Annotated in this window: 184 protein-coding genes, 1 tRNA gene and 5 pseudogenes (2 of these 190 only partly in view); 81 read left to right on the plus strand and 109 right to left on the minus strand. The window is 73.1% G+C overall.

Features of this window, described 5'->3' with window-relative positions; all coding sequences use genetic code 11:
- The 6 genes from H7H31_RS11040 to H7H31_RS11065 form a co-directional block, all read right to left on the minus strand.
- A protein-coding gene (locus H7H31_RS11040) for an ABC transporter ATP-binding protein (RefSeq protein ID WP_187063729.1) crosses the window boundary here: on the minus strand, positions 1–532 show its 5' portion. The gene continues 527 nt to the left of window position 1, outside the view; only the first 532 of its 1,059 coding nucleotides appear in the window; its start codon is at positions 530–532; its stop codon lies off the left edge, out of view.
- A gap of 11 nt (positions 533–543) precedes the next feature.
- Positions 544–1,551 carry an ABC transporter permease gene (locus H7H31_RS11045; RefSeq protein WP_187063730.1) on the minus strand — a complete coding sequence of 336 codons (1,008 nt, stop codon included), beginning with the start codon at positions 1,549–1,551 and terminating at the stop codon, positions 544–546.
- Entirely contained in the window at positions 1,544–2,470 is a 927-nt protein-coding gene (locus H7H31_RS11050; RefSeq protein ID WP_187063731.1) for an ABC transporter permease, read from the minus strand. Before H7H31_RS11050 ends, H7H31_RS11045 begins: the two co-directional genes overlap by 8 nt.
- A gap of 116 nt (positions 2,471–2,586) precedes the next feature.
- Positions 2,587–4,218: a peptide ABC transporter substrate-binding protein gene (locus H7H31_RS11055; RefSeq protein WP_187063732.1), complete on the minus strand. Its 1,632-nt coding sequence runs from the start codon at positions 4,216–4,218 to the stop codon at positions 2,587–2,589.
- Positions 4,219–5,221: 1,003 nt separating this feature from the next.
- A complete protein-coding gene (typA, locus tag H7H31_RS11060) occupies positions 5,222–7,126 on the minus strand; it encodes a translational GTPase TypA (RefSeq protein ID WP_176163860.1) in 1,905 nt (634 codons plus the stop codon).
- Positions 7,127–7,396: 270 nt separating this feature from the next.
- Positions 7,397–10,138, minus strand: a complete 2,742-nt coding sequence (locus tag H7H31_RS11065) for an ABC transporter substrate-binding protein (RefSeq protein ID WP_187060032.1) — start codon at positions 10,136–10,138, stop codon at positions 7,397–7,399.
- Positions 10,139–10,487: 349 nt separating this feature from the next.
- Here H7H31_RS11065 and H7H31_RS11070 point away from each other — a divergent pair, with 349 nt between their 5' ends.
- The 4 genes from H7H31_RS11070 (at position 10,488) to H7H31_RS11085 (ending at position 15,100) form a co-directional block, all read left to right on the plus strand.
- The gene (locus H7H31_RS11070; RefSeq protein WP_187060033.1) at positions 10,488–10,772 is read left to right on the plus strand and encodes a hypothetical protein; all 285 of its coding nucleotides are present in this window, start codon (positions 10,488–10,490) and stop codon (positions 10,770–10,772) included.
- 567 nt (positions 10,773–11,339) lie between these two features.
- The gene (locus H7H31_RS11075) at positions 11,340–12,167 is read left to right on the plus strand and encodes a hypothetical protein (protein WP_187060690.1); all 828 of its coding nucleotides are present in this window, start codon (positions 11,340–11,342) and stop codon (positions 12,165–12,167) included.
- Positions 12,168–12,266: 99 nt separating this feature from the next.
- Positions 12,267–14,336, plus strand: coding sequence for a fumarate reductase/succinate dehydrogenase flavoprotein subunit (locus tag H7H31_RS11080; protein WP_187060691.1), 2,070 nt, complete (start codon positions 12,267–12,269; stop codon positions 14,334–14,336).
- Positions 14,333–15,100 carry a succinate dehydrogenase/fumarate reductase iron-sulfur subunit gene (locus tag H7H31_RS11085; protein ID WP_176163855.1) on the plus strand — a complete coding sequence of 256 codons (768 nt, stop codon included), beginning with the start codon at positions 14,333–14,335 and terminating at the stop codon, positions 15,098–15,100. The genes H7H31_RS11080 and H7H31_RS11085 overlap by 4 nt, the downstream gene beginning before the upstream one ends.
- Before the next feature lie 211 nt (positions 15,101–15,311).
- Here H7H31_RS11085 and H7H31_RS11090 read toward each other — a convergent pair whose 3' ends face one another.
- The 9 genes from H7H31_RS11090 to H7H31_RS11135 form a co-directional block, all read right to left on the minus strand.
- On the minus strand, positions 15,312–18,485 hold the full coding sequence (locus H7H31_RS11090; RefSeq protein ID WP_372455964.1) for a SpoIIE family protein phosphatase: 3,174 nt from the start codon (positions 18,483–18,485) through the stop codon (positions 15,312–15,314).
- A gap of 479 nt (positions 18,486–18,964) precedes the next feature.
- On the minus strand, positions 18,965–19,405 hold the full coding sequence (locus H7H31_RS11100; protein ID WP_187059812.1) for an ATP-binding protein: 441 nt from the start codon (positions 19,403–19,405) through the stop codon (positions 18,965–18,967).
- Positions 19,406–19,658: 253 nt separating this feature from the next.
- The gene (locus H7H31_RS11105; RefSeq protein ID WP_187059813.1) at positions 19,659–20,063 is read right to left on the minus strand and encodes an NUDIX hydrolase; all 405 of its coding nucleotides are present in this window, start codon (positions 20,061–20,063) and stop codon (positions 19,659–19,661) included.
- A gap of 305 nt (positions 20,064–20,368) precedes the next feature.
- A complete protein-coding gene (locus H7H31_RS11110) occupies positions 20,369–20,560 on the minus strand; it encodes an SPOR domain-containing protein (RefSeq protein ID WP_176163852.1) in 192 nt (63 codons plus the stop codon).
- Between the two features lie 315 nt (positions 20,561–20,875).
- Complete coding sequence (locus H7H31_RS11115; RefSeq protein ID WP_187059631.1) at positions 20,876–21,628, minus strand: GntR family transcriptional regulator; 753 nt, start codon at positions 21,626–21,628, stop codon at positions 20,876–20,878.
- Between the two features lie 230 nt (positions 21,629–21,858).
- Positions 21,859–22,425, minus strand: coding sequence for a dienelactone hydrolase family protein (locus tag H7H31_RS11120; protein WP_187059632.1), 567 nt, complete (start codon positions 22,423–22,425; stop codon positions 21,859–21,861).
- A gap of 132 nt (positions 22,426–22,557) precedes the next feature.
- Positions 22,558–23,640, minus strand: coding sequence for a polyprenyl synthetase family protein (locus tag H7H31_RS11125; RefSeq protein ID WP_232109791.1), 1,083 nt, complete (start codon positions 23,638–23,640; stop codon positions 22,558–22,560).
- A 66-nt stretch (positions 23,641–23,706) separates the two neighbouring features.
- Positions 23,707–24,702, minus strand: a complete 996-nt coding sequence (locus H7H31_RS11130; RefSeq protein ID WP_187063477.1) for a 4-hydroxy-3-methylbut-2-enyl diphosphate reductase — start codon at positions 24,700–24,702, stop codon at positions 23,707–23,709.
- Positions 24,703–24,972: 270 nt separating this feature from the next.
- Positions 24,973–25,926 (minus strand): UbiA family prenyltransferase, encoded by a 954-nt coding sequence (locus H7H31_RS11135; RefSeq protein ID WP_187063478.1) that lies wholly within the window; start codon positions 25,924–25,926, stop codon positions 24,973–24,975.
- A 351-nt stretch (positions 25,927–26,277) separates the two neighbouring features.
- Between H7H31_RS11135 and dxs the strand changes: the two genes are divergently transcribed.
- Both dxs and ispG read left to right on the plus strand, forming a co-directional pair.
- Positions 26,278–28,197, plus strand: coding sequence for a 1-deoxy-D-xylulose-5-phosphate synthase (gene dxs / locus H7H31_RS11140; RefSeq protein WP_187063479.1), 1,920 nt, complete (start codon positions 26,278–26,280; stop codon positions 28,195–28,197).
- Complete coding sequence (gene ispG, locus H7H31_RS11145; protein WP_187063480.1) at positions 28,194–29,351, plus strand: flavodoxin-dependent (E)-4-hydroxy-3-methylbut-2-enyl-diphosphate synthase; 1,158 nt, start codon at positions 28,194–28,196, stop codon at positions 29,349–29,351. The genes dxs and ispG overlap by 4 nt, the downstream gene beginning before the upstream one ends.
- A 260-nt stretch (positions 29,352–29,611) precedes the next feature.
- Here the strand turns inward: ispG and H7H31_RS11150 are convergent, their stop codons facing one another.
- Complete coding sequence (locus tag H7H31_RS11150) at positions 29,612–30,118, minus strand: carboxymuconolactone decarboxylase family protein (RefSeq protein WP_187063481.1); 507 nt, start codon at positions 30,116–30,118, stop codon at positions 29,612–29,614.
- A gap of 249 nt (positions 30,119–30,367) precedes the next feature.
- Complete coding sequence (locus tag H7H31_RS11155) at positions 30,368–30,772, minus strand: hypothetical protein (RefSeq protein WP_187063482.1); 405 nt, start codon at positions 30,770–30,772, stop codon at positions 30,368–30,370.
- Between the two features lie 258 nt (positions 30,773–31,030).
- Here H7H31_RS11155 and H7H31_RS11160 point away from each other — a divergent pair, with 258 nt between their 5' ends.
- The gene (locus H7H31_RS11160) at positions 31,031–31,489 is read left to right on the plus strand and encodes a hypothetical protein (protein WP_187063483.1); all 459 of its coding nucleotides are present in this window, start codon (positions 31,031–31,033) and stop codon (positions 31,487–31,489) included.
- A gap of 100 nt (positions 31,490–31,589) precedes the next feature.
- On the opposite strand, the gene H7H31_RS11165 is transcribed toward H7H31_RS11160, so the two are convergent.
- From H7H31_RS11165 to H7H31_RS11185, 5 genes are all read right to left on the minus strand, one after another.
- Positions 31,590–32,828, minus strand: coding sequence for an RNA polymerase sigma factor (locus tag H7H31_RS11165; protein WP_187063484.1), 1,239 nt, complete (start codon positions 32,826–32,828; stop codon positions 31,590–31,592).
- Positions 32,825–33,196, minus strand: coding sequence for a YciI family protein (locus tag H7H31_RS11170; protein WP_187063485.1), 372 nt, complete (start codon positions 33,194–33,196; stop codon positions 32,825–32,827). Before H7H31_RS11170 ends, H7H31_RS11165 begins: the two co-directional genes overlap by 4 nt.
- A 307-nt stretch (positions 33,197–33,503) precedes the next feature.
- Positions 33,504–33,869 carry a hypothetical protein gene (locus H7H31_RS11175; protein WP_187063486.1) on the minus strand — a complete coding sequence of 122 codons (366 nt, stop codon included), beginning with the start codon at positions 33,867–33,869 and terminating at the stop codon, positions 33,504–33,506.
- 168 nt (positions 33,870–34,037) lie between these two features.
- Positions 34,038–34,703: a YdcF family protein gene (locus H7H31_RS11180; protein ID WP_187063487.1), complete on the minus strand. Its 666-nt coding sequence runs from the start codon at positions 34,701–34,703 to the stop codon at positions 34,038–34,040.
- Positions 34,649–35,818: a helix-turn-helix domain-containing protein gene (locus H7H31_RS11185; protein WP_232109792.1), complete on the minus strand. Its 1,170-nt coding sequence runs from the start codon at positions 35,816–35,818 to the stop codon at positions 34,649–34,651. Before H7H31_RS11185 ends, H7H31_RS11180 begins: the two co-directional genes overlap by 55 nt.
- Before the next feature lie 295 nt (positions 35,819–36,113).
- Between H7H31_RS11185 and H7H31_RS11190 the strand changes: the two genes are divergently transcribed.
- Entirely contained in the window at positions 36,114–36,521 is a 408-nt protein-coding gene (locus tag H7H31_RS11190; RefSeq protein WP_187063488.1) for an ATP-binding protein, read from the plus strand.
- Between the two features lie 28 nt (positions 36,522–36,549).
- On the opposite strand, the gene H7H31_RS11195 is transcribed toward H7H31_RS11190, so the two are convergent.
- The 7 genes from H7H31_RS11195 to H7H31_RS11225 form a co-directional block, all read right to left on the minus strand.
- A complete protein-coding gene (locus H7H31_RS11195) occupies positions 36,550–37,113 on the minus strand; it encodes an SMI1/KNR4 family protein (protein ID WP_187063489.1) in 564 nt (187 codons plus the stop codon).
- Between the two features lie 141 nt (positions 37,114–37,254).
- Positions 37,255–38,619: a class II 3-deoxy-7-phosphoheptulonate synthase gene (locus H7H31_RS11200; RefSeq protein WP_187063490.1), complete on the minus strand. Its 1,365-nt coding sequence runs from the start codon at positions 38,617–38,619 to the stop codon at positions 37,255–37,257.
- Between the two features lie 348 nt (positions 38,620–38,967).
- Positions 38,968–39,963 carry a 4'-phosphopantetheinyl transferase superfamily protein gene (locus H7H31_RS11205; RefSeq protein ID WP_187063491.1) on the minus strand — a complete coding sequence of 332 codons (996 nt, stop codon included), beginning with the start codon at positions 39,961–39,963 and terminating at the stop codon, positions 38,968–38,970.
- Positions 39,960–42,158, minus strand: coding sequence for an anthranilate synthase component I (locus H7H31_RS11210; RefSeq protein ID WP_187063492.1), 2,199 nt, complete (start codon positions 42,156–42,158; stop codon positions 39,960–39,962). The genes H7H31_RS11205 and H7H31_RS11210 overlap by 4 nt, the downstream gene beginning before the upstream one ends.
- A 354-nt stretch (positions 42,159–42,512) precedes the next feature.
- Complete coding sequence (locus H7H31_RS11215; protein WP_187063493.1) at positions 42,513–44,108, minus strand: class I adenylate-forming enzyme family protein; 1,596 nt, start codon at positions 44,106–44,108, stop codon at positions 42,513–42,515.
- Positions 44,108–44,410, minus strand: a complete 303-nt coding sequence (locus H7H31_RS11220) for a phosphopantetheine-binding protein (protein ID WP_187063494.1) — start codon at positions 44,408–44,410, stop codon at positions 44,108–44,110. Before H7H31_RS11220 ends, H7H31_RS11215 begins: the two co-directional genes overlap by 1 nt.
- Before the next feature lie 280 nt (positions 44,411–44,690).
- Positions 44,691–46,247 (minus strand): class I adenylate-forming enzyme family protein, encoded by a 1,557-nt coding sequence (locus H7H31_RS11225; RefSeq protein ID WP_187060355.1) that lies wholly within the window; start codon positions 46,245–46,247, stop codon positions 44,691–44,693.
- 1,476 nt (positions 46,248–47,723) lie between these two features.
- Here H7H31_RS11225 and H7H31_RS33835 point away from each other — a divergent pair.
- On the plus strand, positions 47,724–49,340 hold the full coding sequence (locus H7H31_RS33835; protein ID WP_232109793.1) for a M1 family metallopeptidase: 1,617 nt from the start codon (positions 47,724–47,726) through the stop codon (positions 49,338–49,340).
- A gap of 117 nt (positions 49,341–49,457) precedes the next feature.
- Here H7H31_RS33835 and H7H31_RS11235 read toward each other — a convergent pair whose 3' ends face one another.
- Together H7H31_RS11235 and H7H31_RS11240 are read right to left on the minus strand one after the other, a co-directional pair.
- Complete coding sequence (locus H7H31_RS11235) at positions 49,458–49,898, minus strand: spore germination protein GerW family protein (RefSeq protein WP_187117897.1); 441 nt, start codon at positions 49,896–49,898, stop codon at positions 49,458–49,460.
- A 74-nt stretch (positions 49,899–49,972) separates the two neighbouring features.
- Positions 49,973–50,986: a helix-turn-helix domain-containing protein gene (locus H7H31_RS11240; RefSeq protein WP_187059891.1), complete on the minus strand. Its 1,014-nt coding sequence runs from the start codon at positions 50,984–50,986 to the stop codon at positions 49,973–49,975.
- A gap of 478 nt (positions 50,987–51,464) precedes the next feature.
- On the opposite strand from H7H31_RS11240, the gene H7H31_RS11245 reads away from it, so the two are divergent.
- Together H7H31_RS11245 and H7H31_RS11250 are read left to right on the plus strand one after the other, a co-directional pair.
- Positions 51,465–52,457, plus strand: coding sequence for an NAD(P)-dependent oxidoreductase (locus H7H31_RS11245; RefSeq protein ID WP_187059892.1), 993 nt, complete (start codon positions 51,465–51,467; stop codon positions 52,455–52,457).
- Positions 52,458–52,779: 322 nt separating this feature from the next.
- A complete protein-coding gene (locus tag H7H31_RS11250; RefSeq protein ID WP_187060596.1) occupies positions 52,780–53,667 on the plus strand; it encodes a nucleotidyltransferase domain-containing protein in 888 nt (295 codons plus the stop codon).
- Positions 53,668–53,689: 22 nt separating this feature from the next.
- Here the strand turns inward: H7H31_RS11250 and H7H31_RS11255 are convergent, their stop codons facing one another.
- Both H7H31_RS11255 and H7H31_RS11260 read right to left on the minus strand, forming a co-directional pair.
- Positions 53,690–54,946: an MFS transporter gene (locus tag H7H31_RS11255; protein ID WP_187060597.1), complete on the minus strand. Its 1,257-nt coding sequence runs from the start codon at positions 54,944–54,946 to the stop codon at positions 53,690–53,692.
- 190 nt (positions 54,947–55,136) lie between these two features.
- On the minus strand, positions 55,137–55,733 hold the full coding sequence (locus H7H31_RS11260; protein WP_187060598.1) for a TetR/AcrR family transcriptional regulator: 597 nt from the start codon (positions 55,731–55,733) through the stop codon (positions 55,137–55,139).
- Positions 55,734–55,809: 76 nt separating this feature from the next.
- Here H7H31_RS11260 and H7H31_RS11265 point away from each other — a divergent pair, with 76 nt between their 5' ends.
- The gene (locus H7H31_RS11265) at positions 55,810–56,391 is read left to right on the plus strand and encodes a Uma2 family endonuclease (RefSeq protein WP_187060599.1); all 582 of its coding nucleotides are present in this window, start codon (positions 55,810–55,812) and stop codon (positions 56,389–56,391) included.
- Between the two features lie 555 nt (positions 56,392–56,946).
- Here H7H31_RS11265 and H7H31_RS11270 read toward each other — a convergent pair.
- The 3 genes from H7H31_RS11270 to ychF form a co-directional block, all read right to left on the minus strand.
- Positions 56,947–57,360 carry a DNA-binding protein gene (locus H7H31_RS11270; RefSeq protein ID WP_187060600.1) on the minus strand — a complete coding sequence of 138 codons (414 nt, stop codon included), beginning with the start codon at positions 57,358–57,360 and terminating at the stop codon, positions 56,947–56,949.
- Positions 57,342–57,626: a hypothetical protein gene (locus tag H7H31_RS11275; RefSeq protein WP_006138089.1), complete on the minus strand. Its 285-nt coding sequence runs from the start codon at positions 57,624–57,626 to the stop codon at positions 57,342–57,344. The genes H7H31_RS11270 and H7H31_RS11275 overlap by 19 nt, the downstream gene beginning before the upstream one ends.
- Positions 57,627–57,898: 272 nt before the next feature.
- Complete coding sequence (ychF, locus tag H7H31_RS11280; RefSeq protein WP_187060601.1) at positions 57,899–58,987, minus strand: redox-regulated ATPase YchF; 1,089 nt, start codon at positions 58,985–58,987, stop codon at positions 57,899–57,901.
- A gap of 416 nt (positions 58,988–59,403) precedes the next feature.
- Here ychF and H7H31_RS11285 point away from each other — a divergent pair, with 416 nt between their 5' ends.
- Positions 59,404–60,156, plus strand: coding sequence for a DUF6542 domain-containing protein (locus H7H31_RS11285; RefSeq protein WP_187063156.1), 753 nt, complete (start codon positions 59,404–59,406; stop codon positions 60,154–60,156).
- A 96-nt stretch (positions 60,157–60,252) separates the two neighbouring features.
- Here H7H31_RS11285 and ppgK read toward each other — a convergent pair whose 3' ends face one another.
- Both ppgK and H7H31_RS11295 read right to left on the minus strand, forming a co-directional pair.
- The gene (gene ppgK, locus H7H31_RS11290; protein ID WP_187063157.1) at positions 60,253–61,074 is read right to left on the minus strand and encodes a polyphosphate--glucose phosphotransferase; all 822 of its coding nucleotides are present in this window, start codon (positions 61,072–61,074) and stop codon (positions 60,253–60,255) included.
- A 369-nt stretch (positions 61,075–61,443) separates the two neighbouring features.
- Positions 61,444–62,496, minus strand: a complete 1,053-nt coding sequence (locus H7H31_RS11295) for a 4-hydroxy-3-methylbut-2-enyl diphosphate reductase (RefSeq protein ID WP_176163817.1) — start codon at positions 62,494–62,496, stop codon at positions 61,444–61,446.
- Between the two features lie 87 nt (positions 62,497–62,583).
- Here H7H31_RS11295 and H7H31_RS33840 point away from each other — a divergent pair, with 87 nt between their 5' ends.
- Complete coding sequence (locus H7H31_RS33840; protein ID WP_232109794.1) at positions 62,584–64,161, plus strand: APC family permease; 1,578 nt, start codon at positions 62,584–62,586, stop codon at positions 64,159–64,161.
- Between the two features lie 72 nt (positions 64,162–64,233).
- Entirely contained in the window at positions 64,234–65,457 is a 1,224-nt protein-coding gene (gene xseA, locus H7H31_RS11310; protein ID WP_187063158.1) for an exodeoxyribonuclease VII large subunit, read from the plus strand.
- Positions 65,458–65,542: 85 nt separating this feature from the next.
- Here xseA and H7H31_RS11315 read toward each other — a convergent pair whose 3' ends face one another.
- The gene (locus H7H31_RS11315) at positions 65,543–65,959 is read right to left on the minus strand and encodes a hypothetical protein (protein WP_187063159.1); all 417 of its coding nucleotides are present in this window, start codon (positions 65,957–65,959) and stop codon (positions 65,543–65,545) included.
- A 223-nt stretch (positions 65,960–66,182) separates the two neighbouring features.
- Here H7H31_RS11315 and H7H31_RS11320 point away from each other — a divergent pair, with 223 nt between their 5' ends.
- Positions 66,183–66,506: an exodeoxyribonuclease VII small subunit gene (locus H7H31_RS11320; RefSeq protein ID WP_187063160.1), complete on the plus strand. Its 324-nt coding sequence runs from the start codon at positions 66,183–66,185 to the stop codon at positions 66,504–66,506.
- Positions 66,507–66,730: 224 nt separating this feature from the next.
- Positions 66,731–67,324 carry a malonic semialdehyde reductase gene (locus H7H31_RS11325; protein ID WP_176163814.1) on the plus strand — a complete coding sequence of 198 codons (594 nt, stop codon included), beginning with the start codon at positions 66,731–66,733 and terminating at the stop codon, positions 67,322–67,324.
- 263 nt (positions 67,325–67,587) lie between these two features.
- On the opposite strand, the gene H7H31_RS11330 is transcribed toward H7H31_RS11325, so the two are convergent.
- A complete protein-coding gene (locus H7H31_RS11330; protein ID WP_232109795.1) occupies positions 67,588–68,181 on the minus strand; it encodes a DUF4245 domain-containing protein in 594 nt (197 codons plus the stop codon).
- A 213-nt stretch (positions 68,182–68,394) separates the two neighbouring features.
- Here H7H31_RS11330 and glpX point away from each other — a divergent pair, with 213 nt between their 5' ends.
- Positions 68,395–69,426 carry a class II fructose-bisphosphatase gene (gene glpX, locus H7H31_RS11335; protein WP_187063161.1) on the plus strand — a complete coding sequence of 344 codons (1,032 nt, stop codon included), beginning with the start codon at positions 68,395–68,397 and terminating at the stop codon, positions 69,424–69,426.
- Positions 69,427–69,786: 360 nt separating this feature from the next.
- Here the strand turns inward: glpX and H7H31_RS11340 are convergent, their stop codons facing one another.
- Together H7H31_RS11340 and H7H31_RS11345 are read right to left on the minus strand one after the other, a co-directional pair.
- Positions 69,787–70,143 (minus strand): WhiB family transcriptional regulator, encoded by a 357-nt coding sequence (locus H7H31_RS11340; RefSeq protein WP_176163812.1) that lies wholly within the window; start codon positions 70,141–70,143, stop codon positions 69,787–69,789.
- A gap of 226 nt (positions 70,144–70,369) precedes the next feature.
- Entirely contained in the window at positions 70,370–71,062 is a 693-nt protein-coding gene (locus H7H31_RS11345; protein ID WP_187063162.1) for a DUF1707 SHOCT-like domain-containing protein, read from the minus strand.
- Positions 71,063–71,240: 178 nt separating this feature from the next.
- On the opposite strand from H7H31_RS11345, the gene H7H31_RS11350 reads away from it, so the two are divergent.
- On the plus strand, positions 71,241–72,917 hold the full coding sequence (locus H7H31_RS11350) for a fumarate hydratase (RefSeq protein ID WP_187063163.1): 1,677 nt from the start codon (positions 71,241–71,243) through the stop codon (positions 72,915–72,917).
- A 205-nt stretch (positions 72,918–73,122) separates the two neighbouring features.
- On the opposite strand, the gene H7H31_RS11355 is transcribed toward H7H31_RS11350, so the two are convergent.
- Positions 73,123–73,392, minus strand: a complete 270-nt coding sequence (locus H7H31_RS11355; RefSeq protein ID WP_187063164.1) for a type II toxin-antitoxin system Phd/YefM family antitoxin — start codon at positions 73,390–73,392, stop codon at positions 73,123–73,125.
- Between the two features lie 266 nt (positions 73,393–73,658).
- On the opposite strand from H7H31_RS11355, the gene H7H31_RS11360 reads away from it, so the two are divergent.
- The 4 genes from H7H31_RS11360 to H7H31_RS11375 all read left to right on the plus strand — a co-directional run bounded on the left by H7H31_RS11360 (position 73,659) and on the right by H7H31_RS11375 (position 78,967).
- Positions 73,659–75,050, plus strand: coding sequence for a class II fumarate hydratase (locus tag H7H31_RS11360; RefSeq protein WP_187063165.1), 1,392 nt, complete (start codon positions 73,659–73,661; stop codon positions 75,048–75,050).
- 303 nt (positions 75,051–75,353) lie between these two features.
- Positions 75,354–76,049: a cytidylyl-2-hydroxypropylphosphonate hydrolase gene (gene fomD, locus H7H31_RS11365; RefSeq protein ID WP_187063166.1), complete on the plus strand. Its 696-nt coding sequence runs from the start codon at positions 75,354–75,356 to the stop codon at positions 76,047–76,049.
- A gap of 120 nt (positions 76,050–76,169) precedes the next feature.
- A complete protein-coding gene (locus H7H31_RS11370) occupies positions 76,170–76,874 on the plus strand; it encodes a class I SAM-dependent DNA methyltransferase (protein ID WP_187063169.1) in 705 nt (234 codons plus the stop codon).
- 56 nt (positions 76,875–76,930) lie between these two features.
- Positions 76,931–78,967 (plus strand): ATP-binding SpoIIE family protein phosphatase, encoded by a 2,037-nt coding sequence (locus H7H31_RS11375; protein WP_232109796.1) that lies wholly within the window; start codon positions 76,931–76,933, stop codon positions 78,965–78,967.
- Positions 78,968–79,132: 165 nt separating this feature from the next.
- Here H7H31_RS11375 and H7H31_RS11380 read toward each other — a convergent pair.
- Positions 79,133–81,662 (minus strand): annotated as a pseudogene (locus tag H7H31_RS11380) (transglycosylase domain-containing protein).
- A 274-nt stretch (positions 81,663–81,936) separates the two neighbouring features.
- Between H7H31_RS11380 and H7H31_RS11385 the strand changes: the two are divergent.
- From H7H31_RS11385 to H7H31_RS11410, 6 genes and pseudogenes are all read left to right on the plus strand, one after another.
- Positions 81,937–82,896, plus strand: a complete 960-nt coding sequence (locus H7H31_RS11385; RefSeq protein WP_187060051.1) for an SPFH domain-containing protein — start codon at positions 81,937–81,939, stop codon at positions 82,894–82,896.
- Positions 82,842–83,135: pseudogene (locus H7H31_RS34970) on the plus strand (hypothetical protein); the annotation flags it as partial. The gene H7H31_RS11385 and the pseudogene H7H31_RS34970, both read left to right, overlap by 55 nt.
- Before the next feature lie 365 nt (positions 83,136–83,500).
- Positions 83,501–84,025 (plus strand): PadR family transcriptional regulator, encoded by a 525-nt coding sequence (locus H7H31_RS11395; protein ID WP_187062151.1) that lies wholly within the window; start codon positions 83,501–83,503, stop codon positions 84,023–84,025.
- A complete protein-coding gene (locus H7H31_RS11400) occupies positions 84,022–84,708 on the plus strand; it encodes an ABC transporter ATP-binding protein (RefSeq protein ID WP_187062152.1) in 687 nt (228 codons plus the stop codon). Before H7H31_RS11395 ends, H7H31_RS11400 begins: the two co-directional genes overlap by 4 nt.
- Complete coding sequence (locus H7H31_RS11405) at positions 84,705–87,230, plus strand: ABC transporter permease (protein WP_232109797.1); 2,526 nt, start codon at positions 84,705–84,707, stop codon at positions 87,228–87,230. The genes H7H31_RS11400 and H7H31_RS11405 overlap by 4 nt, the downstream gene beginning before the upstream one ends.
- Positions 87,231–87,316: 86 nt before the next feature.
- On the plus strand, positions 87,317–87,913 hold the full coding sequence (locus H7H31_RS11410) for a Uma2 family endonuclease (RefSeq protein ID WP_187062153.1): 597 nt from the start codon (positions 87,317–87,319) through the stop codon (positions 87,911–87,913).
- A gap of 13 nt (positions 87,914–87,926) precedes the next feature.
- Here H7H31_RS11410 and H7H31_RS11415 read toward each other — a convergent pair whose 3' ends face one another.
- Entirely contained in the window at positions 87,927–88,886 is a 960-nt protein-coding gene (locus H7H31_RS11415; RefSeq protein WP_372454677.1) for a hydrogen peroxide-inducible genes activator, read from the minus strand.
- A 135-nt stretch (positions 88,887–89,021) separates the two neighbouring features.
- Here H7H31_RS11415 and H7H31_RS11420 point away from each other — a divergent pair, with 135 nt between their 5' ends.
- Together H7H31_RS11420 and H7H31_RS11425 are read left to right on the plus strand one after the other, a co-directional pair.
- Positions 89,022–89,579 carry a peroxiredoxin gene (locus H7H31_RS11420; RefSeq protein WP_176163799.1) on the plus strand — a complete coding sequence of 186 codons (558 nt, stop codon included), beginning with the start codon at positions 89,022–89,024 and terminating at the stop codon, positions 89,577–89,579.
- 23 nt (positions 89,580–89,602) lie between these two features.
- Complete coding sequence (locus H7H31_RS11425; RefSeq protein WP_176163798.1) at positions 89,603–90,136, plus strand: alkyl hydroperoxide reductase; 534 nt, start codon at positions 89,603–89,605, stop codon at positions 90,134–90,136.
- A 496-nt stretch (positions 90,137–90,632) separates the two neighbouring features.
- Here the strand turns inward: H7H31_RS11425 and H7H31_RS11430 are convergent, their stop codons facing one another.
- The 4 genes from H7H31_RS11430 to H7H31_RS11445 form a co-directional block, all read right to left on the minus strand.
- Positions 90,633–92,276, minus strand: a complete 1,644-nt coding sequence (locus H7H31_RS11430; protein ID WP_232109798.1) for an AI-2E family transporter — start codon at positions 92,274–92,276, stop codon at positions 90,633–90,635.
- A gap of 125 nt (positions 92,277–92,401) precedes the next feature.
- On the minus strand, positions 92,402–93,148 hold the full coding sequence (locus tag H7H31_RS11435; RefSeq protein ID WP_455567250.1) for an aggregation-promoting factor C-terminal-like domain-containing protein: 747 nt from the start codon (positions 93,146–93,148) through the stop codon (positions 92,402–92,404).
- A gap of 409 nt (positions 93,149–93,557) precedes the next feature.
- On the minus strand, positions 93,558–94,880 hold the full coding sequence (locus H7H31_RS11440) for a PhoH family protein (RefSeq protein ID WP_187062156.1): 1,323 nt from the start codon (positions 94,878–94,880) through the stop codon (positions 93,558–93,560).
- 384 nt (positions 94,881–95,264) lie between these two features.
- Positions 95,265–96,026 (minus strand): isoprenyl transferase, encoded by a 762-nt coding sequence (locus H7H31_RS11445; protein ID WP_176163794.1) that lies wholly within the window; start codon positions 96,024–96,026, stop codon positions 95,265–95,267.
- 190 nt (positions 96,027–96,216) lie between these two features.
- Here H7H31_RS11445 and mgrA point away from each other — a divergent pair, with 190 nt between their 5' ends.
- Positions 96,217–97,251, plus strand: coding sequence for an L-glyceraldehyde 3-phosphate reductase (mgrA, locus tag H7H31_RS11450; RefSeq protein ID WP_187062157.1), 1,035 nt, complete (start codon positions 96,217–96,219; stop codon positions 97,249–97,251).
- Positions 97,252–97,576: 325 nt separating this feature from the next.
- Here mgrA and H7H31_RS11455 read toward each other — a convergent pair whose 3' ends face one another.
- Positions 97,577–98,350, minus strand: a complete 774-nt coding sequence (locus tag H7H31_RS11455) for a prepilin peptidase (protein ID WP_187059557.1) — start codon at positions 98,348–98,350, stop codon at positions 97,577–97,579.
- A 174-nt stretch (positions 98,351–98,524) separates the two neighbouring features.
- Here H7H31_RS11455 and H7H31_RS11460 point away from each other — a divergent pair, with 174 nt between their 5' ends.
- Positions 98,525–99,007 carry a DUF192 domain-containing protein gene (locus tag H7H31_RS11460; protein ID WP_187117898.1) on the plus strand — a complete coding sequence of 161 codons (483 nt, stop codon included), beginning with the start codon at positions 98,525–98,527 and terminating at the stop codon, positions 99,005–99,007.
- A 311-nt stretch (positions 99,008–99,318) separates the two neighbouring features.
- On the opposite strand, the gene H7H31_RS11465 is transcribed toward H7H31_RS11460, so the two are convergent.
- The 13 genes from H7H31_RS11465 to H7H31_RS11525 form a co-directional block, all read right to left on the minus strand.
- Positions 99,319–100,005: an OmpA family protein gene (locus tag H7H31_RS11465; protein WP_187061413.1), complete on the minus strand. Its 687-nt coding sequence runs from the start codon at positions 100,003–100,005 to the stop codon at positions 99,319–99,321.
- 7 nt (positions 100,006–100,012) lie between these two features.
- Positions 100,013–100,621 carry a hypothetical protein gene (locus tag H7H31_RS11470; protein ID WP_187061414.1) on the minus strand — a complete coding sequence of 203 codons (609 nt, stop codon included), beginning with the start codon at positions 100,619–100,621 and terminating at the stop codon, positions 100,013–100,015.
- Between the two features lie 20 nt (positions 100,622–100,641).
- The gene (locus H7H31_RS11475; RefSeq protein WP_187061415.1) at positions 100,642–101,394 is read right to left on the minus strand and encodes a pilus assembly protein TadG-related protein; all 753 of its coding nucleotides are present in this window, start codon (positions 101,392–101,394) and stop codon (positions 100,642–100,644) included.
- Positions 101,391–101,555 (minus strand): hypothetical protein, encoded by a 165-nt coding sequence (locus tag H7H31_RS11480; RefSeq protein WP_176163787.1) that lies wholly within the window; start codon positions 101,553–101,555, stop codon positions 101,391–101,393. The genes H7H31_RS11475 and H7H31_RS11480 overlap by 4 nt, the downstream gene beginning before the upstream one ends.
- Positions 101,556–102,133: 578 nt before the next feature.
- On the minus strand, positions 102,134–103,186 hold the full coding sequence (locus tag H7H31_RS11485) for an alanine racemase (RefSeq protein ID WP_232109799.1): 1,053 nt from the start codon (positions 103,184–103,186) through the stop codon (positions 102,134–102,136).
- Between the two features lie 417 nt (positions 103,187–103,603).
- The gene (locus H7H31_RS11490) at positions 103,604–104,326 is read right to left on the minus strand and encodes a maleylpyruvate isomerase family mycothiol-dependent enzyme (protein WP_232109800.1); all 723 of its coding nucleotides are present in this window, start codon (positions 104,324–104,326) and stop codon (positions 103,604–103,606) included.
- Between the two features lie 121 nt (positions 104,327–104,447).
- A complete protein-coding gene (locus H7H31_RS11495; protein ID WP_176163786.1) occupies positions 104,448–105,341 on the minus strand; it encodes a DUF5936 domain-containing protein in 894 nt (297 codons plus the stop codon).
- 83 nt (positions 105,342–105,424) lie between these two features.
- Entirely contained in the window at positions 105,425–106,363 is a 939-nt protein-coding gene (locus H7H31_RS11500) for a type II secretion system F family protein (RefSeq protein ID WP_187061417.1), read from the minus strand.
- Positions 106,364–106,457: 94 nt separating this feature from the next.
- Complete coding sequence (locus tag H7H31_RS11505) at positions 106,458–107,801, minus strand: CpaF family protein (protein ID WP_187061418.1); 1,344 nt, start codon at positions 107,799–107,801, stop codon at positions 106,458–106,460.
- A 168-nt stretch (positions 107,802–107,969) separates the two neighbouring features.
- Positions 107,970–108,326, minus strand: a complete 357-nt coding sequence (locus tag H7H31_RS33845; protein WP_187061419.1) for a TadE/TadG family type IV pilus assembly protein — start codon at positions 108,324–108,326, stop codon at positions 107,970–107,972.
- Between the two features lie 321 nt (positions 108,327–108,647).
- A complete protein-coding gene (locus H7H31_RS11515) occupies positions 108,648–110,402 on the minus strand; it encodes an AAA family ATPase (protein ID WP_187060075.1) in 1,755 nt (584 codons plus the stop codon).
- 40 nt (positions 110,403–110,442) lie between these two features.
- On the minus strand, positions 110,443–111,156 hold the full coding sequence (gene cpaB / locus H7H31_RS11520; RefSeq protein ID WP_176163781.1) for a Flp pilus assembly protein CpaB: 714 nt from the start codon (positions 111,154–111,156) through the stop codon (positions 110,443–110,445).
- 142 nt (positions 111,157–111,298) lie between these two features.
- Positions 111,299–112,180 carry a hypothetical protein gene (locus tag H7H31_RS11525; protein WP_187060076.1) on the minus strand — a complete coding sequence of 294 codons (882 nt, stop codon included), beginning with the start codon at positions 112,178–112,180 and terminating at the stop codon, positions 111,299–111,301.
- Positions 112,181–112,878: 698 nt separating this feature from the next.
- Between H7H31_RS11525 and H7H31_RS11530 the strand changes: the two genes are divergently transcribed.
- Positions 112,879–114,546, plus strand: coding sequence for a chitinase (locus H7H31_RS11530; protein ID WP_187061254.1), 1,668 nt, complete (start codon positions 112,879–112,881; stop codon positions 114,544–114,546).
- Between the two features lie 240 nt (positions 114,547–114,786).
- On the opposite strand, the gene H7H31_RS11535 is transcribed toward H7H31_RS11530, so the two are convergent.
- Positions 114,787–116,109 carry an Nramp family divalent metal transporter gene (locus H7H31_RS11535; protein WP_187061255.1) on the minus strand — a complete coding sequence of 441 codons (1,323 nt, stop codon included), beginning with the start codon at positions 116,107–116,109 and terminating at the stop codon, positions 114,787–114,789.
- A gap of 187 nt (positions 116,110–116,296) precedes the next feature.
- On the opposite strand from H7H31_RS11535, the gene H7H31_RS11540 reads away from it, so the two are divergent.
- Complete coding sequence (locus H7H31_RS11540; RefSeq protein WP_187061256.1) at positions 116,297–117,331, plus strand: chitinase; 1,035 nt, start codon at positions 116,297–116,299, stop codon at positions 117,329–117,331.
- Positions 117,332–117,654: 323 nt separating this feature from the next.
- On the opposite strand, the gene H7H31_RS11545 is transcribed toward H7H31_RS11540, so the two are convergent.
- Together H7H31_RS11545 and H7H31_RS11550 are read right to left on the minus strand one after the other, a co-directional pair.
- Positions 117,655–117,987 (minus strand): hypothetical protein, encoded by a 333-nt coding sequence (locus tag H7H31_RS11545; RefSeq protein WP_187061257.1) that lies wholly within the window; start codon positions 117,985–117,987, stop codon positions 117,655–117,657.
- Positions 117,988–118,281: 294 nt separating this feature from the next.
- A complete protein-coding gene (locus tag H7H31_RS11550; RefSeq protein ID WP_187061258.1) occupies positions 118,282–119,031 on the minus strand; it encodes a dienelactone hydrolase family protein in 750 nt (249 codons plus the stop codon).
- A 516-nt stretch (positions 119,032–119,547) separates the two neighbouring features.
- Between H7H31_RS11550 and H7H31_RS11555 the strand changes: the two genes are divergently transcribed.
- The gene (locus tag H7H31_RS11555) at positions 119,548–120,846 is read left to right on the plus strand and encodes a M20 metallopeptidase family protein (RefSeq protein ID WP_187061259.1); all 1,299 of its coding nucleotides are present in this window, start codon (positions 119,548–119,550) and stop codon (positions 120,844–120,846) included.
- 99 nt (positions 120,847–120,945) lie between these two features.
- Positions 120,946–121,428, plus strand: a complete 483-nt coding sequence (locus H7H31_RS11560) for a DUF4188 domain-containing protein (RefSeq protein WP_187061260.1) — start codon at positions 120,946–120,948, stop codon at positions 121,426–121,428.
- Between the two features lie 82 nt (positions 121,429–121,510).
- Here H7H31_RS11560 and H7H31_RS11565 read toward each other — a convergent pair whose 3' ends face one another.
- The gene (locus H7H31_RS11565) at positions 121,511–122,437 is read right to left on the minus strand and encodes a S1 family peptidase (RefSeq protein ID WP_187061881.1); all 927 of its coding nucleotides are present in this window, start codon (positions 122,435–122,437) and stop codon (positions 121,511–121,513) included.
- A 242-nt stretch (positions 122,438–122,679) separates the two neighbouring features.
- On the opposite strand from H7H31_RS11565, the gene H7H31_RS11570 reads away from it, so the two are divergent.
- On the plus strand, positions 122,680–124,020 hold the full coding sequence (locus H7H31_RS11570) for a M14 family metallopeptidase (protein WP_187061882.1): 1,341 nt from the start codon (positions 122,680–122,682) through the stop codon (positions 124,018–124,020).
- Positions 124,021–124,099: 79 nt separating this feature from the next.
- Here H7H31_RS11570 and H7H31_RS11575 read toward each other — a convergent pair whose 3' ends face one another.
- The 5 genes from H7H31_RS11575 to H7H31_RS11595 form a co-directional block, all read right to left on the minus strand.
- Positions 124,100–124,606: a DUF3592 domain-containing protein gene (locus H7H31_RS11575; protein ID WP_187061883.1), complete on the minus strand. Its 507-nt coding sequence runs from the start codon at positions 124,604–124,606 to the stop codon at positions 124,100–124,102.
- Between the two features lie 207 nt (positions 124,607–124,813).
- Complete coding sequence (locus H7H31_RS11580) at positions 124,814–126,316, minus strand: UDP-N-acetylmuramoyl-L-alanyl-D-glutamate--2,6-diaminopimelate ligase (RefSeq protein WP_187061884.1); 1,503 nt, start codon at positions 126,314–126,316, stop codon at positions 124,814–124,816.
- Between the two features lie 504 nt (positions 126,317–126,820).
- Positions 126,821–127,333, minus strand: a complete 513-nt coding sequence (locus H7H31_RS11585) for a hypothetical protein (protein WP_187061885.1) — start codon at positions 127,331–127,333, stop codon at positions 126,821–126,823.
- Positions 127,330–127,704 (minus strand): hypothetical protein, encoded by a 375-nt coding sequence (locus tag H7H31_RS11590; protein WP_187061886.1) that lies wholly within the window; start codon positions 127,702–127,704, stop codon positions 127,330–127,332. The genes H7H31_RS11585 and H7H31_RS11590 overlap by 4 nt, the downstream gene beginning before the upstream one ends.
- Positions 127,697–127,888: a hypothetical protein gene (locus H7H31_RS11595; RefSeq protein WP_187061887.1), complete on the minus strand. Its 192-nt coding sequence runs from the start codon at positions 127,886–127,888 to the stop codon at positions 127,697–127,699. The genes H7H31_RS11590 and H7H31_RS11595 overlap by 8 nt, the downstream gene beginning before the upstream one ends.
- A 119-nt stretch (positions 127,889–128,007) precedes the next feature.
- Here H7H31_RS11595 and H7H31_RS11600 point away from each other — a divergent pair, with 119 nt between their 5' ends.
- The 4 genes from H7H31_RS11600 to H7H31_RS11615 all read left to right on the plus strand — a co-directional run bounded on the left by H7H31_RS11600 (position 128,008) and on the right by H7H31_RS11615 (position 131,166).
- A complete protein-coding gene (locus tag H7H31_RS11600) occupies positions 128,008–128,886 on the plus strand; it encodes a helix-turn-helix domain-containing protein (RefSeq protein WP_232109801.1) in 879 nt (292 codons plus the stop codon).
- Entirely contained in the window at positions 128,871–129,068 is a 198-nt protein-coding gene (locus H7H31_RS11605) for a DUF397 domain-containing protein (RefSeq protein WP_187061888.1), read from the plus strand. Before H7H31_RS11600 ends, H7H31_RS11605 begins: the two co-directional genes overlap by 16 nt.
- A 137-nt stretch (positions 129,069–129,205) precedes the next feature.
- Positions 129,206–129,742, plus strand: coding sequence for a GNAT family N-acetyltransferase (locus H7H31_RS11610; protein ID WP_187061889.1), 537 nt, complete (start codon positions 129,206–129,208; stop codon positions 129,740–129,742).
- A gap of 233 nt (positions 129,743–129,975) precedes the next feature.
- Entirely contained in the window at positions 129,976–131,166 is a 1,191-nt protein-coding gene (locus H7H31_RS11615; protein WP_232109802.1) for a serine hydrolase domain-containing protein, read from the plus strand.
- A 77-nt stretch (positions 131,167–131,243) separates the two neighbouring features.
- Here the strand turns inward: H7H31_RS11615 and H7H31_RS11620 are convergent, their stop codons facing one another.
- Positions 131,244–131,783: a GNAT family N-acetyltransferase gene (locus H7H31_RS11620; RefSeq protein WP_187061891.1), complete on the minus strand. Its 540-nt coding sequence runs from the start codon at positions 131,781–131,783 to the stop codon at positions 131,244–131,246.
- Positions 131,784–132,160: 377 nt separating this feature from the next.
- On the minus strand, positions 132,161–132,739 hold the full coding sequence (locus H7H31_RS11625; RefSeq protein ID WP_187061892.1) for a TetR/AcrR family transcriptional regulator: 579 nt from the start codon (positions 132,737–132,739) through the stop codon (positions 132,161–132,163).
- A gap of 70 nt (positions 132,740–132,809) precedes the next feature.
- On the opposite strand from H7H31_RS11625, the gene H7H31_RS11630 reads away from it, so the two are divergent.
- Positions 132,810–133,703 carry an NADP-dependent oxidoreductase gene (locus tag H7H31_RS11630; protein WP_187061893.1) on the plus strand — a complete coding sequence of 298 codons (894 nt, stop codon included), beginning with the start codon at positions 132,810–132,812 and terminating at the stop codon, positions 133,701–133,703.
- A gap of 357 nt (positions 133,704–134,060) precedes the next feature.
- On the opposite strand, the gene H7H31_RS11635 is transcribed toward H7H31_RS11630, so the two are convergent.
- On the minus strand, positions 134,061–135,011 hold the full coding sequence (locus tag H7H31_RS11635) for a S1 family peptidase (protein ID WP_187060225.1): 951 nt from the start codon (positions 135,009–135,011) through the stop codon (positions 134,061–134,063).
- Positions 135,012–135,288: 277 nt separating this feature from the next.
- Between H7H31_RS11635 and H7H31_RS11640 the strand changes: the two genes are divergently transcribed.
- Complete coding sequence (locus tag H7H31_RS11640; RefSeq protein ID WP_187060226.1) at positions 135,289–136,635, plus strand: M14 family metallopeptidase; 1,347 nt, start codon at positions 135,289–135,291, stop codon at positions 136,633–136,635.
- A gap of 211 nt (positions 136,636–136,846) precedes the next feature.
- Here the strand turns inward: H7H31_RS11640 and H7H31_RS11645 are convergent, their stop codons facing one another.
- On the minus strand, positions 136,847–137,701 hold the full coding sequence (locus H7H31_RS11645; protein WP_187060227.1) for an alpha/beta fold hydrolase: 855 nt from the start codon (positions 137,699–137,701) through the stop codon (positions 136,847–136,849).
- Positions 137,702–137,704: 3 nt separating this feature from the next.
- The gene (locus H7H31_RS11650) at positions 137,705–138,937 is read right to left on the minus strand and encodes a helix-turn-helix transcriptional regulator (protein ID WP_187117900.1); all 1,233 of its coding nucleotides are present in this window, start codon (positions 138,935–138,937) and stop codon (positions 137,705–137,707) included.
- Between the two features lie 169 nt (positions 138,938–139,106).
- On the opposite strand from H7H31_RS11650, the gene H7H31_RS11655 reads away from it, so the two are divergent.
- Positions 139,107–139,595, plus strand: coding sequence for a VOC family protein (locus tag H7H31_RS11655; RefSeq protein ID WP_187059841.1), 489 nt, complete (start codon positions 139,107–139,109; stop codon positions 139,593–139,595).
- Between the two features lie 103 nt (positions 139,596–139,698).
- On the opposite strand, the gene H7H31_RS11660 is transcribed toward H7H31_RS11655, so the two are convergent.
- The 4 genes from H7H31_RS11660 to H7H31_RS11675 form a co-directional block, all read right to left on the minus strand.
- Complete coding sequence (locus H7H31_RS11660) at positions 139,699–141,222, minus strand: GntP family permease (protein WP_187059842.1); 1,524 nt, start codon at positions 141,220–141,222, stop codon at positions 139,699–139,701.
- Between the two features lie 784 nt (positions 141,223–142,006).
- Positions 142,007–142,420 (minus strand): RidA family protein, encoded by a 414-nt coding sequence (locus H7H31_RS11665; protein WP_187060173.1) that lies wholly within the window; start codon positions 142,418–142,420, stop codon positions 142,007–142,009.
- A 214-nt stretch (positions 142,421–142,634) separates the two neighbouring features.
- Entirely contained in the window at positions 142,635–143,381 is a 747-nt protein-coding gene (locus tag H7H31_RS11670; protein WP_176163749.1) for an IclR family transcriptional regulator, read from the minus strand.
- Positions 143,378–144,499 (minus strand): sugar kinase, encoded by a 1,122-nt coding sequence (locus H7H31_RS11675; protein WP_232110282.1) that lies wholly within the window; start codon positions 144,497–144,499, stop codon positions 143,378–143,380. The genes H7H31_RS11670 and H7H31_RS11675 overlap by 4 nt, the downstream gene beginning before the upstream one ends.
- A gap of 562 nt (positions 144,500–145,061) precedes the next feature.
- Here H7H31_RS11675 and H7H31_RS11680 point away from each other — a divergent pair.
- From H7H31_RS11680 to H7H31_RS11710, 7 genes are all read left to right on the plus strand, one after another.
- Positions 145,062–146,327, plus strand: coding sequence for an alanine racemase (locus H7H31_RS11680; RefSeq protein WP_187060175.1), 1,266 nt, complete (start codon positions 145,062–145,064; stop codon positions 146,325–146,327).
- A 177-nt stretch (positions 146,328–146,504) separates the two neighbouring features.
- A complete protein-coding gene (locus H7H31_RS11685; RefSeq protein ID WP_187062110.1) occupies positions 146,505–148,133 on the plus strand; it encodes an N-acyl-D-amino-acid deacylase family protein in 1,629 nt (542 codons plus the stop codon).
- A gap of 86 nt (positions 148,134–148,219) precedes the next feature.
- Positions 148,220–149,431 (plus strand): pyridoxal phosphate-dependent aminotransferase, encoded by a 1,212-nt coding sequence (locus H7H31_RS11690; protein ID WP_176163747.1) that lies wholly within the window; start codon positions 148,220–148,222, stop codon positions 149,429–149,431.
- A gap of 257 nt (positions 149,432–149,688) precedes the next feature.
- The gene (locus H7H31_RS11695) at positions 149,689–150,783 is read left to right on the plus strand and encodes a hypothetical protein (RefSeq protein WP_187062111.1); all 1,095 of its coding nucleotides are present in this window, start codon (positions 149,689–149,691) and stop codon (positions 150,781–150,783) included.
- A gap of 13 nt (positions 150,784–150,796) precedes the next feature.
- Entirely contained in the window at positions 150,797–152,011 is a 1,215-nt protein-coding gene (locus H7H31_RS11700) for a toxic anion resistance protein (RefSeq protein WP_187062112.1), read from the plus strand.
- Positions 152,011–153,858, plus strand: coding sequence for a substrate-binding and vWA domain-containing protein (locus H7H31_RS11705; protein ID WP_187062113.1), 1,848 nt, complete (start codon positions 152,011–152,013; stop codon positions 153,856–153,858). Before H7H31_RS11700 ends, H7H31_RS11705 begins: the two co-directional genes overlap by 1 nt.
- Positions 153,845–154,651 (plus strand): hypothetical protein, encoded by an 807-nt coding sequence (locus H7H31_RS11710; protein WP_308284262.1) that lies wholly within the window; start codon positions 153,845–153,847, stop codon positions 154,649–154,651. Before H7H31_RS11705 ends, H7H31_RS11710 begins: the two co-directional genes overlap by 14 nt.
- A gap of 112 nt (positions 154,652–154,763) precedes the next feature.
- Here H7H31_RS11710 and H7H31_RS11715 read toward each other — a convergent pair whose 3' ends face one another.
- The gene (locus H7H31_RS11715) at positions 154,764–156,572 is read right to left on the minus strand and encodes a phosphoenolpyruvate carboxykinase (GTP) (RefSeq protein WP_187062114.1); all 1,809 of its coding nucleotides are present in this window, start codon (positions 156,570–156,572) and stop codon (positions 154,764–154,766) included.
- A 319-nt stretch (positions 156,573–156,891) separates the two neighbouring features.
- Here H7H31_RS11715 and trhA point away from each other — a divergent pair, with 319 nt between their 5' ends.
- From trhA to H7H31_RS11730, 3 genes are all read left to right on the plus strand, one after another.
- Positions 156,892–157,590, plus strand: a complete 699-nt coding sequence (gene trhA, locus H7H31_RS11720) for a PAQR family membrane homeostasis protein TrhA (protein WP_187062115.1) — start codon at positions 156,892–156,894, stop codon at positions 157,588–157,590.
- Between the two features lie 182 nt (positions 157,591–157,772).
- Positions 157,773–159,482 (plus strand): MFS transporter, encoded by a 1,710-nt coding sequence (locus H7H31_RS11725; protein WP_269475447.1) that lies wholly within the window; start codon positions 157,773–157,775, stop codon positions 159,480–159,482.
- Positions 159,483–159,487: 5 nt separating this feature from the next.
- Entirely contained in the window at positions 159,488–160,186 is a 699-nt protein-coding gene (locus H7H31_RS11730) for a TetR/AcrR family transcriptional regulator (protein WP_187117901.1), read from the plus strand.
- Between the two features lie 198 nt (positions 160,187–160,384).
- Here H7H31_RS11730 and H7H31_RS11735 read toward each other — a convergent pair whose 3' ends face one another.
- Positions 160,385–161,434, minus strand: a complete 1,050-nt coding sequence (locus H7H31_RS11735) for an MDR family NADP-dependent oxidoreductase (RefSeq protein ID WP_187062945.1) — start codon at positions 161,432–161,434, stop codon at positions 160,385–160,387.
- Positions 161,435–161,641: 207 nt separating this feature from the next.
- The gene (locus H7H31_RS11740) at positions 161,642–163,759 is read right to left on the minus strand and encodes a thioredoxin domain-containing protein (RefSeq protein ID WP_372455971.1); all 2,118 of its coding nucleotides are present in this window, start codon (positions 163,757–163,759) and stop codon (positions 161,642–161,644) included.
- A gap of 202 nt (positions 163,760–163,961) precedes the next feature.
- On the opposite strand from H7H31_RS11740, the pseudogene H7H31_RS11745 reads away from it, so the two are divergent.
- Together H7H31_RS11745 and H7H31_RS11750 are read left to right on the plus strand one after the other, a co-directional pair.
- Positions 163,962–164,104 (plus strand): annotated as a pseudogene (locus H7H31_RS11745) (Uma2 family endonuclease); the annotation flags it as partial.
- A gap of 118 nt (positions 164,105–164,222) precedes the next feature.
- Entirely contained in the window at positions 164,223–164,777 is a 555-nt protein-coding gene (locus tag H7H31_RS11750) for a Uma2 family endonuclease (protein ID WP_187062947.1), read from the plus strand.
- Between the two features lie 104 nt (positions 164,778–164,881).
- Here H7H31_RS11750 and H7H31_RS11755 read toward each other — a convergent pair whose 3' ends face one another.
- The gene (locus H7H31_RS11755; protein ID WP_187062948.1) at positions 164,882–169,810 is read right to left on the minus strand and encodes a DUF3320 domain-containing protein; all 4,929 of its coding nucleotides are present in this window, start codon (positions 169,808–169,810) and stop codon (positions 164,882–164,884) included.
- A gap of 541 nt (positions 169,811–170,351) precedes the next feature.
- Between H7H31_RS11755 and H7H31_RS11760 the strand changes: the two genes are divergently transcribed.
- Positions 170,352–173,777, plus strand: coding sequence for a tetratricopeptide repeat protein (locus tag H7H31_RS11760; RefSeq protein ID WP_187062949.1), 3,426 nt, complete (start codon positions 170,352–170,354; stop codon positions 173,775–173,777).
- 179 nt (positions 173,778–173,956) lie between these two features.
- On the opposite strand, the gene H7H31_RS11765 is transcribed toward H7H31_RS11760, so the two are convergent.
- Both H7H31_RS11765 and mca read right to left on the minus strand, forming a co-directional pair.
- Entirely contained in the window at positions 173,957–174,205 is a 249-nt protein-coding gene (locus H7H31_RS11765; protein WP_187062950.1) for a hypothetical protein, read from the minus strand.
- Between the two features lie 4 nt (positions 174,206–174,209).
- The gene (gene mca, locus H7H31_RS11770; RefSeq protein ID WP_187062951.1) at positions 174,210–175,082 is read right to left on the minus strand and encodes a mycothiol conjugate amidase Mca; all 873 of its coding nucleotides are present in this window, start codon (positions 175,080–175,082) and stop codon (positions 174,210–174,212) included.
- A 107-nt stretch (positions 175,083–175,189) separates the two neighbouring features.
- Here mca and H7H31_RS11775 point away from each other — a divergent pair, with 107 nt between their 5' ends.
- Both H7H31_RS11775 and greA read left to right on the plus strand, forming a co-directional pair.
- A complete protein-coding gene (locus H7H31_RS11775) occupies positions 175,190–175,597 on the plus strand; it encodes a DUF4307 domain-containing protein (RefSeq protein WP_187062952.1) in 408 nt (135 codons plus the stop codon).
- 404 nt (positions 175,598–176,001) lie between these two features.
- Entirely contained in the window at positions 176,002–176,499 is a 498-nt protein-coding gene (gene greA, locus H7H31_RS11780) for a transcription elongation factor GreA (protein ID WP_187062953.1), read from the plus strand.
- Positions 176,500–176,680: 181 nt separating this feature from the next.
- Here greA and H7H31_RS11785 read toward each other — a convergent pair whose 3' ends face one another.
- From H7H31_RS11785 to ilvA, 3 genes are all read right to left on the minus strand, one after another.
- Positions 176,681–177,508, minus strand: coding sequence for an ABC transporter permease (locus tag H7H31_RS11785; protein WP_372455972.1), 828 nt, complete (start codon positions 177,506–177,508; stop codon positions 176,681–176,683).
- Positions 177,509–177,540: 32 nt separating this feature from the next.
- Positions 177,541–178,560: an ATP-binding cassette domain-containing protein gene (locus H7H31_RS11790; protein WP_187062955.1), complete on the minus strand. Its 1,020-nt coding sequence runs from the start codon at positions 178,558–178,560 to the stop codon at positions 177,541–177,543.
- Positions 178,561–179,211: 651 nt separating this feature from the next.
- Positions 179,212–180,489, minus strand: coding sequence for a threonine ammonia-lyase (gene ilvA / locus H7H31_RS11795; protein WP_187061652.1), 1,278 nt, complete (start codon positions 180,487–180,489; stop codon positions 179,212–179,214).
- Between the two features lie 167 nt (positions 180,490–180,656).
- On the opposite strand from ilvA, the gene H7H31_RS11800 reads away from it, so the two are divergent.
- From H7H31_RS11800 to H7H31_RS11810, 3 genes are all read left to right on the plus strand, one after another.
- Positions 180,657–181,190 carry a MarR family winged helix-turn-helix transcriptional regulator gene (locus H7H31_RS11800; protein WP_176163731.1) on the plus strand — a complete coding sequence of 178 codons (534 nt, stop codon included), beginning with the start codon at positions 180,657–180,659 and terminating at the stop codon, positions 181,188–181,190.
- Between the two features lie 863 nt (positions 181,191–182,053).
- Entirely contained in the window at positions 182,054–182,593 is a 540-nt protein-coding gene (locus tag H7H31_RS11805; RefSeq protein ID WP_187061653.1) for a sigma factor-like helix-turn-helix DNA-binding protein, read from the plus strand.
- Positions 182,590–182,844, plus strand: a complete 255-nt coding sequence (locus tag H7H31_RS11810; RefSeq protein WP_187061654.1) for a hypothetical protein — start codon at positions 182,590–182,592, stop codon at positions 182,842–182,844. Before H7H31_RS11805 ends, H7H31_RS11810 begins: the two co-directional genes overlap by 4 nt.
- A gap of 124 nt (positions 182,845–182,968) precedes the next feature.
- Here the strand turns inward: H7H31_RS11810 and H7H31_RS11815 are convergent, their stop codons facing one another.
- Positions 182,969–184,135 carry a cystathionine gamma-synthase gene (locus H7H31_RS11815; RefSeq protein WP_187061655.1) on the minus strand — a complete coding sequence of 389 codons (1,167 nt, stop codon included), beginning with the start codon at positions 184,133–184,135 and terminating at the stop codon, positions 182,969–182,971.
- 260 nt (positions 184,136–184,395) lie between these two features.
- Between H7H31_RS11815 and H7H31_RS11820 the strand changes: the two genes are divergently transcribed.
- Both H7H31_RS11820 and msrA read left to right on the plus strand, forming a co-directional pair.
- The gene (locus tag H7H31_RS11820) at positions 184,396–185,490 is read left to right on the plus strand and encodes a hypothetical protein (RefSeq protein ID WP_187061656.1); all 1,095 of its coding nucleotides are present in this window, start codon (positions 184,396–184,398) and stop codon (positions 185,488–185,490) included.
- A 147-nt stretch (positions 185,491–185,637) separates the two neighbouring features.
- Complete coding sequence (msrA, locus tag H7H31_RS11825) at positions 185,638–186,303, plus strand: peptide-methionine (S)-S-oxide reductase MsrA (protein ID WP_187061657.1); 666 nt, start codon at positions 185,638–185,640, stop codon at positions 186,301–186,303.
- Positions 186,304–186,428: 125 nt separating this feature from the next.
- On the opposite strand, the gene H7H31_RS11830 is transcribed toward msrA, so the two are convergent.
- The 3 genes from H7H31_RS11830 to H7H31_RS11840 all read right to left on the minus strand — a co-directional run bounded on the left by H7H31_RS11830 (position 186,429) and on the right by H7H31_RS11840 (position 189,424).
- Positions 186,429–187,655, minus strand: a complete 1,227-nt coding sequence (locus H7H31_RS11830) for an IS21 family transposase (protein WP_187061658.1) — start codon at positions 187,653–187,655, stop codon at positions 186,429–186,431.
- The gene (locus tag H7H31_RS11835; RefSeq protein ID WP_187061659.1) at positions 187,652–187,843 is read right to left on the minus strand and encodes a hypothetical protein; all 192 of its coding nucleotides are present in this window, start codon (positions 187,841–187,843) and stop codon (positions 187,652–187,654) included. Before H7H31_RS11835 ends, H7H31_RS11830 begins: the two co-directional genes overlap by 4 nt.
- A 63-nt stretch (positions 187,844–187,906) precedes the next feature.
- On the minus strand, positions 187,907–189,424 hold the full coding sequence (locus H7H31_RS11840; RefSeq protein WP_187061660.1) for a hypothetical protein: 1,518 nt from the start codon (positions 189,422–189,424) through the stop codon (positions 187,907–187,909).
- Positions 189,425–190,298: 874 nt separating this feature from the next.
- On the opposite strand from H7H31_RS11840, the gene H7H31_RS11845 reads away from it, so the two are divergent.
- From H7H31_RS11845 to H7H31_RS11860, 4 genes are all read left to right on the plus strand, one after another.
- Entirely contained in the window at positions 190,299–192,170 is a 1,872-nt protein-coding gene (locus H7H31_RS11845; protein ID WP_232109804.1) for a helix-turn-helix domain-containing protein, read from the plus strand.
- Between the two features lie 491 nt (positions 192,171–192,661).
- Positions 192,662–193,738 carry a DUF4331 family protein gene (locus H7H31_RS11850; RefSeq protein WP_187059672.1) on the plus strand — a complete coding sequence of 359 codons (1,077 nt, stop codon included), beginning with the start codon at positions 192,662–192,664 and terminating at the stop codon, positions 193,736–193,738.
- Positions 193,735–194,685: a bifunctional DNA primase/polymerase gene (locus H7H31_RS11855; RefSeq protein ID WP_187117902.1), complete on the plus strand. Its 951-nt coding sequence runs from the start codon at positions 193,735–193,737 to the stop codon at positions 194,683–194,685. The genes H7H31_RS11850 and H7H31_RS11855 overlap by 4 nt, the downstream gene beginning before the upstream one ends.
- An 88-nt stretch (positions 194,686–194,773) precedes the next feature.
- Positions 194,774–195,358 carry a GNAT family N-acetyltransferase gene (locus H7H31_RS11860; protein ID WP_187060478.1) on the plus strand — a complete coding sequence of 195 codons (585 nt, stop codon included), beginning with the start codon at positions 194,774–194,776 and terminating at the stop codon, positions 195,356–195,358.
- A 157-nt stretch (positions 195,359–195,515) separates the two neighbouring features.
- On the opposite strand, the gene mfd is transcribed toward H7H31_RS11860, so the two are convergent.
- A complete protein-coding gene (mfd, locus tag H7H31_RS11865; RefSeq protein ID WP_187060479.1) occupies positions 195,516–199,085 on the minus strand; it encodes a transcription-repair coupling factor in 3,570 nt (1,189 codons plus the stop codon).
- A gap of 188 nt (positions 199,086–199,273) precedes the next feature.
- On the opposite strand from mfd, the gene H7H31_RS11870 reads away from it, so the two are divergent.
- Positions 199,274–199,531, plus strand: a complete 258-nt coding sequence (locus H7H31_RS11870; RefSeq protein WP_187060480.1) for a type II toxin-antitoxin system Phd/YefM family antitoxin — start codon at positions 199,274–199,276, stop codon at positions 199,529–199,531.
- A gap of 87 nt (positions 199,532–199,618) precedes the next feature.
- Here H7H31_RS11870 and H7H31_RS11875 read toward each other — a convergent pair whose 3' ends face one another.
- The 5 genes from H7H31_RS11875 to H7H31_RS11895 form a co-directional block, all read right to left on the minus strand.
- Entirely contained in the window at positions 199,619–199,993 is a 375-nt protein-coding gene (locus H7H31_RS11875; RefSeq protein WP_187060481.1) for a hypothetical protein, read from the minus strand.
- A 207-nt stretch (positions 199,994–200,200) separates the two neighbouring features.
- Positions 200,201–201,160 (minus strand): NAD(P)-dependent oxidoreductase, encoded by a 960-nt coding sequence (locus tag H7H31_RS11880; protein WP_187062026.1) that lies wholly within the window; start codon positions 201,158–201,160, stop codon positions 200,201–200,203.
- 217 nt (positions 201,161–201,377) lie between these two features.
- Positions 201,378–201,845, minus strand: a complete 468-nt coding sequence (locus H7H31_RS11885) for a hypothetical protein (RefSeq protein ID WP_187062027.1) — start codon at positions 201,843–201,845, stop codon at positions 201,378–201,380.
- Positions 201,846–202,645: 800 nt separating this feature from the next.
- A complete protein-coding gene (locus tag H7H31_RS11890) occupies positions 202,646–205,225 on the minus strand; it encodes an ABC transporter permease (protein WP_187062028.1) in 2,580 nt (859 codons plus the stop codon).
- On the minus strand, positions 205,222–206,010 hold the full coding sequence (locus H7H31_RS11895) for an ABC transporter ATP-binding protein (protein WP_176163716.1): 789 nt from the start codon (positions 206,008–206,010) through the stop codon (positions 205,222–205,224). Before H7H31_RS11895 ends, H7H31_RS11890 begins: the two co-directional genes overlap by 4 nt.
- Positions 206,011–206,471: 461 nt before the next feature.
- Here H7H31_RS11895 and H7H31_RS11900 point away from each other — a divergent pair, with 461 nt between their 5' ends.
- Complete coding sequence (locus tag H7H31_RS11900) at positions 206,472–208,334, plus strand: MFS transporter (protein WP_372455958.1); 1,863 nt, start codon at positions 206,472–206,474, stop codon at positions 208,332–208,334.
- 70 nt (positions 208,335–208,404) lie between these two features.
- On the opposite strand, the gene H7H31_RS34735 is transcribed toward H7H31_RS11900, so the two are convergent.
- From H7H31_RS34735 to H7H31_RS11925, 5 genes and pseudogenes are all read right to left on the minus strand, one after another.
- A complete protein-coding gene (locus tag H7H31_RS34735) occupies positions 208,405–209,853 on the minus strand; it encodes a coiled-coil domain-containing protein (protein ID WP_308284252.1) in 1,449 nt (482 codons plus the stop codon).
- Positions 209,854–210,368: 515 nt separating this feature from the next.
- Entirely contained in the window at positions 210,369–211,988 is a 1,620-nt protein-coding gene (locus tag H7H31_RS11910) for an AMP-binding protein (RefSeq protein ID WP_187062029.1), read from the minus strand.
- A 221-nt stretch (positions 211,989–212,209) separates the two neighbouring features.
- Positions 212,210–215,243: pseudogene (locus H7H31_RS11915) on the minus strand (SUKH-4 family immunity protein).
- Between the two features lie 5 nt (positions 215,244–215,248).
- Positions 215,249–216,223, minus strand: a complete 975-nt coding sequence (locus H7H31_RS11920) for an SMI1/KNR4 family protein (protein WP_187061989.1) — start codon at positions 216,221–216,223, stop codon at positions 215,249–215,251.
- Positions 216,224–216,428: 205 nt separating this feature from the next.
- A complete protein-coding gene (locus H7H31_RS11925) occupies positions 216,429–217,253 on the minus strand; it encodes a sensor domain-containing protein (protein WP_187061990.1) in 825 nt (274 codons plus the stop codon).
- Positions 217,254–217,442: 189 nt separating this feature from the next.
- On the opposite strand from H7H31_RS11925, the gene H7H31_RS11930 reads away from it, so the two are divergent.
- Both H7H31_RS11930 and H7H31_RS11935 read left to right on the plus strand, forming a co-directional pair.
- Positions 217,443–217,988, plus strand: a complete 546-nt coding sequence (locus H7H31_RS11930; protein WP_187061991.1) for a YwqJ-related putative deaminase — start codon at positions 217,443–217,445, stop codon at positions 217,986–217,988.
- A gap of 4 nt (positions 217,989–217,992) precedes the next feature.
- Positions 217,993–218,496 carry an SUKH-3 domain-containing protein gene (locus H7H31_RS11935; RefSeq protein ID WP_176163710.1) on the plus strand — a complete coding sequence of 168 codons (504 nt, stop codon included), beginning with the start codon at positions 217,993–217,995 and terminating at the stop codon, positions 218,494–218,496.
- Positions 218,497–218,526: 30 nt separating this feature from the next.
- Here the strand turns inward: H7H31_RS11935 and H7H31_RS11940 are convergent, their stop codons facing one another.
- Both H7H31_RS11940 and H7H31_RS11945 read right to left on the minus strand, forming a co-directional pair.
- Positions 218,527–218,742 carry a hypothetical protein gene (locus H7H31_RS11940; RefSeq protein WP_187061992.1) on the minus strand — a complete coding sequence of 72 codons (216 nt, stop codon included), beginning with the start codon at positions 218,740–218,742 and terminating at the stop codon, positions 218,527–218,529.
- Positions 218,743–219,135: 393 nt separating this feature from the next.
- Positions 219,136–220,515, minus strand: a pseudogene (locus tag H7H31_RS11945) (sensor histidine kinase); the annotation flags it as partial.
- A 398-nt stretch (positions 220,516–220,913) separates the two neighbouring features.
- On the opposite strand from H7H31_RS11945, the gene H7H31_RS11950 reads away from it, so the two are divergent.
- The 3 genes from H7H31_RS11950 to H7H31_RS11960 all read left to right on the plus strand — a co-directional run bounded on the left by H7H31_RS11950 (position 220,914) and on the right by H7H31_RS11960 (position 223,657).
- A tRNA-Gln gene (locus tag H7H31_RS11950) sits at positions 220,914–220,985 on the plus strand.
- A gap of 172 nt (positions 220,986–221,157) precedes the next feature.
- The gene (glmU, locus tag H7H31_RS11955) at positions 221,158–222,606 is read left to right on the plus strand and encodes a bifunctional UDP-N-acetylglucosamine diphosphorylase/glucosamine-1-phosphate N-acetyltransferase GlmU (RefSeq protein WP_308284254.1); all 1,449 of its coding nucleotides are present in this window, start codon (positions 221,158–221,160) and stop codon (positions 222,604–222,606) included.
- A gap of 73 nt (positions 222,607–222,679) precedes the next feature.
- Positions 222,680–223,657, plus strand: a complete 978-nt coding sequence (locus H7H31_RS11960) for a ribose-phosphate diphosphokinase (RefSeq protein ID WP_187061994.1) — start codon at positions 222,680–222,682, stop codon at positions 223,655–223,657.
- A gap of 254 nt (positions 223,658–223,911) precedes the next feature.
- Here H7H31_RS11960 and H7H31_RS11965 read toward each other — a convergent pair whose 3' ends face one another.
- Together H7H31_RS11965 and H7H31_RS11970 are read right to left on the minus strand one after the other, a co-directional pair.
- Positions 223,912–224,778: a serine hydrolase gene (locus H7H31_RS11965; RefSeq protein WP_187061996.1), complete on the minus strand. Its 867-nt coding sequence runs from the start codon at positions 224,776–224,778 to the stop codon at positions 223,912–223,914.
- A 218-nt stretch (positions 224,779–224,996) separates the two neighbouring features.
- On the minus strand, positions 224,997–226,208 hold the full coding sequence (locus H7H31_RS11970) for a LysR family transcriptional regulator (RefSeq protein ID WP_187061995.1): 1,212 nt from the start codon (positions 226,206–226,208) through the stop codon (positions 224,997–224,999).
- 184 nt (positions 226,209–226,392) lie between these two features.
- On the opposite strand from H7H31_RS11970, the gene H7H31_RS11975 reads away from it, so the two are divergent.
- The 5 genes from H7H31_RS11975 to H7H31_RS11995 all read left to right on the plus strand — a co-directional run.
- Positions 226,393–228,000: a penicillin-binding transpeptidase domain-containing protein gene (locus H7H31_RS11975; RefSeq protein ID WP_232109805.1), complete on the plus strand. Its 1,608-nt coding sequence runs from the start codon at positions 226,393–226,395 to the stop codon at positions 227,998–228,000.
- 292 nt (positions 228,001–228,292) lie between these two features.
- Positions 228,293–228,880, plus strand: coding sequence for a 50S ribosomal protein L25/general stress protein Ctc (locus H7H31_RS11980; protein WP_187060104.1), 588 nt, complete (start codon positions 228,293–228,295; stop codon positions 228,878–228,880).
- 217 nt (positions 228,881–229,097) lie between these two features.
- Entirely contained in the window at positions 229,098–229,688 is a 591-nt protein-coding gene (gene pth, locus H7H31_RS11985; protein WP_187060105.1) for an aminoacyl-tRNA hydrolase, read from the plus strand.
- A 157-nt stretch (positions 229,689–229,845) separates the two neighbouring features.
- The gene (locus H7H31_RS11990; RefSeq protein ID WP_372455957.1) at positions 229,846–230,520 is read left to right on the plus strand and encodes a hypothetical protein; all 675 of its coding nucleotides are present in this window, start codon (positions 229,846–229,848) and stop codon (positions 230,518–230,520) included.
- Between the two features lie 93 nt (positions 230,521–230,613).
- A protein-coding gene (locus H7H31_RS11995; RefSeq protein WP_187063496.1) for a sialidase family protein crosses the window boundary here: on the plus strand, positions 230,614–230,686 show its beginning. Its footprint extends 1,109 nt past the window's final position; 73 of the gene's 1,182 nt are visible here — the first part of the coding sequence; its start codon is at positions 230,614–230,616; the stop codon falls past the right edge of the window.

Consider the following 230,686-nt stretch of genomic DNA (forward strand, 5'->3'; position numbering starts at 1 on the left):
CGCCGGAGAACTGGTGCGGGTAGTCGTTCACCCGGTCCTTGGCGGCGGGGATGCGGACCCGGTCCATCAGCTCGATGGACTTGGCCTTGGCGGCCTTGCGGGACATCCCCTGGTGCACCCGGAACATCTCGCCGAGCTGGTAGCCCACGGAGAGCACCGGGTTCAGCGAGGACAGCGCGTCCTGGAAGATCATCGCGATCTTGCGGCCGCGGATCTGCCGGCGCTCCTCGTTGGACATGGTCAGCATGTCCTCGCCGCGGAACCGGATCTCGCCCTGCGGGATACGGCCCGGCGGCATGTCGAGGATGCCCATGATGGCCTGGGCCGTCACGGACTTGCCGGACCCGGACTCGCCGAGCACGGCCAGCGTCTCGCCGGCGCGGACGCTGTAGTTCACCCCGTTGACGGCCTTGACCAGGCTGTCCCGGGTCTTGAACTCGACGTGCAGGTCCCGGACTTCGAGGAGCGGGGTCTTGCCGTCGTCTTCGATGCGCCGACTGGGGGCGCTCGCGGTCTTGTCGATGGTGGTCACGTACGCCTCCCTCAGCGCAGCTTGGGGTCGAGGGCGTCGCGCACCGCGTCGCCGAGCATGATGAACGCGAAGACGGTCAGGGTCAGCATGCCGGCCGGGAAGAACAGGGCGTGCGGGTTGTTCCGCACCACCTTGGACGCGGACGAGATGTCGATACCCCACGAAACCGTCGGCTCCGCGAGCCCCATGCCCAGGTAGGACAGGGTGGCCTCGGCCGAGATGTAGCCGCCGAGGGCGATGGTCGCGACAACGATCACCGGTGCCATGGCGTTCGGCAGGATGTGCTTGATCAGGATGCGGCTGGTGCCGGCACCCAGGGCCTTGGCCGCGACCACGTAGTCCGCCTGCTTGGTCGTGATGACCGAGCCACGCATCACGCGGGCTATCTGCGTCCAGCCGAGGAAGGCCAGCGCGCCGATGACGACGGGCACCGAGCGGTCGGTGAACGCGTTCAGCACGACGAGCGCGCCGAGCAGGAACGGGATACCGAAGAACACGTCGGTGATGCGCGAGAGCAGCGCGTCAAGCCAGCCGCCGAAGTAGCCGGCGAGCATGCCCATCAGGCCGCCGACGATGGTCACGATGACCGTGACGCCGACGCCGACCTGGATGGAGGCGCGGGTGCCGTAGATGACCCGGGCGTAGATGCTGCGGCCCTGGTTGTCGTAGCCGAACCAGTCCGCCGTGAAGAAGCTGCCCAGCTCCGGCTTCTTGAGGAAGTGGTTGGTCAGGTCCGCGTCGCGCGGGTCGGCGCTGGTGAACCAGCCCGGGAAGAGCGCGATGAAGACCAGCAGCACCACGAGGAAGCTGGAGATGATGAAGTACGGGTTGCGCCGCAGGTCGCGCCAGGCGTCGCCCCACAGGCTGCGGGCCTTCTCCTCGCGCACCTTGTCCTCGAGCGACGGGCCGGCGGCCGGTGCCTTCGGGCTGGTGGGGGTCGCGCCTCGATCTGCGGCGACCGCCGCGTTGCCGGCGCGGGTCCCGGGGCCGGACTGCGGGTTGTCGTAGATCTCAGGCATAGCGAATCCTCGGGTCCAGGACCGCGTACAGCAGGTCGATGATCAGGGACATGGCGAGGTAGACGAAGACCAGGCAGGTCACGATGCCCACCACGGTGCTTCCCTCGCGTCGGACCAGCCCCTGGTACAGAGCGCCACCCACGCCCTGGACGTTGAAGATGCCCTCGGTGACGATGGCGCCGCCCATCAGCGCGCCGAGGTCGGTGCCGAGGAAGGTGACGACCGGGATCAGCGAGTTGCGCAGCAGGTGGTTGACGACGATGCGCCGCTTGGGCAGGCCCTTGGCGAGCGCGGTGCGCATGTAGTCGGCCCGCAGGTTCTCCGCGACGGTGGTACGGGTCAACCGCGCCACGTAGGCCAGCGAGAGGGAGCCGAGCACGATGCCTGGCAGCACCAACTCCTGCATGTTCATGGAGTCCTGGACCGTTGGTGTGGTCCACCCCAGTTCCGTGCCGAACACCGTCTGGAAGATGTAGGCCAGAACGAAGACCGGGATCGAGATGACCAGCAGGGTGAGGATCAGCACCCCGCGGTCCACGATCTTGCCCCGCTTCATGCCGGCGAAGACGCCGAGGACGAGGCCGAGGATCATCTCGAAGAGGAGCGCGATGATGGCGAGCCGGATGGTGACCGGGAAGGCGTCCGTCAGGATCTCGGAAACCGGCCGACCGCCGACCGTCTTGCCGAAGTCCGCCTGGAACAGGCCCTTCATGTAGTCCAGGTACTGCTGCCACAGCGGGTCGTCGAGCCCGTACTCATGACGGAGCGCGGCGAGCTGGGTGGGGTCTGGCGCCTTGTCACCCCACAGCGCCCGGATGGGGTCGCCGGGCAGGGTACGCACCATGACGAAGATGAGAAAGGTTGTCCCGATGAAGACCGGGATCATCTGGAGCAGTCGCCGCGCGACGTATCGCCCCATCGTGCCTCCGTTCTGGGGTCGGCCGAAGGCAGCCGCGCTCCAGGTAAGGAACCGGCTGCCCCCGTGGCCCGAGGGGCGCCCGGTTCGGGGCGCCCCTCGGCATCAACGTCCGACGACTACTTCTGCTTCACCGTGATGTCGGTGAGGATCGGGTCGCCCTTCTGGTTGAACTTCACGTTCGAAACGTTCTTCGAGTAACCAGCGTTGACCTTGTAGTACCAGAGCGGAATGGCCGGGAAGGTGTTCTTGAGCTGCTGCTCGGCCAGGTTGTACTCCTTGGCCGACTCGTCCAGCGTCTTGGCGTTGTCCGCCTTCTTCACCAGGTCATCGAACTTCTTGTCCGAGAAGGCGCCCTTGTTGCCGGCGACGCCGGTGCCGTACAGGTCCCGGAGGAAGTTGCCGTTGAACGGGTAGTCCAGCACCCAGCCGGACCGGTACATCGACTTGACCTGCTTGTTGTCGCGGGCCTCCAGGTCGGCCTGGAAGTCGGCCTTGGAGTCACCCACGCACTCGACGCCCACGGACTTGCGGATCGAGCCGCACACCGCGTCGACCCACTCCTTGTGGCCGCCGTCGGCGTTGTACTGGATCTTGATGGCGTTCTTCGGGACGCCACCGCCCTGCTTGATCAGGTCCTTGGCCTTGGCGGGGTCGAACTTGCAGAACTCGCCACAGGCGTCGGCCTGGTAGCCGAGCACGCCCTTGGCGACCCAGCCGGTGGCGGGGACGCGGGTGCCCTGGAGCACCGTCTTGGTGATCGTCTCGCGGTCGATCGCCATCGACAGGCCCTGGACGACCTTGACGTCGATGTCCTTGAACTGCGTGTTGTAGAACGCCGGGTTGATCGTCTGGATCGCCGAGTAGTCCTGGTCGATCGCGCGGTCGCCGAGGTCGCTCTTGTAGTTCGGCAGGTCGTTCGGCGGGACCTGGCGGATCACGTCGACGTTGTCGGAGACGAGGTCCTTGTAGGCCGCCTCGGGCTGCGAGTAGTTCTTGAAGATCACGCCGCCGTTCTTGGCCTTGTTCGAACCCTGGTAGTCAGGGTTCGTCTCGACCTCGATCTGCTTGTTGTGATCCCACTTCACGAACTTGTACGGGCCGTTGCCGACCGGCTTCTGGCCGTAGCCCTTGGGGTCCTGGAAGAAGCCCGAGGGGAGCGGCGAGAAGACCTCGTAGCCCAGCTTGTACTCGAAGTACGGGACCGGCGAGACCAGCTCGATGGTGAAGGTGGTGTCGTCGACGACCTTCAGGCCCGACATCTTGTCGGACTTGGCGTCACCCTTCTCCGGGTGGACGTCCTCGTAGCCCTTGATGTCGGCGAACCAGGAGCTGTTCTGCTGGTTGTTCTTCGTGGCAGCGGCCCAGTTCCAGGCGTCCACGTACGACTTCGACGTGACCGCCTCGCCGTTGTGGAACTTCCAGCCCTTCTTGAGCTTGATCGTCCAGAGCTTGCTGTCCTTCGTGGTGACGGACTCCGCGTTCTCCTTGACGATCTTGCCGGTGCCCGGCTCGTAGTCAACGAGGCCCTGGAACAGCGACCGGATGACGGCGCTGCCGTACGACTCCATCGTGTTCGCCGGCTGCAGCGGCTTCTGCGGCTCACCGTTGTCGAAGACGACCTTGCCACTCTTGTCGACCGGGCCGTCGTTGCCGCTGTCGCTGTCACTGTTGCCGCCGCCGCAAGCCGTCGCGGCCAGCGCCACGACCGCCGCCATCGCGACCCACTTGGCGCTACTGGCACCGCGCATGGGATTGCCTCCTCAGGAGTCCACTGTCACTACGAGAGAGGGCACCGGATACGCGCTGACACCCCTGACAGCGACATAAGACCCGGCACCCCGAGTGTGCTCGTAGGTCGGCGCTCCCCACAGCGCGTGACCCATTGACCCGAGCTCAATGGACCCCATGATTGAGCACGCCTGGCCCGTAAACCACACTTAAAGGGTCTCGCTTTGGTCACATCACCCGGGGACGGAGTACCGAAATCCGGACAAAGGCATCACAGACAGACACCCCCGAAACGGACTGTTAATACAACATCCGGAACGGCTTCACCGATATCCGAACGCCCGTTGAGGGAAAACTTGTTGACTGGCCTCGCCCTGTCCCACCCTCGGATCGGGTGGCCCGCGGCGGTGGAGCGGACTCCGCGCGCCCGGCGCGCGACGCAGCGTGAGCGAGCGGCCCGGCATGGTCGGCGGCGCGGTCACGCACCGCACTCGGCGGCGACGTACGCGGAGCCGTGAGTCAAGACGTACGCCGGCGCCGCGTCAACCCCCCGTCGGTGCGGGGCGGTTCGAGGAACAGGCCAAGATTCTGCCTCGCGCCCGCGCGACGGTGAGCACCGGGGGTCCGGTCGGCGCCCCCGCGCCTGCTCCGCGAGCCGGCGCGCGCCGCCAGGCCACCCGCGCGATCACGCACCGTGATGTCACCTCAGGGCGCGACCCTTTCGGCGCGGTGGCCCGATCTCGCCGGGCGCCCGGCTCGCCGCGTACCGCCTGCTCGCCCGCGTACGTCCCGGTGGCGGCCGGTCTGTCCGGTGTGACCCCGCTTGGCCCAGCGGGCGCCGTGGCGGGCCCTGGGGCGCCGGACGGGGCCCTGCCGACGTGGCCGGGCGCGCGCCGGCGCCGGATACGGGGACGGCCCCGGCGCGGATCGCTCCGTGCCGGGGCCGTCGCCCGGGAATCCCACCCGGCGCGCGGGCGGCGAGGCCCGCGCGGTGAGTGGTGCTCAGCGCTTGGCGCGCGGTGGCTAGCGCTTGGCGCGCGAGGCCGCCCGGCCGCGCTCCTTCTGGTCGAGGACGACCTTGCGGATGCGGACCGCCTCCGGCGTCACCTCGACGCACTCGTCGTCGCGGCAGAACTCGAGGGACTGCTCCAGCGAGAGCTTGCGCGGCGGGACGATCGCCTCGAAGGAGTCGGCCGAGGCCGAGCGCATGTTGGTGAGCTTCTTCTCCTTGGTGATGTTCACGTCCATGTCGTCGGAGCGCGAGTTCTCGCCGACGATCATGCCCTCGTACACCTCGGTGCCGGGCTCGGTGAACAGCACGCCGCGCTCCTGGAGGTTGGTCATCGCGAACGCGGTGACCGAGCCCGCGCGGTCGGCGACCAGGGAGCCGTTGTTACGGGTGACCAGCTCGCCGAACCACGGCTCGTGGCCCTCGTGGATGGAGTGCGCGATGCCCGTGCCACGGGTGTTGGTCAGGAACTCCGTACGGAACCCGATCAGGCCGCGCGAGGGGACGATGAACTCCATCCGCACCCAGCCGGAGCCGTGGTTGGACATGTTGTCCATCCGGCCCTTGCGGGTGCCCATGAGCTGGGTGACCGCGCCCATGTGCTCCTCGGGCACGTCGATGGTGATGCGCTCGATCGGCTCGTGTAGCTTGCCGTCGATCTCCTTGGTGACCACCTGCGGCTTGCCGATGGTCAGCTCGAAGCCCTCCCGGCGCATCGTCTCGACCAGGATCGCGAGGGCCAGCTCGCCGCGGCCCTGCACCTCCCAGGCGTCCGGGCGCTCGGTGTCGAGCACGCGCAGCGAGACGTTACCGATCAGCTCGCGGTCCAGCCGGTCCTTGACCTGGCGGGCGGTGACCTTGCGGTCCTTGACGGCGGCCTTGGCCTCCGCGCCCTTGCCGGTGCCACCCCGGCCGACCAGCGGCGAGGTGTTGGTGCCGATCGTCATGGAGATCGCGGGCTCGTCCACGGTGATCAGCGGCAGCGCCACCGGGTTCTCCGGGTCGGCCAGCGTCTCGCCGATCATGATGTCCGGGATACCGGCGACGGCGCAGATGTCGCCCGGGCCCGCCTTCTCGGCCGGCTTGCGGGTCAGCGCCTCGGTCATCATCAGCTCGCTGATGCGCACGCTGGACACCGTGCCGTCGCGCTTGATCCACGCGACGGTCTGGCCCTTCTTCAGCTCGCCCTGCTCGACGCGGAGCAGCGCGATGCGGCCGAGGAAGTTGTCCGCGTCCAGGTTGGTCACGTGCGCCTGGAGCGAGCCGCCCTCCTCGTACTCGGGGGCCGGCACGTGCGACAGGAGGGTGGTGAAGAACGGCTCCAGGTTCTCGCTGTCGGTCGGGACGGTGCCGTCCTCCGGCTTGGTCAGCGAGGCGACGCCGTCGCGGGCGCAGGCGTAGACGATCGGGAACTCGATCTGCTCCTCGTCGGCGTCCAGGTCCAGGAAGAGGTCGTACGTCTCGTTGACGACCTCGTCGATGCGCGAGTCGGGGCGGTCGGTCTTGTTGATGCACAGGATGACCGGCATCCGGGCCGCGAGCGCCTTGCGAAGCACGAAGCGGGTCTGCGGCAGCGGACCCTCGGAGGCGTCCACCAGGAGCACGACCGCGTCCACCATCGACAGACCGCGCTCGACCTCGCCACCGAAGTCGGCGTGGCCAGGGGTGTCGATGATGTTGATGGTGATCGGGTCACCACCGTCCTTGGGGTGGTACTTGACGGCGGTGTTCTTCGCCAGGATCGTGATGCCCTTCTCACGCTCCAGGTCGTTGGAGTCCATCATCCGGTCGTCAAGCTTCTCGGCCGCGTGCGCCGCGAAGGCACCCGCCTGCTTGAGCATGGCGTCGACGAGGGTCGTCTTGCCGTGGTCGACGTGGGCGACGATGGCTACGTTACGAATATCGTGGCGCGTGGGCACTGCGGCGCTTCTCCCGGAATTGTGGATCGCGACGTACGGTCCGGTACGCGCGCTGCCGGGCAAACCTAAAGCCTCGGCCTTACCCCATGGTACGGGGCAAGGGCGGCAACGGCCGCCCTTGCCCGGCCCCCACCCCCGCCCGACACCGGTGGTTCCCAGCTCAGGGCCGCTCCACCAACCCCGGCTTTACCTGCCCTTTCCCCATCCTTCGCGTGCGGGCGGGCCCCGTCTCGGCCCCGGCCGCCCTACCGGGGCCGCTCGTCCACCGGTCTACCGCCGCTCCGCTTTGGCGTCCTCGGACTTCGCGTAGCCGATGTCCTGGTAGCGCGGGCTGGCCAGGCCGAAGGCGCCCACGTTGGCCAGGCTGGAACGGGCCGCGATCAGTTGCGGGCGCTGGAAGAGGGGCAGGGAGCCGGCGGCGGCCCAGATACGGGCGTCGGCCCGCTGGAGCAGCTTGCGCGCCGCGGACTCGTCCAGCTCGGTGGACGCCTGCTCGAAGAGCTGGTCGATCTGGTGGGTGCCGACCCGGGTGTAGTTCTGCTCCACGAGCAGCGAGCCGTCGGCCGCCGGGCGCGGCTTGGCGAAGATCGGGCGGGCGTCGGTGGCCGGGAAGGCCGTGGCCGGCCAGGAGTAGAGGGCCAGGTCGAAGTCGCCCTTGGCGACGTAGGTACGGAAGTACTGGTCGTCGGGGACGCGCACGACGTCGGTCTGGACGCCGATCCTGCCGAGCATCGCCACGATGCGCTCCCCGACCTCGCGCACCTGCTCGGTCCCGGGGCCGCTGGGCAGCACGAACCGGAGCAGCAGCGGCCGGCCGTCCTTGACCCGCACCGGCGCGCCACCGGGCAGCGCCCGGGGCCCGGTGTCCCCGGCCCGGTCGGCGCCCCGCCGGTCGCCTCCGTCGCCCGCCGGGCCCCGGCCCCGCGGGCGGTCGCGTTCCGGCTGGTCCCGGCCCGGGGCGCGGGCCACCGCGCCGGCCGCGCCCGCGGCACCCGCCTGACCCGCCGCGTCGGCGGCATCGCCGGGGGCGGGGGCGGGGTCGTCGTCGAGGGTAGGGGTGTCGGCGGCCGGGTCCGGGTCGGCCGCGGCGTCGGAGTCCGCGTCGGCGTCGGCGTCGGCATCCGCGTCGGCGTCGGCGTCGGCATCCGCGGCGTCGGAGTCCGTGTCGGCAACTGCGTCGGCAGCGGCCGGTGCGCCGGTGCGCACGCCGGTGTTCGGGCGGGCGCCGGTGCCGGTGCCGGTGCCCGGGTCCGTACCCGGGTCCGCCTCCCCGTTCTCGTCGGCGTCCCGCTTGGCGTCCGCCGACTGGCGTGGCAGGGGGCCGTCGCCCTGTTGCCAGCCCGCGTCGGCGAGCAGCGAGCGGGCCGCGGCGGCGTCCAGGCCGCCGAGGGCGCCGCTGTTGTCCCGGTATCCGTGCTGGCCCGCCATGGTCAGGTGGCTGCCGAGCGGCTTCGCCGACAGGCCGAGCGGCTCGAAGACCGCGTCGGTCAGCGCCTCGCGGTCGATGGCCCGCGCGACGGCCCGGCGCACCCGCTCGTCGGCGAGCGGCCCGGCCGTACCGTTCAGGGCGAGCTGGGTGTAGGCGGGCGCGAGGGACCTGCGGACGGTGAACGCGCCGAGCGCCCTGGTCTCGGCCGCGCGCCGGGCCGCCGCCGCGCGCTCGTCGGCCACCGCCCGTACGGCGGCGGCACGCTCCCGTCGCGGGCCGTACTCGATCACCCAGGAGCGCAGCGCGCCGGCCGCGCTGACCATGCCCGCCCGCCCGGCCCCCAGCTCGGGCGTCGTGCCGCCGGCCACGTTCGGGCCGGCCCCGGCCGGTGCCCCGCCGGCCGGCCGCTCGGCGCCCGCCACCCCGGGCGCCTCGCCGGTGCCGCCCGCCGCCGCGACGCGGTCGGCGGTGGCGGCGTCCACCTCGGCCACGTCGAGCCGGCCGGAGGCCAGCGCGGCGGCCCGCTCGGCGCGCGGCACCGGTGTCAGCACCAGCTTGTCGAGCCGCGCGGGATCGCCCCACCAGCGCGGGTTGCGCACCAGCGTCAGCGGGGCCTCGGCCTCCGCCGCGCGCCCGTGCCGGTCCCGGCCCCGGTCCTCGCGCCGCCCGTCACGCGGGCCGCGCTCCGCGCTCTGCGTCTCGGCTGCCTCGGCCGCCTCGGCCGCCTCGGCCGCGCCCGCCTCGTCGCCCGACGTGCCCGGCCCGCGATCGGCCTGCTGATCCTGCTCGGCCCGCTCGGCCTGGTCGGCCGGTCCGTCTTGGTCGGCCGGGTTGCCCTGGTCGGCCCGCCGGCCCTGCTCGGCGCGGTCCGCGTCCTGTCGGACCGGCATGAACGGGCCGGCGCTGGCCGGGAGTTGGCGCCTGGCGCCCTCGTTGAACGCCTTCGGGTCGCCCATCACGCTCTTCGGGTACAGCGGCGTGAACAGGGCCCGCCAGTCCGCGTACGGGCGGCGGAAGGTGACCTCCACCTCGCCGGGTTCGCGGCCCGGCGCGATGCGCTCGATGCGCTCGTAACCGGCGTTGCGGGCCGTCCAGTACGCCCGGTCCTTGCCCCGCAGGGCCCGCCACTGGGCCCGGAAGTCGGCCACGCCCAGCGCCCGGCCGTCGCTCCAGGCGGCCTCGGGGTTGAGTCGGTAGCGCACCACCTGTCGCGGCTCGCGGTCGGTGACCTCGGCCGACTCCAGGTAGTCGGGGTTGCGGACGGCGCGGCCCCGCGCGTCGAGGGTGAACAGCATGGGCAGCACCGCGCCGACCACCCGGTCGGTGCCGGCGTCGGCCTTCGCGTGGAAGGCGTTGAGGGTGGCGGGCCTGGCGTCCACGGCCCAGCGCACGGTGCCGCGCCCGGACAGCTCGGCTCGGGCGGCGTCGGCGACGTCGTGCGAGACTGGCGCCGCCGCCGCGTCCTCGCCCCCGGAACTACACCCGGCCAGCAGCGGAAGCGGCAGCAGCGCCCCGGCCGCGAACAGCGCGGCGCAGCGGCGGGTACGGGTCGCCGGGCCCCTCGTGACGCCGTCGACGGGCATGGCTGGTACCTCCGGGTGACTTCGCCGCTCATCGGATGGACTGATCACCCACTGAAGGCGACGGCACGTGGCACGCCACGCCGACACGGCGGGTCACAACTCAACGCCACCCGGCCGGCCTAGCCCATTCTGACCAGCGGCGTCGTGGTCGCGAAGGCGCGCCACCCGGACGGCCTAGCGGTGCCGAATCGGGCCCTCGCGCGGGTCTAGTCTTTGAGGCGGGAGGGGCGCGATATGACCGGTGTGCGCCCAGAATCCCGGCAGATCTCTTCCCAACAGCGGGCGCGGCGCGCGACACTCGCTGTCGCATGAGTGTCGCCGTCCGCAACCGCGGAAGTGAGGACAAGTCATGTCCGTGCACGATGAACTGACGGCCGTTCAGCGAAGTCTCGACGACCTGGTCCGCTCCGTCGGGCGCCTGGAGAAACAGATCGGGTCCGACAGTCTGGACGTCCGCAGGGTGCGTACCGACGCGGACCATCTCCGCGAGAGCGTCGCGCTGTTGCGCGCGGCGTCCCCCTCGGAACGGGTCCGGACGGAGCGGGTGCCCATCCCCGACACCCCCTACGACCGCACGCTGTGGGCGGACGCCGAGGACGAGGGCCTCGGCTCCCGGGAGGGCCGCGCCCCCTAGTGAAGCCGCTCCACCGCCGGCAGGCCGGGGCCCGGGCACCGGCGCGCGCCGCACGGCGCGTGGCCGCCCGGGCCGCGCCACTCCCCCGGCCGGGCGCCCCCGGAGCGCCACCACGCCGGGGCGTACGGCGGGCCCGGCGCCCGCCCGGCGCGTGCGGTGCGCCGGCGCCCCGCGACCGGCCGGTCGCCGCGGGCCAGGGCCGTACGGCCCGGCCGACGCCGGCGACCACCGCACCACCATCCCGCCCCGGTACACCCAGCCGCACCCCCGCGCGCACGCCCGTCCGCGCGCCGGCCCGCGCTCACGCACCCGCGCGGCCGCCCGTACGCCACCGGCCGCCCGGGGGCGCCGCCCACCCCGCCGCGCCGGCCCGCTCTCCGGCACCCGCCCCGCACCGCGCCACACCCGCACCACGCGCCCCGCCGCACGGCACCCGCACCACACCGCTCACCGCCCCACCCGTCCGCCACCCCGTCCCCCGTCCACCCATCGGCCCATCCACTCATCCGCCCATCCGCCCATCCGCCCGCAGATCCGAGCCGCTACCACGCCACCGCGGAGTCTCCCTTGGCCACAGGCACCGACCCCCACGTCCGGACGGGAGCGCGCGGCGTGCACGGCACGCTGCGCGCCGCCATCCCGGAACGCCACCTGCGCACCGACCGCTGGTGGCTGCCGCCCGCCGCGACCGCGGCCGGACTGCTCGCCTTCGTCGTCTACTCGACGTGGCGGGCGTTCTCCAACGCCGACTACTACGACGCGCCCTACGTCTCGCCGTTCTACTCGCCGTGCCTGGCCGAGAACTGCGAGCCGATGCGCGACGGCCCCAACTGGGCCCTGGTCGGCACCTGGTGGGGCCTGTCCCCCGCGATCCTGATCCTGATCCTGCCGCTGGGCTTCCGGCTGACCTGCTACTACTACCGCAAGGCGTACTACCGCGGCTTCTGGGCCTCGCCCCCGGCGTGCGCGGTGCCCGAGCCGCGACAGAAGTACACCGGTGAGACCCGCTTCCCGCTGATCATGCAGAACATCCACCGGTACTTCTTCTACGCCGCGATGCTCGTCGCCAGCATCCTCACCTACGACACCGTGCTCGCCTTCCGCGACGAGCACTACGAGTGGGGCCACATGGGCCTCGGCACGGTCGTCTTCCTGGCCAACGCCGTACTGCTGTGGATGTACACGCTCTCCTGCCACTCCTGCCGGCACATCGTCGGCGGGCGGCTCAAGCACTTCTCCAAGCACCCGGTGCGCTACAAGCTGTGGGGCTGGGTCGGCAAGCTCAACGCCCGGCACGCCAAGCTCGCCTGGTACTCGCTGATCAGCGTGGCGCTCGCGGACCTGTACGTGTACCTGCTGGCGATCGGAGCCTTCGACGACCCGACCATCTTCTGACACCGCCCACGGAAGCGGTGACAACGCGCCCGTGGCGCGGGCGGCGAGCCGCCCCCGGGGCCCGGGCAACTCCAAGGCTGCGAGAGGGAAACAAGAGACATGACGCAAGTCGAGCGGCAGGCGTGGGACGTCGTCGTGGTCGGCGCGGGCGGGGCGGGGCTCCGGGCCGCCATCGCGGCGCGCGAGCAGGGCATGCGCACGGCCGTCATCTGCAAGTCCCTGTTCGGCAAGGCCCACACGGTGATGGCCGAGGGCGGCATCGCGGCCAGCATGGGCAACGTCAACGAGGGCGACAACTGGCAGGTGCACTTCCGCGACACGATGCGCGGCGGGAAGTTCCTGAACCACTGGCGGATGGCCGAGCTGCACGCGCGCGAAGCCCCCGACCGGGTCTGGGAGTTGGAGACCTGGGGCGCGCTGTTCGACCGTACGGCCGACGGCCGGATCTCGCAGCGCAACTTCGGCGGCCACGAGTACCCGCGCCTGGCCCACGTCGGCGACCGCACCGGGCTCGAACTGATCCGCACCCTCCAGCAGAAGATCGTCTCGCTGCAACAGGAGGACGAGCGGGAGTTCGGCGACCACGAGGCGCGGCTCAAGGTGTTCCAGGAGTGCACCGTCACCCGCGTGCTCAAGGAGGCGGGGCCCGCGGGCGGGGACGGGGCGCGGGTGGCCGGCGTCTTCGGCTACGAGCGCGAGTCGGGCCGCTTCTTCGTCATCGAGGCGCCGTCGGTGGTGCTGGCCACCGGCGGCATCGGCAAGTCCTTCAAGGTGACCTCGAACTCCTGGGAGTACACCGGCGACGGGCACGCGCTGGCGCTGCTGGCCGGCGCCCCGCTGATCAACATGGAGTTCGTGCAGTTCCACCCGACGGGCATGGTCTGGCCGCCGTCGGTCAAGGGCATCCTGGTCACCGAGTCGGTGCGGGGCGACGGCGGGGTGCTGCGCAACAGCGAGGGCAAGCGGTTCATGTTCGACTACATCCCGGAGGTCTTCAAGGACAAGTACGCCCTCACCGAGGAGGAGGGCGACCGCTGGTACGAGGACCCGGACAACAACCGCCGCCCGCCCGAACTGCTGCCCCGCGACGAGGTGGCCCGCGCCATCAACGCCGAGGTGAAGGCCGGCCGCGGCTCACCGCACGGCGGCGTCTTCCTCGACGTGTCCACCCGGATGCCGGCCGAGACCATCAAGCGGCGGCTGCCGTCCATGCACCACCAGTTCAAGGAGCTGGCGGACGTGGACATCACGGCCGAGCCGATGGAGGTCGGCCCGACCTGCCACTACGTCATGGGCGGCGTCGAGGTGGACCCGGACACGGCGGCGGCCACCGGCGTGCCGGGCCTGTTCGCCGCGGGCGAGGTCGCCGGCGGGATGCACGGCTCCAACCGACTGGGCGGCAACTCGCTCTCCGACCTGCTGGTCTTCGGCCGCAGGGCGGGCCTGTACGCGGCGCGCCACGCCGCTGACGTCGGCGCCGACCGGCCGGTGGTCGCGGCGGCCGACGCCGCGGCGGCCGAGGCGGAGGCGCTGCGCCCGTTCAGCGCCGAGGAGGCGAGCGCGGGCCCGGCCGGCGGGCCGGTGGAGAACCCGTACACGCTGCACCAGGAACTCCAGCAGGCGATGAACGACCTGGTGGGCATCATCCGGCGGCACGAGGAGATGGCCGAGGCGCTGCACCGGCTGGCCGGGCTGCGGGCGCGGGCCAGGCGGGCCGGCGTCGAGGGGCACCGGCAGTTCAACCCGGGCTGGCACCTGGCGCTCGACCTGCGCAACATGCTGCTGGTCAGCGAGTGCGTCGCGCGGGCGGCGCTGGAGCGTACGGAGAGCCGCGGCGGACACACCCGCGACGACCATCCCGCGATGGACCGGGCCTGGCGCACGGTCAACCTCCAGTGCCGGCTGGCGACCGAGGAGGCGCAGGCGGCGGAGCCGGTGGGCGGCGCGGCGAACGGGCCGGTGGGCGTGGGTGACACGGGCCTCGCGGGTGGCGCGGCGAGTGGGGCCGAGCCCGTCGCCGAGCCCGGGCTCGGCGGCCTGGTCAGCGACCAGTCCGGGCAGATCGCGCTGGCCCGCAAGGCGACGCCGCCGATCAGGCCGGACCTGCTCCAGCTCTTCGAGAGGGACGAACTGGTGAAGTATCTGACGGATGAGGAGCTGAGCCGGTGAGCTACCAGGCGCACTTCAAGGTGTGGCGCGGCGACGCCGAGGGCGGCGGGCTGCGCGACTTCACCGTCGAGGTCAACGAGGGCGAGGTGGTGCTCGACATCATCCACCGGCTCCAGGCGACCCAGGCCCCCGACCTGGCGGTGCGCTGGAACTGCAAGGCCGGCAAGTGCGGCTCGTGCAGTGCCGAGATCAACGGCCGGCCACGGCTGCTGTGCATGACGCGGATGTCGGTCTTCGAGGAGAGCGAGACCATCACGGTGACGCCGATGCGGGCGTTCCCGGTGATGCGGGACCTGGTCACGGACGTCTCGTTCAACTACGCCAAGGCCCGCGAGATCCCCGCGTTCGTGCCACCGGCCGAGCTGGGTCCCGGCGAGTACCGGATGGCCCAGCAGGACGTGGAGCGCTCGCAGGAGTTCCGCAAGTGCATCGAGTGCTTCCTGTGCCAGGACACGTGCCACGTGGTGCGGGACTTCGAGGAGAACAAGGCCGCGTTCGCCGGGCCGCGCTTCCTGATGCGCGTCGCCGAACTCGACATGCACCCGCTGGACGCCGCCGACGAGGCCGGCATCGACCGCAAGCGCACCGCCCAGGAGGAACACGGCCTCGGCTACTGCAACATCACCAAGTGCTGCACCGAGGTGTGTCCGGAGGGCATCCGGATCACCGACAACGCGCTGATCCCGCTGAAGGAGCGCGCGGTGGACCGCAAGTACGACCCGCTGGTGTGGCTGGGCAACAAGATCAGGCGCCGCGGGCAGTGACCCGGCCACGGCGCGGGGCCGCCCCCGCGCCGTGCGCCGGCCCGCGACGGAATCCGCCCCGCGCCCGGCGGGGGCCACCTCCCATGCCGTACGACCGCTCAACCCATGCCCGTACGACTGCTCACCTCGCGCCCGTACGAGCGCCCAACTCCCCCTCGTACGAGCGCTCGACTCCCGCCCGTACGGGCCGACGTGGTCGCGTGGCACGGCCTCAGTACATGCTCAGCAGCGCCTCGGTGGGGTCCACGCCGCTCGTTTCGCCGCTCGGCAGGGCCAGCTCGAACCAGACGGTCTTGCCACGGGGCGTGCGCCGGCTGCCCCAGGCCGCGCTGAGCAGCCCGACCAACTGGAGGCCGCGCCCGCCCTCGTCCGTGTCGCGGGCCCGGCGGCGGCGCGGCTGCACCAGGCCGCCGTCCCACACCTCGCACACCAGGCCCCGGTCGAGCAGCAGCCGCACGCGTATCTCGCCGCCCTGCTTCGCCGGCGGCACGCCCAGCTCGCCGTACCGCAGGGCGTTCGTCACCAGCTCGCTGACCAGCAGCTCGGTCGTGTCCACCAGGGCCTCAAGGCCCCACTCGCGCAACTGCTGGCAGGCCAGTTCGCGGGCCCGGCCCACCGACCGAGGCTCGCGCGGCAGCCGCCAGTCGCCGACCGCGTGCGCGGGCAGCCCCTGCATCCGCGCCATCAGCAGGGCCGTGTCGTCCTCGCCGTGGTGCGTGTCGAGGGCGTTCAGGACGTGGTCGCAGATGCCCTCAAGGGGGCTGGCGTCGTCCGCGGCGACGGGCGGGTCGGTCAGCGCGGCGCGCAGCGCCTCGATGCCCACGTCCAGGGAGTGGTCCCGCGACTCGACGAGCCCGTCCGTGTACAGCGCGAGCAGCGCCCCGTCCGGCAGCTCGAACTCCATCTCCTCGAAGGGTTCGCCGCCCACGCCGAGCGGCATCCCCGGCGGCAGCTCCACCAGTCGCGGCTGACCGCCCTGCGGGACGAGGACCGGCGGCAGATGCCCGGCGTTGGCGATGGTGCACCGCCGGGTGACCGGGTCGTAGACGGCGTACACGCAGGTCGCGAGGTAGATCTCGGACAGGTCGGAGTCGCCGGCCACGCCACGGGCCCCGGCCGACCTGCCGCCACGGGCCGGGCCCTGGCGGCCCGCCGTGCGGGTGGAGGCGCGGGTGGTGCCGGGCGCGCCGAGGCCGTGCGCGATCTCGTCCAGGGCGGTCATCACCTCGGCCGGCTCCAGGTCGAGCATGGCCAGCGTGCGCACGGCGGTGCGCAGTTCGCCCATGGCCACGGCCGCGCGCAGGCCGCGCCCCATCACGTCGCCGACGACCAGCGCGGTGCGGTGCCCGGGCAGCTCTATGACGTCGTACCAGTCGCCGCCCACCTCGGTGGCCTCGCTGCCGGGCAGGTAGCGGCAGGCGATGTCGAGCCCGGCCGCCTCCGGGTCGCCCGGCGGCAGCAGGCTGCGCTGGAGGATCAGCGCGCGCTCGTGCTCGCGGCGGTAGAGGCGGGCGTTGTCGATGCACACGGCGGCGCGGGCGGCGAGTTCGACGGCGAGCGCGGTGTCGCGCTCGCCGAACGGCTCGCTGCCCTTCGCGCGGGAGAACTGGACCAGGCCCACCACGGTGTCCCGGGCCACCATCGGCACCGCGAGCGTGGACTGGACGACCGCGCCCAGCTCGGGCCCGGCGTCCGGGTCGGCGCCGCTGTCCCGGCCGGGGACGACGCGTACCTGCCCGGTGCTCAGGGCGGTGGCGCAGGGCGAGTGCGGCGGGTACCGGTGCGCCTCGCCGACCTGCACCGGCCGCCGGCCCGCCGCGCGCCGCGCCCGGTCGCCGAAGGAGGTGGCGCCGCCCGAGCCGGCCGGGCCGGGCGCGCCGGCGTGGCTCGCGGCGCCGGGTATGCCGAGGCCGATGGGGCCCGCCAGGTCGTCGGGCTCGGCCTCGGGGTAGCCGGAGAGCGCCACCGGGCCGTCGGAGACGGCGCTGGCGAAGGCGACCCGGCGCAGTGGCGCGCTGCCCTTGGCCGGCTCGCCGGTGCGCCCGCGCTTCGGGCTCGCGGGGCGGGTCGCGGTCCGCAGCTCCGGGACCGCCTCGTCGCCGGCGAGCAGGCCCTGGTAGAGGTCGACCGAGGCCAGGTCGCAGAACTGCGGCACGGCGACGGCCAGCAGTTCGCGGGCGGTGGTCTCCAGGTCGAGCGAGGTCCCGATGCGGGCCCCGGCCTCGTTGAGCAGCGCGAGGTTGCGCCGCACGCCGGCGGCCTCCTGCTCGGCGCGGCGCCGTCCGGTGATGTCGATGACCAGCCCGGCGACGCCGATCGGCCGCCCTGAGCCGCCGTGCAGCCGGTAGAACGAGACCTGCCAGCGGTGCCGCTCGGTCTCGCCGTACCGCGAGCCGACGATCTGCATCCCGGTGACCGGCGTCCCGGTCTCGATCACCCGGCGCAGCGAGGCGCTGAACCGTTCGGCCTCGGCGCGCGGCAGGAAGTCGTACGGGGTGCGCCCGCGGTGCCAGTCGACGGGACGGCCGAACGCGCGGGCGAAGCACTCGTTGACCCGCATCAGGCGCAAATTCTTGTCCGCGAAGAAGAAGCCCAGGGGAGATTGACCGAAAACGGCCTGCGAGGCCGCGAGGTCGGTCTCGATCTGACGCAGCGCGCTGACGTCCACCGCGATGCACAGCGCGGAGCGCTCGCCCATGTCGTTCCGGGTGGGCATCAGATAGATCTCGGCGAGCCCGTACGGCCCGTCGCCGAGCTCGTCGCGCGGGTCACGGCCGCCCACCCAGGTACGGCCCGTGCCCCGCGCCACGGGCGGGTCCGGACACTCGTCGGCGCCGCCCGCACCGCGCTGGCCGGGCACGGGGGGCGCCTCCGGGGCGCCGTACGGGCCGGGGGCGGCATGCGTCGCGGGGGCGGCGTGCGGGGCCGGGGCGGGCGCGTCGGATATCGGGCCGCCGGAGCCGGGGCCGCCGGGCGCGGGGGCCGGGCCGTCCGGCGGGGTGGTGGGGTTTGCCTGGGCGGCCGGGGCGGTGCCGGGCGGGGTGCTGGTGTGCTGGTCGGAGGGGGTGGGCTTGGGGCGCAGGTACGGTACGAGGCCGGTCCACTCCCGGCCGTCGAGCAGCTCGGCGACCTTGCGGTGGCCCTGCTCGCGCAGCTCGTGCGGGACGAAGACCTCCACCGGGTCGCGGCCTATCGCCTCGTGCGCCGGCACGCCGAGGAGTTCGGCCGCGCGCTCGCTCCACTGGTCCACGCGCCCGTCCGGGCCCAGCGAGAAGGAGGCCACCTGGACGTAGTCGTAGATGGAGCCCGGCGGACTGCCCTGCCACATCGGTGCCGACATCGGCGCGGTCTCCGTCCCGTCGGGCGTCCCCGCTCCCGCTGGCATGTCGCTCACTGCCCGTCTCCTCCGGCTCAGGTGCTAGGACCGGCCCAGAAGGCCGAGTATCCAGCACTCCAGCCAATCCCTGCACGGCCTTCACGATCACAGCACGGTCTCGACGCACTCTCGTGCGACGTGGCGATCGCGAACGCTCGACAAGCCGTCCCCCGGGTCCAACACGAACCCGTTCGGGCTTCAGCGGCCCCCCATCGGACCCACATCAGCCCCCGAGGGGCCATGGCGTGACGGCCAGGCCCCCGTCGCCGCGAAGGGTCTCGCCGGCCGCTCATCGCGGCAGGCCAGGCCGCTCTCGCAGACCGCTGCTGCCTGACTCCTCACCAGGCAAGCTCGACTCTAACCAGACAGTTCAGGGGAGAGGCCAGCCCGGTGGGCTCATCTCCCGGCGCACGCGCCCCACGCGTTACTCCAGCGCCCACGCCCCCGGTCTTGACGCGCCCGCCTCCTTCGGCCCGCTTCCGGTGGGCTCACTCGGCGGCGGGGAGGGTGAGTTCGAACCAGACGGTCTTGCCCACCGTGCCCCGCCGCGTCCCCCAGCGCCGGGACGCGCAGGCCACCAACTGGAGCCCGCGCCCGCCCTCGTCCTCGGGATCGGCGGCGCGCTCCCGAGGCGGGTCCTCCACCGGGTCCGACACCTCGACCAACAGCGCCCGCCCGCCGGCGTCAGGCAGCGGCCGGAAGTACATGCGCACGCCGATCGGGCCGCTCGCGTACCGCAGCGAGTTGGTGACCAGCTCGCTGACCAGCAAGACCGTCACATCGCTCATCGCCTTAAGGCCCCAGTCCGCCAGCGCGTCCCGCACCAGCTCCCGAGCCTGGCGCACGGAGTCGGGCGCCGCGGGAAAGCTCCACTCGGCGAAGCCGGGCGTGGACGCCACGGCTCCTGCGCTGTCGTTCACGCCCACCACTTCCCCTGAACGCCGACGAGCCCCATCGAATTGTCCACGTTAGACGGGGTTAATCAGCACATACCCGATATTCGGGTGGGCCTATCGTCCGAGCGGCAGCACGGTGCCACATTCGGCCTACCGGGGCCCGCCACGGCGGGGCGCTCCAGAGGTGACCGCCCGGACGCCCGAGCCCGTACGGCGAGGCCCGGCCGCGGCCCGGCCGGATGGGGGCCCGAGCCGGGCGCCGTGGGGGCCCGAGCCGGGCGCGGCCCTACGTCAACTCGCCGCCGGCCCGAAGATCGTCGAAGAGAAGCTGGTCGACCGGCGGCACCAGCGGACGGTGCGCGTACGAGAACCAGGCCAGCTCCGCGATCTCGCTGCTCGCCGACAACGTCCCCCGGTACTCCGCCGTGTAACAGCTCATCCGCACCACGGCACCGCCCGGCACCCCGGACGCCTCGGCCTCGTACGTGGCCACATGCCGCGCGCTGGCCGCGTCCAGAACCACGGTCAACTCTTCCTCGATCTCCCGCAGCAGGGTCTCCAGGTCACTCTCCGCCCCCTCCCGCTTGCCACCGGGGATGTAGAAGACGTCCTTGCCCCGGGGCCGGGCACAGAGAATCCTGCCGCCCTCCACCCGCACCCACGCCACCGTGTCGATCAGTTCCGCCGCCATCACTGCGCCTCCGCCATCGCCATCCGTCCCGCGTCAGCCAGGACCCTAACGAGCGGGGGCACCCACCCGCCGGGCCGCGCTTCGCGGCGCGCGGCCGGGCATCGGGTCGCGCCAGCCCGGCCGGAGGGCCTGGTCGCCGGGGTCGCCGGGTTGCCCGGTCGCGGGGTCGCCGGGTTGCCCGGTCGCCGGCAGGGGGCGGCGGCTCGGTGGGGCGTGGGGTGAGAGTGAGGTCCCGCTACTGGCCTGCGCGCTCGGGGAGTCGCGCGGTGCGGGGGTGTGCCGTGGAACGGGGTGTGCGGGGTGGGTCAGGCGGTGCGTCGTGGCGCGGTGGAGCGTTCCACCACGTAGAGCTGGCAGGCGCCGCGCGCGTGGAGGCGGTCGGCCACCTGCTCGGCCTCCGTCTTGGTGGCGTACCGCCCGACGCGGTAGCGGTTGCCGTTGTCGTCCTGGCGGACGACCAGCCACGGCAGCGTCGGCTCGGGGCCGCTGTCAGTCATCCCGCACCCCCTCGCTCGGCCGGTCGTCCCCCGGCGTACGCCCTCGACATTCGTTCTGGGAAACCACGATCCGCATATGCCCGAGCCTACGCCCGACCCTTACGGAGCGGATACGGATTCTCACCAAGAGGTACGCATCCGGCCACCGCGCGCCCGCGTCACGGGCGCGCGGGCGCGGCGAACGGCCCCGGACCAGCCGGCACACATCGGCACATCCGATGCGATAGCGAGCGGGGCCGGGGCCGGGCCGGCGGGGTGGGCCGGTGGTGGGCGGTGCCGGGGCGCGGGGGCGGTGGGTGTCGGGGCGGGGGCCGGTCAGCGGACCGGCAGGTGGTAGGCGACGCGGTAGCGGTCGGCGGAGGTCACCACGTCGGCGGTCTCGACGGGCCGGCCCCCCGCGTAGTACGTACGCGAGATGACCAGAACCGCGTGGCCGGGGACGCCGCCGAGGGCGTGCGTCTCCTCGGCGAGGCCGGGGCGCGCCGAGACCTCCTCCACGACGTTGTCCACCACCAGGTCGATGGCCGCCATCCGGTCCACCACGCCGCGCCCGGCCAACGGGCCCTCCTCGGGCAGCAGCACCGGCGTGCGGCCCGTGATGGACAGCGGCTCCCAGGACGTGGAGAGCATGGCGGGCTCGTTGAAGGCGCGGAACACGTAGCGCGTGCGCATCACGCGCTCGCCGGGCTCGATGAGCAGCCGGGCGGCGATGTCCGAGGTGGCCTCCTCCTGCATGCTGCTCGCGTCCCAGGTGCCGGGCACCGTCTCGTCGGCCTGCTCCTGGCGGAAGGTCGTGCAGTCGGCGACCGTGCGGTACCCGGTGCGGATCAGGCGGCGTGGCACGGGGCGCTCGCGCACGTACGTGCCGGAGCCGGAGCGGCCCTCGACCAGGCCCTCGGCCATCAGCACCTTGCGCGCCTCCAGGGCGACCGTGTCGGAGACCCCGTACTCCTCGCGGATGCGGGCCTGCGAGGGCAGGCGGGTGCGCGGCGGCAGATCACCGGTGACGATCTTCTGCCGGAGCTCACCGGCCACGCGGAGATAAGCGGGCTGCTCGCCAAAGGCCACGGCCCCTCCCAGTTTCAACAGGTCCCAGCGGGTTAACGGACCGCATCAGCTTGGCAACCGTGCGAGAACACGGGCAACCTTTGGGCTGCGAATCACCCGATGTGATGCATTGCTGGTCAGGAATGGACTATTCCCGCGCGTTTCCGCTAGTTACGGGCTCGGAGCGCCCTCCGTGCGCGCGGCTCGGCCCGGCTGCTCATCGCCCTGCCGCCCTCCCCGTTCGCCGCCCGCTACAGCGACGCGAGGAAGTCCAGTACCCGGCGCCAGGTCAGCTCGGCCGCCTCGGGGTCGTGGTCGGGGAGGTCGGGGTCGGTGTAGAAGTGGCCGGCGCCCGGGTAGCGGAAGACCTCCAGCGCGACGCCGGCCGCGTGCGCCGCGTGGCGCAGGGCCGTCACGCGCTCCGGCGGCGCGAACGCGTCCGGGTCCGCGGCGTGCAACTGCGCCCGCAGCCCGGGGCGGGCGGCGGCGGGCAGTTCGGCGGCGGCGTGAAGGAGCAGCACGCCCGCCGTGGCGGGGCGCTCGGGCCAGAGGTCGCCGACGACGCCGGTGCCCATGGACACGCCGGCCAGCACCGTCTCCTCCGGCAGTCCCACCAGGGCCCGCCGCGCCCGCTCGACCACGGTGTCCCAGCCGACCCGGTCGAGCAGTCCGAACCCCTCGTCGAGGGTGGTGGCCACCGCGCCGGCGAACAGGTCCGGCGCGACGACCTCGTGCCCGGCCCGGCGAAGCCGCTCGGCGGCGCCGAGTTCGACGGGGCGTAGACCGAGGACGGAGTGGAACAGCGCGATGGTGGCCATGGGACATCATGCTCCGCGATCGGAGGCTGGGGACGGGGCCCGGGGGCCGAAGCCGGGGGGTTGGAGCCGGGGGTCGGGCCCAAGCGACCTCAGCGATCTCGGTGGCGCGGCGATCTCGGTGGCGCGGCGACCTCAGTGGTCGCGGTAGGCGGCCTGGTGGGCCATGGTGGACAGTTCCGCCGCCCACTCCGGGCTGATGTCCGCGGCCCGTACCGCCTCGCAGGCCACCTTGACGCGTTCCTCGATGACGGCCTCGACCCGGTCCCGGATGCCCGTCGCGACCAGCGTCGCGTACAGCTCGTCCGCGTCGGTGCCGGCCAGGTCGTCGCCGACCAGGTCGCTGACCGCGGGCTCGTCGCGCAGCGCGAAGGACATCAGCAGCGTCATCTTGTGCTGGCGGAAGTCGAGTTGGCTGGGCTTTCCGGTGGCGTCGGTGTCGCCGAAGGCGTCCAGCAGGTCGTCGCGGAACTGGAACGCCTCGCCGACCGCGAGGCCGTACTCCTCGAACGCGGCCAGCGTCTCCTCGCTGCCGCCGGCGAGCAGCCCGCCGAGGGACAGGGGCCGCGAGATGGTGTACCGGCCGGACTTGAACAGGGCGATGTGGCGGGCCAGTTCGGGGTCGGGGCTGAACCGGGCCGCTGCCCTGATGTCCAGGTACTGCCCCGCCATCAGCTCCGTGCACAGCTCGCCCCACACGCCGCGCACCCGTGGCGGCGCCCCGGCCGCGAGCCGGTTGGCGTACGTCAGGGCCAGGTCGCCGGCGAGCACGGCGACGCCCTCGCCGTAGCGCCGAGGCTCGCCGCGCCAGCCCTCGCGCCGGTGCAGTTCGGCGTGGGCCACGTGCGCGGTGGGCTTGTTGCGGCGCAGCTCGGACGCGTCCATCACGTCGTCGTGCAGCAGCGCGAAGGTGTGCAGCGCCTCCAGGGCCGCGGCCACGTCCACGACCTCGGGCGCGGCCGGGTCGCCACCGGCGGCCAGGTAGCCGGCCGCGCAGAAGGCGGGCCGCAGCCGCTTGCCGCCGCTGAAGACCACCTCGGCGATGACGTCCACCAGGGCGACCGAGTCGGGGTTGGCGGCGTGCCACTCGCGGCGCTCGGCGGCGAGCAGGTCCTCCAGCCGGCCCTGCACCCCGCCCAGCAGCCGACCCAGTTCGGCGCGGGCTGCGGTCGGGTCCTCGGCCGTGGCCACGGGGGTCTTCGACACGGTTCCGGTCACGGCGTCTCCCTGCTAACGGGGCGAACGGGGCGGGTTCGTCGGGCGGTACGGCGACCAGGCGGCGTCCTACCGCGCGGGCCTGGTGCCGGCGTGCGCGAACAGGCTGCCGGGGATCGAGAACACCACGTCCTCGGTGGTCGTGGTCACGCTGCCGATGTCCCCGTAGCCCAACTCCGTCAGCCGTGTCACCAGTTCCTGCACCAGCACCTCGGGGGCGCTGGCCCCGGCGGTGACACCCACGGACTCCACGCCCTCAAGCCACCGCTCGTCCAGCTTGGAGACGTCGTTGACCAGGTAGGACCGGGTGCCCTGGCGGATGGCGACCTCGACCATGCGCACCGAGTTGCTGGAGTTGTCGGAGCCGACGACGAGGACCAGGTCGGACTGGGCCGCGATGTCCTTGACCGCGTTCTGCCGGTTCTGGCTCGCGTAGCAGATGTCGTCGCTGCCGGGGCCCTTGATGTCGGGGAAGCGGCGGGTCAGCTCGTCGATGATGTCCTTGGTCTCGTCCAGCGAGAGCGTGGTCTGGGTGAGGTAGGACAGGTTGGTGCCGGGCTCGAACTCCAGGCGCCGCGCGTCCTCCACGGTCTCCACCACGATCGTGTCCTCGGGCGCCTCGCCGACCGTGCCCTCGACCTCCTCGTGGTTGGCGTGGCCGATCAGCAGGATCTTGTTGCCGGCGCCCGACGAGCGGATGGCCGCCTGGTGGACCTTGGACACCAGCGGGCAGGTCGCGTCGATCACCTTGAGTTCACGGTCGACCGCGTTTCCGCGGACCGCCGGCGACACGCCGTGCGCGGAAAACACGCAGATCGAGCCTTCCGGAACCTCGTCTTCGGAATCGACGAAAATCGCGCCCTGCTTCTCGAGTTCACTCACGACATGCTGGTTGTGCACGATCTGCTTACGTACGTAAACGGGGGCCCCATACAGTTCCAGGGCCTTCTCCACCATGCCGATCGCACGTTCCACGCCGGCGCAGAATCCTCGCGGCTCGGCCATGATGATTCGCTTCCGCCGCTGCTGCGGGGATGTGAGCGTGGTGTCACTTACCGAAGGCATCGACTGCTCCCTGCAGGCATCGAGGACATCGAACGGGTAGCGCACGACTGGAAAAGCCTGACGCTCTCAATTCTTGGTCTCCGACGTGTGTGAGCGATATAGCAGACTCCTGTCACGAACAATTGCCGCGCAGGTCAGGCGGCCTTTATGACCGCCCGTCGCACGGCCACCGGCACCCCCATGGCGGGATGTGTCGGCGCGTGGGCCGGCCCCGCCCTGGGCCCGGCCCGCGCGCCGACGGCGCGGGCGCTCCGCCGCGCGCCGCGCGGTTCAGCTCGCGTGGACGTACAGCAGATTGCCTACACATAGCAGCACCGCGCCCAGGCGGTGGATCTGGATGCCCAGCATGCGGGCAGCCAGCGGGTTGCCGCGCACCACGCCGGCGCGCAACTGCGCCCCGCGCAGCACGAAGACCGGCGCGAGCAGCAGCAGGAACCACACGGGCACCGCGTCCACGGCGACGGCGACGACCGTGGAGACCAGACCGATCGAGGCGACCGCGACGAGGAAGACGTGGTAGCCGGCGGCGCTGGTCATGGTGGCCACGTTGACCCGGCCGACCTTGCGGTCCCCCTCCAGGTCGTTCATGTTCGAGTACGCGGCGACCTGGAGCGCCCACGCGCCGAACAGGATGGTCTCCCACCCGATCAACCCGGTGACCTCACCGGTCAGCAGCGCGTAGGGCATCAGCACCACCATGCCGGTGGTGCCGATCATCAGCACCTCCTGGCCGCCGCGGTAGCTGAGCTTGAGGCCGTACGAGTACTGCACCGCGCTGGCGGCGACCACCAGCAGCAGCACCAGGAGCCATCCGGGCTTGTGCGGCGCGACCGCCGCCGCGGCGGCCCAGCAGGCGGCGCCCACCACGACCGCGCCCCAGCCGAAGACCTGGGCCTGGCGCACCGTGAGGGCGCCGGACAGCAGGGGCTTGCGGGCCAGGTCACGGAGTTGCCCGGTCTCGGGCGTGTAGTTCTCGGCGTCGCTGCCGTCGCGCAGCCCGGTCAGGTCGTCGAAGGTGACCGTCGCGGCGAAGATCGCCACCTGGCCTATGAGGAAGAACAGCAGGGTCGCCCCCGTCGACGCCTCCCACAGCAGCGGGCCCGGCAGCGCGCACCAGACGATCAGCACGCACAGGTCATAGTCGAAAAAAGCGAACTTACCCAGTTTGACGTAGGCGTTAAAACGCCCGCTCCGCCGTACCGGATTAGTGGTGTCTACCGCCATCAGAAGTGTCCCCCCGTTCGAAGATGCGGGGGCTCTCCCATGGCCGACCTGGCGGCGCGCGCACCTTCTGGGTTCCGTCGCGGCCACGGCCGCTCGTCCAGATTCCAAGGGATTGTCACGCTAGGAAGTACAGGAACCTGCTGGCCATAGCAATTCAGTGCGCGCTGAGTGGCGCCACAGGCAATCAATTGCCATACGCATACGTCCCCCGCCGGCCGTAGCGTGGGCGCCGCACCAGGGTCTCACCGTACCCTCTCCTCCTCAGCCTCGACGAACTCCCTGACCGTGGTCGCCGTTCCACGGAATTTCGCGCGGGCAGCGTCGCCCACGCGCCAGTAATGGAGGTGCATTTTGAGTTCTCGCTCGCAGACCGGGGCAAGCGGCACGCCGCTCCTCGACCGGATCAGCGGCCCCGCGGACGTCCGCGGCCTCGCCGCGCACGAGCTGCCCGCCCTGGCCAGCGAGATCAGGAAGTTCCTGGTGGAGGCCGTGTCCAAGACCGGCGGCCACCTCGGGCCCAACCTGGGCGTGGTCGAGCTGACCATCGCCCTGCACCGGGTCTTCGACTCGCCCCGCGACCGGCTGCTCTGGGACACCGGCCACCAGGCGTACGTGCACAAACTGCTCACCGGACGCAAGGACTTCGAGCGACTGCGCAGCCGTGGCGGCCTCTCCGGCTACCCCTCGCAGGAGGAGTCCGACCACGACATCATCGAGAACTCCCACGCCTCGACCGCCCTCTCCTACGCGGACGGCTTCGCCAAGGCGCACCAACTGCGCGGGCTGACCGACCGGCACGTGGTCGCGATCATCGGGGACGGGGCGCTCACCGGCGGCATGGCCTGGGAGGCGCTCAACAACATCTCCGCCACCAAGGACCTGCCGCTGGTCATCGTCGTCAACGACAACGGCCGCTCCTACGCGCCCACCCGTGGCGGCCTCGCCGAGCACCTGACGACGCTGCGCACCACCCAGGGTTACGAGCGCTTCCTGGAGTGGGGCAAGGACCGGCTGCGCGGCACGCCCGTCATCGGCGGCCCGCTGCTCGACACCCTGCACGGCGCCAAGAAGGGCCTGAAGGACGTCGTCGCCCCGCAGGGCCTCTTCGAGGACCTCGGCCTCAAGTACGTCGGCCCGGTCGACGGCCACGACACCGCGCAGGTCGAGTCGGCGCTGCGCCGGGCCCGCACCTTCGGCGGGCCGGTGATCGTGCACTGCATCACCCAGAAGGGCAAGGGCCACGCCCCGGCCGAACAGCACGAGCTGGACCAGTTCCACGCCATCGGCGCGGTCTCCGCCAAGAAGAAGCCGTCCGGTCCGTCGTGGACGTCGGTGTTCTCGGACGAGATGGTCAGGCTCGGCGGTGAGCGGGAGGACATCGTCGGCATCACGGCGGCGATGCTGCAACCGGTGGGGTTGGAGGCGTTCGCCAAGGCGTACCCGAAGCGGGTCTTCGACGTCGGCATCGCGGAGCAGCACGCGGTGACGTCGGCGGCGGGGTTGGCGCTTGGCGGCGTGCACCCGGTGGTGGCGGTGTACGCGACGTTCCTCAACCGGGCCTTCGACCAGGTGCTGATGGATGTCGCCCTGCATGGCTGTGGGGTGACGTTCGCGCTGGACCGCGCGGGCGCGACCGGCAACGACGGGCCGTCGCACAACGGCATGTGGGACATGTCGATTCTGCAGGTGGTGCCGGGGTTGCGGGTGGCGGCGCCGAGGGATGGGGCGCGGTTGCGGGCGTTGTTGCGGGAGGCGGTGGAGGTGGAGGACGCGCCGACGGTGGTGCGTTATCCCAAGGGTGTGGTGGGTGCGGACATCGAGCCGGTGGCGTCGGTGGGTGGGTTGGACGTGCTGGTGCGGGCGCGGGGTGTGTCGCGGGTGTTGTTGGTGTCGGTGGGGGCGATGGCGCAGGTGTCGTTGGAGGCGGCGGCGTTGTTGGCGGAGCGTGGGGTGGGGGTGACGGTGGTCGACCCGAGGTGGGTGAAGCCGGTGAACTCGGCGTTGGTGGGGTTGGCGGCCGAGCACGAGTTGGTGGCCACGGTGGAGGACAACGGCCGCGTCGGCGGCGTCGGCTCCGCCATCACCCAAGCCCTCCGCGACGCCCGGGTGACGACCCCGGTACGCGAGTTCGCCCTGACCCAGAAGTTCTTCGAGCATGGCAGTAGGAACGAGTTGCTGGACGAGGCCGGCCTGACCGCCGACAACATCGCCCAGACAGTCCACGAATCGCTGGCCGCGGCCGGCGCCCACCATCTTCAGGATGTCTCATGACCGCTGTATCCCTTGGCCTGCCGTCCGTTCCGACCAAGCTTGCTGACCGTAGGGTGAGCCGCCAGATTCAGGTGGGCTCGGTGCCTGTCGGGGGTGATGCCCCGGTGTCCGTGCAGTCGATGACGACGACGTTGACGGCGGATGTGAACGCGACGTTGCAGCAGATCGCGGAGTTGACGGCGTCGGGTTGTCAGATCGTGCGGGTGGCGTGTCCGTCGCAGGATGACGCGGAGGCGTTGCCGGCGATCGCGAAGAAGTCGCAGATCCCGGTGATCGCTGATATTCACTTCCAGCCGAAGTACGTGTTCGCGGCGATCGATGCCGGGTGTGCGGCGGTGCGGGTGAATCCGGGGAACATCCGGCAGTTCGATGACAAGGTGAAGGAGATCGCGAAGGCGGCCTCGGATGCGGGGGTGCCGATTCGGATCGGGGTCAACGCGGGGTCGTTGGACAAGCGGTTGTTGGCGAAGTACGGCAAGGCCACGCCGGAGGCGTTGGTGGAGTCGGCGTTGTGGGAGTGCTCGTTGTTCGAGGAGCACGGGTTTCGGGACATCAAGATCTCGGTGAAGCACAACGATCCGGTGGTGATGGTCAACGCCTACCGTCAGTTGGCGGCGCGGTGTGACTATCCGTTGCATCTGGGTGTGACGGAGGCGGGTCCGGCGTTCCAGGGGACGATCAAGTCGGCTGTGGCGTTTGGTGCGTTGTTGGCGGAGGGGATCGGGGACACGATTCGGGTGTCGTTGTCGGCGCCGCCGGCGGAGGAGGTCAAGGTCGGTCTCCAGATTCTGGAGTCGTTGAACCTCAAGCCGCGTCGGTTGGAGATCGTGTCGTGTCCGTCGTGTGGGCGGGCGCAGGTGGATGTGTACAAGCTGGCTGATGAGGTGACGGCTGGGCTTGAGGGGATGGAGGTGCCGTTGCGGGTGGCGGTGATGGGGTGTGTGGTGAACGGGCCTGGTGAGGCGCGTGAGGCGGATCTGGGTGTGGCCTCGGGTAATGGGAAGGGGCAGATCTTCGTGAAGGGTGAGGTCATCAAGACCGTGCCGGAGTCGAAGATCGTGGAGACCCTGATCGACGAGGCCATGAAGATCGCCGAAGAGATGGAGAACGCCGGCGTCGCCTCCGGCGAACCGCAGGTCAGCGTGGCGGGCTGAGCGCCCCGGGCGGAGGGGCGGTCACGCTGCGGCGTGGCCGCCCTCCGGCGTGCGGGGCCGGCCCCGCGCGGTGCGCGGGGGCGCTCCCATGCGGTGGGCGGCGGCGCGCCCACGCGGTGGGAGGCGGGGCGCCAGCGTCGTGGGCGCGTACGGCCGCGCGTACGCGTACGCCCATGGCCTCGCGTACGGAGCGTGCGGGGCCGGGGAGGGCCCGAGCCGCGCCCGGCTCGGGCCCCGGCTCGGGCCCCGCCCGGGTGGCCTCACTTCCAGGGGTCGGTGAAGGACCGGCCGGGGACCGGCTTGGCGACCAGCGCGATCGAGCTGAAGAAGCTGACCTGGCCGATCGCGAACATCAGGGTGGCCAGCGCCTTGGGCTCGTAGTACTCGGCCACCTGCGCGTACAGCTCGTCCGGGACCCGCTCGCCCGCCGCGGCCGGCTGGAGCACGGCCTCCACGAGGGCCAGCGCGGCCCGCTCGGCGGCGGAGAAGTACGGCGAGTCCTGCCAGGACGCAACCGAGGTGATCCGCTCCTCCGACACCCCCGCCTTGCGCAGGAAACCCGTGTGCAGAACGGTCAGATAGCTGCTGCCCACGATCTGACCCGCGCGGAGGTGCACCAGGCTGATCGTGGAGCGCGGGACCGAGCCGTTGCCGACGACCTTGAACAGTGCCGCCGACACCTCCGCCAGCTCGGGGACCAGCTCCGAGGGGTCCTCGCTCATCCGCGGGGCCATCGGAACCTCTGCCGTGATCAAGCGTGCGTTCATCGTCGTCTCCTTCGGGTCTGGCTTGTTGTTGCCTTCACCGACCTGACGGATCGCGACAGCCGCGTGTGACAGCCTGGCGCGGATTTCCTGACGGACACGCCAGACCGAGGTGTTGACCACCTCACCGGTACCGGTACCGGTGATCGGCGCCGCGACCCTCAGGGCGTGACAGCGCGAGGGCGCGCACGGCCGGGGGTCCGGCCGCGCGCGCCCTCGCGGTGCTTCGTCCGGCGTGCGCCGGCGTACGGGTCAGTGGCAGCCCGAGCCGCGCTCCCACCCGGACCAGTCACCCGCCGGGTAGCTGTAGCGCACGCGCTCCCACAGCTTGCCGTCGGTGCCGGTGACCGAGATGAAGAACGTGTCGTGCGGCAGGCGGCAGATCTCGACCCCGCTGCGGGCGGCCCCGCCCATGGAGGACCAGGAGTTCCACTTGCCGGACGTGTTGGTCCAGCGCGTCCACACGGCGTAGTCCGTGCCGATCGCGAACTCCTGCTTCACGCCGTTGCCGAAGGTGTACTGGCTGACGCCGTACTCACAGATGACGCGGCCTCCGCCCACGTTGCACACGTCCGCCCGCGCCGGCGACGCCGTCATGGCCAGGCCGGCTACGGCCGCGGCGGTGACGAGTACGGCCTTCGTTCTCCTGAGCTTCATACCTGCTTGCTTCCTCCGGTGGTGCGCCGGCGCACCACCGGAGGTGCACCCGTACGCGAGCATCGGCCGGCCACCCCCTCCGAGGGCCGACCCCCTTGCACGCCGAGGCTGCCACCGGGCGCTCACGCGTCGCTAACGCGACGCTGTCGGAGGCGGGAGCACGGCCGACCGTGGGCGTGAGCGGGCCCGCCGTGGGCGTGAGCGAGCCCATGTCGCACGGGCGGCCCGAACGGGCGGAAGCCGTTCTAAGGTGACCCCGTGGACTGGGGGACACTCGTGGGGACGGCGCTCGGCGCGACGATCGGTGTGAGCGCCACGCTCGTCGCGGACCGCCTCCGTTGGAAGCGGGAGGAGGCGACACGCAAGCAGGACGTCCGCCGCCAGCTCTACGGCGAGTACCTGACGGCCCTCACGCGCACGCGCGGCCGGCTCAAGGAGGTCCGCCGCGCGGACCTGGCCGCGGACGAGCGGGCGCGCCAGGCCGCCGCGATCTTCCTTGAGGGCGGGGCGTACGAGCTGCGCTACCAGATGGCCCTCACCGCCACCGCGCCCGTCGTGGAGCACTCCGACGACGCGCTGCGCAAGCTGCGCGACGTGCGGGACCGCATCCAGGAGGGCGCGACGGGCGAGGAGTTACAGGCGGAGCTCCACCAGTTGATACGCGCGATCAAGACGTTGCGGGACGCGATGCGGGAGGACCTGGGAGCGGACACGTGACGCCCGGGCGGCGGGACGCGGCGGGTCACGGCAGGTCGCCCGGTGGCGGGCCTGAACGGCCCGGCACGTCGCGACGGCGCGCCCGCGACCTGATGCCCCCTCACGACACCTCCTCCCGATGCCCCCTCGGCGGCCTCACCCGGCCGGCCCAAAGCTCCAGGTAGCGCTGTTCGGCGAGGCTGGCGGTGGCCTTCGCGGCACGCCGGTAGTGCGCGTACGCGCCGGCCGTGTCGCCGGTCCGCTCCAGCAGGTGGGCCCGTACGGAGAGCAGTCGGTGGTGGCCGGCCATCCGGTCGTCGCCGTCCAGGGTGGCGAGCAGGGACAGGCCGGCCGCCGGGCCCTCGGTCTCGGCGAGCGCGATCGCCCGGTTGAGGGTGACCATCGGGTTGGGCGCGACGCGTTCCAGGATCAGGTAGAGGGCGTGCACCTGCGCCCAGTCGGTCTCCTTGGCCGTGGCCGCGTCGGCGTGCGTGGCGGCGATGGCGGCCTGCAACGCGTACGGGCCCAGTGCCGGACCGGCCAGCGCCGCCTTGACCAGTGCGGTGCCCTCGTCGACCAGCGCGCAGTCCCACGCCGTACGGTCCTGCTCGTCAAGCGGCACCAGGTCGCCGACCGCCGTGGTGCGGGCGTCGCGGCGGGCGTGGGTCAGCAGCATCAGCGCGAGCAGCCCGGTCACCTCGCCGTCCTCGGGTAGCCGCGCGTGCGCCATCCGGGTCAGCCGGATCGCCTCGTGCGCGAGGTCGGGGCGGTGGAGGCTGCTGCCGGAGGAGGCGGTGTACCCCTCGTTGAAGATCAGGTACAGCACGTGCAGGACGACCCGCAGCCGCTCCCGAAGCTCCGCGCCGCGCGGCAGGGCGAACGAGCTGCCGGCCGCCCTGATCCGCTGCTTGGCCCGGCTGATCCGGGCCCCCATCGTGGCCTCCGGCACCAGGAACGCGCGGGCGATCTCGGCGGTGGTCAGGCCGCCGACCGCGCGCAGGGTCAGCGCCGTCTGGGAGGCGGGGGTCAGCGTCGGATGGCAGCACAGGAACAGCAGGACCAGCGTGTCGTCGGTGTCCGGCGGCTCGGCGGGCGCGGCCTCGGTGGCCAGCGCTGCCTCCCGTTCGCGGCGGGCGTGCTCGCTGCGTATCTGGTCGATGAGCCGGCGGGAGGCGACGGTCACCAGCCAGCCGCGCGGGTTGTCCGGCACGCCCTCGGTCGGCCACTGCACGGCGGCGGCGATGACCGCCTCCTGCACCGCGTCCTCGCAGTCCTCGAACCGCCCGTACCGCCGTACCAACGTGGTGAGGACCCGCGGCGTCAGCGCGCGCAGCAGGTCCTCCACGACGAGTGTGGTCATGCCTCCAATGGTCCGTCAGCGAACATCACCTGTCGCACCTCGATGCCCAGGCCGTCGATCGCGGCGTCCGGGATCTGGGCGGCCAGCTCGATGGCCCGGTCCCTGTCCTCGCAGTCGATCAGGTAGAAGCCGCCCAGGTGCTCCTTGGCCTCCAGGAACGGGCCGTCGGTGACCACCTGCTGGCCGTCGCGCACGCTCACCACGGCGGCCTGGGACGGGTCGACGAGGGCCTGCGTGGTGATCAACTCGCCGGACCGCTTCAGCGCCTCGATGAACTTCCCGTGCCCCTCGCCGATCGCCGCCTTCTCCGCGTCGGTCAGCGCGTCCAGCACGGCCGGGTTGATGTACATGCTGATCACGAACTGCATCGCGTACTCCTCGTGGTGCGCGACCCCCGGCGGGGGCCCTTCGACCGGTTGGTCGGAGCCACCGCTCCCGTCTTGACACCCGCCGCCGAAAATCTGGCACGCCGTTTCGATGGGGGCGCGGCCGGGGTCGGTCCGTGGTCGGCGGGGCGGGGCCGGCGGCTGGCCGCGTGTGACAGTGGCTGGCCCGGCTGACACCCGGATCGCCTCTTTGTCTGCCACCGGTGAGGACCAGGGCCCGGAAAGGGCCCGACATGGAACAAGTTCAGCGGAGCGCCGCGCGCGCCACCGACGGCATAGACACGGCAGGCTAACCGCCCATGTGCTCCTCGATGGCGTCGAAGATGTCGGCGTCGGTTTCCCGCTGCCAGGCTGGCAGGTCGGCGTAGTCCGCGACGTATCCGGGCTTGGGGTTCTCCATGCGGTGGTAGATCTGGGCGATCCAACACGTGGCGACGTAGCGGCCCCGCTGTTCGCGGGTGAGCCTGCGCGTCGCGCCGCCACTGATCTCGATGAAGTGGCGCACCTGCTCGAACACGGCCCCGGCGGCAGCGCGTTCCCACTCCGGGGTGTCGTCCCAGGCGGCGATGTAACCGGGCTTCGGCTCGCCTGGGTAGTGCCGGATTACGCCAGCGATCCAGGCTTGGCGAAAGATCCTGCCGGCTTCGGTGGTCATGAGGCTCCCTCTCGGCTCTGTGGAGCGGTGGTGTGCAGTTCGTCGATACGGGCGTTGAGATCGCGGACCCGTGGGTCACCCAGGAAAGGCGTGAGAGTCGGTTTGAGAGTGCGCAGCCTGCACGGTGGTTGACTGACGGGCCGCGTGCGTCCGGCCAGCTCTGGCGAGTTAGGGGATGAGGCGGCTGGTGAAGCCGTCGCAGACAAGGGATTCGTACGCTGCCCGCACGTCTTCCGGGACTTCCTGCTCAGTAGCGAATCCGAACTTCGGGTACTCGATCACCCGCTGGAGGTCACCGACGAGCATGTCCAGGACGAGTTTCTCGTCGCCGATACTCTTCACGTAATCGCTGAACTCCAGAGGCTCCGATGCGCAGCTCACCTCCACGTCGGGCCACAGCTGTCGGGCAGTCGCGTACGAGCGCCTTTCCATGTACGGCTTGCAGACCAGCAGCACCGTGCTGGGATAAATGTCAGCGCCGGCGAGTACCTCACGGGCGTGGGTGATGTTCTCTCCGGTGTTCGTCGCGTACGGCTCCAAGAGAATGGCCTCGGCAGGAACGCCCAGCTCGATGGCGTGCTCGCGGTAGTGGACCGCCTCGCCGCGCGGGAAGACCCTGGCCGTGGTCGGACTGTTGCCTCCGGTGAACACCAGGGTCGGAAAGAGCCCGGCACGGAACAGTTCAGCGGAGTACGTCGCGACACCGAGGTCATGGCTGCCCAGCCCGATCGCCACGTCGACAGGCCGCAACACGTGCTGCATCTGGTGGTAGTCCCAGATCAGCACGGCTCGGCGCCACTGGCTCTCGGTGATGGTCTGCTGGTTGTCGCCCACGCGTGTTCTCCCTGGTGGTCAGCGGCGGGGCCGGACAGCCCCTCGTCCATGGCCTTGATTCCCTCGATGCTGCGCAGCTGGTGTACAAGTCCGTACTGCGCCGCCACCGAGGCGGCCTGACCGAGGACTAGGCGCCCATCATCCCGCGTCGCGGGATCGGAGAGCAGGACGTGGCCGTGAGCGGTGTCCAGTCGCACGCGTTGCATCGGCGTTTCAGTCGCTCCACTGCGACGGGCGATATCGATGAATTTCAGGGCCTGAGTGAGGTCGCCGGCGCCACGGCGTGCAAGGGCGAGCTTTTGATGTGCCACCGACCAGTCATCGGGCTCAGCGAGATCCTCAAAGTCGCGAGTCGCGGCAAGCATGACAGACGTCGCGTATTCGCATTGTCCACTCTTGCTCAACGCGGTTCCCACCCACAGCCGGGCTCGCGCGCGGTCGCGGCGGGAAAGTCGATCGTCAACCGACAGGGACTCGTAGTGGCGCACGGCGCTTTCCAGCTCTCCAGACATCTCCGTGATGACAGCCATGGACAGGTCGAGTTGGGCGACGCGTCGGGCATTACCGAGCTGAGCGAACACCGTGCGCGCGCCGGCGTAGGAATGCTGGGCCGATAGCGGGCCGAACACAGCACCCTGGTCTCGCTTGAGATCGCCAAGCAGGGTGGTAGTACGGCCTAGCAGGTACAGCCCCTTATCATCTAGTTCACAAGCCTTGAAGCGGCCCAGCCATCGGCTGAGCAGACTGTCCGCGAAGGTGAAGTCCTGTCGGGACAGGAGAATCACCACCCGGTCCAGATCATCGGCCCAGGTCTCGTACTCCCAGGCACGAGGCCCGAGGGCGGACGGACGATACCCGGCCACTCGCACCGTGCCGGCCATCTCAGACAGCAGTGCCTCGAAGCGCACGTGCGCGGCAGGGTCCGCGCGTCCGAGGGCAGTGTCGAGAATGGCTTGCGAGTCAGGTCTGGGCTGCGTTTCGGCGAGCTTGCTCTCCCACTTGGAGACAGTGGCAACAGCCACGCCAAGGTGCTGGGCGAAGACCCGCACACTCATACGCAGAGCGACCCGTAGTGCCTTGGCCTCCAGGCCGGTCCAGTGGTGCACTGCCGCCACTCGTCGCTCCCTTCCGCCGAATATCGAAGCAGACGCGAGCGATCGATGTGACGGAAGTGGAACGTAAGGAGAACGGCCGGCGATTGGCAGCAAGCAGGGGCGTAGCCACGATGGCAGAGTCGCCTTCCGTTGGGTCGCTGGATGGCCCTGAGCGTGGAGCTTCTTACGAATCCCCCTGGTCAGCAGCCAGATCGCGGCCGGCGGCGGTGGCACGGTGCACAGCGGCCCGCCAGCGGGTGTCGTGCCTCTGACGCGGCTGTTTCGATCCACCCCGACTCACCCTCACGAGGCCCCCATGCACGCGCACACGACGGCCCACCACACCGGGCATCCCGGCTACACCACGACTCTGACCTGCCGTCCCGAGAGCGCGGCACACGCTCGGGCGTTGGTGCGGGCCGCGTTGGCCACCTGGGACCTGGAACACCTCACCGATGACGCCGCCACCATCGTCTCCGAGCTGGTCGCCAACTCCGTCACGCACACCGGCTCGCACGCCATCCGCGTCACCATCACCCGCCCCAGCACCCGCCACATCCGCGTCGCCGTCGTGGACAAGTCCAAGCGGCTGCCCGTCGCGCGCAGCGCGGACGCGCGGGATGAGAGCGGGCGCGGGATCTCCGTGGTGCAGGCGTTGGCGTGGCGGTGGGGGACCGACCTGCTGCCCTGGGGCAAGCGGGTGTGGGGCGAGTTGCGGTGTTGAGCGAGGGCGCTCGGGCCGGGTGGGGCGGTCAGGGTTTGGTGCCCGCTCGCGCGCGGCCCCGCCACTCCACCAACCCCCGGACGAACGCGGTGAAGTCCTCCGCCAGCAGGGTGACGCGGAAATCGTCCTCCTGGTCCACGTGGACCACCGTCGGCTCGCCGGTCCTGCCGCAGGCACGGTAGTCGAAGGCCAGCATGTCGTGGCCGGCCGACGGGGTGTCCGCGAAGTAGACGCCGAGGTCCGGGTACTCCCACTCCTCGATCCAGAAGCGGCTGCCGAACTCGCCGCCGAGGGAGTTCGGCTTGGTGCGCCCGATGCCGTACATCCCGTTGACGGCGACGCCGGTCGCCTCGTCGGCGGACGCCGCACCGGGCAGCGGGAAGAAGGCCCGGTTCGGGATGCCGCCGTTGTGGGCGCGCATCAGGGCGACGTACGAGCGGGGCAGCCGGTAGCCGCCCAGCTCGGCTTCGAGTTCGGCGATCAGCTCCGGCGTGGGCGGCGTGTCCTCGACGTAGTCGCGTAGGGCGTACGGCGAGTCGTCCCAGAGGTCCGGAATGTCGAGAACCTCGTCGTCGCCTGTGCGGTGACCCACCGTGCCTCCCCGTCGTCTGGCCCGCGAGTCTAGGCGGCGGGTTCGCACCAACGCCCCCGCACGAGGGTCGGCCCGACCGCGCCGGCCCGGCCCCCGTGCGAGGGGCCGGGCCGGCCCGGGCCGGGTGGGAGCGGGGGCGGCTCAGCGGTCCAGGTACGTCTCCGCTACCAGGAACGCCAGGTCGAGCGACTGGCTGCGGTTCAGGCGGGGGTCGCAGAACGTCTCGTAGCGCTGGCGGAGGTCGTCCGCGTAGACCTCGCCGCCCACGCACTCGGTGACGTCGTCGCCGGTCAGCTCGACGTGGATGCCGCCGGCGTGGGTGCCAAGGCCCTGGTGGACCTCGAAGAAGCCCTTGACCTCGTCCAGGACGTCGTCGAAGCGGCGGGTCTTGTGGCCGCTGGGCGCCTCGAACGTGTTGCCGTGCATCGGGTCGCACACCCAGCCGACCTGGGCGCCGGACGCGGTGACCTTCTCGACCAGGGCCGGCAGCCGGTCGCGCACGTGGCCCGCGCCCATGCGGACGATGAACGTGAGCCGGCCCGGCTCGCGGTCCTCGTCCAGGCGGTCGATGAGCGCGAGGACCTCGTCGGCGGTGGCCTTCGGGCCGATCTTGACGCCGATCGGGTTGCGGATGCGGGAGCAGAACTCGACGTGCGCGCCGTCGAGTTGGCGGGTGCGCTCGCCGATCCACACCATGTGACCGGAGAGGTCGTACGGCTGGCCGGTGCGCTCGTCCGTGCGGGTGAGGGCCGCCTCGTAGTCGAGGATGAGTGCCTCGTGCGAGGCGTACACCTCGGCCGAGTGCATCTGGGCCGGGTCCGCGCCGCAGGCGTGCATGAAGTTCAGGGCGCGGTCGATCTCGCGGGCCAGTGCCTCGTACCGCTGCCCGGAGCGCGAGGTCTTGACGAAGTCCTGGTTCCAGGCGTGGACCTGGCGCAGGTCGGCGTAGCCGCCGCCGGTGAAGGAGCGCACCAGGTTGAGCGTGGCGGCCGACGCCTGGTACATGCGCTTGAGGCGCTCCGGGTCGGGTCGGCGGGACTCCTCGGTGAACTCGAAGCCGTTGACGGAGTCGCCCCGGTAGGCGGGCAGGGTGACGCCGTCGCGGGTCTCGGTGGGCTTGGAGCGCGGCTTGCTGTACTGGCCGGCGATGCGGCCGACCTTCACCACGGGCACCGAGCCGGCGTAGGTGAGCACCGCGCCCATCTGGAGCAGCGTCTTGAGCTTGTCGCGGATCTGGTCGGCGCCCACGGCGGCGAAGGACTCCGCGCAGTCGCCGCCCTGGAGCAGGAACGCCTCGCCGCGGGCCACGGCGGCCAGCCTGTCGCGGAGTTGGTCGCACTCGCCGGCGAAGACCAGCGGCGGGTAGGACTCCAGCTCGCTCAGGGTCGCGCGCAGCGCCTCGGGGTCCGGCCAGTCGGGCTGCTGCGCCGCGGGCAGCGAGCGCCAGTGTGGCCGCGGGGCCGCCGCGGGCAGCGTGGGCAAGGTGTCGGCCGTCTGTGTGTTCATGGGGTGTCGTATGCGGCGGGCCGTGCGACCCGCCGCGCTCCTTCCTGGACGCTTCGTGGCACTGTCGTCGGTCACGTCGACCACGTGGGGGTGATCGGGGTACGGACAGGTGTCGCGGGGCGATCGTTGGTGGCTGGCTGGTGGGACGGCGGAGGGGTTACGGCGGCATCCGATGCGGCGGGCTCCGGGCGGCGTGCCGGGCCCGGAGCCCCGGGCCCACGGCCCGTGGTGCGGGGGCCCTGGGCCGGAGGTGGGGAGTGCCGGGTGTGCGGGGTGTGGGGAGTTGGGACTGCGGAGTCGGGGTCAGCGGCCCGGCGGGGTGCCTGGCCGTGGTGCCGGGACGTGCTGTCAGGGGGCGGTGGCTCCGGGCGCGCGCTCGGCGTCCGCCGAGTACGGGGCATCCGCCGGGTACGGGGCGTCCGCCGCGTGCCGGGCATCCGTCTCGTGCTCGTGCTCGTACGCGTACTCCGGAGCGTATGCGGGCCGTGGCGCTGCCAGGGTCACGGCCGCCACCATGTGGTCGCCGATGACGCGACATCGGGCCGTGGCGCCGCGGAGCGCGGCCGGGGCGGGCGCGGTGGGGCTGACGGACAGCAGCACCGGCTCGTCGGCGGCCGACGGGTCCGGTTCGGGCCACTCCAGCGTGACGGAGCGGAACGCCAGGCCCTCCTGCCGGGGCGCGGGCAGCGCCTTGTACAGCGCCTCCTTCGCGCAGAACAGCCGCAGCACCGCGAGTTCGGGTCGGGCGTCGGCCCGCGCGCGGTCGAGTTCGGCGGGCGTGGCGGCGTAGCGGCGGGCCGCGTACAGGCCGTCCGCCGACGCCAGCGGCTCCATGTCGAGCCCGACGGCAAGGCCGTCCGCGGCCGTGACCGCGCACAGCGCCAGCTCATCCGTGTGGGTGAGGGAGCCGCGCACGCCGGCCGGCCAGCCCGGGGCGCCGCGCTCGCCCGGCAGCGGCCAGTGCGGCGCCCCGGTGAGCGCGGCGGTGGCGCGGGCCGCGGCGAGCCGGCCGGCCGCGTAGGTGCCGCGCCGGCGCGGCGCGGCGTACTCCGGCAGGGCCGCGCGCACGGCGGCGGGCAGCCCGGTGAAGGGCAGTTCGCCGACGGTCGCGTGCGCCACCGTCACCGCGCCGCCGCCGGCGCGGGTGCCGGCCACCGCGCCGGTCCCGACGCCGCGGCCGACGGCGCCGCCCCGGGGTGCCCGGCTGAGCCCGGGGCCCCGGCCCCGTCCGAGGCCGAGGCCCCGGCCCAGGCCGCGCGCGGGCGCGCCGGCGCGGGGCCGGAACGTGCTGCCCGGGCCGGTGGCGGCGCCGAACAGTTCGGCGACGCGGACGTCCACGGTCATCGGGCGGTTCTGGTCAGGTGGGTGACCGCGTTGGCGACCACCTGGTGGCCGGTGCGCCCCTCGCCCGACATGATCGACTCGGGGTGGAACTGGACGGCGGCCAGCCCGCGTTCGGGTGCCTCCACCGCCATCGCGACGGTGCCGTCCGCCGTCACGGCCGTCACCCGCAGGCCCTCCGGCACCCGGCCGGGGTCGGCGTACAGCGAGTGGTAGCGGCCGACGTCGAACGTCTCGGGCAGGCCGGTGAGCAGGCCCGACTCGACGGTGGTGCGGCGCACCCGGGAGGGTTTGCCGTGGACGGGCGCGGGCAGCGTGGCCAGGTCGCCGCCCAGGTACTCCACGATGCCCTGGAGGCCGAGGCAGACGCCGAAGACCGGGATGCCAAGGCGCTCGGCCTCGGCCAGCGTCGCGGCGACCTTGAAGTCGGTGGGTGTGCCGGGTCCGGGTGAGAGCACCACCAGGTCGGGCCGGCGCTCCTCGATGAGGTGCAGGTGGCCGCCGCTGCGGTAGGTCTCCACGGCGGCGCCGGTCTCCCGGAAGTAGCCGGCCAGGCAGTGCACGAACGAGTCGCGGTGGTCCACGAGCAGGACATCGCGGCCCTCGCCCGGCCGCTCGCGCACCTCGGCGCGGGCCGGCGGCGGGGTGTCGCCCGCGAGGATCTCCAGGAGGGCCTTCGCCTTCAGTTCGGTCTCCTGCTCCTCGGCCACCGGGTCCGAGTCGTACAGGAGCGTCGCCCCGGCCCGTACGGTGCCCACGCCGTCCCTGATCTGGATGGTGCGCAGCGTCAGCACGGTGTCCAGGCAGCCGTCGAAGCCGATCCGGCCGACGGCGCCGCCGTACCAGCGGCGCGGCGAGCGCTCGTGCCGCTCGATGAACTCGACGGCCGCCAGCTTGGGCGCGCCGGTCACGGTGACCGCCCACAGGTGGGCGAGGAAGGCGTCCAGGGCGTCGAACTCGGGCCGCAGCTCGCCCCGCACGTGGTCCACGGTGTGGATGAGCGTGGAGTACATCTCGATGCTGCGCCGGGCGGTGACGGTGACCGTGCCGGGCACGCAGACCCGCGACTTGTCGTTGCGGTCCACGTCCGTGCACATCGTCAACTCGTGCTCGTCCTTGGCGGAGTTGAGGAGTTCGCGGATGCGCTCGGCGTCCTCCAGGGCGTTGGTCCCGCGCTGGGCGGTGCCGCTGATCGGGGCGGACTCCACCAGGAAGCGGTCGGTGTCGGCGTCGATGCCTCGGCTGACCCGGACGAACATCTCCGGCGACGCGCCCACCAGGTACTCGCCGTCACCCAGGTTCATCAGCAGGCTGTGCGGCGCGGGGTTGCGCTCGTACAGCCGGCGGAAGAGCTGGGCCGGAGTCTGGGAGCAGGCGTGCTGGAACGTCTGGCTGGGCACGGCCTCGAACAGGTCGCCGGAGCGGAACAGCGGCATCGCCGCCTCCACCACCCGCGCGTACTCCCCCACCCGGTGGTCGCGCCGGCCGCGCGACGGCCGGCCGGGCACGAACGGCTGGCTGGGCGTCTCGGTGGGCAGCCACTGGGTGCTGGCGGCGCGGGTGTGGAAGTCGTACCGGAAGCGCACCGCCGTGTCGCCGCGCAGGTCCAGGTCGTACAGCGTGTCGGGCAGGTGGAGGACCATGTCCCGGTCGTGCGGGTTCCGCTCCTGGCGGGCGTCCATCGGGTCGACCTGGAAGATCAGGTCGTAGCCGAACGCGCCGAACAGGCCGAGCAGTTCGTCGTCCGGCACGGCCAGGCCCGCGACCAGCGCCCGGATCGCGGCGAAGACGCCCACGTGCCGGGTGCGGTCCTCCTCGGCGAAGACGCCGTGCGGCGTGCCGCCGTGGACGTGCAGCGTGTCCCCGTCGGCGCGGACCGTGCCGGGCAGGTCGGCCAGCAGGGTGCGCAGGGTCGGCAGCAGCACCCGGCCGCGCTCGTTGAGGGCGGTCACCGCCAGTCGGTCGCCGCGCGCGGCCACCTCGAGCGGTGGGTCCACGTAGCCGATGATCCGGTCCCGGCCCCGGAAGAGGACCATGCCACGGCGCTCGTCGAGCGCCGCCTCCAACTGGGCGCGGGCCGCCGCGGCGCTGCCGGCGTGCTCCGTCGTACGGACCACCTCGACCCCGGATGGAGTGGTCCAGCGACCCGTCTCCGCTCGCGCTTCCTGGGCCGTCCCCGTCGTGTCCGTCGAGGTCATCCCCACCGTTCCCCTCCATGGCTGCGTACGTCGGTGCGTGTGGTGGTGCGTGCGTGCGCTGGTGCGTGTGGCGGTGCGTGCGTGTGGCGCTGTGTGCGTGTGCTGGTGCTTGCGTGGTCGTGCGTGTGCGTGGCGGTGCCTGCGTGGTCGTGCGTGGGCGTGGCGGTGCGTGGGCGTACGTGGTGCTGGGCGTGTGGGGGCGCGGGCGTGCGGTGACGTGTGTGGGGGGGGGACGCGGTGGGGCATGTAGCGCCGATGTCGTACGTCAACTCGGCTACGCACTCACGCAGTTGACCGGCGACGACGGCGGGGCGCCGGGCCGCGCCCCGGGGCCCCGCCCGTCGCGCCTTCGGGTCAGGTGCCGGAGCCGGTGGCCCCTCCGCTCGCGCCGGCCGTGGCCGCCTCGCCCTGGGCGGCGTCCGCCGTGTCGGCCTTCGCCGCCTCGGCTTCCTTCGCCTCGGCGGCCAGTCGGTCCCGCAGCACCCGGCGCAGCAGCTTGCCGGCGCCGTTGCGCGGGATCTCGTCCACGAAGTGGACGGCGGTCGGCCGCTTGTAGCTGGCCAGCTCGCGGGCGCAGGCGCCGATCAGCGCGGCCACGGTGGGCGGCTCGTCGCCGGCCGCGACGAACGCCACCGGCACCTCGCCCCACTCGTCGTTGGGCGCGCCGACCACGGCCACGTCCAGGACGCCGGGCTGGGTGGCGAGGACCCGCTCGATCTCGGCGGGGTAGACGTTCTGGCCGCCACGGATGAGCACGTCGTTGCGCCGGTCCACGAGGTAGAGGAAGCCGTCCTCGTCGGCGTAGCCGACATCGCCGGTGCGCAGCCAGCCGTCGCGTACGGTCTTGGCGGTGGCCTCCGTGTTGCGCCAGTACAGCAGCATCATGCCGTCGCCACGGACGCAGATCTCGCCGACGTCGCCGGTGGGCACCGCGTTGCCCGAGTCGTCCTGCACCTCGATGTGGTAGCCGGGCAGCATCCGGCCGGCGGTGGGCAGCACGGTGCCCTCGGCGTCGAACGGCCACTCGCCCCGGCGGAAGAGGTGGGTGGCGATCGGGCCGCCGCCCTCGGTGATGCCGTAGATGCTGCGCATCGGGGCCGGGAACTTCTCCAGGCACTCGCGCAGCAGTTCCTGCGGCATCGGGGCGCCGCCGAACATGATGTCCTTCAGGCTGGACAGGTCGGCGCCCGCGAACGCCTTGGTGCGCAGCACGAAGCGGGCCATCGACGGCACCAGGAAGGTCTTGGTCGCCTTGAACTCGGCGACGTCGGCCAGCCAGCGCTGCGGCGTGAACTCCGGCTCCAGGACCAGCGCGCCGCCGGCGGCGAACAGCGCCAGGCCGATGACAACGCTGCCGTGGAACAGCGGGCAGGGGTTGACCATCACGTCGTCGGCGGAGAAGCCGACCTCGGCCGCCATCGCCGTGTAGCAGGCGGAGACCGAGCGGTGGGTGACCGCGACGCCCTTGGCGTGCCCGGTGGTGGCGCTGGTGTGCAGGATCGCGAAGATGTCGTCCTGCCGGGGCAGCGGCAGCTCGCGCGCCTTGGCGGTCGCCATCTCCTCGTAACGCTCGGAGCCGATCGAGATCCGCCAGCCGTCGCCGAACGCGTCCCCGAGCCGGTCGAAGATCTGCTGCTCGGAGAAGACGCCCACCGGCTCGACGTTGCGGACGATGTGCTCGACCTCGGGCGCGGGGAACGACGGGTTGATCGGGCAGACCACGACGCCCGCCTTGCCACCCGCGACGTACAGCTCAAGGACCTCGACTCGGCTGCGCGCGCTGACCGCGATCCGCTGGCCCTTCTCCACGCCACGGTCCAGCAGCGCGGTGGCCAGCGCGTCCGTGCGCTCGTCGAACTCGCGCCAGGTCAGCCGGCGGTTCGGGTCGGCCAGGGCGAGGTTGTCAGGGCGCAGCAGCCGGTTGCGCTTGACGAAGTGCGCCATCCACATCAGCGGGCCTCCCCGCTGGCGGTCGCGGCGGCCGGGGCGGTCTCGGCGGCGTCGGTCAGCTCGGCCGCCTCGCGGGAGACGAGCACCTGGTTGATGCCGTCCAGGGTGTGCAGCGCGCCCAGCTCGTCGTCGTCGAGCGGGGTTCCGGTGCGCTCCTCCAGGGCAAGGGCCAGCCGGATCAGGTCACCCGAGTTGAGGCCGGCGTTGATCAGGTCGGCGTCGCCCGGCACGCCCTCGATGAGCTGCGGCAGGTCAACGAACTCCAGCAGGAGGCGGTGGCCGGGGGTCAGGTGGTCGCTCATGAGCTTCCCTTGCTTGTCGTGGTGTGTTCGGGGACGGAAAGGCGGTGGCGGGCCCGGTGCGGGCGCGGCGATCGGCCGGGCGGGACGATCGCGACGAGTGGCGGGCGGCGGGCGCGGAGCGATCGGGCGACGGAAAGGCGCGTCGGGCGACGGGAGGGTGCGGTCGGCGAGGGGCGTTCGGTGTCGGACGTTCGGTGTGGGCGGGGCGGGCGGCCTGAGGGGGGACTCGGCGCACTGGGTGCGGCTCGGGGGGTAGCGCGCCACACCCGTCCGCCCCGCCTCACCTGACGTCGAGTTGGACCAACTCCCCCGACGCCAGCTTCCTGGCCACCTCAAGGCGCTTGACCTTCCAGGTGGCGGTGTGCGGGATGTCCTCCCAGCGGCACTGCACGGGCGGCGCCAGCTCGGGCAGCCCGGCGGTGGCCTCGGCCCAGGCCGCGCGGTCCAGCGGGCGGTCGCCGCGGGTACACACCAGCGGCACGGGCGGCCCCTCGGACACGGGTATCAGCACGGCCTCGGTGAGCTGCCGCATCCCCTCCAGGATCTGGTCCTCGGCGCGGAGCAGGCTCTCCACCCCACTGCCCTGGTCCACGATCCGGTCGTACAGGTGCAGGCAGCCGCGCCTGCTGACCATGCCGACGTCGCCCATCGCCCACCAGCCGTCCACCCGCTGGTCGCCCTGGCCCAGGTAGGCCGGGGTGACGCCGGCGGACTTGCCGAAGATGGCGCCGAGTTGGCCCTTGCCCATCCGTCGGGTGTTGCCCTCGTCGCTGATCCGCAGCCTGGTGTGGCCGATCATCGGCCGGCCCACACAACGACCGTCGGTGCAGCCCCTGTTCGCCCGGTGCAGCTTGATGGTCAGCGGCCCGGTCTCGGTCTGCCCGTACGCCTGGAGGTAGCGCGCGCCGGGGCGGCCGGCGGCCAGCAGGGTACGGATGGTGCGCGGGTGCGCCGCGTCGAAGGAGCTGATGAACATCCGCACCTGGGAGAGGAGTTCGGGCCGCTTCTCGGCCGTCTCCTCCCAGCGGATGAACGCGTTGGGCAGCGTCTCCACGATCCCCGGGCGCACCCGGGCCAGCATCCGCTCGGCGTTGCGCGGGTCGGGGTCGGTCATGAAGCCGAGCGGCAGGCCGACGGCGAGCACCGTGAGCATCCCGGACATGGCGCGCGCGTGCACCGGTGAGACGCAGGTCAGGTACGGGTCCCGCAGCCGCACCACGCGCAGGAAGTTGACCTGCGGCTTGGCGTGCCCGGCGAAGCTCTCCACGGTGTGCAGCACCAGCTTGGGCACGCCGGTGGTGCCCGAACTGTGCGTGACCAGTTGCGGCGCGTCGCGCGGCGGCACGATCGAGTGCGGCAACTCGCCGGGCGGCTGGTCCTGGAGCGCCTCGCCGTGCCGGCCGGGCTTGCCGACGTAGAGCCGCGGCGGCAGCGCCGCGCCCACCTCGTCGAGCGCGCCTGCGGACTCGGTGTCCGCGTCGGTGACGATCGCGGCCGGCTCGCCGCGCCGCACGTGCAGGCCGAGCGAGGTCGGCCCGACATCGGGATGGGTGAGGATCGGTACCGCGCCCATCCGGGCGCAGGCGAAGGCCAGCAGGATGACGTCGAAGTTGGCCCGCTTGACGACGAGCACCCGGTTTCCCGGCAGCACGCCGGCGCCGAGCAGCAGCGCGGCGGCGCGCTCCACCAACTCCGCGAACGTCGCGAAGTTCAGCGCGTCCCCGGCTTCCGGGAACAGGTCTAGGGGCTGGTCCAGGTGGATCGGTACGTCGGGGTGCCTGCGTGCCGCCTCCCGGGGCGCGGTGGCGAGTGCCAGCGTGGCGCGTATGCGTCCCATCGGTCCGCTCCCCCCTTCCTGGGTCTCGTCCTGGTGCACGCGGACGCGTCCGGTGCTCGGTTTACCGGCCCGAGCCGCCCCGCACCGCCTGGCCCCGGCGACGAGGCCGGGCCGGGCGGTGCGTGTGGGTCGGCTCACGCCGGGTGGTGCTGGGTCGGCTCACGCCGGGTGGTGCTGGGTCGGCTCGCGCCGGGTGGTGCGGGTGAGGCTTGGGTGGCTCGTGCCGGGTGGGGCTGGGTCGGCTCGCGCCGGGTGGTGCGAGTGGTGCACGTGGGGCTTGGGTGGCTCGCGCCGGGCGGTACGGGTCGGCTCGCGCCGGGTGGGGCTAAGTGCGTACGGGGTGCTGGTCGGTGCTGGTCCGGTGCGGGCGACTCCGTGGGGGCGGCTCGGGGCCGAGCTCGGGTCGCCGTCGCCGTGCCGGTCGGCGCGGTGGCGACCGGGTGCGCCTCCGGCGCCGGGACCGGGTCGGGCGCCGCCCGCCGCGGGCCGCTCAGCGGGCCTGCGGTGGCACTGCCGACCCTGCGCCGAGCCGGCCCCGTGGGACCGCGCACGGCTCCGTCGCGCGCGGCGAACTCGCGGAACTCGGGGTTCCCCGAGAACCCGCGGCACCCACGGAATCGGAAGCGGAAGAGCGAATGAGACGGTGAACGGATTGGCGTACGCGACACGAGCGCGCGCCACATTTCGCGGTGGCCGCCCGGCGGGCCTTCGGGCGAACGGTGTGGGCGGCGCCCGACGAGATGAGCGCGCGGTCGATACAGACGATCGGAAGATACCCTCGCGCAGCGCCTTCCGGAATCTCTGTCATAGAGATCACAGAACGATATTCAACGATCGAGGGGGCCAGGGAATTTCCGGTGTGTTGCCATCCGATGAAGAAGTCTTCCGTCGGCGACGCCGAAGCCCCCGGCGCCCTGCCCTTACCGTGTCCACGGCTCGCGTTCACGGCGTTCACTCGGACCGACTCCGGTCCCGCGCAGGCTAGTTGGTCGTGGTCAACGCGGCGCACGGCGGGAAACCCCCGTTTCTTGCCCGGCACGTCGCATTCCCCCTCAGTTCGTTCTCGGATCGCATCGGCTGCGTATCGCGGGCGCCGACGTGGTCGCGGACGCCCCCGGAAGGAAACAAGGAGGGACACCAGAAGTTGAGACCAATCCCGCGCGACAGAGAGGGCGGTGTGGACCCTCTGGTGCTCCCCCGAGCGCAGCCCCACGCTACGGCGGCACAAGGGGGTGCGCGTATGACAGATAACTGCCTAGGCAATGCCACTCGGGGGCCACGATGTGATGTCGCGCCGATCGGTTAAAACCCCATGACACACGCCGCCACATTGCGGTAATCGCGGCTTCACGGTGCCCACCTGGGCCATCGTGGTCGGTGACGTGACGCACGGCCATTTCCCGCGTTCCGCCGTTTCGACCACCGCGCCCCCGGCCCCACACCCGCTTGGGCCCGTGCCCACCGAGGAGCCCCGCCTTGTCACCTCGCCATCCGCTGCGCGCGCTGTCCTGCGCCCTGTTGCTGATCGCCTGCGCGGCGTGCGACGGGGCGTCGGGTTCCGACGCCGGCCGAGACCCGGGTGCCGCGCGGCCCGGCGCGGCCGGCGTCGGCGACCGGCTCTTCCCCGGCCTCGGCAACGGCGGCTACGACGTCACCCACTACGACCTGGCCCTCGACTACGCCCCGAAGACCAACCGGTTGCGCGGCACGGCACGCCTCACCGCCCGCGCCACGAGCCGACTCAGCTCCCTCAACCTGGACCTGACGGGGCTTCGGGTGCTGCGGGCCACGGTCAACGGGGCGCCGGCCGAGGTCACCCGCGAGGGTGCCGAACTGACGCTCACCCCGCGCCGGCCGCTGGCCGGCGGGCGGGCGTTCACCGCGACCGTCGAGTACGCCGGGACGCCCAGAACGCTGGTGGGCGCCGACGACAGCGAGGAAGGCTGGATCGAGACCACGGACGGCGCCGTGGCGCTCGGCGAACCCTCCGGCTCCACGGCCTGGTTCCCCGGCAACCACCACCCCAGCGACAAGGCCCCGTACGACATCGCCGTCACCGTCCCGGCCGGTTACACCGCGGTGGCCGGCGGCGAGCTGCGCGAGCGCCGGACCCGTGACGGCCGCACCACCTTCGCCTGGCACAGCGCCGAGCCGATGGCCAGCTACCTGGCCACGGTCGCCATCGGCACCTTCGACGTACGCACCCGCGGCGACCTGCGCGCGGGCACCACCACCGACCCCGAGGAGCCCCACATCGACACCCAGGAGAAACCCCAGGAAGCAGCGCCGAACGACGCCCACGCACCCGCCCCGCCCGACAGCCGGGTCGGCGGCGGCCAGCCGGCCGGCACACCACGAGCCGGCGGGCGACAAGGCGGCGAACGGCGGAACGGCCAGCGGCGGGCCGGGGGCGACGTGCCGCAGTACGTGGCGATCGACCCGACGCAGGCGGCGGCGAGCCGGCACGTGGCCGACCAGCTCACCGAGATCATGGACTGGGAGACCGGCCTCTTCGGCCCCTACCCGTTCTCCTCGACCGGCGCCATCGTCGACGACACGCCCGACCTCGGCTACGCCCTGGAGACCCAGACCAAGCCGTACTACAGCACGCCGCCCGACGCCTACCTCCAGGTCCACGAGCTGGCCCACCAGTGGTTCGGCAACTCGCTCACACCGCGCACCTGGGGCGACATCTGGCTCAACGAGGGCTTCGCCACATACGCCGAGTGGCTGTGGGAGGTGGAGCGGGACGACGCGGGTCGCACCGCGGACGAGATCTTCCGCGACTACTACGACGGCTCCGACGGCCAGAGCGAGGGCATCTGGGCCTTCCCACCCGGCACCCCGCCCGGGCCCGAACACCTCCTCGACCCGCCGGTCTACGGGCGCGGCGCGATGACCCTGCACCGGCTGCGGCAGACGGTCGGCGACCACACCTTCTTCGCCATCGTCCGCGCCTGGGTCGCCGAACACCGGCACGCCACGGTCACCACCGAGGAGTTCATCGCCCTGTGCGAACGCCTGTCGGGCCGCGACCTAGGCGAACTCTTCGACGCGTGGCTGTACGAGAAGGGTCGGCCGAAGCTGTCCTGACCGGGCCCGCGCCACCGACCGGGCAAGCGCCACCGACCGGACACCGTGTCGCCGATCGGGCGCCGTGCCGCGGACCGGGCGCCGTGCCGACGCGCGGCGCGCGCCCGGCTCGAGCGGTCAGCCGCGGCGGCGCCGGGCCAGGCGGCGGGCGAGCGACGGAGCGGCGGCGCCGGCCAGCAGGGCGGCGAGCGGCAGGGCGACGTCCAGCCAGGGCCGGCGCAGCGGCCGGTAGGTCGCGGCGCCGTCCTTGATCTCGATGAAGCCACGGGGCCGGGTGAGGGCTCCCCCGCCGCCCATGCCCTCACCGGCCCCCGCGCCCGCGCCCGGCCCCGAGCCGACGCCGACGCCGAACCCGACGCTGACCTCGGCGACGGGGATGACGGTGACACCCTCGGCGGTGACGGGCTCGCCGTACGCCACCGCCGCCGAGACCCGGCCGCCGATCTCGTCGGCCAGCCGCTCCAGTCGGGCCTCCAACCCCGGCCCGGCCGACGGCGGAAGCGCGGGCCGGGAGGCGGGACGGGGAGTGGGCCGGCCCGTGGCGTCCGGAGCGGTCATCGCGTGCCTCCAACGGCGTGGCGTACGAACGGTGTGGGCCACGAACAGTAGCCGCCCCCTCCGACCGCCCGCCGCTAGGACCGCGCCCCCGCTCCCGCTCCCGCGAACGCCTTGCGGTACTCCCGGGGCGACACCCCGACGTGCAGCGTGAAGTGGCGGCGCAGGTTGGCCGCGCTGCCCAGGCCGCTGCGCTCGCTGACCCGCTCGATGGGAAGCGTGGTGGTCTCAAGCAGCGTCTGGGCCCGCGCGAGGCGCTCGTTGAGCAGCCACTTGAGGGGCGTGGTGCCCGTCGCCGCCTGGAGCTGCCGGAAGAAGGTGCGCGGGCTGACCCCCGCGCGCCGGGCCAGGTCGACCACGGTCAGCGGCTCGTGCAGCCGCTCGCTCGCCCACTCCAGGACCGGGCCGAGCCCCGCGTCGTCGGTGGCCGGCACCGACAGGTCGATGAACTGCGCCTGCCCGCCGGCCCGGTGCGCCGGCACCACCATGCGCCGCGCGAGTTGGCCCGCCACCCGCGCCCCGAGGTCGCAGCGCACCAGGTGCAGACACAGGTCGAGTCCCGCGGTCATCCCGGCGCTGGTGAGCACGTCCCCGTCGTCCACGTACAACACCGAGTCGTCCACGATGACCTTCGGATACCGCTTGGCCAGGTCGTCGGTGTGCATCCAGTGCGCGGTGGCCCGCCGCCCGTCCAGCAGGCCCGCCTCGGCCAGCGCGAACGCGCCGGTGCACAGCGACACCATCCGCGCGCCCGACTCGGCCGCCAGCCGCAGCGCGGCCACCAGCTCGGGCGGCACCGGCGCCTCGCCGTCCACCACCGACATCGGCACCGAGGGGACGATGACGGTGTCGGCCGTCGCCAGCGCGTCCAGCCCGTACCGGGTGCGCAGCGCGAAGCCGCCCGGCGGCTCGTCCTCCGCCGCGCCGCCCGGGTCGGGGCGGGTGGCGCACAGCCGCAGCGTGTACCAGGTGTCGGCCAGGTCCGGCTGCGGCTTGCCGAACACCGAACAGGCGATGGCCAGTTCGTACAGGTCCCACGGCGGCACATCGACGTCGTCCACCACGGCGATCGCCACGCTGCCCGGTCTCATGCCCCACTCCCCCGCCAAGCGCCCCCGAGGGCGCGAAACCCATGGTCCATGGCCCGCACCGTACGTCAGACCACTGACAGCGCCCTGCCGGGCGCCGCCAGTTCGCCGGGTCCGGCGCCGCTCTCGCGGCGGCAGGCGACGGCCGACGAGGGCCCGGCGAAGGCCCCACGAAAGCCCGGCGGGAGACTGGCGGAAGGCTGGCAGGAATTTTGCGCAGGGCGTCAGTTCTGCCGCTGTCCGGGGCGCTCGGCCGGTGCGAGCGTAGAGACCAAGCAAGGCACCCGCCGCGCACCTCACCGGCAACCGGAAACCGGACCGGAACCGGGGACCGCGGGCCGGCGGGCCACGCCCCCGCACGGCGTACGTCACGGCGCGCGGCACCTCCCCACTCACCCGGCCAAGGCCGCGCCCCGCCCTGCCCACCTTCCCTACGCATCCGCACCACTCACCACCCATCACCGCAGGAGCATCACGCACCATGAGCACCTCGCGCCCCAACACCGCCAACGCCACTACCGCCACCACCACCGCTCCCGAGACCCAGCAGACCCAGAGGGACCAGGAGGCTCAGCAGGCCCCGCCGACCAGCGTCAGCGTCCTCGGCCTCGGCCTGATGGGGCAGGCGCTGGCCGCCGCCCTCGTCGGCGCCGGCCACGCCACCACCGTCTGGAACCGCTCGCCCGACAAGGCGGCGGACCTCGTCACCCAGGGCGCGACGCTGGCCGCTACCGCCCGTGACGCGGCGGTCGCGAGTGACGTGGTGATCGTCTGCGTCACGGAGTACGACGCCGTGCGCGCCCTGGTCGAACCGCTCGCCGACGCCCTGCGCGGCCGGCTCCTGGTCAACCTCACCTCCGGCTCGTCCGCGCAGGCCAGGGAGTTCGCCGCGTGGGCGGCCGAGCACGGTGTCGACTACCTGGACGGCGCGATCATGGCCATCCCGCCGGTCGTCGGCACGCCGCACGCCTTCATCCTCTACGCCGGCGAGCGCTCCGCGTACGAGGCCGCCGAACCCGCCCTGCGCGCCCTCGCCCCGGCCGGCACCACCCACCTCGGTGCCGACCACGGCCTGTCGTCGCTGTACGACGTCGCGCTGCTCGGCCTGATGTGGGGCGCCCTGAACAGCTTCCTGCACGGCGCGGCGCTGCTGGGCACGGCGGGGGTGCCGGCGACGGAGTTCGCGCCGTTCGCCAACCAGTGGCTCGGCTCGGTCACCGGCTTCGTCTCCGCGTACGCCGCGCAGATCGACGCCGGCGCGTACCCGGCCGAGGACGCGAAGATCGAGACCCACCTCGCGACGATGCACCACCTCCTGCACGAGAGCGAGGCGGGCGGCGTGGACACCGCGCTGCCGCGCTTCGTCAAGGCCCTGACCGACCAGGCCATCGCCCAGGGCCACGGCGAGTCCAGCTACGCGGCGATGATCGAGCAGTTCCGCAAGCCCACCGCCACGCCCGAGCCCGGCGCGTAAGCGGGCCGGCGCGTAAGCGGGCCAGTGCGTGAGCGGGCTGGCGCGTCACGCGTATGCAGGCCGGCGCGGCAGCAAGCCGACGCGTAGGCAGTCCGACGCGGCAGCCGCCCGGCGCGTCGCCAGGCGCGCCGCACCCAAGCCGCTCGCGGAGCCGGTGCCGCCGCCGGAAACGCGGTCGCACCGGCCCGCGCGTCGACCTACGCTGCCCGCGTGGGCGTCTTCTCCTAGGCACACGGACGCAGTGCGCGTTCCCAGCCCGGCCGGCCGCGAGCCGCCGGGCCCCGTCCGTACGCCCGAAACACCCGCCCAGGAGAACCCACCCATGTCCGACCTTCCTTCCCTCTCCTCCCCTCCCTCCCCTTCTTCTGCTCCCTCTGCTCCCTCTGCTTCTCCCGCCCTCGACCGTCGCGTGGCCCGGCTGCGCGAACTCGCCGCCGCCGAACCCCGGTTGACGGGCGTGCTGCTGTACGGCTCGTGGACGGTCGGCGAGGCCGACGCGCACTCCGACATCGAGGCGTACCTGTACGTCGAGGACGACGCCCTCGCCGACTTCGACGGCCGCGCCTTCGTCGAACGACTGGCCCCGCTGCGGCTCGCGTACACCAACCTGTACGGCATCCTCGCGGTCGTCTTCGACGACCTGATGCGGGGCGAGTTCCACGTCGTCGCGGCCGGGCCCGGCATCGCGGAGATCGACTCGTGGCGGGGCATGGTGCATCTGCCCCGCCCGGAGGCGGCCGTGCTGCTCGACCGGGACGGCCGGCTGACCGAGGCGGCCGGTGGGCTCGCCGCGTTCCAGCCGCCGGAGCCCGTGGAGACCGCCCAGCAGCTCGCGGACGAGCTGGCCAACTGGACGCTGATGCTGGCCCATGTGCTGGCCCGGGGCGAGACGGGCCGCGCGCACGCCCTGCTGCACACGGTGGTCGCCCCGTTCCAGCTCCAGCTCTGCCGGCTGCTGCGGGACTCCACCGCGCACTGGCTCACCCCGAGCCGGGCCATGGAGGCCGACCTCCCCGCCGCCGACCTCGCCCGCTACCGCGCGACCACGGCCGCGGCCCACCTCCCCGAGGTGCGGGTCGCGGCCCGGCAGAGCTGGCAGTGGTCGCGCGAGCTGACGGCCGAGGCCGCCGCGCGCTGGGGCACCGGCTTCGCCCCCGAACTGCACGCCGTCATCGCCGCGTTGCTCGCCGGCGAGGAGCCCACTGGCTAGGCCGCGAGGACCCGGCGGCAGGCTAGGCGGCCGGGGTCGCCTCGGTCACCACCGGGGCGTTCTCGGCGGCCGGGGCGTTCTCGGCGGCCGGGCCGGACTCGCCGCGCGGGGCCGGCCCGGCAGCCGCGTCGGCGCGCCGCTCGGCCCGCCGACGCCGCAGGTCGGGCACGAGGGTGAGGATCCCGACCGCGGCCATGGCGGCCCCGAGCCACACCGGGGCGCGCAGCCCGAAGTGGTTGATGCCGACGCCGCCGACCGCGGAGCCGACGATGACCCCGAACGTGATGAACGACGAGTGCACGCTGTTGATCAGCGCCCCGGGGTTGGCCACCCGCTGCACGCGGGTGATCATCGCCGGGTTCATCGTGACGCCCACCAGGCCGATGCCCATCATGAACGCCACGGCCGGCACCTTGACGTGGGCCAGCAGCGCGAAGCCCGCCAGGAAGGCCATGTTGAGCGCGAGCCCGGTCAACAGCACGGCCAGGGTGTACCGGTCGGCGAGCCGCCCGACGATGACGTTGCCGATCACCGTGGCCGCCCCGTACGCCGCCAGCAACAGCGGCACCATGCTCTCGCCGAACCCGGTGACCTCGGTCAGGATCGGGTTGAGGTAGCTGAACGTGGCGAACGTCGCACCGATGATCAACATCGAGGTGGACAGCACCAGCCACAGCCTCGGATTGCGCAGCGCCACCGCCTGGCTCCGGAAGTCGCCGCCGGCGTCCACCCGCTTCAGGGCCGGTACGCCGACGATCGTGATCAGCGCGGCCAGCACGGCAAGCCCGGAGATGGCCCAGAAGGCCGCGCGCCAGCCGAAGTGCTCACCGATCAGCGTGGACAGCGGCAGCCCGAGCAGCGTGCCGAGCATCAGCCCGTTCATCGCCACGGCCATCGCCCGCCCGCCCTGCCCCGGCGGCGCCAGCCGGGCGCACAGCGCCAGCGACACGCCGAAGAACGCCTGCGAGGCCGTACCGGTGATGACGCGCGCCAGCATCATGATCGCGTACGTGGACGCCGTGGCGGCCAGCACGTTCCCCACCAGGAAGATCGCGAACAACACCAGCAACGCCGACTTCTGCTCCATCCGCAGCAGGGCGATGGTCAGGAAGGGCCCGCCGAAGGCCATGGCGACGGCGAACGCGGTGATCAGATAGCCCACCTGCGCGACGCTGACGTCCAGCCCGTCGGCCATCTGGGGCATCAACCCGGCGACGACGAACTCGCTCGTGACCATGGAAAAAATTCCCAGGGCGAGCACGTAAATGGCACGTGGCACGGCATGTACTCCTGTGTTGATGAAATTGATGAAAATTGACGGAAGAGGGCGAGTGGGGGTGCAGGTCGGCGGGACCGACGTGTACACCAGACGCGGGTTTTAGATAGATCAGTACAAAACTTGCCCACACCGAGCCGCGCCGCCCCCACGGGACGACGCGGTTCAGCCGACCGACGGGTCGGCTAACGGACTAGCAAGACAGGGCCACCAAGGCCGTATCGGCGACGCTCTCCAACACGGCCCGGTCGGCGCCCCCTTGGGCCGAGACGCGCATCCCGCCGATGACCGCGTTGATGAAGCGGGCCAGCGAGTCCGCGTCACGGGCCGTCGAGATCTCCCCGGCACGCTGCCCCGCCTCGATCACGCCCCGAAACGACGCGAGCCGCCGCTCCAGGTCCCGCGCCAACAGCGCCGCGACCTCCGGATCACGACCGGCGATCTCGACGGTGGTGTTCACCGTGAGGCACCCGACGCTGCGCCCCTCGACCCGCCGCTCGAACTCGCCGTCGATCACCACGTCGAACAACGCCCGCAACCGCTCCATGACCGGCCGCTCGGCCTGCTCCAGAACGGCCACCTGCCCGGCGGTCATGACGTCCATGTACCGCGCCAGCGCCCGCGTGAAGAGTTCATGCTTGCTGCTGAAGGTGTTGTAGATGCTGCTCCGCCCCAGACCCGTGGCACTACAGAGGTCCTGGGTGGAGGTGGCCTCATACCCCTTCACCCAGAACGCCCAGACAGCCGCGTCCAGGGCCCGCTCCTCGTCGAATGTCCTCGGTCGGGCCATGCGATCACCGTAGCAGGTTTTGGACTGATCGATGCAATACGGGTTCGGGGGCGGGCGGCTCCGCTACGGTTGGACCATGACCGCACTGCCCGACTGGATGCGCCCGCCGCGCGCGGAAGGCTGGTTCGCGGAGGACCTGGACCGCCTCCCCGAGGCCCCCCGCCATACAGAGCTCATCGACGGAGCGCTCGTCTTCATGATGTCCCCGCAGAGGTCCTGGCATGGCCGTCTCGTCACGGCCCTGACCACCACGCTCATGGCACAGGCTCCGACCGGCTTCGAAGTCGAGCGCGAAATGACAATCCGCCTCGACGCCCGCAACCGACCGGAGCCGGACCTTCTACTGACTGACCTGCCCTACGACCCCGACCGCACCTGGTACGCCGCCGAGGACGTGCGGCTCGTCATCGAGGTGGTGTCCCCCGAGTCCGCCCACCGCGACCGCACGGTCAAGCTCCGCAAGTACGCGGAAGCCGGCATCCCGCACTACTGGTGCGTCGAGGACGAGGCCGGCGCCCCCGTCGTCCACGTCTACGAGTTGGACGCCCCCACCTCGGCCTACGCCCCCGCCGGCATCTTCCGGGGCACCCTCGACCGCCCGGTGCCCTTCAAGATCAACCTTGACCTGACGAGGCTGCTCCCGCCCCGTAAGAGCTGAGGCGAACGGGAGGGAGATCCGGATGGCACCGCGGGGTAACAAGTGCCTGCTGGCCATCGAGTGCAAGTACTACACCGCCAACCTCGTCGGCATCGGCCACGCGCGTGATGTCGAAGGGCTGCACACTGACCTGCGGATGCCCGCAACCTGTTCGTCTCCAACACGGGAGCATCGAGCGTGGTCAAGTACCTGTCCGCCCGCAAGCACGGGTACGAGCGGGAGGTCGTACCGGCCAACATCAACACCGTCGGCTACACACGCGGCCAGATCCGCGAGGCGTTCAAGATCTACCTCTGCAAAACTGCTCCGTCATCCAAACCCTCATCACCGCCACCGAAGCCCAAGGCCACGAGGCAGCGCTCGGAACCACACGAGGCGCGCCCCCGCCCCATCGGCGCCGCAAGGCACCACCGCACTTCTCCATCACCGCCCAAGGCGAAAGTGTCGGATTCCTCGTCCTTCAAGAACAGGAACGCAGCGAGTTCGCCGAATACTGGTAGCTCCACCGCCACTCACTGATCAACCATCGAAAGCCAGAAAGCAGACCAGGGGAGCTCACACCGCCACGAGCCGTACCCGCTCGCCGCACAGCTTGGCCATGTCGTCGATGTCGGAAGTCAGCATGACCACGGGGCGGTGCTGTCGCAGCGCGGCCTCGGCGACGGCCGCATCGATCGCGTACTCGTGTCCGTGCAACCCGGCATTCATCAGCAACTTCGAGGCAGCCCTCGCCTCCTCGTCACCGACCGGGACGACCCGCAGCCCGGAAAGCACCCAGTTCAGGCGGGACTTGTTCGTACGGGCATGGAAGGCCTCGATGATGGTGAGCGCACTGATCACGACCTCCATGCCGCGCGAGCGCGCCTCAGCGATCAGAGCCACCACCTGCTCGTCGTCGGCGAGCAACTTCGAAAGTCCCTCGCTGTCGAGGACCAGAGTCCCCTCGTGACTCAACCTGCGGCGGGCCACTCGGCCTCCTCGGCGAACACCTCGTCGAAGACCTGCCGCGCCCGCTGACGAGCCGGCTCGGAGACCGGCCCCTTGCGGCTCTCGTAGTCCGCCAGGTACTCGTCCAGGACCTGCCCGCGCAGCTCGCGCTCGACCGCCTCGGCGATGAACGCGGAGAACTCCCTCTTGCCCACCCGGGCCCGGATCGCCTCCGCGGTCCCCTCCGGCAGCGACAGACTCACCCGCGTCGCCGGGCCTTCCCCGATGCTGTACGTCGTCTCAGCCATGCCCACGATTGTGTCAAACGAGTAGGAAAAGTGCCACGTCCGCACTGCCTTCGCACTCGGCCAGCGCCCCGCTCGCGCGAATCCCAGCACGGGTGCCCCCATCCCAGCACGATCCCAGCACGGTAGGGATGATCAGGGGTGATGACAGGTGACGAGGGGGCAGCTATCCCAGCACCATGCCAGCACGGGAAAAACCAAGGGCCCGACCCCGAAGAGCCGGACCCATCTGACCTGCATGTTGCCAGATCAGCGACGTGGTGTTATCTCACCCGTCACACATTGAACCGAAACTCCACCACGTCCCCGTCCTGCATCACGTAGTCCTTGCCCTCCATGCGCGCCTTGCCCGCCGCGCGGGCGTCGGCGACCGAGCCGGTGGCGACCAGGTCGTCGAAGGAGATGACCTCGGCCTTGATGAAGCCCTTCTGGAAGTCCGTGTGGATGACGCCCGCCGCCTCCGGGGCCGTCGCGCCCTTCTTGATGGTCCAGGCGCGGGCCTCCTTGGGGCCGGCGGTCAGGTAGGTCTGGAGGCCCAGGGTCTCGAAGCCGACGCGGGCGAGGGTGGCGAGGCCCGGTTCTTCCTGGCCCATGGACTGGAGGAGTTCCAGGGCCTCGTCGTCGGACAGCTCGATCAGTTCGGACTCGATCTTCGCGTTGAGGAAGATCGCCTCGGCCGGGGCCACCAGGGCGCGCTGGGCGTCCTTGAAGGACTCGTCGACCAGCTCGTCCTCGTCCACGTTGAAGACGTACAGGAACGGCTTGGTGGTCAGCAGGTGCAGCTCGTGCAGGAGCTGGCCCTGCTCCGTGTTGCGGGTGATGCCGGCCGAGAAGAGGGTGCGGCCCTCTTCGAGAATCTTCTGCGCGGCCTCGGCGGCGGCAACCACGTGCACCTTGTCCTTCTGCAGGCGCGACTCCTTGGTGAGCCGGGGCAGCGCCTTCTCGATGGACTGGAGGTCGGCCAGGATCAGCTCGGTGTTGATCGTCTCGATGTCGTCCTTGGGTGAGACCTTGCCGTCCACGTGGACCACGTTCTCGTCCTGGAAGGCCCGGATGACCTGGCAGATCGCGTCCGACTCGCGGATGTTCGCGAGGAACTTGTTGCCCAGGCCCTCGCCCTCCGACGCGCCGCGGACGATGCCCGCGATGTCGACGAAGTCCACCGTCGCCGGCAGCTTGCGCTGCGAGGAGAAGATCTCGGCGAGGGTGTCGAGGCGGGGGTCGGGCACGCCCACGACGCCGACGTTCGGCTCGATGGTGGCGAACGGGTAGTTGGCCGCCAGCACGTCGTTCTTGGTCAGGGCGTTGAACAGGGTCGACTTGCCGACATTCGGCAGGCCGACGATTCCGATCGTGAGCGACACGTGGCGACTTCCCGTAGCGAGAATTGGGTAGGGCGGGCCCGGACGGGCCGGTCCACCAGTCTACGGGCCCACTCCGAACACTCCCCCGCCCGGCCACCCGGCCGCCCGGCCACCCCGGCAGCACGAGTGCCCAGCCGCCCGACCCCACCGCCGCCCAGCCGCCCGGCCTCACCGCCACCCGGGCGGCGACGCCGTGTGCCGTCAGCCGCGGAGGGCGCCCGCGCGCCGCCCGGCCACCCCACCGCGGGCCCGGCCCACCACCACACAGCCCCAGATTCCCGCTCTGCCCGGCATGCGCCCGTACGGCCGTATCGAGTACCCCACCGGGCGGACTATCGGTCGAACACACAATCAAGGTGAGTCAAAGCGCGTGTCCATGGCCCCTGCACCGGGGCGGGGCGACCTACGTTGGTGCGGTGGAACGACCCAGTACGCGTACGCCCCGCCGTACGGCACCGTCGCCCCGGCCGCCCGCCGGAGGTTCGGCCGGTGTCGGTGTCGGCGGTGCCGGCGCCGACACCGGTGAGAACGCCACCGTCTACCGGGCGCGGGCCGCCGGGCCGCTGCCCGAGCCGCTGCTCGCCGCGGTGCGCAGACTGCCTGAGCCCAAGCTGACCGGGTTCGGCACCGGCATGCTGGCCACCCTCGCCATGCTCGCCGTGGGGTGCCTGGCCGCGCTGCTGCTGTCCGGTTCGACGGTCGCGTACGGCCTGTTCTTCCTGCTGGTCTGCGCGGCCAGCGGGGTGTGGGTGCGGCCGGCGGACCTGATCGCCGGGCCGGTCAGCGTGCCGATCGCCTTCGCGGTCGGGCTCGTCCCGCTGGGCGAGGGCGGGGACGGGTTCGGCGAGCACGCGATGAACGTCGTCACCGCGCTCTCGCTTGAGGTCGGCTGGCTGTACACGGGCACGCTGATCACCGGCCTGATCGTCCTCGTACGTCGCGTCGCGCTGGTCGGCCGGCGCCAACGGCGGGCCCGGCAGCACGCCGGGGCGCAGTCGGCCGGCGCCGAACGCGCCGGCGCGCACGAGCGCGAGGCCGACCGGCCGGGGCCGGCCCAGCCCGCGGCGCCGGGCGAGGACGCCGCGTACGCCGAAGGCCAGCGCCGGACCCCGCGTGCGGGGCGCGGGCCCGAGGCGCGGCCCGGCCGGGCCGCCGCCCGCGGGCGCTGAGACGCCGGCCGCGTCCACGACCCCGCGGGGCAGGGCAGCCGGGCGGGCCAGGGCAGCCCCGCAGGCCAGGGCGGCCGTGCACCGGGCGGCCAGAGGTCAGAAGCCGGCGGCCGAGCCCGGGTCGGGCGTGGTGAGGGTGGTCGCGGCCGGGTGCGGGTGGGAGGCCGAGCCGGCGGGTCGGGCGGCGAGCGCCGCGGCCATCGCCCCGCCGACGATCCCCGCGTTGTTACGAAGCTGCGCGGGCACCACCTCGGCCTGGATGCCCTCGATGAGCGGCAGGAACTTGTCCGCCTTGCGGCTCACGCCGCCGCCGATGATGAACAGCTCGGGCGAGAACAGCATCTCCACGTGGGCCAGGTACTTCTGCACCCGGCGGGCCCAGTGTTGCCAGCTCAGGTCCCCCTCCTCCTTGGCCCGGGTGGAGGCGCGCTCCTCGGCCTCGTGACCGTGCAGTTCCAGGTGGCCCAGCTCCGTGTTGGGCACCAACTGCCCGCCGCTGAAGACGGCGCTGCCGATGCCGGTGCCGAAGGTCAGGAGGATGACGGTCCCGGTCCGGCCCCGCCCGGCGCCGAACCGCACCTCCGCGATGCCCGCCGCGTCCGCGTCGTTGACCAGCGTGACGGGCGCGCCCACCCGCTCGGCGAGCTTCTGCGCGGCGTTCACGCCGATCCACGCCTTGTCCACGTTGGCGGCGGTACGCGCCGCGCCGTCGACCACCACGCCGGGATAGGTGGCCCCGACCGGGCCGGACCAACCGAAGTGCTCGATCACCTCACAGACGCCGTCGAGCACGGCGTCCGGGGTCGCCGGGTGCGGGGTGAGCACCTTGTGTCGTTCGGCCGCCAGGTCGCCGCGTTCCAGGTCGACCGGTGCGCCCTTGATGCCGGAGCCGCCGATGTCCACACCGAATACGTTCATGAAGACCACGCTACGACGGGGCGGCCGGCCCTGACCCCGATTCGACGGGCCGCGCCCTCTTCGTCGGCGCTCGCCGCCGCCACGGCAGGTCCGGTCCGGCCTCGCTCCGTCGGACTCGGCCCCACCGGGTCGGACCGGCTCGGCCCCATCCTGCAGGGCTCGGCCCCACCGCAGCGAACCGGTCTCGCCCCCGTCCACCGGGCCGTCGCCAGGGGAGCGCGCCGGCGCGCGGCGGCGTAACGAACGGGCCGGCCGGGGCGCGGAGGCTTCCCGCGCCCCGGCCTGGGCCCCGCCCGAGCGGTGTCGGCCGATGACGGGCGCGAGGCTGGGGCCTGGCGGCCCGGGCCCGGGCCCGGGCGCCCGATCGGGTCAGGCGGTGGCTTCGCCCTCGACGGGGCCCCGGGAGGCCGCTGCCGCCGCCTCGGCGCGCAGGTCCCGGCGCAACTCCTTGGGCAGCGAGAACGTGATGCTCTCCCGCATCGGCTGCACCACCTCGACGTCCGCGAACCCGCGCTCGGCGAGCCACTCAAGGACGCCCTCGACCAGTACGTCGGGCACCGAAGCGCCCGAGGAGACGCCGACGGTGCGCACCCCTTCGAGCCACGCCTCGTCGATCTCGCTCGCGTAGTCGACCAGGTGACCGGCCTTGGCGCCGGCGCCGAGCGCCACCTCGACCAGCCGCACCGAGTTGGAGGAGTTCTTCGAGCCGACGACGATGACCAGGTCGGAGTCAGCGGCTATCTGCTTGACGGCGACCTGGCGGTTTTGCGTCGCGTAGCAGATGTCGTCGCTGGGCGGGCTGATGAGCTGGGGGAACTTCTCCTTGAGGGCGTCCACCGTCTCCATCGTCTCGTCCACGGAGAGGGTGGTCTGGGAGAGCCACACGACCTTGGACTCGTCCCTGACCTCGACGTTCGCGACGTCGTCGGGGCCGTCGACCAGCGTGACGTGATCGGGCGCCTCGCCACTGGTGCCGATGACCTCCTCGTGGCCCTCGTGGCCGATCAGGAGAATGTCGTAGTCGTCCTTGGCGAACCGGACGGCTTCCTTGTGGACCTTGGTCACCAGCGGGCAGGTCGCGTCGATGGTGGCGAGGCGGCGCTCGGCCGCCTCCTCGTGGACGACCGGCGCGACGCCGTGCGCCGAGAAGATCACGATGGAGCCCTCGGGCACCTCCTCCGTCTCCTCGACGAAGATCGCGCCCTTCTTCTCCAGGGTCCGTACGACGTACTTGTTGTGGACGATTTCCTTGCGCACGTAGATGGGTGCGCCGTACTGCTCCAGGGCTTTCTCGACAGCGATCACGGCACGGTCCACACCCGCGCAGTACCCCCGCGGGGCTGCGAGCAGGACCCGGCCGGTGGCGCGCGAAGCATCTCCGCTGGGGGCCGTGGCGGGCGTCGGGCTGGGCGTTGCGGTCATGCTGACCATGGTACGGCCGTGCCGCAGCGCGGAAAGGGCGCTCGGGTGGATCAGACTGAGCCGAGGCGCGCGACCTTTGGAGGCATCATGGCCGGCCCGAAGACCACACAGGCCACACTGCGACGCACGCTCACCTTCCGCGATCTGGTCGTCTACGGCCTGTTGTTCATCGCGCCGATGGCTCCCGTCGGTGTCTTCGGCACCCTGGACGCCAAGTCGCACGGCGCGGTGGCGCTGGTGTACCTGGTGGCGACGGTGGCGATGGCCTTCACCGCGTACTCGTACGCCCAGATGGTCCGCGTCGCCCCGCGCGCCGGCTCCGTCTTCACCTACGCCCGGGTCGGGCTGGGCGAGGGCCCCGGCTTCATCGCCGGGTGGATGGCGATGCTCGACTACCTGCTCATCCCCGCGGTCGCGTACCTCTTCTCCGGCATCGCGATGGAGGAGCTGGTGCCGTCGGTGGACCGGTGGGTGTGGACCGCGATCGCCGTCGTGGTGACCACCGGGCTCAACCTGTGGGGCGTGCGGGCGGCGGCGCTGGTCGGGTTCCTGGTGCTCGCGATGGAGATCGCGGTGTTGCTGGTGTTCGTGGCCGCCGCGCTGGTGGAGCTGGCCGCGCACGGCGCGCAGCGCGACTGGCTCTCGCCGCTGACCGGGCAGAGCGGGTTCACGATCTCGGCCGTGTTCGGCGCGGTGTCGGTGGCCGTCCTGTCGTACCTGGGCTTCGACGCCATCGCCTCGTTCGCGGAGGAGACGCTGGACGACGGCGACGGTAAGGGCGGTAAGGACGGTAGAGGCGATACGACCCGTAAGGGTGGCAAGGGGAGCAAGGCGGGCGGGGCCGGCGTACCGGCGGTCGCAGGGGGTGCGCCGGCGGGCAAGGGGAGCGGGTGGCGCAGCGCCGCGGGCCCGGCGCGGGTCTCGCGCGCGGTGCTGACCTGCCTGGCCGTGGCGGGCTTCCTGTTCATCGTGCAGACCTACCTGGCCGCGCTGCTCTCCCCCACCTCGTCCTCGGAGCTGGCCGCCGACCCCGCCGCGCAGGGCGGTGCCTTCTACTCCGCGGTCGACTCCTCCGTGGGCACCTGGCTGCACGACCTGGTGGCGGTGAGCAAGGCGATCGGCGCGGCGTTCGCGGCGCTGGCCGGGCAGGCCGCGGCCGGGCGGCTGCTGTTCGCGATGGCCCGCGACCGGCGGCTGCCCGGCGTGGTGGCCAAGGTGAACGCGCACAGCGGGGTGCCTCGCCGGGCGCTGCTCAGCGCCGCCGTGGTCACGCTGGTCGCGGCGGTGTGGGCGGCGCGGCGCGACGACGGGCTCGACCGGCTGGTCTCGGTGGTCGACGTCGGCGCCCTGACCGCGTTCGCGCTGCTGCACGCGTCGGTGATCGGCTGGTTCTGGGTACGCAAGCGGGCCGAGGTGCCGAGCGTGTTGCGGCACGTGCTGGTGCCGCTGGTCGGCATGGGCATCGTCATCGCGGTGATCGTGGAGGCGTCGAGCACGGCGCAGCTCATCGGCGCGATCTGGCTGGGCGTGGGCTTCGTGGTCCTGGCGGCGCAGTGGCGCGGGCGTGCGGCGGGCGGTACGGGTGGTGCGGGTAGTAAGGGTGGTACGAGCGGTACGGCAGGCCCGTCGAGCGGCCCCGGCAATCCGGGCGCCGGCGCACGCTGACGGCGGCCGGGAGCGTACGCGCCCACTGCCGGGCACCGGGCGCTGTCGGTGGCCGCGGCTACGCTCGTGCGCATGGCTAGGCAAACGTCTGCGGAGACGCCCATCCCGGTCGGCGAGGTGTCCCGGCTCATCGGGGGCTGGATCGACCGGTTGGGGGCGGTGTGGGTGGAGGGGCAGATCACCCAGCTCTCCCGGCGGCCGGGCGCGGGCGTGGTGTTCCTGACGCTGCGCGACCCCTCGTACGACATCTCCCTGACCGTCACGTGCTTCCGGTCCGTCTTCGAGCAGGTGGCGGACTCGGTATCGGAGGGCGCGCGGGTCGTGGTGCACGCCAAGCCGGAGTGGTACGCGCCGCGCGGCCAGCTCTCGCTGCGGGCGGCGGAGATCCGCCCGGTGGGCGTGGGCGAGCTGCTGGCCAGGCTGGAGCGGCTGAAGAAGTCGCTGGCCGCCGAGGGCCTCTTCGCGGCCGACCGCAAGCGCCCGGTGCCGTTCCTGCCGCAGCTCGTCGGCCTGGTCTGCGGACGGGCCTCGGCGGCCGAGCGGGACGTGCTGGAGAACGCGCGGCTGCGCTGGCCGGCGGTGCGGTTCGAGGTGCGCACGGTGCCGGTGCAGGGGGTGCACGCGGTGCCGCGGGTCATCGAGGCGGTCAAGGAGCTCGACGCCCATGCCGAGGTCGACGTGATCGTGGTGGCGCGCGGCGGCGGCAGCGTGGAGGACCTGCTGCCGTTCTCCGACGAACAGTTGATCCGGGCCGTGGCCGCCTGCCGTACGCCGGTGGTTTCGGCCATCGGCCACGAGCCGGACTCGCCGCTGCTCGACCTCGTCGCCGACCTGCGGGCCTCCACGCCCACGGACGCGGCGAAGAAGGTGGTGCCGGACGTCGGCGAGGAGCTGACCCGGGTGCGGCACCTGCGCGAGCGCGCGCTGCGCGCGGTCGGCGGCCAGCTCGACCGCGAGGAGCGCGGCCTGGCCGCGGCCCTGGCCCGGCCGTGCCTGCGGCAGCCGGAGCGCATGGTGGACGACCGCGAGGAGCAGGTCGCGGCCCTGCTGCACCGCAGCCGCGGCACGCTGCGGCACCTCCTCGACCGCGCCGACTCGGAACTCGCCCACACCCGCGCGCGCGTGGTGGCCCTGTCCCCCGCGGCGACCCTGCGCCGGGGGTACGCGGTGCTCCAGCACGAGGACGGCGCGGTGGTACGGGATGCCGCCGAGGTCGCCGACGGCGAGCGACTGCGCGCCCGGGTCGCCGACGGCGCGTTCACGGTGACGGCCGAGCGGCCGGCTGAGGAGGCGTAGCGAAGGGGCGTACGCGGGCCCGACGGGCCGGGGCCGGCGGTGGCGTCGAGGTCGTCGGACCCCTTCGCCACCGCGCGGCGACCGGTCAGAAGCGCGGGTCGAGAACCGAACCCCACGTCCAGTTGCCGGGAACCGACGGCTTCCAGTCGCCGTTGAGCTTGATCGTCTCCCAGTCGGGGTGGTCGGGGTTCAGCGACGTCCAGTGCTCGTAGTAGCCGTTCTTCGGGTAGAGGCAGTCCCGCCAGGTGTACGAGCCCTGGCCGAGGTAGAGGTTCGAGCGCTCCCCCAACCCGCCGGACTGGAGCCAGTCGTACGTGCCCGCCGCCAGGTGGATGTCGCGTTCGACGCAGGATTTCGCCATGCCGCTGGTGGGCCGGTCCGTGAGGTGCTGGGTCTTCTTGTTGTGGGCGGTCTCGGCCGCGGACGCGGGGCCCGCCACACCGAGGACGGCCACGCCGAGCAGGGCCGTCGCCGTGCTGAGCCTGCGCGGGATTCGTGCCACGATCGCTTCCTTCCGATGGGTTCGAACCGAGATGCCGGACAACGGGCACGGTCGGGCGCCGACGACCGAACGGCCGGGGCTCCCCGCCGCGCCCTGTCCCGGGCGCGGTCCAGATGTAACGCGGACCCGCCGTGACCGGTCCCCGCCTCGCGGGCGGCTCCGTGTGCGGGGGACGCCGTACGACCGCGACCGCGCTGTCGTACCGCGCGCATAGGCTGGAGGCATGGTGAAGACGGGCGAGAAGTCGACCGAGACCGCGCTCGGGTACGAGCAGGCGCGGGACGAGCTGGTCGAGGTGGTGCGGCGGCTGGAGACGGGCGGCACCACGCTGGAGGAGTCGCTCGCGTTGTGGGAGCGGGGCGAGGAGCTGGCGCAGGTGTGCCGCCGCTGGCTGGACGGCGCGCGGGCGCGGCTCGACGCCGCCCTCGCCGAGCGCTCCGACGCCGCCGACGCCGCCGACACGTCGGAAGCGGCCGGCTCCGGCCGGTCGGCCCGCTCCGCCGATGCGTCGGGCACGGCGCCCGGCGAGGGCGAAGCCGCTGGCTGACCTGGCGCTGCCCGACCCGCCCCGCCGGCCCGGTCCGCGTCCACGCGGCCCGGGCGGGTGGGGCGGCGCGCTGTGTGGGGGCGAGGGCGCGCCCGATCGCGCGTGCGTGAGCTGGGGCACCCTCGCGACGTTTTAGTTGAAACTTAATCTAAAACGCGTACAGTGAGAGACGCCAAGCTCGGCCTTGTGCCGCTAGATCAGCACAAACAAGCAGAAGGTATGTCATGACTCTCGCCCTGGACGCGACCGCCCAGAACCTGCTCTTCCGTGAGGCCCACACGGCCAACACCTTCACCGACGAGCCGGTGACCGAGGAGCAGATCAAGGCGATCTACGACCTGGTCAAGTACGCCCCCACGGCGTTCAACATGTCGCCGCTGCGGGTGCTGCTCGTCCGCTCGCCCGAGGCCCGTGAGCGCCTAGTCTCGCACATGGCCGAGGGTAACCGCCCGAAGACCGCCGCCGCCCCGCTGGTGGCCGTGCTCGCCGTGGACCACGAGTTCCACGAGGAGCTGCCCAAGCTCTTCCCGCACGCCCCGGGCATCAAGGACGCCTTCTTCGCCGAGCGCCCGGTGCGCGAGCAGGCCGGCACGTTCAACGCCTCGCTCCAGATCGGCTACTTCATCCTCGGCGTCCGCGCCGCCGGCCTCGCCGCCGGCCCGATGACCGGCTTCGACGCGGCCGGCCTGAGCAAGGAGTTCTTCGCCGACGGCGACCACCAGGTGCTGGCCGTGGTCAACCTGGGCAAGCCGGGCGAGGGCGCGTTCAACCCCCGCTCGCCGCGCCTGGAGTACGACGAGGTCGTCACCACCGTCTGAAGCCCGACCCCGGCTCCGGCCACCGCCGGCGGCCCCGGCCGCCGGCCACGCCGTACCGCGCCCCCGCACCCCACCCGGGTCGGGGGCGTCGCGCGTCTCGGGAGCGGCCCGCAGACCGCGCTCGCGCGTTCGCGCCGGCCGCATCGGGCCGACCGCCGGGCCGCCACCCGACCGTTGGCCCACCCGACCGTTGGCCCGCCGGGCCGCTGGGCCGCTGACCTGCCGACTCGCTGGCCCGCTGGGTCCGCTGGCCCGCTGGGGCCTTACTCGGCGGGCTTGGCCGAGGCGGACTCGGTGCCCTGTGGGGCGAAGCTGGGCCGCTGGCCCTTCTTCATCTCCAGCGCGTCGACCATCCGCAGCAGGTCCCGCTCGGGCGCGGTGCCGGTGACCACGGTCGTGACGCCCGGCTCCTCGTGGACCAGCGCGTTGTACTTCTCGCCCGCGTACCGGTTCCACTTCTTACCGTCGACCTCGACGGCGCCGCCGCGCTGCTTGGCCTTGTGCGTGACGTCGGCCACGTACTGCCGCACCCGGTCCGTGTCGCTCTGCTCGACGCCGACGTACTCCTTGTCGGGTGTCAGGTACCCCAGGTGCCACACGGCGCCGAGGTCCGACTGCCCCCGGTAGCTGACCGAGGTGGCGCGCCACTCCCGGGGCAACCCCTCGGGCGCGGCGACGGCGTAGGGGGCCGTCCGGCGCACCTGGTCGACCTCGACGCGGGTGTTCACCGTCTTGATCGGGTCCTTGCTGTCATCGTGCGGAATGAAGACGTAGATGCCCGCTGCGGCGACCATCGTCACGCCCAACGACAGCACCAGATTCTGTACGGTTCGATTCTCACCACGCTTGCCGGCCACAGCACCATGGTCCCCTATGCCCCGAGCGGTCTGACCAGCGGCCCCGATCCGCCGCGCGGTGGATCTCCGCAGGCCGAGTGATCGCGCTCATACGTGGGGTCCACTGCTCATTTTCGCGGCGTACCGATAAAGTCGTGCACACCCTCGCCCTCCTTGCCCCGCTTCGGGCGGGAGGGGTCACACGGCCGTCGCCGTACAGAAAGGTGCGTTCCGATGACCGAGCATCATCTGCCGTCCCCCCTCGAAGTCAGCCCCGAGGCTCCCGACCGCAACCTGGCGTTGGAGCTGGTCCGGGTGACCGAGGCCGGCGCCATGGCGTCCGGTCGCTGGGTCGGCCGTGGCGACAAGAACGGCGCGGACGGCGCGGCAGTCAAGGCCATGCGTTCGCTCGTGCACACGGTCTCGATGAACGGCGTCGTCGTCATCGGCGAAGGCGAGAAGGACGAAGCGCCGATGCTCTTCAACGGCGAGCGCGTCGGCGACGGGACCGGCCCGGAGTGCGACGTGGCCGTCGACCCGGTGGACGGCACCACGCTCACCGCCAAGGGCATGGCCAACGCGGTCTCGGTGCTCGCCGTCGCCGAGCGCGGCTCCATGTTCGACCCGTCGGCCGTCTTCTACATGGACAAGCTCGTCACGGGCCCGGAGGCGGCCGAGTTCGTGGACATCACGGCCCCGGTCGGCGTGAACATCCGGCGCATCGCCAAGGCCAAGCGCTCGAGCCCGGAGGACGTCACCGTCGTCATCCTGGACCGGCCGCGCCACGACTCCGTCGTGAAGGAGGTCCGGGAGGCCGGGGCCCGGATCAAGTTCATCTCGGACGGCGACGTCGCGGGTGCGATCATGGCCGTGCGCGAAGGCACCGGCGTGGACCTGCTGCTCGGCATCGGCGGCACCCCGGAGGGCATCATCGCGGCGTGCGCGATCAAGTGCCTGGGCGGCACCATCCAGGCCAGGCTGTGGCCCAAGGACGACGTGGAGCGCCAGCGCGCCCTGGACGCGGGTCACGACCTGGACCGGGTGCTCCAGACCGACGACCTGGTCAGCGGCGACAACGTGTTCTTCGTCGCCACCGGCATCACCGACGGCGACCTGCTGCGCGGCGTGCGCTACCGGGCCGAGACCGCGACCACCCAGTCGCTGGTCATGCGCTCGAAGTCGGGCACGATCCGGCAGATCGACTCCACCCACCGGCTGTCCAAGCTGCGCGCGTACGCCTCGGTCGACTTCGAGCGCGCCCGCTGAGCCACCGCCCCCGCCAGGCGCCGCCCACCGAAGCCCGCTGACGGAGCGCGCCACCCGTACGACGCGACCGCCCGTACGACACAGCCGCCCGTACGACGCGACCGTCGGCGCCACGCGACCGGTACCCGACGGCGGCTCGTACGTCACAGCCGCGGGGAGACAGTCGCTGGCACGGGCGCTGACACGGACGGGGCTCGTACCGGACAGCGTGGGTAGGGCACAACGGAGCCGGGTCCGCCGATCGACGGCGGACCCGGCTCCCCCGCTTTCCGCGCGCGTGGGACGCGGGACAGCGGTGGCACCTGGGTGGGGTCAGGGCGTGGGCCGCGGGCAGGCGTGAGCCGGCTGGCGGGGGCGCCGTCAGCCCGCCGCGGCGACCCGCACCGCTCGCTGGAGCTCCGCCTCGCGCCGCCTGCGGCGGGCCAGCACCACGCGGCGCTCGGCGGCCGTGAGGCCGCCCCACACGCCGTACGGCTCGGGCTGTATGAGTGCGTGCTCCCGGCACTCGACCATGACCGGGCAGCGGGCACAGACCCGCTTCGCGGCCTCTTCCCGGGACAGTCGGGCGGCGGTCGGTTCCTTGGAGGGGGCGAAGAAGAGCCCGGCTTCGTCGCGGCGGCACACCGCCTCGGAATGCCAGGGGCCGGCCTGATCGCGAGCGTGCTCACGCTGCGGGGGCACGGCGGCGTCCTGCAGGGGGTGATGCGGTTGCAGCACGGTCTACTCCTGACGACGGCTCCGGTTTGGGTCACCCTTGCCCGCCTCGCTGCGCACGACCGTTCGCGCCCGCAGCCGTACGAGAGACGATGCACGAAGCTTTACCCGCTGTGCGGGTGCTTATGCACACGGTTGCCTCGCGTCGTACAGACGTTCCGTTCGGCGCGTGGAGCTGTGCCTTTCCGGCCCGCCGTACTGGGGGTTCTCGACCGTTCGTTCGCGCCCCCTAAGCGTTCAGGTTCCGGACCCGCTTCCCGCGCTTGGGCTTGGCCTCCACGCCACCGAAGACCGCGAAGCCGCTGACGACCACCACCGGGGCCGCCGGGTCCTCCGCTTCCGTGTCGGCGACGTCGAAGCCGCCGAAGATGCCGGTGCCCGCGGAGCGCAGGGTGACGTTCTCCGGCACCCGGATCTCCACGCCGCCGAAGATCGCGGTGGCCTGGATGACGATCTCCTGCTGCTCGAAGACCGCCTCGGTCAGGTCGATCTCCACGCCCCCGAAGAGCGCGAACGCGTTGGTCTTGCGGCCCACCCGCCAGCGCCCCCGGCGGCCGGCGCCGCCGAAGACCGCGATCAGGTTGTCGGTGAGCGAGTTGCGCGGGGGCGGCAGCGTGGGCGTGCTGGCGGACGCGGGGCGTGCCGCCCGCGCCCCGTCCGGGTCCGCCGCGGTGCCCGCCGTCGGCAGATCCCGTACGAACGGGGCGAGTTCACCCCGCGTCTTCGCCTCGTACACCCCGCCGATCCGCTCGGCGTGCTCTTCTGCGGTCAGCCGTCCCTCCGCGAGGGCCTCGCGGAGGATGTCGGCGACACGGTCGCGGTCGGCGTCGGAGGCCCGGATGGCGTCCGCCGGCACGGCCGGGGCGGCGGCCGGGGGTGCGGCGGCGGGCTTGGTCAAGGGAACCGGCTGGTGTTCGTCCACGCGCCCCAGCGTAGCGATACGCGATAGATCGCGATAGAGGCGGCTGGGACTACTGAGTCTCACCTCACCGACACGGTGTCGGACCGCCGTTCTACCCTGGTGGGCGCTCCCCTCGCTCTGCCCCGGGAAGCGCCTGCCATGGACGTCAGCGACTAACCGCAGTGAGGATTGGCCCCCGATGCCTGAGTTCGCGTACACGGATCTGCTTCCCGTTGGCCCGGACACCACCCCGTACCGGCTCGTGACCGCCGAGGGTGTGAGCACCTTCGAGGCGGACGGGCGGACGTTCCTCAGGGTGGAGCCGGAGGCGCTGCGGAAGCTGGCGGCCGAGGCCATGCACGACATCTCGCACTACCTGCGCCCGGCCCACCTCGCCCAGTTGCGGCGCATCCTGGACGACCCGGAGGCCAGCCCGAACGACCGGTTCGTGGCGCTCGACCTGCTGAAGAACGCCAACATCGCGGCGGCCGGCGTGCTCCCGATGTGCCAGGACACCGGCACCGCGATCGTGATGGGCAAGCGCGGCCAGCAGGTCCTGACGGCCGGCGGCGACGAAGAGGCCCTCTCGCGCGGCATCTACGACGCGTACACCCAGCTCAACCTGCGGTACTCGCAGATGGCCCCGCTGACCATGTGGGACGAGAAGAACACCGGCTCCAACCTCCCCGCGCAGATCGAGCTGTACGCGACGGACGGCGACGCCTACAAGTTCCTCTTCATGGCCAAGGGCGGCGGCTCGGCCAACAAGTCCTTCCTCTACCAGGAGACGAAGGCGGTGTTGAACGAGGCGTCGATGATGAAGTTCCTGGAAGAGAAGATCCGCTCCCTCGGCACCGCCGCCTGCCCGCCGTACCACCTCGCGATCGTCGTCGGCGGCACCAGCGCGGAGTTCGCGCTCAAGACCGCCAAGTACGCCTCCGCGCACTACCTGGACGAGCTGCCCGCCGAGGGCTCGCCCACCGGGCACGGCTTCCGGGACCGGGAGCTGGAGGAGAAGGTCTTCGAGCTGACCCAGAAGATCGGCATCGGCGCCCAGTTCGGCGGCAAGTACTTCTGCCACGACGTGCGCGTGGTGCGGCTGCCGCGACACGGCGCGTCCTGCCCGGTGGCCATCGCCGTCTCCTGCTCGGCCGACCGGCAGGCGGTCGCGAAGATCACCGCCGAGGGCGTCTTCCTGGAGCAGTTGGAGACCGACCCGGCGCGCTTCCTGCCGGAGACCACCGCCGAGGAGCTGACCAAGGGCGCCGGCCCGGACCTGGACGCGGTGGCCGTCGACCTCAACCAGCCGATGGACGCCATCCTGGCCGAGCTGTCCCGGCATCCGGTCAAGACCCGGCTCTCGCTCACCGGCACGCTGGTCGTCGCCCGCGACATCGCGCACGCCAAGATCAAGGAGCGGCTGGACGCGGGCGAGGAGATGCCGGCCTACCTCAGGGACCACCCGGTGTACTACGCCGGCCCGGCCAAGACCCCCGAGGGGTACGCGTCCGGGTCCTTCGGGCCGACCACGGCGGGCCGGATGGACGCGTACGTCGAGCAGTTCCAGGCGGCCGGCGGCTCCAAGGTGATGCTCGCCAAGGGCAACCGCTCCGCCCAGGTCACCAAGGCGTGCGCCACCCACGGCGGCTTCTACCTCGGCTCCATCGGCGGCCCCGCCGCCCGCCTCGCGCAGGACTGCATCAAGAAGGTGGAGGTCCTGGAGTACGAGGAGCTGGGCATGGAGGCCGTCTGGCGGATCGAGGTCGAGGACTTCCCGGCGTTCATCGTCGTCGACGACAAGGGCAACGACTTCTTCGCCGACCCGTCCCCGACCCAGCCCCTGCTGACCAGCATCCCGGTGCGCGCGGCGGACTGACCCGGGCCCTTTCCGTACGAGGGAGCCCCCGGCCGGGGCGCGTTGCCGGCGTCGGGGGCTCTCGCCGTGCGGCGGCTCGCCGTACGGCGGTCAGGACGTGAGCCGCCGCGCGGCCGGGGGCGCCCCGGAAGGGGAGGCCATGTCCGCGCGGGCCTCTCAGGACCTCGCGTAGCCCCACTCGGCCTTCGGGGAGATGGCGCGGCACTCACTCACCACGCGCCAGCGTCTCCCGCACGACCTCCCCGAGCGGGACGCCGGGGGCCGGGTTGTCCACGCGCTCACCGATGATCTGGTTGAGCTGACGCTCTTCCCACTCCTGGTAGCCGCGTAGCACCTCGATGGACACGACGGCGGCGACCTGCCTGCCCCGGCGCGTGATCACCGTGGGTACGCCGTCGCGATCGGCTCGTTCCACGACCTCGGCCAGGTGCGCTCGGACATCACGGATGGACTCCATGGGCGGCGGCTGTGACATGCGCCCGAAGATGCCAGGTGTCGCGTGCGGTCACCACGGCCACAGCGGGCCACCGGCCGCGACCCAAGCCGTCGACGCGCCGTACGTGACGCCCACTGCCGCGAGAACACCCGCCACACCGCGCGCACCACGCCCCGCGTGAGCCGTCGCCGCTCCGTCCCGACCTGCCCTCCTGCTGGGCTACTCGCGGTATTCACGGGCGATAGGGTCGCTGGGGAACACCTGGAACCGGACAGACGCTGGTCTTGCCAGGAGGTGGGTCGACGATGAGCGACGAGCAGTACCGGATCGAGCACGACTCGATGGGTGAGGTGCGGGTCCCGGCGGACGCCAAGTGGCGGGCGCAGACCCAGCGGGCGGTGGAGAACTTCCCGGTGTCGGGCCAGCGGCTCGAGCGGGCGCACATCCAGGCGCTCGCCCAGATCAAGGCGGCGGCGGCCACGGTCAACGCCGGGCTCGGGGTGATCGACACGGAGATCGCGGACGCCATCGCCGGCGCGGCGGGCGAGGTCGCGGACGGGCGGTGGGACGAGCACTTCCCGGTCGACGTGTTCCAGACCGGCTCGGGCACCTCGTCCAACATGAACACCAACGAGGTGATCGCGACGCTGGCCACCGAGCGGCTCGGCCGGCCCGTGCACCCCAACGACCACGTCAACGCCAGCCAGTCGTCCAACGACGTCTTCCCGTCCTCGATCCACATCGCCGCCACCGCGGCCGTCACCGCCGACCTGATCCCGGCGCTCGACCACCTCGCCGAGGCGCTGGAGCGCAAGGCGCAGGAGTTCGCCCACGTGGTGAAGTCGGGGCGTACGCACCTGATGGACGCCACCCCGGTCACCCTCGGCCAGGAGTTCGGGGGCTACGCGGCGCAGGTGCGCTACGGCGTGGAGCGGTTGCGCAGCGCGCTGCCACGGCTAGCCGAACTGCCGCTCGGCGGCACCGCCGTGGGCACCGGCATCAACACCCCGCCCGGCTTCTCGGCGGCCGTCATCGCCGAGGTGGCCCGCGCCACCGGGCTGCCGCTGAGCGAGGCCAGGAACCACTTCGAGGCGCAGGGGGCGCGCGACGCCCTGGTGGAGACCTCCGGCCAGTTGCGGACCATCGCGGTCGGCCTCACCAAGATCTGCAACGACCTGCGGTGGATGGCCTCCGGGCCGCGCACCGGGCTCGCCGAGATCGCGCTGCCCGACCTCCAGCCGGGCTCCTCGATCATGCCGGGCAAGGTCAACCCGGTGATCCCCGAGGCGGTGCTGATGGTGGCCGCGCAGGTCACGGGGAACGACGCGACGGTGGCCACGGCCGGGGCCGCGGGCAACTTCGAGCTCAACGTGATGCTGCCGGTGATCGCGAAGAACCTGCTGGAGTCCATCCGGCTGCTCGGCAACGCGGCCCGGCTGCTCGCGGACCGCACCGTCGACGGGATCACCGCCGACGTCGAGCGGGCCAGGGAGTACGCGGAGTCCTCGCCGTCGGTGGTCACCCCGCTCAACCGGTACATCGGCTACGAGGAGGCGGCGAAGGTGGCCAAGCGCTCGCTGGCCGAGCGCAAGACCATCCGTCAGGTCGTCCTGGAGTCCGGATACGTGGAGCGCGGCGACCTGACCCTGGCCCAGCTCGACGAGGCCCTCGACGTGTTGCGGATGACGCACCCGTAAGGCCGGTACGGGGCCGCCCGCGCGGCGCCGGCGTACGAGCCGCGTACGGGCCCCGCGCGGGCGTACGAGCCCCGCGCGGGCGGCCCGTACGCCCGGTCGGCGGGCCCGGGGCGGGCGCCCGCGTGGCGGGCGGGGGCGGCGCGCGGCGCCGTCCTTGCGCGGCGCACGAGAGGTCGGCGGCGGCGGGCGAGGCGCGACGCGCGCCCCCGGCCGCCCGCCGTTCCCCCCGTGTCCGCCTCCCGTGCACTCCAGGAAATGGGATTCGTCACGGCGCGGCGGCTTTGCCGCGCCTAAGATCTGCTCATGACAGCGGACACGGTGGAGACGAGGGGCGCGACCGGCGCCGCCCACTGGGCGCCGGGGGACCAGGTCCTGTGGCGTTACCGGGCCAACGGCCGCGACCGCATCCACATCTGCCGTCCGGTGACCGTCGTGCGGGACACCGACGAGTTGCTCGCCGTCTGGCTGGCCGCCGACACGCGCTGCGTCAAGCCACGGCTGGCCGACGGCACGGAGATCCACCACGAGCCGCTGCCCACGCGCTACACCAAGCCCCGCACCCTCGCCCAGTGCCGCTGGTTGGGCACCGGCGTCCTCAAGCTGGCCCGGCCCGCCGACCCGTGGTCGGTCTGGCTGTTCTGGGACCGTGGCTGGCGCTTCCGCAACTGGTACGTGAACCTGGAGGAGCCCCGCGTCCGTTGGAGCGGTGGCGTCGACTCCGAGGACCATTTCCTGGACATCGCGGTCTACCCGGATCGGAGCTGGGAGTGGAAGGACGAGGACGAGTTCGCGCAGGCACAGCGCGCGGGCCTGATGCCGCCGCGCCAGGCGGCACGGGTGCGGTCCGCCGGCCGGGCCGCCGTGCGGGCCATCACCGCGTGGACGGCCCCGTTCCGGGACGGCTGGGAGGACTGGCGCCCGGACCCGAACTGGCCGGTACCCGAGCTTCCGGTGGACTGGCACCGCACGCTGGGCCGTCCGAGGTCGCCTGCCCCTTGAAGTCCACCTGGACTTCAAACGTAGGATCGTCCTCCGCAACACTGCTCCGGCAGGAAACAATCAAACGCAACTCACGAACAAAGTACGGAATTTGACGTGCGGTCACAGAAGGGCGATGTCGTGAGCGGTGACGGTCACCACGGGCACGAGGCGTACGGCCGGTTAGAGATCGATCGCAGCGGTCAGGCCGAGGCCTTCGACGCGATCGGGGACCGGTACGACGAAGCGTTTCCCCACAAGGACGGGCAGGTTCAGTCGAGCCGGTGGCTGGCCGGCGCGCTGCCCGCGAACTCCCGCGTGCTCGACGTCGGCAGCGGCACCGGGGTGCCCACCGCGCGCGAGCTGAGCGACGCGGGCCACGACGTCGTCGGCATCGACATCTCCCCCGGCATGCTCAAGATCGCCCGGGACAACGTGCCGAACGCCACCTTCCACCTCGCCGATATCGCGGGCCTGCGACCCGGCGCGCCCTTCGGCCCGGGCGGCCCGCGCGACCTGGGCCGCTTCGACGGGGTCAGCGCCTACTTCTCGCTGCTGATGCTGCCGCGCGCGGAGATCCCCCTCGCGCTGCGCACCCTGCACGGACTGCTGAAGCCCGACGGCCTGCTCGCGGTGGCCATGGTGGAGGCGGACGTGGACGACTTCGCGATCCCGTTCCTGGGCAACACGATTCGGGTATCCGGTTACCTGCGGGACGAACTGCGCCAGGTCGTGCACGACGCCGGCTTCGACGTCCTGGCCGAGGACTCGCACGCGTACGCCCCAGCCAGCACGGACGTGCCACCGGAGCTCCAGCTCTTCCTGCACTGCCGACGACGCGCCTGACATCGGTGCGCCCGACCGACGCGGGCGCACGGCCCCGGACGGATGGAAACCCACGCGTGACGGAGCATCCCACCTCCCACGACCGCAGGCAGGCCGCCGCATCCGCGACGGCCTCGGGCGCAGCCATGCCCGAAGACGCGCACGGCGCGGTCCCCGACCCACGCACCGGCCTGGGGCAGGGCCCCGGTCCGGCCGCCACGTCTGAGCCCGACCCCGACCACCGGCCACGCCCGGCCGGGCACGAGGCCGAGCCGCCCCGTCCGGGGCCGCCGGCGGCCTCCGCCGACGCGCAGCGGCCGGCGCCGCCCGTGGCCGCGCAGCCCCCGGGCGTCGGGACGTCGGGGGCCGACGCCAGCGCCCTCGCGGCGCGCGGCGGTGAGCGGCTGCGCTACGTGGGCGCCGCGACCCGGCGCATCGCGCGCGGCATCGACCTGGACGAGATCGTGCTCGGGCTCTGCCGGGCCACCGTGCCGACCTTCGCCGACGCGATCCTGGTCTACCTGCGGGACCCGCTGCCGGTCGGCGACGAGCGCCCGGTGGACCCGGTGATGCTGCGGCTGCGGCGTACCGACCGCATCCCGGAGGAGGCCGACACCGAGACCCGGCTGCCGCTGCTGCCCTCGGGCCCCGACCTGTCGCCCGCGCTCGGCGGCGGGCCCGCGGCCGACCTGTGCGAGGTGCGCGCCGGCGGGCCGCTGGCCGAGGTGTTGCGCGGGGTGCGCCCGGTCTTCGGCGACTCGGTCGCGGCCCGGGCGGCGCTGCCGGAACTGCTCGGCGAGGGCCGCACCGTGGCGACGGGGAACCGCGCCATCCTGGCGCCGCTGCGCGGTCGCCGCCGCGTGACCGGCGCCGCCGTCTTCATCCGCCGCCCCGAGCGACCGCCCTTCGAGCGGGACGACCTGCTGGTCGCCGCCCAGTTGGCCACGCACACCGCGCTCGGCGTGGACAAGGCGGTGCTGTACGGGCGGGAGGTGTACATCGCCGACGAGCTCCAGCGCACCATGCTGCCGGACTCGCTCCCCCAACCCACCGGGGTGCGCCTGGCCAGCCGGTACCTGCCCGCCGCGGAGAGCGCGCGGGTCGGCGGCGACTGGTACGACGCGATCCCGCTGCCCGGCAACCGGGTCGCGCTCGTCGTGGGCGACGTCATGGGCCACTCCATGACCTCCGCCGCGATCATGGGCCAGCTCCGTACGACGGCCCAGACGCTGGCCGGGCTCGACCTGCCGCCGCAGGAGGTGCTGCACCACCTCGACGAGCAGGCCCAGCGCCTGGGCACCGACCGCATGGCCACCTGCATGTACGCGGTCTACGACCCGGTCGCGCACCGCATCGTGATCGCCAACGCCGGGCACCCGCCGCCCCTGCTGCTGCACCGTGGCGGCCGGGCCGAGGTGCTGCGGGTGCCGCCCGGCGCGCCGATCGGCGTCGGCGGTGTGGACTTCGAGGCGGTGGAGCTGGACGCGCCCGCGGGGGCGACGCTCATGCTCTACACCGACGGCCTGGTCGAGTCGCGCATCCGCGACGTGTGGACCGGCATCAACCAGCTCCGCGAGCGGCTGACCGAGACCGCCCGGCTGACCGGGCCGAACCCGCCGCCGCTTGAGGCGCTGTGCGACGAGGTGCTCGACATGCTCGGCCCGGGCGACCGGGACGACGACGTCGCGCTGCTCGCCGCCCGCTTCGAGGGCATCGCGCCCAGCGACGTGGCGTACTGGTTCCTCGACCCCAAGGCGCAGACCGCGGGGCAGGCCCGCCGGCTGGCCCGGCGGGCGCTGACGCGCTGGGACCTGGAGGAGCTGACCGACCCGGTGGAGTTGCTGGTCTCGGAGGTGGTGACGAACGCCGTGCGGTACGCCGAGCGTCCGATCACGCTGCGGCTGCTGCGCACGGACGTGCTGCGCTGCGAGGTCGGCGACGACGTGCCGCAACTCCCACGGCTGCGCCAGGCCCGGCCGTCCGACGAGGGCGGGCGCGGCCTGTACCTGGTCAACCGGCTGGCGAGACGCTGGGGCGCGACCCGGCTGAGCACGGGCAAGGTGGTCTGGTTCGAGCTGGCCATGCCGCCCAAGGCCGCCGCCCACCCGGGATAACCCCTCGCGTACGGACGCGCCCCGCGGCCCCTTGACCGGGCCTCGCGGGGCGCCCGTGCGTCCGGCCCCGGCCGCGGGCCCCGCGAGCGGGCCCGGCGCCTCGAGCGCCGCGCGGCCGGTTCCGGGGGCGGGCGCGCACGCGGGCCGGTTACCGGGCCGCCGTGGCTACGGGGCCAGCGGCCACCGTGGGTCCTCGCGGCCCGGCTTGCCCGGCTCGTCGCCGGTCGGCGGGCCGCCCGTCGGGTCGGGGCCCGGGGTCGGGCTCGTGCCGGTCGGGTCCGGCGACGGCGGCGGCGTCGAGGGCGGCTTCGGGGTCGGGGTGGGCCTGGGCGAGGTGGGGGTCGGGTCGGGGGTCGGCGTGGGCGTCGGGCTCGGCGTGGTCGGCTCCGGGGACGGCTCGCTGGGCGTCGGGGCCGGGGGGCGGCGCGAGGCTCGTCGGCGGGGCGCTGGGCAGCCGGGTCGTGGGGGCGGCCGGCCCGAGGTCGGTGTCGAGGTCGAAGGCCGAGGGGGCCTGGCCGCTCAGCGCCGCCTTGGTGTACGCGGCCCAGACGTGGGCCGGGTAGGCGCCGCCGTCGACCCGGCCGCCGCCGCCCGCGCCGCGCAGCGAGACCTGCTCGCCCTGCTTGACCTTGCCCTTCGTCTGGTCGGCCTCGCCGAACAGGCCGACGGACGTCACCAGGTCCGGCGTGTAGCCCACGAACCAGGCCGACTTGTTGTCGTCGGACGTGCCCGTCTTGCCCGCGACGGCCTGACCCTCAGTGCGTACGGCCGAGCCGGTGCCGTCGTCCACCACGCCGGTGAGGACGGAGGTGACGGAGTCGGCGGTGCTCCGGCTGACGGCCTCCTCGCCCACCGGGTCCGGCAGGTCCGCCTTGTCGTCGCGCTTCTCGGCCGACTTCACGATGGTGGGCGTGACCTTCTTGCCGTGGTTGTCGAGCGTCGCGTAGACGCCGGCCATGTCCAGTGGGCTGGCGCCCATCACGCCGAGCGACATCGCCGGCCGCTCGACGAAGCCGCCGGCCTTCGGGTTCATGCCGAGATCGACGGCGGTCCGCTTGACGTCGCCGAGGCCGACGTCCACGGCCATCTGCGCGAAGACGGAGTTGACCGACTTGTTCATGGCCTGCTGCACGCTGATCGGCCCGTAGCTGCGGCCGTCCTCGTTGGGCGGCGCGAAGGGCGTCGTGCCGCCCCTGACCGGCCGCTCGCTGGTGCCGTCGTAGATGGTGCCGGGGCGGATCGGCAGGCCGTCGCGGGTCTTGGCGTCGTTCTCGAAGGCGGAGGCGAGAATCAGCGGCTTGAAGGTGGAGGCCGGCTGGTAGTCCTCGCGGGTGGCGTTGTTGACGTAGTGCCGGGTGTAGTCCCGGCCGCCGTAGAGCGCGACGATGCCGCCGGTCTTCGGGTCCACCGAGACCGCGCCCGCCTGCACCCGCGCGTCCACCGGTCGCGACTTCGGGTCGAGGTCGTCCAGGAGTTCGGTGTCCACGGCCCGCTCAAGGGCCTGCTGCCTGGTGCGGTCGATGTTGAGCGTGATGTCCCAGCCGCCGGCGGCGAGCAGGTCCTGCTCGTCCACGCCCGCCTTGATCAGCTCCTGTTCGGCCAGCTTGACCAGGTAGCCGCGCTGTCCGGTGTGGCCGGCGATCGCCTTCGGCGGCCCGGGGACGGGGAACTTCATGGCCTCCCGCTCGCCGGAGTCCAGCCAGTCCTTGCCGACCATGTTGTCGAGCACGTAGTTCCAGCGCTGCTTGACCAGCTTCTTGCCGACCGGCCCGGCCGCCGCCCAGTCGTACTGGCTCGGGGCCTGGAGCAGCGCCGCGAGGTAGGCGCCCTCGGGAACGGTCAGCTTCTCGACCTCCTTGCCGTAGTACGCGCGGGCCGCGGCCTGGATGCCGTACGCGTTGCGGCCGAAGTAGCTGGTGTTGAGGTAGCCCTCCAGGATGTCGTCCTTGGACTTCTCCCGGTCGAGCTTGAGCGAGATGACCAGCTCCTTGACCTTGCGGGAGACGGTCTGTTCCTGGGTGAGGTAGTAGTTCTTGACGTACTGCTGGGTGATGGTCGAGCCGCCCTGCTTGCCACGGCCGAGGACGGTGTTGACGATGCCGCGGGTGGTGCCCTTGAGGTCCACGCCGGAGTCGCTGTAGAAGTTCTTGTTCTCGGCCGCGACGAACGCGTGCTGGACGTCCTTCGGCACCTTGGACAGCTTCACCGACTCGCGGTTGACGTCGCCGGTGCGGGCGAAGACCGTCCCGTCGCTGTAGCGGTAGACGTTGGACTGGGCCTTGGCGGCGGCGTTGCCCGAGGGGACGTCCACGATCACGTACAGCGCGGCGAGGGCGCCCATGACCAGCGCGACCATCCCGAGGGCGTAGGCGAGCAGCTTCCGCCAGGTGAAGAAGCGGCGGATGCCGGTCTTCTTCGGCCTGGCCGACGCGGCGCCGACCTTGCCAGCCGTGCCAGTCTTGCCGGCGTTGCCAGCGCTGGCAGTCTTGCCGGAGTTGCCGGCGTTCGCGGACCCGCGCCCGCGTACGGCCCAGCGTGGCGCGTCCCGCCGCGCGGTGCCGCCTTCGGCGCCGGTGGCCGCGCGGGGCGCGCCGCCGGGTATCGCCGCCGGCGCGTTGTCCGCCGTGGCGCCAGTGGGTTTCCTCACGCGGCGGGCGCGCTTCTGGCGCGCCCGCCTGTCGTCCGCTCGGCCCATGTCTCCCGCCGCTCCAGTCGTTCACCTCGCCAGGTCAGACCATGTAGCTAACACCGCAAGAGACGGCAAAAGCCCATCGATCAAGCCATTTCGGGAGGTGACAATGAGCACTTCTCTACGGGGAACCGACAAATGGCAGCGGCAGAGGGTTGCCCGGGGCGTAAATGTGTTATCACTTTGCTAGACACTACGTACGGGCGAGGACGACCGCCTCGCCGCCGCGCGCCGGCCTGGTGCCGCGCGCGACCAGCCCACGGACACGGGGGACCCCACCATGACCGACGCCACTCCACGGACGCCCACCCCGGGCACCGACCCCGACGTGCCCGCGATGCCCGAGCCCCGGGTCCGGGAGTTCCCCGCGCACAGCGTGAGCGGCGGGCTCGCCCTGCTCGGCGGGCTGCTCGGCCTCTTCGGCGGCATCGGCGCGCTCGTCGGCGGCATCGCGCTGGCCAACGACGGCACGCCGGCGGCCGGCGTGCCGCTGATCATCGGCGGCCCGCTGCTGGCCGTCGCCGCCTTCCTGGCCATGTGCGGGCTGAACACGGTCGCGCCGGGCGAGGCCCGCGTGGTCCAGCTCTTCGGCCGCTACCGGGGCACCATCCGCACCGACGGGCTGCGCTGGGTCAACCCGTTCACCAGCCGCGAGAAGATCTCCACCCGGGTGCGCAACCACGAGACGGCCGTACTCAAGGTCAACGACGCCTACGGCAACCCGATCGAGCTGGCGGCCGTGGTGGTCTGGAAGGTCGAGGACACCGCGCAGGCCGTCTTCGAGGTCGACGACTTCCTGGAGTTCGTCTCCACCCAGACCGAGGCGGCCGTGCGGCACATCGCCATCGAGTACCCGTACGACGCCCACGAGGAGGGCGGCCTGTCGCTGCGCGGCAACGCCGAGGAGATCACCGAGAAGCTCGCCCTCGAACTGCACGCCCGGGTCGAGGCGGCGGGCGTACGGATCATCGAGTCCCGCTTCACGCACCTGGCGTACGCCCCCGAGATCGCCTCCGCGATGCTCCAGCGCCAGCAGGCCGGGGCCGTGGTCGCCGCGCGCCAGCACATCGTGGAGGGCGCGGTCGGCATGGTCGAGGACGCGCTGGAGCGCATCGCGGCGCGCGAGATCGTGGAGCTGGACGAGGAGCGCAAGGCCGCGATGGTCAGCAACCTGCTCGTCGTGCTGTGCGGCGACCGCTCCCCGCAGCCGGTCGTGAACACGGGCTCGCTCTACCAGTGACCGAGGAGCGCCCCCCGCGCCGGCCACGGCAGCGCAAGCAGATGCTGCTGCGGCTCGACCCCGCCGTGTACGACGCCCTGGCCCGCTGGGCGGGGGACGAGTTGCGCAGCGCCAACGCCCAGATCGAGTTCCTGCTGCGGCGGGCGCTCGCGGACGCGGGCCGGCTCCCCGGCGACGTCGGCGCCATCCCCCGCCGCGGGCGCCCCCCGAAGGCGGCGCACACGCCGGAACCCACGGCCGATCCGGCCACCGAAACACCCGCCGCGCCGGACCCGGCCTCGGGCTCAGGCCCGGTCGAGCCGCCCCCCGAGCCGGGCCCGACCGAGCCGGAGCCGGGCCCGACCGAGCCGGAGCCGGGTCCGACCCCGGACGCCTGAGGGCACTCCCCTCGGCCCACCCCGGACGCCCGAGCCCGCTCCCCGGGCCCACCTCACCCCGCCCCTAGCGACGCACCGCGACCCCAGCGCGGTGCGTCGCTTCGCGCTCCCCCGAGCCGTACGCCCCACACCCCGCCCCGATTCCCTCCCCCACTCCCCACCAGGGGCGATGCGCTATACGTGGCGGCTATACATACCGCGTATACACATGATGTAGAGTCCCGGTCATGTCCATCGGCCACACCCTTCTCGGGCTCCTGGAATCCGGGCCCCGCCACGGTTACGACCTCAAGCGCGCGTTCGACGAGCGCTTCGGGCACGACCGTCCACTGCACTACGGGCAGGTCTACTCGACCATGTCCCGGCTGCTGAAGAACGGCCTCGTGGAGGTCGACGGGATCGAGGCCGGAGGCGGGCCCGAGCGCAAGCGGTACGCCATCACGGACGCCGGAATAACCGACGTCGCCCAGTGGCTCGCGCAGCCCGAAAAGCCCGAACCGTACCTTCAGTCCACCCTCTACACCAAGGTGGTCCTCGCGCTGCTGACCGGCCGGAACGCGGCCGACCTGCTCGACACCCAGCGCGCCGAACACCTGCGGCTGATGCGCGAGCTGACCCAGCGCAAGCGCGGCGGCGACCTCGCCGACCAGCTCATCTGCGACCACGCGCTGTTCCACCTCGAAGCCGACCTGCGCTGGCTCGAACTCACCGCGGCCAGGCTCGACCAACTCGGCAAGGCGGTACGCGCATGACCCCCGCCGGCTCCCTGCTCGTCGCGTCCGCGCTGCGCAAGTCCTACGGGCCGACCCCGGCCCTGGACGGCGCGGACTTCTCCATCCACCCCGCCGAGGTCGTCGCGGTCATGGGCCCCTCCGGGTCCGGCAAGTCCACCCTGCTGCACTGCCTGGCCGGCATCGTCCAGCCCGACTCGGGCACCGTGCGCTACGACGGCCGCGAGCTGTCCTCGCTGCCCGACCGGGAGCGCAGCGCGCTACGCCGCGGCGAGTTCGGGTTCGTCTTCCAGTTCGGGCAGCTCGTCCCGGAGCTGACCTGCCTGGAGAACGTGGCGCTGCCGCTGCGGCTCAGCGGCACCGGCCGCAAGGCCGCCGAGGCGCGGGCCGCGGAGTGGCTGGAGCGCCTTGAGGTGGACACCGTGCGGGCCAAGCGCCCCGGCGAGGTCTCCGGCGGCCAGGGCCAGCGGGTGGCCGTGGCGCGCTCGCTGGTCACCCGGCCACGGGTGCTCTTCGCCGACGAGCCGACCGGCGCGCTCGACTCCCTCAACGGCGAGCGCGTGATGCAACTGCTCACGGACGCGGCCCGGGACACCCGGGCGGCCGTGGTCCTCGTCACGCACGAGGCGCGGGTGGCCGCCTACTCCGACCGCGAGGTCGTCGTACGGGACGGCAAGGCCAGGGACATGGCGGGCGCCGCATGAGTTCCCGCTCCCAGACACCCCGCACCGCCGGCGTCGCCGACACCGCCGACGTCCGCGCGACGGACACGCCGTACCCGGCCAGCACAGCCGACACAGCCGGCACGTCCGGTGCGTCCGGCGCGTCCCGTGCGGCCGGGGCCTCGGCGTCGGCCGGCGCGGGCCCGGGCGGCGGCCGGCCGCGCGGCCTGCGCAGCCCGTTCGACCTCGCCGGCTGGACCCGCGACCTGGGCCTCGGCGCCCGGTTCGCGGTCACCGGCGGCCGGCAGGGCTGGACCCGTACGCTGCTCACCGCCGTCGGCGTCGGCCTCGGCGTGGCGCTGCTGCTGCTCGCGGCGGCCGTGCCCAGCATCCTCGACAACCGCAGGGACCGCAGCCAGGACCGTTCCGTCGTGGGCTGGAACGAGGAGATGAAGCCGGGCCCCGCCACCTTCCTGCGCGCCAGCGGCGACACCGAGTGGCGCGGCCAGGAGATCGTGGGCAGCCTGCTGCGCGCGGAGGGGTCGCGGCCCCCGGCGCCGCCCGGCGTCTCCGCCATGCCGCGCCCGGGCGAGATGATGGTCTCGCCCGCGCTGCGCGACCTGTTGCGGCGCGACGACAGCAGCGTGCTGCGGGAGCGGTTCGCCGACTTCCGCGTCGTCGGCACGGTCGCCGACGAGGGGCTGCTCGGCCCCGCCGAGCTGGTCTACCTGGCCGGCAGCGACCGGCTCACCGAGAAGAACGCCCAGCGCGCCGACCACTTCGGCAGCGACGGCGAGGGTGAGCCGATGAGCGCCGTGCTCATCCTGCTGGCCGTGATGGTGTGCGTGGTGCTGCTGATGCCGGTGGCGGTCTTCGTCGGTACGGCGGTGCGGTTCGGCGGCGAGCAGCGCGACCGACGGCTGGCCGCGCTGCGGCTGGTCGGCGCCGACCTGCGCATGACGCACCGGATCGCGGCCGGCGAGTCGCTGGTCGGGGCGCTGCTCGGGCTGGCCGTCGGCTGTGCGATGTTCCTGATCGGGCGGCAGTTCATCGGCTCGGTCACGGTGTGGGACATCAACGTCTTCCCCTCCGACGCCGCACCGCACCCGGCGCTCGCCGCGTTGATCGCGGTGGCCGTGCCGGCCTGCGCGGTGCTGGTCACCCTGCTGGCGCTGCGCGGCATCACCATCGAACCGCTGGGCGTGGTGCGCGGCGGGACGCCGAGGCGGCGCCGGCTGTGGTGGCGCCTGGCGCTGCCCGCGCTCGGCTTCGGGCTGCTGCTGCCGATGATCGGCGACGTGAGCTACGACGCGGACAGCGACCTGAACACCTACCAGGTGGCGGCCGGCGCCGTGCTGGTCCTGGTCGGCGTGACCGCCCTGCTGCCATGGCTGGTGGAAGGGTTCGTGAACCGCTTCCGCGGCGGGCCGCTCTCCTGGCAACTGGCCATCCGCCGGCTCCAGTTGAGCAGCGGCACGGCGGCCCGTACGGTCAGCGGCGTCACCGTGGCGGTGGCCGGGGCGGTCGCCATCCAGATGCTGTTCGCGGGCGTGCAGGACGACTTCGAGAAGGACACCGGCCGCGACGCCGGCGACCCCCGCATCGGCTTCTCGCGGGGCGTGACGGACAGCGCCGACGCGGCGGGCACCATCACCGCGATCCGCGAGACGCCCGGGGCCCGCGACGTGGTGGCCCGGGTGCGGGCCAGCATCGGCAAGGCCGGCGTCACCGACCGGAACACGGAGAACGCCCCGGTCGAGGAGTTGTTCATCGCCGACTGCACGAGCCTGCGCACGTACTACGACATCGGCGCCTGCGAGGACGGCGACGTCTTCCGCAGCGGCCTGTCGCCGAGCAGCTTCGCCAAGCCCGGCGCGGCCGTCGACATCACGCCGCCCGGCTACGGAGACGCCCCGAAGGAGCACCTGTGGACGGTGCCGGCGACGGCCCGCACCGTGGCGCCGCGCGCGGACGCGCCGGCCGACGTGGTGCGGGGCATCGTGGCCACCCCGTCGGCCGTGCCCATCGACGACCTCACCGACCCGTGGCTGCTCATCGACCTCGACACGGACCCCGCGGTGCGGGACTCCCTGGATCAGGTGCGGAACACGGCGATGCGGATCGACCCGAGCGCCGCCGTGCTGGCCTACGCCGACGTCGAGCGCAACGAGCGCTACGCCGACATCCAGACCGGCCTGTTCGTCGGCGCGACGGTGACCCTGCTCCTGATCGGGGCGTCCATGGTCGTCACCCAGCTTGAGCAACTGCGCGACCGGCGGCGGCTGCTATCGGTCCTGGTGGCCTTCGGCACGCGGCGCACCACGCTGGCCTACTCGATCCTGTGGCAGACGGCCATCCCGGTCGCCATCGGCCTCGCGCTCTCCCTGGCGGGCGGTGCTGCGCTCGGCGTCGTCCTGCTCAAGATGGTGGACCGGTCGGTACAGGACTGGTCGGCCCTGGTCCCGATGGTCGGCATCGGCGCGGGCGTCATCGCCCTGGTGACGCTGGTCAGCCTGCCGCCCCTGTGGCGGATGATGCGGCCGGACGGGCTGCGGACGGAGTGATACCGATCGGGTGAAGCCCGTCGTACGGCACGCACCACGGAAGCTCGCCCCCGATGATTCCTCGACACCAGCCACCAGGAGGCATCATGTCCGCCGCAGCGGTCGAACCCCCTCGCGCCGGCACGTCCACCCTGCTCAGGGAGGCCGAGCGGCTCGCCGACAAGCTCCCCGGCTACCGCGTCGAGATCATCGGGGGCGAGCTGATCGTCACGCCACCGCCGGACGGACCGCACGGCGAGTCGCTGACCGAACTCCTCTTCGCCTTCACCCCCCTACACCGGGGCGCGACCCGGGTGATCCAGGGCATCGGCATCCGGCTCCCCGACGGCCCCGACGAGTACGCCGTACCGGACCTGTCCATCGTGGACGCCGACTACCGGGAGCACCCGAGCCTGGCCAACTGCTACGACCCGGCGGTCTTCCGCCTGGTCCTTGAGGTCACCTCGGCCAACCACGGCAGCGACCTCAAGCGGAAGGTCACGGCCTACGCCATCGCCAAGGTGCCGGTCTACGTGATCGTCGACCGCGAGCACGAGCGGCTGCACGTCCTGCGGCGCCCCGTGGCCAACGAGTACGACGAGCACCGCGTGCACGCCCCGGGTCAGCACGTGACGCTGCCGGACTCCATCGGCGCCGGGATCACCCTCGACGTGGCGGCCATCCTCGACGCCGCCCGGCCCTGACCCCCACCACCCGCTAAGCCGGCTCCGCCACTCGCACCGGCAGGGCCCGCATCGCCTCGCGCAGGGACTGCGCGAAGGACTCGAACTCCGGCTGGCGGGCCGCGCCCGCGCGCATCGCGAGCGCGATCTGTCGGGAGGGCGCCGGGTCGGCGAAGTAACCGGTGGTGAGCTGGTCGTTGCGGGCCGTCTCCACCTTCAGCGCGGTGCGCGGCAGCAGCGTCACGCCGAGCCCGCCGGCCACGAGCTGCACCAGCGTGGAGAGCCCGGCCGCGCTGGTGGCCACCGGCGCGCCCGGGCGGCGGCCCACCTCGCGGCAGATGTCCAGCGCCTGGTCGCGCAGGCAGTGGCCCTCGTCGAGGAGGAGCAGGTCCAGCTCCTTGAGCGCCTCACGCGGCACGTCGGCGCGCCCGCCGAGCCAGTGGTCCTTCGGCATGACCAGCACGAAGTCCTCGTCGAAGAGGGGAAGTTCGGTGACCTGCGGCACGCCGAGCGGCACCGCGAGCAGCAGCAGGTCGAGCCGCCCGTGGGCCAGCCCGTCCAGCAGCGAGCCGGTCTGCTCCTCGTGCACCTGGAGGTCGAGCCGCGGGTAGCGGGTGCGCACCAGCCGCAGCACGGTCGGCAGCAGGTAGGGCGCGACGGTCGGGATCACCCCGAGGCGCAGCACCCCGGTGAACGGGGCCCGGGCCGCCTCGGCCTCCTCCATCAGCTCGCCGACCGCGTCGAGCACCGTACGCGCCCGCTCGGCCAGCCGCTCCCCCGCCGGGGAGAGCAGCACCTTTCGCGTCGTACGCTCAAGGAGCTGCACGCCCAGCGACTCCTCCAGAGCCGCGACGGCCCCCGACAGCGCGGGCTGGCTCATCCCGATGGCGGCCGCGGCGTCGCGAAAGTGCAGGTGCTCGGCCACGGCGACGAAGGCGCGAAGCTGGGCGAGACTGGGCTGCCGGGGTCTGCTCCCGGGTGTGACAGGCGCCACCACTGATAACCACCTCCGATCAACTGTTCCCAGTTTAGCTATTTCCGTGATCAATGGCTTCTGTGGCACTGTGGCCTTCGTCCAGCCCCCAGGAAACTCCTGTCACAGGGGTTTCCTTGCTCACAAGGAGAGCCCGTGCTCACTGTTGGTGACCAGTTCCCCGCTTGGCAGCTCCTCGGCGTCGAGGGCCCCTCGACCGACAAGCTGGAGATCAAGGAGTACAGCTCCGAGGACTTCAAGAACGGCTGGTCGGTCGTCTTCTTCTGGCCCAAGGACTTCACCTTCGTCTGCCCGACCGAGATCGCCGCGTTCGGCAAGCTGAACGACGAGTTCGCCGACCGTGACGCCAAGGTCCTCGGTGTCTCCGGCGACTCCGAGTTCGTGCACCACGCCTGGCGCAAGGACCACCCGGACCTGGCCGACCTCCCCTTCCCGATGCTGGCCGACTCGAAGCACGAGCTGATGCGCGCGCTCGGCGTCGAGGGTGCCGACGGCTTCGCGCAGCGCGCCGTCTTCATCGTGGACCAGAACAACGAGATCCAGTTCACCATGGTCACCGCCGGCTCCGTGGGTCGTAACCCCAAGGAGGTCCTGCGGGTCCTCGACGCCCTGCAGACCGACGAGCTGTGCCCCTGCAACTGGTCCAAGGGCGACGAGACCCTCGACCCGGTCGCGCTGCTCTCCGGCGAGTGAACGAACGAGACTGAGGAACACCCGTGGCACTCGATGACCTGAAGTCCGCAGTTCCGGACTACGCCAAGGACCTCAAGCTGAACCTCGGTTCGGTGATCGGCAACTCCAACCTGCCGCAGCAGCAGCTGTGGGGCACGGTGCTCGCCTGCGCCATCGCCTCCCGCTCGCCGCGCGTGCTGCGGGAGTTGGAGCCGGAGGCCAAGGCCAACCTCTCCCCCGAGGCGTACACCGCGGCCAAGTCGGCCGCCGCCATCATGGCGATGAACAACGTCTTCTACCGGACCCGGCACCTGCTGTCGGACCCGGAGTACGGCAACCTGCGCGCGGGCCTGCGGATGAACGTCATCGGCAACCCGGGCGTGGACAAGGTCGACTTCGAGCTGTGGTCGCTCGCGGTCTCCGCGGTCAACGGCTGCGGCATGTGCCTGGACTCGCACGAGCAGGTGCTCCGCAAGGCCGGCGTGGACCGGGAGACGATCCAGGAGGCTTTCAAGATCGCCTCCGTGCTGCAGGCCGTCGGCGCCACGCTCGACGCCGAGGCGGCCCTGGCCGAGTAGCCAGCGGCACGTAGCTCGCCTGCCGACCCGTACGTGTCGCCGTACGTACGACTCGTACGCACCGTACGAGCCGAACGGCACGATGGCGCGGCGCACGCCGCTGGTACGCACGCGCCCACCCCGCACGAGGGCCCCGTGGACAGTTCGCTGTCCACGGGGCCTGTGTGTTTTCCGGGTCCCTGGCTGTTGGTTCGGGCCCTGTCGCCGGGGGTGGCGCTGGGCCGTCCGGGCGAGGGGGGCCAACCGCCGGTACGCCGACCGGGGGTCACCCGCGTGGCCCCTCGGCGTGTCGCGCGGGCGCGTCGGGCTCACCTGGATGGCGGACTGGTAGGCGCGGGCCGCGCGGGCGCGCCGGCGCGCGACATCCGGCGCGCCGGTTCCAGCCCGAGCGCCGAGGAGGGTACGTGCCACCCGGGCGTGGCCCCGCTGCGGACGGAAACGGACCGGGCCCCCGTCGCGGTGGACGGGGGCCCGATGAGCGCAAGGTGAGGCGCCGTCAGTCGGCCGGTGGGGCTGCCTGGTCGGGGCCGGGCGCCGGGGGTGGCGCGGGCGACTCCTGGGCCGGCGGCGCGGCCGGCTGCCGCGCGGGCTCGGCCTCGCCCTCCGGCGCCGGCTGTCCCGACGACGCGGCCTGTCCCGATGGCCCGGGGTGGGCGGCGGCGGGCGCGGAGGCGGCGGCCACCCCGTGCCCGGGGGCGACCGGGGCGAGCTCCGCCACGGTCGCCCCGTGCGGGCCCGGCATCGCGCGCAGCGCCTGCTCCTTGGCGTGCGCCCGCAGATAGCCGACGACGGTGTTGGCGACGGCCACCAGCGGCACGGCGACCACCGCGCCCCCGATGCCGGCGATCAGCGAGCCCGCGGCGACCGAGAGCACCACGGCCAGCGGGTGCACCCGCACGGCCCGGCCGAGGATGAACGGCTGGAGGATGTGGCCCTCGATCTGCTGCACCGCGAGCACCACGATCAACACCATCGCCGCCGTGAAGACGTCCTGCGTCACCAGCGCCACCACCACCGCGAGCGCGCCGGAGATGACGGCGCCGACCAGCGGGATGAAGGCGAACAGGAAGATGAAGACGGCCAGCGGCACCGCCATCGGCACGTCGAGGAAGAAGATGCCGACGCCGATGAAGATCGCGTCGATGAGGGCCACTATCACCGTGCCCCGCACGTAGCCGGTCAGCGTCTGCCAGGCGCGCGGCCCCGCGCCCGCGACCCCTTCCCGGGCGGAGGCGGGGAACAGCTTGAGCACCCAGTTCCAGATCTTGGGCCCGTCGTAGAGCAGGAACAGCGTGCTGAACATCGCGAGCATGATGCCGGTCAGCAGCTCGACGATGAACGTCACGCCCTCCAGACCGGCCGAGGTGATCTCCTCGGTGTTGTTCCCGATCGACTCGCGCAGGTTCTTCGCGATGTCGTTGATCTGGTCCTCGGTCACGTGGAACGGGCTGTTGAGCAGCCAGCGGCGCAGTTCCTCGATGCCGTCCTGCACGCGCTCGGAGAGCGAGTCCAGGTTCTCCATCACCTGCCAGACGACGAACCAGCCGACCAGGCCCATGATGACGAAGCCCGCGATGAAGACGATGGCGGTGGCCAGACCTCGGGGCACGCCCCGGCGCCGGAGTCGGGAGACCGTCGGTTCGAGCAGCGCGGTGATCAGCAGGGCCGCGACGAAGGCGAGCACCACCAGCCGCACCGCGCTGATGACCCGCATCAGCACCCAGACCGTGCCCGCGAGGACCAGCAGCCGCCATCCCACCTCCGCGGCGACCCGCACGCCCCAGGGGACGGCGGCCACGGGGTCGGCGCGCGGCGCTATGGCCGGCGCGTACAGCGGCGGCGCTGGCACCTGGGCCTCCGCCGCGCCCGCCGCCTCGCCGGCCGGTGCGGCCCGCGGCGGCGTCACGGCCGGTTGCGCGGCGGCCGGCGCCGGGGCCCCGGGCGCGCCGGCCTCGGCCGCGCCCTCGCCCGATCCGGCGACGGTCCCGGCGCCCGACGGCGGTGCCGCGGGCGTACGTATGGTGTCGCGTGGCTCATCGGACGCGGCCGGGCCCGTGTCCTCGCGTTGTGCGTCGAGTCGCTCGGCGAGCCGGGTCAGCCCGGCCCCGAGACCGCCGACCCACCGTGGCAATCTGGACATGAATCTCTTCCTACCCCCACTCCCCCAAGGCCGTCCGGGATGACGTTACACACACGAAGCCCCCGACCGGTCGCGGTCGGGGGCTTCGTCACGTCATGTGGGTCCCGGAGCGGACCTGACGCCGTTTAGTACCAGTGGTTGGACTGCCAGAACGTCCAGGCGCCACACGGGCTCTGGTACCGCTCGTTCATGTAGCTGAGGCCCCACTTGATCTGCGTGGCCGGGTTGGTCCGCCAGTCGGCGCCCGCGCTGGACATCTTGGAGCCGGGGAGCGCCTGCACCAGGCCGTACGCGCCCGAGGACGGGTTGCTGGCCTTGTAGTTCCAGGTGCTCTCGTGGTTCACGATGTTGCTGAAGCACTGGAACTGGTCACCGGGGACCAGTTGCCGGGCGATGGCCTGGACCTCGGCGACCGAGTAGGAGCCCTGCTGGGGGAAGGAGGAGGTGGAGACGGAGTCGCGGGAAGCGGACCGGCTGGCGGCCTCTTCCTTCTCCTTCTCACGCTCTTCGGCGGCCTTCTTCTCGGCCGCTTCCTTCTCAGCCCGCTCCTTCTCGGCCTTCTCCGCCGCGGCCTTCTTGGCCGATGCGTCCTTGGCCGCCTGCTTGCGGGCCGACTCCTCTGCGGACTTCTTGGCCTCCGCGTCCGCGGCGGTGGACTGGACGTCTGCCTGCTGCGTCAGGGATGCGGTCTGCACCTGGGCCTGCTGCCCGGCGGGGATCTCCGCAAGGATGGTCGCGTCGGCCGCGACGGTCTCGACCGGTTCGGTGGTCGAGCCCTTGTCGCTGCCTGACGCGACGCCCACGACGGCGCCGACGGTGGTGACCGCAGTAGCCGAGGCCACTGCGAATCCCCGGACCGAGATCCGGCTCACACGGTTTCCTTCCAGCATCGTCCACATAGGTGACCTCGCGGACGCAATCGTGCCCCTGGCGCTGGCTTCCCTCGGCCGCTCCCGGTGGTACGGGATCGGTTGGTCACGGGAGGCACGGACCCGGTGCGCCCTCCGAAGAGGTCCGCGTGGTGCTCGGGCGGCATACGACGAACGCTGTTTAGTTCTGCTCTGTATGGGGCGCCTCAACGCTGGGGTTGAGGCTGTGTCGTATGCGGGGCCTGACAGGACCCACACCCTGCCGGAGCCACGACCCGGACGCAATTCTCCGCTGCGTGGGAAAGCTCACATGGCGTTTGGCGGCACCTATTCGAGGAAATCGAAGCGCGACAAGACGCCGCGCGACTAAGCTCCCGGCTTCGCCGCGCGGCGTCGTGGTGGACGAGTCGGGCTAAACCCGCCCCTCCTCCAGCATCTCGGTCACCAGGGCGGCGATGGGCGAACGCTCCGAGCGAGTGAGCGTGACGTGTGCGAAGAGCGGATGGCCCTTCAACTTCTCGACCACCGCGACCACGCCGTCGTACCGGCCGACCCGAAGGTTGTCGCGTTGTGCCACGTCGTGGGTGAGGACGACACGCGAATTGGCCCCGATGCGGGACAAAACAGTCAGCAGAACGTTCCGTTCGAGTGACTGGGCCTCGTCGACGATGACGAACGCGTCGTGCAGCGAGCGGCCTCTGATGTGCGTGAGCGGCAGCACCTCCAGCATGCCGCGGCCCACGATCTCCTCGATGACCTCCGCCGACGTGACCGCTGACAGGGTGTCGAAGACCGCCTGCGCCCAGGGGCTCATCTTCTCGGCCTCGTTGCCCGGCAGGTAGCCCAGCTCCTGGCCGCCCACCGCGTACAGCGGCCGGAAGATCATCACCTTGCGGTGCTGACGCCGCTCCAGGACGGCTTCGAGCCCGGCGCACAGCGCCAGCGCCGACTTGCCCGTACCGGCCCGGCCACCCATCGAGACGATGCCGACCTCCGGGTCGAGCAACAGGTCGAGCGCGATGCGCTGCTCGGCGCTGCGCCCGTGGATGCCGAACGCCTCCCGGTCGCCGCGCACCAGGCGTACGCCGCCGTCCGCGGTGACCCGGCCGAGCGCCTTGCCGCGCGTCGACTGGAGGACCAGCCCGGTGTGCACGGGCAACTCCGCCGCCTCGGGCAGGTGGGCGGTCTCGGCGGCGAACAACTCGTCCACCCGCTCCGGCTCCACGGTCAGCTCGGCCATGCCGGTCCAACCCGAGTCCGTGATGGCCAACTCCGCCCGGTACTCCTCCGCGAGCAGGCCCACCGACGACGCCTTGATGCGCAGCGGCAGGTCCTTGGAGACGACGGTGACGTCGTACCCCTCGGCCTGGAGGTTCCTGGCGACGGCCAGGATGCGGGAATCGTTGTCCCCCAGACGGAAGCCCGCCGGCAGGATGCCCGGGTCGGAGTGGTTGAGCTCGACGCGCAGCGTGCCGCCGAGATCGCCGATCGGGATCGGGGCGTCGAGCCGGCCGAACCGGATGCGGTACTCGTCCAGCAGGCGCAGCGCCTGCCGGGCGAAGTACCCCAACTCGGGGTGGGCCCGCTTGGCCTCAAGCTCCGTGACCACGACGACGGGCAGCACGACTTCGTGCTCGTCGAAGCGGGCCATGGCGCCTGGGTCGGCCAACAGGACGCTGGTGTCGAGGACATAGGTGCGCCGGTCGTGCTCGCGGCGTTTCTTGCTGGTCACCACGGGTGGACGAACCCCCTCGGGAGAGGTTGGGGTGCGACGGCGTCGCGGGAGTGGGGTGTCCCCGCCCATGGCGGGACACACGGGCCCCGTCGGCGGCGGGGAACGGGCCGGGCTCGGACCCTGCGGGGGCCGTGCGCCGGCCTTCCGCGAGCGCCGTCCACGAAGTGGCGGCGAAGCCAGGGGCTGCGCCATCCGTTCGGCACGGGCGTCCTGGGTGCAAAGGCCCTCCCGGGCGGGCGGCACCCATGCCGCCCGCTGGCATTCCGGCACCCCAGGGGTGGGGTGCCGACGTGAGAGGAACATTCCCGCCAAGTGCGCGGCCCATGCCGGGCATATGACAACGTCGGTGATTCGTCGTCTGCCGTTCCCTGGCGCTACCTGGCGTTAACCGCCGTACCGCCGGTGGCGCGCCGCGTAGTCACGCAGCGCGCGCAGGAAGTCCACCTTGCGGAACGCGGGCCAGAAGACCTCGCAGAAGTAGTACTCGGAGTGCGCGCTCTGCCAGAGCATGAAGCCGGACAGGCGCTGTTCGCCGCTGGTGCGAATGACCAGGTCGGGGTCGGGCTGGCCGCGGGTGTAGAGGTGCTCGGCGATCATCTCCACGTCGACGACCTCGGCCAGTTCCTCGAACGTGGTGCCCCGGCTGGCGTGGTCCAGGAGCAGCGAGCGCACCGCGTCCGCGATCTCCTGCCGCCCGCCGTAGCCGACGGCGACGTTGACGATTATCCCGTTCACGTGCCGGGTGGCCTCCTCGGCCTCCTTCAGCACGGTCTGCGTCTGCGCGGGCAGCAGGTCCAGGGTGCCCACGTGGTGCACCCGCCAGCGGCCGTCGGCGGCCAGGTCGCGTACGGCGCCCTCGATGATGCGCAGCAATGGCTGGAGTTGGTCGTCCGGGCGGTTGAGGTTGTCCGTGGACAGCAACCACAGCGTGACGACCTTGACGTCCGTCTCGGTGCACCAGCCGAGGAGTTCGCGGATCTTGTTGGCGCCGGCGATGTGTCCCTCCGCCGTGGTGCCCCCGGCGGCGCGCGCCCAGCGTCGGTTCCCGTCGAGGATGACGCCGATGTGCTTGGGCACCTGGTCGTGATCGAGGCGCCATTCCACCCGGCGTGCGTAGAGCCCGTACACCAGGTCGCGCAGCTTCACGTTCTCCAGCCCTCCATGCCGCGGCGCCTTCGTCTTCGTCCGGGTTCGTCCGTGGTGCCGCTCCAAGGGCGCCACCCTACTGCCGGGGCGGGGGTTCGGCGAAGCTGGGCCGGTCACGTGCGTATAGCGTCGGCCAGGACAGACCCCGGAATCGGGAAGCGACCACGCGAAGCCGGAAGCAGGAACCCCCGTGAACGACAACTCCCCCTACCGTGCCGCCGACGACCGCTACGACGCGATGGAGTACCGGCGCAGCGGACACAGTGGCCTGAAGCTGCCCGCGATCTCCCTCGGCCTGTGGCACAACTTCGGTGACGACCGCAGCCTGGAGTCCCAGCGCGCCATCCTGCGCCGCGCGTTCGACCTGGGCATCACCCACTTCGACCTGGCCAACAACTACGGCCCGCCGCCCGGCTCGGCCGAGCTGAACTTCGGCAGGCTGCTGGCCCAGGACTTCCGCCCGTACCGGGACGAGCTGATCCTGTCCACCAAGGCGGGCTACCTGATGCACCCGGGCCCGTACGGAGAGTGGGGCTCGCGCAAGTACCTGCTGTCGTCGCTTGACGCCTCGCTGCGCCGGATGGGCGTGGACTACGTCGACATCTTCTACTCCCACCGCTTCGATCCGGACACGCCGCTCGCGGAGACGATGGGGGCGCTGGCCTCCGCGGTCCAGCAGGGCAAGGCGCTGTACGTCGGCGTGTCCTCGTACAACGCGGAGCAGACCGCCGAGGCCGCGCGGCTGCTGCGGGAGATGGGGGTGCCGGCCCTGATCCACCAGCCGTCGTACTCGATGATCAACCGCTGGACCGAGGACGACGCGCTCCTCGACACGCTGGAGGCGGAGGGCATGGGCTGCATCGCCTTCGCGCCGCTGGCCCAGGGCCTGCTCACCGACAAGTACCTGGACGGCATCCCGGAGGGCTCGCGGGCCTCGCAGGGCAAGTCGCTCCAGCCCGAGCTGCTGACCGACGAGGTGGTGCGGCGGCTGCGCGGGCTGAACGAGATCGCCGCGCGGCGCGGCCAGTCGCTGGCCCAGCTCGCGCTGGGCTGGGTGCTGCGCGACCCCCGGATGACGTCGGCGCTGATCGGCGCGTCGAGCGTGCGCCAGTTGGAGGCGAACGTGGCTGCGCTGGGCGCCGCCCCGATCAGCGCCGAGGAGCTGGCGGAGATCGACGAGTACGCGCGGAGCACGGAGGGCGTGAACATCTGGGCCCGCCGCTGACCGACGTGGCCCCTGTGTAGTCCGGGCGCGGCCCCGGCGCGGCCCCGGCGCGAGCGGGGGCGCGCGCCGGGGTTGGCCGGGCCGTCCCGCTCGTTCCGCCGAGAACCCGGGGCCCTGGGGGCCGAGCCCGAGAGCCCGGGGCCCGGGGCCCGTGGGCCGGGGGCCCGATAGCCCGGGGGCCGGGGTCCGGGCGGGATGCGGGCATGAAAAAGCGGGCCGGTCCGTGGGGGGGATACGGACCGGCCCGAGGGGGGGTTTCCACCATAACCCTTCGTGAGGGGTCTTGCGTGCACCTCGGGAGGTAACGGCGCGCTGGAATCTTCCCTCAGCCCGCCGCGAGGCCGCCCACGAGCACGCCCGCACCGGCCCCGATGATCATGAAAGGGCCGAAAGCCAGCGCCGCCTTGCGGCTCGCCCGCCTTGTCAGCACTAGGGCTACACCGTAGAAGGCGCCCAGCAGGAGGCCGGTGAACGCCCCCAGGAAGAGGACGTCCCAGCCGTACCACCCGAGGGCGACCCCGAGCGTCACCGCCAGTTTGACGTCACCGAATCCCATGCCCGCCGGATTGATGAGAAACAGCACAAAGTACGCGGCGCCCAGCGCGAGCCCGCCGAACACGGCGCGTGACCACGAGCCCGCCGCGCCGGGCAGCAGGGCCGCGCCCCCAAGGAGCGCGGCGGAGCCGAACGCCATCGGCAGGGTGAGTACGTCGGGCAGCCGGTGCACGGCCAGGTCCACGCCCGCGAGGACCACGCTGAGCGGCACGAGCAGCAGCCACACGGCCAGCTCGGGCCGGGAGCCGACGGCCGCGGCGAGGCCCGCGCAGGCGAGCGCGCAGACGCCGGCCACGAGCACGCCGTTCGGCCCGTATGCACCCGGCGCGGCGCCGCCGTCGGCGTCGGTGACGGCGCGCCCGCAGGGGCCGCACCGGGCGAGGCCGAGCCAGCCGGCGGCGGGTCCGGTGATCGGATGGTCGTCCGGGCAGGCCGCGCGCCAGGGCTCGTCGGGCTGGACGGCGAGCCGGAACAGCGGGCGAGTGGCCAGGAGCCCGACGGCGATGCCGTACCCGGCGGCGAGAGCTATCAGCAGCGCATGCACGGGCCAGAGCCTACGGAACGGGCCCCGGGCGCCGGCAGGACTGGTACAACGCTGATCGGACGCGCGGCGCGACCGGCGCGAGGCCGGCCGGCGCGGGGCGCGGGCCGCGCGCCGGCGGCCACGTCGGCGACGGCGGGCGATAGACGAGACAGTGGGGTCGGAGGGGTGGCGGAGATGGGGCGTTGGCGTGACGGCCGGGGCACGTTGCGCGTGCCGCGCGTGCGGGAGGGCGCCGCACCACCCGGGGGCGGGCGGGAGGCGGCCGGGCCCCGGGGGGACGATCCGGGGACGGCGCTGGCGCGGTCGGAGCTGGAGGTGCCGTTGGAGATCGCCACGTCCTACCGCGCGCGCTCGCGTGGGTTGTTGGGCCGGACCGGGATCGCCGGGGCGCTGCTGCTCAGCCCGGCCAGTGGGGTGCACACCTTCCGGATGCGGTTCGCCATCGACGTCGCCTATCTCGACCGTGAGCTGACCGTCATCGCCGTACGCACCATGCGGCCCGAACGGCTCGGGCTGCCGCGACCACGCGCGCGCCACGTCCTGGAGGCCGAGGCGGGCGCGATGGAGCGCTGGGGGCTGCGCCCCGGGGTGCGCGTGAGTATCGGGTCGCCCGCTGGTCGCGGCACCCCTGCGACGGCTGGTGGCTCGTCTCCCTGACGCGGACGCACCCCTCCCAGGGCAGGAGGATGCGAGCAGGCCCGCGCGATGCACTTCCAGCTCGTCGCGTGTGAGCAGTGCGTAAGCGACTGTAGGCCACCCATGCCGGAACTAAACCCTTTTGAGGCGATGCGTCCGTTACGCTTCTATTTCGTCTCACCCGGTCGTGGCGCGTGACCGGCCCGACCACCGCCGTCCCCTCCGCGCGACGGGCCAGACGGCGGCGTCCGGACCGCACCACCGGCGCGGCGCGGTCCGGGCGCGGCGCTCGCGCGCCGGGCGCGGCGGCCTCGCCGCCCGCCGGCGTGGCGTCAGGCGGAGCCGCGCGGGAAGCTGACCTCGACCCGGCGGTTCTTCTTCCGGCCCGCCTCGGTGCCGTTGTCGGCGATCGGGTAGTCCTCGCCGTAGCCACGGATGTGGTATTTCACGCCGGAGTCGAGCTGCTTGGCGAGCCGTCGCTGCACGGCGTCCGCGCGCTCCTTGGACAGGTCCTCGCCGTGCCCGGTGGTGCCGAGGTCATCGGTGAAGCCGAAGACGCGGACCTCGCGGGCGCCTTGGGCCTCGATCTCCCGGGCGATGACGTCGATGCGCGCGCTGGCCTGCCGGCTGAGGTCGGCGCTGTCCTTGTCGAACAGCACCTCGGACTGGAGGGCGAAGGTCACGTCCTCGTTGGTGACCTCGTGCCGTTCCTCGCCGTTGTCGGTCTCCACGATGGACTTGATGTCCAACACCTTGACCTGACCGAGCCGGGCGCCGTCGGCCAGCTTGAGGTCCGGGTCCGCGGCGTCCACCGGGACCGGCGGCGCGGCCACCTGGAGCACGCCCGGACCCTCGTCGGCGTGGGCGCTCGGGACGGGCAGCGCGAGGACGGAGAAGGCGGCGAGCGCGAGGACGGACGTACGGGCGACGCGGGCGGTGCGAGCGGCGCGGACGGTGTGAGCGGCGCGCGCGGTACAACCAGTGCGGGCGGTACGAGCCGTCGCGTGGGTGGGGGTCATGGCTCGGTCACCCGGTGATCTTGATCGTGGCCGGCGGGAACGTCGGCATCTGGAACTGCACCTCGTCCACCTCTTCCGGGGGCGCGGGGAACTGCATGAACACCGGCACCGTGGCACCGGCCTTGACGGTGCCGAGCCCCATCGTGCACAGGCAGCGCCCGTCGGTGTCGCGGAGCACGTAGTAGCGCTTCTTGCCGCCCGGGTCGATCAGGGTCGCCCCGGCCGTGGACGAGCCGTGCTTGATGACGTCGGTCTCGTCGCCGCGCCACTTGTTGGCGCGCGTGTAGATCCGGTCGCCGGTGTTCTCGACCTGCCCACTGACCGTGACGAAGCCGCCGGAGTCCCGCTTGGCCTCGGTGAGCGAGAGCACCATGCCCATCTCACCGCGGAGTTCGGCGATGGGTTCGAGCTCCGACACCGGTTCCTGGTCCGAACCGCCGTCGCCCTGCGGCGCGTTGCCTCCGACGCTGGCCGACTGGCTGCCGGCGGGCCTGGCGTCGTCACCCTCGTCGCCACCACCACCGCCACCGCAGCCCGCCACGAGCAGGGAGACGCTGACGGCGACCGCTCCAGCGGCCAGCGCCCCACGCGCCCTGGCGGTGTACCGAATGCTCATGAGTCGCTGCCCTTCACTGGTCAGTCGGCGAGATGCACGGAGAAGAGGTCCGCGACGTCCGGGAGCGTGTCGGGCCGCTCGGGGTCGATGGTCCACTCCTCGCCGTCGCACGTGAACTCCACGGGCGGTGCCTTGGGTTTCTCTTCCGGCTTGTCGTCGCCATCGTTTCCGCCACCGTCGCCCTCGCCGTCGTTCCCGTTGCCGTCGTTCCCGTCGTCGCCGTCGTCGGTGTCGTCGCCGGTGGGGCGGGGGTCAGGGCTCGGCGTAGGGTCGGGCTTGCCGGGCTTGCCGGGCAACCGTACGCAGCGCGGCTCGATCTCGGCCGTCGCCTCGGCCTCCGCGTGCCGCGACTCCGTACCCGGAACGATGGAGTCGCCCACGGTGTAACGGGTCCGCACGTCGACGTGGAAGGTGGGGTTGAGGCCGCCGGAGACGGTGCAGTCGGTGACGTCGGCGTCGTTCTCGGCGGCGAACCAGCGCGCCTCGTCGCAGGCGTACGGGCTTCCGGTGCCGATCCCGTCGAGGATGTCCTGCCACGCGTCGCCGCTGCCGATGGCGGCGAGCAACTCGTCACGCAGCGCGTCGCGGTGTTCCTGCGCCGCGGCGAGGGCCGCCGCGTCGGCGGCCGTCTGCGCCCCGTTGCGGGTGGCGCCCGCCTGGCCGACGGCGAAAAGGGCGAGGCCGAGAAAGAGAAGTCCCGCGACCGCGGTGATGTAAATCGGGAACGCCTGACCGGAATCCCCGGGGCCCGCGACGCGTCGAAGGCGTCTCACACGCCGGTGACCTCGGAAATCTTGTCGGTGATCGCGCTGAAGATCTCGTTGCCGATATCCGTGCCCGAGATGCCGATCACGATCGCCACGACCACCGCGATGATCCCCAGGTACTCGACCGCGGTCTGTCCGCGGTCGTTTCCCAGAATGCGCTTCCCCATCGTTTTCCCCTTCATGGGCGGCCGTTCCGCTCCGGTTCGATATGTCGGTCCCCGTGGTGCCGCTCGCGACACGAGAAAAGTACGCCGAAACACCGGCACCGGAACAGGGCGTCCCGAAGCATTCTCTTCCGCGCAACCCGAGTTGAAACCTCTGAAGTCGCCTTCGTCGCAGACATCCCACGCGGCCCATGGATCTCACCTCCACTTCGGCCCGGCCGCCTCGCACCGCACGCCCTTGGGCGCGCGATACCCGCGCGACGACTGTCCCACAGCGGATTGCATTTGCGAAGGGTGCATCGATAACGGAATAGCGTCTGCCACGGCGCGCGCGAACGAGCGCGCGCCGGCCGGGCCGTGCACCGAAGAGGAGTCGGCCATCGACGAGCGGGCTGCGACGGGGACGAGCTCGCGCGGCGGCTGGGCCGACAGCGCTGGACCGAGAAACGAACCATTGCCCGGCTGGCCGGGAGGGGTCGTCTCGCACCACCGTCACGAGCGCAAGCCCGATCGCCTTCCCGCCCTCGCCGGTCAGCCGCGATACCGACCGGATATCGCCGGTTCGCGGCCGGAGAAGACGCTCAGGTATTGGCACCTCGTGCCGTTACCGGCCAGCGGTCGACCACCTCACCCTCTTGGACCACCAGCAGTTCGTCAGCGAGGTTGACCGGCGTGCAGATGTGGTTGGGGACGACCGCGACCACCGACCCAAGGTGCGGTCCGCGTGTGCCCTCCGGAAGCAGGACAACGGCATGGTGCTCCCACAACCCGGTGATGGTCCCCTGCGGGAACTGAGGCAGGTAGCCGTGACCCGACACCCAGGACGACCGGTCGGAGCCGAGAACCTTGCTACCGACATCCAGCACGAAGCGATCGGGAGCGGGAACACTGATCACCGTCGCCGCGGTGACCAACGCCAGGTCCTGCGCGCCGCACGTGCCGATGGCCAACTGGGTGGCGTCGTTGAAGACGTAGACCCCGGGCCGCAACTCGTTCACCGTACCCGGCTGCCACTGTCCCACCGTCGGCGTTGACCCGCCGCTGAGCACGCGGATGTCGAGCCCGATGTCCCTGAGCGTCTGTGCTGCCTCGCCCAGCGTGCGTTCCTCGTCTCGTGCGGCGCACTCGCGGGCCTGCGCGTCGTGACCGTAGCCGTGTCCCGGGAAGGTGAACACGCCGACGACGTCCAGTCCCGCGTCGGCGGCCGACTTCCCGACCTCACCGGCGGCGTGTGGCAGCACCCCCGTGCGGCGACTCCCGCTGTCGACCTCGACGAGTGCCTCGACGGGCCGGGCGCTGCCGCGCACGGCGTCCCCCAGCCGCTGCGCGCCTTCGACCGACTCGACACCGACCCTCAGTGCCACCTCGTCCGCCAACCGGCGCAGCCGCCGCGCCTTGGCGGCATCGGGCCACACGGGGTAGGCGATGAACAGGTCGTCCACGCCGACGCGGGCTAGTGCCTCGGCCTCGCTGATCGTGGCCACCGACAGCCCGCGCGCACCGGCGCGACGCTGCCGGTCGGCGATCTGCGCACACTTGTGGCTCTTGGCGTGTGGCCGCAGGGCGAACCCCTGGGACCGCGAAGCCTCAGCCATCCGCGCGATGTTGCCGTCCAGCACGTCTGGATCGACCACGAGCGCCGGCGTAACCAACCCATCGGGCAGCGATATCGCCATCTCTTGCCTCTCATCGTGGAAACGTCGGGGCGATCATGGCAGGTCAGCGCGCCAGGATCACAGGACTCGCACTCCAGCCCCTCCGCGACCACCGTGCCGACCGCTTGTCCGGGACGGTGCGGCGGAGTCCCGGTCGGCGCGGTGACGCGTGGTGCCTGCGGGAGGCATGCGCCTTGTCGGCCGGCACCCGCCGGGGGACGCGCGGGACGCGCCCGCCGCCGATCGCTCTCATCCAGGCTGGGGGCGTTCGGGTACGTGGTCGCCGGCTGACAACTTGCCTCGCCGGGCCGCTCCTTGGGGGACTTCCCGCCGTCCGGGCGACGGCGGAGTGCTGGCGGGCACGGACCGCCGCGGAGTCGACGGCGTCGTCGAGCGTCAGTCCGCTGGATCAGGCGGCCACGGCCCCAGTTCCGGCAGGTCGCGAGCGGCCGTGTGCAGGTGGCCGTCGATGTCGCGGCCGGCCATCCAGGCGGCGAGGTCACGCACGCCGCCGGAGACCTCGACGGTCGTGCCAGCGCCCAGGGTCCGGGCGAACTCGTGATCGGTGGCCCGCAGGACCAGCCGGGTACCGGTCGGGGCGCGGCCGGACAGGAACTCCAGAGCGTGCAGGGCGAAGTCCAGCGACCAGTCGCGGGGACGGCGGCCGACCGCGAGGTCGACGGCGTGGATCTCGATCTCCCGCCACCGTGCCAGCGCGGTGTCCAGCACCGTGGCATGACGGAACCGGACCGCACGCCTCCAGTCCTCCCCCGTCAGCCCGCTCCACGTGTGCTCCAGAGCCTGTTGGGACAACCTCAGCTCCTCACGCAGATGAGCCAGAGGTCGGGCGGCGCCTTGCTCGATGGACTGGTCACGCCCGCCCTGGCCGCCGTCGTACATCTCGATGGCCTCGCCCCGCAGAGCGAGCCGCGCCTGCCGCTCGAAGGCACGGGCGTTGTCCGCGAGGTGCGCGAGGACATGCCCCCGGGTCCACCCCGGCAGGGCTGAGGCCGCGTCCTTCTGCCGGTCGTCGAGAGGGTCGAGCAGTCGCAGCAGCCGAGCATGCGCCTGCGAGACGCGAAGCACCAGTTGGCCAGTATCCGTAGGTGAGTCGATCACCCACTCAGCCTAACCATGGGACCACTTACGGCACCCGGCGCTGGCCGACGGGCGGGGCCGGCGCGAGCGTCGTAGGGCCCCACACCAATCCGCTTCCACCGCGCCGGCCGCAGCCACCCGGTCAGTCCCCCGTAACCGATCCGAAGTCCGTTCCGGAGCCGATGAAGAACGCGGCCACGAGGAGCATCATGGTGCCGGGCACCATGAAGGTGGTGATGACCAGCGTCGCCTTGGGGACCGCGCGGGCGGCGCGGCGGCGGGCGTTCTGCGCGTCGGTACGGCGCATGTCGTGAGCGATCGCGATCAGGGTCTCGACGATGGGCGAGCCCAGTTCCTCGCCTTGTTGGAGCGCGGTGACGAACTGGGCCACCTGTTCGGAATCATTGCGCTTGCGCAGTTCCTCGAATGCCTGTCGGCGACTGACACCCATGTCCATCTGGCGCAGCGTGATGCGCAGTTCGTCGGCCCACGGCCCCTCGTACTTGTCCGCCACCCGGTCCAGTGCCTGCCGGAAGCTGAGTCCCGCGCTGACGACCACGGCCAGCACGTCGAGGAAGTCCGGCAGCGTGCGCTCGATGGCGTCCTTGCGCTCGCGTACGGCCGCCCAGATGCCGACCTCGATCCAGAACAGGCCGAAGACCACGAGCAGCGCGGCCAGCAGGAACTCCCCGCGCACCGCCATGACCAGTGCCCCGCCGAAGCCGAGCACGCCGTAGACGGCGCGGCGGGCGGCGTACCGGTCGACGGTCAGGCCGCCCGGGTTGCCCGCCAGGTCGATGCGGCGGCGGACCTTGGCGACCCGGCCCGGGCCCATCAGACGCAGCACCAGCGGCGCGTAACGCATGCCGAGCCGGTCCACGGCCGAGCCGACCACCGTGGTGCGGGTGGCGCCCACCTCCAGGGCGACCGCCAGGTCGCTGGGCAGCTTGGCCTCGCGGCGGTAGAGCGCGATGCCGTAGCAGGCGCCGGCCGTGGACAAGCCGACGGCCAGCGCGAGCAACAGGCCGATGCCCATCCTCTGTTCTCCTCGGGGTCGGGTCGGGTCGGGGTCGGGTCTCGTGGGGCGGGGCTGGTGCGGGGCCGGCCACCCCGCGCGGCTCAGATGGCGATCTTGGACATGCGGCGGATCAGGAAGAAGCCGATCGCGTAGAGGGTGAAGGCGCCCACGACCGCGGCCTGGCCCCAGAACGAGGAGGTCATGCGCTCGATGGAGCCGGTCGAGACGTTGTCCATGAGCAGCAGCGTGCCGATGCCCATCAGCGGCACCACGTACGCGGTGACGGTGACCTGGGAGAGCTGGGTGCGCACCTCGCGGCGGGTCTCCTTGCGCTCCTCCAGGGTCTGGGTGAGGTTGCGCAGCGAGCTGACGACGGAGCCGCCGGCGCGGTTGGCGAGCACCAGCGTGGTGACCAGGACGACGAGTTCGCGCGAGGGCAGCCGGTCGGCGAGTTCGGCCAGCGCGTCCTCGATGGAGTGCCCGACCGCGAGCTTGTCCGCCACGTTGGCCAGCTCCTCGCCCGCGGGCGCCTCCATCTCGTCGGCGGCCAGCCCGAGGGCGGTACGCAGGGCGAGTCCCGCCTGGGTGGCGTTGGCCAGTATGCGGGCGAGTTCGGGTAGTTGACTGATGAATCTTTCAATGCGCTTTTGTCGTTGCCAATTCAGGAAAGCGAATGCTCCCCAGACGGTGACGACGGCGGCGATGGGACCGAAGAACGTGGCGAGCGTGGCTTGAGCGATCAGCCAGAGACCGATCGCCGTTCCCGCCATGTAGACGAAGAATTCACCCGGGGTCAGATCAAGGCCCGTCGCCGTCAGGCGCAGTTCGATGGCGCGGCCGAGCCGCGTGCCGCGCAGCCTGCGGTCCACGCCGGCGAACCGGCGCCCGCGCCCCGGCAGCGGCGCGCCCTCGGTGTCCGCGAGCCGCTGGACCAGCGACTGGTGCCGGGCCCGGCCGGTCGCGTACGCGTGCACGCCCGCGACGCCGAGCGCCCCGCACAGCAGGCTCGCGCCGACCGTCAGCGTGGCCAGGTCGTCCATCGGTGCCTCCTCGCCCCTCTCGTTTCCCGTCGTATGTCGCGCCGGGCTTCCCGTCGCCCTGCTCGTCGCGCTGTCCGGCGCGCCCCCGGCGTGGTCATCCGCGCCGCGCCTGGCGGGTGATCAGCTCGTTCGGGAAGGCGGCGACGCCGAACGCGGGCGGCACCGCCTCGTTGGCCAGCCGCAGCCGCTCCGCGGTGCGCTCGGGCACCGGACCGTAGCCGAACCGGCCGCGCACCACCCGGTCGGCGCCCATCGGCTCGGCGTCGAACCGGCAGACGGTGGTGATCCGGTAGTCCTCGTGGCCGTGCGAGTCGAGCAGGCCGATCTCGCTGACCCGGCGCGAGCCGTCCGCGTTCCGTACGAGCTGCACGATGCAGTCCACCGCGCTGTTGATCTGGTCGTGCAACGCCTCGTACGGGATGGCCACGTCCGACATCGAGGCCAGCGTCTGGAGTCGCATCAACGCGTCCTCGGCGCTGTTGGCGTGCACGGTGGCCAGCGAGCCGTCGTGGCCGGTGGACATGGCCTGGAGCATGTCGAGCGTCTCGCCGCCGCGGACCTCGCCGACGATGATGCGGTCGGGCCGCATGCGCAGCGAGTTGCGTACCAGGTCGCGGATGGTGATCTGGCCGTTGCCCTCGACGTTGGGCGGCCGGGACTCCAGGCGGATCACGTGGGTCTGCTGGAGCTGGAGTTCGGCCGCGTCCTCCACGGTGATGATCCGCTCGCCGTCCGGGATCAGCCCGGACAACGCGTTGAGCAGCGTCGTCTTGCCGGAGCCGGTGGGCCCGGAGACCACCACGTTGAACTTGGCCCGCACCAGCGCCGCGAGCAGCATGAGCATGTGCTCGTCGAGCGTGCCCATGCCGATCAGCTCGTGCAGGGTGTAGGCGCGCGGGAAGCGGCGGATGGTGAGGGTCGCGCCGTCGAGGGCGAGCGGCGGGATGATGACGTTGACCCGCTCCCCGGACGGCAGCCGGGCGTCCACCATCGGGTTGGACTCGTCCACGCGGCGGTTGACGGTGGACACGATCCGCTCGATGGTCTGCATCAGCTGCTCGTGTGAGGCGAACCGCACCGGCACCCGCTCGACCCGGCCCGCGCGCTCCACGAAGATCTGGTCGGGCCCGTTGACCATGATCTCGGTGATCGAGGCGTCCTCCAGGAGCGGTTCGAGGACGCCGAGGCCGAGCGCCTCGTCCACCACGCGGCGGATGAGCTGGGCGCGCTCGGCGGTGGAGAGCACCGGACCCTCGCGGCTGATGATGTGGCCGAGGACGCGTTCGAGCCGCGAGCGCCGCTCGCCCGCGGCGAGCGCGGACATCTCGGCGAGGTCGATCTCCTCCAGGAGTTTGGTGCGGTAGCTGGTGACCAGGTGGCCGTTCTCCCGCTGCTCACCGGTCGGCTCGGGGGCCACGATGCGCGCCCGCAGGCTCATGGGGTGCTCCTCGAACGTGGACGGGGGTGATGGGGGTGACGAACGCGGCGGACGTGGCGGACACTGCCCGGGCGCCGGCGGGTGCGGGCCGCGCCGGGTGTCGGGCGTGGGTGGCCGGGGTGGCGGACCGCGCGCCGGTGGCCGGGGTGGCGGGCCGCGCGCGGGTGGCTACTCATCGCCGGGCGCCGGCGGGTCGGCGGGCTCCGGGCGGCGCATGGTGGCGCTGCGTCGGGCGTCGCCGAAGTCCACGCCGGGGATGATCGAGGGGATCTCGATGGTGGCCGTGGCGTGCGCCTCCGTACCCCCGCTCACCGAGATCCGCGCGCCGTCCGCGAGCCAGCCGCTGATCGCCGCTTGGCCGGCCGACTCCGGGCTGGCCTCGGGGTCGTCCGCCGTGGCCGTACGGGCCGCGGCCCGGGCCGCGGTGCCCGCCTGCTGCACGGTGTACGCGGCGATCCCCAACTGCACCACGGCGAGCCCGACGGCGAGCAGGATCGGCAGGAAGCCGAGGAACTCGACGGCCACCGAGCCGGCGTCCCGCCGCCGCTCCCCGGCCCGGCGCCGACAGCGCCCCCGGCCGCGCGGTGGGGGGCTCGGTCGGTGGCGTGGTCGGCCGGCCCCCCGCGCCGCCGTGCCGGCCCCCCGCGCCGCCGTGCCGGCCCCCCGCGCCGCCGTGCCGGCCCCCCGCGCCGCCGTGCCATCCCGCCGCGCGCCGTCCCGCCGCCCCGCGCCCGCGCGCCGTGGCGCCCCGCCCGGGGCCCGCAGCCCGGCCCGTACCCCGTCCCGCCGCCCGGGCCGCGGCGTGTCGTCGTCGCGCACCGTGTCGTGCCTGCCGCCGCGCATCGCTCACTCCTCCGCCGCCGCGCCCGCCGTGCCGGTGACGGTCCAGGGGAAGTCCCCCGCGCCGGGGAAGAGCACCGGGACCTTGATCCGTACCGTGGCCCGCACCAGGCCGCCCGAGGTCGGGCAGGCCACCGCCGCCGACTCGCGCCAGGCATCCGGCAGGTCGCGCAGGGCCGCCTCCTGGCAGGCTCCGGCGCCGCCGGTGTCGCGCGCGGCGGCGGCCCGGGCGCCACGGTCGGCCGAGTTGCCGGCGAGCGAGTAGGTGTAGCCGATCAGCGCGCACTGCCACAGCACGGCCAGCACGATGAGGATCACCGGGACCATGCCGAGGAACTCGACCGTCACCTGTCCCCGGTCGCCCCCGCCGCGCTTGCGGAACCGACTGGTCGGCACCTGGGTCAGCGCCTCCGGCCCGGTGCCGGCCGCGCCGTGGCCGCCGTCCTGGCCGTCCGGGGCCCGGCCGGCGCCGCCGTCGCCGGGCCCGCTCTGGCCGCCGCCCGGCAGCGCGCGGCGGCGCCGTGACCCGGTCGGGGAGCGGTCGGCGTGGTTGCCCCGGCCGCGCTGCGCGGCGCCGGCGTCGGCCGGCGTCCCGGTCAGGCCGAGTTCGCCGGCCAGGGTCCACAGCGCCTGCCTGACGGTCGACTTGGCGTCCAGGTCCTGCATCCGGCCGGAGTCGATGGCCGGTTGCAGTTCCTTGAACGCGGCGGGCACGGTGGTGCGCGCCGCGCGGGTGCCGGTGGCCCGCTCGACCAGGCTGGGCTGGATCTCGCCGCCGCGCGTGTGCCGGTTGACGACGGTGGTCGTCTCCTCCGCCTTGCGGATCTGGAGCCGGTCCCACAGCCGCGCCATGCGCTTGGCGGCCCGCACCGCCACCACGTCCGGCGTGGTGACCAGCAGCGCGCTGTCGGCCAGTTCGATCGCGGCGCTGTTGGCGGAGGTCATCTGGGTGCCGCAGTCCACGATGACCAGGTCGTACCGGGACCGCAGGGCCGTCATGGCCTGCCGGGCGACCAGGTCGGTGACCTCCTCGCCGCGCTCCCCGTCGCCCGGCGCGAGCAGCAGCCCGAGGCCGCTGGGGTGCTGGAACACCGCCTCCTGGAGCACCCGCGCCGTGATGTCGCTGATCTGCGCGAGGTCGGCGATGGAGCGGCGGAACTGCACGTCCAGGTACGAGGCCACGTCGCCGGACTGGAGGTCCATGTCGACCAGGACCACACCCCGGCCGGCGGCCCGCGCGGCGAGCGCGAGGTGGACGGCCGTCAGTGTGGTGCCCACGCCGCCCTTGGCGCCCGCGACGGTCACCAGGCGCCCGCCGGGCCCGGCGGCCAGCGCCTCGCCCCCGCCGCCGAGGTGGCGCCGTACGCCGAGCGCCCACTGGGCGGCGGACTGGGTGCGGGCGGCGAGTTCGTCGTAGGAGGGGGGCAGCGCGCAGATGCCGCGCGCGCCGGCGTCCATGGCCGCCGAGTAGAGCGCGGGCCCCGCGTCCGCGGTCACCAGGACCACGCCGACGGCGGGGAAGCGCAGCGCGACCTCGCGGACCAGTTCCAGGGCGGGCACCGGGCCGATGTGCTCGTGGACCAGGACGACCTCGGGCAGTTCGTCGACCGCGGCGGCGGCGAGCTGGGCCAGGGTGTCGAGGAGCGCGGTCGAGTCGCCGAGCGCGGGGAACGGCTCGACGCCCGGGAGCTGGCTGAGCAGCCCGCCCAGGGATCGGGCCAGGTCCGCGTCCCCGACCGTCGGGAGGATTCTGATCGTCATCGAGCCACCGCCTCCTGCTTCTTCCGGCTTCGTCGGACCGCTAACGGTCGCCGTCGAGGGTGTACGTGCGCTCGTCCGGCGCGATGTCCGCGTCGCCGCCGGGCGCGATGAGGGCGAGCCGTACGTGGGAGGCGAAGGACTCCGCGTAGGCGACGCGCTGGGCGTCCTGGGTGTCGAGGGCGAAGGTGATCGGCACCGCCTCGGTCTCGCGCCGCCTGCGGTCGCGGTCGTCGCCGTCCGGCTCCAGGGCGGTGAGCTTGCCGACGTCGATGACGCGTGCGCCGGCGACGATCACCTTGGAGGTGGGCTTGGCGCCCTCGCGCTCGCCGTCGAAGGTGGCGTAGATGTTGACCCGCGCCCCCGGGTTGATCTTGCCGGCCACGCCGGTGGCCGCGTCGATCATGATGGCGATCTCCTGCTGGCCCGGCTGGAGCGCGGGCCGCTCCACGATCATGTCGGCCTGGAGCAGCGAGCCCTTGCGCAGCGGCGTGACGGCGATCTTGCCGCGCAGGTCGCCCAGGTCGGTGACGGCGGTGTCGGGCAGCCAGCGCTCGGGCATCGAGACCTTCTCGAACGAGCCGGCGTCCAGCGCCTTGTAGGCCGGGACGTCCGAGGTGAGGCGGTACGCCGTGGTCTCCGGGCCGACCTTGGACTCGACGTCGTTGATGACGGAGAGCACTCCGATGAACGCGCCGACGGCGCACAGGACCGACAGGACCAGGAGGATCACTCCGCGGCGCTGGCGTGCATTCATGAAGACCTGGGACCTCGTTCGGGGGCGTGGTGGCGGGAGGCGGGTCGGCGGCCGGCGTCGCGCGCGGGGCGCCGCGTCGGCCACGGGTCGGCGGGCCGGTGGTGCGGGGACGCGGGGCGGGCCCGGTGGTCGGGTGGTGGGCTCAACGCGCCGCCAGGGCGGGCCGGGTGTGTGGACGCGGTGTGGCCAGGGCGCGCGGGGCGTCGTCGCGCAGCAGCGGCGAGGAGCAGAACGCGCACCGGTCGCCGATGAGTTCGAGGCCGCACCAGTGGCACTCCTCGCGGCGCACGGAGGCGACGAGTTGGTAGAGCACCGACGGGTCGGGGATGGCCGCCGCGAACTCCGCCACCCGGGGCGTGCCCCACCAGCGGGCCGACTCGGCCGGCAGCGGCACCTCCTGCACGCCGCTGACCCGCCAGGCGGCGGCGAGCGAGGAGGTGATCCACTCCGCGTGCGGCTGGCCACGGGCGATGGTGAGCTGGGTGGTGAAGCCGGGGGCCGGCGGATCGGCGTCGCGGCCGACGGTCACCACGTGCGGCGTGGGGTGGCTCAGCACGCCGAACTGGCTGCCTGGCACCCAGGACCGTACGTGCGCGGCCATGCTGACCTGCACCTTCTCCAGTCGGGCGACGCTGCCGAGCTGGGCCCCGGCGTAGATGTAGTGGGCGAGGAGACGGGCCGCGCAGGCCAGTACCCCGGGGCTGAAGTCGGCCATCGAGAGCTGGCGCAACTGACGGGCCAACACGGCGACGGCCAGCGGCGGCAGATCGATGGGGAGCAGCGCTATCCGGTCGCTCTCCAGGACCGCGCGCACCGTGTGCAGTCGGCGGACCAGCGCGGGCGCGGAGGCGGCCGGGAACAGCGCGATGAGGTAGCCCTGCTGGTCGAGGAGGGCGGCGGTGTCGGAGACGGCCGCTTCGAGGGGTTGGTTTTCGGGCGCCTTGAGGACGACGGCCGACGGGGTCTGCCCGTCGGGCGGCGGGAGCACCAACTCGGGGCTGGTGAGGGCAATCGCACAGGTCACGTCAGCTCCCGTCCACTGAGGGCCCCCACCCGTCCACGCCTGCCGGCCCGCGCGGCGCGGCGCTCTCGTCACGGACCGATACCGTCCGCTGCTTCCCCGTACAGATGCCTCAGCACTTTATCCACGAATGCCGCGGCTGAGAACCGTTCCCCGGGGTTATCACCGGCGTGGGCACCGGGAGTTCACGCGGGACCGCTCCGCGCGTCACGGACCGGCCCGGTCCGCCGGCCCCGCGCCCCGGTTCCGCGCGCCACCCACTGGCCCGGATTCCGCCCAGCGCCCTGTTCCGCACGCCGCTCCCCTCTCCCGGTGCGCGCCCGCGCCCCGCTCACCCGTACGCAGTCCCCCGTATCGCGCGCCGTACTCCTCCCGCCCGCCCCCGTCCGCCCCCCGCGCCTCCCGTACGCCTGCGGCGTGCGCCCGGTGGCCCGGTTGCGGCCGGCGCTCCCGGGGCGTTCGGCGGCGTCGTCCTCGGCCGGTCCCGCGCACGGCGCGCCCGCGCCCGCGGGCGTCGCGTACGGCGTCGGGTCCCTGCGCACACCCTTGACAAGGGCATTGGTCTGGACCAGTCTCACGCCCAGCGGTGGCCACCGTCCCCAAGCCCCTCCTCCCACACTTCCCCACGGAGGCAGTCAGTGGACCGTGCACTACGCGACAGGCACACCAGAGGCAGACGGTGGTCCGCCGGCCGCAGGCGGATGAACCGGGGGTTGGCGTCGGCAGCCGCGACCGCCCTCGCCGCCTCGGCGCTCGTGGCCCTCGGTGGCGGTGGCGCGCAGGCCGCCGCCGAGCCCAACCTCATCCAGAACCCCGGCTTCGAGGCCGGCCTGAACAACTGGACGTGTTCCGGCGGCAGCGGCAGCTCCGCCGCCAGCCCGGTGCACGGCGGCGCCTCGTCGCTCAGGGCGACCCCGGCCGGCGCCGACAACGCCAAGTGCTCGCAGACCGTGAGCGTCCAGCCGAACTCGGCGTACGAGCTGAGCGGCTGGGTGCAGGGCGGCTACGTCTACCTGGGCGCGAGCGGCACCGGCACCACGGACGTCTCCACCTGGAGCCAGGCGGCCAGCGACTGGAAGCAGCTCAGCACCAAGTTCACCACCGGCCCGAACACCACGTCGGTGACGGTCTACACGCACGGCTGGTACGGGCAGCCCGCCTACCACGCCGACGACCTGACGTTGAAGGGCCCCGGCGGCGGCACCCCGGGCGAGGAGGTGCCGGCGGCGCCGGCCGGCCTGGCCGCGTCCGCGCCCACCTCGTCCTCGGTCACGCTGAGCTGGAACCCGACCAAGGGCGCCACCGGCTACCACGTCTACCAGGACGGCAAGCGGGTGCAGGCGGTCAGCGGCACCTCGGCCACGGTGACCGGCCTCGCGCCGGCCACCTCGTACAAGTTCCAGGTCACCGCCACCAACACGGCCGGTGAGTCGCCGAAGTCGGCCGAGATCACCGCGACCACGACCGCGGGCGGCGGGGACGGCGGCACCGTGCCCAAGCACGCCGTGACCGGCTACTGGCAGAACTTCGACAACGGCGCGACCGTCCAGAAGATCAGCGACGTGCAGAGCCAGTACGACATCATCGCGGTCGCCTTCGCCGACGCCACGACGACCCCGGGCGCCGTCGACTTCAACCTGGACCCGGCGCTGAAGTACTCCGAGGCCCAGTTCAAGGCCGACATCAAGGCCAAGCAGGCGGCCGGCAAGTCGGTCATTCTCTCGGTCGGCGGTGAGAAGGGCACGGTCTCGGTGGGCAGCGCGACCGCGGCCACCAACTTCGCCAACTCGGTCTACGCGCAGATGCAGGAGTTCGGGTTCGACGGCGTCGACATCGACCTGGAGAACGGGATCAACCCGACGTACATGACCCAGGCGCTGCGCGCGCTGTCCGCCAAGGCCGGCCCCGACCTGGTCATCACGATGGCGCCGCAGACCATCGACATGCAGTCCACGTCCGGCGGCTACTTCCAGACGGCGCTGAACATCAAGGACATCCTGACCGTCGTCAACATGCAGTACTACAACAGCGGTTCGATGCTCGGGTGTGACGGCAACGTCTACTCGCAGGGCACGGTGGACTTCCTCACCGCGCTGGCCTGCATCCAGCTCCAGGGCGGCCTCAAGCCCTCGCAGGTCGGCCTCGGCCTACCGGCCTCGCCGCGCGGCGCCGGCGGCGGTTACGTCTCGCCGACCGTCGTCAACAACGCCCTCGACTGCCTGGCCAAGGGCACCAACTGCGGGCGGTTCAAGCCCTCCACCACGTACCCGGACATCCGCGGCGCGATGACCTGGTCCACCAACTGGGACGCGCTGGCCGGCAACGCCTGGTCCAACGCGGTCGGCCCGCACGTGCACAACCTGCCGTAACGGCCACGGCCCGCGACCCGCTCCGGGTCGCGGGCCCTCCGGGGGCGGCACCCGTCGCGGGTCCGCCGCGACGCCCGGGCGTCGCCGCCCGCGGCGCGCCGCCGCACGGTCCGCACACCGTGCGGCGCCCGCCCCACCGGCCGTGTCGCCCAGCCGCTCCCCCGCGGCGGGCGGCACGGCCGCCCCCGTTTCGGCGGCGGGCGCCGGCGCGCGCCCGGGGACCCGCGCGGGTCCGGCCCGCTACCAGGGCAGCTCGCGCACCTGCTGCACGCACAGCACGAGGAAGAGCAGCCCGGCGGCGACGAGCATGACGTTGCTGAGGAGGCCGTTGCGCCACTCGCGGGGTGTGCGGGAGGAGTTGAGCAGCCACAGCAGGGTGAGCGCGAGGAAGGGCATGAAGAACGCGCCCAGCACCCCGTAGACGATCACCAGGCCGAACGGCTGGTCCAGGAAGAGCAGGCTGATCGGCGGGAAGGTCAGCCACAGCAGGTACAGCCGGAAGGGCAGCGAGCGCTCGTGGCGGCCGATGGTGCCCGGGCCGGCGGCGGGGGCGGCCTCGGCGGGGGCGGCTCCGCCGGCCGCGGCCACGGCGCCGGCCCGGTAGTGCTCGACGAAGTCGGCGACCATCACGCTCACCCCGTGCCAGACGCCGACCAGGGAGGAGAAGGAGGTGGCGAAGAAGCCGACGAGGAAGAGCTTGGCGGTGCCGGTGCCGTACCGCTCCTCCAGCACGTCACCGAGGTCGATCAACCCCTTGTCGCCCTTGTGCAGGGCGATGTCGGCGGAGTGCAGCAACTCGGCGCCGACGATCAGCATGGCGACGACGAAGATGCCGGTGGTGACGTACGCGACCCGGTTGTCGAGCCGCATCGTGCGCATCCACGAGCTGTCGGTCCAGCCCTTGGCGTTCACCCAGTAGCCGTACGCGGCCATCGTGATGGTGCCGCCGACGCCGCCGATCAGGCCGAGCGTGTAGAGCAGCGAGCCGTCCGGCAGGGTGGGGGCCAGGCCCGCGAAGGAGTCCCCGAGGTTCGGGCCGACCCGCACCGCGACGTACACCACCACCACGAACATCACGCCGACCAGCACCGTCATGACCTTCTCGACCACCGCGTACCGGCCCCACCACACGAACGCGAGGCCGACCAGGCCGGTGATCACGCCCCAGGTCTTCAGGCCCAGGAAGTCGGGGAAGAGGGCCACCAGCGGCAGGGCGCTGGAGGACATGGCGGTCGCCCCGTAGACAAAGCCCCAGACGACCACGTAGCCGATGAAGTACCAGGTGGTCCAGGGGCCCAGGGTGCGCCAGCCGTGGAAGAGGGTGTGCCCGGTGGCCAGGTGCCAGCGGCCGACGGCCTCGGCGAGGGAGATCTTGACCAGGCAGCCGATGACCGCGGCCCACAGCAGCGTGTAGCCGAACTTGCTGCCCGCGATCAGCGTCGCCACCAGGTCGCCGGCGCCCACGCCGGTCGCCGCGACCACGATGCCGGGCCCGACGGCCCGCCAACGGGAGGCCGGCGGGCGGCCGGTGTGGGTTTCGCCGCTGTCATTGGTGCGCGTCATCCATGGCCTCCGCACTCGCCCCCGATGGTGTGCGGATCAGGACACCGTCCGGCACCCGATCGCACAAGAGGGCGCGCGACGGGTTGACATCCGCAATGGTCTGGACCACCTTGTACCGCAAGCTCAGGGGCCCCTGAAAGCGCACCCGCACCACTCCCCCCATCTCTCTCCCCCCACGGAGGCAGTCGTGGTACGCGCACGATCAGGCATCTCCCGCAGCGGGCTGCTCGGCTCGCTCGCCGCGGCGGCGTTGGTGACGGCCGGTTTCGTCGGCCCGGCGCGGGCAGGCGCCGCCGAACCCGCCGCGTCCGCGCAGGCGGGCCCCGCCGCATCGGCCCGCGCGGCGGTGCCCTCGCACGCCGTGACCGGCTACTGGCAGAACTTCGACAACGGCGCGACCGTCCAGAAGCTCAGCGACGTGCAGGACGAGTACGACATCATCGCCGTCGCCTTCGCCGACGCCACCGGCAAGCCCGGCGCGGTGGACTTCACCCTCGACCCGGCGCTGGACTACACCGAGGAGCAGTTCAAGGCCGACATCAAGGCCAAGCAGGCGGCCGGCAAGTCGGTCATCATCTCGGTCGGCGGCGAGAAGGGCGCGGTCTCGGTCAGCGACGACGCGTCGGCCGACGCCTTCGCCACCTCGATCTCGGCCCTGATGGACGAGTACGGCTTCGACGGCGTGGACATCGACCTGGAGAACGGGCTCAACTCCACGTACATGACCAAGGCGCTCAAGGCGATCCACGCGGCGCACAGCGGCCTGGTGGTGACGATGGCGCCGCAGACGGTGGACATGCAGTCGCCGCAGGGCGAGTACTTCAAGACCGCGCTGGCCATCAAGGACTTCCTGACGGTCGTCAACATGCAGTACTACAACAGCGGTTCGATGCTCGGCTGTGACGGCAAGGTCTACGCGCAGGGCACGGTGGACTTCCTCACCGGCCTCGCCTGCATCCAACTGGAGAACGGCCTCGACCCCTCGCAGGTCGGCCTCGGCGTCCCGGCGTCCCCACGCGCGGCCGGCGGCGGGTACGCGGCGCCCAGCGTGGTCAACGCCGCCCTCGACTGCCTGACCAAGGGCACGAGCTGCGGCACGTTCAAGCCGGAGAAGACCTACCCGGGCCTGCGCGGCGCGATGACCTGGTCCACCAACTGGGACGCCAGCAACGGCAACGAATTCTCCTCGCAGGTCGGCAAGCACGTGCACGGCCTGCCGTAGCCGGCCCCCGGCCCCCGGCCCGGCGACGGCGGCCCGGCCACCGGGCCGGCGCGACCCGACGGGCCGGGTGTGCGGACCCGACGGGCCGGGTGTGCGACCACCTGGCGGACGCACACCCGGCCACCGCCCCACCGGCGCCGCCCCAGCGATCCACGCCGGGGCGGCGCCGGCGCGTGCGGGCCCGGCGCGCGCTCCCGGCCGCCGCGCCCCCGGGCGGGCGCGGCGCCCACGCACCCACGCCGCGCGCCGCACGCCGCACGCCGCACGCCGCACGCCGCACGCCGGAGCATCCCGGCACCGGCGCCCGGGGCGCGCGCCGCCCCTCACTCGTCGGATGTCCGGCGCTCCCGCCGGCGGATGACGAAGGTCGCCAACAGCGAGCCGATCACCAGCGGCCCCGCACCCCAGCGCAGCAGATGCGGCGCCCAGCGCTGCTCCCCGCCGGCCAGCCGGGTCGCCGTGTCCACGACGAGCGCGCACCCGAGCAGCAGGTAGCCGAGCCCCCAGGCGCGGGTCACCCACCCGGGTCGGACGGGCCCCACCGCCCGGTCGGGCCAGCGCGCGGCTCGCCATCCCAGCCACCCGCAGCCCACCCCCACGGCCAGGACGAACACGTCCAACGCCCCGTCCCACGCCCCTGTCGCGGTCGTGACCATTCGCGCCCCACCCCTCTCGCCTCGCGCGCGCCCGGCGCGCCGGGTCCGCCCCGGCGCCCATGATGGCCAACCGGAAGCGGCCCTTCACTCCCCGGAGGTGGCAGCCCGGCCACGCGCCTGCCTTCCGGCCGCCGGCAACCTGGGCGCATGCGGGCCGCGCCCCCGGGCGGGCGCGCGCCGGTCCGCCGCGTACGACGGGTGTGACGTACGCGGCGGGTCGTGGCGTACGCGGCGGGTGCGGCGTACGCGGCAGGTCATGGCGTACGCGACGGTCGCGGCGTACGCCCCCGGGGCTCAGCCGGCTTGCAGGGTGCGGTGGAGGAGGGGGAGCAGGCGGTCCCAGTGGAGTTGGAGGCCGGCGGGGTGGAAGGCGGAGGTGTCGGACATGGTGAAGCCGTGGACGGTGCCGGGGTAGGTCTCGATGGCGTGGTCCACGCCGGTGGCGTCCAGCGCCCGGGTGAGGTCCGCCAGCGCCTCGGGCGTCAGGTCGCCTTCCGCGAGGCCGAAGTGCACCTCGGCGGTGAGCCCGCCCAGCAGCCGGTGCGGGCTGTCGGCCTCGTCGGTGACCAGGAGCCCGGGGTGGAACCCGGCGACGGCGGCCACCCGGTCCGGGTGGGCCGCGGCCGTGCGCAGCGCCAGGGAAGCGCCCATGCAGTAGCCGATCGCGCCGAGCGGCCCGGCGCCGACCTCGGGCTGGGCGGTGAGGAAGCCGAGATAGGCGTCCGCGTCGCGGGTGACGCGCTCGGCGGTGTGCGCCTGGGCCACCGGCATGATCTGGTCGAAGAGTCCGGCCCGCTCCGCCTCCCCGATGTACGGGGGAAGCTCGACCACCGGCGCTTGGCCGTGCCGGTAGAAGATGTTGGGGACGAGCACGTAGTAGCCGTGGTCGGCCAGTTGGCGGGCCTTGTCATGCAACTCGGGCCGCAGCCCGAACGCGTCCGCGTACAGCAGCACCCCGGGGTGCCGCTCGCCGTCGTCGGGGTAGGCGGCGAAGGCGTCGGCCTGGCCGTCCTGGGTGGGAATCCGAACCGTCGTGCTGGGCATGGCATCTCCTGTCGTGGTTGATCTGTCGAAGCTGTGATCAACACGACGGAGGCGGGGCCCGCGCGGCGGAGCCGACTCCTCGGTGGGGTGACGGGCCCGCGTCGGGCCGCGCGGCGCTCAGCGGAGCACCGGGTCACCGATCCGTGTGTGGCGCGAGGCCGTCCCGGTAGTCATCGCCGAGCAGCCTAACCCCCGCGTTCGCGCCGGGGCCAGCGCCCCCGCCCGCGCCGTGGCTCGCGCGCCGGCGCTACCCGAGCCGGCCCGGGCGTGGGGATCCCAAGGCGGGGGTCCCAGGGCGTGGGGGCCCAGGGCGTGGGGGTAGCGCCACCCCGGCACCGGGCCCTGGCGCCACCCCCGGGCGGGGCTCCGCCGGTTGGGCAACACCGGGCCCGCACCGCGATCGTGGCGGCAGCAGGTCTTCCGCCCGCCCGGCGGCGGCTGCCCCGCGCGGCGTGGGGCCGACCAGTCGCCGGGCGCACGGAAGGCGCGTCCGTAGCTCACGGAGGGGGAACAGTCATGGATCGTCCCGAGGAGCGCGCCCTCGCGCGCCGTACGGTGCTGACCGGCACGGCGGCGGTGGGAGCGGGGCTCGCGTGGGGAGGCGCAGGCCCGGCCAGTGCCGCCGGTGCCGCCGGCGCGGCCGGGCGGGGCCCGGGGCTCGCGCGGGAGGTGGTGGACGCCGAAACGGCGCGCCTGGAGCGCGCGTTGCTCGCGCTCCGGCGCGACCTGCACCGGCACCCCGAGCCGCCGGGGTGCGAGCGGCGCACCGCCGGCGTGGTGGCCCGGGAGCTGCGGGCGGCCGGGCTCGCCGTCACCACGGGGGTGGGCGGCCACGGCGTGGTCGGCGTGTTGCGGGGTGCCCGGCCGGGCCGGACCGTGGCGTACCGGGCGGACATGGACGCGGTCCCGCCACGGGACATCGTCGGCGGCGGCCCGGCCCCCGCCCACCTGTGCGGCCACGACCTGCACACCACGATCGGCGTCGGGACCGCCCGGGTGCTGGCGCGTCTTCGGCACCACCTGAGCGGGACGGTGGTCTTCCTCTTCCAGCCCGCCGAGGAGTCGCTGTCCGGGGCCCGCGCGATGATCGACGCGGGCGTGCTCGACCGTACGCGGGTGGCGGAGATCCACGCGCTGCACTGCGGGCCCTTCCCGGTCGGCCAGTTCGCCACGACGGCGGGGTTCGGGCTGCCCGGGCAGGACCGGGGCGAGGTGGCGCTCGCCGGCCCGGACGCGTCCGAGGCGGCGCGCCGCCTGGCGGCCGAACTCGGCGCGCTGGCCACGGTCGCGCTGCCCGGCGGGCCGGCCGACCTGGAGCGGCTGGTCGCCGACGCCCAGACGCCGGCCGGCCCGCTGGCCCGGTTCGTGGCCCTCCAGGCCAGGGCGCGGGAGGCCACGGTGGGCGTGTCGTACCGCTGTTGGCCACAGGAGCGGTACGTCGAGGTGCGGGCGGACGTCCGGCGGATCGCCGGGTCCTACCCGGGGGCCTCGGTGCGCTTCCCGGACGATCCGTTCCCGGCGATGGTCAGCCCGAGGGCCGAGGGCCGCGCGCTCGCCCGCCACCTGCGCGGCGCGTTCGGCCGGTCCGCGGTCAGCACGCTGCACGCCGCGTTCCCGCCGTTCAGCGGCGAGGACTTCGCGCTCTACCTGGAGCGGGTCCCCGGCACGTTCACCTTCCTCGGCGTCCGCGCCCCCGGCACCCCGATCACCGCCGGCTATCCGCACTACCCGGAGTTCACCCCGGACGAGCGCGCGATCGGCCTGGGCGTACGGGCGATGGCGGGCTGGCTCGCGCGCCGCTCCGCCCGCGCGTAGCCGGGGCGCCTCCCCTTGCACGCCCTTATGGATAGTGGCACTATCGAAATATGGATAGCGGCGCTATTCATCGCATCCGTGAGGGACTGGGGGATCGCCATGAGCAGGACACCGATATCCGGGCGGGTCACGACCGCGGCCGAGGGGGACGTGGTGGTCTTCCTCATCGGCATGCGGATCAACCGGTGGCGGGCGGTGCGTCACTGGCCACCCGTCCTCGCCGCCATGCCCCGCATGCTCCGGGAGCTGTCCCGCGACGAGAGCCTCGGCATGCTGGGGTACCGGGCGTACACGGCCGGGCCGCGCACCTACACGGTCGTGCAGTACTGGGAGTCGCGCGAGAAGCTGCTCGCCTACGCCTCGGCCGCGCGGCGGCAACACCACCCCGCCTGGGCGGCGTTCAACCGCCGTGCGCGCGGCGCCAGGGCGAGCGTCGGCATCTGGCACGAGACGTACCTCGTGCCGGCCGGCTCGTACGAGGCGATCTACCACGCCATGCCGCCGTTCGGCCTCGGCGAGGCGCACGGGGTCGAGCCGGTGGCCCGCCGGGGCGAGCGGGCCGCACAGCGGCTGGCGGGCTGAGGGCGGACGGCCCCCACACCGGGGCGGGGCTCGGGCAGCCCGCCCCCGCCCCGGCGGCCCGCCCCCGCCCCGGCGGCCCGCGCTACGGCTTGGGCAGCGTGCAGCCCGGCAGGCTCAGGTCGACCTTGTTGCCGCCGGCCACGCAGCGGGTGATCTGGTACGACTGCTGCGCGTAGTTGATGCCCTTCCGGACGGTGACCTTGCCGTTCTCGTCCACCTCGCACGGGTTGTTGTCCGTGCAGCGACCACCGGACTCGTTGCCGGTGTTGTTGACGGCGACCACCGCGCCGGTCGCGGTGTCCACGACGGGCGAGCCCGAGGTGCCCCCGATGGTCTGGCACGCGGGCGTGTAGCGCACCGAGTCCTTCCAGGTCCACCGCCCCTCGCGCAGTTCGTGCACGAAGCCGTCGACGGAGCAGGTGTACCGCTTCTTCCAGTAGCCCGACACGACGCTGATGGCGGTGCCGGCCTTCGGGCGCTCGGCCGCGAGCGCCAACGGCTTGACGCCGAACCGCTTCTTGATCTCCGCGTACGTCGCGTCCACCTCGTACAGCGACACGTCGGTGTCCGTCATCGTGGCGTACGCGACCTTCGTCGCCCGCACCGTGCCCGCGTCGCCGGCGCGCGCGTCGAGGAGCGTGAAGGTGCGGCTCGACGGACGGTCCACGACGACCTCGCCGGGGGCCGGGAATCCGCCCTCCAGGCAGTGGCCGTTGGACATGACCAGGGCCGGGTCCCGGTCGGCGGAGCCGGGGAGCTTGACCACGGCGCCGGAGCAGTTGCTCAGCGCCACGGTGCCCTCGAAGGTGACGACCTTCGGCCGGGGCTTGGGCTTCGGCTTGGCCTTGCCCTTCTCGTGGGTGGGGGTCTCGGCGGTGGCCGTCGCGGCGGCGTCGGCCGATCGCGGACCCGCCTCGGTGGCGGCCGTCGCCGACGACGCGCCCACGCTCACGAGGGTCGCGCCGCTCAGGGCGAGGGCCGCGAGCGTGCCTATGAGGCTTCGGTTCATGTGGGGGGTTCTCCCTGTCCAGAGGGCCAGAGGTGTGGCGGAACACGTACGGACTTGACGTGCACATCCTCAGTGCCAGGCCGCCCCGCGACAATGCCCCGCCCCGCCCGACCGGGCCCGCGGCGGCTACCCGCCACCTCTTGACCGTGTCCCGACATGCGTCAACCATGAGCGGGACGCCCGGGCCGAGGCCGCGGGCGGCACACCCCCCACCCGTCGCACTGGAACCCCAGGAGTGCACCATGCGACCGCGCACCCGTGCCCGGCGGACCACCGCCATCGCCGCGCTCATCGCCCTGGCCCTGGCGGCCCCGATCGCCGCCCAGGCCCAGGAACCCGACTCTCCCCGCAACCCCACGACCACCGAACGCGCCGCCGACGCCGTCCCCCGCCAGTACGAGGTACGCGGCGCCGACACCGTCGCCGCGCGCACCCTCATCGCGAGCACCGGCGTCACCGTGGACGAGGTACGCCGCGACACGGTCGTGATCACCGCCCACCCCGACCAACTCCCCCGCGTACGCCACCTCGGCTACACCACAAAGGAGTTGGCCGGCCCGCCGAAGCGCGGCGGCGCGGCACCCAGGGCCGGCGCCCGTGACTTCCCGTCCGAGGACGCGGGCTACCACAACTACCGCGAGGCGCTCGCCGAGATCGACGCGGCGGTCGCCAGGCACCCGGGCACCATGGCCAAGAAGGTCATCGGCACGTCGCACGAGGGCCGCGACATCGTCGCCGTGAAGATCAGCGACAACGTCACCAAGGACGAGGCCGAGCCGGAGGTGCTGTTCACCCACCACCAGCACGCGCGCGAGCACCTGACCGTGGAGATGGCCCTGTACCTGGTCCGCGAGTTCGGCGACAAGTACGGCAGCGACGACCGGATCACCAAGGCCGTGGACGGCCGCGAGATCTGGATCGTGCCGGACGTGAACCCGGACGGCGGCGAGTACGACATCACCGGCGGCCAGTACCGGATGTGGCGCAAGAACCGCCAGCCCAACAAGGGCACGACCGCCGTCGGCACCGACCTCAACCGCAACTGGAACTACCAGTGGGCCTGCTGCGGCGGTTCGAGCCCCAACCCGCGTGACGAGACCTACCGCGGCTCGGCCGCCGAGTCCGCCCCCGAGGTCAGGGTCGTCGCCGACTTCGTCCGCAGCCGGGTGGTCGCCGGAAAGCAGCAGATCAAGGCCGCCATCGACTTCCACACCTACGGCGAACTGGTCCTGTGGCCCTACGGCTACACCAAGGCCGACACCGCCCCCGGCATGACCCGGGACGACCACGACGTCTTCGCCACCTTCGGCAAGGAGATGGCCGCCACCAACGACTACACCCCCGAGCAGGCCAGCGACCTCTACGTCACCGACGGCTCGGCGGACGACTGGATGTGGGGCGCCCACAAGATCTTCACGTACACCTTCGAGATGTACGGCGGCAACGACGGCTTCTACCCGCCCGACGAGGTCATCGCCCGCGAGACCAGCCGCAACCGCGAGGCGGTCCTCCGGCTCACGGAGAACGCGGACTGCATGTACCGCGCCATAGGCAAGGAGGAGCAGTACTGCGCGGCCGGCTGAGCCGGGACGCCGCGGCGGCTTCCACCGGGCGGCCCCTGAACGGGGGCTGCCCGGTGACGCGTTGGGACGCGGACGTCCGTCAGAGCACGAGCGACACGAGGATCACGCACAGGACGCTCAGGAAGACGAACAGGCCGAAGAACAACCCGCGGTACCCTCCCGACGAGCTGACGAACTGCCCCGAGCGGTCGAGACGTCCCGCCGACGGGTTGCCGAGGGCGTCGGCCATCTCCGCCTTCTTCGGGTCTTCCGGCGGATAGACGACCGCTACCCGGGAGTTCACCGGCACGGCGTCCGTGGGGTGCGTCAGGAGGGTGGACACGAACGTCACCGCGTTCCCCTCCCGATCCGTGAACTCCACCACGGGACTCCACCTGTCGTGTCGCCAGTTCGACTCCGCGTCCGTCACGACCGAGCGCACCTCGTGCCCGACCACCGTGCCGATGGTGCGTACGCCGCGAGCCCGGAAGGTGTCCGCCTCCCGCTCGTCATCCCGCTTCATCCACAGGCAGATCCCTCCGGCCAGAACGGCTGCGCACACCACTGCCAGCAGGCTCGGCAGGTCAACTCCAGAGGAATCCGACATGGCAGCCTCCTCGGTGCGGCGTGGATGGACAATCCGTCCAGGACGAGTGGTTCAGCGAAGAGAGGTCCGTAACGGATTCCAGAATCGCAGACCACCTCGCGTACCACCCCGCACCTCGCACGAACGTGGCCACAAGTGCCCAGCTCATCTCCTCGGCGCACCCGCGCGCGAGCGCACGGCGTCCCGTGACGCGGACGCCTTTCCGCGCTATCCCACAGGCGCGTACGCGGGCACCGCCCGCACCCCGGCGAGTTCCCGCACGGTGGCCATGTCGCTGAAGGGCAGCAGCGCGTCACCGACGATCTGGTGCGGCTCGCTGCCCTTCCCCGCGATCAGGACGATGTCGTCCGGGCCGGCCGCCGACAGCGCGCGGGCGATGGCCTGACGACGGTCGGCGACGCGTTCGTACGGGGTGCCCGTCGCCTCGATGCCCGGGGCGACCTGGTCCAAGATCGCCTCCGGGTCCTCGTTGCGCGGGTTGTCCGAGGTGAGAACGCACAGGTCGGAGTGGGTGCCGGCGATCGTTCCCATCTCGGCCCGCTTGGTGGTGTCCCGGTCGCCGCCGCAGCCGAAGACGGTGATGACCTTGGACCGGGCGAAGCCACGGATGGTGCCGAGCACCTTGTTCAGCGAGTCCGGGGAGTGCGCGTAGTCCACGATCACCGAGGCGCCGCCGGAGGTCGTGACGCGCTCGAACCGCCCCGGGATCTGCGGCATCCGCTCCAGCGCGGCGACCAGCCCGGCCAGGTCGTGCCCCAGGGTGTGGCAGGCCGCCACGGTCGCCAGCGCGTTGGCCACCGAGAACCGGCCGGGGGTCGGGATCGCGGCCGGGTGCTTGCGGCCGTCGTGGTGCAGCGTGAAACGGGTGCCCGAGGCGTCCACCACCAGGTCGGTGGCCCGGTAGTCGGCCTCGGCGTCCAGGGCGTACGTGGTCACCGCGCCGGGCATCAGCGCGCCGATCCTGGCGCCCACCGGATCGTCGGCGTTGACCACGGCCCGCCGACACAGCCCCTGGAAGAGGCGGAGCTTGGCGTCCCGGTAGTTGTCCATCGTGCCGTGGTCGTCCAGATGGTCCTGGCTCAGGTTGGTGAAGACGCCGACGTCGACGAAGGTCCGGTCGACCCGGTGCGTCAGCAGGCCCATGGACGTGGCCTCCAGCACCACGGTGCCCACCCCGCGATCACGCATGCACCCCAGGAGGTACTGCAGGTCGGGCGATTCCGGGGTGGTCAGTACCGAGGGGGGCATCGGGATCAGCTCGTCACCGATGCGGCTGCCGGCCGTGCCGATCACGCCGGCCCGCACCCCCTCGGAGATCCGCAGCACGGACTCGACCATGTACGAGACCGAGGTCTTCCCGTTGGTGCCGGTGATGGCCACCATGTCCATGCCCCGCCCGGGTTCGCCGTAGTAGCGGGACGCGAGGACGGCCGCCGTGGCGCGGGCGTCCGGTACCCGTACGACACACGCGCCGTCCGCCGCCGCCGGCAACACGCGACCGTCCTCCACGACGACCGCCACCGCGCCCCGCGCGAGCGCCGGCGCGACCGCGCCGGGCCCGCCCTCCAGATGCCCCGGCACCGCGACGAACAACGACCCCGGCACCACCCGGGCCACGTCGAAGGCCGTTCCGGCGGTGACGCGCGTCTCCTCGACGTCACCTCGAAGGACGTGGTGGTTCTCTCCAGCCAACAGCTCGCTCAGCTTCACGATGATCCCTTCGAGGGTGGCCCGGCCGGGGTACGGCCATCGCCGGAGCGCGGCGACGGCGGTACGCCGAAGCCGCGTGGGGAGGTGGATCGCGTGCGATCCGCGTACGCGGGGTGCGTGACGTGCGCTAGGAGATGCGCGATGCGGGGTCGAAGCGGTGTGCGCCGTGCGCGGGAGGAGCGCGGAAACGACGGTCAGGCGGTACGGGGCCCGGCCCCGGAGCGGAAACCCGCGAAGGTCGCTAGGTCGCTAGCCGGGCCGGTGCAGCGCGATACGGCAGCCCGCCGCGCCACCGGGAACTGCCCGGTGCGGGCCCTTCCCGCTCACGCCGGTGCGACTCATATGGCCGAGTGTACGTCCGGGTGGGGGGTTGGAGGGTCGTGCGGGAGGGGGCGTACGGTACGACCCGCCTCCCGCTGGGTCGCCCGCGGCCAGCCGGCTCTGCCGTCCTGCCGCCCGGCCAGGCTTTCGGCCAGCCAGACCCCCGCCCCCTCGCCCACGCCCCTACCCCTCCGATATGACATCGCCCCCACCCGTCCGATCCACCACCAACGCCGGCGCGATCCCCACGGCCGCGCCGAGGCCGACCGCCAGGGCCGCGTCCGTCGCGCACGCCTCCTCGGCGGTGGCCCAGCGGCGGCGGTGCCGGCAGTCGCGGTCGTGGACGCAGAGGCAGGCCGGCGCCTCCACGAGGTCCGCGTCCGTGCACCAGCCCCCGTCCATGACGAGGACGAACTCGGCGGGCGCGCCGGGCATCGCGGGCCGCTCGTCAAGGGCGAGCACGCGGCGCAGGTTGGGTAGCTCGATACCCAGCGCGGTCGCGACGCGCGCCGCCGCTGCCGTCACCTGCTCCCCCGGTCGGACGACGACACCGGGCGGCTCCCACCTCGTGGCGTCATCCGACAGTTGCACCTGGAGCACGTGCGGCCAGCCGGCCGTGGTGACGTCGCCCGGGTCGCTCTCGATGCGCGGCTTCCACAGCAGCAGGACCACGCGCAGCCGGTGGCCTGCGCTCATGTCGCGCCCTCACACCGCTTGCGGACTTCCGCCAGGCCGAGGCCGCAGTCCTCGGGCGTCTTGCCGTTCGTCGTCATGACCCCGGCCTTCGCGTCCCCGTCGGACCAGAAGTAGCTGCCGGGCCCGGCGAGGGCGTCCAGAGCCACCTGGATGTGGTCGCTGTTGGCGCGAAGGTCACCCCGTTCCATCGCTGCACGATCGAACAGCGAGTTCTCGTAGGCGTGTTGGAAGTCCCAGTCGCACACAGGCGCCCAGGCACAGGTCGCGTCGGACAGCTTGGCCTCAGCGAGGAAGAACCTCAGTACGGCACCGGAGACGGTCGCGACTTCGTGGCGGCCGGTGAGTACGCGGTGCAGGGGGTTGTCACTCACCGGGCCGCCCCTCCCGGTGGCGCGGGCAGCGGCACGGGCCCCAGGCGGTGGGCAGGTACGTGGCCTCAAGTTCCGCAAGGCTAAGGGTTTCCGGGTCGACGCGGACGGTGGTGTCCGGGGCCAGTGGAACCGGCTCTTCGCCGGGGCGCTTGCGGTAGATCTTGAGGGTCATCGTGTGGGGCATGAGGTCGGGTCCTTGACGTACTGGCGGATTACCGCGTGTGACGAATCCCTCACAGCGTCGACCCAAACTGCGTAGCCTCGATAGGGCAAATGGAGTGAGCGCCAGGACCTCACCCGCACGTGAACACAGCCGAAAGGGGTGGGCGCAAGATGACGCTGCGTCAATCAACTACGGACCCGGACATCCCCGTTGGGGGCCTTGCTTTCTTCGGGAGCGAGGTGCGCTTCGCGCGCGAGCACGCGGGGATGACGCAAACACAGCTCGCGCTGGCCACAGCCTACGACCGCACGTACGTCTCGCACGTCGAGAACGGAAGCCTGCTCGGCTCGGCCCAGTTCGCGGAGTCGTGCGACCGGGTGTTCCAGACCAGCGGCTACTTCGGTCGGCTGGCTGAGCGCATCCGCGAGCGCAACCATCCTGACTGGTTCCTGCCGTACGTCGCGTTGGAGAAGGCAGCGGCATCCATCTCGGACTACTCGAACACCTTCCTGATGGGCGCGGTCCAGACGCCCGAGTACGCGGAGGCGATCTTCCGCTCCGCATCGCCGCGCAAGAGCGATGACGAGATCAAGGCCCATGTGGAAGCGCGGCTCTCTCGGCGTGAGGTGACGGACCGGAAGTCACCCCCGCACTTCTGGCTGATCATCCACGAGGCCGCGCTGCGGATTCCGGTGGGGAGCCCCAAGATCATGGCGGCACAGCTCGACTACGTACTGGAGCGGGCCTCGGAACCACACTTCACGTTCCAGGTGCTTCCGTTCCGGGCTGGCGCGCCGGCAGCAGAAATCCCTTTCACGCTGCTGTCGCCAACCATGAACGATGAGTCGCCCGTTCTCTACTCCGAGACCACAGGAAAGGGGCACATCAACGACTCGCAGGAGGCCGTGCGGGAGTGGGCAGGTAAGTTTGACCACATGCGCGCTTCCGCCGTTTCGGAAGCGGATTCGCTGCGCCTCATCCACCAGATCCGGAGGGAACACGAATGTACCGATGGGTGAAGTCCAGCTACAGCGGCGGGCAAGCGGGCCAGTGCGTGGAATGGGCCCCTGACCACGCGGCAACCGCCCGAGCCGTCCCGGTCCGCGACAGCAAGGACCCCCACGGCCCCACCCTCACCTTCGAACCCACCGCCTGGGCGGCCTTCATAGCGGGCGTCAAGGCGGGTGAGTTCCAGGGTTGAGGTCCCGTACGACGACCCCGCGTTCGACAGGAGAGCGCCCCATGAGAGACCGCTGACCAGCGCTCAAGGGGCGCTCTCGCTTTTCGGGACGACATGTTGTCCGCCCCCCGCGCTCAACCAACCGCCAGGGGCGAGCGATGAACACCGCTCCAGCCATCCGGCACTACACCGCCGACCACGCTGCGGTCATGCGTGAGGAACTGCTCGACCTGCACGACGCGGTGTACGAGGGCAGTGGCGACCCTCTTGCCGCCCGAGACGCGTTCGCACCCTTCCTCGACCACTGGCTCGTCGCGGAGAACTTCGCCTGCACCGCTGCCCGCGCTCCCAACGGCACCCTGGCCGGGTACGCCTATGGCGCTCCCCTCACTTCCCACACCAGTTGGTGGGACGGGCTGATCCCACCCCTGGACGCAGCCGCGGCTGCCGAGAACGGCACGCGCACCTTTGCCCTGTCCGAGCTGCTGGTCGGTAGGGAATGGCGCGGAACCGGCACCGCACGGCGCTTGCACGACGCGTTGCTTCACGGCCGGCCCGAGAGCCGGGTCACCCTGCTGACTCCCGTCGACCATTCGAAGGTCGTGCAGATGTATCGGAGTTGGGGATACGAGCGCGTGGGTGAATGTGTCCCGTTCGCGGGGGCGCCCCGGCTGGTCGCCATGCTGCGGAGCTAGTCGGATCAGCCGATCCCCGCGATCGGCTCGCGCGGGCCCGCGGCCGTCGGGCCAGTGACGCTGACGCGCAACCCGCCCACGCCACCCGGGGGTTAACCCGACCCCCGATCCGGATGATCGCCCCAGCGCGGCGGCCCGTGTCCGGCGGGCACAGTGAGGGGGACGAGGCGGCGGGGCACGGTGCCCTGCGGGGTGGCACCGCGGCCGTGGTTCCCATGCGTGAGGACGTACACGTGACGAAGCACAAGCGCGCGCTCGCCGGGGCGCTCACCCTCGCCGTGGCGGTCGGGGTCGCGGGGGCCGTGCTCCCGGGGAGCGCCGCCGCCGCGAGCGGCACGACCGCCTCGGCGCGGTCGGCGAAGGCCGGCGGCGACCACGCCGGGGTGCGGGCGTACCTGCGGCGGCTGACCAGCGACGACGGAGTGCCCGGCGCCCTCGCCGAGGTGCGGGACCGGCGCGGCAGCAGGGTGTTGACCAGCGGTGTCGCGGACGTGGACAGCCTCGCGCCGGTGCACCGCGACAGCAGGTTCCGGATCGGCAGCATGACCAAGATGTTCACGGCGACGACCGTGCTGCAACTGGTGGAAGAGGGCGACGTACGTCTCGACGCGCCGGTGGAGCGCTATCTGCCCGGCGTCGTCCGGGGCCACGGCAACGACGGCCGGAAGATCACCGTCCGCCAACTGCTGCAACACACCAGCCGCCTGCCCGACTTCCTCGACTACCTCAAGCCGCAGGACATCGTCGCCGACCCGCTGGCCCACCACGACCCGCGCGACCTGGTGGCCCTCGCGCTCCAGCACCCCCCGGTCGACAAGCCGGGCACCAACTGGGACTACTCCAACACGAACTACCTGCTCGCCGGCATGATCATCGAGAGGGTGACCGGCCACACGTACGCCCACGAGGTCCACGAGCGCATCGTCAGGCCGTTGCGCCTGCGCGAGACGTACGTACCGAGCGAGACGACGATCCGTGGCCCGCACCCGCGCGGGTACGCGCAGCCCGGCAAGGACGCGCCGTTGGTGGACATCACCCGGATCGACCCCTCCATCGGCGGCGCGGCCGGCGGCATCGTCTCCAGCGGCACCGACCTCAACACGTTTCTGGCCGCCCTCCTCGGCGGGGACCTGCTCCAGCCGGCCGAGTTGCGGGAGATGACGCGCACCCAGCCCACCGGCGGCGACGGCGACCGCGCGTACGGCCTGGGCCTGGAGAGCAGGTCGCTGCCCGGCGGCGGCCGCTACTGGGGCCACTCCGGCGACTTCCTCGGGTACGAGACGATGGCCGGCGCCACGGTCGACGGCCGGCAGGCGACGGTCATGGCGAACCTGGGCCCGGGCAGTTCGGACGCCCAGAGCGACCACATCCGGGCGGCCGTCGAGACGGCGCTCTCGGGGGGCCGCGCACCGGACCGGGGGTAGCGACCGCCCGGAAGGGCGGGAGCGGGCGGGGCGGGTCCGCGGCGGGATGGCGCCCGGGTGGGCGGTGGGTCGCGGACTCAGCCGGGCGGCGGGGTCGGGGAGCGTATGCCGAGCCACTGCCGCGCGCCCCAGGCGTCGAACCGCTCCACCTCGGTGAACCCCAGCTTCGCCGCGAGACGCATCGAGGCGGCGTTGGCGCTCTGGGTGGTGAGCACCACCGGCTCGCCGGGCAGCACGGTGGCGAGCCAGTCGAGTGCCGCCACGCACGCCTCGGTGGCGTACCCCGCTCCCCACGCGCGGGGCAGGAAGAGGTAGCCGAGGTCGACCTTGCCCCGGGCGGCCGGGCGGCTGTGTCCTGTCGCCCTGCTGAGCAGGAGTTGGCCGACCATCGCCCCGTCGAGTTCGACGACGAAGCTCCCGGGCCGCCGCGCGGGCACCTCGGGCATCTCGCGCTCCAGTTCGTCACGCGGTCGGGGACCGCCGAGGTAGGCGTGCACCTCGGGCGAGGCGAACAGCTCGACGAAGGCCGCGCGGTCCCGGGCCTCGGACGCGCGGAGTACGAGCCTGCCGGTGCTGATCGGCTCGGGTGGCCAGGTCACGGGCCCCAGATCGTCCATCCGTGCACGCTAACAGGAGGCCGAACCAAGCGGCCGGCCCTCGCCGTTGGGCGCCGACACCGCCTGGGCGACTGGACCGTCACCCATCGGCTGGGGGTCGGGCGCGACCGGCGCCGGTACGACGCCGCCGAGCCGTCGCGGTCGCGGTCGCGGTCCTGACGTGGGCCGCCACCCGTTTGTCGGCGAGGTGGCGGCCGGTCGGTCGCGGGCGGCGCGCTCCGTCGGCGAGCTGCCGGTAGCCGCCGGGCCCGGCTGTGGGGCGCCAGCCGCGAACCGACCGGCATCGACCCGGGCGAGGTCCCGTCCGTTGCCGGCGGCGGCGCCGGGTGGCCGCGCGTACGCCCGTCGGACGCGAAGCCCCGGCAGCCGCTGGCGCGTCACGCCGGGCGGGTGGTCTCCCAGGCCGCCTCGATCATCTGGAAGATCTCGTCCAACGCGGCCTCCGGCTCGGTCGCCTCGCGGGCCAGCGTGTACGCGGCGATGGCGAACCGCGCGATGGTCCGGCAGACCGTCGGGGTGCGGGCCGGGACGAACTCGGCCTCGATGGTCGCCGCCAGCGCCTCCGCGTGGCGCAGCCGCATCGACTCCTCGTACTTCCGCAGGGCGGGCGAGGAGTCGATCATGTGCCAGATCGGGCCGGCCCCCTCCCCCGTGCAGTGGCGGACCAGGGCCAGCACCTCGCGGCGCAGCGCGGGGACGAGCGGTTCGTCCGGCGCGCGGTCGGTGACCGCCCGGGTGAGGCGCTGCTCGAAGTCCGCGTCCTGCTCGAAGACCAGAGCCTCCTTCGCGGGGAAGTGCGAGAAGAGCGTGGTGACGGCCACGTCGGCCTCGGCCGCCACGTCGCGGATGCCCACCGCGTCGTACCCGCGCTCCAGGAAGAGCCGCAGGGCGGTGTCGGCGATCTTCTGGCGGGTGGCGGCCTTCTTGCGCTCACGGCGTCCGGTCGGCACGGTCATGGCCGCAGACTAACAGGTGCGAAACAACAACCGTTTCGGAAAGCTAACCGTTAGTGCTACGGTTCGCCGCATGAGAAAAGTGAGCTTCGCCGAGTTCGGCGGTCCCGATGTCCTGCAACTCATCGATGCCGAGGAGCCCCACGCGGGCCCCGGCCAGATACGCGTCGCCGTGCGGGCGGCGGGCGTGAACCCCGTCGACTGGCGGATCCGGGAGGGCCAGAAGCTGGCGGCCCATCCGCTCGCGCTGCCCTCGGGGGTCGGCCTCGACGCCGCCGGCGTGGTGGACGAGGTGGGCGCGGGCGTCGAGGGGGTCGCGGTCGGCGACCGCGTGTTCGGCGAGGGAAGCAGCACCTACGCCGAGTTCGCCGTGCTGGCGCACTGGGCCCGGATGCCCGAGGGGCTGTCGTTCGAGGAGGCGGCCGGCTACCCGTGTGTCATGGAGACCGCGCTGCGCGTCATCGGCGAGGTCGGCGTGGTCCCCGGGCAGACGCTGCTGGTCAGCGGGGCGTCCGGCGGCGTCGGATCGGCCGTGTTGCAGGTCGCCCGCGACCGTGGCATCGCGGTGATCGCCACGGCCGGGGCCGCCAACCAGGAGTACGTGCGCGGCCTGGGCGCCCGCGCCACGACGTACGGGGACGGCTGGGTCGAGCGGGTACGACAACTCGGCCCGGTGGACGCGGCGCTCGACCTGGCCGGCTCGGGCGTGATCCGGGAACTCGTCGAGCTGACCGGGGACCCGAACAAGGTGGTCTCCATCGCCGATCTCGACGCGCCCAAGCTCGGCGTCCGCTTCTCCGGCGTGGCCGGGAGCGTGCCGGACGCGCTCGCGACGACCGTCGACCTCCTCACGCGCGGGAAGCTGCACATCCCGGTCGAGAAGGCGTACCCGCTCACCGACGCCGTGGCGGCACACGTCGACAGCCAGGCCGGCCACACGCGCGGGCGCCGGGTCATCGTCATCTGAGCCGGGAGGCGGGGCCGAGGGGGGCCGAGGGGGCGGCCGGTGGGGGGCCGTGCTCGGGGCAGGGGGCCGAGCGCGGCGAGTCGGACACCCACGCCGCCCCCCGAGCGACCCGTCACGGTCACTCGGGGGGCGGTCGGTTCGCGTCAGGCGCACGGGCCACACCACGCGCCTGATCCACACCGGACTCCTGACCCACACCGGGCCCCTGCCCCACACCGAGCGCCTGGCCCGCGTCGGGCGCGTGGTGCGCGTGGTGCGCGACCCATGGGCGGTGCGCGTCGGCCGCGTGGTGGCGCGGGCCGGCGCGCTGGCGCGCGATGCCGGTCGGAACGGGCGCGAACGGGGGTGAGGCCGGCGTCACTTGGTGGCGATGAGCCCCGGGGTCGCGGTGGTGACGGGACGGCCCGTGGCGCCCGCGTGGGCCGCGCGCGGCTTCGGCAGGGTGCAGCCGGGCAGGGACAGGTCGACCTTGTTGCCGGCGCCGACGCAGCGGGTGATCTGGTACGTCTGCTGCGCGTAGCCGATCCCGCGGCGGACGGTGACCTGGCCGTTCTGGTCCACCTCGCACGGGTTGTTCATCGTGCAGCGCTGGCCGGACTCGTTGATGGTGTTGTTGACGGCCACGACCTTGCCGCTGGCGGTGTCGATGACCGGCGAGCCGGAGGTGCCGCCGATGACGTTGCAGGGCGAGGTGTAGCGGACCGAGTCCTTCCAGGTGTAGGGCCCCTCCCGCAACTGGTTGACGAAGCCGTTGGCGTTGCAGGTGTAGGTGCGCTTCCAGTAGCCGGAGACCACCTTGATGCCGGCGCCGGAGGTGGGCCGCTCGGCGGACAGGGCCAGCGCGTTGACGTTGTAGCGCTGCTTGATCTGCGCGTACGTCGCGTTGACCTGGTAGAGCGCGGCGTCCGTGTCGGTCATCGTGCCGTACGCGAGCTTGGTGGCCCGCACCGTGCCCGCGTTGCCCGCGTTGGCGTTCAGCAGCGTGAAGCTCCGGCTGGACGGCTGGTCCACGAGCACCTGGCCGGCGCCCGGCATGCCGCCCTCCAGACAGTGGCCGTTGGTCAGCACCATGGCGGGGTCCTGGTCGGTGGAGTTGGGCAACTTCACGATCGAGCCCGAGCAGTTGCTCAGCGCCACCGTGCCCTCGTACGTCACGGCGTTGACCTGGGGCGAGGTCACGCCGGAGGCGTTCGTACCGGTGCCGGTCGCGCCCGCGTCGTGGGCCGCGGCGGACGAGGCGCCGACGCCGGCGACCAACGAGCCGCTCAGCGCCAGGGCGGAGAGCGCACCTATGACGGTTCGGTTCACGTGGGGGAGTCCTTCCCTCCGGATGTGCCGCGGATGTGCTGCGGTTTTGTCATGCGCATTCTGAGCGCAACGGCCCCTCCGGGCAATCAAGGAATCGGAAACCCCAAAAAATGGCGGGTTCACATCAGCTCCACATGTTGACCCGAGCATGCCAGAACCCAAGACTGTCCCCGGCACCCGCGCCGTACGCCGCAGCGGGCCCCGTGTCCACTCGCACCCCGGTGGCGCGGCTTTCGCACGTCGCATTTACTGGACCCACCCCCACCAGGAGACCCCCATGCGACTCCGAACCAGGGGCAGGCGGACCACCGTCATCGCCGCCCTGATAACCCTCGCGCTCTCCGCGCCGTTGGCGGCCAACGCCAACGACGCGGACTCCGGCGCCCGCGATGCCAAACCCGCCGCGGCCGAGGCCGCCGACGTCGCCCGGCAGTACGACGTGACCGGCCCGAAGACCGTGGGTCAGCGCACGGAGATCGCCGCCACCGGCGCGGCCATCGACGCCGTACGCGAGGGCGCCGTCACCATCACCGCGAACCCGGCCGAGCTGAAGCAGGTGCGCGCGCTCGGGTACGAGGTCAAGGCGCTGCCCGGACCGCCCGCTCGGACCGGCAGCAAGGACGCCACGCCGCGCGACTTCCCGCCGGCCGACTCGCGCTACCACAACTACGCCGAGGCCACGGCGGAGATCAACGACCGGGTCGCGAAGAACTCGAACATCATGAGCAAGCGCGTCATCGGCAAGTCCTACCAGGGCCGGGACATCGTCGCGATCAAGATCAGCGACAACGTCGGCACCGACGAGGCCGAGCCGGAGGTGCTGTTCACCGCGCACCAGCACGCGCGCGAGCACCTGACCGTCGAGATGGCGCTGTACCTGCTCCGCGAGTTCGGCGACAAGTACGCCAGCGACGCGCGGCTCAAGAAGCTCATCGACAGCCGCGAGATCTGGATCGTGCCGGACGTGAACCCGGACGGCGGCGAGTACGACATCGCCAGCGGCTCGTACCGGAGCTGGCGCAAGAACCGGCAGCCCAACGGCGGCGCCACCGGCACCGACGAGAACCGGAACTGGGACTTCAAGTGGGGCTGCTGCGGCGGCTCCTCCGGCAGCCCGACCTCCGACACCTACCGCGGCCCGCGCGCCGAGTCGGCGCCCGAGGTGAAGGTCGTCGCGGACTTCGTGCGCAGCCGGGTCGTCGGCGGCAAGCAGCAGATCAAGACCGGCATCGACTTCCACACGTACAGCCAGCTCATCCTGTGGCCGTTCGGCTACACCACCGCGGACACCGCCCCCGGCCTGACCCAGGACGACCGGGACGCGTTCGCCACCGTCGGCCGCAAGATGGCCGGCACCAACGGCTACACCCCCGAGCAGTCCAGCGACCTGTACGTCACCGACGGGTCGATCGACGACTGGCTGTGGGGCGACCAGAAGATCTTCGGCTACACCTTCGAGATGTACCCGGGCCCGGGCGGCGGTGGCGGCGGCTTCTACCCGCCCGACGAGGTCATCGAGCGGGAGACCAGCCGCAACCGCGAGGCCGTGCTGCTCCTCCTGGAGAACTCCGACTGCATGTACCGCTCCATCGGCAAGGAGCAGCAGTACTGCTCCGGTAGCTGAGCCACCGGCGCGGTGGCGGCGCCCGTCGCCGCCACCTGAAGTCGTCTGAACTCGCCTGAAGTCGCTTGACCGGCCCCGGTGTTCGGCCTCACCGCCGAGCACCGGGGCCGGTGCGCTGTCCGGGTGTGTCGTCCCGGCGTGTCGTCCCGATGCGTCGTCGTACGTCGGGGCCGGGGCGCTGTCGTACGTCGGGGCCCGGCGGCGGGGTGGGTCAGCGGGTGACGAGGCTGGCGAGCAGTTCGGCGGCGGGCTCGGGGTGGACGAGCCAGCGCAGGTGGCTGCTCTCCAGCGAGTGGACGTCGAAGGGGTTGTCCGGGGTGAGCGCGTCGGCCTCGCGGATCATGCGGTCCTGTACGGCGGGCGGCACGCTGGCGTCGTCGGTCAGGCGTACGTACGTCCTGGGCACCCGGCCCCAGGTCGCCGCTTGCGCCCGGTCGGCGGAGGTGCCGGCGTCCAGGTTCTCGTCGGGCTGGAAGGTGTTCAGGAAGGTGCGGAACTCGTCGTCGGTCAGGTCGGCGGCGAACGCCTGCTTGAACGCGGCGAGCGCCGTCGGGTCGGCGGTACGGAAGTTGGTGCGCAGCAGGCCGAGTTCGGCCGGGTTGCCGACCAGCGTGCTGGCGAAGGCCATGGGGTCCACGTCCGCCATCTCCGGCTGCGCGTAGTAGCCGCTCACGTCCAGCTCGACCGGGCACCAGGCGGCCACGTACACGAGCCGGTCCACCAGTTCGGGGCGGGCGTTGGCGACGGCGGTGGCCGTGATGCCGCCCCGGCTGTGCGCGACGAGGAGGGTGGGCCCGGTGCGCTTGGCCCGCTCCAGGGCCTCGATGACGCGGGCCACGTTGTCGGCGAGGGTGACCCCCTTGATGCCGCCCGGCTCCGCCGCGAGCGCGGCGAGGTCCTGGGGCGCCTGGTAGGCGGCGGGGTACGTGGCCTCGAAGCCGTGGCCGGGGAGGTCGATCGCGGCCGAGCGGTGCCCGAGCAGGGCCAGCTCGGCCTGGAGCGGCGCGAACGAGAACGAGTTCGCGAAGGCGCCGTGGACGAGGACGAAGGTTGGCGTGTTGTGCATGCCTCAGCCTCCACCGAAACGATCTTCGGGGCAAGGTCGGGGCAGGTGGCGGGCCTCGGGCGACGGGCCCTCCCCCGCCGCCGCCCCGGCCGCGCGCCGGGCCAGCCGGGCGAGGGCGGACCGCAGTTCGGGCGGGCCGACGACCTCGAAGTCGGCGTCGAACCGGCCGACGGCGCAGGCCAGTCCGGCCCAGGACCAGGAGCCGAGGACGAGCCGGCAGCGGCCGGGACCCCACTCCTCGACGAGCCCGTCGAAGGCGTGGCGGGCGACGTCGGCGGCGGGCAGGTCGAGGATCACCTCGCCGCGGCAGGGCCAGTCGCCGGGCCCGTCGGCGCCACGGAACCGGCCCGCGACGAAGGCGGCCACGTCGCCGCCCGGGAGCGCGCGCGGGGTGAAGCGGGGGCCGGTGGGCACGCGCGGGGTGACGCGGTCCGCGCGGAAGGTGCGCCAGTCGGCACGGTCCAGGTCCCAGGCGAGCAGGTACCAACGCCCGCCCCAGGCGACCAGGTGATGCGGCTGCACCCGACGCCGCACGCGGGCGGCCTCGCGGCCTGGCGGCGGGGCGGCGGCCTCGCGGGCCGACGGCGGGGCGGCGGCTTCACGGGCCTGTGACCGGGTGGCGGCGTCGAGGTTCGGCGGCGGGTCGTCGCCACGGTGGTCGGTGTCCTGCGGCGGGCCGGCGGGGCGGTCGTCGGGGCCGTCTCGCGGGGGCGCGGGCGGGGGCGCGTAGTCGAAGCGGAGTTCCTCGCGGGCCCGGACCGCGTCGGCCAGCGTCGCGAGCACGCGGCCGTCTGGCTGTTCGGCGGGGGTGCGCGGGGACGCGACCACGGTGGCCCGGAGCGTGTCGATCCGGTGCCGCAGCCGGGTGGGCATGAGGTCGCGCACGGTGTGCAGGGCGCGGGCGGCGGCCTCGCCGATGTCGGCTCCGGGGCCGGAGCCGGCCCGGCCGCCGGCCGTGGCCGCGGCCGCGGTGGTCTGGAGGGCCACGGCGAGCGCGACGGCCTGGTCGTCGTCGAAGAGCAGCGGGGGCAACCGGGAGCCGGCGTCGAGCCGGTAGCCGCCGTCCGGGCCCTTGGTGGCGACGATCGGGTAGCCGAGTTCGCGCAGCCGGTCCACGTCACGGCGGATCGTACGGACATGGACGTCGAGCCGGGCGGCGAGGTCGGCGCCCGGCCAGTCCCGGCGGGCCTGCAACAGGGACAGGAGCGCGAGCAAGCGCGAGGAGGTCGTGGGCACCCACCCATTCTGGCCGGGGTAGCGGACACGTCCTGTCCTCTCCCCCTGGGACGGTCAGCCGCACGCCCGGCGACCGGGGGCGGCCATCCCGGCCGCTCCCGCCCAGCCCGGGCCGTGACCGCGCCGGCGGCGCCGGCGCCCGTGAGCACACCGAGGCAAGGAGCCCCTCATGTCCCTGACGACCACCACGCACCTCAACTTCCGTGGCGACGCCCGCGCGGCGCTCGACTTCTACCAGTCCGTCTTCGGCGGGCGCACCACCGTCGTGACGTACGCGGACGCCGCCGCCGCCGCCGCCGCGTCCGGCCTGACCGACACACCCACCACAGCCGACACACCCACCACAGCCGACGCGACCGACCCGGCCGAGGGGCGGTGGGTGATGTGGGGCGAGGTCGTCGCGGAGGACGGCTTCCGCGTCATGGCGTACGACGTGCCGTCCGGGATGCCCTGGGAGCGGGGGCGGAACTCCTTCTTCGTCTCGGTGCGCGGCGACGACACCGAGGAGATCGCGGCCCGCTGGGACCGGCTCACCGCCGACGCGGCCGGATCGACCGTGCTGCACCCGCTGGCGCCGGCGCCGTGGGCCGCGCTGTACGGCATGGTCCGGGACCGGTTCGGGGTGGTGTGGGTGCTGGACGTCGTCAGCCCCCGGTGACGGACGAACGCCCCGGCGGGGCGCGCGGGTCGGCCCCCTCGCCGCTCCGCGCGCCCGCCGGGGCGCCCGCTGGTCCGCCTGGCGCGACGCACCGGGCGGCCCGCTAGATCACCAGGCTCAGCAGCCCCGCCACCACGAAGCCCACCACCGACAGGACCGTCTCCAGGACCGTCCAGGACTTGAGGGTGTCGCGTTCGGAGATGCCGAAGTACTTGGCCACCATCCAGAAACCGCCGTCGTTGACGTGCGAGGCGAAGATGGAGCCCGCCGAGATCGCCATGATCACCAGCGCGAGGTGGGCCTGCGAGTAGTCGCCGTCGGCCAGCAGCGGCGAGACGATGCCGGCCGTGGTGACGATGGCCACCGTCGCCGAACCCTGCGCGACCCGCAGCACCACCGAGATCAGCCAGGCCAGGACGATGACCGGCAGGCCGGCGCTGTCGAAGGCGTCGGCCAGCGCCTGGGCCACGCCGCTGCCCTTGAGCACCGCGCCGAACACCCCACCCGCGCCGACCACCAGCAGGATGTTGCCGACCGGCTTGAGGGACGCGGTGGACACGGTCTCCAGCGACTTGCGCGACCAGCCGCGCCGCAGCCCGAGCAGGTAGTACGCGAGAAGCAGCGCGATGGTCAGCGCCACGAAGGGGTGGCCGAAGAACTCCACGATCGAGCGGCCCGTGCTCGGGTCGAAGGCGATGGAGGAGAACGTCGCGCAGAGGATGAGCAGCAGCGGGGTGCCGATGATGGCGAGCACGGTGCCGACGGAGACGGGCGCCTCGGCGGCGCCGGAGCCGCCCACGCCGCCACCCGCCCCGGCGGAGCCGCCCTTGCCGGTCGAGCCGGCGAGCGCGCGCTGCTCGGCCGCGACCGCGGCCTTGGCCTCATCGGCGGCCTCCACCATGTCCTGCGGGACGGGCACGAAGACGCGGTGGCCGATCCACGCGGCGTACGCCCAGGCGGCGAGCACGGCGGGGATTCCGCAGACCACGCCCATCAGGATCACCCAGCCGAGGTCCACTTCGAGCAGGCCGGCCGCGGCCACCGGGCCCGGGTGCGGCGGCAGGAAGGCGTGCGTCATGGACAGGCCGGCGAGCAGCGGCATGCAGTACAGCAGGATGGACTTGCCGCTGCGCTTGGCGGCGGCGTAGACGATCGGCGCGAGGACGAAGATGCCGACGTCGAAGAAGACCGGGATACCGAAGATCACGCCGGTCACGCCCATCGCCAGCGGGGCCCTGCGCTCGCCGAAGAGGGTGAGCAGCCGGGCGCTGAGCGCCTCGGCGCCGCCGGAGACCTCGAGTATCGCGCCGAGCATGGTGCCGAGCCCGATGATGATCGCGATATGGCCGAGGATGCCGCCCATGCCGGACTCGATGAGCGAGACGGCGTCGGACTTCTGCACGGTGCCGAAAAGTTCGGTGACCGAGAGGCCGGCCGCGAGGCCGACCGCGATGGAGACCGCGAGCAGCGCGACGAACGGCTGCAGCCGCACCTTGATGATCAGGAAGAGCAGGAGCGCGATACCGAGGGCGGCGACCGTCAGCAGGCCGGCGGTGCCGTCGATGAGCAGCAGGAAGCCACCGGTGTGCGATGGCGTCTCGGCCGCGGGTGCGGCTGCGAACAACATGGGAACTCCGTTGTTTCCAGGGGTCGGTGGGTGGGGCGGGCCACGGCACGCCGAACGCGGGCCGGGTGCCGGGGAGAAGGGGACGGGGTACGGGGGGCGCGAGGTGTGGGGCGTCACGTGCCTTGGGTGTGAAGCGGTTGGGGGGTGGCCGCGGCCAGTCCGTCGACCGGGTGCCGCGCCGGGCGCCGGCATCGAACCCGGTGGCGGGTCGCGCGGGCGCCGGGGCGGGGCGCGGGGCCGGGCCGCCGGCCGGAGCGGGTGACGGGCACCCGCGCCGTACGTGGGGCTGTGCGCTCGGCCCGCCAACTCCGGTGCTTCAAGCCCCAGTTGGCGTTCCGCCGAGTCGGTGATGCGGTGATGCGGTGATGCGGTGATGCGGGGGGGTGCGGGTGGGGCCGGTCGTCCGGGGTGGGCGGCTGGTCCCGGTCGCGGGGTCGGTGCGGCGCGCGGGTCGCGGAGGGCGGCCCTGGCGTGCGCGGGTGGGGCGCGGCCGGCGCGGGAAGGACGGGCCGGCGCGCGGGGAGGGGTGCGCCGAAGCGGCGCCCCTGGTACCGCCGGCGGCGGCGGGCCCGGGGTCGGGCGCGTCGTGCCGGGGCGTCGTACGCGAGATGGCGTGCTGTCGTACCGGGCGGTGCGGGGGTGTCGTACCGGGGTCGTACGGGGTCTCGCACCGGGGTCGTACGGGGGTGCCGCTGCCGGCCCGGGGTGTGGGGCGGGAAGCGGCGGGGCCGGTGCCGCGGGCCCTCCGGCGGGGGTGGGTCCGGAGGGGCCGCGGCGCCGGGGATCAGCCGAGTACGGCGAGCGCGTCGATCTCGATGAGCAGCCCGGCCGGCAGGCCGACGTAGACCGTCGTCCGCGCGGCGGGGGCCTCCGTCAGGTCGGCGAAGTACTCGTTGTAGATCTCGTTCATCTCGGCGAAGTGGTCGACATCGGTGAGGTAGACGCGCAGCATCATCACGTCCTCCCAGCGCGCGCCGCCCTCCTCCAGGATCGCCTTGACGTTGGCCAGCGTCTGCAGGGTCTGCTCGCGCAGGGTCGGCCCGGCGGGGGTCGGGGACTGGCCGGAGACGGCGGGCAGGAAGCCGACCTGGCCCGCGACCTGGAGGATGTTGCCCTTGCGGACGCCGTGCGAGAACTTGGCCGGCGGCGCGGTGTGGGTGGCGGGCGTGATGGCCGTCTTCTGGAGCTTGTCGCTCATGCGAGGGTTCCTCTGCTTCCGTACTTCCGGGGTTGCACAACGGACGGGGGGTGGCCGGGCGGGCCGGCCGGGCTCTGGCGGGTCGGTAACGCGGCGGCGCACGAGGCCGGGACGGCGCGCGGGGCCGACGCGTACGGGGTCGTGAGCCGTGGCCCGGTGGACGCGCCGCGCCCGAACCCGCCACACCCGAACGGGGTGGGCCCGCGCCGCGCGGTCACTGGTGCCGCCCGGAGTACTCGCGGGTGATGGCGTCGGCGGTGCGGCGCACCAGCGGGAGCAGGGTCAGCAACTCCTCGGCGGTGACCACGACGTTCGGCGCCGAGACCGAGCACGCGGCGACCACCCGGCCGTCGGCGCCCCGGATCGGCGCGCCGACGCAGTTGATGGACTCCTCGTGACCGCCGAGGTCGCTGGCCCAGCCCTGCTCGCGCACCTTGGCCAGCTCGGCCAGGAAGGCGGCGGGCCCGGGCGTCGAACGGGAGGTGTAGAGCGGGTAGTCGAGCCGCTCGGCGATGGCGCGCCGCTCCGGTTCGGGCAGGTCGGCCAGGAGGAGCTTGGCGACGGCGGCCACGGTGATCGCGACCGGCTTGCCGATCCGCGAGTACATCCGCACCGGGTAGCGGCTCTCCACCTTGTCGATGTAGAGCACCTCGTTCTCCTCGTACACCGCCAGGTGCACGGTGTGCCCGCACTTCTCGTTGAGTTGGACCAGGTGGGCGTGGGCGATCTCGCGCACGTCCAGGTTCTCGACGGCCTCCTGGGCGAGGGCGAACAGCCGGGCCCCGAGCCGGTAACGCTGGTCCTGCTGCCGGTAGACCATGCCGTGCTCGTGCAGCGTGCGCAGCAGGCGCAGGGCGGTGGACTTGTGGACGCCGAGCCGGTTCGCGACCTGCTCCAGGTTGGCCGGGCCCTCCGCGAGCAACGGCAGGATGCTCAGCGCTCGGTCGACGGTCTGACTCATCGGTTACGTACCTCCGCGTTAGGTCCCCCTACGGTAGGTACCTCCGCGCCCGGCTCCGCCTCGGTCCAGCCGGCGGACAGACGCAACGCGCCCCAGGCGTCCGGGTCGAGCGCGGCGAGGCGGTCCGCCTGGGCGCGGGAGGGCGGGGTGCCGAGGTCGCCGGGGACGGTGAGGGCGGCGGCGGCCATCAGGTGCCCGTGCCGGACCCGGGCGAAGACCGGCAGGCCGCGCAGGGTGGCGGAGAGGAAGCCCGCGGCGAAGGCGTCGCCGGCGCCGACGGAGGCGACCACGTCCACGCGCAGCGCCGGGGCGTACGTGACGGTGTCGGTCCCCGTCGCGGTGGTGCCGGTTCCTATCGCGGTGGTGCCGGTACGCGTCGCGGTGGTGTCAGGCGCGGTGTTGGCGGACTCGCGGGCGTAGACCGTCACGCCCTCCGCGCCGTGCTTGACCACGAGGACCGCGGGCTCGGGCAGCGCGGCGCGGATGGCGGCGGGGCCGCTCAGGCCCCAGGCCGCCTCCGCCTCGTCCTCGCCGACGAAGACCAGGTCACAGCCGCGCGCGAGGTCGGCGAGCACCTCGGGGCCGGCCTGGTCGGCCGCGCCGCGACCGCGCCAGAGCCCGACCCGGTAGTTGACGTCGAAGGAGAGCAGCGGGCGGCCCGTGGCCGGGGTGGTCAGCTCGCGCATCAGGGCGAGGCAGTCGGCGGACAGGGCGGCCGTGATGCCCGAGACGTGCAGCACCCGGCCGCTCCACAGCGTGGCTCGGTCGAAGGCGCCGGGCGCCATCGCGGCGGCGGCGGAGCCGGCGCGGTAGTAGACGACCTCGGAGCCGCCGGCGGGCGCGGCGGCGCGCACCGCGCGCTCCCCCGCCGTGCGGAAGTAGATGCCGGTGGGCCGGGCCTGGTCGCGCTGGACCGAGGCGGTGTCCACGCCGGTCGCGGCGATGGCCGCCACCAGGTGGTCGCCGAAGCCGTCCGCGCCGACCCGGCTCACCCAGCGCGCCGAGTGGCCCGCGCGGGCCAGGCAGCAGGCCACGTTGGACTCGGCGCCGCCGATCCCCCGGTCGAAGGTGGGGACGTCGGCGAGTCGGCCCGCCTGCCGGGGAACGAAGGTGACCATGGACTCGCCGAGGCACACGACATCGACGTCCGGGCTGCTCGGGGCTGCGGTCACGATCGCTCTCGCTCCTGTCGCGCGGTCTTCGTCGTCTGCGTGGTGCCCGCCCGGAACCCTCGGCGGGTCGGGCGGAGTTCCGTTCGCGGCCGGTCCGGCTGGTGCGGCCGGCCTCTCGCGGAACCCGTACGTGTGCTGTGTTTGCTGTGTGTCCTGCGTGTCCCGCGGCGCCCGTCGCGGGCCCCGCGCGCCACGGCCGGGCCGGCGGGGGCCGCCCGGGGTTTCGACGGACGGTTCGCACCGTTGACCCGGTGCTTGCCGGGATGTTAGACAGCAGTAAGCGATATACGCAATGGATGTTGCAGTATATGCAACAAGAACTTTGGGGGGCTCGATGGCCACCGAGAACACCAGGGACGCGGACCCACGACCCGCGCCGACGCCGCGCCCCGCCGCCGGGGCGGGCGACGCGGGAGACGCGACCGGCGCGCACGGGACCAACGGCACGGGCGCCACCACCCCCGCCGCCGACGCCGCGGCCGGCCGGCTGCGCCGGGTGCGCGACGCGGTGGCGCCGCTGGCCGTCGAGCGGATCGACCACCGGTTCAAGGGGCTGCCCCCGGACGCCGACGGCTCCACCGTGGGCGCCCTGGCCGCCGAGCGCAGGTCGCTGTTCACCGGCGGCTTCACCACCCCGGTGCTCGCCCTGTCGGCCGAGTCGCTCGCGCACAACCTCGCCCTCATGGAGACGTACGCGCACCGCCACCAGCTCGCCTTCGCGCCGCACGGCAAGACGTCGATGGCGCCGCAGCTCTTCGAGCGGCAACTCGCGCACGGCGCCTGGGGCATCACCGCCGCCCTCCCCTCCCACGTCCGCGTCTACCGCGCCTTCGGCATCCAGCGGATCTTCCTCGCCAACGAGGTCGTGGACGCCGCCTCGCTGCGCTGGCTGGCCGGCGAACTCACCGCCGACCCCGACTTCCGGCTCATCTGCTACGTGGACTCGGTGCGCGGCGTCGAGCTGATGGACGCGGCGCTGCGCGAGGCCGGCGCCGCGCGCCCCATCGACGTGGTGGTCGAACTCGGCGCCGGCCCCGACGCCCGCACCGGCGCGCGCAGCGTCGCCGAGTGCGAGCTGATCGCGGACGCGGTGGCCGAGGTGGGCACGCTGCGCCTGGTCGGCGTCGCCGGCTACGAGGGCGAGGTGCCGCGGGCCGACGACGCGTCCGTACGCGCCTGGCTGCGCCAACTCACCGCGCTGCTCGCCTCCTTCGACCGGGCCGGGCGGTTCGGCGCCGAGCCCGCCGAGATCGTGGTGAGCGCGGGCGGCAGCGCGTGGTTCGACGCGGTGGCCGAGGTCTTCGCGGAGCTGCCGCCGCTGTCGGCCCCGGTGCTCAGGCTGCTGCGCTCCGGTGCGTACGTCTCGCACGACGACGGCCACTACCGCGAGCTGACGCCGTTCAACCGGGTGCCCGACGAGGGCGCGCTCCAGTCCGCGTTCCGGCTGTGGGCCCAGGTCATCTCGCGGCCCAACACCGAGCAGGCGTTCCTCAACGCGGGCAAGCGGGACGCCGCGTACGACCTGCACCTGCCCGTGCCGCAAGTGGTGCGCGACGGCCGCACCGGCGAGCTGCGCCCGGCCGACGGCATCGCCCTGACCGGCCTGTCCGACCAGCACGGCTGGCTGCGCACCGAGCCCGGCACCCGCCTTGAGGTGGGCGACTGGGTCGGGCTCGGCCTGTCCCACCCGTGCACCTCCTTCGACAAGTGGCAGCTCATCCCGCTGGTCGAGGCCGACGGCACGGTCACCGACCTGATCCGCACCTTCTTCTAGCCCCACGGGCCGGCCGGCCCCGCCCCCGTGCGCCGGCCGGCCCACCGCCACCCCCCGCACTCCCCCACGCCGCACACGCGCCACACGCGTCACACGCAGCACGCCCGCCACACGCAGCACCCGCAAGCCGCCCCCCACACCTGCCAGCACCGAAACCCCGCCCCCGAGGAGCGCCCCATGGACCTGGTCATCCGCGACGTCCGCGTCATCGACGGCACCGGGGGTGCCTCCTACCGGGCCGACGTCGCCGTCGACGCCGGTCGCGTCGCCGCGATCCACCGCGCGGAGGACGGCGGACCCCGGCCCAGCGGGCGGGCCACCCTCGAGGCGCACGGCCTGGCCCTGGCCCCCGGCTTCATCGACATGCACGCCCACAGCGACCTGGCCCTGCTGCGCGACCCCGGGCACGAGGCCAAGGTCGCGCAGGGCGTCACCCTGGAGGTCATCGGGCAGGACGGCCTCTCCTACGCGCCCGTGGACGACCGCACGCTGGCCCAGGTGCGCACCCAGATCGCCGGCTGGAACGGCGGCGGGCCCGGCACCCACGACGTGGACTTCTCCTGGCGGAGCGTCGGCGAGTACCTGGACCGGCTCGACGCCGGCTTCGATGGGCAGGGCATCGCGGTCAACGCGGCCTACCTGATCCCGCAGGGCACCGTGCGCATGCTCGCGGTCGGCTGGGACGACCGGCCGGCCACCCCCGCCGAGCTGACCCGCATGCGCGAACTGGTCGCCACCGGACTGACGGAGGGCGCCGTCGGCATGTCCTCCGGGCTCACCTACACGCCGGGCATGTACGCGTCGGACGCCGAGCTGACCGAGCTGTGCCGGGTGGTCGCCGCGTACGACGGCTACTACTGCCCGCACCACCGCTCGTACGGGGCGGGCGCGCTCCAGGCGTACGAGGAGATGGTCGCCCTCACCCGGGAGGCGGGCTGCGCGCTGCACCTGGCGCACGCCACCATGAACTTCGGCGTCAACGAGGGCCGCGCCCCCGAGCTGCTGGCCCTGCTGGACGGGGCGCTGGCCGGCGGCGCCGACATCAGCCTGGACACCTACCCGTACACCCCCGGCGCGACCACGCTGGTCGCGATGTTGCCGAGCTGGGCCAGCGAGGGCGGGCCCGCGGCGATCACGGAACGGCTGCGGGACGCGGCGGCCACCGCGCGCATCCGGCACGTGATGGAGGTCGAGGGCGCCGACGGCTGCCACGGGGTGCCGATCGACTGGGACACCATCGAGATCTCCGGCGTCACCCACCCGGAGCTGGCCGGCTACGTCGGCAAGACCGTCGCGGCCAGTGCCGCCGAGCGCGGCGAGGAGCCCTTCACCACGGCCCACCGGCTGCTGCTCGCCGACGACCTGGGCACCACGATCCTCCAGCACGTCGGCCACGAGGAGAACGTCCGGACGATCATGCGGCACCCGGTGCACACCGGCGGCAGCGACGGCATCCTCCAGGGCGACAAGCCGCACCCGAGGGCGTACGGGACGTTCCCGCACTACCTCGGGAGGTACGCGCGCGACCTCGGCGTGCTCCCGTTGGAGGAGTGCGTGGCGCATCTCACCTCGCGCCCCGCGGCCCGGCTCCGGCTGCCGGATCGGGGCTTGGTACGGACCGGATACCGCGCCGACCTGGTGCTCTTCGATCCGGAGACGGTGGCCGCGGGATCGACATTCGAAGCCCCGCGCACCCTTCCGACCGGCATTCCGCATGTGCTCATCGACGGTCGCTTCGTCATCCAAGACGGACGCCGCACCGACGTCCTCGCGGGCCGCTCCGTGCGCCGCTCCCCCACCGCCTGACCCGCCCTCGCCGCCGCCCGTTCCCCCGCCCACGCGTGGCGAGAAACACCGAGCGGGTCCCGAAATGCGCCCGTATGGTGGCCCGCATGCAGGTGATCCAGTCAACCAAGCTCGCAAACGTCTGCTACGAGATTCGTGGCCCGGTCCTTGAGGAGGCCATGCGGCTTGAGGCGGCGGGGCACCAGATCCTCAAGCTCAACACGGGGAACCCGGCGCTCTTCGGCTTCGAGTGCCCGCCGGAGATCCTGGAGGACATGCTGCGCTCCCTCCACAGCTCGCACGGGTACGGCGACGCCAAGGGCCTGCCGGCCGCCCGGCGCGCGATCGTGCAGCACTACGAGACCCGGGGCGTCGAGCTGGAGATCGAGGACGTCTACCTCGGCAACGGCGTCTCCGAACTCATCCAGATGGCCATGCAGGCGCTGCTCGACGACGGGGACGAGGTACTGGTCCCGGCGCCCGACTACCCGCTGTGGACGGCGGCCGTCTCGCTGTCGGGCGGCACCGCCGTGCACTACCGGTGCGACGAGCAGGCGGACTGGATGCCCGACCTGGCCGACATCGAGCGCCGGATCACCGACCGCACCAAGGCGCTGGTCGTGATCAACCCGAACAACCCCACCGGCGCCGTCTACGACGACGAGATGCTGCGCGGCCTGACCGACATCGCCCGCCGACACCAGTTGCTGATCTGCTCCGACGAGATCTACAGCCAGATCGTCTACGACGAGGCGACCCACACGCCGACCGCCGCCATCGCCCCCGACCTGCTCACCCTCACCTTCAACGGGCTCTCCAAGAACTACCGGGTCGCCGGCTACCGCAGCGGCTGGATGACCGTCTCGGGCCCCAAGTCCCACGCCACCAGCTACATCGAGGGCCTGACCATCCTGGCCAACATGCGGCTGTGCGCCAACATGCCCGCCCAGCACGCGGTGGCCGCCGCCCTCGGCGGCCGGCAGACGGTGAACGACCTGGTCCGCCCGGGCGGCCGACTGCTGGAGCAGCGCGACGTGGCGTACGAGATGCTCACCCAGATCCCCGGCGTGAGCTGCGTCAAGCCCAAGGGCGCGCTGTACGCCTTCCCCCGGCTCGACCCCAAGGTCTACAAGATCAAGGACGACCGGCAGATGGTGCTCGACCTGCTGCGGGCCGAGCAGATCATGATCGTGCACGGCACGGGCTTCAACTGGCCCGAGCCCGACCACTTCCGCCTGGTCACGCTGCCGTGCGCGAAGGACCTGGCGGACGCGGTGGCCCGTATCGGCGACTTCCTCACCGGGTACGCCCAGCCCTGACCCACCGCCGCCCGGAGCCGGACGCGCGCCCGCGCGCGCCGCGCCCGGCCCCGCGCGGCCACCCGCTCCGACGCCGCGCTCCCGGTATCCGCGTCCGCACCGCCAACCCGCGTTCCACACGGAACAGTTGGCGTACTGCGATACCCCCTTCACCCCCCATTCACCGGACGCCGCCCGGAATGTGGGTTTCCGGAGCGATGCTGCACCCCTGACACACGCACCGCCACCACGGCGGTGCCACGGGGGGAGTGAGGCGTGTGAAACGCATCCTCGGCATCGTGTTGGCGTTCGCCCTCATCGGCGGCGTCATCACGGCGGTCGTCCTGGGCCGGGACGACTCCGAGGCGAGCGGCACGACGACGGTACGCGGCGTCATCGGGTCGGAGAAGGCCGATTTCCTCAACGATCCCGAGGTGCTCGACGCCCTCGCCGACCGGGGCTTCGCCGTGGAGACCGAGTCCTCGGGGTCCTGGGACATGAAGGACATGGACCTCAAGGGGGCGGACTTCGCCTTCCCCGGCAGCGCCGCGCCCGCCGACGCGCTGGGCCGCGCGCACCGCGTGCAGGGCTCGCCGCTGCGCCCCTTCTACTCGCCGCTGGTCGTCCTCGCCCGCCGCCCCGCCGCCAAGACGCTCGCCGCGAACGGTTACGTCAAGCTCACCGGCCCCGCCGGCCGCGAGGGCAGCGGCACGCTGCGGATGGACCCGTTCCTGAAGGCCGCCGGCAAGGACACCACCTGGCAGGAGCTCAAGGGCAGTGGCGAGTACGCCGAGTTGAAGGGCACCCTGAGCATCACCAGCACCGACCCGCTGGCCTCCAACTCCGGCGCCCTCTACCTCGCCACCGCCGCCTATGTGGCCAACGGCAACCGGCTGGTCAGCGACGCCGAGGGGGTCGCGGCCGTCACCCCGCTCACCCGCAAGCTCACCGCCGTGCAGGGCCGCCAGAACGTCAACAGCGAAGACCTGTTCCGCGACTTCACCGTCGGCGTCGGCACCCCGCTGGTACTCGCCTACGAGTCGCAGATCGCCGCCCTCCTCATCCGCGGCGACACCGTGCCCGACCTCGTGGTGCTCTACCCGGACACCACCGTCTTCAGCGACCACACGCTGGTGCCGCTGACCGAGCAGGGCCGGAAGTTCGGCGAACTCCTCCAGCGCGACCCGACATTGCGTGGGCTCGCCGTGCGGCACGGGTTCCGGCCCGTGGGCGGCTCCGCCGAGTTCGCCGCCGCCACCGCCAAGCACGGCACCTACCTGCGCCAGAAGCTGACCGGAACGGTCCAGCAGGCCCCGGTCCCCACGGCCGAGGTGATGCGTGAGATCACCAGCCGTTCCCGTGCCCAGAAGTGAGGGACGCCCCACCATGCAGCCACTGTCACCGCCCGATCCGCGCCTGGAATCGCCGCTGGTCCTCACCCCGCCCGAGCCGGTGGCGGCCGTGCCGAAGGAGTCCGCGATCGGCCTGGTGCCGCTCGGCGACCAGGTCGCCTCCGAGATGGCGGCCAGGGCGGCCGAGTACGTCGACTCGATCGCCGAACTCGACGCCCGCTCCCCCGAGTTCGCCGGCCGCGTCAGCGAGATCACCGAACTCGGCGCGGGCGAGATACGCGGCGCCGCCCAGCAGTCCAACCGGATGCTGGAGCGCACCGTGCGCGCCCTGTCCGACGCCAAGGGCGGCCCCGACGGGCAGGGCGGCGACGCGCAGGGTCGGGTCTCCTCCAGCCTGCTCGAACTGCGCCGCACCGTCGAGGACCTGGACCCGCGCGAGAGGCCGGGCCGCGGCGCGCGCAAGCTCCTCGCCAAACTGCCCGGCGGCAACAGGCTGCGCGACCACGTCGCCAGGTACGCCTCCGCCCAGGGCACCCTCAACAAGATCGTCGGCGCCCTGCGGTCGGGCCAGGACGAGCTGCGCCGCGACAACGCCTCGCTGCACACCGAGCGGGTCAGGCTCTGGGAGACGATGGGCAAGCTCCAGGAGTACACGGTGCTCACCGACGCGCTGGACCAGGCCGTCACCCAGCGGGTCGCCGAGGCGGAGGCCACCGACCCGGCCCGGGCCGAGGCGCTGCGGGCCGACGTGCTCTTCCCCGTCCGCCAGAAGCACCAGGACCTGCTGACCCAACTGGCCGTGTGCGCGCAGGGCTACCTGGCGATGGACGTCGTACGGCGCAACAACGACGAGCTGATCAAGGGCGTGGAGCGGGCCGCGACCACCACCGTCTCCGCGCTGCGGATCGCCGTCATGCTCTCGGCCGCGCTGGAGAACCAGCGCAGGGTGGTCGAGCAGGTCAACGCCTTGCGCGGGACGACCGAGGAGCTGATCCGGGCGAACGCGGAGATGCTCGCCACGCAGAGCGGCGAGATCCAGCGGATCGCGGCCGACCCGGCGGTGGGCGCCGATACGCTGCGCGCCGCGTTCCACCAGATCTACCAGACGCTGGACACGATCGACACGTACAAGGCCCGCGCCACCGACGCGATGGCCGCCACCGTCGCCTCGCTGACCGACGAGCTCCAGACGGCCAGCGCGCACATCGAACGCGCCCGTAGCAAGCCCGAGCTGGGTGGAGACCGCTGATGAGACGCACCACCCGACGCCTGGCCGCCCACCGCTCGGCCATCCACCGCCTGGCCGCCCGCCTGTTGGCCGTCCGCCCCTTCGGGCCCGGCGCCCGGGGCCGGGCCGCCCTGCCGGCCACCGAGCCCGCGGCGGCCACCCCGCGCACCGGCCCCCGCCGCCGGACTCCCCGGTCGCTGTCCACCACCGCCGCCGTGCTCGCGCTGGCCCTGACCGCCGGCTGCTCCAGCTCGGACGGCGGGAGCGACGACGACGACAACGGCAAGCGGCGCGCGCCCGGCACCCTGCGGGTGCTGGCCAGCAGCGAGCTGTCCGACCTGTCGTCCGTGCTCAAGGACGCCGAACGGGCCACCGGCGTGAAGATCGAACCGACCTGGACCGGCACCCTGGACGGCGCGCAGACGGTCGCCTCGGGTCGGGCCGACGGCACGTACGACGCGGTGTGGCTGGCCTCCAACGACTACCTGCGGCTGCTCACCGGCGAGCAGAAGAAGATCAGGACCGAGACGCCGATCGTCTCCTCGCCGGTGGCCCTCGGCGTGCGCGAGGGCGCCGTCAAGCGGCTGGGCTGGGAGCCGGGCCGGGTCACCTGGTCCGACGTGCACAAGGCCGTCACCGACGGCAAGCTCACCTACGGCATGACCGACCCGGTCCGCTCCAACTCCGGCTACTCCGCGCTGATCGCCCTCACCTCGGCGCTCTCCGGGGCGCAGTCCGCCCTCACCGACGCCGACGTCAGGGCGGCCTCGCCCAAGCTGCGCGAGTTCTTCGCCGGCCAGAAGCTGACCTCCGGCTCGTCGGGCTGGCTGGCCGAGGCGTTCGCCCGCAGGGCCGGCCAGCGGCCACCGGTGGACGCGCTGATCAACTACGAGTCGGTGCTGCTCTCGCTCCAACGCGGCAAGCTGCTCGGCCACGACGGCGAGCGGGGCGCGGACTCCGACACCGCCACGACCGAGCCCGTGGCCGGCATCGGCGACCTGACCGTGATCCGCCCCACCGACGGCGTGGTCACCGCGGACTACCCGCTGAGCCTGCTCACGTCGGCCGACCAGGGTGCTCGCGACTCCTACGCGTCCCTCACCCGGTACCTGCGCTCCCCGGAGGCCCAACGGGCCCTGACCCGGGAGACGTTCCGCCGCCCGGTCAACTCCTCCGTGCCCCCCACCGACGGCATCGCCCGTGAGCCGCGCCGCGAGCTGCCCTTCCCCGGCAGCCGCGACGTCGCGGACCGGCTGCTCGACTCGTACGAGAACGAACTGCGCCGCCCCTCGCGGACCGTGTACGTCCTGGACACCTCGGGCTCCATGGACGAGGAGCGGCTCGGCCGGCTCAAGGCGGCGCTGCGGAAACTGACCGGCTCCGACGACTCGGCCACCGGCAAGCGGTTCCGGGACCGCGAGGAGGTGACGCTGATGCCCTTCTCCGACCAGGTCAAGGAGGTCAACACGCACACCGTCCCGGAGCGGGAGCCGGCCCGGGCGCTCGACCTGATCCGCGCGGACGTGGACGGGCTCGTCGCCGGCGGCGACACGGCGATCTACAGCAGCCTCCAGGAGGCGTACCGGCACCTGGGCGAGCGCGCGTCGAAGGCCGGCGACGACCGGTTCACCTCGATCGTGCTGATGACGGACGGGGAGAACACGACGGGGGCCAAGGCGGGCGACTTCGACGCCTTCTACCGGGGGCTCTCCGGTGACCAGCGCTCCGTCCCCGTCTTCCCGATCCTCTTCGGCGACTCGGACCGCACCGAGCTGGAGCACATCGCGGACCTGACCGGAGGCCAGCTCTTCGACGCGGTGGAGGGCTCGTTGGACGGCGCGTTCGAGGAGATCCGTGGCTACCAGTGACCGCGCCGACCGGCGCCCGTCCGCCCTGCGCTACCTGGAGTCCCGCAAGAACCTGACGGGCTGCGCGCTGGGCCTGGCGGGGCTCGGTCTCTACGCGGTGGGCGCGGCCGGCGCGTACTGGCCGGTGGTCGTCGCGGGCCTGTACGGGGCCGGGGCCCTGCTCGCCCCGCCCGAGCGGCCCGCGTCGCCGGACTTCCCCGCGCCGGGCGAGCAGGTGGAGGCGCTGCGCGCGGACCTGGGGACGCTGAAGGAGTACCTGTCCGGCGTGCGCTCCCGGGACCGGCTGCCCGACGAGGCGGAGCGGCTGCTGGACGACCTGACCGCGTTGCTGTCCGCGCTGCTCGACCCGGAGCGGGGCGCGGGCGAGGCGCTGGCGGCCGACAGCGAGACGCTGCACCGGCTGACCCGCGTCATCCGCCAGGACACCCCGGAGAGCGTGGACGCCTACCTGCGCACCCGCTGGTGGTCCCGGCTCACCCCGGGCGGCCAGGGCCCGGACGAGGAACTCGGGCGCCAGCTCGGGCTGTTGGTGGAGGAGGCGTCGAAGGTGGCGGCCGAACTCCGGGACGCGGAGGCGTGGCACCAGCGGGCCCTGACCCGGTACTACGAGGACCGGGCGGCCCCGAACGAGCCGGGCGCGGCGGGGTTGGCCGGGCTGGCTGGGTCGGCCGGGTCGGCGGGGTCGACTGAGACGGCCGGGCTGGCTGGGTCGGCCGGGTCGGCGTCCCCGGAGACGCGGAAGGCCCCCGACGGCGCGGGGGCGGGGCCGGCGCCGGAGGAGCGGACGCCGTAGCGAGGTCGCCGGTGGCGGGCTCCTCGTGGCGGGGCCGGGCGGCCGGCACGGCGCGCCGGCCCGGTGGGGCCTCGTCCGGGGACGCCCTCTCGCGAGAGGGCGTCCCCTCACCTCAGCCGAGCCGTTCGACCAGCGCCCGGTACTCGTCCCAGATCTCCTTGGGGGTGTGGTCCCCGAAGGTGTTCAGGTGCTCGGGCACCAGGGCCGCCTCCTCACGCCAGACCTCCGGGTCCACGGTGAGCAGGAACTCCAGGTCCGCGTCGGAGAGGTCGAGCCCGTCCGTGTCCAGCGCCTCCTTGGTCGGCAGCACGCCGATCGGCGTCCGCACGCCGTCGGCCTTGCCGTCGAGGCGCTCCACGATCCACTTGAGCACGCGGCTGTTCTCGCCGAAGCCGGGCCAGACGAACTTGCCCTCCTCGTTCTTGCGGAACCAGTTCACGTAGTAGATCTTCGGCAGCTTGTCCTGGTCGGCGCTCTGTCCGACCCTGACCCAGTGGCCCATGTAGTCGCCCATGTTGTAGCCGCAGAAGGGCAGCATGGCGAACGGGTCCCGGCGCAGCTCGCCGACCTTGCCCTCGGCCGCCGCGGTCTTCTCGGAGGCGACGTTGGCGCCGAGGAAGACGCCGTGCTGCCAGGAGAGGGACTCGGTGACCAGCGGCACCGCGCTGGCGCGCCGGCCGCCGAAGAGGATGGCCGAGATCGGCACGCCCTTCGGGTCCTCCCACTCCGGCGCGATGATCGGGCACTGCCCGGCCGGCACGGTGAACCGGGCGTTGGGGTGCGCGGCCGGCGTCCCGGACTCCGGGGTCCAGTCGTTGCCCTTCCAGTCGGTCAGGTGCGCGGGCGGCTCCTCGGTCATGCCCTCCCACCACACGTCGCCGTCGTCGGTGAGCGCGACGTTGGTGAAGACCGCGTTGCCCCACAGGGTCTTCATCGCGTTGGCGTTGGTGTGCTCGCCGGTGCCGGGGGCCACGCCGAAGAACCCGGCCTCCGGGTTGATCGCGTACAGCCGGCCGTCCTCGCCGAAGCGCATCCAGGCGATGTCGTCGCCGATGGTCTCCACCGTCCACCCGGGGATGGTGGGCTCCAGCATCGCGAGGTTGGTCTTGCCGCAGGCGGAGGGGAACGCCGCGGCCACGTACTTGGCCTCCCCCTGCGGCGGCGTCAGCTTGAGGATGAGCATGTGCTCGGCGAGCCAGCCCTCGTCGCGGGCCATCACGGAGGCGATGCGCAGCGCGTAGCACTTCTTGCCGAGCAGCGCGTTGCCGCCGTAGCCGGAGCCGTACGACCAGATCTCGCGCGACTCGGGGAAGTGCGAGATGTACTTGGTCGTGTTGCACGGCCACGGCACGTCGGCCTGGCCCGGCTCCAGCGGGGCGCCGAGGGTGTGCACGGCCTTGACGAAGAAGCCGTCGTCGCCCAGCTCGTCCAGGACCGGCTGACCCATCCGCGTCATGGTGCGCATCGAGACGGCGACGTACGCGGAGTCGGTGATCTCCACGCCGATGGCGGAGAGCGGCGAGCCGAGCGGGCCCATGCAGAACGGCACCACGTACATGGTGCGTCCGCGCATCGAGCCCCGGAAGACGCCCTGTTCCCCGGCGAAGATCTCGCGCATCTCGTCGGGGTGCTTCCAGTGGTTGGTCGGCCCCGCGTCTTCTTCCTTCGCCGAGCAGATGAAGGTGCGGTCCTCGACCCGGGCCACGTCGCTGGGGTCGGAGGCCGCGTAGTACGAGTGCGGGCGCTTGATCGGGTCGAGCCGCTTGAACGTGCCCTTCGCCACGAGTTCCTCGGCCAGCCGCTCGTACTCGGCCTGCGAGCCGTCGCACCAGACGATCGCGGCGGGTTCGGTCAGGGCGGCGATCTCGTGCACCCAGGAGACCAGCTCCTGGTGGTTCGTGGGGGTGTTGTTCTGAGCCACGGGGCTGAGAGCCCCGGAGGATTCAGCGCTGCGCGCCACGATCGCTCCGTTCCGCCGGAGCCCGACTGCTCCGGCGTCAGATTGAGGGTTTTGGGCGGACACAGGTGCACACATCCGCTACGGATGCACACATCCGTATATCCAGTGATGGAGACAGCTACCCCTTGGGGGCTGCGACCCGGATGCTCAGCTCATCCGGTGCCGACCGCGCTCATTTGATCATCCGACCCGTTGGGCGTTCTGTCCAGGGGGCGCCCCCGTGAGGATGACCACTCGACACCGGGCCGTAACTTACGGTGGCGTAGGTAGCATGGCGAGCATGACTGCCGCTCCACCCGAGGCCCTGGACACCGCCGGCGAACGGGAGACGACGGTGCCCCCGCCCCTCAAACCACGGCTACGCGGCTGGCTGCACGCCGGCATGTTCCCCGCGGTCCTGATCTCCGGCATCGTGCTGACCGCCCTGGCCGACAGCGGCCGGGGCCGACTGGCCTGCGCGGTCTACACGCTCACGGCCTGCCTCCTGTTCGGCGTGAGCGCGCTCTACCACCGAGGCACCTGGAGCCCGCGCACCGAGGGCGTGCTGCGCCGCCTCGACCACGCCAACATCTTCCTGATCATCGCCGGCACCTACACGCCGCTGACCCTGCTGCTCATCGACGGCGGCCGACAGCAGGCGCTGCTGTGGGGCGTGTGGGTGGCGGCACTGGCCGGCATCGCGTTCCGGGTCTTCTGGGTCGGCGCCCCGCGCTGGCTCTACACCCCCTGCTACATCGCCATGGGCTGGGCCGCCGTCTTCTTCCTGCCCGACTTCCTGCGCACCGGCGGCATCGCGGTCCTGGTCTGCGTCATCGTCGGCGGCCTCCTCTACAGCGCCGGCGGCGTGATCTACGGCATCAAGCGCCCCAACCCCTCGCCCCGCTGGTTCGGCTTCCACGAGGTCTTCCACTCGCTGACGCTGGCCGCCTTCGTCGTGCACTACGTCGGCATCTCGCTCGTCGCCTACCAGCACGGCTGACCACCACCCCACCCACACCACGGCCGCGCCCCACCCCCGGGGCGCGGCCGTCGCGCTGTCCGCACCACGTCGCCGCGACGGCACCGCACGCCCCTCAACTCACGATGCAACATCCGATGCAGATTGACGGTAAGCAGAATTTGAGAGTTACTGTCATTTGACGTTAACTACTGGAGGTTGCCGTGACGGACCAACCCGACCCCCGTCGCTGGTGGGCCCTGGGCGCGCTGGTCACCTGCATGCTCGTGCTCGGCTTCGACATGACCATCCTCAACGTGGCGCTGCCGACCATGGCGTCCCAACTCGGCGCCGACACCGGTGAGCAGCAGTGGATCGCCGACTCGTACCTCGTCGTGTTCGCCGCGACGATGCTCCCGGCCGGGCTGCTCGGCGACCGGTTCGGGCGCCGCTCGATGCTCATCACGGGCCTCGGGATCTTCCTCGTCGGCTCCCTGGTCGGCACCGTCGTCTCCACCCCGGGCTGGGTGATCGTCGCCCGTACGGTGATGGGGCTCGGCGCGGCGCTGGTCATGCCGCTCGCGCTCTCGGTGGTGCCCTCGCTGTTCGGCCCCGGCGAGCGCACCAAGGCCATCGGCGCCATCTCCGCCGCCTCCGCGCTCGGCATGCCGCTCGGCCCGATCATCGGCGGCTGGCTGCTCGACCACTTCTGGTGGGGCTCGGTCTTCTTCGTCAACGTGCCGCTGGCCGCGATCGGCATCCTCTGCTGCGCCCTGCTCATCCCCGAGACCCGCGACCCGGCCGCGCCCACCGTGGACATCGGCAGCACCCTGCTGGCCACCCTCGGACTCGGCCTGCTCGTGTTCGGCATCATCGAGGGCCCCGACCACGGCTGGGGCGCGCCGCTGACCCTGCTGGCGCTGTTCACCGCCGTCGCGCTGATCACCGGGCTGGTGCTGCGGGAGCGGCGGCGGGCGCGCCCGATGCTCGACATCGGGCTCCTCGGCCAGCGGGGCTTCCTGTGGAACTCGGTCGCCGCGACGCTGGTGACCCTGGTCCTGTCGGGGTTGCTGTTCATCCTGCCCCCGTACCTCCAGGCGGTCCTGGGCCACGACGCGTTCGGCACCGGGGTGCGCCTGCTGCCGATGATGGGCGGCCTCCTCGTCGCGGCCCGCGCCAGCGCCCCCCTCATCGAACGGTTCGGCCCGCGCGTGGTCGTCCCGGCCGGCCTGACCACGCTGGCGGGCGCGGCCTTCCTCGGGGCCACCACCGACGCCGGCGACGGGTACGGGCACACCGCGCTGTGGTTGACCGTCGTCGGCTTCGGGTTCGGCTTCGCGATCGTGCCCGCCATGGACGCCGCGCTCGGCGCCCTCCCGCGCGAGCGCGCGGGCAGCGGCTCCGGGCTGCTCATGACGCTGCGGCAGTTCGGTGGCGCGATCGGCGTGGCGCTGCTCGGCAGCCTGCTCGCCAGCGGGTACGGCGACCGGCTGCGCACCGACGGCCTGCCGCCTGACGCCGCCGACACCGCCGACGACTCGATCGTCGCCGCCCACCTGGTCGCCGACGCGCTCGGCGACCCGGGGCTCGCGGAGTCCGCCAACTCCGCGTACGTGCACGGCATGGCCCTGGTCCTGCTGGTCTGCGGCGCCACGGCCCTGCTCGCCGCCGCGCTCACCGCCTGCTTCCTCCCCGACTCGCGCCCGGCCCGCCCGGCCGCCGACAAGGCCCAGGGTCCGGGTGGTCCGGGCGGCCCCGGTGGCCCGGCTGGCCCAGGTGGCGCGGCTGGTTCGGGCGGTCCGGGCGATCCCGCTGGCCCGAGCGGTGCGACGCCCGGCGGCGATGCCGCGGCACCCGGTGGCGCGCCGGGCCCGGCGGCGCCCGCGACACCGCCGTCGCACGTGGCCGGGGCGCCCGGCGATGGCCGACAATAGGGACCATGGCCTCAGCACGTACGACGTCCGCCGCGGAGCCCGGGATGGTGCCCACGCTCGGCACCGGGCGCGAGCGCAAGCTCGGGCTCCGCGAGCGGAAGAAGATCCAGACCCGCCAGGCGATCCGGCACGCCGCCTACCGGCTCTTCGCCGAGCAGGGGTACGACGCGACGCCCGTCGACCAGATCGCCGAGGCTGCCGAGGTCTCCCCCAGCACCGTCTTCCGCTACTTCCCCACCAAGGAAGACATCGTCCTCACCGACGAGTACGACCCCGTCATCGAGGAGGCCCTGCGCGCCCGGCCCGTGGACGAGCACCCGGTGGAGTCGATCCGCCAGGTCCTCATCGCCTCGCTGCGCGACCTCGTCCTCCACCAGGACGACAGCATCGTGCTGCGCACCAGGCTGATCCGCGACGTCCCCGCGATCCGTGGCCGCATGGCCGAGACGCAGGCGGAGTCCAACCGCGTCATCCGCTCCGTCCTCGCCGAACGCACCGGCAAGCCCGCCGACGACCTGGAGCTGCGCGTCATCACCTCCGCGCTACTCGCCGCGCTCCACGAGACCGTCATGTACTGGGTGGACACCGGTCAGGCCGGCGACCTGGAGGCACTCCTCGACACCACGCTGGACGTCCTCGCCCGTGGCCTCACCCTCCCGCCCCGCCCGCCCACCGACGACACCCCGGCCGGCCCCCGCCCGTAGCCCCCGGCACGGACCCGGGCCCGTGACCCGGGGCGACGCGGGCTCGTAACGCGGGCGGGCGCGGGCGAGTAGCCCGGCCCGTAGTCCCGGGGCGACGCGGATTCGCCCCGGGGCGGGCACGACCCCGTAACCCGGGCCCGGGGCGGCGGCGGGCCCGCCGCACGCGGTCGCCCGCGCCGCCACCCCCCGGCTACGCGCTCACAGCTCCACCACCACCGTGCCGATGTGCCGGCCCTCGATCAGCTCCACCAGCGCGGCCGGGGCCCGGTCGAGCCCGGCGTAGCGGACGTGCGGGAAGGTGAGCTTGCCGTCGGCCATGGCCCGGCCTATCTCCCGGGTCCACGCGGGCACCGAGTCCAGGTGGTCGAGGAGCGTGATGCCGCGCAACTCGATGCCGCGCGCCAGCAGTTGCAGGGTGTCGATCTCCACCAGTGCCTGCTTGCCCTCGCCGTCCAACTGCCCGGAGAGCGCCCCGACGATGGCGAACCTGGCCCTGCGGTTGGCCACCGCGAGCGCCGCCCGCAACTGCTCGCCGCCGACGGTGTCGAAGACCACGTCGATCCCGTCGGGGGCCGCCTCCCGTAACTGCCCCTCGATCGACCCCGCGCCCCGGATCACGACGGCGTCGTACCCCAGCTCGTTCACGAGGTAGTCCGCCTTGCGCCGCGAACCGGTGCTGCCGATGACCCGGCCCGCCCCGTGCAGCCGCAGCATCTGCCCGGCCATGCAGCCGACGCCACCGGCCGCCCCGCTCACGAACGCCGTCTCGCCGGGCCGCACTTCGGCCGCCTCCACCACCGCGGCCCAGGCGGTCAGCGCCTGCGAGAGGTGGGCCGCGGGGTCCGGCAGCGCGGTCAGGTCGAGCGGCTTGGCCACGTCGGCGTCCACCGCCGCGTACTCCCGCCACGAGTCGTGGTGCTGCACCAGCGTGCCCGGCTCGATCCGGCCGCCGGCCGCCGCGCCCGGCGCGGCGATGACCTCACCGATCACCGGCCCCCACAGCGGCCGGTTGACCTCGTAGGCCGGCATGGGCAGGTTCGCGTCGGACATCAACGTCCGCATGACGGCGACGACGGTCATGTAGCGGTTGCGGACGAGCAGTTGGCCCGGGCCGGGGCTCGGCAGCGGCGCCTCGACGACGGTGAAGTGCTCCTCGGTCAACGCGCCCGTCGGGCGCTCGGCGAGGTGGATCTCGCGGTGCGTGGCGGGAAGATCGCCGTACGGACCCGCTGCGGTGTCAGTGGCCATGGTGCTCCTCGGCATAGCGGCGACGCGCCGAGCACCCGGGCGTCCGGGCCATCCGCGCGCCCCCGCGAACGACGCGCGAGCGAGCCACGTCGCTCGCGCGGAGAACAAGTGCCCCCATCCTGGGGGTACTTGATGTCCGCCCGCCAACTCACCGACACCCCGTCGGTTCGGTTGACGCGGCCCGCCCGCGCTAGCCGTCCGCCCGCGCTAGCCGTCCACCGCCGGGCCGCGCAGCGCCGCCGCGAGCAGGTCCGGGTCGGTCGTCGGCGCGTCGCAGGTGAAGTTCCGGCACACGTACGCCGCCGGCCGGCCGTCCACGAGCGGGCGGTGCGCCAGCAGCGGCACCTCGTCCCCGTCCGGTTCGCCGACCGCCACCACCGCGCCGGGCGCCGTCCCCAGCAGCGCGGCCCGGTGCAGTCGCCGCGTCGCCGCGTCGTCGGGGTCGCCCACGACGGCCACCTCGCGCGGCCCGTCCAGGAGCGCTTCCCCGGCCGCCAGCCCCCAGCCGACGAAGCGGGGCGCGCGGCCGGCCAGGGCCGTCACCACGCCCAGGGCGCGTTCGGCGGCCTCCCGGTGCCGGCCGCTGCCGGTGGCGGCGGCGTACCCGACGAGCGCGCCGGCCGCCGCCGTCCAACCGGAGGGCACGGCGTTGTCAGTCGGGTCCTGCGGGCGCCTGATCAGCGTCTCGGCGTCGTCGGCCGTGTCGAAGAGCGTCCCGTCCTCGGCGGTGAAGTGCCGCAGCACGGTGTCGAGGAGCAGGCCCGCGAACTCCACCCACACCCCCTCGCCGGTCACCCCCGACAGCGTGAGGAAGCCCTCCGCGACGTCCGCGTAGTCCTCAAGCACGCCCGCGCTCTCGCCGGGGGTCCCGTCGCGCGAGGTGCGCATCAGCCGCCCGTGGTAGTCCAGATGGACGCGGACCAGCAGGTCGGCCGTTTCGACTGCCGCCGCCGTCAGGTCGGGCCGCTCGAAGTACGCCCCGGTCTCGGCGAGCGCCGCGATGGCCAGCCCGTTCCACGCGGCGATCACCTTGTCGTCCCGCTCGGGCCTCGGTCGCTCCTCGCGGGCGGCGAGCAGCCGCCGACGTACGGAGTCCACGGCCTCCGCGTCCGCCAGCGGCTGCCCGTCCGGCAGCCGCAGCACGGACGCGCCCTCCTCGAACGTCCCCTCCTCGGTCACCCCGAAGTACCCGGCGGCCAACTCGGCGTCGGCCTCTCCCAGCACCCGCCGCAACTGGCCCGGGGTCCACACGTAGAAGACCCCCTCCGCGTGCCGACCGCTCCCCGCGCCTCCGGCCCCGGTCTCCCCCGCGCCGCCTTCCGCGTCGCCTTCCGTGGCGCCGGCGGCCGGGTCGTCCTCGAACACGGGGCTGTCGGCGTCGAGCGCCGACGCGAAACCGCCCTGCTCGGTACGGAGTTCCCGGACCAGGAAGTCCGCGGTCTCCAGGGCGACGCGACGGGCCAGGTCCGAGCCGGTCGCCCGCCACAGATGGGCGTACACGCGGCACAGCAGCGCGTTGTCGTACAGCATCTTCTCGAAGTGCGGAACGACCCATTCCGCATCCACGGAATACCGCGCGAACCCGCCGCCGAGCTGGTCGTAGATCCCCCCGCGCGCCATCGCCTCACAGGTGGCCTGCACCATTTGCAGCGCGGCCTCGGAACCCGTACGGGCGTGGTGCCTGAGCAGGAACTCCAACACCATGGACGGCGGAAACTTGGGCGCGCCGCCGAAGCCGCCGCGCACCGCGTCGAACTCCCGGGTCAGCCCGATGAGCGCGGCGTGTAGTTCGGCGTTCCCGGGCGGCCGGGGCGCGTCATACGACAGCGAACGCCCGGCCAACTCCCGCACGATCCGCCCGGCGACCTCCCCGACCTCCCCCCGCCGATCCACCCACGCGCTGACCACCCCTTCGAGCACCTGCCGAAACCCGGGCATGCCGTGCCGCGGCTCGGGCGGAAAATAAGTGCCGAAGTAGAACGGCTCGGCCTCCGGCGTGAGAAACACCGTCATCGGCCACCCACCATGCCCGGTGGCGGCCTGCACCGCCTCCATGTACACGGCGTCGATATCGGGCCGCTCCTCCCGGTCCACCTTGACCGAGACGAAGTGCTCGTTGAGATAGGCGGCGACCGATTCGTCGGCGAAGGACTCGTGCGCCATGACGTGACACCAGTGACACGCGGAGTACCCGACCGACAGCAACACGGGCACGTCCCGCCGCCGCGCCTCCTCGAACGCCTCCGGCTGCCAGGGCCACCAGTGGACGGGGTTGTCAGCGTGCTGCCGGAGGTAGGGCGATTGCGAGTCGGCCAGGCGGTTCATACGGGGCATCGTCGCACGCCCCGGTTCATGTCACACGGGAGCGCGTCTGACCAGCCCTTCGAGCCCACCGTTGGGCCCAGTGGGGGCAGTGGAGGCAGTGGGCCGAGCCGAACAGCTCAGAAGTCGTCGAGCACCTCGAAGGGGGTGCGCCATGACCGCCGAGATGGCCGTGCCTGCGTGGACGCGCACGCAGATCAGCGCGGAGCGAGCCGCCACGGGCATTCCGACCGTCTACACCTACCTTCTCGTCCCTGCCAACAGGGCCTACCGGGACGGCGAGGTGTTCACAGGGGTGGTGAAGGCTGTCGCGCCGTCTCCGTGCCTGTGGATTTGGGCACTATCTAACATCCGGCCAGGCTGAGTCGAAGCCTCTCGCGGGGCGCGCGGGCGAGGCCAACCACATCACCCTGCGGGGGGCGTCACCCGCCGTATCCTGGCAGCACACGGGAAGGAGCCCCCTGCCATGAGCATCGACTCGATCGTGCGTACCGAGTTCCCCGAAGGACACGTGGTCTTCTTCGGCATCGATGGAAAGATCATCATGACTCCGCAGAGCTATGAGCACTCCAGCACGATCAAATCAATGCAGTACGACACGGTGGTGTCCCTCGGCCGCCACGCGAAGACCCCCTCGGACGTCTATATCGACTTCCCGGCAGACGAGAACTCCGCCCCCGACCTTGCGATCCTGCGCCAGGACGCTCGTCGCGAAGGCAGGCGTTACGGCTTCGCGGACGTCCTACTGATCTCCGAGGTCGTGTCGGTCTCCTCCGCACGCAAAGACTACGACGACTGCACAGCGAAGTACGGCCGCTACGACATCCCCATCTACCTGGTCGTGGACCCCTACGCGAGCGAAGTAGTCGTCCACACCGAGCCCACCGGGAGCGGCTACGCCACTGCGGAAACCCACCCGTACGGCACCGGAAAGCTCCCCATCCCCCTGGCCGACGGCCGCACATTCGTCCTCGACCTGGACGAGCTCCCCCTGCCTGAACCAGAAACCGACCCCAGTTGACGTGCCTCCGGCGCCCCAGCCGAAGGCGGCAGGAGAACGGGGCTTCCCCGCCCGGTGCGCCCAGAGGCGGGAGCGGCGGGCCTTCTACCGCCTGCCCGGCCAGCTCAGGCGGAGCCTGCGACCCCTTCGCCCGCTTCGCGCGGCACCGCGCTGATGTGGTCCGGCCCGCCGCGTAGTGCGCCGTGCTCCTGCAGTTCCGCGATGTCCGCACTCAGCCGCTCGCGGATGTCCCGGCCGGCCCGCCGCCAACCGAAGAACTCGCACGCCTGCTTGATCAGCTCGTCTTCCGACATACCGGGCGATTCCGCCGCCAGTTCGTGCAGCGCCAGCCGGCGCTCGGCCGGTGCGATCTGCGTCACGGTTCGCAGCTTCTCCCCGGCCTCCGGGCGGCGGGCCTTGAGGGGGGCCCACTCGGCCACGTCGTAGAAGCTGCCGTCGCGGCGTACCGCGCCTGACCGGGCGAGGGCCTGCAGCACGCCAAGAACGTTGTCCCGGATTCGGCTGCCTGCCCGGGCCACGCCCCACGCCTCCCGAGCCCGCTGCACCAGCAGGTCCTCGTGGATCGGGCCCTCCGTCTCGATGGCCTGTCGCAGGGCCTTCCGCAGGGCTGGGCGGGCCTCGGTCGAGTGCAGCTCGTACATCGCGTGCATGCCGACCGCGCTGGTGCGGTACGTCGCTGCCCAGTCCCGCTCCGGTGTCGTGTCCACCGGCACCCGCTCGTACTCGACCTCCGACGCGGCCCGCGCGGCGGGGACCGGGACCTTCAGTGAGGGCTCCGGCGTTTCCGGCGCGCCGGGCTCCGGCATGGTCTCTGCCGGCCCCGCGCCCAGCGGGCCCATCGCGATGGCCTGCTCCACCGCCTCCTTCAGTCGCAGCTCCGCGCCCGCGCGGCCCCGGTACCAGTCCGTGCCCCAAATGCGGTAGAGCCGCCAACCCAGTCCGTTCAGGACCTGTTCCCGCAGCCGGTCGCGGTCGCGGGCGGCCCTGGAGGAGTGGTACATCGCGCCGTCGCACTCGATGCCCAGGGCGTACGCGCCGGGCCACTCGGGGTGGCGTACCCCGAGGTCGATGCGGTAACCCGCGACGCCGACCTGGGGTTGGACTGGGTAACCCCAGCCTCGTAGCGCCGCGAGCACGGACTCCTCGAAGGGGCTGTCGGGTTCGGCGTCCGGTTGTATGACATCGCGCGCCAGCACGACCGGTCCGTTCTCCGCGTACTCCAGATAGCGCTTCAGGTACTGGACGCTCTCGTTGGAGCTGTCCTTCAGTTGCGCGCCGTGGAAGGAGGCCACGACCTCCATGCGGTGGCGGGCGCGGGTGACCGCGACGTTGAGGCGGCGCCAACCACCCGATTTGTTGATCGGGCCGAAGTTGAGACCCAGGGTGCCGCGCTCGTCGGGGCCGTAACCGACGGACATGATCATGACGTCGCGCTCGTCGCCCTGCACCGATTCGAGGTTCTTGACGAAGAAGCCGCCCAGCCGGTCCTCGGTGAAGCAGTGGTCCAGATCCGGGCGCTGGATTCTCGCCTGCTGCACGGCCAGGTCGATCGCCGCCGCCTGCGCCTGGGAGAGGGCCACCACGCCGAGGGTGCGACCGGGGCGCGTGTCGAAGTGGTGGATGACGCGCTGAGCGACATACTCTGCCTCCCGCTGGTTGTCACGACGTGCACCCCTGTCGTACACGCCGTCCGTGCGGAAGTAGGCAACACCCACGTCGTTGCCGACCTCCAGCGCCCCGGGGAAGGTCACCATCGAGTTGTCGTAGAACTCCCTGTTGCTGAAGGTGATCAGGTCTTCGTGGCGGCTGCGGTAGTGCCAGCGCAGCGGCAACTCCCGCATGGCACCGGCCTTGCAGGCGTGCAGCAGCGACTCGAAGGAGTCCGGGGCGTCCTCCGCGTATTCGTCGGAGTCGTCCTCGACCGCGGCGTCGAAGAACGAGGTGGGCGGTAGCTGCTTGTCGTCGCCCGCGACGACGAGACTGCGGCCCCGGTAGACGCAGTTGATCGCGTCGCTGGGGCGGACCTGGGACGCCTCGTCGAAGATGACGACGTCGAAGTGGAAGTCGGCCGGGAGGAACTGGCTGACCGTGAGCGGGCTCATCATGAAGCAGGGCTTGATGGCCTGCGTCACTCCGCGGGTCCTGTTGAGCAGTTCGCGCACCGGCAAGTGGCGGGTCTTCTTCTCCGCCTCCTTCTTGATGACGGCACCGGCTCCGGCGGCGTGGTTGCGTGGGCGGCGCTTGTTGCACGCCTCGATCACCGCACGGCCCGCCGCCTCGATCAGCTTCCGGTCGGCTTCCTTGAACTCGACGACGCGTGCGTCGAGGTCCCCGGAGCGGGTGGTGCGAAGCCGGGTGTCGGTGGCGAGGACGTTATCGGCCCAGGACCGCAGGAATGCCTGTTCGACCACGTCGGGAAGGTGCCGCGGATCAAGGTCGCGCTCGGCGGCACCGGCCACGAGCGCGTCCGCGCCGTGGCGGGCCAGGGTCGAGAGCCCGTCGTGATACGCCTGCCACTCCTGCGGGCCGTGCGGGTCGCCGAGCAGGGTGTCGAGCACCTGCCGCGCCTGGTCGAAGGCGCCCAGCAGGGAGGCCGAGAGCTGGGCCTTGCGAGGCGCGTCGAACAGGTCGAGCAGAGCGGTCGCGGCGGCGGACCAGCGCTCCGCCCGGTCTTCGGCGGCCGTGCACCAGTCGCTGAGCGAGCGGCGTACGTTGTCGGCCAGCACGGCGGGCAGCGGGTCCGGGTCCGCGTCGTCGGCCAGACGGTCGGCCAGCAGGCCCTGGTCCGTCGCGCCAAGGGCCAGCCGAGCGATGCTGTCCGCCGTGGCCAGCGCCCCGTCGAGTGCTGCCAGGTCGTCCTGAGTACGCGGGCCGTACCGGCCCAGCAGGTCGGCGTGCCCGTCGGCGCGGCGCCGCACCTCGGCGCTCGCCTGCTGCCAGGCCAGGGCCTGGTGGAGGCGGCCGGATACCTCCTTGTCCCACGTTCCGGAGCGTGTGAGGGCGGCGGCTGCCTTGCGGTCTGCCTTGTGCTGGGCCGAGAAGCGGGCGAACAGACCGCTGTGCGCCGCGAAGCGGTCCACCAGCTCGGGCAGTTCCTCCGAGGTCAGGACCTGTTCGGTGAAGAGGTCATCGGCGGCGGCCCGTGCCTCCGCCTCCGCCGCCAGGGCCGTGCGCAGCTCCTCGGCCGCCGCGTGCGCCCCGCGGAGCCCGTCGACGTCGAACCATGCGCGAGGCGGGCGGTGGGTGACCTGTGTCAGGTCGGCGAGCTCGCACCGCGCGAACGCGGCCTTCGGGGTGTGGTCGTACGGGAGACCGAAGAGGTCGGCGAGCTGCGTCGGGGGCCCGGAGACGTCCTCCGGCAGGGCGGCGTCCCGCGGGGCGCCCGGCTCCGGGAGGTGCGAGCGGAGGGAGCGTACGGTCTGCTGGAGCTCGCGGACCGAGCCGGGCTCCTCCTGCGTGGCGGCGAAGGGGCGGCGTGCGGACACGCTCCGGATGGCGGCGAGCGCGTCGTCGGCTTCGGACAGCACCTGTTGCGGTGCGGAACCGATCAGCCCGCGCCAGGCGAAGGACTCCCCCTCGATAGCGGGACGCCACGCACGGCTGACCGTCCGGGCGGCCGCGATGGCCTCCTGGAGCGCTCCGGCGCTCAGCTCGCCGATCGTCCTCGAGTTCCGCGCGGCCAGCGGCAGCGCCGGCGTCTCCGCCCGCTCAAGTTGGAGCAGGCGGCCCAGGACATCGTGCAGCGTGCGCTCCAGGGGCTCCCTGCTCACGTTCATCGCCGCGGCGTAGGCGGACAGCTCCTTCCGCAGCTTGCGGGCCCGCTCCAGTTCGTGCGCCGCGGCTCCGGTGACCCGGGCCTCGGTGGTGAGGACCCGGTTCAGCTCCGTGGCGACGGCCTTCTTGCTGGTGTCGCCGCTGTGCAGCGCCATGACGAAGTCGCCGAGTCCGACACCGCGGAGCCGGTTCCGTACGACATCGAGCGCCGCCGCCTTCTCACTGACGAACAGCACGGTGCGCCCCGCGTGCATCAGGGCGGCGATCATGTTGGTGATGGTCTGGCTCTTGCCCGTGCCGGGCGGGCCGCTCATCACGAAGGACCGTCCGGCAAGAGCTGCGCCGATGCACTGGCGCTGTGAGGCGTCCGCGTCCAGCACGAGGGGGGTCTGCTCCGGCGACTGGAGCTCGTCGATGCGGTCGAGGTCCGGGGGGACGAAGCCGATGACGTCGTCCGGCAGGCCGGAGTCCGGGCCGAGGGCGATGGCCCTGACCAGCTCGCTGCCGAGAATGCGGTCCTCGTTCTGCCTGAGGTCCTGGTACATGGCCTCGCGGTGGGAGGCGAAGAGGCCGAGGACCACCCGCTCTTCGACGGACCAGCCCTTCTGCTGAGCCGCCACCGTGCGGGCCGCGGCGATGGCCCCGGCCGCGTCGGAGACGTCCGTGTCCGCGACGGGACTCCAGTCGATGCCGAGCCGTTCGAGCTTCACGGCCAGGGCCGGGTTGTGCATGGGGTCCTGATTGTCGGCCGGATGCAGGCGGTAGCGCCGGTCGCGGTCCCTGCGCAGTTCGACAGGGACGAGGAGCAGCGGGGCCGAGCTGCTCTCGTGCGCGCCCTCCTCCCGCCAGTCGAGCATGCCGACGCCCAGCCAGAGGACCCACAGGCCGTAGTCGTTGAACGTCTGGGTCGACTTCTGGCGGAGCTGGTACAGGGAGGAATCGAGCGCCCGCTGCGTGGTCTTCTGCGTCACCAGGCCAGGCTCTGTGCGTACGTCGAGGGCGGGCTCCACGCTCTCGTCCTCTGGGCCCGCGGTAACCGCGGCGAAACGCCATCCCCGCACGAGGCCCTTCAGCAGTTCCGAGGCCGAAGGGGCAGTCAGCTCAAGCGTTGCCGTCCTGGTGTGGCGGAAATTGAGAAGCCGGTTGCGACCGCCCATGTCGATCAACGAGGTGCGCCAGCCGCCGAGAACAGCCTTCAACCGGTTGAGCCCGAGGTCGTCACTTGAAGCGAACGAGACGGTCTGCTGCTGACGGGGCATACGGCCAGGTCCTCCTAGGCAGGGCACACGAAGGGAGCCTCGCGCGGTAAGCCCCCTGAGCCCATCTGCTTATCAGGCTGCACTCGCCACGCGCCCGAGATCCGCAAGAAGTTGCTCACTTGTTGTGTTCGTGTCGATTCTTACGGGCATCGCGGTGGCGCGACCCCACGGTGACGAGTTCAACCGCGACGTGCCAGTCCGTCACCTTCGGTCGGGCGGGCGCCCCTTTGACAGGACGTCGCTCGGACTTCTTCTCGATGAGCGGGCCACCGTGCACCCGGCGGATCGAGCGGTCGACATGAGTCCATCATCCCCTGAATTCGCTCCGGCTGAGAGTTATCCACAGGTCCCCGCCCAGCAGTTATCCACAGCCCTGCCGCATTCGGAAAAGGCACGGAACACTGGGCACATCCGCCGCGCCCGCCGTGGTGGGTGGCGCGCGATGTCGTACGGGGAAGATCGCCAGGAACCGGTCGTGGAACACGACACGTCATCGGTTACGGCACGAGGGAGCGCGCGAACGCTTCACAAGGGGGAACGCATGCCGAACTCACAGGCCGTTCTGCGGCCCAGCCATCGGACCGAGGCCGAACGACTGCTCGCCCGCGCGGTGGAGGAGGAGGTGCGTCGTTCGGGTGGCAGGACGGACGGCAGCGCGCTGCTCAGCCGGGCCAAGTCCGCGATGGAGGACATCGCGTCGGCCGCGGGAGAGGAGTACGCCGCCTATCTGCGCGCGCTGGACGACGCGACGGGCGATCAGATCCCGCTGGCGGCCCGGCTCTCGCGGCGGAACCTGGGCACTCCGGCCCTGGTGACGGTGGTGGCCGCGGCGACCGCCTTCGGCGCCGACCTCGGGTACGGCGCGTCGGCCGGGGCCGCCCTGAGCGTGGGGCTCTCCGTGGCGGCGGCCGGCTCCGCGGCCACCGTCGTCAAGCTGACCGCCGGGCACTGGCCCGCGTCGCACCGCCGTGCCGCGCTGCACAGCCAGCCGGGCGGGCCCGAGCAACTGCGGCTCCAGTGGCTGACGGCGCTCGAGGTGCGGGGCATCCGCCCCTTCCTCGACCAACACCGCATGACGACCGCCGTGGCGCGCGGCAACGGCCACGGCGGCGCGAACGGCACGGCCCGCCGGCAGGCCACCACGCCGCTCGCCTCGGGGGCGCGGGCCCCTCAACTGCGGGGCGCCGACCGCAGCGCGGCGGCCCGTCGGCGCAGCGTGCTGGAGCAGTCCTTCCAGCACCTGCCGAAGACCAGCGGCGTGTTCGTCGGGCGCCGGGCGCAGCTCACCCAGATCGCGCAGTGGGTCCACCAGGCCCGGGCGAGCACGGAGACCAGGCCGACCGTGGTGCTGCTGGACGGCCCGCCCGGCTCGGGCCGCACGGCGCTGGCCGTGCAGGCCGTGCACCAGTTGCGCGACCAGTTCCGCGGCGCGTGCGTGGTGGACCTGCGCGGCGGCAGCGCCACGGCCTCCGGTGCGGCGAGCGTGCCGCCGCTGGCCACCCGGGACGCCCTGCTGCACCTGCTCAACCGCCTCGGCGCGCCCCGCGATCAGCTCCTCTTCCGCGAGCGGCCCACCCACGAGCAGCACCTGAAGCGGCTGACGGAGCTGTACCAGCAGCACCTGACCGCCGTCCCGGTCACCATCGTCCTGGACGACGCGTCCGACGCCGAGCAGGTGCGCACGCTCATCCCCGAGCGCTCCGACAGCCTGGTCCTCGTCACCTCGCGGACCCCGCTCGATCTCCCGTCCGACGTGCCGGCCTGGGTGCACCGGCTCCCCGTGGGGCCGTTGGAGACGGCGGCGGCCGAGGAGTTGCTGCGGGCCGCGGCCGAGCAGGCGGCCGGCGCCGGGTCCGACAGCGGCGCCGACCCGTATGACGCGCTGGCCTCGGACCGCCTGACGGAGCTGTGCGCAGGGCTCCCGCTCGCCCTGTCCATCGCGGGCTCGGCCCTGGCCTCACGTACCCCCGACGCGCTCGTCAGCGAGCTGACCGCGGCCGAGCCGTCGGGCCCGGAGAGGTCGGGCTCCGAGCCGCCGGGCTCCGAGCCGCCGGGCCCCGAGAGGTCGGGCCCCGTGGAGCGCGTGCTGCGCCTGCGGTACGCCGACCAGGCGGACGACGCCCGCCGGCTGCTGCGCCGGCTGGCGCTGGCCGGCCGGGCGAGCCTGGGCACGGCCGCCGCGGCGGCGCTGCTCGGGGCCGACGACCGCACGGCGGGCCGGCACCTGGAGGCCCTGGGCCGGGCCGGGCTCATCCAGTACACCCGCGGCAGCCGCTACCGCCTGCACGACCAGGTGCGCGCCTTCGCCCACGCGCGGCTGCTCGCGGAGGAGGAGCCGGCCGACCGTAGCGCCGCGCAGGAGCGGTTGATCCGCAGCTACGCGGAGCTGGCCGACTCGGTGATCCGCCTGGTCGACGGCAACACCTCCACCCGCGCCGACCACGCCTTCACCACGGGGGCCGCGGCGGGGCACGGCTTCCGGTCGTTGGACGCCGCGCTGCGCTGGTTGGACGACGAGTCCAGCTCGATCACGGCCGCGCTGCGGCAGATCGACGAGGGCGTGGACCAGGCGGCGGTGCTGCACCTGTTGGGCGCGCTGTGCGACTACTGCCTGCTGCGCGGCGACCTGTACCGGCTCGGCGAGCTGAGCGAGCTGTCGAACGCGGCCAACCAGGGCCTGCTCGTGCGGTCCGTGCAGTGGCGTACGGGTGTGGCCGCGCGGCAGTTGGGCGAGTTGGACAAGGCGCGTACGACGCTGTCCTCGGTGGTCAACCTCTACTTCGAGGCGCACCACCCGGCCGGCGCCGCCCGCGCGCTGCGCGACCTGGGCATCACCCTGCAACAGCAGGGCAACCTGCCGGAGGCGGCGGCGAAGCTGCACGAGGCGCTGGAGCTCCAGGCGGGTGAGGAGTTGCGCGCGGACCGCGCGTGGACGCTGCACGCCCTCGCGGCGGTCGAGCGCGACCGGGCCCGCCTGGCCCGGGCCCACGAACTCCTGCGCGAGGCGCTTGAGCTGCACCGCGAGGGGGAGAGCGTGCACGGCCAGGCGTGGGCCCACTTCCAACTCGGCCAGGTCTTCCTGCGGATGGGCGGCGTCGCGGACGCCGAGCGCGAGCTGCGGGACGCCCTCGCCGCGTACGGGCGCACCCGCGACGCCCGGGGCGAGGCGTGGGCGCTCACCCAGCTCGCCAGGGCCCGGCTGGTCGACCACGACCCCGGGGCCGCCGTCGACCAGCTCCGTCAGGCCCTGGCCCGGCACCGGGAGAGCGAGGACGCGCGGGGCGAGGCGTGGACCCTGTACTACCTGGGCCAGGCCCTTGAGGAGCGCGGCGACCACGACGCGGCGCTGCGCGACCTGGAGCGGGCCAGGAACATGTTCAGCCGGATGCGCGACGTGTACGGCCTTGCGTGTGCCCGGCACCACTCGGCGCGGGTCACCCGCGACCTGCGCGCCGCGCAGACCGGCTCGCTGCGCAACAGCGGGTTCGCCCGCCAGCTCCTCCAGGACGCCCGCCAGGACTTCCGCCGGGTGGGTGTGCCGCACGGTGAGGCGTGGTCGTGCGTGGAGCTCGCGGTGATCGACGCCGGCAACGGCAAGGCACGGCAGGCCCTGGAGCTGACGGACGAGGCGGCGCGGCTGTTCCAGGGGTACGGGGACCGGCGCGGGGAGAGCTGGGCGAGGTTCCTGCGCTGCACGCTGCTGCCGTTCGCCTCGGCGGGCGGCTCGGTGGTCGGGGTGGCCGTCGCGCAGGAGGAGCTGGCCGGGCTGCTGAGGGAGCTGCGGGCGGCGGACTGGGCCTGCGATCCCTCGCTTGAGGACTACGCCGAGGCGTTCGCCCTGGTCCTGGAGCGGGGCGTGGAGCCGGAGAGCGGGTGGCAGGCGTGGCGGCTGGGCATGGTGCCGAGCCGGTACGCCCGAGAGGTCATGGCCGTGCTCCCGCGCCGCATACAGCCGAGCGCCGCGTAGCCGTAGCCGTAGCCAACGACGGTGGGCGCGGACGAGGCGCCGCGCGTGGGCCGCCGCCCGGGAGGCCGCGCACGGGGCGCGATGGGCGCGGGATGGGAGCCGATCACGGGTGAGCGCGCCCGGGTTACCGCCGGGGGAACGGGGTTCCCCACGGGGGCGGCGCGCTCACCGTGGGCCCGCTATCGACCCGTTGCCGCGCTTTCGCGCTGGTCAGAGCCTTGATCTTCGGCGGAAGGCGCTTCTTCGAAGTCGACCTTCTTCATGTGCTTGTTCATACTCTTCATGAGCATCCACACGGCGACGCCGATGACCGCGAAGACGATGAAGCCGAGGACGCCAGGGGTGACCTTGTTGTCATCCACTTCCTTGGCGAGCTCGAACACCGGAGACGCGTGGGTCAGGGCGAGGGTGCTAGTCGCGGTCATCATGGTGTCAATTGTTGCGGATGCCCGCGAAGAGGTCGTCCTCGGGGAGGGATGTCGCCACTAGCGACTTCGCCAGCTCGTACTCCTCCGTGGGCCAGACCTCCTTCTGGATCTCCATCGGGACCCGGAACCAGCCGCCGTCGGGGTCGATCTGGGTGCGGTGCGCGATCAGTGCCTTGTCGCGGATCTCGAAGAACTCGCCGCAGGGCACGTAGGTGGTCAGCTCGCGCTCGCGCTTCTGGAACTCCTTCCAGCGCTCCAGCCACTCCCCGTACGGCGACTCCAGGCCGCGTTCGAGGAGCGCCTCGTGCAGCGCGACGGTGCGCGGGCGGTTGAAGCCCTGGTTGTAGTAGAGCTTCAGCGGCTGCCAGGGCTCGCCGGCCTCCGGGTACCTGGAGGGGTCGCCCGCGGCGTCGAACGCCACCATGCTGATCTTGTGGGTCATGATGTGGTCCGGGTGCGGGTACCCGCCGTTCTCGTCGTAGGTGGTGATCACCTGCGGCTTGAACGAGCGGATGAGCTTCACCAGCGCGCCGGCCGCCTCGTCGACGTCCTGCACCGCGAAGCACCCCTCGGGCAGCGGCGGCAGCGGGTCGCCCTCGGGCAGCCCGGAGTCGACGAAGCCCAGCCACTCCTGCTTGACGCCCAGGATCTCGCGGGCCTCGTCCATCTCCTTGGCGCGCACCTCGTGGATGTTCGCCTCGATGTAGGGGTCGCCCTGGAGTTTCGGGTTGAGGATGGAGCCTCGCTCACCACCAGTGCAGGTGGCGACCAGCACGTCCACCCCCTCGGACACGTACTTGGCCATGGTGGCCGCACCCTTGCTCGACTCGTCGTCGGGGTGAGCGTGAACGGCCATCAGTCGTAGCTGCTCAGTCAAGACTCGATCCTCAGTCCTTGGTCAAAGAAGACGCCTCCTATAGTGACCCAAGCTGGGCTGGAATAATTCCGAGTTTTCAACCAGCGAGCTGACCAGGAGGAATGATCATGGCGACGGTGCGCGACGCCCGGCCGGACGAGCGCTACGGACGCTCCGCTGACGAGCGCGCGGATCGCAAGCTGAAGATCATCGGCGCCGTGCTCGGGGCCGGCCTGCTGGGCGTGGTGGCCTGGGCGGGGTTCAGTTACGTCGCCGAGCAGAAGGTCAGCGGACGGGTTATCGCCTTCAAGGCGGTCTCGGAGAACGCCATCGAGGTGCACCTTGAGGTGCGCAAGGACCGGGACAGCACGGGCGTGTGCACCGTGCGCTCGCAGGCCGAGGACGGCTCCGAGGTCGGCCGCAAGGACTTCACGTTCGACCAGCGGCAGAAGCAGGTGGACGAGGTGGTCACGGTGCGTACGACGAAGCGGGCGACCACGGCCACGGTGGTCGAGTGCAAGGCGTCCGACGGCTGACCGCGCGCCCGCGCGCTACGGCGGGCTCGCCGGCCGCCTCGTCCGCGGGGCACGCGGGGCACACGCGGCCCGGGCTCCGCGTCGGCGCCGTACGGCCCGTAGTCGGCCGGGGCGGGCGCCGGGTGGGTTCGCGGGGGCCGTCGGAGCCGTCGCTTCGGCCCAGCGGGGCCCAGGGATCGCCGAGGGGGCGCCGTGGGGCCGTGGAGCGGGTCCGGTAGCGGGTCGGCCGGCCACTGTCACCCCGGTCCGCCCCCGTTCTGACGTGTTTCCTACGCGTTCAGACCCTTCCCTCCTCCCCGTTTCCGCGCGGAATTGTTAGGCTCGTGGTTTCGCCCACCTTTGAAGGCGCACCCTTTGAAGGAGGGCGTTCATTTGTATTCCCCCAGCACCGACGAGGAGCACCTGTGACCCAGACCAGCGACAACGTCACCTGGCTGACCCAGGAGGCGTACAACCAGCTCAAGGCCGAGCTGGAGTACCTGTCGGGTCCCGCACGTGTCGAGATCGCGAAGAAGATCGAGGCCGCCCGTGAAGAGGGTGACCTGCGGGAGAACGGTGGCTACCACGCCGCCAAGGAAGAGCAGGGCAAGCAGGAGCTCCGCGTACGCCAGCTCACGCAGCTCCTGCAGCACGCGAAGGTCGGAGAGGCCCCCGCGGACGACGGCGTGGTGGAGCCCGGCATGGTCGTCACCATCGCGTTCGACGGCGACCCCGACGACACGCTGACCTTCCTGATGGCCTCCCGCGAGTACGCGAGCGCGGACATCGAGACGTACTCCCCGCAGTCCCCCCTCGGCAAGGGCGTGACCGGCAAGAAGGTGGGCGACGAGGCGCAGTACGAGTTGCCCAACGGTCGCACCGCGTCCGTGAAGATCCTCGCGGCCAAGCCCTACCAGGGCTGAGCCACCGCGACGGGCCCGCGCGCCGGTAGTACCCGACCGGGCCCCGGGGACCACACGAGCGCCGCGGGCCCAACGTGTTCGAGCCGCCGCCCGCGGCAGCCCCGACGACGAAACCCCCGACGCACGGCGTCGGGGGTTCGGTCGTTCACGGCCCGGTCGCGACGCCCGGACACGGGCGGGGTCAGGTGGCGGCCGAGCGGTACTTGCGGACCGCCAGGGTGCGGAAGAGCGCGATGATCACGACCGACCACAGGACCGAGGCGAGCACCGGGTGCTCCATCGGCCAGGCATCCGAGGGCAGCCCGTCCGGGTTGCCGAACAGTTGGCGGCAGGCGAGCACGGTGGCGCTGAACGGGTTCCAGTCCGCCACGTGCTGCAGGAACGTCGGCATGTTCCCGGTGGGCACGAACGCGTTCGAGATGAACGTCAGCGGAAAGAACCAGATCAGGCCGCCGGAGGTGGCCGCCTCCGGGGTCCGCACGGACAGTCCGATCAGGGCGCCGATCCACGAGAAGGCGTACCCCAACAGCAGCAGCAGCGCGATCGCGCCGACGGCCTTCGGGATGCCCTCGTGCGCCCGCCAGCCGATGATCAGCGCGACGATGACCAGCACCACCACGGTGAGCGTGGTCTGTACGAGGTCGGCGAGGGTGCGGCCGGTCAGAACCGCGCCGCGCGACATCGGCAGCGAGCGGAACCGGTCCACGAGCCCCTTGTGCATGTCCTCCGCGATGCCGGCGCCCGCGCCCGCCGTGGCGAACGTCACCGTCTGCGCGAAGATGCCCGCCATCAGGTACTCGCGGTAGTCGGCGGCGTCGTTGCCGGGCTCTCCGGGGACCGGGATGGCGCCGCCGAAGACGTACGCGAACAGCACCACGAACATGATCGGCTGGATGAGGCCGAAGAGGACGATCTCGGGAATCCGGGTCATCCGGATCAGGTTGCGCTTGGCGATGACCAGGGAGTCGCGCGCCGCCTGGACGAGGCCGCCGTGGGCTGGTGGGGGCACTGCCCGGCGGGCCGTGCTGGTGCTCGTGGTGCTCACTTCGCGACCTCCCCGTCGCTCGTGGTCGTGCCCGGGCCGCCGGCCGGTTCGGGGTCGCCGTCCGACTCCGCCTCCCGCTCGGCCGCGTGCCCGGTGAGGGAGATGAACACGTCGTCCAGGGTGGGGCGGCGCAGGCCGATGTCGTCTATCTCGATGCCGCGGGCGTCCAGCTCGCGGATCACCTCGGCCAGCAGCTTGGCGCCGCCGGTCACCGGGACGGTGACCTTGCGGGTGTGGCTCTCGACGCTGGTGCCGCCCTTGCCGAAGCCGCGCAGCACCTCGGTGGCCGTGCCGAGGTGGTCCCGGTCGTGCACGACGACCTCGACCCGTTCGCCGCCGGTCTGCGCCTTGAGCTGGTCGGAGGTGCCGCGCGCGATGACCCGGCCGTGGTCGACGACGCAGATGTCGTGCGCGAGTTGGTCGGCCTCCTCCAGGTACTGCGTGGTCAGCAGCAACGTGGTGCCGCCGGCCACCAGTTCCTGCATGATCCCCCACAGCGCCTGCCGGTTGCGCGGGTCGAGGCCGGTGGTCGGCTCGTCCATGAACATCACGGGCGGGCTGACGACCAGGGCCGCCGCGAGGTCGAGCCGCCGCCGCATGCCGCCCGAGTACGTCTTGGCGGTGCGGTCGCCGGCCTCGGTGAGGTTGAAGCGCTCCAACAGCTCGGCCGCCCGCGCCTTCGCGTCGCGCGAGCTCAACTGGTAGAGCTGGCCGACCATCTGCAGGTTCTCACGACCCGTCAGGTACTCGTCGACCGCGGCGAACTGGCCGGAGAGGCCGATGACGTGCCGTACGTCGTTGGGGTGCTTGAGCACGTCGATGCCCGCGACGACGGCCCTGCCGCTGTCCGGCCGCAGCAGGGTGGTGAGCACGCGGACGGCGGTGGTCTTCCCCGCGCCGTTCGGGCCGAGCAGGCCGAGCACGGTTCCTTCGGGGACGTCGAGGTCGACGCCGTCCAGAGCCCTTACCTTGCCGAAGGTCTTGACCAGACCTTCGGCGTAGATGGCGCCTGGCATGAGGTTCTCCCAGGGTGGCTGGTTCTTTGATCGGTGACTGCGATGGGACGTGGGGGCGGGGGCGGGGGGCGCGATGGGCGACAGCCGCACCTCGGACCGTCCGGTCCACGGGGCCGGACCATGGCACTCGCCCGCCCGCTGCCCGAGGAGGGTCGAGTGCTCACCGTTATAGTGAGACACGTTATATCGCGTCAAGACTTGCGACAGTATCGCGTCCGAAGGTCCACGGTACGTCCGCCGCCCCGCCCCCGCACGCCAGAGCGCGCCGGCGGGCCCCACCGCCCCTCGGACGGACCCCCGCCCCCGCTCCACGCCGGCGACGCCCCCGACCCGCCACGGCACCTCGACGGCCACGCCGGTCGAGTGCCCATCCCACGCCACACCTCACACCCCACCCACCCCCTACGCCCCCCGGAGACCCACCGCACCCCCGGCCACCCGCCGCCCGGGCCCACCGGTCACGCGGGCCCACCGGTCGCGCGGGCCCACCGGTCGCGCGGAACGCCTGGTCGTACGAAACCACCCGCCGTACGAAATTGCCGGCCGTACGGGAGATCCCGACCGTACGAAACGTCCGCGCGCGGCGGACGGCGGTGCGCGGCGGGCGGCGGTGCGCGGCGGGCGGCGGTGCGCCGTGGCCGGGCGTACCGGTTACGGCGTGATCGTGTAGCCCGCGGCGCGCAGCGCGGTGGCGACCTCGGCGCAGTGGCCCGGGCCCTTCGTCTCCAGGTGCAACTCCACCTCCACCTCGGTGAGTCCGAGCCGCGGGTTGGTGCGGGCGTGGCTCACGTCCAGCACGTTGGCGTCCGCCTCTGACAACACGCGCAGGAGCGAGGCGAGGGCGCCCGGGTGGTCGGTGAGCCGCAGCCGCAGCGAGAGGTAGCGGCCGGCGGCGGCCATGCCGTGGCGCAGGATCCGCTGCATGAGCAGCGGGTCCACGTTGCCGCCGGACAGGACCGCGACCACCGGCCCGTCGAAGGCCCCCGGATCGGCGAGCAGGGCGGCGACGGAACTCGCGCCCGCCGGCTCCACCACGAGCTTCGCCCGCTCCAGGCACAGCAGCAGGGCGCTGGAGAGCTCGTCCTCGGTCACCGTACGGATCTCGTCGACGAGTTCGCTGACGATACGCAGCGTCAGGTCGCCGGGGCGGCCGACCTTGATGCCGTCGGCCATGGTGGTGGGCGCGTCCAGCGCGACCGGGTGCCCGGCCGCGAGCGAGGGCGGGAACGCGGCGGAGCCCGCCGCCTGGACGCCCACCACCCGCACGTCGGGCCGCAGCGCCTTCACCGCGACGGCGATGCCCGCCGCGAGCCCGCCGCCCCCCATGCCCACGACGATGGTGCGCACCTCGGGGCACTGTTCCAGGATCTCCAGGCCCACCGTGCCCTGGCCGGCGATGATGTCGGGGTGGTCGAAGGGGTGGATGAACACCGCGCCGCTCTCGCGGGCGTACTCCTGGGCCGCGCGCAGCGTCTCGTCCACCACGTCGCCGCACATCCGCACCTCGGCGCCGTAGTCCCGGGTCGCCGCGACCTTGGGCAGGGGCGCGCCCTCCGGCATGAACACGGTCGAGCGCACGCCGAGCAGCGACGCCGCGAGCGCGACGCCCTGCGCGTGGTTGCCGGCGCTGGCCGCGACCACGCCGGCGGACCGCTCGGCCGCCGAGAGGCCGGCGATGCGCACGTATCCGCCGCGCACCTTGAAGGAGCCGGTGCGTTGGAGGTTCTCGCACTTCAGGTGCGCCGGTGCGGCAAGGAGGTCGGTCAGGAACCGGCTGCCCTCCAGCGCGGTGACCCGGGCGACGCCGGACAGCGTCTGTTGCGCGGCGCGCACGGCCTCCAGCGTCACCGCGCCGGCAGCCTCCCGCGCGCCGTCGTCGCCGTCCCCCGGGTCCACGGGGTCAGCCCCGTCGTCAACGCGTGCAGCCATGGTGCCCAGTGTCGCAGCGTCGGCCCGATCCCGCCGGCGCCGGCCCGCCCCACCCGGCGTGGTGGGCCCGCTTCGCACTGCTTGACGCAGGGCAGGTACGGCGGGCGCCGGGGCCGCGTACTCTGTCCCCCATCCTTCAGACCACCGCACGAAGTGAGCCCCAGGCCATGCCCACCCATTCGGACATGACGACTGCGACTACGGCCCGGGGGACGACCCCCGGGCCGGCGCCGGAGGAGACCGGCGTCCTCGACTCTCTCCAACACCAGGTGGCGGTCTTCGCCCGACGCGCGGAGCAGACCCGTCTCGGCGGCGTCGGACAGGCCCGCAACTCGATGGACCGCGCCGCCTACCTCCTACTCAACCGGCTTGACCAGGAAGGAGAGATGGGCGTCAAGAAGCTCGCGCTGAGCATGGGCATCGACTCGTCCACCGTGACCCGGCAAGTCGCGCCCCTCGTGGACACCGGCATGGTCAAGCGCACCTCGCACCCCGAGGACGGCCGCGCCGTCGTCCTGCAACTCTCCCCGCGCGGCAAGGCCCGCCTGGAGGAGGTGCGCTCGTCCCGCCGCGAACTGATGGCCATCGCCACCGAGGACTGGACGGCGGACGAACGCGACCAGTTCTGCACGTTGTTGACCCGTTTCAATGCCGCGCTCTCGGTGATCCACGGCGCACCGCAGTTGGCAACACCCTCCTGACCGGCGCTTATCCCGGCCCGTACCGGGGCTTGGAACGACCGACGCTCTGACCTCGCGTCCGCGGCTTGCGGCCCGCCTCACCCCGAGGGCCGTACGGCGTGCGTCGGCACCCCCACCGGAGGGGCCGCCATCCGGCCTCCTCCGCTCCGCGCCCCGTCTCCGCGCCGACCAGGGCCGCTCCCGCGCCAGCGTCACCACGGCTCCCGCCCTGGCCCGCGCGCCCACGCCGCGCTCCCCCACCGCGCCTACGCGCCTGCCCGCACTCCTGGCCGTACCGCGCGCCCGCCTGCCCGTCACGCCGTGCGCCGCCTGCCCGTTCGGGCACCGCGACCGGCGCGGCGCCGTCCGCCGACCGCGCGTCGCCGGCGCGGTCGGACGCCACCGCCGGGCGGCTCGGCGCGGCGGCCCGCGACGCGCGGCACGCGGCGGGGCGCTCGGCGGCGCGGTCCGCGGTCAGCGGTCCTGGTCCGGCGCCGCGTGGGGCTCGGCGGGCCGCCGTGCGGGGCGTGCGATGCGCCTGAGTGTGGCGGCCGTGGGGCTGTCGGCGCGCGCTTCGTACGCTGCACCTATGCCTTTGGCATATGCCATGGTGTCATTCCACGCACGGCCGTTGGCCGGCATCTCACGATGTGAGCAATCCGCGACGAGACGTCGCCCACACCGCCGCCCCGCCACCACCGCACAGCGGCTCGCGCCGGCCGGTCGCGGCGGATGGCGCGGGCTCGCGCCGACGCCGCCGTACGCCCCGCCGCCCCCGGGCGCGCTCCGAGGCCGTCCTCACGAGCCGGCCGCCGGACCCTTGACCGGGCGGGCCCGCTGGCGTGTCCTGAAGGGGTCGTGTTCTCGCGAACACGGGAGGCACGGTGGGGAGACGGCGAGCAGCGAGGGACGAACGCCGGGCCCGGGAGTTCGCGGCGTTCGTCGCGGGCGCGGGCGGCCGACTGCTGCATGTCGCGACCCTGCTCACGGCCGAGCCCCCGCAGCGGTGCGTCGCTGCCGAGCGGCTGCTCACGGCCGCGTTGGCGGGCACGTACGCGCGCTGGGACCAGTTGCGCGGCGAGGACCCGTACGAGCGCACCCGGCAGGAACTCGCCGCCCGCTTCGCGCACTCGGCCTGGCGGCACCGCCGTCCGGGTCCGCCCGGACACGGCCCGCTGGCGGCGCTGACGCCGCGGGAACGGTTGGTGCTGGTGTTGCGCCTGCATGAGGGGGTGGCCGAGGAGGTGACCGCGGCCACGCTGGGTCTATCGCCCGACCGGGTGCGCGCCGTGTGCGCCCGGGCCGTCGCGGTCCTGCGCGACCCGGACCACGACCGGGACCGTGACCCGGACCGCGACCGCCCCCGCGACCAGCGCGCCGGCGCGGCCCCCGGCAGCCGCGCGGCCGAGGGGCGGGGGCCGTGAGCGGCTGGGACCGCAGGGAGGACGAGGTGCGGCAGATGCTGGAGGCGCGGCCACGGCCGGCGCTTCCGTGGGACCTGGCCGACCGGGCCGCCGCCCGAGGTCGGCGGGCGCTGCGCCGGCGCCGGGCCGTCCACCTGGCGACCTGGGTCGTGCTGCTGGCGGCCCTGTTCGCCGTCACGGTGTGGGCGGCCCTCACCGAGCCCTGGACCCCACCGCCCCGCTCGACGACGCCGCCCCTCGGGGGCTGGTAGCCCCTGCTTGGCCGGGGGGTGCGTCCCGGCCGGGGCCGTACGGCGCGGCGCCGGGCCCAGGTCAGCCCGGCGCGGCCAGGACCGGCCCGGCCCGGCGGCCGGGCCCGGCGCCGCGCGTGGCCGGTTAGCCCAGCGCCTGGTTCAGGTCCGCGATCAGGTCGTCGGCGGACTCGATGCCGACCGAGAGGCGGATCAGGTCGGCCGGCACCTCAAGGGCGGAGCCGGCCGCCGACGCGTGCGTCATCCGACCCGGGTGCTCGATCAGCGACTCGACGCCGCCGAGCGACTCGCCCAGCGTGAACAGCTCCGCCCGGTTGCAGATGTCGATGGCCGCCTGCTCGCCGCCCGCCGCGCGGAAGGAGACCATGCCGCCGAAGCTACGCATCTGCTTGGCGGCGATCTCGTGGCCCGGGTGCTCGGGCAGACCCGGGTAGTAGACCTGGGCGACCTTCGGGTGCGAGGTGAGGAGTTCGGCGATCCGCTCCGCGTTCGCGCTGTGCCGGTCCATGCGCACGGCCAGCGTCTTGGTGCCCCGCATGACCAGCCAGGCGTCGAACGGGCCGGCGACGGCGCCCATGGCGTTCTGGTGGTAGGCCAGCTCCTCGCCCAGCGCGGCGTCGGCGGTGATGAGCGCGCCGCCCACGACGTCGGAGTGGCCGCCCATGTACTTGGTGGTCGAGTGCACGACGATGTCGGCGCCGAGGGCCAGCGGCTGCTGGAGGTACGGGCTGGCGAAGGTGTTGTCCACGACCAGCCGCACGCCGGCGGTGCGGGCGATGTCCGCGATGACGGCGATGTCGGTGATGCCGAGCAGCGGGTTGGTGGGGGTCTCGACCCAGATCAGCTTGGTGTTCGGGCGGATCTCGGCGCGTACCGCCTCCGGGTCGGAGGTGTCGGCGACCGACCACTGCACGCCCCAGCGCTCGATGACCTTGGAGATCAGCCGGAACGTGCCGCCGTACGCGTCGTTCGGGATGACGATGTGGTCGCCGGGCACGAGCAGGGCGCGCAGGAGCGTGTCCTCGGCCGCGAGCCCGGAGGCGAAGGCGAGGCCCCGGCTGCCGCCCTCCAGCGCGGCCAGGTTCTCCTCCAGCGCGGTGCGGGTCGGGTTGGCGGATCGGCTGTACTCGTAGCCACCGCGCAGCCCGCCCACCCCGTCCTGCTTGTAGGTGGAGACCTGGTAGATGGGCGGGACGACGGCGCCGGTGGCCGGGTCCGCGGCCTGCCCCGCGTGGATGGCGAGCGTCTCGAAGCTCTGGGAAGCGTGCGGCTGAGGGTGCTGGTCAGTCATGGGCCGAGGGTAATGCTCACCGCCGGGCCCGCGCCGCCCCTCCTCGTGAACGGCGCGCTTAGGCTGTAGGGCGAAGGCCGTTACGCGGGCCAACGCCGGCCACGGGCCGACGCCGGTGCCCGCGCTCCGGCGCCGCGCCCGGCGCGCGGCCCCGCGGGCGCGGCGCGGGCGGCGCGGGGAACGGTGGGGCGGCGGGGCAGCGGACTGACGGGCCGTGCCGGTTTCGGCGCGGCTCCCACGACAGCACACGGGACAGCATCATGGAGTTTCTCTTCATCCTCATGGGCCTGCTCATGATCGGCATGGTCATCGTGCCGATGCTGCGCCGGCGGCGCGGCGGCAAGGAGGCGATGTCGGGCGCGCGGCGGTTCTCCGACCCCGGTGAGTACGGCTTCCTGCCCGTGGAGCGGCTCGACGTGCGGCTGCCGGGGCCCGACGAGGAGCTGGTCGCGACGCTGGCCGAGGTGACCAGCTCCCAGGACTGGCGGCCCGTCTCGCGGCTGCTCGCGCACACCGACGCCTCGTCCGAGCTGCGCTGGCAGCGGGTGCAGACGCTGGCGGGCGCGGCCGTGCACGAGCTGGCGATCAACCCGGGGCAGGGCGGCGTGTGGCTGCGCACCTGGCGGGTCGAGGCGCCGAAGGACCCGGGCGGTGCCGCGGTGCACGCGGAGTTCCTGGTCCGCCAGGCGTTGCGGGACTCCGGCTCCGAGGACTTCACGATGATCCTGGAGGAGGCCCGTACGGTCTGCGGCGAGGCCGCCCTGCTGGCCCCCGGCGACCCGGTCCCCTACCTCGTCGAGCTGGGCATCGCCCGTGGCCTCGGCTACCGGCAGGCCGACTTCGAGGAGCTGTGGGCCAAGATCCGCGACCGCGCCCCGGCGCACATGGGCGCGCACCTGGCCGCCCTGCACTACTGGTGCGAGAAGTGGCACGGCTCCAAGGAGCTGGCCGACGCCTTCGCGCAGCAGGCGGCGGCCGGGGCCCCGGACAAGAGCCTGCTGCCGGCGCTGCCCCTGTTCGCGGTCTTCGAGCACCTCCCGGAGGCCAACCTGGTGCAGGGCCTGTACCGCGGCGTGGTCGTCACGCGTGCCATCGAGGGCGCCCAGTACGCGCTGCTGCACGCGCCGGCGGACCACCCGGTGGCCCCGCACGTGCGGCACCTGCTCATCTGGTTCCTGGTCCGCGCGGAGCGGTACGCGGAGGCCATCGTCCAGCTCCGGCTGGTGGACGGCCACGTCGGCGCCGTCCCGTGGTCGTACGGCCCGGACCCGGCGGAGCTGTACGCGAGCTACCGCGCGACGGCCGTCGCGGGCTGGGAGGGCGCGGGCGGCACGCCGGCGACGCTGCCGCGGTAGCCGACCACCGCCCGATGCGCCGCGCTCCCGGCCACCGGCCGCGCCGGAGCGAGCGGTGGCGCCCCGCGACCGACCCGTCGCGGGCTGGAATGGACGCGGGCCGCGAGACGTTGTACGAGCGGCCGATCGCCTGCCTCTGGAGAGACCATGCTGTTCAGTCGTTTCAAGAACCAGCTCCCGTCCGCCGATGAGACGCTCAAGGGCCGTCCCGAGCGGCCGTACGAGGTCCCGGAGCGGCACACGGTGCTGGGCAATTCCCTGCTCGGCCCGTATCCGGAGGGCCTGGTCGTCGCCGACTTCGGCCTCGGCTGCTTCTGGGGCGCCGAGCGCAAGTTCTGGCAGGCCCCGGGCGTGTGGACGACCGTCGCCGGCTACCAGGGCGGCCAGACGGTCAACCCCACCTACGAGGAGGTGTGCAGCGGTCTGACCGGGCACACCGAGGTCGTGCGCGTCGTCTTCGACCCCGCCAAGACCTCGTACGAGGCGCTGCTGAAGGTCTTCTGGGAGGGCCACGACCCGACCCAGGGCTTCCGCCAGGGCAACGACGTGGGCACGCAGTACCGCTCGGCGATCTACGCGCACTCCGACGAGCAGGTCTCGGCGGCGCTGGAGTCCCGCGACGCGTACCAGGCGGTGCTCGCCGACGCCGGGTACGGCGACATCACCACCGAGATCCTGATCGCCGGCCCGTTCTACCCGGCGGAGGACTACCACCAGCAGTACCTGGACAAGAACCCCACCGGCTACTGCGGCATCGGCGGCACGGGCGTCTCCTGCCCGGTCGGCGTGGCCCGCGTGGCGGAGAACGGCTAGTACGCGCCTCAGGCGCCCCGTCGACCGGCCGCCGCGCGCCCGCGCGGTACGCCGGTCGACGGGGCCGTTGGCCGGCCGGACCCCGAGGGCCCGGCCGGCCACGCCTCCCGGTGCGGGGCGGGGTGCTACCGCGTCCCGTTGCGCGAGGCGCCGCGGGACGGCGTGCGGTAGCGGGCGATCTCCGTCAACCCGTCGGCACCGACCAGGTGCGACGGGCGGTGCGCCAGCGCGGCGAGGTCGGCGACGACGGCCAGTTCACCGCGCGCGGCCCGCAGCCACACCTGCGCGCCGGTCAGCGAGCCCGGTACGGCGTACCGCGTCCCGTCGTGCACCACCGTGTCCGTCTCGCTGACGGTCGTCTGCTGGCCGAGTCCGAGGACGCAGGGCGCCGGCGGCAGCGGGTGCAGCCGGGTGCGCTCGATCAGCAGCCGCTCGGCGGGGGTGGCCGCCTGGGCCTGCGCCCGCCGCCGCTCGACCTCCGGCTCGCCCTCGCCCTCCGGCGCGGCGTCCGGTCGCTGGCCCTGCCAGTGCCGCACCTGGCCGTTGAACCACTGCCCGAACTCCTGGCAGGCCGCTTGGAGTTCGGCGAAGGACGCGTACTCCGCGCGCAGGTCCGCGTCGGTCGGGGTCAGGTCGGCCGCCGCGACGCGCACGCCGGCCTGGGTGCCGCCGCCCTCCGGGTCGTGCGGCACGCAGGTGCGCACCTTCATGCCGTAGTGGCGCCCGACGGCGACCACGTCCGGGTGGCGCGCGCCGCCCTCCTGGCGCAACCGGGTGAGCAGGTACGTCGGGGCGCCGCCGAGCGCCGTGAGGGTGGCGTCCAGGCAGCAGACGAGGCTGCCCAGCGTGCGGTCCCGGCAGGGGATGACCACCCGGTACCGCGACCAGGCGAGCCAGGCCGAGAACAGGGCGGTGCGCCGGGGCTCGCCGTCGGGCCCGGGCACCAGGGGCCCCGGGCCCCAGTCGCACTGGAGCCACAGGCCCGGCTCGGTGACCCAGGGCCGGAAGATCCGCCGACTACCGCTCTGCCAGCGGCTCTTGGTCTCGGCGACGACCCGCCGCGTGGTGCGCTCGCTGCCGGTGAAACCCATCCGCACCAGGCGCTCGTGCGCCCGCACGGCGCTGATGTGACCCTCGGAGCGGTCGACCCACTCCTCGATCTTCTCGGCGTAGGCGTCAGCTAAGCGCGACCGGCGCGAGGGGCCGGTGACCGGACGTCCGGCGTCCCGGGCCGCCACGTAGCGGCGGACGGTCTTGGGGTCGCAGCCCACGATCCGCGCCGCGGCGTACACGCTCTCGGTGGCGTCGTACGCCACCAGGATCTCGATGATCTCCCGGTCGGTCATCTTCATGCCGCCACCCCCAGCGGGGCCGCCGCACGGGCCGCACCGGCGCGGCGGGCCGGGCCACGGTCGAGGACGCGGAGGGGCAGTGGTTGGGCCGGGATCGGCTGGGCGGGGATCGGCTGGGCGGGGTGCGACTGGCGCGGAAGCCCGTACGGCATTCCGGCGAACGGCGCTATGCGCTCACGACTGAACATGGCGTGTGTGCTCTCTGTCTCGAACGAAAGGGTGGCGGTGGAGCGCCGGTGGGCGCGCCGGTGCTACCCGGGGTGTTCGACGACGTCGTGCGGGCGCGTGTGCAGCGGGGAAGCCGTGTCGCGCGGCCGGCCGTCCGCGGTGCGCGGCGGGTGCAGCGCGGCGGTGGCGGGCAGGTCGTGCTTGTCGAGGGCGCGCTTGGTGGTCTGGTCGCCGCCGTGGCCGCAACCGCCCTGCCCACCTGGCGCGGTGGGGCCGATCGGGCCCGGCGAGCCGCACGGCGCCTGCGGCGCGTGCTGGTGGCCGCCGCATCCCGGCGCGCCGTGCGGCCGGTTCTCGGTGCCGCAGTCCGGCGCGTCGGAGTGCGGTCGCTCGACGCCGGTGGCGGACGCGGTGGCCAGGGCCGTACGGACCGCGCCGAGCGGGCCGGACGGCGGGCCGACGAGGGCGCTCGCGGCGCCGTGACGCGCGAGCGGGCCCGCGCCCCTGGGCGGGGCGTCCGCCGAACGCTCCCGGCCCGGCCCCTCGCCCCGACCGGGGCGCGCGCAGTCCGCGCCGTCGCCGGCGCAGTCGGACGGCGCGGGACGCTCGGACGGGTCCGGCAGGGGCGAGGTGCCCGGCTCGTGCGGCCGGTTCGGCGCCTCGGAGTGGCCCGGCGGCTCCGGGTTCGCGGGGGTGTGCGGCACGCGCGGGCCGGCGTGCGCGGGGGTGTCCGGGGTGCGCGGGCCGGTCTGCGGGCCGAGCGCGTCGGGCGCGGCGGGAAGCAGGCGCGCCGGCGGAGGCACATCCGCGCCGGGCCGCCCCTGGCCGCCCTCGCCCGGCCTCTCGCCGTGACCGCCGGGGCCCCCGGCGTCCCCGCCACGGCCCTTGCCGTGGCCGTTGCCCTTGCCCTTGCCGCCGTGGGCCTTGCCGGGGCCGTCGCCGTGGGCCTTGCCCTTGCCGCCGTGGGCCTCGCCCTTGCCTTTGCCCTTGCCGCCGTGGCCCTTGCCGGGGCCATCGCCGTGGGCCTTGCCCTTACCGCCGGGTGCCTTGTCACCGGACGTGGCGTGTGCGGCCTCGCGCGGCGTCTGCTTGGCCTTCGCGTGCGCGTTCTCCGTTGCCGCGTGCGCCTTCTTGGCCGGTGCGTGCGCGTTCTTGTCGCCCTTGCCCTTGGCTTCGCCCTTGGACCCACTCCGGCTCTTGGCCCGGTCGGGCTGGCCGGGGCCGTGCTGCGCGTTGGCCTTGCCGGCCTTGCGGTCGCCGGCGGCCTGCCGGCCGCCGTGCTGGTCCCCGGGCGTGGACCTGGTCGCCGTGGCATGAGGCGCGGCCCCGGCGTTCCCCTTGGCCTTCGCCTTGCCGGCCGCTCGGGCGCCGTGAACCGCCGTGTCCTTGCCGGTCGTCGTGGCGGTTCGGTTCGGGCCGGCCGACGTGGTCCGCGCGCCCTTCGCCGCCCGCTCGCCCTGCGACGCCGACCGGTCGGCGCGCGCCTCGCGCCCGCCGTCCTGCGAGCCGTTGGCGTGCGCCTGTCCCGCGAGGACGCTCGCCAGCGCGAGGAAGCCACCGAGGGCGCACAGCAACAGCGCCGTGCGTCGAGAGGCCGACACGCAGCGGCGCACCGCGGACCAGACAGGAAGACACGCCGTCACGGTGAGTTCCTCCCCCTCTGGCTCACGGAACTGGCGGTGCACGCATCGAACACGAACGCTCAGGACGGTGCAACCCCTGGCACCCGGCGCATTGTTGGCCGCCTCGGCGCGTGAACAGGGCTCTCCGAACTGGCATACGGTCACGGAGCGCCCCGGTCCGCTCCCGCCGACGGCCGCCGATCCGGCCCCCGCGCCGGTGTGCCTCACTCCCACCCCGGCCGCCCAATCCGCCCGTACGGCGGGCACTCTGCCCCGAACAGGGCGATTCATCCCGTTGTCGCGCACGGTTACCGAGAGGTTAACTCCGTTTTTTCGTAGGGCCGTTGAGGTCGACCAGACGCTCTGGAACGGGCGGTCGCGGCACCCCGTCGCCGGCCACGTCGCGCCCCTACCCGACCGTCCGGTGACGCCTCACCGGGCGCGCACGACGGGGGCGCGCGCATCCGCCCACGCGCCGTCGCGCTGCAAGGCGAACCCCCATGCCGCCCCGCCGGCCCCCGGGAACCCTCCCCCGCGCCGGATTCCGCCCTCCGTCACGTCCCGCTCCCCCCGCGCCGCCGCCGACCGCACGCCACGGCCGACCGTGCGGCAGCCACCCCGGCCGCAGCCACCCTCGGCCGGAGCCACTCCGAACGGAGCCGCCCCCGGCCCGAGCGCCCCCGCGCGGAGCGGCCAGCCGGGGTCGCGGGCCGCGCGGCGGTGGCCGGATCGCGGGCCGTTCGGCGTGGCGTACCGGGGCGGTTGGGGCCCGTGGGTGAGCCGGGCAACATGGGGTTGGTGGAGTCCAACCTTCGCGCCCGCGACCGGCTTTGACGCACTAATCTGCTGCTTCATGGGACGGGCGGCGTTGGGCACTGAGGTGGGGGCGCGGCGGGCGGCGGGCGAGCCCCTGAGCGAGCGGCCGACGCGGGCCGACGGGCCCGGCGACGGCCGGCCCGACAGGACCGGCGACGACCGGCCCGAGCAGGCCGACCGCGCCGTGCGCGCCGACGACGTCATGACCCTCTCGCGCCTCGCGACCAAGCGTGGTGCCGTCCGGGCGATCCTGGAGTGGCTCGCGCACCGCACCGGCGGAGTCGCCACGCTGATCGACGCCGACGGCACGCCCGCCCTCACCCCCGCCCCGCCGCCCAGCCCCGCGCTGCGCGCCGCGACGGGCGCCGTGGCCGGGCTGCACCGGCGCGGCACGCCGTCGGCGGTGCTCAGCGTCCCGGCGGCGACCGGCGAACGCGCCGAGCCCGACGCCGGCAGCACGGTGTTCCTGGTCTCGCTGACCGCCGGGGCCGGGGGCGCGCACGCGGAGGCCGGTCCGCGCCGGCAGGCCCCGTACCTCGTACTGATCGCCCCCGACGGGGCGGGGCGGCGGCCCGGGCGCCCGCAGGTGCTGCTCGCCGACGCGGCCCGCACGCTCGGCCTGTGCTGGCGGCTTGAGGAGGCCGACCGCGACCGGGTGCGGGTGGAGGCCGCCGAGGCGCACGGCCGCGAGGCGGTGCTGCACCTGCTGATGGTCGGCAGCGTCCCGGCCGCCCACCGCATCGCCGCCGCCCTGCAGCCACCGCTGCCCCAGCTCGCCTACGTCTACGTGATCGAGTGCCCGGGCCAGCGGCGGTACGAGATCGCCGACCGGATCGCACACGCCGCGCGCGGCAAGGCGTGGATCGTGCCCTGCCCCGTGCGGCCCACCCATCTGATCGCCCTGGTCCCGGCCGTGCCGGAGCCGGCGGGCAGGGCGGGCGGAGCCGCCAGGGCGGCGCTCGACCAGGGCGTGGCGCCCCCCGCGCGGCCTCCCGTCGAACCGGCGGGCGGCGCGGCCGAGGGCCGGGTGGACGACGAGAACTGCGCCACCGACTTCCGCGCGATGTTCGGCGAACTCCCGCACCAGTCCCCCGCGTCGGGCCGCAGCGGGCGCGCCGGCACGACCGTCGAGACGGTGGGGGTGCGCGGGCTTGACCGGGCCATCGCCGAGCGGGTGCCCGAGTGCCTGATCGGGGTCAGCGGCGAGGTGCCGCTGCGCGAGACCCCGATCGGCTACGAGCAGGCGTTCCACGCGCTGGCCGTGGCCCGGACCGCTCCCAGTGGGCGGGCCAGCTTCCAACGGGACTTCGACCTGACGCCGCTGGCCACTCCGGAAGCGCTGCGCTGGGCCCAGGAGTTGCTGGCGCCCTGCCTGCACTACGTGCCGCCGCGGCGGGCCGATCCCGGCGGCGAGGAGTTGCTCGGCACGCTCGGCTCGTGGCTGACCTTCGGCGGCGCCGCCAGCCGCCATCTGAAGATCCACCGCAACACGCTGGGCGCCCGGGTGCGGCTGATCGACGAGTTGCTCGGGCTCGACCTCGGCCGGCTGGCCGACCAGTCCGCCGCCTGGCTCGCGCTCCAGCTCCGTGGCGCCCCCCTGCCCACGCCCACCGACCGGCCGCCGGCCACGCTGGAGGACCTGCTCGGCACGCCGGCGGCCGGCGTCTGGGCGCGCGCCCAGCTCCAGCCGCTGGAGCGGGCGAACCTGCCGTCGGGGACGGAGACCGTACGCGCCTGGCTGCGGGCCGACGCGAAGCTGCCGCAGGCCGCCGGCGCGCTCGGCATCTCACTGCCTGGCGCCCGCAAGCGGCTGACCAGGGCGGAGGAGGCGTTGGGCCGCTCGCTGCTGCACGCGCCGAGCGCCAAGTACGAGTTGTGGCTGGCCATGCGGGCGCTCAAGGCGCTGTGACCCGGACGCGCTGAACCCACACGCCCGTACCGCGCCCCTCGTTACGGCATCCCCGGCGCACCCGCACCCCGGCGCACCCGCACCCCCGGTGCACCCGCACCCCCGGCACACGCCGGGTCCCGGCGCACCCCGGGGCCGGGCCTTGAGTGCTCCACCCCCTACGCGCCGCGCTGCGACCGCCCCAGCCCCCCAACTCCCGCCCGCCGAACGGGCCGTGGCCTCGTCTCGTACCGAGTTACCGGTACGTCCTTCAACCACCGGTCGGTGGGCAACCAGTTACCGCCCTGACTGTGCATTCTGTTCCTCGCCCGCGCGTGTCGCCTCGGCCTAGGGTCCAGAGCAGGCCCCGGCGGGCCGGACCGGATGCTGACCCTCTTCGCCCTCCCTGACGAGGCAGCGCGCGGTTCCCCCCTATTGAGCCGCTGCACCGCGACCGCGGCCCGCCGGTGCCTGGCCGACGCGCCCTCCCTCGAAGCAGAACAGGATCGCTGATGAGTCATCACCACGACTCGCTCCTCGCACGCCAGGACCCCCGGCTCGACATCAGTGACGTCTATGTCTTCCGGGGCGAGCGCGGCACCGTCTTCGTCGTCAACGTCAACCCGCTCTCCGGCACGGGCGGCTTCCACGACGACGAGAGCCTGTACGAGATCAAGATCGACACCGACGGCGACGCGGTCGAGGACATCACCTACCGCTTCACCTTCGCCCCCATCACCTTCGCCCCCTTCAGCACGCGCGGCACGCAGCGCTGGGAGCTGCGCCGGTTCGACGGCGAGGCCGCGCGGGACCGCGACGCGGAGGGTTCGGTGCTGCTGCGCGGCGTGACCGGTGAGCCGGCCGAACTCGTCCTGCCCGCCGCGGGCGCCGGCGGCGACGAGGACCCGAGCGGCGGGCTGCGGGCCTGGGCCGGGCAGGCCGGCGACCCGTTCTGGATCGAGGGCACGGTGGTCACCGCCGTCAGGACCGGGATCGCCCAGGGCACCGCCCCCGACCTGGCCGGGTTCGACCCCGCGCGGGCCAGCAACATCTTCGCCGACACCAACGTGCACGCGATCGTCCTTGAGGTGCCCGACGCCGACCTCGGCGGCGCCCAGGAGATCGGCTTCTGGGGCGTGACGGTCCTGGCGACCGACGCGGGCGGCTGGCGGCAGATCAACCGCTGCGCGACGCCGCTGCTCAACACCCTCTTCGACCTCGAAGACCCCGACCAGCACATCGACTTCAACGCGACCGAGCCCGCCGAGGACCGGGAGCGGTACGGGGCCGAGATCCGGTCCGCCGTCGAGCGGGGCGCCGGCGCCGCGGGCGCGGTCGCCGAACCCGCCGCCCACGCGGCCCGGGTGCACGACCTGCTGCTACCGGACGTGCTGCGCTACGAGGTGGGCACCGAAGCCCACTTCGGGGTGAAGCGGCGCAACGGGCGCGCGTTGACCGACTCGGCGCCGGAGGTCATGTTCGAGCTGGTGCTCGGCAGGCCCGTCACGATGGGGCTGGACGCGAGCGCGGCTACGGGGGTGCCGCGCGAGACGTTCCCCTACCTGGCGCCGCCGAAGGCGGAGCGGTGACGGCCCGCCCGTGCGCGGCGGCGCGCGTCCCGCGTTGGGTCGCCGCCGCCGCGGACGACCCCGACGCGGTGCGCGCGCTGTGGCGCGAGGACCCGCGGCGCGGCGTCCGGCTCGCCACCGGCCGCACCTTCGACGCGGTCACGGTCGACCTGCGGACCGGCATGGAGGCCCTGGACCTGCTGCGCCGCCGGACCGGCGCGCCGGCCGGCGCCTGGCAGGCCCAACTGGCCGGCACGGCCTTCTCCGGCTCGTCGGCGTTGCCCGCGTTATCCGACCTCTCCGACCTCTCCGGCCTCGCCGGCCCCGCTGACCTCGGCGGCCTCTCGGGTTCCTCCGGCCCCGCCGATGTCGCTGGCTCGTCCGGCCCGGCGTCCGACGCCGCTCCCGAGGGGGCGCGTCCGCGAGCCGGGGCGCACCGCAGGCGCGCCTGTCGGGTCGCGCTACGGGCGCACGCCGGCCCGTCGCTGGACGCGGCGCGCACCTGCCCGTCGCCCGAGGCGGCCTCGTACGACCGGTTCGGGTTCGCCGGCCAGTTCGGGCCCGGGGGCTTCGGGGTGCGGGGGCGGTTCGGGCTCGGCGGCGGGCGTGGTGGGGGCGCGGGGCGGGCCCGTACCGTGCGGCCCCTGCACTTCCCCACGCTGGTCGACGGGGCCGCGGGTCGGATGCGGCTGCTGGTCCCGCGCGGGGCGGCGCCCTGGCTGGGCACGCTGCTCACGGCCGGGACCGTGGAGTACCACGGCGCGGGCGCGCGCGTCGTGCTGCCCGGGCCCGGGGCGTTGACCGACACCGGCACCGGTCTGACCTGGGCGGTGCGGCCCGGGGCCCCGGTCGAGCGGCTGCGCTGTCTCCTCGGCCCGCTCGCGGCGGCGCTGGCCACCGCCCAGCTCACCGTCGGCTGGTGCTCGGGCGTGCGGGCGCCCGCCGACCCGTACGCGGAGACCGGGTAACCCGTACGGGCCGGTAGGGCGTCTGCCCTGGTGGGCCCGGAACGGGGCCCCGAACGGCGTGAGCGCACCGACGTACGGGAGAGAACGCATGGCACACCTCACCTTCCGACAGGCCCGCGAGGAGGATCACGCTCCGATCGTGGCGTCGATCCAGACCTGGTGGGGCGAGACCCGCACTCCGGAGGAGGCCCGCGAGCTGTCCCTGTTACTGCCCCGGCTCTTTCTCCAGCACTTCGCCGCGACCAGCCTGATCGTGGAGCGGCGGCCCGACGCCGAGGAGTCGGACGCGGCGGGCGCGGGCGCAGCGGGCCCGAGCGGGGCGGCCGGTGCGCTCGCCGGGTTCCTGGTCGGCTTCCACTCGCCCGACCGGCCCGGCACGGCCTACATCCACTTCGTCGGCGTCCACCCGGAGCTGCGCCACCAGGGCGTGGCCCGGCAGTTGTACGAGCGGTTCTTCGCCCGGGCGGTGGCGGCCGGGCGGCAGGAGGTGCGCTCGATCGTCTCGCCGGCCAACAAGCCGTCCATCGCCTTCCACCACTCGATGGGCTTCCGGCCCGAGGGCGGCGACTACGAGAGCGACGGCGTCCCCGTCCACCGCGACTACGACGGGCCCGGCCACGACCGGATCAGCTTCCGGCGCGTGCTGTCCGCCCCGCCGGCCCCCGAGGCGTAACCCGGCGCCGCTCCCCCGGGCCGAGACGCGCTCGGCCCGGCCCACCGCTCCCAGACGCCGGGCCACCTGAGGTCACGCTCGGCCCGGCGTCTGGGCTCGCCCACCCCCGACGGCCACGAGGCCGCCGGGGCTATGAGGGCTACGAGGGCTACGAGGGCTACGAGCCGAGGATGGTCGTGAGGAACTCGCCGGTCCAGGCGAGCAGTTCGCGGCCCACCACCGGCTTGCCGCCGATCTTGCCGGTCGTCGGCCGGGGCACCAGGACCTGTCGCGGCCCCGGCTTGAGCACCGCTCGCGGGTGCAGCCGCCCGAGCCGCAGCTCCTGCGACTCGCGCAGCTCCACCGGGCCGAAGCGGACCTGCGAGCCCTGGAGGGTGATGTCGCTGACGCCGCAGGCGCGGGCGAGCATCCGCAGGCCGGCGACGAGCAGCAGGTTCTCCACCGGCTCGGGCAGCGGCCCGTACCGGTCGGTCAGCTCCTCGCGGACGGCGGCGATGTCCTCCTCGCTGTTGGCCGCGGCGATGGACCGGTACGCCTGGAGGCGCAGTCGCTCGCCGGGCGCGTAGTCGTGCGGGACGTGCGCGTCCACCGGGAGTTCGATCTTGACCTCGATCGGCGGCTCCTCCTCGGCGCCGCCCTCCAGCGAGGTCCGGTAGTCCGCGACGGCCTCGCCGACCATGCGGACGTACAGGTCGAAGCCGACGCCCGCGATGTGTCCGGACTGCTCGCCGCCGAGCAGGTTGCCCGCGCCGCGGATCTCCAGGTCCTTCATCGCCACGTACATGCCCGCGCCCATCTCGGTGTGCTGGGCGATGGTCGCCAGGCGTTCGTGGGCGGTCTCGGTCAGCGGCTTCTCCGGCGGGTACAGGAAGTAGGCGTACCCGCGCTCGCGGCCCCGACCGACCCGGCCGCGGAGCTGGTGCAACTGGGAGAGGCCGAAGTTGTCGCCGCGCTCGACGATCAGGGTGTTGGCGTTGGAGATGTCGATGCCCGACTCGACGATGGTGGTGGAGACCAGCACGTCGAACTTCTTCTCCCAGAAGTCCACCACCACCTGCTCCAGGGCGCTCTCGCCCATCTGCCCGTGCGCCGTGGCGATGCGCGCCTCGGGCACGATCTCGCGCAGCTTGGCGGCGGCCCGGTCGATGGACTCGACGCGGTTGTGGATGTAGAAGACCTGCCCCTCGCGCAGCAGTTCGCGCCGGATGGCCGCGCCGATCTGCCGTTCCTCGTACGGGCCGACGAAGGTCAGCACCGGGTGCCGCTCCTCCGGCGGGGTGGTGATCGTGGACATCTCGCGGATGCCGGTGACGGCCATCTCCAGGGTGCGCGGGATGGGCGTGGCCGACATGGTCAGCACGTCGACGTTGGCGCGCAACTTCTTGAGCTGCTCCTTGTGCTCGACGCCGAACCGCTGCTCCTCGTCCACGATGACCAGGCCCAGGTCCTTGAACCTGGTCTCGGACGAGAACAGCCGGTGGGTGCCGATGACGATGTCCACCGAGCCGTCCCGCAACCCCTCCAGGACGGCCTTGGCCTCGGTGTCCGTCTGGAACCGGGACAGCGCCTTGACCACGACGGGGAACTGCCCGTACCGCTCGCTGAAGGTGCCGAAGTGCTGCTGCACCAGCAGCGTGGTGGGCACCAGGACGGCGACCTGCTTGCCGTCCTGCACGGCCTTGAACGCGGCCCGCACCGCGATCTCCGTCTTGCCGTAGCCGACGTCGCCGCAGATCAGCCGGTCCATCGGGACCGACTTCTCCATGTCCTCCTTGACCTCGGCGATGGTGGTGAGCTGGTCGGGCGTCTCCGCGTACGGGAACGCGTCCTCCAGCTCGCGCTGCCAGGGGGTGTCCGGGCCGAAGGTGTGGCCGGGGGCCGCCATCCGGGCCGAGTAGAGCTTGATCAGGTCGGCGGCGATCTCCTTGACCGCCTTCTTGGCCCGCGCCTTGGTCTTGGTCCAGTCGGCGCCGCCGAGCCGGTGCAGGGTCGGGGCCTCGCCGCCCACGTACTTGGTGACCTGCTCCAACTGGTCGGTCGGCACGAACAGCCGGTCGCCGGGCTGGCCGCGCTTGGCCGGCGCGTACTCGACCAGCAGGTACTCGCGGGTCGCGCCCTGCACGGTGCGCTGCACCATCTCGATGTAGCGGCCCACACCGTGCTGCTCGTGCACGATGTAGTCGCCGGCCTGGAGGGTGAGCGGGTCGATGGTCTTGCGGCGCCTGGCCGGCATCCGGGTGCCGTCCTTGCCGGCCGCCTTCTGGCCGGTCAGGTCGGTCTCGGTGAGCACCGCGAGCTTGAGGCCCGGGTCGATGAAGCCGCGCTCGACGGAGCCGCAGGACACGTGCACCAGCGAGGGAGACAGCTCGGCGAGGTCCGGGTCGAGGCGGGCGGCGATGCCCTCGCCGCTGAGCACCTCGACGGTGCGCGAGGCGGGGCCGTGGCCCTCGGTGAGGTAGACCGTGCGCCAGCCGTCGGCGAGCCAGCCCTTGGTGTCGGCGAGCGCCCGGGCGATGTCGCCCCGGTACAGCTCGGGGGCGCGCATGCCCAGGGTCAGGGTGTCGCCGTCCGTCGGCCCGCCGGCCACGCCGGCCTCGTCGAGGCCGTCGCCGGCGGCGAACGGCGAGATCGACCACCACATCATGCCCAGTTCGCGGGCCCGGTCCCGGATGTCGGCGATGCCCCACAGCGAGGCCGCGCCCAGGTCGATGGGGGCCTCGCCGCCGCCGGCCGACGCGGCCCAGGACGCCGCCAGGAACTCCTGGCTGGTGGCCACCAGGTCGGCCGCCCGGGTCCGCACCCGCTCCGGGTCGCACACCACGCTCATCGCGCCCGCGGGCAACACGTCGAGCAGCAGCTCCATCTCGTCCACCAGGACCGGGGCCAGCGATTCCATGCCCTCGACGGCGATGCCCTCGGCGATCTTGCCGAGCAGTTCGCCCAACTCCGGGTGGGACTCGGCCAGCTCGGCGGCGCGCCGCCGCACGTCGTCGGTGAGCAGCAGCTCACGGCAGGGCGGCGCCCAGAGCCCGTGCTCGGCCACTTCGAGCGAGCGCTGGTCGGCGACCTTGAAGTACCGGATCTCCTCGACCTCGTCCCCCCAGAACTCCACCCGCAGCGGGTGCTCCTCGGTGGGCGGGAAGACGTCCAGGATGCCGCCGCGCACGGCGAACTCGCCGCGCTTCTCGACCAGTTCGACACGGGCGTACGCGGCTGCCGCCAGGCCCTCCACGACCTCGCCCAGGTCGGCGCTCTGCCCGCCGCGCAGCGCCACCGGCTCCAGCTCGCCAAGGCCCTTGACCTGGGGTTGGAGCACGGCGCGGATGGGCGCGACGACCACGCTGACCGGGCCGGCGGTCGGGTCGTCGGCGCTCGGGTGGGTCAGCCGGCGCAGCACGGCGAGGCGGCGCCCGACGGTGTCCGAGCGCGGCGAGAGCCGCTCGTGCGGCAGCGTCTCCCACGACGGGTACTCCACCACGCCGTGCTCTTGGCCCTCGGGCATCAGCGAGCGCAGCGCGGCGGCCAGGTCCTCGGCCTCGCGCCCGGTAGCGGTCACGGCCAGCACCGGCCGGCCGGCCCCGCGCGCCAGCGCCGCCACGGCCAGGGGCCGCGCCGCCGGCGGCCCCACGAGGTCGAGGTGCGTGCGGTGACCGTCCGTGGCCGCGCGCACCGCCTCGGCGAGCGCGGGGTCATGGACGACGGCATCGAGCAGACCGTGCAGGCTCATGTAGGGCTTCCCGTCCCGGGGCTGGACAACGCGAACGGCCCGGCACGGGCCTTGGCGGAGCCAAGACCGGGGGCCCACGGACGTGTCCGGGGGCCGGCGGCCGGGATGTCTTCAGGGTACGCCGGGGGTGTGACAGCGCCACGCGAGAGCCCTCCGAAGTCAACCCGCTGGGGGCTACGGTTTCCCGCATGAGCGATCCGCTGCCCCCGCCCGAGGCCCGTGCGCGCCTCGGCTCCCGGGTCCGGCACGCCGCGCACGCCCGCGAGCGCACCGTCATCACGGATCGGGGCCAACCAGTCGCCGTCCTCGTCAGCGCGGCGGAACTGGCAGGGCTCGAAGACGCGCTCGCCCTGGCTCGGTACCGGCGGCAGCGCCAGGCGGCTGGCACCGCGCTCACCACCCCGCACGACGAGGTTCGCGCGCGCCTCGGCCTGGAACGTGGCTGACGTACGGGACCGTCTGGGCACCCTGCGGGACGGGTGACCCGAGATCCGGGTGCCCGGCCGGCCCTCGTCACTCCCGGCCGACCCTCGTCACTCCCGGGTGAGCCGCGCCCGCGCGGCGGCGGTGATCGCTCGGATCTCGTCCATGGCGGTACGCCATGCGGCGTCGTCCCGATCGAGCGACCGGGCGGCGTGCTCGGCGGCACGCAGCCGTCGGGCGAGGGCCGGAAACCGCTCGATCTCGATCACGGTGGCCCACTTGAGCTGGTACAGGGCGATGGGCTGGTAGCTGCTGGACCGGGTGGCCATCGTGAAGACGGTGGCCCGCTCCGCGATCAGTTCGGGAAGCCGCGTCGGGGCCACCCGCGCGAGCGCGGCCCGCAGCGCCGGAAAGGTGCTGTCGGGCCGCGGGATCACGGCCGCCCCCAGGGCACCTTCTCCGGGAGGCAACGGTGGTGTGGTCATGGCTGGCTCCTCGGTGGTCGCGACGGCCCGCCGCAGCCGCCGCGGCACACCGTACGGGGCGGCATCCGCGCGGCGAACGGTTCCGGACGCGCTCGCCTCGGCTCCCCTCCGAAGGCCCCACCCAGGTCGGCGAGGCTCCCCGCCCCGGTCGGCGAGGCTCCCCGCCCCGGTCGGCGGGGCTCGCCGCCCCGGTCGGGGGCTCGCCCCTTACGCCCCGCCGTCGTCCGTCCCGCCGAAGCTCGCGAAGTACGCCGCCGCCCCGTCCTCGCCGCCGTGCCCCTGCCGCTCCGCGCGGCGCAGCCGCTCGGCCGCGGCGGCGGCCAGGTCCAGGCGTACGCCGGAGCGCTCGGCGGCCTCCGCGATGAGGGCGGCGTCCTTGCGGGCGGCGGAGACGGTGAAGCTGGGCGGGTAGTCGCCGGCGAGGATGAGTTCGGACTTCGTCCGCAGGTAGCCGGAGTCCAGCGGGCCGCCGGCGACGGCGTCCAGGAAGGCGCGCGGGTCCACACCGAGACCCTCGGCCAGGGCCAGCGACTCGCCGGCGCCGTTGATGAGGGTGAGCACCCAGTTGTTGACGACGAGCTTGAGCGCGCTGGCCGCGCCCGCACCACCGTCCTCGCCGACCCACAGGGTGCGCTGGCCGATCGCCGAGAAGACACGCTCGGCCCGGTCGCGCACGGCGACCGGACCCGCCGCGAGGACGGTCAACGCGCCCTGTTCGGCCGGGAGTCTGGTGCCCAGCACGGGGGCGTCCGCGAAGTCGAGTCCGTACTCCGCGGCGAACTCCGCCAGCGGGCCGATCGCGCCCACCCCCACCGTGCTCGACTGGAGCCACAGCGTCCCGGCGCGCAGCGCGGGCGCGGCCTGGCGCAGCGCGTCCAGCGCGGCGGGCCCGTCGTGCACCATCGTGAGCACCACGTCCGCCCCGTCCACCGCGTCGGCCGGCGTGTCCGCGACCCGCGCCCCGGCCTCCGCCAGCGGCTCGGCCTTGGCCCGGGTACGGTTCCACACCCGCACGTCGAACCCGCCCGCCTCGGCGAGGTTACGGGCCATCGGCCCACCCATGATCCCGGTGCCGAGCACCGCCACGGAGAGCGCGTCGGCCCCGCTCGCGCCCGCCGTGTCCGTGCCGGTGCCGGTGTCCGTGTCCGCCACGCTCCTGTCAGCCATGGGGGAACGGTAGGACCTGGAGGGCACTCGAAGGCAAGCGGCACGCGCGGGGGGCCGGTCGGCGGGTTGGGGGGGCGGCGAGTGGGTCGGGCTCAGCGGCGTGGGGCTGGCTGAGGAGGCGGGCGCACAGGCAGCGGAGGGACTCCGGCGTCCCGCGCCCGCCCGGTTCCGTCGCCGCGCCACCCGCACGACCGGGCCTCGGCCGTGGCCGTGGCCGTCAGGGGCGGACCGTTGACGAGGTGGGCTTGTCGGGCGAACTTGGGCGGTCGAGGAAGACAACGACGTTCCATCTGGACTTCTCGCGCACCACGGTGAGGGTGTCTCGCGCGTCCCTGCCGGATCGGTCACGCACCGCCAGCTCCACGGAGCCCACGTCCGGCCCCATCGTGATCTCGACGCGGGCCTCCACGATGGACAGCCCCCGGTCGCCCTTCTCGGCCACGATCCGACGCGCTTCGCGCCGCGCGCGAAAGTCGTCGGGAACCCCGCCGACCTCGATCAAGCCGGCGATGTCACGGGAGTTCAGTGCGCGTACGTAGGCTTCCACAGCGTTGCGAGCCCCACGCACCCCACTGGCCTCGACACCGCGTGCGTCCTCGGAACGGTCGGGGCCTTCGTCGGAACCACAGCCGACCGCGAGACCCACCGCCACCACCACCACGGAAACGAGGCGTCGCCGCCGCACAGCTCCCCCTCTGCTGACGCGGCACGCAGGGCGCCGCACCGTGACATGTGCGGTGCGCGCACCGCCGCGCCTTCTGGTGGTCAGCCGAAACGGTCGTCCTCAGTTGTATCCGCTCGACCGCCGCAGACACGCGGCGCCGAGCGCGCGCGGCCAGTTACCGACAGGGAGTGGCCGGTTCCTCGGCGCCGGGTGTTCTTCCGGGCCGGCCCATCAGCAGGAATCGAGGATTCGTGGCAAGGTACGCGTCTCCAAGTTCCCCCGTCGCGAAGGGGCCGGCCCGTCGCCACCCTCACCGGCCCCACCCGGCGCCCGCCCCGGCGAGCCGTCACCGTTCCGGCGTGCTGGGCTTCCGGGCCAGGCCAGGCGCCGCCCCCGCTCTCGTACGGCGAACCCCCACGGAAGTCCGCAGCCCGATCGCTGCGCAGGCGAGCCCGCCGCACCGACGCACCACCGCACAGGCGCACCCGCCACACAGACGAGCCGCCACGCAGGCGCACCCGCTGCGCAGGCGGGCCCACCGCACAGGCGAGCCGCCGCGCGGGCGCGTCCGCGCCCCGGCCCGCGCGCTCCCCCAAGAGCGTGCGGGCCGGGGCGGGGACGACGTTGCGGCGGCCGGTCCGGGAGGGTTCCCGGGCCGGCCGCCGCGGCGACGGACCATCCCCATGGCACCCGCCGTCCGTCGGCCGTCCGGCCGGCGGGAGCCGGGGGGCTCCCGCCGGGCCGGGCGGCCTGCTCTGCCCTGGGCGGCGCGCCGCCCCTTGGTGGCGGGGCAGCGGCCTGCTCAGGTGTGCTCGGTGCGCCTAGTCCGTCGCGATGGCGTTGAGGACGTTCATCCGGCCGGCGCGGAAGGCAGGGACCAGGGCCGCGAGGAGGCCGACCACCGCCGCCCCGACGAACACCGCGCCGATCGTGGGCCACGGGATCTCCAGGGTCTTCAGGCCCTCAAGTGCCAGCAGCTTCTGGGCCGTTACGCCCCAGGCCATGCCCAGGCCGAGGCCGAGCAGGGCGCCGAAGAGGGCGATGACGACCGACTCCAGGCGGATCATGCGGCGCATCTGGCGGCGGGAGAGGCCGATGGCGCGCATCAGACCTATCTCGCGGGTGCGCTCGACGACCGACAGGGCCAGGGTGTTCACGACACCCAGAATGGCGACGATGATCGCGAGGCCGAGGAGTCCGTAGACCAGGTTGAGCATCTGCCCGATCTGGTCCTCCAGGAGCTTCTTGTAGTCGGCCTGGTCGCGCACCGTCACGTCCGGGTAGGTCGTCAGCTCGGCCTTGAGCGACTTGTACGCCTCGCGGTCCTGACCCTCCTTGGCGGCGGCGAACATCATCAGGTTCTGCGGCATCTGGTCGGGCTTGATGTAGTCCTTGGCCGTGTCGACGCCGAGGTAGATCGCGCCCTTGTTGAACGCCGTGTCCTCCGAGGTGATGACGCGGACCGTCAGCTTGGCCGTGCCGCCCTCCTTGAAGTCCACGCTGAGCACGTCGCCGAGGGCGACCTTGTGGTCCTTGGCGAAGCCCTCCGGGACGCCGATGGCGTTCTTGCCGAACGCGTCCACCAACGTGCCCTCGATCACCGGGGAGCGCAGGTCCTTGGCGTAGCTGGCGCTGGCCGCGTCCAGGTCGTCCTTGACCCTCTTGCCGTCCGGCGTGGTGATGGTGGCGTTCTCGAGGAGCTTGTAGTCGCTGACGTGCTCCAGGTGCTTGGCCCGCTTGACCGCCTGCTCCACCTGCGGCTTGATCACGCCGTTGTCGGGCTCGATGATGAAGTCCGCGCCGACGGACTTGTCCAGTTCGTCGCTGGCCGACGCGACCATCGACGAGCCGACCACCGACAGGCAGGCGACCAGCGCGAGGCCGATCATCAGGGCCGCTCCCGTGGCGCCGGTGCGGCGCGGGTTGCGCAGTGCGTTGCGCTCGGCCATCCGGCCGACCGAGCCGAACATCCGCAGCAGTACGGCGCTCAGCACCCGGACCACCACGCCGGCCAGCAGCGGGCCGATCACGATGAAGCCGATCAGGGTCAGCAGCACGCCGAGGCCGAGGAACATCGAGCCGTCGGCCGCCTTGTCGGCGTTCGCGGCCATGGCCAGGCCCGCGGCGCCGGCGCCGGTCAGCAGCAGGCCGAGCACGGCCCGTACGCGGCCCGCACGGCTGTCGGCCGGCGTTCCGGCGTCCCGCAGCGCGGCCATCGGGGAGATCTTGCCGGCCCGGCGGGCCGGTATGTACGCGGCGACGACGGTGGTCAGGACGCCGATGACCAGGCCGACGACGGGCGTGGCCGTCTTGACCGTCAGCTCCGAGGTGTCCAGGTTCATGCCCATGGTGCCCATGAGCTTCATCAGGCCGATCGCGAGGCCGATACCGCCGGCCACGCCGAGGATGGAGCCGACGACGCCGAGCAGCAGCGCCTCGAAGAGCACCGAGCGGTTGATCTGGCGCCGGCTGGAGCCGATGGCCCGCATCAGGCCGATCTCGCGGGTGCGCTGGGCGACCAGCATCGAGAAGGTGTTGACGATCAGGAAGATGCCGACCAGGACGGCGATTCCGGCGAAGCCGAGCATCGCGTACTTCATGACGTCCAGGAAGGAGCCCAGTTCGTCCTTGTTCTCCTCCTTGGTCTCGGCCTTGGTCTTGACCTTGAGGTCGTGGTCCGGGCCGAGCGAGGCGAGGACGCTCTGCTTGAGCTCGTCGTTGCTCACGCCGGGCGCGGCGGTCAGCGCGATGGAGGTGTACTTGCCGGTGGCGCCGAGCAGCCGGCGCTGGGCGGTCTCGTCGTCCAGGTAGAAGATGGACGAGCCGGGGTTGGTCACCTGGAAGGTGGCGATGCCGGTGATGGTGAAGGTGGCGTCGCCGGGCACGGCGATGATGCGCACCTTGTCGCCGAGCTCCAGGTTCTTCTTGTCGGCGGTGTCGGCGTCCACCATGATCTCGGTCGGGCCGCGCGGCTCGTGGCCCGAGGTGATCTCGACGGACGAGAGTTCGGCGCTGTCCCAGTTGGTGGCGACCGACGGGGCGCCCTCGGCCAGGCCGATCTTCTTGTTCTTGGAGTCCACGGCCGTGATGGAGGTGGACACCGTGTCGCCGACGGCGGACTTGACGCCCTTGACCTTCTCCAGCTCCGCGATCTTCGACGCGGGAATGGTCGGCACCTTGCGGGAGCGCTGCACGTCGTCGCCGCTCGCGGCGTCCTTGGGGCTGACGCTGACGTCGGGCGCCGTGGCGGAGAAGATCTTGTCGAAGGTGGAGTTCATGGTGTCGGTGAAGACGAGCGTGCCGCACACGAACGCCACCGACAGCAGGACGGCGACGGCGGAGAGCGCCATGCGTCCCTTGTGCGCGAAGAAGTTGCGCAGCGAGGTCTTGAACACGGTCACGAGACACGCCCCCGCGCGTCGAAGTTCTTCATGCGCTCAAGGACCAACTCGGCGGTCGGCTGGTACATCTCGTCGACGATCCGGCCGTCGGCGAGGTAGAGCACCCGGTTCGCGTACGAGGCGGCCACCGGGTCGTGGGTGACCATCACGATGGTCTGGCCCAGCTCGTCAACGGACCTGCGCAGGAAGCCGAGGACCTCGGCGCCGGCCCGCGAGTCGAGGTTGCCGGTCGGCTCGTCACCGAAGATGATCTCCGGCCGGGCGGCCAGGGCGCGGGCCACGGCGACGCGCTGCTGCTGGCCGCCGGAGAGCTGGTTCGGACGGTGCTTGAGCCGCCCGGCCAGGCCCACCGTCTCCACCACGCGGTCCAGCCAGGCCCGGTCGGGCTTGCGGCCCGCGATGTCCATCGGCAGCGTGATGTTCTCGATGGCGTTCAGCGTGGGCAGCAGGTTGAACGCCTGGAAGATGAACCCGATCCGGTCCCGGCGCAGTTGGGTGAGCTTCTTGTCCTTGAGCCCGGTGATCTCGGTCTCGTTGACGTAGATGTGGCCCGCGGTCACGGTGTCCAGGCCCGCGAGGCAGTGCATCAGCGTCGACTTGCCGGAGCCGGACGGGCCCATGATCGCGGTGAACTGGCCCCGGGCGATGTCCACGTCCACGTGGTCCAGGGCCACCACCCGGGTCTCCCCGGAGCCGTACGCCTTGACCACCTGACGTGCTCGCGCGGCCACGGCCGTATGCCCTCCGCTGCCCCCGGTCCTGGGAATCGATACAGCCGTCGTCACGGTACTTCTCCTCGGTAGGTGTGTTCGGCGCGGTCCTTGCCGCGTACACAAGACTGCTCGAACGGGAGCGGGCTCGCGATGGTGCTCAGCGCCGTATCCGACCTGGGGCTAACCCCACCCCCGTAGTCGTGCGGCCCGCACCAAGACTAGGAAGAACAGCCTCCTGACCTCGTCATCCGTCGGTACGAACCCGGGGTCAGGGGAAGGGCGTTCGCTCCCCTAGGGGGTGGGCCCCGGGTCGCACCCGGGTCTCAGGGTGCGAGGTGCCGCGAACCACCGGTCGCGGGCCCGCGGGGCGCGCCGCTCAGGCCGGGGAGCAGTGCTGGAGCGGTCGGTGGGGCGGTAGGGGTCGCCGTACGGGAGACCCGGAGGGCGGGGCCGGGCGGCCGGGGCGGTGACCGGTACCGCGAGATCGCGACCCGTGGAAAGGTGGTGACTACAACGAGCGAGGGAGACGCACGGTGGGCGGCACCGCACGGCACACGGACCAGGACCCCGCGCCACAGGCCGCGGGACCACCGCGGGTCGAGCGTCGCGGGCCCGTCGTCGCCGCGCTGATGCTCGCGATGGCGCTCGCCGCGCTGGACTCCACGATCATCTCCACGGCCGTGCCGCAGATCGTCGGCGACCTCGGCGGCTTCTCCGTCTTCTCCTGGCTCTTCGCGGGCTACCTGCTCGCGGTGACGGTGTCGCTGCCGGTGTACGGGAAGTTGTCGGACACCTTCGGCCGCAAGCCGGTGCTGCTGGTGGGCATCGCGCTGTTCCTGGTCGGCTCGCTGCTGTGCGCCACCGCGTGGAACATGGCCAGCCTGATCGCGTTCCGCGTCGTGCAGGGCCTGGGCGGCGGGGCGCTCCAGGGCACGGTGCAGACGATCGCCGCCGACCTGTATCCGCACCGGGAGCGCGCGAAGATCCAGGCCAGGCTCTCCACCGTGTGGGCCACGTCGTCGGTGGCCGGCCCGGCGCTCGGCGGGCTCATCGCCACGTACGCGGACTGGCGTTGGATCTTCCTGGTCAACCTGCCGGTCGGCGCCGTCGCCCTCCTTCTCGTCGTGCGCCACCTGCACGAGCCGGCGCGCGCCCCGCGGGCGAGCGCGGAGCGTACGGGCGACGGGCGTACGGGCGACGGGCGTACGGGACGGCGGCGAACGGACGGCGGACGGCGAACGGGTGGGCGCCGTACGGGAGGTGGGCGCGAGCGGCCACGGGTGGACTGGGCGGGGGCGCTCGGTATCTTCTGCTCCGGCAGCCTGTTGCTGACCGCGCTCGTGCAGGGCGGCGTGGCCTGGCCGTGGCTCTCGACGCCCTCGCTGTGCCTGCTCGCGGCGAGCGCGGCCTGCGCCGCCGGCACCGTGGTCATCGAACGACGGGCGGCGGAGCCGATCATTCCGGGCTGGGTGTGGCGCCGCCGTACGATCGCCGCCGTCAACCTCTCGCTCGGCGGCCTCGGCCTGCTGATGATCGCCCCGACCGTGTTCCTGCCCACGTACGCGCAGTCGGTCCTCGGCCTGTCCCCCACCGCCGCCGGGTTCGTGCTGTCCGCGATGACGCTGAGCTGGCCCGTATCCGCGGCCCTGAGCAGCCGCGTCTACCTGCGCATCGGCTTCCGGCAGAGCGCCATCGTCGGCATGAGCCTGGCCGCGCTGATCCTGTTCGCGTTCCCGCTGCTGCCCTACCCGGGCTCGGCCTGGCAGCCCGCGCTGATCATGCTGCTGCTCGGCGGGGCGCTCGGCCTCTTCCAACTCCCGCTCATCGTCGGGGTGCAGTCGTCCGTCGGCTGGGCGGAGCGCGGCACGGCGACCGGCTCCATACTCTTCTGCCGCCAGGTGGGGCAGAGCGTGGGGGCGGCCCTGTTCGGCGCCGTCGCCAACGCCACCATGGCCGCCCGGCTCGCGGACGCCCCCGACTCGCTCGGCGGCGACCTCCCGGACGACCTGGACTCGGTGTCCCGCGCCCTGGAACACCCCGGCGAACTGTCCGCCGAGGCCGCCGACTACCTGCGCCGCGCCGTGGACGACTCCGTCGACTACGTCTACCTCGGCGCCGCCCTGGCCGCCGTGCTCGCCGTCCTGGCGCTGCTCCTGCTCGCCCCGCGCGTCTTCCCCACCCACGTGGACGACCCGACGGCCCCCGCGACCGACTCGCCTGCCGACTCCGGCGCACCGGCCGCCGCCGACACACCGGCCGCATCCGACGCGCCGACCATCTCCGGCGCACCGGCCGCCCCCGGCGCGCCGGATCACCCCGAGCCGCCGGTGGACGGGCCGGCCGGCGGGGCGCCGACAGGCCCTACTGGTGGCGGCCCGCGCGGCGACGCGCGGTAGCGGGACGGCCCTACGGCGCCCCCGAAGAGCGGGGGTGGCCGTGCGCGAGACGGCCGCCGGCGAGGCGCGGTTACGGCGTGGGGCGGTCCGCGGGGGGCAGGACCGGGAGTTCGACCTCGATCGTGTCATCGTCGTCGCCGAGCTTGCGCTTCCCCGGGCCGGCCAGGGGCCGTGGCACGGCGGGGCCCACGCCATCGGCGCCCCGGTCGGCCCGGCTGCCGTCACCGGCGTCCGCATCGGCACCGGCACCCGCACCGGCATCGGCGGGGGCGTCGTCGCCCTCCCCGGCGTCGCCGCCGGCGGCACCCGCCGTGTCGACCGGGCCGCCCGCGCGGGCGGCGCCCCCGGAGCCCTGGCCACCGCCCGCACCGGTCACCACGCCTGCGCCGGTCGCTACGCCCGCGCCGGCACCGGCACTCGCGCCGGCACCCGCGACGTCCCCGTGGCCACCAGCCGCGCCCACCGCGTCAGCCGTACCGGACGCACTGGACGCACGAGACACACCGGACGTACTGGACGTATTGGACGCTGCAGCCCCTTCGGCCGCACCGGCCGCGTCCGCCGCGCCCCGGGACGCGTGGGAGACCGTAGCGGTGTCCGGGGTGGCAGGGGGCTGTTCGGCCCGGCGTTCGACCGGCACGCGCCGGCCGGTCAGGACGCCGAGGCTCTCGCGCACGTGCTCCATCTGCAACGTGAGTTCCTCGCGCTCCTCCGCGTGCGCGCGCAGGATCTGCTCCGTCTCGCGCTCCATGCGCTCCGCGCGGGCCCGCGCTCGCGCGATCAGCTCCTCGCCCTGCGCCTCCGCGTCCTCCTGCCCGTGCCGGGCGGCCTCCTCGACCGCGGCGTACGCGCGCTGCGACTCGGCCACGGTGCGCTCGCCGAGGGCCTCCAACTCGGCGATGCGGGACTCCAGGGCGGCTTCGCGCTCGGCGATCTCGACGCCGAGCGCCTCCCAGCGATCGGCGTGCTGCTGCTCCTGCTCGGCCAGGAACTCCTCCGTCCGCTCCCGAGCCTGGTGGAGCTCGACGACCGCCTCGCGCCGCTCCCGCAGCGCGTCCCGTTCGGCCGCCTCACGCAGTTCGGCGGCGGCGGCGCGGGCCGCCTCGATCCGCTGCTCGGCCCACCTCTCGGCCCCGGTACGCAGGGCATTGGCCGCGGCGTCCGCCGCGTCGCGCGTCGCGTCGGCGTACTCCGCCGCCGCCCCCCTGGCCTCCTTCGCGGCGCTCCGCGCGCCCGCCCGCAACCGCTCGGCCTCCTGCTCGGCGGTGACCAGGATGAGCTGGGCGCCCTCGCCGAGTTCCTCGTACGTCTGCGGGGGGAGCTGGGCGATCACCTCGCGCAGCCGTTCCGCCTCGGCGGCCATCTCGTTGGCCAGCACGGTCAGCCGCGCGGCACGCTCCCACGCCGCATCCCGATCCGCGGACAACTGCGACAGATACTGCTCCACCTGCGCAGGACGGTAGCCGCGCTCGCCCCGCCCGGTGGTGGTGAAGCCGTGGGGTGAATCCGTCCCGCTCATCCTTGAAGCCCCTCTATCCGGTGTCTCCGCCAAACATCTTTGTAGATGCGAGCGAAATGCCCATACCGCGACACTCCACCCAGTTTCTCAGGCAAGGATGCGGCAATTGACGCCGGAAGTCGCAATCTCAGGGATTTCGAGCCAGTACAGCGGCGATACAGCGAACCGTGACGGTATTGACCTTGCGACCGAAGTAGGCCCTACGCCCCGTGTGCGCGGGCCGTATCGCGCGGGTCGGGCGCGGCAGGTGGCTGGGCCGGGCGCCTGGCGTACGGGCGTACGGGGCGTGTCGCGCGGGGCTCGCGGGGGCGCCGGGCGTACGGGGCGGGTGGGGCGCGGGAGCGGCGGCGTGGCGGATGTGACGGTCGCGATGGGCGCGATGGGCGCGATGGGCGCCGGGAACGCGAGGGAGACAAGAGACACAGGAGACACGAGGGACACCAGGGACACGGCGAGCGGGGTGTCCGCCCCGACGGGCCGCGTCGGGGCGGACACCCGGGTCGCCGGGCGGGGACCTACCGCTGCCCGGCACCGGCGGCTGAGCCTGAGCCGGAGACCGGGTCGGAGTCGGAGTCCGGTCCGGACTGGGCCATCGCGTCCGCGTCAGCGTCCGCGAGGGCGAGCGCGCGCAGCGCCTTGCGGTCGGGCTTGCCCGCCTGCGTCAGCGGGATCTCCGCGACGATCCGTACGACCTCCGGCGCGTACATGGCGCCGCGGTGGTCGGTCACGAAGGCCCTGAGCTCCTGGGGGCGAACGCTGTGGCCGGGCGCCGGGACCACCGCGGCGTGTACGGCCTCGGTCTGGTCGGGGCGGCGCACGCCGAACACCACGCAGGCGGCCACGGAGGGGTGACTGAGCAGCAGCTCCTCCACGTCGGTCGGGTAGACGTGGCCGCCCACCACGACGATCTTGTCGCTCAGCCGGTCCACGATGAACAGGTAGCCGTCCGCGTCCAGGTAACCCATGTCACCGGTGTGCACCCAGCCGTCGCGCAGCACCTCGGCGGTGGCCTCCGGCTGCTTCCAGTACTCGTTCATCATCGACGGCGTGCGCACGCAGATCTCGCCGCTCTCGCCGGCCGGGAGGGACTGCCCGTGCTCGTCGTGGATCTCGATCCGCACGCCGGGCGCGGGGCGGCCCACCGTGATCTGCCCGGCGGCGCCCACCACCGCGTGCTCCGCCGGGCCCACGGTGGCGATCATGCCCGCCTCGGCCTGCCCGTACCAGCCGTTCAGCACCGGCCCGAAGGCTTCGGCCGCCTCGCGCAGCCGGGACGGGGAGGCGGCGCAGCCGCCGTAGGCGATGCGGCGCACGCTCGACAGGTCGGCCGTCGCCCGGGCCGGGTGGTCGAGCAGCCCGTACAGCAGCGGCGGCAGCAGCCACAGGTCGGTGACGCGCTCGCGCTCGATGGCGGCGTACACCGCCGCCGGGTCGAAGGACCGTTGGATGATCACGCGACCGCCCGAGAGCAGGGCCAGGTCGGCGACCATGCCGGCCAGGTGCGCCAGGGACGTGCAGGCCAGGAAGGTGGACGCGTGGCCCGACGCGGCCGTGCCGGAGCTGAGGGCCTGTCGGTGGAAGCCGTGCGCCATGCGGATGCCCTTGGGCAGGCCGGTGGTGCCGCCGGTGTGCCGGATGCACCAGTCGTCCTCGGCGCGGGCCGCGCTCGGCACCCGCCGCCCGCGGTGCCCCTCGGCGAGCGCGAGCAGGTCGGCGCCCACCTCGCTGGGTCCGAAGGAGAGGACGAGCGGCGGCCGGTGGTGGGTGAGCAACTCGGCGGCCAGCGCGTCGTGCCGCGGGTCCACGAGCAGGGCGGCCGGCTCCACGCTCGCGGCGAGCCGGGCGAGCATCTCGGCGGCCAGCGCCTCGTAGAGGATGACCACGCGGGCGCCGACCAGGTTCACGGCGTACCGGGCGGTCAGCGTCTCGGGGCGGTTGCCGGACAGCAGGGCGACGGTGTCGCCGCGGCCGACGCGACGGTCGGTCAGCTCGGCGGCCATCCCGTGCACGGCGTCGCATAACGCGCCCGCGCTGATCGAAGCGCCGTCCTCGGTGCGCAGCACGGTGCGCTCGGGCCGCTCCCGCAGGCTGTCGAGGATCAGCTCTACGTAACTGGTGAAGTGCGTTTCCGTCATGACAGCGACGTTAGGTGCCGCCTCGTATGCCTTCCACTACCAAATGCGGCATGCGGACATGCCCCTCCGGTTATGAGCCACGGGCGCACCCGCACCGAGCCGGGCGGCGGGCGCCGACGCGCGGCGCGGCGGCGCCCCGGGGTGGGGGCGCCGCCGCGCGGCGGTGCGGTCGGGCGGCCGGCGTACGGGGCGCGTACGCCGGTGCGGCCGGCGTACGGGCGCTACAGCAGGCCGTCCCACATCTGTTCGAGCAGCACGGCCCACCAGTTCTCCGGCGAGGCGAGCGCCGCCGGGTCGAGGGCGGAGAGGTGGTTCTGGAAGTCCACCGTCCAGCGCCCCGCCTGCTCCGGCGTGAGCGTCGCCCGCAGCCGCCACATCCAGCCAAGCAGGCCGAGGCAGCGCACGAACTCCGGCAGCCCGGTGTTGACGAACTGCGGCGGCACCGGGGCGCCGCCGGGCCCGGCCTCGACCGGGACCGCGACGATGTGCGCCGTGCCGTACTGCACGCACAGTTGGCGGCCGAAGTCGTTGCCCATCACCAGGTACGAGCCGGCGTCGGACGCGGGCTGCACCTGCCGCTCGGCGGCCAGCTCGGCCAGCGTGGGCACCGGCCGGCCCGGCTGCGCCTGGGCCCAGAAGAACGGCCCGAAGTCCACCGGCAGCCCGGCCCACACCAGCGTCTGGGCGACGATGTCGGGCACGCCCTGCCGGGAGACGGCGCGCTGGTCGAAGCGGAAGATGCCCTGCGGCCCGAACGCGTTGAGCAACTCCTGCGCGAGACCCTCCGGCGGGACGGCCGGCGCCCGCTGCACCTGGCTGGGGTGCGGCAGCGGCACCCGCACCGGCGCCGGCCTGGCCGGCCCGTCCGCGACCTGGTGCAACTCGCCCTGGTGCTCGATCAGATGGCGCACACCCTGCTGCCGGGTGGCGTGGTCGCGGCCGTACGGGGCGGTGTGGCTGATCCGCACCTGGGGCCAGGACTCCCGGATCATGCGGGCGCAGTAACCGCCGGGCAGGTCGCAGGACTCCAGCTCGGTGTGGAGTTCGAGCACCTGCTGCGGCGGCACGTTCATGGCCCGCAGCTCGTGCAGGATCTGCCACTCCGGGTGCGGGGTGCCGGGCGCGGAGCGACGGATGATCTGCTGCTCGGAGCCGTCCTGCGCCCGGTAGCGGAGCACCGCCATGTAGCCCGGGCCGACCGTGGGCAGCCCGGTGGGCGCCGGCGGGTAGCCGTACGGGCCGGCCATGGCGGGCGCGCCGGGCATCCCCGGACCGGGCGGCGGGGCCATCCCCGGGTGGCCGTGCATGCCGGGCTGGCCGGGCACGGGCGGGGGCGGTGTGTGCGGGGCGCCGGGGGGGCCCGGGCGGGTGCGGGCCGCCGATGCCGGGCTGGCCCGGAGCACCGGGCGGGACCGGGCCGTTGGGCCCGGACAACATCGTCGCCGCCGCGTGCACCCCACCCGGGGCACCCGGAGGCGGCGTACCAGGGGCGCCCGGAGGCGGCGTGCCGGCGCCCGGCGTACCGGGAGCGCCGGGCGGCGCGGGCACGCCCGCGCCGGCCGACGCGCCGGGAGGCGGGGTGCCGTGGCCGGCGCCGGGGGCGCCGGGGGGCCCGGGCGGCTGCGGGCCACCGACACCGGGCTGGCCCGGAGCACCGGGCGCGGCCGGCCCGTTCGGCCCGGACAACATCGTCGCCGCCGCGTGCACCCCGCCCGGGGCACCCGGAGGCGGCGTACCAGGGGCGCCCGGAGGCGTGCCGGGGGCGCCGGGCGGTGCGGGCACGCCCGCGCCGGCCGAGGCTCCGGGGGGCGCCAGCGGGTTGCCGGAGTCGAGTTGGGAGACGAGTTGCGTCGGGACGTAGCCGCCGGCGGGGGCGCCGGGCGCCCCCGGTCCGGTCGGCACGCCGGGTGCGGCGGCTCCCGTGCCGTCGCCGGCGGGCGCTCCGGGCGCCGGCACCGGGGTGCCGGGACCGCCGCTGGACGCGGGGCCGGCGACGGACGCGGCGGGGCCGGGCGCGCCCGGGGCCGCCGGCACGCCGGGGGCGCCGCCGGCGCTCGGCGGGCCGGGCGGCGGGCCCGGCGGCATGGCCGGTACCTGGGGGGCGCCCGGGCCGGCGGCGGAGTCGGGGCCCTGGAGCGGGAAGCCGCCGTCGATGGCGGGCGCGATGGCGGTGGGCGGCAGCGCGCTGCCCGCCGACATCAGCTCGGTCTTGGCCTCCGGCGCCACGCCCGGCACCGGGGTGTCCTCGTCGTCGAAGCCGGCGAGCGGCGGCGCGAAGACGGTGGCGGGCGGCGCGACGGAGCGGTCGCCGTCGTCGCCCCCGTGGTTGGTGTCCTCCCAGGACGGCCCGTCGACCGAACCGCCCGTGGACGAGCCGGGGGCGGACGGGAACGCGGGCGCGGCGGGGAAGGCCGAGCCGGGCGCGGCGGGGAACCCGGGCGCGTCGGGCACGGCCGGGCCGGAGGCGGCGGCCCGGTCGGCGGGGGCGGGACCGTCACCGGCCGCGTCCCGGCCGCGCTCCCGGTCGTCGGCGTCCTGACCGTCACGCTGGCCGTGGCTCTGGCCCTGGCCCTGGCCGTGGCTTTGGCCGTGGTCCGCGTCGGAGTCGGGGTACGGCGTGCGGGTGGAGGGCGGCGAGCTGAGCGCGCCGGGTGCCGCGTCGCCGGTCGACGGGGTCGCGGCCCCGGAGTCGCCCGGCTTGTCGGCGCCGGTGGCCTGGGAACCGTTGGACGAGCCGCTGGTCTCGGAGCCGTCCGCGGACCCGGCGGACCCGGGGCCGCCGTCGGACGCGCCCGCGCCGGACGTGCCAGACGTACCGGACGCGCCGGAGGCGTCGGAGGTGCCGGAGGCCGCCGGGCGCCGGGTCGGGATGCCGCCGCCCAACGTGTTCGCCGCCTCCTGGAGCCACTCCGGCGGCGTCAGCAGGAACGAGGTGGCCTCCAGGTCGAGCCGGCCGGCCGGCGCGGCGGGCGCCGCGGGGGCCTGGGCCGCCGCCCCGTACTCCTCCTCGTACCGTCGGATCACCTCGCCCACCGGGAGCCCCGGCCACAGCGTGGTCTCGCCGCTGTCGCGGGCGATGACCAGCCGCGCGCTCTGGGTGCCCGGCGCCCGAGAGGGCCCGTCGGGGCGGTCCTCGGCCCAGGCGACGAAGCCGAGGTCGAATTCCCGCACCCGCACCTCGCGCTGCTGGTAGCGCGGGACGTCTCCGTTGACCCACTGCTCCGCGCGCTCCTGCGCCTGCGCGAAGGTCACCATCGCGCTCATCCCTCCACCGGGACGACGTACGCGAAGCCGCCGTCCACCATCAAGTTGGCCACGGTCTCCAGCTCCGGCGGGTTGCCCGCCAGGCGCAGCAGGAAGGCGTCGAAGTCGTCGCCGCAGGGCAGCATCAGCTCCGCGACCCGGTCCCGCACGCTCCAGCCGTCCCGGTCCCGCGCGTCGTCGTACGCGCAGAACCACACCGACCCGATCGCCTCGCCGCGCACCTTGACCGCGATGACGCCGCCCTGTACGAACCCGACACCGAGGTAGTCCTTGGTGAAGTGGTCCCGCAGGCACTTGTTGGCGTAGACGAGGTCGTTGACCGCCGCCTCGTCGCGGACCGTGAAGAACGGCTGGTCCACCAGGAGGCCCAGCTCCGGGTCGAGCGCCGCGCCCACCGGGGCGCAGCCGCCGGCCGCCTTGAGGAAGGCGCGGTAGGCGTCGGGCAGCCGGTAACCGAGGTCCTCCTCGACCACGAGCACCTGGTCCTCGGTGACGGACAGGCCGCGCTTGGGCAGTCCGAAGTGCGCGGGGCGGGTCTCCTGGAGCGGTCGGGTGCCCCGCTTGTCCTGGTCGACGCCGGCCGTGGCGAGCCCGCCGTGGTGCCGCAGCAGCGCCTTCACCTCGACGGGGATCAACTGCACCCGCCGCGTGTTGGCCACGTGGTGCCAGGTCCAGCCGTGCGGCGTGGCCACCGGCGACCCGCCCTCCCACAGCTCGTGCCCGGCGGCGTGCAGCGCGGCGTTGGCCGAGACGAAGTCGGTCAGCCGCAACTCGTCGACGCCGAACCCCTCCGGGGGCTCGGCGATCTCCACGGCGGCCTTGGCGTACGGCGTGAAGTCCGGATAGCCGTCCCCGTCCACCCGGACACCCTGGGGGTGTCGGGCCGCGCGAACCGGGTCCGGGAAGTGCACGACCTGCCCGGCGTAGGCCGTGTTCGGTGGCGCGGTGTGCCCGAGCCGACCTGTCGTCATGGCGGTGCCCCCTGCTGCTGCTGGCTACTACCGACAGCCTATGCGGTGCCGCAACAGCGACCGCCGCCGCGAGGGTCCGCCACCGCGCCCACGAAATGGCCGCGGAACGGCCATGGAACAGCCCTGCGGTGAGCGCGGAAAACAGCGACAAGTCACGCCATCTCCCCTTCAACCACACCGCTTCTCGCCATTTCGCGCGAACAGCTCACCGCGCGACCTTCCCGGCGTCCACCATGCGACGGTGCTGCTCGTCCGCCACCGCCCGCGCCACCGGCTCGGGCCGGCCGCTCGTCCCGGCCGAGAGGTAGGTGGCCGTGTTGGCTCCGGTACGTACCACGGTGATGGCGACCGGGGCGTCCTTTCCGGCCTCGTCCCGCATGAGGAAACTCACGGACGCGTCGCCGACCGCCAGGTTCCGGCCCGGTGTGATCGCCAACGGTTCCCGGTCGCCCGCCCCGTCGATGGCCGTGAAGCCGCGGCAGACCGCGACCGCCCGGCGCAGTTCGGCCAGCCAGCGCTGCGCGTCCCCGACCCGGTACGCGGCGAGCAGGAGCTGGCTCAGCGTCCCCTCGCCCGTGCCGCTGAGGTCGCCCTTGGTGAGGCTGGCCGAGGTGTAGGCGGTGCGCGGGTACTTGGGCCGGGAGCCGAAGGCGTCGACGATCGGCCGGCACTCGGCGCGGTCGGCGGCGACCGTGGCGTCGGGGGGCAGCGCGTCCTTGGGGCCGCGGCGCACCGTGTAGCCGGCGACGGAGCCCTGGGTGAGCAGCGCCCGTTGCAGTTCGGCACGGGTCAACGGCCGGGTGCGCGAGGCGCGGCCGGGCCCGCCGCCGGCCTCGTCGGACGCCTCGGCCGTGCCGGAGGGCGGCGGGGTCCCGCCGCTCCCGCCGGGCTCCCGGCCCGTCGCGCCGCCCGCCGCGCTGGGCTCCCCCGTGCCGCCCCCGCCCCCGGAGTCCGCCGAGCACGCGACCGAACACGCCAGGGTGAAAGAGAGCAGAACGGCCACCGCGCCGCGCCGGATGTGTGTACGCATGAGCCGCACTTTCTCAGCCATCGACCGCGATCGCACGACTCGCCGACACCTCAGCGACTACCTGTCACGCGACGGTGACGTACCGGACAGGGTCCCCCATCGGGCGCACACCTGACTTCCGCACCACGCGTCCCATTTGGCAGGCTGACCCCCGCAACAGGGGGATTGCACCTGGAGGGAAGCACCACCATGCACACCGCACAGGACAGCGGCGAGGCCGCGCCTACACCGGGCGATCCCCGGTTGAGCTGGAGCAGCTCCGACGGCCGGGACCTGCCGCCGCCGTTACTGCACCGCAGGGACGGCATCCTGCCCACCGTGGCCGCCGCGCTCTCGGTGCGCGGCCAGACGCTCACCTGTACCGCGGGCAAGGCCGACCAGCCGCCCGCCCTGCACCCGCTCGTCCAGGACTTCCTGGACACGCTCGGCACCGCCCAGCGCGAGCGGTTCACCGGCCGCTGCCCGGAGGCCATCCTGCTCTCCCGGTTCCTGACCCACGCCGAGGCGGGCCGCAGCAAGCGCGCCTCCCGCAAGCCGCTCACCCCGGGCGAGGCCAGGCGCGCGCTCAAGCAGTCGAAGATCACCGCGCGGCACATCCGCGAGGACGGCGACCCGGCGCACGGCTCCTACGCCCCGCCCTGCCGCTCCTGCGCGCCGCTGCTGGCCCAGTTCGGGGTCCGCGCGGTGGACGTCGCGGCGCCGACCCCGGCCGGGTCGCTCAGGAAGCGAGGCTGAATCCATGCGTGCCTTCGACCGTACGGCCGCCACGCGCTTCCCCGTCGGCGTCGACGCCGCGCTGCGGGACGCGGGCTGGACGCCGGGCCGTTGGGACATCCGACAGGCCGAGACCTGGGCCGACGCGCTGCGGGCGCACGTCTCGCCCGGCGGGCACCGGCACATCATCTTCCCGGCCGCCGTCGAGGCGTGGGCCGAGTTCGGCGGGCTGCACATCCAGCCACCGGGCGCCGGCCGCCACCTGGCGCCCACCCCGTTCCGTATCGACCCGCTGCACGGCCTGCACCTGGCCCGCACCCTGACCGACCTCGGCCGGGCGCTGGGCACCGAGGTCTGCCCGCTGGGCCAGGAGGCGGACGGCCAGGCGCTGTTGACGATCGACGCCGAGGGCCGGGTCTACAGCCTCGACCACACCGGCGACTGGTTCCTCGGCGGCGACATAGACCGGGCCCTGGACACCCTCGTCACGGGCGTGCGCCCCACCCGCCTGACGGTCGGCGGCACGTGAGGGTCGGCGGCGTACGGGGCGGGTCGCGGCCTACGCGTTGGCGGCCGGCCCGCCGCGGGCGACCAGCGGACCGTTGACCCCCGCCGCGCCCCCGCTCGCCACCGGCACCCGCTCCGCGCTGGCGAACCCGGCCCGCGGCAGCGTCCGTTCGTACGCCGCGCGCGAGTAGTCGCGTCCGCCCACCGCGGTGAGCAGCACGCGCGGGCTCGTCAGCGCCGCCGCGCGCGGCCCGGAACCGTCGCCCACTGAGGAGATCCGAGTGCCCGGGGGCAGGTCATCGCCGACCACCCCGGGGGCGGGAGATACGGCCGGCCGCCGCGCCCGATCCGCCGGGGGCGGCTGTCCGCCGCGCCTCGACGGCCCGTCGGTCGGGGTCGCTCAGAGGGCCCCGCGGCCCTCCGCCGGTTCGGCGACCGACTCGCCGACCGACCCGGCGACCAGCCCACCCGCCGGCTCGGCGATCACTCCACCCGCCGGCTCGCCGACCGGCTCGGCCACCACTCCGGCCACCGGCTCGGGCACCGCCGCCGGCCGGCGCGCCGGCTGCTCCGGCACGGTCTCGCGGACCGGCTGCTCCGGCACGGTCTCGCGGGCCGGCTGGTCCGGCACGGTCTCGCGGGCCGGGTGGGCCGTCCGGTCCGGCAGCACCGCCGAGACCCGGAAGCCGCCCGCGTCCGTCGGCCCGGACACGAAGCCGCCACCGAGCGAGGCCACCCGCTCGCGCATGCCGACCAGGCCGTTGCCGCCGCTGGGCAGGCCCGCGCCCGCGACGGCGCGGTCGGACGGGCCGTTCTCCACCAGGACCGCCACCTCGCCGGCGCGCCGCGCGAGGCGCACCCGGGTCCGCGCGCCCGGCGCGTGCTTGTGCACGTTGGTCAGGCCCTCCTGCACCACGCGGTACGCGGTGGCCTCCACCGCCGGCGCGTACGCCTGCTCCTCGCCCTCCTCCAGGAACTCGACCACCATCCCCGCCGCGCTGGACTGCTCGATCAGCCCGGCGAGTTCGCGCAGGCACGGCCCCGCGAGTGAGTCGTCGGGGGCCCGCCGCGCCCCGGCGGCGTCCGCGCCCCGCTCGGCGCCCGGGGCCGCGCCGGCGTGGCCCGCGGCCGATGAGGCGGCGGACGCGGCGGCGGCCACCGAGGCCAGCGGCAGCGGCTCGGCGGCGCCGGCGTGACCCGCGGGCTGCGCCTCGTGGGCCCGCAGGACGCCGAGCATCTGGCGCAGTTCCGTCAGGGCCTGCCGGCCCATGTCGCCGACCAGGGCCGCGTTCTTCGACGCCTTCTGCGGGTCCTTGAGCGCCACCGCCTGGAGCGCCGCCGCGTGCACGACCATCAGGCTCACCCGGTGTGCCACCACGTCGTGCATCTCGCGGGCGATCCGGGTCCGCTCCTCGTTACGGGCCCACTCCGCGCGCTCCTCGGCCCGGTCCGCCAGCAGCGACAGCTCGCGCTCCAACCCGTCGGCGCGCTCGCGCAGGCTCTCCACGAGCCGCCGCCGCGCCCCCACGTACAGCCCCGACAGCACCGGCGGCATCGTGATGCCGACCGCCATCAGCGCGGCGACCAGGCCGGCCACCCAGAACGGCGGGTGGTAGCCGTCCTTGGCCATGTCCTGCTGGAACCTGACGACCGTGACGATCAACGTGCCGCTGATCGACATGCCGGACAGCACGCCCGTGATCCGCCGCGGCAGCCCGGACGCGGCCATGGTGTACAGGCCGATGACGGTCAGCAGCACCCCCATCGAGGCGGCCGAGGCCGCGATGGAGACCAGCACCACCGCTATCGGCCAGCGCCGCCGGACCACGAGCACGGCCCCCACGAGCACGCCGAGCAGGACGCCCGCGCCGCCCGGAATGCCGGCCTCACCGGCGAAGTCCAACCCTTCGAAAACGCACTCGGCCACCGACGCGAGGGCTATCGACACGTCCAGCACCATGCTGCGGCGCCGTTCCCACCACCACGGCCCACTCGGCGCGCCCCGCGCGCCCGGCTCCATGGCTTCCCCCGTCGTCGTCATACCTGCCAGCGTACGCATGGCGGCCACTGCTTTTCCGTTCGAACGCGCACCCCGGAACTCGGGCGATTTCCGGATCGAACGCGCTTCCTCGTGCGAACCACGCGAACGACGCCCCTATCCCCGCGAAGCGCCCGCGCCGGGAAACGGGCGGAGAGGAAGGGGAGAAGGAACGGGGAGAGATGAGGAAGAGACGCGGGAGAAGCGAGGAGAAGAGAAGAAGGGGTGAGGAGAAGGGGTGGGGAAGAAGCAGGCGGACGCGGCCGACGGCGCATCGCGGGCCCCGCGCGCACCCCGCGCACCGTGGGGCTTTACTCTCGCATCGAGGGCGCCCGGTACGGCATAGTGTTGGGGGCCGAGCGGCCAGCCGACGCGGGAGCCCGGTTTGGCCAGTCTGACCATCCCCTGTGGTGTAATCGGCAGCACAGTGGCCTTTGGAGCCATTTGTCCAGGTTCGAGTCCTGGCGGGGGAGCCCACATCCTCGTACGCGATCCCCGGTCCCGGCCCTTTCCGCCGGGACCCGCCCGCATGTCGCCTCCTATACGCACCGGTATCCTTCGGATGTCCACCTCCCGAAAAAGCCGAAGGGTATCCCCGTGAGCGCCAACCTTCCCCGCGACGTCGGCACCGCTCGAAAAGGGGATATCCCACCCGCGGCCGTCGTCGTCCTGGCGGCCGGCGAGGGCACGCGGATGAAGTCGACAACCCCCAAGGTGCTGCACGCGATCTGCGGTCGCTCCCTCATCGGTCACGTCGTCGCCGCCTCCCGCGAACTCACCCCCGAGCACCTGGTGGTCGTCGTCGGGCACGCCCGCGACCAGGTCCGCGGCCACCTCGCGGAGATCGACCCGGACGTGCGCACCGCCGTGCAGCACGAGCAGAACGGCACCGGGCACGCCGTGCGGATGGGCCTGGACGAACTGCGGGCCAGCGGCACCGCGCTGGACGGGACCGTGGTCGTCGTCTGCGGCGACACCCCGCTGCTGACCGGCGCGACGCTGCGCGCGCTGGCGCGCACCCACGCCACCGACGGCAACGCGGTGACCGTGCTCACCGCCGAGGTGCCCGACGCCACCGGCTACGGCCGCATCGTGCGCGACGCGGCCAGCGGCGCGGTGACGGCCATCGTGGAGCACAAGGACGCCAGCGACAGCGAGCGCGCCATCCGGGAGATCAACTCGGGTGTCTTCGCGTTCGACGCGCAGCTCCTCACCGACGCCCTCGGCAAGGTCCGCACGGACAACAGCCAGGGCGAGGAGTACCTGACCGACGTGCTCGGCATCCTGCGCGAGGCGGGGCACCGGGTGGGCGCCTCCGTCGCCGCCGACCACCACGAGATCGTCGGCATCAACAACCGCGTCCAGCTCGCCGAGGCCCGCAAGCTGCTCAACGAGCGGCTGCTGCGCGAGGCGATGCTCAGCGGCGTCACCATCGTGGACCCGGCCAGCACCTGGGTGGACGTCACCGTCACCTTCGAGCCGGACGCGCTGATCCACCCCGGCACCCAGCTCATCGGCGCCACGCACGTGGCCGCGCACGCCGAGGTCGGCCCGCACACCCGCCTCACCAACACCACGGTCGACGCCGGCGCCACGGTCAGCAACACCGTCGCCGACGGCGCCCGGATCGGCGCGGGCGCCACCGTCGGCCCGTACGCCTACCTGCGCCCCGGCACCGACCTCGGTCCGAAGTCCAAGGCCGGCGCGTACGTGGAGATGAAGAACGCCCAGGTCGGCGAGGGCTCCAAGGTGCCGCACCTGTCGTACGTCGGCGACGCGACCATCGGCGAGTACAGCAACATCGGCGCCGCCAGCGTCTTCGTGAACTACGACGGCGAGAAGAAGCACCACACCACCGTCGGCTCGCACTGCCGGACCGGTTCGGACAACATGTTTGTGGCTCCTGTCACGATTGGGGACGGGGCTTACACCGCCGCCGGGTCGGTGATCACCAAGAACGTGCCCCCGGGTTCGCTCGCTGTCGCCCGTGGGCAGCAGCGGAATATCGAGGGTTGGGTGGCTCGAAAGCGCCCAGGAAGCGCCGCCGCGCAGGCCGCTCAGGCCACCGCTCAGGAGCCTGAGTCCGATCAGTGAGCGTGCGAGTGGTACGCCAAGTGGGGCGTACCGTGGGGAAACGCACGCGAAGTGAAATCCAAGGAGATCTGCTGTGACCGGGATCAAGACGACCGGCGAGAAGAAGCTGATGCTCTTCTCCGGCCGCGCCCACCCCGAGCTGGCCGAGGAGGTCGCCCAGCAGTTGGGCGTCGGCCTGGTCCCGACCAAGGCATTCGACTTCGCCAACGGCGAGATCTACGTTCGCTTCCAGGAATCCGCACGTGGTGCGGACTGCTTCCTGATCCAGAGCCACACGGCTCCGATCAATAAGTGGATCATGGAACAGCTCATCATGATCGACGCGCTCAAGCGCGCCTCCGCGCGCAGCATCACGGTGATCGTTCCGTTCTACGGCTACGCCCGCCAGGACAAGAAGCACCGCGGCCGGGAGCCGATCTCGGCCCGGCTGATCGCCGACCTGTTCAAGTGCTCCGGCGCCGACCGGATCCTCACCGTGGATCTGCACACCGACCAGATCCAGGGCTTCTTCGACGGCCCGGTGGACCACCTGTTCGCCCTGCCGCTGCTGGCCGACTACGTGGGCGCCAAGGTGGACCGCTCCAAGCTGACCGTCGTCTCCCCCGACGCCGGCCGGGTCCGCGTCGCCGACCGCTGGTGCGACCGGCTCGGCGCCCCGCTGGCCATCGTGCACAAGCGGCGCGACCCGGACGTCGCCAACCAGGTCACCGTGCACGAGGTCGTCGGCGACGTGCGCGGCCGGGTCTGCGTCCTGGTCGACGACATGATCGACACCGGCGGCACCATCTGCGCCGCCGCCGAAGCCCTGTTCGCCAACGGCGCCGAGGATGTCATCGTGACGGCCACCCACGGTGTGCTGTCCGGCCCCGCCGCCGACCGCCTGAAGAACTCGAAGGTCAGCGAGTTTGTCTTTACCAACACCCTGCCCACGCCGAGCGAGATCGACCTCGACAAGGTCACCGTCCTGTCCATGGCGCCGACCATCGCGCGTGCCGTCCGCGAGGTCTTCGAGGACGGCTCCGTCACCAGCCTCTTCGACGAGCAGGCGTGACCTCCCGCCGGGCCGCTTAGCCCGGCGAACCCTCGGGTCCACCGCACAGGGCCGCTCCCCCAGACCGGGGAGCGGCCCTTTCGCGTGTACGGGCGCGGCGCGTGCGCGTACGGGCCAGGCGGGGGCGTACGCGCGGGGGGACGCCCCCGGGTCGACGTACGGAGCGACGTACGGGCCGGCGTACGGGGCCGGGCGCGTGGCCGGCGGTCGGCGGGCGCCGGCGCGGGGCGCGCCGGCTCAGCGGGGGCGCCGCCTCAGCGGGCGCCGGCGCGCAGGGCGTCCACCGCGATCCGGGCGGCCGTGCCGATGACCGCGTCGGCGGCCGGCAGGGTGATGGCGGTGCTGGCGGAGCGGGTCAGGACGGCGACGGCGTACCGGCCCCCGTCGGGGTACTCCACGACGCCCGCCTCGTGGCGCAGCGTGGGCAGGGTGCCGGTCTTGCCGGAGACGCGCACGTCGTCGAAGGGGAAGCCGGAGGCGAGCCGGTGGCTCCACGCCTGGAGGCCGAGGACGCGCCGCAGGAGCCTGCCGTGTTCGCCGGCGCACACCTCGTCGCGCCAGACGGCGGCGAGGAGGGCGGTCAGGTCGCGGGCGGTGCTGTGGTTGGTGTGCGCGGGGTCGAGCACCCGCAGCCTGGCCAGGGTCGCCGGCTCGACCAGCGCCGCGACCCCGGCCGCGCCCGCGTCGGCGGTCATCGACGCGTACAGGTCGCGCATCATGTGCACGGCGCGGGTGCTGCGCAGCCCCAGCTCGGCCATGGCGCTGTTGACGGCGTCCAGGCCGACCCGGTCCCAGAGCACGTCGGCCGCGGTGTTGTCGCTGACGGCGATGGACTGCGCGGCCAGGTCCCGCAGCGAGAGCCGGGCCGGGTCCAGCATCGCCGCGAGCCCGGTGGGCCCCTTCGTACGCTGCTCGGCCGGCACCTCGACCTGTTGGGTGAGGTCGATCCGGCCCCGGGCCGCCTCCCGGAACACCGTGCTGACCAGGCACAGCTTGTGCACGCTCGCGGTGCTCATCAGCGCGTCGGCGCCGAGCCCCAGCTCCGCGCCGGTGTCGATGTCGCGGGCGTGCAGCAGCCCGGTCACCCCCGCGTCGGCGAAGGCGTCCCGGATCCGGGCCACGGCCCGCGTCGCCCCCCGGACGGGCGGCCCCGCGGACCCGGGCCCGGCACCGGCGGCCGACGCGGTGCCGGCCCCGGACGCGGAGGCGCCGGCCCCCGTAGCGAGGGGTTCGGCCTCGGACGCGAGGGGCTCGGCCCCGGGCGCGGGGGGCTCGGCCCCGGGCGCGGGGGCGCTGGGCTGGTCGGCGCCGCGACCGGGGCGGCCGGGGTCGTGGTCGGTCACAGCGGGAACTCCGATGCGGGACGGGGGTACAGCGGCCGGGCGCGAGTCTCCTCCTCGGCGGGCGCGGGCGCAGCCGGCGGCCCGCCCGGGCCACCGCTCGCGTCCGCGCCCGAGCGGCCCTCCTCGGTGGTGCCGGCGCCCGGCTCCGGGCGCGGCCCGGGGCCTGGGGCCGGCTCAGGCGCCGCACCGGCGCGCGGCGCGGAAGCGGCGTCGAGCGGCGCGCCGAGGGCCGCGCCGTCAGCCTCGCCCGACCCGGCGCCCGCGCCCGGGGTGGGCGGCGGGCCCACCGTCGGTGGCGGCCCCGGGGGGCGGTCGGGCAGCATGCCGGCGCCGGCGCGCAGCGCCTCGTACGCCGCCTCGGCGAACCGTCGCACCGCGGGGCTGTACCGGTCCCGGGGCCAGGCCGTGGAGGTGCGCCAGGTGAGCGGCGTGCCGGCGAGCGGGCGCCAGACCGCGCCGGGCTGGCCGGCGGCGCTGGGCAGCAGCGCGACGGCCGCGCCGGAGAGCACTAGGGCCTGGGCGAAGTCGCCGCCACGGGCCTCGTGCACGGCGGCCGGGGTGCAGCCGTGCCGGGCGGCGCGGGTCAGCGTCTCGTCGTACAGCGCCGGAGCCGTGGCGCGCGGGAAGAGGACCAGGTCGCGGCCGGTGAGGTCGGCGAGCGGGACCAGGGGCGCGGCGGCCAGCGGATCGTCCGCGCGCAGCAGCACGCCGAGCGGTTGGTGCAGCAGCGGTCCGAAGTCCAGCCCCTCGGCCGGGCACGGGTGGCGCACGATGCCGGCCTCCAGGGTGCCGACGGCCAGCTCGCGCACCTGCTGGATGGTGGTGAGTTCGCGCAGGTCGAGGGTGCTTCCCGGGGAGCGGTCCTGGTAGCCGGTGAGCAGCGCGGCGACGGTGGGCCCGCCGAGGTCGGGCGGTACGGCGGCGCGCAGCGTGCCGGTCGCGCCGTCGCGGACCCGGGCGACGACGGAGTCGAGCCGGTCGGCGGCGGCGAGCAGCGCGTCGGCCTCCGCGCGCACGAGCCGCCCGGCCGGGGTGAGGGACACGCCGCGGCTGCCCCGGTCGAAGAGGCGCACCCCCAACTCGCGCTCAAGGCGTTGGATGCGCTGCGACAGCGAGGGCTGGGCCAGCCGCAACCGCTCCGCGGCGCGGCCGAAGTGCTGCTCGTCGGCCACGGTGCGGAAGTAGCGCAGATGCCGCAGCAGGTCCATGAGCAGCAATGATAGGCAGATGGCTATGGCTTTCCTGGTGATAAGGGTCTTGGACTGGCGGGCCCCCGTTCTGTTCTGCTGCCGCTGAGGGCGCCGCGCTGGCGGCGCCGGCGCGAAGGCGGCGACACGAGGGGAGGCCGGGGTGCGGACGTACCGGGCGGGGCGGCGGAGACGGCGCGCGGGGGTGGCGGCGGCGATCGCCGCGGTGTTGGTGGCGGGCGGCGGCACGTGGGCGGTGGCCGAGTGGAACTCCGGAGACGGCGGCGGGGCCGCGGGCGGCGCGCGGGAGGCGGACCCCCGCGCGCTGCGCACCGCGCGGGCCTTCCTCGACCACTGGGCGGCGGGCGACCTGACGAAGGCCGCGGCGCTCACCGACGCGCCGGAGCGGGCCGAGACGACGCTGCGGAACTTCACGGCGGGCCTGGACATCGAGCGCCCGTCCTTCGTGGCCAAGCGGGCCACGGCCGACGGCGACGACGGGGCCAGCGTGCCCTTCGCGGCCAAGCTGCCGATCAGCGGGCTCGGCACCTGGCAGTACCGCTCGGCGCTGCCGCTGGTCCGCGCGGACGGGGGCGCGGGCGGCAAGGGCGACCGGGACGGTGGGGGCGCGGCCGGCTGGCGGGTGCGCTGGGAACTCGGACTGGTCCACCCCAAGCTGACCGACGAGGCGAAGTTCCGCCTGGTGCGCGAGGAGGGCACGGCCAACGTGCTCGACCGCGACGGCGGCAAGCTGTCCGGCACCGACCACCCGTCCGTAGCCCAGGCGCTGGGCGTCGGCGGCGGCACGCCGCGCGGCGCGGTGCAGCTCATCGACCGCGACACCGACGAGGTACGGGGCACCGAGGCCCGGTTCGGCGGGCCGACGAGCGCGCGCGGGCCGGTCCGTACGACGATCGACCCGGCCGTGCAGCGCGCCGCGGAACGTGCGCTGGAGCGGCACGCGAAGGGCCGCAACGCGGGCCTGGTGGCGCTGCGCATCGCCGACGGCGAGGTGGTCGCGGTGGCCAACACGCCCGCCGGCGGCTTCAACCGCGCCTTCCTCGGCACGTACGCGCCCGGCTCGACCATGAAGGTGATCACCTCGGCGGCGCTGCTGACCAAGGGGGCGGTGGCGCCGAACGACGTCGTGGACTGCCCGAAGTACCTGACGGTCGGCAAGCAGTTCCACAACGTGGAGACGTCCGAGATCCGTGGGGCCACCTTCCGCGAGGACTTCATCCACTCGTGCAACACGGCCTTCGTGAGCCTGCGGGACAAGCTCGGGGACCGGGAGCTGACGGAGTTCTCGTCCACGTACTTCGGCATCGGCCAGGAGTGGTTCACCGGCGCGCCGTCCTTCGACGGCGAGGTGCCGGTGCCCGGGGACGAGACGGAGAAGTCGGCCGCGCTGTTCGGGCAGGGCAAGCTGCGGGCGAACCCGCTGGTGATGGCCTCGGCGACGGCCACCGCCGCCTCCGGGACGTTCCGGATGCCGCTGCTGGTGCGCGAGGGCGGCACCGCGCGCGAGGGCGAGGGCCCGCGCACCGAGGAGCTGCCGTCCGACGTGGTGCGCACGCTGCGCTCCCTGATGCGGGACACGGTGACCGACGGGACGGCGAAGGTGCTGGCCGACCTGCCCGGCGAGGTCGGGGCCAAGACGGGGACAGCCGAGGTCACCGAGGAGGGCCCGAACAACGGCTGGCTGGTCGCCTACGACGACGAGATCGCCATCGCCTGCGTCGTTGAGGGCGCCCAGCACGGCTCGGACTCGGCGGGCCCGGTGATCCACGACGTGCTGGCGGCGACGGACTAGCCCGCGAGGGCCGGGCCCGCCGGGCGGGTCTGCCGGGCGGGCCCGGCCGTGGGATACCGGGGCCCGGCCGGGCGGGTTCGGCCGGTCGCGAGGTGCGGCCAGGCACGGGCTCGACCAGGCACGGAACCCGCCGAATTGGTGAGCCGTGGGCCGCCGGGTAGCATGGGTGAGTTGCTCGGCGAGGGAGGCCCTGTTCCGTACAGGCCCATCCGTTATCGACGCGCTCTTCGTAGCAGGTCTGTCGTAGGCCGAGTAACGGCTTCCAGATCCCTTTTCTACGAGGAGTGCAGCAATGGCTGAGGTCAAGGTTCCCGTACAGCTCCGCACCGAGTTCGGCAAGGGCGCCGCCCGCCGTCTCCGCCGCACCGAGCAGGTCCCCGGTGTCATCTACGGCCACGGCGCCGACCCGGTGCACGTCGCGCTGCCGGGCCACGAGCTGATGATGGCGCTCAAGACCCCGAACGTGCTCATCGCGCTCGACCTGAACGGCAAGAAGGAGCTGGTCATCCCCAAGGCGGTGCAGCGTGAGGCCATCCGTGGCTTCCTGGTCCACGTGGACCTGCTGACCGTCAAGAGCGGCGAGAAGGTCACCGTCGACATCCCGATCCACACCGAGGGCGACCTCGCGCCGGGCAGCAACCTGCTGGAGCACCTGCTCAACTCGCTGCCCGTCGAGACCGAGGCCACCCACATCCCGGAGTCGGTCACCGTCTCCGTCGCGGGCCTGGAGTCCGGCCACTCCGTGCTGGCCAAGGACATCACCCTGCCCGCCGGCACCACGCTGGCCGTCGACGAGGACACCGTCGTGCTCCAGGTCGTCGCCGCCCAGGCCGAGGCCCCGGCCGAGTCCGAGGGCGAGGGCGAGGGCTCCGAGGGCTGAGCCCAGGAGCCACCCCGACACCCCCGCGGTGTCACCCCGCACCACACCGCCGCCGCCGTTCCGCCCCGCACCCCGGGTCGGGCCGGCGGCGCGCGGCGTCCGGGGCCCGCGCGGTCAGCGGGCCGCCCGGCCCGCTACGGTCTAACGCGCCCGCCACCCGCGCGGCGCCCCGCACCCCAGCCGCCCCACCTCACCCCACGCACCGGAGAGCACGCAGATGAGTGACACAGACGGCCCCTGGCTCGTGGTGGGCCTGGGCAACCCGGGCCCCGAGTACGCGGCCAACCGGCACAACGTGGGCTTCATGGTGGCCGACCTGCTCGCGGAGCGGATGGGCGGCCGGTTCAAGGCGCACAAGGCCCGGGCCCAGGTCGTGGAGGGACGCGTCGGCCCGCCGGGCCCGGCGAACCGCCGCGTGGTGCTGGCCAAGCCGATGTCGTACATGAACCTCTCGGGCGGCCCGACGGCCGCGCTCAGCGACTTCTACAAGGTGCCCGCCGCGCGGATCATCGCCGTCCACGACGAGTTGGACATCGACTACGGGGCGCTGCGGCTCAAGTGCGGCGGCGGCGACAACGGGCACAACGGGCTCAAGTCCCTCACCAAGTCGTTCGGCCCCGACTACTTCCGGGTCCGCTTCGGCATCGGCCGCCCGCCGGGCCGGATGGACGTGGCGGCGTTCGTGCTCAAGGACTTCTCGTCCACCGAGCGCAAGGAGTTGGACTACTTCGTGGACCGCGCGGCCGACGCGGTGGAGGCGCTGATCCTCGAAGGGCTGGAGCGCGCGCAGAGCACGTACAACTCGTGACGTAGCGCCGGCCACCACCGCCTGCCGGGCCGGCGCACGCCCGTGACCTCGGGCCGAGCCCACCGGGCGGGGGCATAGCGGACATGTGGCCACCGTTGCTACCGAGACGTAACCCGCGCCTTGACGCGGCCGGCCCGCAGGCCCAAGGATCGCCGCCATGGTGCCGACCGGAACGAACTCCGAGCGCACGGCGCACGGCGCGACCCCCGCTTCCGCCCGCGCCCCCGCGTCGGGCCGCGTCCCCGCCCAACGGGGCGCACCCGCCGCCGAGCCGAGGCCCGTTTCCGCGCCGGAGCACGCGCCGGCCGGACCCCGGTCGCGCCCCACTCGCCCGCGCCCCGCGCGCCGTGGCCGGTTGCGCCGGGCCGGCGAGAGCGCGTACGGGCTGCTGCTGCTCGGCCGGCACGTGGTGATGGCCCTGGTCGTGCTGGTGGTGCTGGCGGCCGGGGTGTGGACGTCGTGGGGCACGGCCCAGCACGCGATGCTCACCAAGGGCAAGGAGCGGGGCACGCTCACGGTCGCCGCCTGCCACGACGACTGGTGCACGGGCCCCTTCACGGCGGGCGCCGCGGGCGCGGACCACCCGAAGGTACGCATCGACGCCACCGTCACCGACGGCGAGGGCCAGCGCATCCCGGTGGTCCTCAAACCCGGCACCCACGACGCGGTCCGCACCGGCCTCCCCGGCCTCCTCCACGCCTGGGTCCCCCTGGGCGGCGCCCTCCTCCTCGCCTCCGTCCTCCTCGCCGGCGCCCTCCGCCTCCACCACTCGGCCTGGGCGCTGGGGCTTGCGGGGGTGGGGGTGCTGGGGGCGGCGTTCGTGGTGTTGTGAGGGCGGGGCCGGCTGCGGAGAGGCCACGCCCGCAGCGCCCATAGATGGCGGAATACCCGCACAACCCCTCGCGCGCGGTGCCATAGTCCCGGCATGATCCGCACCCTTTTCCGGCGAAGACGCCCGTGGGGCGCCGCCGCGTTAGTACTCACCGTCGCCGCCGTCC

Source organism: Streptomyces buecherae (assembly GCF_014295035.1).
Classification (GTDB): domain Bacteria; phylum Actinomycetota; class Actinomycetes; order Streptomycetales; family Streptomycetaceae; genus Streptomyces; species Streptomyces youssoufiensis.

Bases quoted from the DNA above. Each gene is read 5' to 3' on its own strand.
- trhA (WP_187062115.1), top strand. From the start codon at position 156,892: ATGACTGCCGCTCCACCCGAGGCCCTGGACACCGCCGGCGAACGGGAG.
- fomD (WP_187063166.1), top strand. From the start codon at position 75,354: ATGACAGCGGACACGGTGGAGACGAGGGGCGCGACCGGCGCCGCCCAC.
- H7H31_RS11070 (WP_187060033.1), top strand. From the start codon at position 10,488: ATGTCCGTGCACGATGAACTGACGGCCGTTCAGCGAAGTCTCGACGAC.
- H7H31_RS11430 (WP_232109798.1), bottom strand. From the start codon at position 92,276: ATGTCCAGATTGCCACGGTGGGTCGGCGGTCTCGGGGCCGGGCTGACC.
- H7H31_RS11925 (WP_187061990.1), bottom strand. From the start codon at position 217,253: ATGCGTACACACATCCGGCGCGGCGCGGTGGCCGTTCTGCTCTCTTTC.
- H7H31_RS11620 (WP_187061891.1), bottom strand. From the start codon at position 131,783: ATGGACGATCTGGGGCCCGTGACCTGGCCACCCGAGCCGATCAGCACC.
- H7H31_RS11165 (WP_187063484.1), bottom strand. From the start codon at position 32,828: ATGACCACACTCGTCGTGGAGGACCTGCTGCGCGCGCTGACGCCGCGG.
- H7H31_RS11190 (WP_187063488.1), top strand. From the start codon at position 36,114: ATGCACGCGCACACGACGGCCCACCACACCGGGCATCCCGGCTACACC.
- H7H31_RS11320 (WP_187063160.1), top strand. From the start codon at position 66,183: ATGGTGAAGACGGGCGAGAAGTCGACCGAGACCGCGCTCGGGTACGAG.
- xseA (WP_187063158.1), top strand. From the start codon at position 64,234: ATGGCTAGGCAAACGTCTGCGGAGACGCCCATCCCGGTCGGCGAGGTG.
- mfd (WP_187060479.1), bottom strand. From the start codon at position 199,085: ATGAGCCTGCACGGTCTGCTCGATGCCGTCGTCCATGACCCCGCGCTC.
- H7H31_RS11055 (WP_187063732.1), bottom strand. From the start codon at position 4,218: ATGCGCGGTGCCAGTAGCGCCAAGTGGGTCGCGATGGCGGCGGTCGTG.
- H7H31_RS11065 (WP_187060032.1), bottom strand. From the start codon at position 10,138: ATGCCCGTCGACGGCGTCACGAGGGGCCCGGCGACCCGTACCCGCCGC.
- H7H31_RS34735 (WP_308284252.1), bottom strand. From the start codon at position 209,853: ATGAGCGGGACGGATTCACCCCACGGCTTCACCACCACCGGGCGGGGC.
- H7H31_RS11045 (WP_187063730.1), bottom strand. From the start codon at position 1,551: ATGCCTGAGATCTACGACAACCCGCAGTCCGGCCCCGGGACCCGCGCC.
- H7H31_RS11505 (WP_187061418.1), bottom strand. From the start codon at position 107,801: ATGAGCCTGCGGGCGCGCATCGTGGCCCCCGAGCCGACCGGTGAGCAG.
- H7H31_RS11640 (WP_187060226.1), top strand. From the start codon at position 135,289: ATGCGACTCCGAACCAGGGGCAGGCGGACCACCGTCATCGCCGCCCTG.
- H7H31_RS11675 (WP_232110282.1), bottom strand. From the start codon at position 144,499: ATGGTCACCTTCGTTCCCCGGCAGGCGGGCCGACTCGCCGACGTCCCC.
- H7H31_RS11670 (WP_176163749.1), bottom strand. From the start codon at position 143,381: ATGAGTCAGACCGTCGACCGAGCGCTGAGCATCCTGCCGTTGCTCGCG.
- H7H31_RS11350 (WP_187063163.1), top strand. From the start codon at position 71,241: ATGCCTGAGTTCGCGTACACGGATCTGCTTCCCGTTGGCCCGGACACC.
- H7H31_RS11765 (WP_187062950.1), bottom strand. From the start codon at position 174,205: ATGATGACCGCGACTAGCACCCTCGCCCTGACCCACGCGTCTCCGGTG.
- H7H31_RS11740 (WP_372455971.1), bottom strand. From the start codon at position 163,759: ATGAACCGCCTGGCCGACTCGCAATCGCCCTACCTCCGGCAGCACGCT.
- H7H31_RS11535 (WP_187061255.1), bottom strand. From the start codon at position 116,109: ATGACGCGCACCAATGACAGCGGCGAAACCCACACCGGCCGCCCGCCG.
- H7H31_RS11700 (WP_187062112.1), top strand. From the start codon at position 150,797: ATGCAGCCACTGTCACCGCCCGATCCGCGCCTGGAATCGCCGCTGGTC.
- H7H31_RS11750 (WP_187062947.1), top strand. From the start codon at position 164,223: ATGAGCATCGACTCGATCGTGCGTACCGAGTTCCCCGAAGGACACGTG.
- H7H31_RS11150 (WP_187063481.1), bottom strand. From the start codon at position 30,118: ATGAACGCACGCTTGATCACGGCAGAGGTTCCGATGGCCCCGCGGATG.
- H7H31_RS11170 (WP_187063485.1), bottom strand. From the start codon at position 33,196: ATGCAGTTCGTGATCAGCATGTACATCAACCCGGCCGTGCTGGACGCG.
- H7H31_RS11220 (WP_187063494.1), bottom strand. From the start codon at position 44,410: ATGAGCGACCACCTGACCCCCGGCCACCGCCTCCTGCTGGAGTTCGTT.
- H7H31_RS11480 (WP_176163787.1), bottom strand. From the start codon at position 101,555: ATGGGGAAGCGCATTCTGGGAAACGACCGCGGACAGACCGCGGTCGAG.
- H7H31_RS11325 (WP_176163814.1), top strand. From the start codon at position 66,731: ATGACTCTCGCCCTGGACGCGACCGCCCAGAACCTGCTCTTCCGTGAG.
- H7H31_RS11405 (WP_232109797.1), top strand. From the start codon at position 84,705: ATGAGTTCCCGCTCCCAGACACCCCGCACCGCCGGCGTCGCCGACACC.
- H7H31_RS11775 (WP_187062952.1), top strand. From the start codon at position 175,190: ATGGCGACGGTGCGCGACGCCCGGCCGGACGAGCGCTACGGACGCTCC.
- ppgK (WP_187063157.1), bottom strand. From the start codon at position 61,074: ATGAACGTATTCGGTGTGGACATCGGCGGCTCCGGCATCAAGGGCGCA.
- H7H31_RS11755 (WP_187062948.1), bottom strand. From the start codon at position 169,810: ATGCCCCGTCAGCAGCAGACCGTCTCGTTCGCTTCAAGTGACGACCTC.
- H7H31_RS11265 (WP_187060599.1), top strand. From the start codon at position 55,810: ATGACCGCACTGCCCGACTGGATGCGCCCGCCGCGCGCGGAAGGCTGG.
- H7H31_RS11260 (WP_187060598.1), bottom strand. From the start codon at position 55,733: ATGGCCCGACCGAGGACATTCGACGAGGAGCGGGCCCTGGACGCGGCT.
- H7H31_RS11400 (WP_187062152.1), top strand. From the start codon at position 84,022: ATGACCCCCGCCGGCTCCCTGCTCGTCGCGTCCGCGCTGCGCAAGTCC.
- H7H31_RS11575 (WP_187061883.1), bottom strand. From the start codon at position 124,606: ATGTCGGATTCCTCTGGAGTTGACCTGCCGAGCCTGCTGGCAGTGGTG.
- H7H31_RS11705 (WP_187062113.1), top strand. From the start codon at position 152,011: ATGAGACGCACCACCCGACGCCTGGCCGCCCACCGCTCGGCCATCCAC.
- H7H31_RS11205 (WP_187063491.1), bottom strand. From the start codon at position 39,963: ATGACCGTGGACGTCCGCGTCGCCGAACTGTTCGGCGCCGCCACCGGC.
- H7H31_RS11295 (WP_176163817.1), bottom strand. From the start codon at position 62,496: ATGACCGCAACGCCCAGCCCGACGCCCGCCACGGCCCCCAGCGGAGAT.
- H7H31_RS11645 (WP_187060227.1), bottom strand. From the start codon at position 137,701: ATGCACAACACGCCAACCTTCGTCCTCGTCCACGGCGCCTTCGCGAAC.
- pth (WP_187060105.1), top strand. From the start codon at position 229,098: ATGAGTGACACAGACGGCCCCTGGCTCGTGGTGGGCCTGGGCAACCCG.
- H7H31_RS11870 (WP_187060480.1), top strand. From the start codon at position 199,274: ATGAGCGATCCGCTGCCCCCGCCCGAGGCCCGTGCGCGCCTCGGCTCC.
- H7H31_RS11080 (WP_187060691.1), top strand. From the start codon at position 12,267: ATGACGCAAGTCGAGCGGCAGGCGTGGGACGTCGTCGTGGTCGGCGCG.
- H7H31_RS33840 (WP_232109794.1), top strand. From the start codon at position 62,584: ATGGCCGGCCCGAAGACCACACAGGCCACACTGCGACGCACGCTCACC.
- H7H31_RS11980 (WP_187060104.1), top strand. From the start codon at position 228,293: ATGGCTGAGGTCAAGGTTCCCGTACAGCTCCGCACCGAGTTCGGCAAG.
- H7H31_RS11875 (WP_187060481.1), bottom strand. From the start codon at position 199,993: ATGACCACACCACCGTTGCCTCCCGGAGAAGGTGCCCTGGGGGCGGCC.
- H7H31_RS11130 (WP_187063477.1), bottom strand. From the start codon at position 24,702: ATGCCTTCGGTAAGTGACACCACGCTCACATCCCCGCAGCAGCGGCGG.
- ilvA (WP_187061652.1), bottom strand. From the start codon at position 180,489: ATGGCTGCACGCGTTGACGACGGGGCTGACCCCGTGGACCCGGGGGAC.
- H7H31_RS11240 (WP_187059891.1), bottom strand. From the start codon at position 50,986: ATGAGACCGGGCAGCGTGGCGATCGCCGTGGTGGACGACGTCGATGTG.
- H7H31_RS11550 (WP_187061258.1), bottom strand. From the start codon at position 119,031: ATGCCCAGCACGACGGTTCGGATTCCCACCCAGGACGGCCAGGCCGAC.
- H7H31_RS11210 (WP_187063492.1), bottom strand. From the start codon at position 42,158: ATGACCTCGACGGACACGACGGGGACGGCCCAGGAAGCGCGAGCGGAG.
- H7H31_RS11730 (WP_187117901.1), top strand. From the start codon at position 159,488: ATGGCCTCAGCACGTACGACGTCCGCCGCGGAGCCCGGGATGGTGCCC.
- H7H31_RS11935 (WP_176163710.1), top strand. From the start codon at position 217,993: ATGCGTGCCTTCGACCGTACGGCCGCCACGCGCTTCCCCGTCGGCGTC.
- H7H31_RS11470 (WP_187061414.1), bottom strand. From the start codon at position 100,621: ATGAGCATTCGGTACACCGCCAGGGCGCGTGGGGCGCTGGCCGCTGGA.
- H7H31_RS11820 (WP_187061656.1), top strand. From the start codon at position 184,396: ATGGAGTTTCTCTTCATCCTCATGGGCCTGCTCATGATCGGCATGGTC.
- H7H31_RS11625 (WP_187061892.1), bottom strand. From the start codon at position 132,739: ATGACCGTGCCGACCGGACGCCGTGAGCGCAAGAAGGCCGCCACCCGC.
- H7H31_RS11800 (WP_176163731.1), top strand. From the start codon at position 180,657: ATGCCCACCCATTCGGACATGACGACTGCGACTACGGCCCGGGGGACG.
- H7H31_RS11385 (WP_187060051.1), top strand. From the start codon at position 81,937: ATGACCGACGCCACTCCACGGACGCCCACCCCGGGCACCGACCCCGAC.
- H7H31_RS11830 (WP_187061658.1), bottom strand. From the start codon at position 187,655: ATGAAGATGACCGACCGGGAGATCATCGAGATCCTGGTGGCGTACGAC.
- H7H31_RS11570 (WP_187061882.1), top strand. From the start codon at position 122,680: ATGCGACCGCGCACCCGTGCCCGGCGGACCACCGCCATCGCCGCGCTC.
- H7H31_RS11735 (WP_187062945.1), bottom strand. From the start codon at position 161,434: ATGGCCACTGACACCGCAGCGGGTCCGTACGGCGATCTTCCCGCCACG.
- H7H31_RS11515 (WP_187060075.1), bottom strand. From the start codon at position 110,402: ATGACGATCAGAATCCTCCCGACGGTCGGGGACGCGGACCTGGCCCGA.
- H7H31_RS11245 (WP_187059892.1), top strand. From the start codon at position 51,465: ATGAGCACCTCGCGCCCCAACACCGCCAACGCCACTACCGCCACCACC.
- H7H31_RS11660 (WP_187059842.1), bottom strand. From the start codon at position 141,222: ATGTTGTTCGCAGCCGCACCCGCGGCCGAGACGCCATCGCACACCGGT.
- H7H31_RS11605 (WP_187061888.1), top strand. From the start codon at position 128,871: ATGTACCGATGGGTGAAGTCCAGCTACAGCGGCGGGCAAGCGGGCCAG.
- H7H31_RS11135 (WP_187063478.1), bottom strand. From the start codon at position 25,926: ATGGCGGTAGACACCACTAATCCGGTACGGCGGAGCGGGCGTTTTAAC.
- H7H31_RS11275 (WP_006138089.1), bottom strand. From the start codon at position 57,626: ATGGCTGAGACGACGTACAGCATCGGGGAAGGCCCGGCGACGCGGGTG.
- H7H31_RS11555 (WP_187061259.1), top strand. From the start codon at position 119,548: ATGGATCGTCCCGAGGAGCGCGCCCTCGCGCGCCGTACGGTGCTGACC.
- H7H31_RS11250 (WP_187060596.1), top strand. From the start codon at position 52,780: ATGTCCGACCTTCCTTCCCTCTCCTCCCCTCCCTCCCCTTCTTCTGCT.
- H7H31_RS11815 (WP_187061655.1), bottom strand. From the start codon at position 184,135: ATGACTGACCAGCACCCTCAGCCGCACGCTTCCCAGAGCTTCGAGACG.
- H7H31_RS11460 (WP_187117898.1), top strand. From the start codon at position 98,525: ATGGGGCGTTGGCGTGACGGCCGGGGCACGTTGCGCGTGCCGCGCGTG.
- H7H31_RS11530 (WP_187061254.1), top strand. From the start codon at position 112,879: ATGAACCGGGGGTTGGCGTCGGCAGCCGCGACCGCCCTCGCCGCCTCG.
- H7H31_RS11690 (WP_176163747.1), top strand. From the start codon at position 148,220: ATGCAGGTGATCCAGTCAACCAAGCTCGCAAACGTCTGCTACGAGATT.
- H7H31_RS11630 (WP_187061893.1), top strand. From the start codon at position 132,810: ATGAGAAAAGTGAGCTTCGCCGAGTTCGGCGGTCCCGATGTCCTGCAA.
- H7H31_RS11410 (WP_187062153.1), top strand. From the start codon at position 87,317: ATGTCCGCCGCAGCGGTCGAACCCCCTCGCGCCGGCACGTCCACCCTG.
- H7H31_RS11790 (WP_187062955.1), bottom strand. From the start codon at position 178,560: ATGCCAGGCGCCATCTACGCCGAAGGTCTGGTCAAGACCTTCGGCAAG.
- H7H31_RS11585 (WP_187061885.1), bottom strand. From the start codon at position 127,333: ATGAGCGCAGGCCACCGGCTGCGCGTGGTCCTGCTGCTGTGGAAGCCG.
- H7H31_RS11225 (WP_187060355.1), bottom strand. From the start codon at position 46,247: ATGGGACGCATACGCGCCACGCTGGCACTCGCCACCGCGCCCCGGGAG.
- H7H31_RS11355 (WP_187063164.1), bottom strand. From the start codon at position 73,392: ATGTCACAGCCGCCGCCCATGGAGTCCATCCGTGATGTCCGAGCGCAC.
- H7H31_RS11665 (WP_187060173.1), bottom strand. From the start codon at position 142,420: ATGAGCGACAAGCTCCAGAAGACGGCCATCACGCCCGCCACCCACACC.
- H7H31_RS11110 (WP_176163852.1), bottom strand. From the start codon at position 20,560: ATGACTGACAGCGGCCCCGAGCCGACGCTGCCGTGGCTGGTCGTCCGC.
- H7H31_RS11050 (WP_187063731.1), bottom strand. From the start codon at position 2,470: ATGGGGCGATACGTCGCGCGGCGACTGCTCCAGATGATCCCGGTCTTC.
- H7H31_RS11595 (WP_187061887.1), bottom strand. From the start codon at position 127,888: ATGCCCCACACGATGACCCTCAAGATCTACCGCAAGCGCCCCGGCGAA.
- H7H31_RS11655 (WP_187059841.1), top strand. From the start codon at position 139,107: ATGTCCCTGACGACCACCACGCACCTCAACTTCCGTGGCGACGCCCGC.
- H7H31_RS11860 (WP_187060478.1), top strand. From the start codon at position 194,774: ATGGCACACCTCACCTTCCGACAGGCCCGCGAGGAGGATCACGCTCCG.
- H7H31_RS11120 (WP_187059632.1), bottom strand. From the start codon at position 22,425: ATGGCCACCATCGCGCTGTTCCACTCCGTCCTCGGTCTACGCCCCGTC.
- H7H31_RS11560 (WP_187061260.1), top strand. From the start codon at position 120,946: ATGAGCAGGACACCGATATCCGGGCGGGTCACGACCGCGGCCGAGGGG.
- H7H31_RS11175 (WP_187063486.1), bottom strand. From the start codon at position 33,869: ATGACCACCGAAGCCGGCAGGATCTTTCGCCAAGCCTGGATCGCTGGC.
- H7H31_RS11500 (WP_187061417.1), bottom strand. From the start codon at position 106,363: ATGGACGACCTGGCCACGCTGACGGTCGGCGCGAGCCTGCTGTGCGGG.
- cpaB (WP_176163781.1), bottom strand. From the start codon at position 111,156: ATGAATGCACGCCAGCGCCGCGGAGTGATCCTCCTGGTCCTGTCGGTC.
- H7H31_RS11930 (WP_187061991.1), top strand. From the start codon at position 217,443: ATGCACACCGCACAGGACAGCGGCGAGGCCGCGCCTACACCGGGCGAT.
- H7H31_RS11565 (WP_187061881.1), bottom strand. From the start codon at position 122,437: ATGAACCGAAGCCTCATAGGCACGCTCGCGGCCCTCGCCCTGAGCGGC.
- msrA (WP_187061657.1), top strand. From the start codon at position 185,638: ATGCTGTTCAGTCGTTTCAAGAACCAGCTCCCGTCCGCCGATGAGACG.
- H7H31_RS11360 (WP_187063165.1), top strand. From the start codon at position 73,659: ATGAGCGACGAGCAGTACCGGATCGAGCACGACTCGATGGGTGAGGTG.
- H7H31_RS11235 (WP_187117897.1), bottom strand. From the start codon at position 49,898: ATGACCGCTCCGGACGCCACGGGCCGGCCCACTCCCCGTCCCGCCTCC.
- H7H31_RS11760 (WP_187062949.1), top strand. From the start codon at position 170,352: ATGCCGAACTCACAGGCCGTTCTGCGGCCCAGCCATCGGACCGAGGCC.
- H7H31_RS11880 (WP_187062026.1), bottom strand. From the start codon at position 201,160: ATGGCTGACAGGAGCGTGGCGGACACGGACACCGGCACCGGCACGGAC.
- H7H31_RS11090 (WP_372455964.1), bottom strand. From the start codon at position 18,485: ATGCCAGCGGGAGCGGGGACGCCCGACGGGACGGAGACCGCGCCGATG.
- H7H31_RS11545 (WP_187061257.1), bottom strand. From the start codon at position 117,987: ATGGTCACGACCGCGACAGGGGCGTGGGACGGGGCGTTGGACGTGTTC.
- H7H31_RS11910 (WP_187062029.1), bottom strand. From the start codon at position 211,988: ATGACGGAAACGCACTTCACCAGTTACGTAGAGCTGATCCTCGACAGC.
- H7H31_RS11495 (WP_176163786.1), bottom strand. From the start codon at position 105,341: ATGGGCATCGGCCTGTTGCTCGCGCTGGCCGTCGGCTTGTCCACGGCC.
- glpX (WP_187063161.1), top strand. From the start codon at position 68,395: ATGACCGAGCATCATCTGCCGTCCCCCCTCGAAGTCAGCCCCGAGGCT.
- H7H31_RS11155 (WP_187063482.1), bottom strand. From the start codon at position 30,772: ATGAAGCTCAGGAGAACGAAGGCCGTACTCGTCACCGCCGCGGCCGTA.
- H7H31_RS11215 (WP_187063493.1), bottom strand. From the start codon at position 44,108: ATGTGGATGGCGCACTTCGTCAAGCGCAACCGGCTGCTGCGCCCTGAC.
- H7H31_RS11105 (WP_187059813.1), bottom strand. From the start codon at position 20,063: ATGGCGGCGGAACTGATCGACACGGTGGCGTGGGTGCGGGTGGAGGGC.
- H7H31_RS11850 (WP_187059672.1), top strand. From the start codon at position 192,662: ATGAGTCATCACCACGACTCGCTCCTCGCACGCCAGGACCCCCGGCTC.
- H7H31_RS11835 (WP_187061659.1), bottom strand. From the start codon at position 187,843: ATGTTCAGTCGTGAGCGCATAGCGCCGTTCGCCGGAATGCCGTACGGG.
- H7H31_RS11200 (WP_187063490.1), bottom strand. From the start codon at position 38,619: ATGAACACACAGACGGCCGACACCTTGCCCACGCTGCCCGCGGCGGCC.
- H7H31_RS11465 (WP_187061413.1), bottom strand. From the start codon at position 100,005: ATGACCCCCACCCACGCGACGGCTCGTACCGCCCGCACTGGTTGTACC.
- H7H31_RS11990 (WP_372455957.1), top strand. From the start codon at position 229,846: ATGGTGCCGACCGGAACGAACTCCGAGCGCACGGCGCACGGCGCGACC.
- H7H31_RS11920 (WP_187061989.1), bottom strand. From the start codon at position 216,223: ATGACGACAGGTCGGCTCGGGCACACCGCGCCACCGAACACGGCCTAC.
- H7H31_RS11845 (WP_232109804.1), top strand. From the start codon at position 190,299: ATGGGACGGGCGGCGTTGGGCACTGAGGTGGGGGCGCGGCGGGCGGCG.
- H7H31_RS11970 (WP_187061995.1), bottom strand. From the start codon at position 226,208: ATGGACCTGCTGCGGCATCTGCGCTACTTCCGCACCGTGGCCGACGAG.
- H7H31_RS11395 (WP_187062151.1), top strand. From the start codon at position 83,501: ATGTCCATCGGCCACACCCTTCTCGGGCTCCTGGAATCCGGGCCCCGC.
- H7H31_RS11685 (WP_187062110.1), top strand. From the start codon at position 146,505: ATGGACCTGGTCATCCGCGACGTCCGCGTCATCGACGGCACCGGGGGT.
- H7H31_RS11610 (WP_187061889.1), top strand. From the start codon at position 129,206: ATGAACACCGCTCCAGCCATCCGGCACTACACCGCCGACCACGCTGCG.
- ispG (WP_187063480.1), top strand. From the start codon at position 28,194: ATGACCGCTGTATCCCTTGGCCTGCCGTCCGTTCCGACCAAGCTTGCT.